Source organism: Eggerthella lenta DSM 2243, assembly GCF_000024265.1.
GTDB lineage: Bacteria > Actinomycetota > Coriobacteriia > Coriobacteriales > Eggerthellaceae > Eggerthella > Eggerthella lenta.
On the sequence record NC_013204.1, the window covers coordinates 3,275,001 to 3,505,686 of the forward strand.

General features: G+C 63.3%; 195 protein-coding genes, 3 tRNA genes and 2 pseudogenes (2 of these 200 only partly in view). 61 read left to right on the top strand and 139 right to left on the bottom strand.

Translation table 11 applies throughout. The features are described from left to right. The 5 genes from groL (ELEN_RS14145) to ELEN_RS14165 form a co-directional block, all read right to left on the bottom strand. Positions 1–1,023: the 5' portion of a chaperonin GroEL gene (gene groL, locus ELEN_RS14145; RefSeq protein ID WP_009305183.1), read on the bottom strand. It extends 615 nt beyond the left edge of the window; only the first 1,023 of its 1,638 coding nucleotides appear in the window; its start codon is at positions 1,021–1,023; the stop codon falls past the left edge of the window. 177 nt (positions 1,024–1,200) lie between these two features. Then, a complete protein-coding gene (locus ELEN_RS14150; protein WP_009305184.1) occupies positions 1,201–1,488 on the bottom strand; it encodes a co-chaperone GroES in 288 nt (95 codons plus the stop codon). 266 nt (positions 1,489–1,754) lie between these two features. Continuing rightward, positions 1,755–2,441: a response regulator transcription factor gene (locus tag ELEN_RS14155; protein WP_009609029.1), complete on the bottom strand. Its 687-nt coding sequence runs from the start codon at positions 2,439–2,441 to the stop codon at positions 1,755–1,757. Further along, positions 2,442–3,683 (bottom strand): sensor histidine kinase, encoded by a 1,242-nt coding sequence (locus ELEN_RS14160; RefSeq protein ID WP_015761425.1) that lies wholly within the window; start codon positions 3,681–3,683, stop codon positions 2,442–2,444. A gap of 87 nt (positions 3,684–3,770) precedes the next feature. Beyond that, positions 3,771–5,354 (bottom strand): helix-turn-helix domain-containing protein, encoded by a 1,584-nt coding sequence (locus ELEN_RS14165; protein ID WP_009609056.1) that lies wholly within the window; start codon positions 5,352–5,354, stop codon positions 3,771–3,773. Positions 5,355–5,544: 190 nt separating this feature from the next. Between ELEN_RS14165 and ELEN_RS14170 the strand changes: the two genes are divergently transcribed. Continuing rightward, entirely contained in the window at positions 5,545–7,029 is a 1,485-nt protein-coding gene (locus tag ELEN_RS14170; protein WP_233975688.1) for an FAD-dependent oxidoreductase, read from the top strand. Positions 7,030–7,092: 63 nt separating this feature from the next. On the opposite strand, the gene ELEN_RS14175 is transcribed toward ELEN_RS14170, so the two are convergent. The 10 genes from ELEN_RS14175 to ELEN_RS14220 form a co-directional block, all read right to left on the bottom strand. Then, positions 7,093–8,724, bottom strand: coding sequence for an FAD-dependent oxidoreductase (locus tag ELEN_RS14175; RefSeq protein WP_009609042.1), 1,632 nt, complete (start codon positions 8,722–8,724; stop codon positions 7,093–7,095). Between the two features lie 204 nt (positions 8,725–8,928). Beyond that, positions 8,929–10,464 carry an FAD-dependent oxidoreductase gene (locus ELEN_RS14180; protein WP_009305190.1) on the bottom strand — a complete coding sequence of 512 codons (1,536 nt, stop codon included), beginning with the start codon at positions 10,462–10,464 and terminating at the stop codon, positions 8,929–8,931. A 159-nt stretch (positions 10,465–10,623) separates the two neighbouring features. After that, complete coding sequence (nadE, locus tag ELEN_RS14185) at positions 10,624–11,466, bottom strand: NAD(+) synthase (RefSeq protein WP_009305191.1); 843 nt, start codon at positions 11,464–11,466, stop codon at positions 10,624–10,626. 197 nt (positions 11,467–11,663) lie between these two features. After that, positions 11,664–12,314, bottom strand: a complete 651-nt coding sequence (hypB, locus tag ELEN_RS14190; protein ID WP_009305192.1) for a hydrogenase nickel incorporation protein HypB — start codon at positions 12,312–12,314, stop codon at positions 11,664–11,666. 2 nt (positions 12,315–12,316) lie between these two features. Beyond that, the gene (gene hypA, locus ELEN_RS14195; protein ID WP_009305193.1) at positions 12,317–12,688 is read right to left on the bottom strand and encodes a hydrogenase maturation nickel metallochaperone HypA; all 372 of its coding nucleotides are present in this window, start codon (positions 12,686–12,688) and stop codon (positions 12,317–12,319) included. A gap of 156 nt (positions 12,689–12,844) precedes the next feature. Beyond that, positions 12,845–13,675, bottom strand: a complete 831-nt coding sequence (tatC, locus tag ELEN_RS14200) for a twin-arginine translocase subunit TatC (protein WP_009305194.1) — start codon at positions 13,673–13,675, stop codon at positions 12,845–12,847. A 3-nt stretch (positions 13,676–13,678) separates the two neighbouring features. After that, the gene (locus ELEN_RS14205) at positions 13,679–14,416 is read right to left on the bottom strand and encodes a Sec-independent protein translocase subunit TatA/TatB (RefSeq protein ID WP_009609086.1); all 738 of its coding nucleotides are present in this window, start codon (positions 14,414–14,416) and stop codon (positions 13,679–13,681) included. A gap of 198 nt (positions 14,417–14,614) precedes the next feature. Further along, complete coding sequence (locus ELEN_RS14210; RefSeq protein ID WP_009305196.1) at positions 14,615–14,815, bottom strand: hypothetical protein; 201 nt, start codon at positions 14,813–14,815, stop codon at positions 14,615–14,617. Between the two features lie 3 nt (positions 14,816–14,818). Beyond that, on the bottom strand, positions 14,819–16,174 hold the full coding sequence (locus ELEN_RS14215) for an amidohydrolase family protein (RefSeq protein WP_009305197.1): 1,356 nt from the start codon (positions 16,172–16,174) through the stop codon (positions 14,819–14,821). 137 nt (positions 16,175–16,311) lie between these two features. Next, the gene (locus ELEN_RS14220) at positions 16,312–18,462 is read right to left on the bottom strand and encodes a HelD family protein (protein ID WP_009609053.1); all 2,151 of its coding nucleotides are present in this window, start codon (positions 18,460–18,462) and stop codon (positions 16,312–16,314) included. Between the two features lie 154 nt (positions 18,463–18,616). On the opposite strand from ELEN_RS14220, the gene ELEN_RS14225 reads away from it, so the two are divergent. The 3 genes from ELEN_RS14225 (at position 18,617) to ELEN_RS14235 (ending at position 20,178) form a co-directional block, all read left to right on the top strand. Continuing rightward, entirely contained in the window at positions 18,617–19,363 is a 747-nt protein-coding gene (locus ELEN_RS14225) for a class I SAM-dependent methyltransferase (protein WP_009609050.1), read from the top strand. Positions 19,364–19,600: 237 nt separating this feature from the next. Then, positions 19,601–19,888 (top strand): GMP synthase, encoded by a 288-nt coding sequence (locus tag ELEN_RS14230; RefSeq protein WP_226844386.1) that lies wholly within the window; start codon positions 19,601–19,603, stop codon positions 19,886–19,888. Beyond that, positions 19,876–20,178 carry a hypothetical protein gene (locus ELEN_RS14235; protein ID WP_009305201.1) on the top strand — a complete coding sequence of 101 codons (303 nt, stop codon included), beginning with the start codon at positions 19,876–19,878 and terminating at the stop codon, positions 20,176–20,178. The genes ELEN_RS14230 and ELEN_RS14235 overlap by 13 nt, the downstream gene beginning before the upstream one ends. Positions 20,179–20,230: 52 nt before the next feature. Here ELEN_RS14235 and ELEN_RS14240 read toward each other — a convergent pair whose 3' ends face one another. Together ELEN_RS14240 and ELEN_RS14245 are read right to left on the bottom strand one after the other, a co-directional pair. Beyond that, complete coding sequence (locus tag ELEN_RS14240; RefSeq protein WP_009609049.1) at positions 20,231–20,596, bottom strand: hypothetical protein; 366 nt, start codon at positions 20,594–20,596, stop codon at positions 20,231–20,233. After that, positions 20,593–21,123, bottom strand: coding sequence for a helix-turn-helix transcriptional regulator (locus tag ELEN_RS14245; protein ID WP_009609057.1), 531 nt, complete (start codon positions 21,121–21,123; stop codon positions 20,593–20,595). The genes ELEN_RS14240 and ELEN_RS14245 overlap by 4 nt, the downstream gene beginning before the upstream one ends. Before the next feature lie 634 nt (positions 21,124–21,757). On the opposite strand from ELEN_RS14245, the gene ELEN_RS14250 reads away from it, so the two are divergent. Next, entirely contained in the window at positions 21,758–23,134 is a 1,377-nt protein-coding gene (locus tag ELEN_RS14250; protein ID WP_009305204.1) for an AlbA family DNA-binding domain-containing protein, read from the top strand. 89 nt (positions 23,135–23,223) lie between these two features. On the opposite strand, the gene ELEN_RS14255 is transcribed toward ELEN_RS14250, so the two are convergent. From ELEN_RS14255 to tsaE, 13 genes and pseudogenes are all read right to left on the bottom strand, one after another. Continuing rightward, positions 23,224–23,931, bottom strand: coding sequence for a response regulator (locus tag ELEN_RS14255; RefSeq protein ID WP_009609064.1), 708 nt, complete (start codon positions 23,929–23,931; stop codon positions 23,224–23,226). Next, positions 23,924–26,704 carry a sensor histidine kinase gene (locus tag ELEN_RS14260; RefSeq protein ID WP_009305206.1) on the bottom strand — a complete coding sequence of 927 codons (2,781 nt, stop codon included), beginning with the start codon at positions 26,702–26,704 and terminating at the stop codon, positions 23,924–23,926. Before ELEN_RS14260 ends, ELEN_RS14255 begins: the two co-directional genes overlap by 8 nt. Positions 26,705–26,735: 31 nt before the next feature. Beyond that, complete coding sequence (gene kdpC / locus ELEN_RS14265) at positions 26,736–27,350, bottom strand: K(+)-transporting ATPase subunit C (protein ID WP_009305207.1); 615 nt, start codon at positions 27,348–27,350, stop codon at positions 26,736–26,738. A gap of 17 nt (positions 27,351–27,367) precedes the next feature. Continuing rightward, a complete protein-coding gene (gene kdpB / locus ELEN_RS14270) occupies positions 27,368–29,494 on the bottom strand; it encodes a potassium-transporting ATPase subunit KdpB (protein WP_009609096.1) in 2,127 nt (708 codons plus the stop codon). A 49-nt stretch (positions 29,495–29,543) separates the two neighbouring features. Next, positions 29,544–31,319, bottom strand: coding sequence for a potassium-transporting ATPase subunit KdpA (kdpA, locus tag ELEN_RS14275; protein ID WP_009609092.1), 1,776 nt, complete (start codon positions 31,317–31,319; stop codon positions 29,544–29,546). Positions 31,320–32,084: 765 nt separating this feature from the next. Then, positions 32,085–32,597, bottom strand: a complete 513-nt coding sequence (locus tag ELEN_RS14280) for a hypothetical protein (RefSeq protein WP_015761430.1) — start codon at positions 32,595–32,597, stop codon at positions 32,085–32,087. Between the two features lie 144 nt (positions 32,598–32,741). Further along, positions 32,742–33,302 (bottom strand): hypothetical protein, encoded by a 561-nt coding sequence (locus tag ELEN_RS14285; RefSeq protein WP_015761431.1) that lies wholly within the window; start codon positions 33,300–33,302, stop codon positions 32,742–32,744. A gap of 123 nt (positions 33,303–33,425) precedes the next feature. Then, positions 33,426–34,118, bottom strand: a complete 693-nt coding sequence (locus ELEN_RS14290) for a hypothetical protein (RefSeq protein WP_015761432.1) — start codon at positions 34,116–34,118, stop codon at positions 33,426–33,428. Further along, the gene (locus ELEN_RS14295) at positions 34,115–37,471 is read right to left on the bottom strand and encodes a leucine-rich repeat domain-containing protein (RefSeq protein ID WP_015761433.1); all 3,357 of its coding nucleotides are present in this window, start codon (positions 37,469–37,471) and stop codon (positions 34,115–34,117) included. Before ELEN_RS14295 ends, ELEN_RS14290 begins: the two co-directional genes overlap by 4 nt. Beyond that, positions 37,464–38,447, bottom strand: coding sequence for an EAL domain-containing protein (locus ELEN_RS14300; RefSeq protein ID WP_306425619.1), 984 nt, complete (start codon positions 38,445–38,447; stop codon positions 37,464–37,466). Before ELEN_RS14300 ends, ELEN_RS14295 begins: the two co-directional genes overlap by 8 nt. A 51-nt stretch (positions 38,448–38,498) precedes the next feature. Continuing rightward, positions 38,499–38,765: pseudogene (locus tag ELEN_RS16620) on the bottom strand (diguanylate cyclase domain-containing protein); the annotation flags it as partial. 438 nt (positions 38,766–39,203) lie between these two features. Beyond that, positions 39,204–41,879, bottom strand: coding sequence for a tRNA (adenosine(37)-N6)-threonylcarbamoyltransferase complex transferase subunit TsaD (gene tsaD / locus ELEN_RS14310; protein ID WP_009305212.1), 2,676 nt, complete (start codon positions 41,877–41,879; stop codon positions 39,204–39,206). Then, complete coding sequence (gene tsaE, locus ELEN_RS14315) at positions 41,876–42,370, bottom strand: tRNA (adenosine(37)-N6)-threonylcarbamoyltransferase complex ATPase subunit type 1 TsaE (protein ID WP_009305213.1); 495 nt, start codon at positions 42,368–42,370, stop codon at positions 41,876–41,878. The genes tsaD and tsaE overlap by 4 nt, the downstream gene beginning before the upstream one ends. 176 nt (positions 42,371–42,546) lie before the next feature. Between tsaE and ELEN_RS14320 the strand changes: the two genes are divergently transcribed. Beyond that, entirely contained in the window at positions 42,547–43,623 is a 1,077-nt protein-coding gene (locus ELEN_RS14320) for a M24 family metallopeptidase (RefSeq protein WP_009305214.1), read from the top strand. A gap of 392 nt (positions 43,624–44,015) precedes the next feature. On the opposite strand, the gene ELEN_RS14325 is transcribed toward ELEN_RS14320, so the two are convergent. From ELEN_RS14325 to ELEN_RS14365, 9 genes are all read right to left on the bottom strand, one after another. Continuing rightward, positions 44,016–44,537: a 4Fe-4S dicluster domain-containing protein gene (locus ELEN_RS14325; RefSeq protein WP_009305215.1), complete on the bottom strand. Its 522-nt coding sequence runs from the start codon at positions 44,535–44,537 to the stop codon at positions 44,016–44,018. Next, positions 44,537–45,163 (bottom strand): 4Fe-4S dicluster domain-containing protein, encoded by a 627-nt coding sequence (locus ELEN_RS14330; protein WP_009305216.1) that lies wholly within the window; start codon positions 45,161–45,163, stop codon positions 44,537–44,539. Before ELEN_RS14330 ends, ELEN_RS14325 begins: the two co-directional genes overlap by 1 nt. Next, the gene (fdhF, locus tag ELEN_RS14335; protein WP_009305217.1) at positions 45,160–47,586 is read right to left on the bottom strand and encodes a formate dehydrogenase subunit alpha; all 2,427 of its coding nucleotides are present in this window, start codon (positions 47,584–47,586) and stop codon (positions 45,160–45,162) included. Before fdhF ends, ELEN_RS14330 begins: the two co-directional genes overlap by 4 nt. A gap of 4 nt (positions 47,587–47,590) precedes the next feature. Beyond that, the gene (locus tag ELEN_RS14340; protein ID WP_015761434.1) at positions 47,591–48,232 is read right to left on the bottom strand and encodes a 4Fe-4S dicluster domain-containing protein; all 642 of its coding nucleotides are present in this window, start codon (positions 48,230–48,232) and stop codon (positions 47,591–47,593) included. 3 nt (positions 48,233–48,235) lie between these two features. Continuing rightward, positions 48,236–49,105, bottom strand: a complete 870-nt coding sequence (locus ELEN_RS14345; protein WP_009609033.1) for a bifunctional 5,10-methylenetetrahydrofolate dehydrogenase/5,10-methenyltetrahydrofolate cyclohydrolase — start codon at positions 49,103–49,105, stop codon at positions 48,236–48,238. A gap of 37 nt (positions 49,106–49,142) precedes the next feature. After that, on the bottom strand, positions 49,143–49,754 hold the full coding sequence (locus ELEN_RS14350) for a cyclodeaminase/cyclohydrolase family protein (protein WP_009609036.1): 612 nt from the start codon (positions 49,752–49,754) through the stop codon (positions 49,143–49,145). Between the two features lie 128 nt (positions 49,755–49,882). Continuing rightward, entirely contained in the window at positions 49,883–50,542 is a 660-nt protein-coding gene (locus ELEN_RS14355) for a hypothetical protein (RefSeq protein ID WP_015761435.1), read from the bottom strand. 244 nt (positions 50,543–50,786) lie between these two features. Next, positions 50,787–52,454: a formate--tetrahydrofolate ligase gene (locus ELEN_RS14360; RefSeq protein WP_015761436.1), complete on the bottom strand. Its 1,668-nt coding sequence runs from the start codon at positions 52,452–52,454 to the stop codon at positions 50,787–50,789. Between the two features lie 287 nt (positions 52,455–52,741). Beyond that, a complete protein-coding gene (locus tag ELEN_RS14365; protein WP_009305224.1) occupies positions 52,742–53,524 on the bottom strand; it encodes a type III pantothenate kinase in 783 nt (260 codons plus the stop codon). Positions 53,525–53,648: 124 nt separating this feature from the next. On the opposite strand from ELEN_RS14365, the gene ELEN_RS14370 reads away from it, so the two are divergent. Then, the gene (locus ELEN_RS14370; protein WP_009305225.1) at positions 53,649–54,344 is read left to right on the top strand and encodes a response regulator transcription factor; all 696 of its coding nucleotides are present in this window, start codon (positions 53,649–53,651) and stop codon (positions 54,342–54,344) included. A gap of 230 nt (positions 54,345–54,574) precedes the next feature. Continuing rightward, entirely contained in the window at positions 54,575–55,372 is a 798-nt protein-coding gene (locus tag ELEN_RS14375) for a sensor histidine kinase (protein ID WP_226844391.1), read from the top strand. A 92-nt stretch (positions 55,373–55,464) separates the two neighbouring features. Here ELEN_RS14375 and ELEN_RS14380 read toward each other — a convergent pair whose 3' ends face one another. Next, positions 55,465–55,956, bottom strand: coding sequence for an HsmA family protein (locus ELEN_RS14380; RefSeq protein WP_009305227.1), 492 nt, complete (start codon positions 55,954–55,956; stop codon positions 55,465–55,467). Positions 55,957–56,147: 191 nt separating this feature from the next. On the opposite strand from ELEN_RS14380, the gene ELEN_RS14385 reads away from it, so the two are divergent. The 3 genes from ELEN_RS14385 to ELEN_RS14395 are packed head-to-tail and all read left to right on the top strand — an operon-like array spanning position 56,148 to position 57,372. Further along, entirely contained in the window at positions 56,148–56,726 is a 579-nt protein-coding gene (locus tag ELEN_RS14385; RefSeq protein WP_009305228.1) for a TetR/AcrR family transcriptional regulator, read from the top strand. A gap of 30 nt (positions 56,727–56,756) precedes the next feature. Beyond that, entirely contained in the window at positions 56,757–57,044 is a 288-nt protein-coding gene (locus tag ELEN_RS14390) for a nucleotidyltransferase family protein (RefSeq protein ID WP_009305229.1), read from the top strand. Continuing rightward, positions 57,034–57,372 carry a HepT-like ribonuclease domain-containing protein gene (locus ELEN_RS14395; protein WP_009305231.1) on the top strand — a complete coding sequence of 113 codons (339 nt, stop codon included), beginning with the start codon at positions 57,034–57,036 and terminating at the stop codon, positions 57,370–57,372. The genes ELEN_RS14390 and ELEN_RS14395 overlap by 11 nt, the downstream gene beginning before the upstream one ends. Positions 57,373–57,453: 81 nt before the next feature. Here ELEN_RS14395 and ELEN_RS14400 read toward each other — a convergent pair whose 3' ends face one another. The 4 genes from ELEN_RS14400 to rpoN all read right to left on the bottom strand — a co-directional run bounded on the left by ELEN_RS14400 (position 57,454) and on the right by rpoN (position 62,725). Beyond that, positions 57,454–58,371, bottom strand: a complete 918-nt coding sequence (locus ELEN_RS14400; RefSeq protein WP_009609074.1) for an electron transfer flavoprotein subunit alpha/FixB family protein — start codon at positions 58,369–58,371, stop codon at positions 57,454–57,456. 10 nt (positions 58,372–58,381) lie between these two features. Then, positions 58,382–59,149 carry a putative electron transfer flavoprotein FixA gene (fixA, locus tag ELEN_RS14405; RefSeq protein ID WP_009305235.1) on the bottom strand — a complete coding sequence of 256 codons (768 nt, stop codon included), beginning with the start codon at positions 59,147–59,149 and terminating at the stop codon, positions 58,382–58,384. 78 nt (positions 59,150–59,227) lie between these two features. Then, positions 59,228–61,270 (bottom strand): sigma-54 interaction domain-containing protein, encoded by a 2,043-nt coding sequence (locus ELEN_RS14410; RefSeq protein WP_015761437.1) that lies wholly within the window; start codon positions 61,268–61,270, stop codon positions 59,228–59,230. 30 nt (positions 61,271–61,300) lie between these two features. Next, positions 61,301–62,725, bottom strand: a complete 1,425-nt coding sequence (gene rpoN / locus ELEN_RS14415; protein ID WP_009609088.1) for an RNA polymerase factor sigma-54 — start codon at positions 62,723–62,725, stop codon at positions 61,301–61,303. Between the two features lie 196 nt (positions 62,726–62,921). Here rpoN and ELEN_RS14420 point away from each other — a divergent pair, with 196 nt between their 5' ends. Continuing rightward, positions 62,922–63,350, top strand: a complete 429-nt coding sequence (locus tag ELEN_RS14420) for a GNAT family N-acetyltransferase (protein ID WP_009609080.1) — start codon at positions 62,922–62,924, stop codon at positions 63,348–63,350. A 47-nt stretch (positions 63,351–63,397) separates the two neighbouring features. On the opposite strand, the gene ELEN_RS14425 is transcribed toward ELEN_RS14420, so the two are convergent. The 7 genes from ELEN_RS14425 to ELEN_RS14455 form a co-directional block, all read right to left on the bottom strand. Further along, positions 63,398–64,195, bottom strand: coding sequence for a TIGR03084 family metal-binding protein (locus tag ELEN_RS14425; protein ID WP_009609094.1), 798 nt, complete (start codon positions 64,193–64,195; stop codon positions 63,398–63,400). A 13-nt stretch (positions 64,196–64,208) separates the two neighbouring features. Beyond that, the gene (locus tag ELEN_RS14430) at positions 64,209–65,384 is read right to left on the bottom strand and encodes an acyl-CoA dehydrogenase (RefSeq protein WP_009305240.1); all 1,176 of its coding nucleotides are present in this window, start codon (positions 65,382–65,384) and stop codon (positions 64,209–64,211) included. A 27-nt stretch (positions 65,385–65,411) separates the two neighbouring features. Then, entirely contained in the window at positions 65,412–68,000 is a 2,589-nt protein-coding gene (locus tag ELEN_RS14435) for an AMP-binding protein (RefSeq protein ID WP_009609077.1), read from the bottom strand. Positions 68,001–68,021: 21 nt separating this feature from the next. Beyond that, the gene (locus ELEN_RS14440) at positions 68,022–68,864 is read right to left on the bottom strand and encodes an enoyl-CoA hydratase/isomerase family protein (RefSeq protein ID WP_009609041.1); all 843 of its coding nucleotides are present in this window, start codon (positions 68,862–68,864) and stop codon (positions 68,022–68,024) included. Positions 68,865–68,878: 14 nt separating this feature from the next. Then, on the bottom strand, positions 68,879–70,975 hold the full coding sequence (locus ELEN_RS14445) for an oxidoreductase (protein WP_009609030.1): 2,097 nt from the start codon (positions 70,973–70,975) through the stop codon (positions 68,879–68,881). Positions 70,976–71,078: 103 nt separating this feature from the next. Further along, entirely contained in the window at positions 71,079–72,344 is a 1,266-nt protein-coding gene (locus ELEN_RS14450; protein ID WP_015761438.1) for an MFS transporter, read from the bottom strand. A gap of 225 nt (positions 72,345–72,569) precedes the next feature. Next, positions 72,570–73,811 (bottom strand): CaiB/BaiF CoA transferase family protein, encoded by a 1,242-nt coding sequence (locus ELEN_RS14455; protein WP_009609032.1) that lies wholly within the window; start codon positions 73,809–73,811, stop codon positions 72,570–72,572. A 130-nt stretch (positions 73,812–73,941) separates the two neighbouring features. Here ELEN_RS14455 and ELEN_RS14460 point away from each other — a divergent pair, with 130 nt between their 5' ends. Continuing rightward, positions 73,942–74,703, top strand: coding sequence for an Hsp70 family protein (locus ELEN_RS14460; RefSeq protein ID WP_009609100.1), 762 nt, complete (start codon positions 73,942–73,944; stop codon positions 74,701–74,703). A 324-nt stretch (positions 74,704–75,027) separates the two neighbouring features. Here ELEN_RS14460 and ELEN_RS14465 read toward each other — a convergent pair whose 3' ends face one another. Next, positions 75,028–76,302 (bottom strand): MFS transporter, encoded by a 1,275-nt coding sequence (locus tag ELEN_RS14465; RefSeq protein WP_009609062.1) that lies wholly within the window; start codon positions 76,300–76,302, stop codon positions 75,028–75,030. 152 nt (positions 76,303–76,454) lie between these two features. Continuing rightward, positions 76,455–77,699 (bottom strand): CoA transferase, encoded by a 1,245-nt coding sequence (locus ELEN_RS14470; protein WP_009609038.1) that lies wholly within the window; start codon positions 77,697–77,699, stop codon positions 76,455–76,457. Positions 77,700–77,958: 259 nt separating this feature from the next. On the opposite strand from ELEN_RS14470, the gene ELEN_RS14475 reads away from it, so the two are divergent. Next, positions 77,959–78,765 (top strand): gamma-glutamyl-gamma-aminobutyrate hydrolase family protein, encoded by an 807-nt coding sequence (locus ELEN_RS14475; protein ID WP_009609099.1) that lies wholly within the window; start codon positions 77,959–77,961, stop codon positions 78,763–78,765. A 363-nt stretch (positions 78,766–79,128) separates the two neighbouring features. After that, positions 79,129–80,241, top strand: a complete 1,113-nt coding sequence (locus ELEN_RS14480; protein WP_009609095.1) for a 3-oxoacyl-ACP synthase III family protein — start codon at positions 79,129–79,131, stop codon at positions 80,239–80,241. Positions 80,242–80,354: 113 nt separating this feature from the next. Here the strand turns inward: ELEN_RS14480 and ELEN_RS14485 are convergent, their stop codons facing one another. After that, entirely contained in the window at positions 80,355–80,948 is a 594-nt protein-coding gene (locus tag ELEN_RS14485; protein ID WP_015761439.1) for a biotin transporter BioY, read from the bottom strand. 124 nt (positions 80,949–81,072) lie between these two features. After that, the gene (locus ELEN_RS14490) at positions 81,073–82,581 is read right to left on the bottom strand and encodes an MATE family efflux transporter (protein WP_009609101.1); all 1,509 of its coding nucleotides are present in this window, start codon (positions 82,579–82,581) and stop codon (positions 81,073–81,075) included. A 162-nt stretch (positions 82,582–82,743) separates the two neighbouring features. Here ELEN_RS14490 and ELEN_RS14495 point away from each other — a divergent pair, with 162 nt between their 5' ends. Continuing rightward, positions 82,744–83,541, top strand: a complete 798-nt coding sequence (locus tag ELEN_RS14495) for a MerR family transcriptional regulator (RefSeq protein ID WP_009609047.1) — start codon at positions 82,744–82,746, stop codon at positions 83,539–83,541. 71 nt (positions 83,542–83,612) lie between these two features. Here ELEN_RS14495 and ELEN_RS14500 read toward each other — a convergent pair whose 3' ends face one another. From ELEN_RS14500 to ELEN_RS14530, 7 genes are all read right to left on the bottom strand, one after another. After that, positions 83,613–83,981, bottom strand: coding sequence for a cytochrome c3 family protein (locus tag ELEN_RS14500; protein ID WP_009609084.1), 369 nt, complete (start codon positions 83,979–83,981; stop codon positions 83,613–83,615). Continuing rightward, the gene (locus ELEN_RS14505) at positions 83,978–85,708 is read right to left on the bottom strand and encodes an FAD-dependent oxidoreductase (RefSeq protein WP_015761441.1); all 1,731 of its coding nucleotides are present in this window, start codon (positions 85,706–85,708) and stop codon (positions 83,978–83,980) included. Before ELEN_RS14505 ends, ELEN_RS14500 begins: the two co-directional genes overlap by 4 nt. Positions 85,709–85,838: 130 nt before the next feature. Then, positions 85,839–86,870, bottom strand: coding sequence for a biotin--[acetyl-CoA-carboxylase] ligase (locus ELEN_RS14510; protein ID WP_015761442.1), 1,032 nt, complete (start codon positions 86,868–86,870; stop codon positions 85,839–85,841). Then, positions 86,867–88,174 carry a dihydropteroate synthase gene (gene folP, locus ELEN_RS14515; protein WP_015761443.1) on the bottom strand — a complete coding sequence of 436 codons (1,308 nt, stop codon included), beginning with the start codon at positions 88,172–88,174 and terminating at the stop codon, positions 86,867–86,869. Before folP ends, ELEN_RS14510 begins: the two co-directional genes overlap by 4 nt. Then, on the bottom strand, positions 88,171–90,423 hold the full coding sequence (ftsH, locus tag ELEN_RS14520) for an ATP-dependent zinc metalloprotease FtsH (RefSeq protein ID WP_015761444.1): 2,253 nt from the start codon (positions 90,421–90,423) through the stop codon (positions 88,171–88,173). Before ftsH ends, folP begins: the two co-directional genes overlap by 4 nt. Positions 90,424–90,572: 149 nt before the next feature. After that, on the bottom strand, positions 90,573–91,115 hold the full coding sequence (hpt, locus tag ELEN_RS14525) for a hypoxanthine phosphoribosyltransferase (protein WP_015761445.1): 543 nt from the start codon (positions 91,113–91,115) through the stop codon (positions 90,573–90,575). Positions 91,116–91,470: 355 nt separating this feature from the next. Next, complete coding sequence (locus ELEN_RS14530; protein ID WP_009609059.1) at positions 91,471–92,148, bottom strand: Maf family protein; 678 nt, start codon at positions 92,146–92,148, stop codon at positions 91,471–91,473. A 313-nt stretch (positions 92,149–92,461) separates the two neighbouring features. Here ELEN_RS14530 and ELEN_RS14535 point away from each other — a divergent pair, with 313 nt between their 5' ends. Next, on the top strand, positions 92,462–92,845 hold the full coding sequence (locus tag ELEN_RS14535) for a helix-turn-helix domain-containing protein (protein ID WP_009305261.1): 384 nt from the start codon (positions 92,462–92,464) through the stop codon (positions 92,843–92,845). Next, the gene (locus ELEN_RS14540; protein ID WP_015761446.1) at positions 92,845–93,459 is read left to right on the top strand and encodes an ATPase; all 615 of its coding nucleotides are present in this window, start codon (positions 92,845–92,847) and stop codon (positions 93,457–93,459) included. The genes ELEN_RS14535 and ELEN_RS14540 overlap by 1 nt, the downstream gene beginning before the upstream one ends. 6 nt (positions 93,460–93,465) lie before the next feature. Here ELEN_RS14540 and tilS read toward each other — a convergent pair whose 3' ends face one another. The 4 genes from tilS to ELEN_RS14560 are packed head-to-tail and all read right to left on the bottom strand — an operon-like array spanning position 93,466 to position 99,179. Next, entirely contained in the window at positions 93,466–94,581 is a 1,116-nt protein-coding gene (gene tilS / locus ELEN_RS14545) for a tRNA lysidine(34) synthetase TilS (RefSeq protein ID WP_015761447.1), read from the bottom strand. Then, positions 94,581–97,238 carry a bifunctional diguanylate cyclase/phosphodiesterase gene (locus ELEN_RS14550; RefSeq protein WP_015761448.1) on the bottom strand — a complete coding sequence of 886 codons (2,658 nt, stop codon included), beginning with the start codon at positions 97,236–97,238 and terminating at the stop codon, positions 94,581–94,583. The genes tilS and ELEN_RS14550 overlap by 1 nt, the downstream gene beginning before the upstream one ends. Further along, complete coding sequence (gene rlmD / locus ELEN_RS14555; protein ID WP_015761449.1) at positions 97,235–98,551, bottom strand: 23S rRNA (uracil(1939)-C(5))-methyltransferase RlmD; 1,317 nt, start codon at positions 98,549–98,551, stop codon at positions 97,235–97,237. The genes ELEN_RS14550 and rlmD overlap by 4 nt, the downstream gene beginning before the upstream one ends. Beyond that, positions 98,529–99,179, bottom strand: a complete 651-nt coding sequence (locus ELEN_RS14560) for a GntR family transcriptional regulator (RefSeq protein WP_009305266.1) — start codon at positions 99,177–99,179, stop codon at positions 98,529–98,531. The genes rlmD and ELEN_RS14560 overlap by 23 nt, the downstream gene beginning before the upstream one ends. 376 nt (positions 99,180–99,555) lie before the next feature. Between ELEN_RS14560 and ELEN_RS14565 the strand changes: the two genes are divergently transcribed. The 5 genes from ELEN_RS14565 (at position 99,556) to ELEN_RS14585 (ending at position 104,086) form a co-directional block, all read left to right on the top strand. Further along, a complete protein-coding gene (locus ELEN_RS14565; RefSeq protein WP_015761450.1) occupies positions 99,556–100,332 on the top strand; it encodes a dimethylarginine dimethylaminohydrolase family protein in 777 nt (258 codons plus the stop codon). Positions 100,333–100,632: 300 nt separating this feature from the next. Then, positions 100,633–102,135, top strand: a complete 1,503-nt coding sequence (locus ELEN_RS14570; RefSeq protein ID WP_015761451.1) for a basic amino acid/polyamine antiporter — start codon at positions 100,633–100,635, stop codon at positions 102,133–102,135. Positions 102,136–102,288: 153 nt separating this feature from the next. Then, on the top strand, positions 102,289–102,657 hold the full coding sequence (locus ELEN_RS14575; protein WP_009305269.1) for a phage holin family protein: 369 nt from the start codon (positions 102,289–102,291) through the stop codon (positions 102,655–102,657). Between the two features lie 221 nt (positions 102,658–102,878). Then, complete coding sequence (locus ELEN_RS14580; RefSeq protein WP_009305270.1) at positions 102,879–103,382, top strand: CidA/LrgA family protein; 504 nt, start codon at positions 102,879–102,881, stop codon at positions 103,380–103,382. Positions 103,383–103,387: 5 nt separating this feature from the next. After that, the gene (locus ELEN_RS14585) at positions 103,388–104,086 is read left to right on the top strand and encodes an LrgB family protein (protein ID WP_009305271.1); all 699 of its coding nucleotides are present in this window, start codon (positions 103,388–103,390) and stop codon (positions 104,084–104,086) included. Positions 104,087–104,656: 570 nt separating this feature from the next. Here ELEN_RS14585 and ELEN_RS14590 read toward each other — a convergent pair. The 11 genes and pseudogenes from ELEN_RS14590 to ELEN_RS14640 all read right to left on the bottom strand — a co-directional run bounded on the left by ELEN_RS14590 (position 104,657) and on the right by ELEN_RS14640 (position 116,206). Then, positions 104,657–105,829: an iron-containing alcohol dehydrogenase gene (locus ELEN_RS14590; protein ID WP_015761453.1), complete on the bottom strand. Its 1,173-nt coding sequence runs from the start codon at positions 105,827–105,829 to the stop codon at positions 104,657–104,659. A 109-nt stretch (positions 105,830–105,938) separates the two neighbouring features. Next, positions 105,939–106,733, bottom strand: coding sequence for a ZIP family metal transporter (locus ELEN_RS14595; RefSeq protein ID WP_009305273.1), 795 nt, complete (start codon positions 106,731–106,733; stop codon positions 105,939–105,941). Positions 106,734–107,023: 290 nt separating this feature from the next. Then, positions 107,024–108,082, bottom strand: coding sequence for an IS3 family transposase (locus tag ELEN_RS14600; RefSeq protein WP_227791323.1), 1,059 nt, complete (start codon positions 108,080–108,082; stop codon positions 107,024–107,026). Next, a pseudogene (locus ELEN_RS16680) lies at positions 108,031–108,393 on the bottom strand (helix-turn-helix domain-containing protein); the annotation flags it as partial. The gene ELEN_RS14600 and the pseudogene ELEN_RS16680, both read right to left, overlap by 52 nt. 484 nt (positions 108,394–108,877) lie before the next feature. Continuing rightward, complete coding sequence (locus ELEN_RS14610) at positions 108,878–109,396, bottom strand: ferritin (RefSeq protein WP_009305276.1); 519 nt, start codon at positions 109,394–109,396, stop codon at positions 108,878–108,880. Positions 109,397–109,546: 150 nt separating this feature from the next. Beyond that, a complete protein-coding gene (locus ELEN_RS14615) occupies positions 109,547–110,743 on the bottom strand; it encodes a hypothetical protein (RefSeq protein ID WP_015761454.1) in 1,197 nt (398 codons plus the stop codon). Between the two features lie 228 nt (positions 110,744–110,971). Next, positions 110,972–111,865: an NrfD/PsrC family molybdoenzyme membrane anchor subunit gene (gene nrfD / locus ELEN_RS14620; protein ID WP_015761455.1), complete on the bottom strand. Its 894-nt coding sequence runs from the start codon at positions 111,863–111,865 to the stop codon at positions 110,972–110,974. Positions 111,866–111,871: 6 nt separating this feature from the next. Next, positions 111,872–112,414, bottom strand: coding sequence for a 4Fe-4S dicluster domain-containing protein (locus tag ELEN_RS14625; protein ID WP_009305279.1), 543 nt, complete (start codon positions 112,412–112,414; stop codon positions 111,872–111,874). Then, complete coding sequence (locus ELEN_RS14630) at positions 112,414–114,615, bottom strand: molybdopterin-containing oxidoreductase family protein (RefSeq protein ID WP_015761456.1); 2,202 nt, start codon at positions 114,613–114,615, stop codon at positions 112,414–112,416. The genes ELEN_RS14625 and ELEN_RS14630 overlap by 1 nt, the downstream gene beginning before the upstream one ends. A 14-nt stretch (positions 114,616–114,629) precedes the next feature. After that, a complete protein-coding gene (locus ELEN_RS14635; RefSeq protein ID WP_009305281.1) occupies positions 114,630–115,364 on the bottom strand; it encodes a molecular chaperone TorD family protein in 735 nt (244 codons plus the stop codon). A gap of 80 nt (positions 115,365–115,444) precedes the next feature. Continuing rightward, positions 115,445–116,206, bottom strand: a complete 762-nt coding sequence (locus ELEN_RS14640; RefSeq protein WP_009305282.1) for a ferredoxin-like protein — start codon at positions 116,204–116,206, stop codon at positions 115,445–115,447. Between the two features lie 382 nt (positions 116,207–116,588). Between ELEN_RS14640 and ELEN_RS14645 the strand changes: the two genes are divergently transcribed. Then, positions 116,589–118,718 carry an aldehyde ferredoxin oxidoreductase gene (locus ELEN_RS14645; RefSeq protein ID WP_009305283.1) on the top strand — a complete coding sequence of 710 codons (2,130 nt, stop codon included), beginning with the start codon at positions 116,589–116,591 and terminating at the stop codon, positions 118,716–118,718. A gap of 126 nt (positions 118,719–118,844) precedes the next feature. On the opposite strand, the gene ELEN_RS14650 is transcribed toward ELEN_RS14645, so the two are convergent. Together ELEN_RS14650 and ELEN_RS14655 are read right to left on the bottom strand one after the other, a co-directional pair. Continuing rightward, positions 118,845–119,438: an iron-sulfur cluster assembly scaffold protein gene (locus tag ELEN_RS14650; RefSeq protein ID WP_009305284.1), complete on the bottom strand. Its 594-nt coding sequence runs from the start codon at positions 119,436–119,438 to the stop codon at positions 118,845–118,847. Positions 119,439–119,535: 97 nt separating this feature from the next. Next, on the bottom strand, positions 119,536–120,534 hold the full coding sequence (locus tag ELEN_RS14655; RefSeq protein WP_009305285.1) for a hypothetical protein: 999 nt from the start codon (positions 120,532–120,534) through the stop codon (positions 119,536–119,538). A 396-nt stretch (positions 120,535–120,930) separates the two neighbouring features. On the opposite strand from ELEN_RS14655, the gene ELEN_RS14660 reads away from it, so the two are divergent. The 3 genes from ELEN_RS14660 to ELEN_RS14670 all read left to right on the top strand — a co-directional run bounded on the left by ELEN_RS14660 (position 120,931) and on the right by ELEN_RS14670 (position 124,733). Further along, positions 120,931–122,283: a helix-turn-helix transcriptional regulator gene (locus ELEN_RS14660; protein ID WP_233992420.1), complete on the top strand. Its 1,353-nt coding sequence runs from the start codon at positions 120,931–120,933 to the stop codon at positions 122,281–122,283. Positions 122,284–122,361: 78 nt separating this feature from the next. Next, complete coding sequence (locus tag ELEN_RS14665; RefSeq protein WP_015761459.1) at positions 122,362–123,627, top strand: 4Fe-4S binding protein; 1,266 nt, start codon at positions 122,362–122,364, stop codon at positions 123,625–123,627. A gap of 68 nt (positions 123,628–123,695) precedes the next feature. Next, positions 123,696–124,733: a threonine aldolase family protein gene (locus ELEN_RS14670; RefSeq protein WP_015761460.1), complete on the top strand. Its 1,038-nt coding sequence runs from the start codon at positions 123,696–123,698 to the stop codon at positions 124,731–124,733. 138 nt (positions 124,734–124,871) lie between these two features. Here the strand turns inward: ELEN_RS14670 and ELEN_RS14675 are convergent, their stop codons facing one another. Next, positions 124,872–125,783, bottom strand: a complete 912-nt coding sequence (locus ELEN_RS14675) for an acetamidase/formamidase family protein (protein WP_015761461.1) — start codon at positions 125,781–125,783, stop codon at positions 124,872–124,874. A 145-nt stretch (positions 125,784–125,928) separates the two neighbouring features. Between ELEN_RS14675 and ELEN_RS14685 the strand changes: the two genes are divergently transcribed. Beyond that, positions 125,929–127,272 carry a helix-turn-helix transcriptional regulator gene (locus ELEN_RS14685; protein WP_158539342.1) on the top strand — a complete coding sequence of 448 codons (1,344 nt, stop codon included), beginning with the start codon at positions 125,929–125,931 and terminating at the stop codon, positions 127,270–127,272. Positions 127,273–127,485: 213 nt separating this feature from the next. Beyond that, positions 127,486–129,024: an FAD-dependent oxidoreductase gene (locus tag ELEN_RS14690; protein ID WP_015761463.1), complete on the top strand. Its 1,539-nt coding sequence runs from the start codon at positions 127,486–127,488 to the stop codon at positions 129,022–129,024. 78 nt (positions 129,025–129,102) lie between these two features. Here ELEN_RS14690 and ELEN_RS14695 read toward each other — a convergent pair whose 3' ends face one another. Beyond that, positions 129,103–130,557 carry a sodium-dependent transporter gene (locus ELEN_RS14695; RefSeq protein ID WP_015761464.1) on the bottom strand — a complete coding sequence of 485 codons (1,455 nt, stop codon included), beginning with the start codon at positions 130,555–130,557 and terminating at the stop codon, positions 129,103–129,105. Positions 130,558–130,783: 226 nt separating this feature from the next. Between ELEN_RS14695 and ELEN_RS14700 the strand changes: the two genes are divergently transcribed. Further along, positions 130,784–132,262: a LuxR C-terminal-related transcriptional regulator gene (locus tag ELEN_RS14700; protein WP_015761465.1), complete on the top strand. Its 1,479-nt coding sequence runs from the start codon at positions 130,784–130,786 to the stop codon at positions 132,260–132,262. Between the two features lie 204 nt (positions 132,263–132,466). After that, positions 132,467–134,032: a flavocytochrome c gene (locus ELEN_RS14705; protein ID WP_015761466.1), complete on the top strand. Its 1,566-nt coding sequence runs from the start codon at positions 132,467–132,469 to the stop codon at positions 134,030–134,032. A 220-nt stretch (positions 134,033–134,252) separates the two neighbouring features. On the opposite strand, the gene ELEN_RS14710 is transcribed toward ELEN_RS14705, so the two are convergent. The 6 genes from ELEN_RS14710 to ELEN_RS16240 form a co-directional block, all read right to left on the bottom strand. Next, positions 134,253–134,540, bottom strand: a complete 288-nt coding sequence (locus tag ELEN_RS14710; RefSeq protein WP_009305293.1) for a hypothetical protein — start codon at positions 134,538–134,540, stop codon at positions 134,253–134,255. A gap of 425 nt (positions 134,541–134,965) precedes the next feature. After that, positions 134,966–135,244 (bottom strand): hypothetical protein, encoded by a 279-nt coding sequence (locus ELEN_RS14715; protein ID WP_009305294.1) that lies wholly within the window; start codon positions 135,242–135,244, stop codon positions 134,966–134,968. 31 nt (positions 135,245–135,275) lie between these two features. Further along, positions 135,276–135,698 (bottom strand): ATP-binding protein, encoded by a 423-nt coding sequence (locus ELEN_RS14720; protein WP_009305295.1) that lies wholly within the window; start codon positions 135,696–135,698, stop codon positions 135,276–135,278. A 4-nt stretch (positions 135,699–135,702) separates the two neighbouring features. Continuing rightward, positions 135,703–136,008, bottom strand: a complete 306-nt coding sequence (locus ELEN_RS14725; RefSeq protein ID WP_015761467.1) for an STAS domain-containing protein — start codon at positions 136,006–136,008, stop codon at positions 135,703–135,705. Between the two features lie 2 nt (positions 136,009–136,010). Further along, positions 136,011–137,870, bottom strand: a complete 1,860-nt coding sequence (locus ELEN_RS14730; protein WP_041691772.1) for a PP2C family protein-serine/threonine phosphatase — start codon at positions 137,868–137,870, stop codon at positions 136,011–136,013. Between the two features lie 41 nt (positions 137,871–137,911). After that, a complete protein-coding gene (locus ELEN_RS16240) occupies positions 137,912–138,148 on the bottom strand; it encodes a hypothetical protein (RefSeq protein WP_057385068.1) in 237 nt (78 codons plus the stop codon). Positions 138,149–138,189: 41 nt separating this feature from the next. Here ELEN_RS16240 and ELEN_RS14735 point away from each other — a divergent pair, with 41 nt between their 5' ends. The 4 genes from ELEN_RS14735 to ELEN_RS14750 all read left to right on the top strand — a co-directional run bounded on the left by ELEN_RS14735 (position 138,190) and on the right by ELEN_RS14750 (position 143,182). Further along, positions 138,190–138,381 carry a hypothetical protein gene (locus ELEN_RS14735; protein ID WP_009608472.1) on the top strand — a complete coding sequence of 64 codons (192 nt, stop codon included), beginning with the start codon at positions 138,190–138,192 and terminating at the stop codon, positions 138,379–138,381. 109 nt (positions 138,382–138,490) lie between these two features. Next, complete coding sequence (locus tag ELEN_RS14740) at positions 138,491–139,078, top strand: hypothetical protein (RefSeq protein ID WP_009608429.1); 588 nt, start codon at positions 138,491–138,493, stop codon at positions 139,076–139,078. Between the two features lie 110 nt (positions 139,079–139,188). Continuing rightward, positions 139,189–142,836, top strand: coding sequence for a S8 family serine peptidase (locus ELEN_RS14745; protein ID WP_015761469.1), 3,648 nt, complete (start codon positions 139,189–139,191; stop codon positions 142,834–142,836). A 127-nt stretch (positions 142,837–142,963) separates the two neighbouring features. After that, positions 142,964–143,182, top strand: a complete 219-nt coding sequence (locus ELEN_RS14750; RefSeq protein ID WP_015761470.1) for a hypothetical protein — start codon at positions 142,964–142,966, stop codon at positions 143,180–143,182. Positions 143,183–143,240: 58 nt separating this feature from the next. Here ELEN_RS14750 and ELEN_RS14755 read toward each other — a convergent pair whose 3' ends face one another. The 8 genes from ELEN_RS14755 to ELEN_RS14790 form a co-directional block, all read right to left on the bottom strand. After that, a complete protein-coding gene (locus tag ELEN_RS14755) occupies positions 143,241–144,182 on the bottom strand; it encodes a hypothetical protein (RefSeq protein ID WP_015761471.1) in 942 nt (313 codons plus the stop codon). Between the two features lie 325 nt (positions 144,183–144,507). Beyond that, positions 144,508–144,768, bottom strand: coding sequence for a hypothetical protein (locus ELEN_RS14760; protein ID WP_009305303.1), 261 nt, complete (start codon positions 144,766–144,768; stop codon positions 144,508–144,510). 48 nt (positions 144,769–144,816) lie between these two features. After that, positions 144,817–146,988, bottom strand: coding sequence for an NHLP bacteriocin export ABC transporter permease/ATPase subunit (locus ELEN_RS14765; protein WP_015761472.1), 2,172 nt, complete (start codon positions 146,986–146,988; stop codon positions 144,817–144,819). A 12-nt stretch (positions 146,989–147,000) separates the two neighbouring features. Further along, positions 147,001–149,199 (bottom strand): NHLP family bacteriocin export ABC transporter peptidase/permease/ATPase subunit, encoded by a 2,199-nt coding sequence (locus ELEN_RS14770; protein WP_015761473.1) that lies wholly within the window; start codon positions 149,197–149,199, stop codon positions 147,001–147,003. After that, positions 149,199–149,708, bottom strand: coding sequence for a hypothetical protein (locus ELEN_RS14775; protein WP_009608476.1), 510 nt, complete (start codon positions 149,706–149,708; stop codon positions 149,199–149,201). The genes ELEN_RS14770 and ELEN_RS14775 overlap by 1 nt, the downstream gene beginning before the upstream one ends. Next, entirely contained in the window at positions 149,705–149,992 is a 288-nt protein-coding gene (locus tag ELEN_RS14780) for a hypothetical protein (RefSeq protein ID WP_009305307.1), read from the bottom strand. Before ELEN_RS14780 ends, ELEN_RS14775 begins: the two co-directional genes overlap by 4 nt. A gap of 370 nt (positions 149,993–150,362) precedes the next feature. Next, on the bottom strand, positions 150,363–150,728 hold the full coding sequence (locus ELEN_RS14785) for a Nif11-like leader peptide family RiPP precursor (RefSeq protein WP_015761474.1): 366 nt from the start codon (positions 150,726–150,728) through the stop codon (positions 150,363–150,365). 34 nt (positions 150,729–150,762) lie between these two features. Then, positions 150,763–151,068: a hypothetical protein gene (locus ELEN_RS14790; RefSeq protein ID WP_009305310.1), complete on the bottom strand. Its 306-nt coding sequence runs from the start codon at positions 151,066–151,068 to the stop codon at positions 150,763–150,765. Positions 151,069–151,423: 355 nt separating this feature from the next. Here ELEN_RS14790 and ELEN_RS14795 point away from each other — a divergent pair, with 355 nt between their 5' ends. Further along, the gene (locus tag ELEN_RS14795) at positions 151,424–152,275 is read left to right on the top strand and encodes a LytTR family DNA-binding domain-containing protein (RefSeq protein ID WP_015761475.1); all 852 of its coding nucleotides are present in this window, start codon (positions 151,424–151,426) and stop codon (positions 152,273–152,275) included. A 677-nt stretch (positions 152,276–152,952) separates the two neighbouring features. Here ELEN_RS14795 and ELEN_RS14800 read toward each other — a convergent pair. Genes ELEN_RS14800 through ELEN_RS14815 form a run of 4 tightly spaced genes read right to left on the bottom strand, consistent with a single transcriptional unit; the run spans position 152,953 to position 155,556 of the window. Then, positions 152,953–153,321 carry a Nif11-like leader peptide family RiPP precursor gene (locus ELEN_RS14800; RefSeq protein ID WP_015761477.1) on the bottom strand — a complete coding sequence of 123 codons (369 nt, stop codon included), beginning with the start codon at positions 153,319–153,321 and terminating at the stop codon, positions 152,953–152,955. Positions 153,322–153,333: 12 nt separating this feature from the next. Beyond that, on the bottom strand, positions 153,334–153,726 hold the full coding sequence (locus tag ELEN_RS14805; RefSeq protein WP_009305314.1) for a Nif11-like leader peptide family RiPP precursor: 393 nt from the start codon (positions 153,724–153,726) through the stop codon (positions 153,334–153,336). Then, on the bottom strand, positions 153,723–155,150 hold the full coding sequence (locus ELEN_RS14810; RefSeq protein ID WP_015761478.1) for a radical SAM/SPASM domain-containing protein: 1,428 nt from the start codon (positions 155,148–155,150) through the stop codon (positions 153,723–153,725). Before ELEN_RS14810 ends, ELEN_RS14805 begins: the two co-directional genes overlap by 4 nt. Before the next feature lie 58 nt (positions 155,151–155,208). Then, entirely contained in the window at positions 155,209–155,556 is a 348-nt protein-coding gene (locus ELEN_RS14815; RefSeq protein ID WP_009608461.1) for a hypothetical protein, read from the bottom strand. Positions 155,557–155,683: 127 nt separating this feature from the next. Between ELEN_RS14815 and ELEN_RS14820 the strand changes: the two genes are divergently transcribed. Continuing rightward, on the top strand, positions 155,684–155,998 hold the full coding sequence (locus tag ELEN_RS14820) for a site-specific integrase (RefSeq protein WP_041691682.1): 315 nt from the start codon (positions 155,684–155,686) through the stop codon (positions 155,996–155,998). A 163-nt stretch (positions 155,999–156,161) separates the two neighbouring features. Here the strand turns inward: ELEN_RS14820 and ELEN_RS16705 are convergent, their stop codons facing one another. Further along, on the bottom strand, positions 156,162–156,380 hold the full coding sequence (locus tag ELEN_RS16705) for a helix-turn-helix domain-containing protein (protein ID WP_114522555.1): 219 nt from the start codon (positions 156,378–156,380) through the stop codon (positions 156,162–156,164). Between the two features lie 159 nt (positions 156,381–156,539). On the opposite strand from ELEN_RS16705, the gene ELEN_RS14825 reads away from it, so the two are divergent. Further along, positions 156,540–157,898: a hypothetical protein gene (locus tag ELEN_RS14825; protein ID WP_143924750.1), complete on the top strand. Its 1,359-nt coding sequence runs from the start codon at positions 156,540–156,542 to the stop codon at positions 157,896–157,898. A 1,019-nt stretch (positions 157,899–158,917) separates the two neighbouring features. Further along, a complete protein-coding gene (locus ELEN_RS14830) occupies positions 158,918–160,036 on the top strand; it encodes an IS256-like element ISEle1 family transposase (protein WP_009307321.1) in 1,119 nt (372 codons plus the stop codon). A gap of 420 nt (positions 160,037–160,456) precedes the next feature. Here the strand turns inward: ELEN_RS14830 and ELEN_RS14840 are convergent. The 3 genes from ELEN_RS14840 to ELEN_RS16025 form a co-directional block, all read right to left on the bottom strand. Further along, positions 160,457–160,533 (bottom strand) — tRNA-Met (locus ELEN_RS14840). A gap of 232 nt (positions 160,534–160,765) precedes the next feature. Further along, entirely contained in the window at positions 160,766–161,515 is a 750-nt protein-coding gene (locus tag ELEN_RS14845) for an HXXEE domain-containing protein (protein ID WP_015761481.1), read from the bottom strand. Positions 161,516–161,531: 16 nt separating this feature from the next. Beyond that, the gene (locus tag ELEN_RS16025) at positions 161,532–162,260 is read right to left on the bottom strand and encodes an HXXEE domain-containing protein (RefSeq protein ID WP_015761482.1); all 729 of its coding nucleotides are present in this window, start codon (positions 162,258–162,260) and stop codon (positions 161,532–161,534) included. 190 nt (positions 162,261–162,450) lie between these two features. On the opposite strand from ELEN_RS16025, the gene ELEN_RS14860 reads away from it, so the two are divergent. Next, complete coding sequence (locus ELEN_RS14860) at positions 162,451–162,984, top strand: TetR/AcrR family transcriptional regulator (protein WP_015761483.1); 534 nt, start codon at positions 162,451–162,453, stop codon at positions 162,982–162,984. Between the two features lie 108 nt (positions 162,985–163,092). On the opposite strand, the gene groL (ELEN_RS14865) is transcribed toward ELEN_RS14860, so the two are convergent. Then, positions 163,093–164,679 (bottom strand): chaperonin GroEL, encoded by a 1,587-nt coding sequence (gene groL / locus ELEN_RS14865; protein WP_015761484.1) that lies wholly within the window; start codon positions 164,677–164,679, stop codon positions 163,093–163,095. A 402-nt stretch (positions 164,680–165,081) separates the two neighbouring features. Here groL (ELEN_RS14865) and ELEN_RS14870 point away from each other — a divergent pair, with 402 nt between their 5' ends. Further along, complete coding sequence (locus tag ELEN_RS14870; protein WP_015761485.1) at positions 165,082–165,876, top strand: amidohydrolase family protein; 795 nt, start codon at positions 165,082–165,084, stop codon at positions 165,874–165,876. Between the two features lie 47 nt (positions 165,877–165,923). Here ELEN_RS14870 and ELEN_RS14875 read toward each other — a convergent pair whose 3' ends face one another. The 3 genes from ELEN_RS14875 to ELEN_RS14885 all read right to left on the bottom strand — a co-directional run bounded on the left by ELEN_RS14875 (position 165,924) and on the right by ELEN_RS14885 (position 169,482). Beyond that, positions 165,924–167,243: a hemolysin family protein gene (locus ELEN_RS14875; protein WP_009305323.1), complete on the bottom strand. Its 1,320-nt coding sequence runs from the start codon at positions 167,241–167,243 to the stop codon at positions 165,924–165,926. 278 nt (positions 167,244–167,521) lie between these two features. After that, entirely contained in the window at positions 167,522–168,910 is a 1,389-nt protein-coding gene (locus ELEN_RS14880) for a uracil-xanthine permease family protein (protein WP_015761486.1), read from the bottom strand. After that, on the bottom strand, positions 168,907–169,482 hold the full coding sequence (locus ELEN_RS14885) for a xanthine phosphoribosyltransferase (protein ID WP_009305325.1): 576 nt from the start codon (positions 169,480–169,482) through the stop codon (positions 168,907–168,909). Before ELEN_RS14885 ends, ELEN_RS14880 begins: the two co-directional genes overlap by 4 nt. 327 nt (positions 169,483–169,809) lie before the next feature. Here ELEN_RS14885 and ELEN_RS16630 point away from each other — a divergent pair, with 327 nt between their 5' ends. After that, the gene (locus ELEN_RS16630) at positions 169,810–169,944 is read left to right on the top strand and encodes a hypothetical protein (RefSeq protein ID WP_009608410.1); all 135 of its coding nucleotides are present in this window, start codon (positions 169,810–169,812) and stop codon (positions 169,942–169,944) included. 119 nt (positions 169,945–170,063) lie between these two features. Here the strand turns inward: ELEN_RS16630 and ELEN_RS14890 are convergent, their stop codons facing one another. The 7 genes from ELEN_RS14890 to ELEN_RS14920 form a co-directional block, all read right to left on the bottom strand. After that, entirely contained in the window at positions 170,064–171,548 is a 1,485-nt protein-coding gene (locus ELEN_RS14890) for a basic amino acid/polyamine antiporter (protein ID WP_009305326.1), read from the bottom strand. A gap of 145 nt (positions 171,549–171,693) precedes the next feature. Then, positions 171,694–174,561: an o-succinylbenzoate synthase gene (gene menC / locus ELEN_RS14895; RefSeq protein WP_009608504.1), complete on the bottom strand. Its 2,868-nt coding sequence runs from the start codon at positions 174,559–174,561 to the stop codon at positions 171,694–171,696. A 48-nt stretch (positions 174,562–174,609) separates the two neighbouring features. Next, complete coding sequence (gene menB, locus ELEN_RS14900) at positions 174,610–175,449, bottom strand: 1,4-dihydroxy-2-naphthoyl-CoA synthase (protein WP_009305329.1); 840 nt, start codon at positions 175,447–175,449, stop codon at positions 174,610–174,612. 163 nt (positions 175,450–175,612) lie between these two features. Next, on the bottom strand, positions 175,613–178,396 hold the full coding sequence (locus tag ELEN_RS14905) for a phosphoenolpyruvate carboxylase (RefSeq protein ID WP_009608513.1): 2,784 nt from the start codon (positions 178,394–178,396) through the stop codon (positions 175,613–175,615). Positions 178,397–179,107: 711 nt separating this feature from the next. Then, the gene (locus ELEN_RS14910; protein WP_015761489.1) at positions 179,108–180,031 is read right to left on the bottom strand and encodes an alpha/beta fold hydrolase; all 924 of its coding nucleotides are present in this window, start codon (positions 180,029–180,031) and stop codon (positions 179,108–179,110) included. A gap of 343 nt (positions 180,032–180,374) precedes the next feature. Then, entirely contained in the window at positions 180,375–182,201 is a 1,827-nt protein-coding gene (menD, locus tag ELEN_RS14915; RefSeq protein WP_009608428.1) for a 2-succinyl-5-enolpyruvyl-6-hydroxy-3-cyclohexene-1-carboxylic-acid synthase, read from the bottom strand. Further along, positions 182,198–183,670 carry an isochorismate synthase gene (locus ELEN_RS14920; RefSeq protein WP_015761490.1) on the bottom strand — a complete coding sequence of 491 codons (1,473 nt, stop codon included), beginning with the start codon at positions 183,668–183,670 and terminating at the stop codon, positions 182,198–182,200. Before ELEN_RS14920 ends, menD begins: the two co-directional genes overlap by 4 nt. Positions 183,671–183,827: 157 nt before the next feature. Here ELEN_RS14920 and mscL point away from each other — a divergent pair, with 157 nt between their 5' ends. Beyond that, on the top strand, positions 183,828–184,289 hold the full coding sequence (gene mscL / locus ELEN_RS14925; RefSeq protein ID WP_015761491.1) for a large conductance mechanosensitive channel protein MscL: 462 nt from the start codon (positions 183,828–183,830) through the stop codon (positions 184,287–184,289). Between the two features lie 6 nt (positions 184,290–184,295). Here the strand turns inward: mscL and nhaA are convergent, their stop codons facing one another. The 13 genes from nhaA to ELEN_RS14990 form a co-directional block, all read right to left on the bottom strand. After that, entirely contained in the window at positions 184,296–185,861 is a 1,566-nt protein-coding gene (nhaA, locus tag ELEN_RS14930) for a Na+/H+ antiporter NhaA (protein WP_035584609.1), read from the bottom strand. A 75-nt stretch (positions 185,862–185,936) separates the two neighbouring features. Next, complete coding sequence (gene nrdD / locus ELEN_RS14935; protein ID WP_009305337.1) at positions 185,937–186,326, bottom strand: anaerobic ribonucleoside-triphosphate reductase; 390 nt, start codon at positions 186,324–186,326, stop codon at positions 185,937–185,939. A gap of 255 nt (positions 186,327–186,581) precedes the next feature. Next, complete coding sequence (locus tag ELEN_RS14940) at positions 186,582–187,520, bottom strand: helix-turn-helix transcriptional regulator (RefSeq protein WP_015761493.1); 939 nt, start codon at positions 187,518–187,520, stop codon at positions 186,582–186,584. Positions 187,521–188,400: 880 nt separating this feature from the next. Beyond that, a complete protein-coding gene (locus ELEN_RS14945; RefSeq protein ID WP_009305338.1) occupies positions 188,401–189,339 on the bottom strand; it encodes a beta/alpha barrel domain-containing protein in 939 nt (312 codons plus the stop codon). A 481-nt stretch (positions 189,340–189,820) separates the two neighbouring features. Next, positions 189,821–190,738 carry a TM2 domain-containing protein gene (locus ELEN_RS14950; protein WP_009608499.1) on the bottom strand — a complete coding sequence of 306 codons (918 nt, stop codon included), beginning with the start codon at positions 190,736–190,738 and terminating at the stop codon, positions 189,821–189,823. Positions 190,739–190,893: 155 nt separating this feature from the next. Continuing rightward, on the bottom strand, positions 190,894–191,658 hold the full coding sequence (locus ELEN_RS14955) for a TVP38/TMEM64 family protein (protein WP_009608475.1): 765 nt from the start codon (positions 191,656–191,658) through the stop codon (positions 190,894–190,896). Continuing rightward, positions 191,651–192,634, bottom strand: a complete 984-nt coding sequence (locus tag ELEN_RS14960) for a PRC-barrel domain-containing protein (RefSeq protein ID WP_009305341.1) — start codon at positions 192,632–192,634, stop codon at positions 191,651–191,653. Before ELEN_RS14960 ends, ELEN_RS14955 begins: the two co-directional genes overlap by 8 nt. Before the next feature lie 153 nt (positions 192,635–192,787). After that, complete coding sequence (locus ELEN_RS14965; protein WP_015761495.1) at positions 192,788–193,324, bottom strand: YtxH domain-containing protein; 537 nt, start codon at positions 193,322–193,324, stop codon at positions 192,788–192,790. Positions 193,325–193,504: 180 nt separating this feature from the next. Then, on the bottom strand, positions 193,505–194,491 hold the full coding sequence (locus ELEN_RS14970; RefSeq protein ID WP_009608495.1) for a D-alanine--D-alanine ligase family protein: 987 nt from the start codon (positions 194,489–194,491) through the stop codon (positions 193,505–193,507). Positions 194,492–194,525: 34 nt separating this feature from the next. After that, positions 194,526–194,999: a hypothetical protein gene (locus ELEN_RS14975; protein ID WP_009305344.1), complete on the bottom strand. Its 474-nt coding sequence runs from the start codon at positions 194,997–194,999 to the stop codon at positions 194,526–194,528. Further along, positions 194,996–195,829: a hypothetical protein gene (locus ELEN_RS14980; protein WP_009305345.1), complete on the bottom strand. Its 834-nt coding sequence runs from the start codon at positions 195,827–195,829 to the stop codon at positions 194,996–194,998. Before ELEN_RS14980 ends, ELEN_RS14975 begins: the two co-directional genes overlap by 4 nt. A 276-nt stretch (positions 195,830–196,105) precedes the next feature. Then, positions 196,106–197,395, bottom strand: coding sequence for a serine--tRNA ligase (gene serS / locus ELEN_RS14985; protein ID WP_009305347.1), 1,290 nt, complete (start codon positions 197,393–197,395; stop codon positions 196,106–196,108). 115 nt (positions 197,396–197,510) lie between these two features. Continuing rightward, the gene (locus tag ELEN_RS14990; protein ID WP_226844320.1) at positions 197,511–200,153 is read right to left on the bottom strand and encodes a PAS domain-containing hybrid sensor histidine kinase/response regulator; all 2,643 of its coding nucleotides are present in this window, start codon (positions 200,151–200,153) and stop codon (positions 197,511–197,513) included. Between the two features lie 240 nt (positions 200,154–200,393). On the opposite strand from ELEN_RS14990, the gene ELEN_RS14995 reads away from it, so the two are divergent. Both ELEN_RS14995 and ELEN_RS15000 read left to right on the top strand, forming a co-directional pair. Beyond that, a complete protein-coding gene (locus ELEN_RS14995; protein ID WP_009305350.1) occupies positions 200,394–200,585 on the top strand; it encodes a DUF6724 family protein in 192 nt (63 codons plus the stop codon). Between the two features lie 211 nt (positions 200,586–200,796). After that, positions 200,797–201,678: a PfkB family carbohydrate kinase gene (locus ELEN_RS15000; protein ID WP_015761496.1), complete on the top strand. Its 882-nt coding sequence runs from the start codon at positions 200,797–200,799 to the stop codon at positions 201,676–201,678. A 142-nt stretch (positions 201,679–201,820) separates the two neighbouring features. Here ELEN_RS15000 and ELEN_RS15005 read toward each other — a convergent pair whose 3' ends face one another. From ELEN_RS15005 to ELEN_RS15025, 5 genes are all read right to left on the bottom strand, one after another. Further along, positions 201,821–202,717, bottom strand: coding sequence for an acetamidase/formamidase family protein (locus ELEN_RS15005; RefSeq protein WP_009305352.1), 897 nt, complete (start codon positions 202,715–202,717; stop codon positions 201,821–201,823). Between the two features lie 141 nt (positions 202,718–202,858). Beyond that, positions 202,859–204,778 carry a serine/threonine-protein kinase gene (locus ELEN_RS15010; RefSeq protein ID WP_081434225.1) on the bottom strand — a complete coding sequence of 640 codons (1,920 nt, stop codon included), beginning with the start codon at positions 204,776–204,778 and terminating at the stop codon, positions 202,859–202,861. Positions 204,779–205,134: 356 nt separating this feature from the next. Next, on the bottom strand, positions 205,135–205,770 hold the full coding sequence (locus ELEN_RS15015; RefSeq protein WP_009305354.1) for an IMPACT family protein: 636 nt from the start codon (positions 205,768–205,770) through the stop codon (positions 205,135–205,137). A 67-nt stretch (positions 205,771–205,837) separates the two neighbouring features. Continuing rightward, positions 205,838–205,924 (bottom strand) — tRNA-Leu (locus ELEN_RS15020). 68 nt (positions 205,925–205,992) lie between these two features. After that, positions 205,993–206,823: a CPBP family intramembrane glutamic endopeptidase gene (locus ELEN_RS15025; RefSeq protein WP_009305355.1), complete on the bottom strand. Its 831-nt coding sequence runs from the start codon at positions 206,821–206,823 to the stop codon at positions 205,993–205,995. 95 nt (positions 206,824–206,918) lie between these two features. Between ELEN_RS15025 and ELEN_RS15030 the strand changes: the two genes are divergently transcribed. Beyond that, positions 206,919–207,632: a TraX family protein gene (locus tag ELEN_RS15030; RefSeq protein WP_009305356.1), complete on the top strand. Its 714-nt coding sequence runs from the start codon at positions 206,919–206,921 to the stop codon at positions 207,630–207,632. Positions 207,633–207,700: 68 nt separating this feature from the next. Here ELEN_RS15030 and ELEN_RS15035 read toward each other — a convergent pair whose 3' ends face one another. After that, complete coding sequence (locus tag ELEN_RS15035; RefSeq protein WP_035584603.1) at positions 207,701–209,050, bottom strand: LCP family protein; 1,350 nt, start codon at positions 209,048–209,050, stop codon at positions 207,701–207,703. A 275-nt stretch (positions 209,051–209,325) separates the two neighbouring features. Continuing rightward, positions 209,326–211,560 carry a MurT ligase domain-containing protein gene (locus ELEN_RS15040; RefSeq protein ID WP_009305358.1) on the bottom strand — a complete coding sequence of 745 codons (2,235 nt, stop codon included), beginning with the start codon at positions 211,558–211,560 and terminating at the stop codon, positions 209,326–209,328. A 600-nt stretch (positions 211,561–212,160) separates the two neighbouring features. Between ELEN_RS15040 and ELEN_RS15045 the strand changes: the two genes are divergently transcribed. The 12 genes from ELEN_RS15045 (at position 212,161) to uvsE (ending at position 223,646) form a co-directional block, all read left to right on the top strand. Next, positions 212,161–213,225 (top strand): polysaccharide deacetylase family protein, encoded by a 1,065-nt coding sequence (locus ELEN_RS15045; RefSeq protein ID WP_015761499.1) that lies wholly within the window; start codon positions 212,161–212,163, stop codon positions 213,223–213,225. 192 nt (positions 213,226–213,417) lie between these two features. Beyond that, on the top strand, positions 213,418–214,692 hold the full coding sequence (locus tag ELEN_RS15050; RefSeq protein ID WP_009305360.1) for an ArsB/NhaD family transporter: 1,275 nt from the start codon (positions 213,418–213,420) through the stop codon (positions 214,690–214,692). Between the two features lie 111 nt (positions 214,693–214,803). After that, positions 214,804–214,879 (top strand) — tRNA-Thr (locus ELEN_RS15055). Between the two features lie 90 nt (positions 214,880–214,969). Continuing rightward, positions 214,970–215,800 carry a LytTR family transcriptional regulator DNA-binding domain-containing protein gene (locus ELEN_RS15060; RefSeq protein ID WP_009305361.1) on the top strand — a complete coding sequence of 277 codons (831 nt, stop codon included), beginning with the start codon at positions 214,970–214,972 and terminating at the stop codon, positions 215,798–215,800. A gap of 200 nt (positions 215,801–216,000) precedes the next feature. Continuing rightward, positions 216,001–216,231: a hypothetical protein gene (locus ELEN_RS15065; protein WP_009305362.1), complete on the top strand. Its 231-nt coding sequence runs from the start codon at positions 216,001–216,003 to the stop codon at positions 216,229–216,231. A 209-nt stretch (positions 216,232–216,440) separates the two neighbouring features. Next, on the top strand, positions 216,441–217,283 hold the full coding sequence (locus ELEN_RS15070; protein ID WP_015761500.1) for a CPBP family intramembrane glutamic endopeptidase: 843 nt from the start codon (positions 216,441–216,443) through the stop codon (positions 217,281–217,283). A 237-nt stretch (positions 217,284–217,520) separates the two neighbouring features. Then, complete coding sequence (locus ELEN_RS15075) at positions 217,521–218,363, top strand: stress response protein nst1 (protein WP_009305364.1); 843 nt, start codon at positions 217,521–217,523, stop codon at positions 218,361–218,363. Positions 218,364–218,473: 110 nt separating this feature from the next. Beyond that, positions 218,474–218,959, top strand: a complete 486-nt coding sequence (locus tag ELEN_RS15080) for a universal stress protein (RefSeq protein ID WP_009305365.1) — start codon at positions 218,474–218,476, stop codon at positions 218,957–218,959. A gap of 117 nt (positions 218,960–219,076) precedes the next feature. Beyond that, entirely contained in the window at positions 219,077–219,787 is a 711-nt protein-coding gene (locus ELEN_RS15085) for a response regulator transcription factor (protein WP_009608468.1), read from the top strand. Beyond that, positions 219,775–221,370, top strand: coding sequence for a HAMP domain-containing sensor histidine kinase (locus tag ELEN_RS15090; RefSeq protein WP_009608407.1), 1,596 nt, complete (start codon positions 219,775–219,777; stop codon positions 221,368–221,370). The genes ELEN_RS15085 and ELEN_RS15090 overlap by 13 nt, the downstream gene beginning before the upstream one ends. A gap of 68 nt (positions 221,371–221,438) precedes the next feature. Beyond that, positions 221,439–222,257, top strand: coding sequence for a TVP38/TMEM64 family protein (locus tag ELEN_RS15095; RefSeq protein WP_015761502.1), 819 nt, complete (start codon positions 221,439–221,441; stop codon positions 222,255–222,257). Positions 222,258–222,383: 126 nt separating this feature from the next. Further along, a complete protein-coding gene (uvsE, locus tag ELEN_RS15100) occupies positions 222,384–223,646 on the top strand; it encodes a UV DNA damage repair endonuclease UvsE (RefSeq protein WP_009608514.1) in 1,263 nt (420 codons plus the stop codon). Between the two features lie 616 nt (positions 223,647–224,262). On the opposite strand, the gene panD is transcribed toward uvsE, so the two are convergent. From panD to ELEN_RS16040, 4 genes are read right to left on the bottom strand one after another with little or no spacing between them, the layout of a single operon-like run. Further along, on the bottom strand, positions 224,263–224,643 hold the full coding sequence (panD, locus tag ELEN_RS16030; RefSeq protein WP_004847071.1) for an aspartate 1-decarboxylase: 381 nt from the start codon (positions 224,641–224,643) through the stop codon (positions 224,263–224,265). A gap of 13 nt (positions 224,644–224,656) precedes the next feature. After that, a complete protein-coding gene (gene panC, locus ELEN_RS15105; protein ID WP_004847070.1) occupies positions 224,657–225,502 on the bottom strand; it encodes a pantoate--beta-alanine ligase in 846 nt (281 codons plus the stop codon). 11 nt (positions 225,503–225,513) lie between these two features. Next, positions 225,514–226,341 carry a 3-methyl-2-oxobutanoate hydroxymethyltransferase gene (panB, locus tag ELEN_RS16035; RefSeq protein WP_004847068.1) on the bottom strand — a complete coding sequence of 276 codons (828 nt, stop codon included), beginning with the start codon at positions 226,339–226,341 and terminating at the stop codon, positions 225,514–225,516. Beyond that, a complete protein-coding gene (locus ELEN_RS16040) occupies positions 226,316–227,254 on the bottom strand; it encodes a Rossmann-like and DUF2520 domain-containing protein (protein WP_004847063.1) in 939 nt (312 codons plus the stop codon). The genes panB and ELEN_RS16040 overlap by 26 nt, the downstream gene beginning before the upstream one ends. A gap of 173 nt (positions 227,255–227,427) precedes the next feature. Between ELEN_RS16040 and ELEN_RS15110 the strand changes: the two genes are divergently transcribed. From ELEN_RS15110 to ELEN_RS15120, 3 genes are all read left to right on the top strand, one after another. Then, complete coding sequence (locus tag ELEN_RS15110; protein WP_009305370.1) at positions 227,428–227,799, top strand: demethoxyubiquinone hydroxylase family protein; 372 nt, start codon at positions 227,428–227,430, stop codon at positions 227,797–227,799. An 89-nt stretch (positions 227,800–227,888) separates the two neighbouring features. Beyond that, positions 227,889–228,701 carry a family 1 encapsulin nanocompartment shell protein gene (locus tag ELEN_RS15115; RefSeq protein ID WP_009305371.1) on the top strand — a complete coding sequence of 271 codons (813 nt, stop codon included), beginning with the start codon at positions 227,889–227,891 and terminating at the stop codon, positions 228,699–228,701. A 172-nt stretch (positions 228,702–228,873) separates the two neighbouring features. Beyond that, positions 228,874–230,085, top strand: coding sequence for a Fic family protein (locus tag ELEN_RS15120; protein WP_015761503.1), 1,212 nt, complete (start codon positions 228,874–228,876; stop codon positions 230,083–230,085). A 20-nt stretch (positions 230,086–230,105) separates the two neighbouring features. Here the strand turns inward: ELEN_RS15120 and ELEN_RS15125 are convergent, their stop codons facing one another. Continuing rightward, positions 230,106–230,686: the 3' portion of an ABC1 kinase family protein gene (locus ELEN_RS15125; RefSeq protein ID WP_015761504.1), read on the bottom strand. 1,144 nt of this gene lie beyond the right edge of the window; the window shows 581 of its 1,725 coding nt (coding positions 1,145–1,725); the start codon falls outside the window, past its right edge — the gene reads right to left on this strand; the stop codon is at positions 230,106–230,108.

A 230,686-nucleotide genomic window follows, 5' to 3' on the forward strand; every position in this document is an offset into this window, starting at 1 on the left:
GTCGATGGCCTTCTTGTCGCCGGCGCCGTCCACGATGAGGGCGGAGTCCTTCGTGACCTTGACCGTCTTGGCATGGCCCAGCATGTCGATGCGGGCGTCGGCCATGGTCATGCCGAAGTCCTTGTCGATGACCTGCGCGCCCGTGACGGCGGCGATGTCCTCGAGGATGCGCTTGCGGCGATCGCCGAAGCCGGGAGCCTTGATGGCGACGCAGTTGAACGTGCCGCGCAGCTTGTTCAGCAGGATGGTGGCCAGCGCTTCGCCCTCGACGTCCTCGGCAACGATGAACAGCGGACGACCGGACTTCATGATCTCCTCCAGCAGGGGCACCATGTCCTGGATGTTGGTGACCTTCTGGTCGGTGAGGAGGATGTAGGGATCGCTGAGGACGGCCTCCATCTTCTCCATGTCGGTGGCCATGTACGGCGAGATGTAGCCGCGCTCGTACTGCATGCCCTCGACGATGTCCATGTCGATGCCGAACGTCTGGCTCTCCTCGACGGAGATGGCGCCGTCCTTGCCCACGGCATCCATGGCCTCGGCGATCTTCTCGCCGATCTCGGCGTCGCCGGCGGAAATGGTGCCGACGTTCGCGATCTGCTCCTTGGTGGAGACGGGGGTGGCGTCGGCCTTGATGGCCTCGACCACAGCGTCGGTGGCCTTCTGGATGCCGCGACGGATGCCCAGGGCATCGGCGCCGGCGGTCACGTTGCGCAGGCCCTCGGACACGATGACGTCAGCCAGCAGCGTGGCCGTCGTGGTGCCGTCGCCGGCGACGTCGTTCGTCTTCACGGCCACTTCGCGAACCAGCTGGGCGCCCATGTTCTCGATGGGGTCCTCGAGCTCGACTTCCTTGGCCACGGTTACGCCGTCGTTCGTGATCAGCGGAGCACCGTAGGACTTCTCCAGCGCCACGTAACGACCCTTGGGCCCGAGCGTCACCTTGACGGCGTCGGCCAGCTTGTTGACGCCGGCAGCAAGCGCGCTGCGCGCGTCGGCTTCGAACTTAATCTCTTTAGCCATATTGCTCATATCCTTTCAACCTGACGGCTTTTCGTGGCGGCCTCCTAGCCGCTCAGAACCCGGGAGCTTTCGCACACGGCCAATAAGGCCGCTTAGCTCAAGCACCCGGAACCTTCGTGGCTATGAGCCTCACCACGAAAACCCTGCTATTACCAACGTTGAATCAACCGGCGCCTTTTATGCAAACACAGCGTAGAGGTCGTCACCGCGGAGGATCAGCACGTCCTCGCCTTCGACGTTGATCTCGGTGCCGCCGAACTTGCCGTACACGACCTTGTCGCCGACCTTCACGGGAACGGGAACGAGGTTGCCGTCCTTGTCGAGCTTGCCCTCGCCCACGGCCAGAACGGTACCGCTCTGGGGCTTTTCCTTCGCCTCCGTCGCGAGGAACAGACCCGAAGCGGTGGTCTCCTCAGCCTCGTCCTGCTTGACGATAACGCGATCACCCAGAGGTTTCAAATTCATAACGTTGCCTTCCTTTCGTCCGACGTATGCACGAACCCGTTTGTCGCATGTTCGCTATTTAACCACTCAGCAGTGGTGACTGCTAGCACTCATCGGTAACGAGTGCTAAACACTGCGTTATCATAGCATCATCAACACTGAATGCAAGGGCATTCAAAGAAATCTGAGCGCTCGTGACTGAGATTTTGCGCAATCGTCAAACGATCATCACAATTTACTCGAGTCGCCATTTGGCATGCGGCATCAGTTCGCTTGCCACCGAACGGCTACCGGATGCCTGGCCTCACGAGGCCGCCTTCGTAGGCTCGGACAACGAGCTGGGCGCGGTCGTGGGCATCGAGTTTCGCCATGATACGGGCCAGGTGCGTTTTCACCGTGGCGGGCGAGATGAACAGCTCGGAACCTATTTCGTCATTCGTGAAACCTCGCGCAACCAGGGCGAGGATCTCGCGCTCGCGGTCGGTAAGAGTGCGTAGACCGGCCGCAACGGCTGCAGCACCGCCGAGCGAAGCCGGCCGTGCAGCGACGAACGTCTCTATAAGGCGGCGCGTGATAGAGGGCTCGATGAGCGCATCGCCCTGGGCGACGACGCGCACCGCGGAAGCGATCTCGTCGGGCTCGGCATCTTTGAGCAAAAAGCCGCTGGCCCCGGCGGCCAAAGCATCGTACACGTATTCGTCCAGATCGAACGTCGTGAGGATGAGCACATGCACGTTTTCAAGCGCGGCATCGTCGCGAATGGCGCGCGTGGCCTCGATGCCGTTCATACGCGGCATCCGAATGTCCATGAGCACCACGTCGGGATGCAGCCGCGACGCCAGTTCCACCGCTTCATGGCCATCGCGCGCCTCGCCTACCACGTCGATGCCGTCGTACGACATCAGTATGAGCTTGAAACCGCTGCGGACGAGATCTTGATCGTCCGCCACCAGCACCTGCACGCGCTCTTCCACTTACGCCTCCGCTCCCTTCATCGGCAAGCAGGCAACCACGCGGAAGCCGCCGCCGGCTCGATCGCCCGCCGAAAACGTGCCGCCCAACAGGTGCACGCGCTCGGCCATGCCGGCAATGCCGTGCCCCTCTCCGTCGACAGCCTGGGGCAGCGCGCCCGATGCGGCCGCGGACGCCGAGAGCCCGCACCCGACGCCATCGTCTTCCACCACCAAACGCGCCCGTCCGTCCTCGACGGCCAGGCGGATGAGCGCCTTGTGAGCACCAGCATGGCGCACGATGTTCGTAGCAGCCTCGCGGGCGATGCCGAACAACGCCATGTCCACGTGGGCCGGCACGTCCGCACGACAGTAGGCGGCCGCGTCGAGCGTGGTTTCGATTCCGGCGTTTCCGAGGTAGGCACGCAAATCGTCCAACCGCTCGGTACCGGATGTCGGCGACGTTTCGGCCGCGTCATCGCCGCAGCGCAGCACGCCGATCATGCTGCGAATGTCAGCGAGCGCGCCTTTCGCAGTGGTGCGCACGGCGGAGATAGCCTCCTTCGCCGCGGCGGGATCGCGATCGATCATGCGCTCGGCAGCCGCCGCCTGAATGCTGACCGCCGACAGCGAATGCGCCGTGATGTCGTGGACTTCGCGCGCGATGCGCACGCGCTCCTCCTCCACACGCCGAGCCGCCTCTTCCTCGCGGGTGCGCTCGGCTTCGGCAGCGCGATCCTCGGTGGCCTTGACGTAGGCGCGATGGGTTCGATACGCATAGCCAGCCAAGCCGGCGGCCACCGCGAGCACAATATTCTGGAAACGCGTGAACAGCACCATGTTGGCCGTGGCGGCATGGGCATCGGCGAACAGAAGGCCGGCCACCGCTAGAAGTACCGCCGCGACCGTCTCGGCACGACCGCGCTCGCTGGCGATGGTGTACAGGGCGACCACCGGGCCCACGATGGTGAGCGAGAACCCGTTGAACGCGTTCTGCAAACCTAGAAACGACACGAGGCAGAACAGGAACACGGGCCACGGGAACCTACGGCGCACGACGAGCGGCAACGTGGTGACCGCCAGCGCTACGAACACCTGCACGTTAGGCACCACGTTCACCATGCCGAGATACTGGCGCAGCGCCAGATCGGGAATCACGATGGACGAAGCGGCCAACATGAGCTGCACGCAGCCGAACAGGAACGCCGCTGCCGTTACCGCGACATCGAACCCCCAATCCTTGGGACCCATCGGTCGGTTGTTCATCAGAAAGGTATCCATGACCCCATACTACGCGACCCGCCCGAGGTGCGCCATACCCCAGCCGATGTATGTTCGCCCGATGGCGACCTTTCAACGCTCCAGAAGGTCAAGCAGTTCCTGGCGCGTGTGCACGTCGAGCTTGGAATAGATGTTGCGCACATGGCTGCGCACCGTGTTCTCGGTGACGAACAGCGCGTCGGCGATGTACGCCTTCGTCCTGCCACGTGCAAGGTAGACGAGGATCTCGGCCTCACGCTCGGTCAAGCCCCCTTCCCGGGCGACGCTTGCACAGCACGCGTCAAGCGTCGAGTCGATCTCGGGCACCGAAACCGAATCGGTTCCGACCGCGCTCTCGTTCGGCGCATCGGCAGAAGCCTCTTCGGCGCGTCGTCGCTTGCGATCGCGCGAGAAGAACACGAGCGCCATGCACAGAGCATACAGCACCACGACGATGATCACGAGATAGCGCATCGTATGCTCGGCCTCGTCGCCCGGACCGCCGCCGGCGACCCCGGCCGCGTACCCCGACAACAGCGCCACGGCCAGGCATACGCGCGCGACGCCCATAGCCACGCCCATCAGCACGTAGGGCGATACCTTGCGCGTCTGTGCCGCCTCGGCGATAAGATAGGTGATGAGCAGCGCGACGAAGTAGTAGCTGCCGAGCAACAGCATGGAGAACACCAGGTTGTAGCGCTCGCTGAGAAACGGCAGGAACACCAGCATGGCCGCGAGCACGGGCATGACCACACGCGATACCGTGGACACCTTGGGGATGCGATGCGCAACGAACACGATGAAGCAGAACACGACGATTGCGCCCACAATGGCCGCAGCCGACACGGCTCCCGAGCCCTCGAAATCGATGGATCCCGCCAGCATGAAGCTGTTGAGCAACCCGATGACGGCTTCCAGCACGAAAAACGCCACCAGCGAGTCGCCCAACTCCAAAAATGCATCGCGATACGCGCCCCAACGAGCCCGCAAGGAAGTTTTCGAAGAAAGCGCTTCGGCAGGTTCGGCGGATACCGTTTCGGCGATCGGCCGTTCGTTATGCGTTTCCACCTCGCAGGAAGCGGCTCGCAACCGACGGCGCACAAACCACGCGCACAGACCCGAGACGAGCAGCAAAACGCAGCTCGAACGCATCTGGACGTCTCCGGGCAACGGAGATAGCACCGAGGAAACCACCACGTTCAGCAACATGCCGAGCGCAATCTGCACCACGATGGAGCTGGGCCGGCTCGCCGAGAGCACCTCGATCCAGAACAGCGACAGCATGACGCTGCCCGCACCGTACAGCAAGCCGGGAACCAGCAGCGCTAGATCAGGCGGCAGCGACAAGATCACGCCCAGCAACGCAGCGAGGTTCCCCGCCAACAACAATGCCGTCGGCAGCACGTATGGCATGGTGTTCGCCTTGAGACGCCCCGTCCAGGCAAGGGTGACAGCGACGGCCGAGCACACGATGATGGAACATGCCACCACTACGTTGAAGAACAGATCGGGCACGAACATGAAGGGCGCCTTCACGAACGCGTATGCGGAGAGGTAGACGTTCGAATTCACGCCGCGATACAATCCGAAACCCAAAATGACCACGGCTGAGTATACAGCGGGATGAGCCCACGCGCGCGACGGCTGTTTTTGTCTGTTCCCTCCCGTTTCCCTCATAGGGGCATCATACCGGAAACGTCGGAAGCGCACGAAGCAAACATGCAGGATTCCGGCCTTCCACAGCAATTTAGTCCGAAACGGACGGTGACGATTCCCCAGATCGAACGTAGGGTGAACCAGTCGTCGCTCAACCGCGACGCAAAGGAGCCATCATGCGACAACAGGGAGGAACAGTATGGAATCAGCAATGAATCGCCGCAATTTCCTGAAGGCAGCCATCGCCTCGGGTGCGGTTATCGCCGCAGGCGGCGCACTGGCAGGATGCTCGCCGAACGGCGGCTCGACCGGCGGATCCGGCGAGGCCGAACAGGTGGTTGGCACCGCCCCCGTCTCGTTCAGCGAAGAAACCGACGTTCTCATTCTGGGCACGGGCATCGCCGGCATGTCGGCAGCCATGGATCCGGTCGAAGCCGGCCATAAAGTGATGCTCGTGGACAAGCTCGACCGCGTGGGCGGAGAGAGCTTCATCGCTTGCGGCGTCATGAACGTCGTTGGATCAAAAATGCAAAAAGACGCCGGCATCGAGGGCGACCCCGAGCAAATGTGGGAGAAGTTCCTGCCCGTGCTCGAGAAAAAGGGCGAGACCGACGACATGGACTACAAGCACAACGTCTACGTCTACCAAACCGAATGGGCGAACCGCGTGGCCGCCGACTACGGTTCGGTGTTCCAACCCATCACCGACTACATGAACACGGGCGCGCCCACGTCCATGCTGTTGCCCGGCAACGGCATCGGCGACATGCAGGCGGTGCTGACGCCGCTGCAGAAGGGCTTGGAGCAGAAAGGCGCCACGTACAAGCTGAACCTGCGCGCCACGAACTTCATCGTGGACGGAGAGGGAGCGCCCATCGGCGTGCGCTTCAACGACGAGAAGAACAACAAGACCGTCGATATCCGCGCAAAGAAGATCATCGTGGCCACGGGCGGTTTCTCCTGCAACCAGGAGATGGTTTCCACGTACTTGCCCAGCCAGGCTCGCTTGGGGCCGCTGACCGTGAACTCCATGGGCGAAGGCCACCAGCTGTGCAAGGCCATCGGCGGCGTGTACACCCACATGGACATGGAAGCGAACCGCATGAGCGACCTCGCTCAGGTGACGGTGTGGGGCTACTTCTCGCCGCAAGTCCAGGTAACCCCGCAGGGCCGCCGCTTCATCAAGGAGGATCAGAGCCACGACTCGCCCGACAAGGCCGTCGAGTTGGGCTTGGGCTTCTGGTGGACCATCTTCGACGATCAGGCCATCAACAGCAGCCAGAAATGGAACGTCGAGATGAACATGAAGAGCAACGCCGACCGCCTCGTGGGCCCGTGCAACTCGCTCGATGAGCTGGCGGCAGCGATGGATGTTCCGGCCGACACACTGAAGGCCACGTTCGAGACCTACGACGCCATGGTGGCCGCAGGCGAGGACACCGAGTTCGGCAAGAAGCTGTTCCTGCAGTCGCTTTCCGCACCGTATTACGCGATGAAGCACTTCCCGTACCGCTACAAGACGCACGGCGGCATGAAGATCACGACCGACAGCCAGTTGACGGACAAGGACGGCAATCCCATCCCCAACGTCTACTGCGCCGGTTCGACCGTGGCCGATAGCGGCAGCGACCTCTCTCCGAACGCGGGCAGCGGCCTCATCTCCGGCAAAGCCGTAGTCGAAGCGCTGAAGGCGTAAAGCATCCTGTCCCCTCCCTCAACGCCGGAAGGCTCCCGCTCCGGGAGCCTTCCGGCGCATTCTCTACCGATCCAGATATTCCAACACGGCATTCGCCGCCTCGCGGCCGCTGTTCACTTGATGGCCGAACGCGACGCCCGGCATGTTGATGGTGTACACGTTGCGGTACAGCATATTGCCGTCGTTGCCGATGGCATAGAGACCCTCGATAGGGTTGCGGCGCCCGTCCAGCACGCGATGCCGCCCGTCGGTGGTGATGCCGCCAACCGAGAAGAAGTAGTTGTACGACAGTTTTGCCAGGTAGAACGGAGGCGTCTCGATGGGCGCCATGAGGCCGGCCGCCTTGCCGAAGTCGCTGTCAGCCCCCTCTCCGCACAGTTCATTGTAGCGATCGACCGCAGCCTTGAGCGCATCGGCGTCGAGGTTGAATCTTCCGGCGAGATCGGCCAAGGAATCGCTCTGGTAGATGCTGCCTCCACCGTTAGCCTTGATCGCGTCGTAGAAGGCTTTCTTCGCATCGTCGTTTTTACCGAAAAACCGATCGAAGATGGCCTGGTCGAAAACCACGTAATTCCCCTTGTTGCCCTTACCCGGAAGGCACTGCAACGCGAGGTTGTCGTTCGCGAGGTCCTCGCGCGTGTAGCGCCGGCACGCCTCGTTCACCCACAGCACGGGACCGCCCGAGGCGATGCCGAAATAGCCGTAGAGCGGGTTTTCAGCCGCATCGTGGAAGTCGATGGGAGGAAAAGCCTCGATAGCGTACAGGATGGACTGAGCCGAATCGGCCATGAAGCTGCATGCGCCGTTGTCCATGGCTATGCGATAGCCGTCTCCTGCAGCGTTCGGCGAGCCCACGATGCGTATGCCATCGGTGTTCCAACCCTGCTCGGCGACGATCTCCTCGTTGCCGCCGAAGCCGCCGGTTGCGAGCACCACCGCCTTCGCGCTGTACCGCACCACGCCCTCGCCTCCGTCTGCGTAGGCGCCGATCACCCTGCCGTTCTTCATGACGAGGCCGTTCACTGCGGTTTTGAGATGCAGCTGCACGCTCAGCTCTTCGAGCCGCGCCTTCATCGGCTCAACGTATCCCACAGCCGCCTTTCCGTCTTTGAACCAGTGGAACGTGGGGAATAGGCCGACGCGATAGTCGTCCACCTTGCCGGAGTACATGACGCCCTGCTCTATGCACCAGGTGATGTTGTCGGCCGACTTGCTCACAAAATCGAGCCATACATCGCCGTTTTGGCGATGCTGACCGCGCGAGAGCTCGGCTTCCATTATCTCGGCTGGCTGCATGTCGATGCCTTGCTCCAGCTGCAACGTGGAATTGACGGCGAACATGCCCTCGACGAAGTTCGCATTGCCGCCCACCTGGTTGCTCTTGTCCACAAGGATGAGATTCGTTCCGTTAAGAGCCGCCTGCACGGCGCACGCCAAGCCGCTGCCGCCTGCACCCACGATAAGCAGATCGGCGTCGTAGGTCTTGTCCACCTTGCTTGGCGCCTTGCTGACGGGCACCGCGCCCCCGTTCGCACCAGAACCGGTTCCGCCGGCGCCGCCGGGGCCGGCGTCTTGCGGCGGCGCGCAGGCGTTCAGGCCGCCCACCATCGCCGCAGCTCCGGTAACGCACGCGCCCGTCAGGAACGCGCGACGGGATATGCCCGCACCACGTTCATCCTCGCTCTCCCCGAACATAGAAGTCCTTCCATCCGCGTCTACGGCCTCTCAAGCAGCACGGATGCGCGCCGCATGCGGCTTTAGTAGGTATGGGGACATTCTGTCATGAGTCTATAGAGACGCGGTATCCGCCGCTTTGCACCTTGGCAACCCGTCGGCAACGCAAAGCGACACCCTGGGACATTAGTCAAAACGAGACAGAGGGACAGGGTTAACGTCTCTTTAGTCAGAAGCTTGCTTCGCAGCATCTTCGTCGTCGAGTGCGGCGGCGACCGCTTTGCCCGCCAGCATGCCGAACGCGCCGTTCGACGCGAGGCCTCCGATGCTTGACGCAGCTGCCGCACCGCAACAGTAGACGTTGGGAATGACGGCGCCGACGACGCTGAGCACCTGACCGGACTGATTTGTTTTCACGCCGCCGTTGGATCTGTACCGCTGCGGCAGCTGTTTAAGCGCGTAGTAGGGGCCTTCCAACTCCTCCAAGAACAACGTGCGCCCGAAATCGCCGTCCTTGCCGTCTTTCACGAAGCCGTTGTAGCGGTCGAACGTGGCGTTCAGCACGTCCGGCGAAACGCCCATGCCCTCGGCAAGCTCGTCCAGGTCGTCGAACGGCCCGATAAGACGCTTTGCGTTCTTGCTGGCCACTTCCGCAACGCTGCGCGATTGGCTGCTCTCGGTCAGCTGCTTTCCGAACACCGTCCACCAGTAGCCGCGCTCCTCCGAGAAGCAGGCGCCCGCCGCAGCGTTCGCGTCGTCCTCGCGCGCGAAACGCTTCCCCAGCGCATCCACGATGACCGTGGGGCCGAACAAGCCCCAGGCGGTCGCCTGCGGCAAGCTGCCGGTAAGCGGCGCAGCCTTGTCCATGTTCACCAGCTGGCCGCCCAAAAGCGCGCACAGCTGCTGACCCTCGCCCATGGAGGCGACGGTGTAGCACCCCACGCGCTCATAATCGGGCGTATGCTCATGCACGAGCGGCTGGCTGCTGGCGAACCCGCCTGTCGCGACAACGATGCGCCGAGCCCGCACGTCGAGCACCGATGCGCCCGACCCTGCATAGAAACGCATCCCGCACGCCGCGCCGTCCTCATCCAAAATGAACGCGACCGCCCGATGGCCCGTAGAAAACGTGGCGCCTTTCGCCGTGAGGGCGTCTCGCAGCGGCATCATAATGCTCTGCATGTCACCGAGGCCGTTCTTCGGCAGCATGATAGCCGCATTCACCTTGCCGTCCACGAAGGTTTTCGGATCGGCGAACTGCGCCCCGTAATCGGATGCCAGGCGATTCGCCCATTCGGTGGCCGCGAAGAACAGGGTCTTTGCGAAATCAAGATCATCGTCGCCTGCAGCGCTCAACTCCTTTTTGCGCGCCCCCCATGCCTCGTCAACCGTCGCATTCACGCCCGCATCCTGCTGCGCAGTCGTGCCGGCGATGCGCATAACGCCGTTCGACTCGTAGCTTTCGCCGCCCAACAGATCAAGTTTCTCGACCACCATAACGGAGCGCTTCGCCTCGAGCGGATCCATGGCGGCAGACAACCCCGCTACCCCGCTGCCCACGATCAACACATCCACGTCAGCATCGAAGGCGATGGGCGGCTGCCCCATTACGCTTGATTGACCAGCGGTTTCGTTGGCTTTGTTCGTCGCCGCCAGAGGATTGTCCGGCAGCTTTCCCGCCTCACATGCGCCGAGGGTTCCGCCCACGGCCAATACCGCAGCGGACAAGCCTGCAAGTTTGAAGAACGAACGACGCTCCACGACGGACGACCTCCTTTGCGACGGAAACGGAAACGAACGGCCTCAGAGTATAGTGACGCGAAAACGTTTTGTCGTGAGGCGCCGACATGCCGTCACGCAATCTGCGCAATGGAGACTGCGAAACGAGCCCAGCGTGCCAAGGGAGGTGCCAAGGGGACGCTACTCGTAGAACGTGGCGTCGGGGCACGGGGGCTCCAAAGCTCGCTTGAATGCGGTCGCGCGCACCGTTCGCAGCACGCGCTCGACGTCGGCCGCATCGAACCCTTCGGACACCAACGCTGCGGCATCCAAGCCGCGATCCACATGCGCTTTCAACAATCGATCGAGCGTCGGGTAATCGATGCCCATGCTCTTCTCGTCTTCCTGGTCGGGTGAGAGCTCGGCGCTGGGCGGCTTTACGAACACATGCTCGGGAATAGGCGGAACCTCGCCGGCGATCTCCGCTTGTCGATTACGCCAGCGGGCGACGGCGAACACGTCGGTTTTGTACAGGCCGCCGATAGGAGCGAACGCGCCGGCCGTGTCGCCGTACAGCGTGGAATACCCCATCATGGCCTCGCTCTTGTTGCCCGTGTTCACCAGCATCCAGCCGTATGCGTTCGACAGCGCCATGAGGCACACCATGCGGCAGCGCGCTTGCGTGTTCTCGGCCGCCAGACCCGAGAGCTTGCCGCCGCACGCCTCGGCAAGCGCGGCCTCGAACGCCCGATACGGTTCCGCGATGGAGACGGTGCGCGTCCGGATTCCGAGGTTGCGAGCCAGATCGAGCGCATCGTCCACCGAGTGGTCGGTGGAGTACGGGCCCGGCATGAGCACGCCGTGCACGCGATCCGCGCCCAGCGCGTCCGCACACATCACGGCGACCAAACTCGAGTCCATGCCGCCCGACAACCCGATGACGACGTCGGAGAATCCAGCGTCGTCCATGAAGCCTTTGAGCGCGTTCACGCAGAGACGATACCGTTCGCTATTCTCCACGACTCCCTCTTCCTCCATCATCATCTCGCAGATCCACCAATATCAGCGAGAAGCGCCAAGGTGCCCGAGATCGCCCGTTTCGCCAGCTGCGCCGCGCGAAGCGCAAGTCCCTTTAGGGAAGCGTGCTTTCGCACGTGAGGGAAAGCGGAAAAGGGGCGAGATCGGGCGCATTGGCGCTTCGCAGCGTCGACTTCGTTCCGACGGCTGACAAGCCGTCGGAACTAAACGGCGCGAATGCGGTTCGCCAGCCACTCGGCCCAGGCGTCCACGCCGTCGCCTTTCGTGGCGGCGATGGGGAAGATGGGAGCCTGCGGGTTGAGCTGCGTGACCGCCGCCTCGAAGGCCTCGCGGTCGAAGTTGAACACGGGCATGGTGTCCACCTTATTGAGCACCACGGCCTCGGCGACCTGGAACACGCCGGGGTACTTGAGCGGCTTGTCGTCGCCCTCAGGCACCGACAAGATCATCACCTTGGCGTTCTCGCCCAAATCGAAGTCGGTGGGGCACACGAGGTTGCCCACGTTTTCCACGATGATGAGGTCGAGGCGCTCGAGGTCCAGCACGTCCACCGCGCGCTTGATCATGGCGCTTTCCAGGTGGCACGCTCCACCCGTGTTGATTTGCACGGCGGCGATGCCCTGCGCCTTGATCTTCTCGGCATCCACGCTGCTGGCGATGTCGCCCTCGATAACGGCGATGTTGAACTCGTCGCGCAGCGCGTCGATGGTGGCCAGGATGGTGGACGTCTTGCCCGAACCGGGGCTGGCAAGCAGGTCGAGCACGAACACGTGGTTCTCGGCGAAACGCTCGCGCAGTTCGGAGGCGATCGCATCGTTCTTCTGGAGGATAGGCTGCTTCAGATCGATTTGCATGGTTAGTCCTCGTTCTCCTCGTCATCGTCGGGAATGTCCACTTCGATGCTGTCGATTTGCAGTTCGCGACCGGCGATGAGCTCGGTGGCGAAGCTGCCGCATTCCGGGCACAGCATATGGAAACGATCGTGCTCGTATTCGGCACCGCATTCCAAGCAGCGGCTTTTCGGCTTCACCATGGTGATTTGAAGCTCGGCGTCTTCGCAAAGCGTGCCTTCCGACAGAGCCTCGAACGCGAACATGAGCGCGTCTTCGATGGCCTCGGTCATCTCTCCAACCGACAGGCTCACCTTCAGCACGCGCGTCGCACCGGCCTGTTGCGCCGATGTCGTCACTGCATCCATCACGCCCGTCATGATTCCCAATTCGTGCATGGTGCTCCTTCGTGCCCGTTCCGCCTCTATCGTTCATGCTTATAGTAGCCCAAGAGTTATTCGCGCGAAGGTATCGATGCGTCAACGGCGCGAATGACTCCTAGAAAAAGCAAAAAGGCCCGTCGATCTCGACGGGCCTTCACCATCAGAATAAGGCTACTTCGATTTCTTGGCCTTCTTGATGCCGAGCTCGGCAGCGCGTTCCTCCGCCTCTTCCGCGTCAAGCTCCTCGTTCTGCTTCTTGATGCGGTTTCGCAGGACGACGCGGGCGATGAGCAAGCTGCCTTCGTACAGCACCAGCAACGCCGCGAACATGAGCAGCATGGTGATCGGCGAAGCGTCCGGCGTGGCCATAGCCGAGACGACCATGAGCACGACGTACACCGTGCGCCAGCTGCCGCGCAGCTTCTTGTACGGGACGATGTCGAAGATGACGAGGTAGAACACGATGAGCGGTAGCTCGAACGCAAAGCCGAAGCCCAGCTCGAACTTGATGATCATGTCGATATAGGTCGACGCTCGCGGCACCACTTCACCCAGACCTGCAGCCTGATCCGTCAGCCACTGAAACGCGGGATCGAGAATAATGAGATAGCAGAAGATCGTGCCGAATATAAACAAGCTCACGGCCGCGGCAAACGTGGGAACGAACCACTTGCGCTCGCTCGGCTTGAGCGCCGGCAGAAAGAACGCAAGAATCTGCCATAGGATAACGGGAGAACAAGCAACGACCGAGGTCCAGATCGATATCTTGAAACGAGTCGCAAACGCCTCGAACGGATCGAGCACGATCGTGCCCGCCAACAAACCATCGGTACCCTCCGGCAGATACGGAGAAATCGGCTGAAGCAAGAACTGGCTGATAATAGGCGTTGCCATGTAGAACACGACTACGGCGATGGCAAGGCAAGCGATGATGCGCACCAGGCGCATGCGGAGCTCGCCCAGGTGATCGAATAGGGGCATTCGTGCCGGTCCGACGGGCATGGCTTACTCCCCCTTCTCGTTCTTGTTGGCCTTGGCGGCCGCTTCGGCGGCTGCCTTCCTGTTCGCCGCGCGCGTTGCAGCGGCCTTCTTCGCCGCGGCAGAGCGTGCGGCAGCCTTCTCGGCATCGGTCTTGGCCGTAGGCTTCGCAGCGCTCTTGGAAGCGGCGGCGGCTTTCGCAGCCGTCGGCTTGGTAGCCGGCTTCTTAGCGGCGGGTTTCGTGCCGTACAGCTCGTCGGGCGACGGCTTCGGCTTCGCGGCGGTCGACTCAGGCTTGGCGGCCGGCTTCGCAGTCTCCGCAGCCTTCGGCTCTTCCGGCTTGGCGAACGATCCGTCGGGCTTGGCCACCGGCTTGGCAGCAGCGGCGGTCGCCGTAGCGGCTGCGGCCGTCGTCGCAGTCGTTTCGGCAGCACCGGCCTTCTCGGCTTCGGCGGCCTTCTTGGCTGCGCGCTCCTTGTCGTAGCGAGCCTTGCGCTCGGAGAAGCTCTCGGTCTTCTCCTCCTTGTCGTCTTTGCCGATCTCGCCGACCTTCGACAGCGCCTCCAGCGGGTTCTTGAACGGCTCATCGGACGTAGGGTCGTAGACCTCCGTCTTGAGCACCTTGTTCATTTCTTCCTGTGCGCTTCTGAACTTGTTGATAGCCTTGCCCAGCGTCTTAGCCATAGCAGGCAGCTTGTCGGGTCCGAAGATCAAAAACCCGAACAGCAGAATGAGGAATAGCTCGAATCCACCTATACCAAACAAAGCAAACCCCTTTGTGCGGTTACTCTACTCTCGACTCCGCGCCCCGTGCGCGGCAACGATTCATAGTATCACAAACACTCCCCGTCGACCCGAACGAGATAGCTCTACAGAAAAAGCATGACGGATTCTCACACGGGAAACGCGAAGGGCGTCCGCAAGCGGGAGACGCTGCGAACGCCCTTCGTCATCGGGCGGAAGCTAGGAGCCGTTCCCCAGGAAGGCGAGGGCTACGGTGGGGATGCCCAACGCCAGCACGAGAATGACGCACACGACGATGGTGAATATCTTCTTCGTGCGCGCGGCCGCCTCGCGACGCTCCTTTTCCTTGCGCTCTCGCTCCTGAGCAGCGCGGATGCGCTCGCTTTTCTGCTGTGCCGTTAACTTCTGGTTCGTTCCCATAGATTACAACCTCAACTTACCGCGGATTTCGATGATGCGGGCGATGTTCCTGGCAACCTCGACGCCCACGTTCCACTTGTTCTTCTCGTACAGCGCGGTGCCGTTCACCATGGTCATGAGGATGTCGGCGCCGCTGCAGGTGTTGACCACGGCCGAAACCGGATCGGTGGTGGGCGTCTGATGCGAGCCGGACAGGTCGACCGCGATGATGTCGGCCAGCTTGCCTATTTCCAGGGAGCCGATCTTGTCGTCCAGCTTGAGCGCGCGGGCGCCGCCGATGGTGGCCATCTCCAGCATGGTGGCCGAATCCAGGAACTCGCCCACGTTCACCGCGCGCTGCACCAGCATGCCGATGCGCATCTCGGTGAGCATGTCGGTGGAGTCGGTTGCGGCCGGCGAATCGGTCCCCATGCCCAGGCGAAGGCCTGCGCGCATGAACTCGTTGATGGGAGCCACGCCCATGCCCAGCTGCGCGTTGCAGCGCGGGCACACGGCCACGGCCACGTCGTACTCTTTCAGCTTCTGCACGTCTTTGTCGTCCACGTGCACGCAGTGGATGGCCAGCACGTTGTCGGACTCGAACGCGCCCCAGTTCAAAGCGTAGCGCACGGGCGTCGTGCCGGTGGGCAGCCACGGCGGAATCTCCACGAAGCCGCGCTTCTGGTCCATCGTGTGCACCGAGAACGGCGACGAGCCGTACTTGATGAAGTTGTACTCTTCGCGGTTGCCGGCCACGTGCATGGCGACGGGCACGTTCTCGCGCCGAGCGAATTCGGACACCTTCGAGAACATGGACGGATGGCAGGCATACATAGCCGCGGGAGCCACGCCGATGGTGATGCGGTCGCCGTCAACCTCTTCGCGCCAGTGCATGATGTCGTTCTCGGCGATGCGCATGGCGTAATCGACGCGGCGCTTGTCCATGGCGCCCACCTCGCGGTAGATGACGCTGCGCATGCCCAACTTCTGCGTGGCGGTGCATGCGGCGCCGGTGGCAGTGATATCGGCGACGCAGGTAATGCCGCTGGACAGCGCTTCAAGACCCCCGAGGATAGCGGAGTCGTACCAGTCGCTCACGTCCATCTTTGCGCTTTTCTCCAACATGGACGTGACCCACGTGGTATAGGGCACATCGTGCACGATACCGCGCATCACGGAGTTCTCGAGGTGCGTGTGCAGGTCGACGAGGCCCGGCATGATAGCCGCCTGGCCGAAATCGACCACTTCTTCGTCGGGATAGCGCAGCTTGAGCATCTCGGCCGTGCCGATGTCGCGGATGACGTTGTCGCGGACAAGCACCGCGCCCTTCTGAAACGGCTCGGACGTGATGGGAAGAATGTATTGTGCGCACAAAAGCATATCTGTCCCGCCAATCTCTTAGAATAATCGCATGATGCGTATGATAGCATTCCCGACCCGCTCTTCGGGGAAAGCACACAGGGGAATCGGCAGGCGCATGGGCAGGGTCGCTTGCTCGCGCATTGCCGCCGCCCCCGCTACGCCCGCCCGGCCAGCAGCGGGGTAACCTCGCCTTGCGCGAGCAACGTGATGCCGCGGGTGGCACGGGAAACGGTGGTGTACAGGCGACGGCGCGACAGCGGGTCGTCGGGAAACGCGCGCTCGCTGGCGTCGGGGACGATGACGTGGTCGAACTCCAGTCCCTTCGCCAGCTTGAGTGGCACCAGCACTACGCCGCTGGCGGGCAGCGTGGCGGCCGCGTCGATGAGCGCGGGAGCCGCGTCCCCCAGCTTCTTCCGCAGCAGCTTGGCCTGATGCTTCTGCGGCACCACCACGGCAGTGAGGCCGTCGTCGCCGACCGCTTGAGCAAGAACGCGCCGCAACTCACGGTCGTAATCCTGCTCGCTTGCGCACGCGATGATCTCCGGCGCGGTGTCGGCGCGCTGGATGGACGAGATGCTCAGGCGCTCGTCATCGTCCAGCAGGCTGGCGAACAGCTGCGTGATCTCGGGGGTGGAGCGGTAGCTGGTCATGAGGCGGCACTCCTCCAGCGGGCCGCGCACCTCCCGGAACAGCGCGCGCACCTGGTCGAACGTGGCGGTGCCCGGGGCGATGGCCTGGTTCTGATCGCCCAGCAACAGGAAGTGCGCGCGCTTGAAGTAGCGCGCCAGCACGGCCAGCTGGGCCACCGTGTAGTCCTGCACCTCGTCGATCATCACGTACTTCGCATCTGCGTTGCCGAGGCCCGTCAGCGCCATCTTGAGGTACAGCCACTCGACCGGAACGAGGTTCTCCACGCCCAGAAGGCGCATGCCGATGCGGTCGATGCGCAGCCAGTCGTCGTTCTCGACGGCTCGGCGCGCGTCGGCGAACCGCAAATCGACGTACTGCTGCGCCACTTCGCGCACCTGGCTCTCGTCGTGCGGGTCGAACGTTTCGCGGAACAGCTCCACCTGCTGGTCGAGGGTAAGCATCGAGATCTCGTCGAGCACTTTGTCCGAGGCCGCCAGCTGCTTCAAGCGGCTGTCCAGACGCCGCAGCAGCTCCTCGCGCATGAGCGTGACCAGGTGGGGGCCAGCAGGGATGTTTCTGAACTTGGCCGCTACTTGGAGGATTTGTCCAACCGTGACCAGGCGCTCGCCGTTGCAGTGGATCTCCTTGAAATCATGCTGGTCGAACGAGAACGTCGCGCACGCTTCGTCGATGCGCTCGAACGCGTCCAGCGACGCAGGCGCCTGTCCGCCGGACCGTTCGGGCGGCATGAGGCCTCGCAGGAACTCATCCCACGTGAGGCATTCGGGATTGCGCTCCCCCAGGTCGGGAAGCACGCCTTCAATGTAGCGCTCGAACACCGGGTTCGGCGTGATGAGGAACACCTCGCTGGGATCGAGGCTCTCGCGCTGCTGGTAGAACAGATACGCGATGCGCTGCATGAGCACCGACGTCTTCCCGCTGCCGGCGATGCCGTTCACCAGCAAGGTGGGCGCGTCCGCGTGGCGGATGACCTGGTTCTGCTCTTTCTGGATGGTGGCGGTGATGGCCTGCATCTGCGCCGTGCGGCGCTTCGACAGCGACGCCAGCAGCATGGCGTCTTGGATGGCGACGGTCGTGTCGAAGTAGGCGTTCAGCCGATCGGCTTCGATGTCGAACTGGCGGCGCAGCTTGAGATCGACGCGGATGGTGCGGCCGTTGGCCTCGTAGGACGTGGGGCCGTTCTCCTGGTTGTAGTACACCTCGGCCACCGGCGAGCGCCAGTCCACCACAAGGCGGCGGTAGTTCTCGTCGGCGATGCCGGCGGTGCCGATGTAGAGCTCCTTCGGCTCCTGCCCAGGCTTCATCTGCAGAACCACCTTGGCGAAATAAGGTTGCTTGAGCAGCACCTGGATGCTGGTCAGCTTTTCCGCATCGACGGTTTGCGCCAGGTTGTACGCGTCGATGACGCGGTTCACCGTGGCGAAGTCGGCATAGGTTTCCATGGCGTCGGCGTAGCTGGCCAGGTTCACCGACAGCTCGTCGACCATGGCCAGCTTGTCGGCGGCCGCGTCTTTGCTGTTAGCCTCCATCTTCGCCAGCAGATCGCGACCCATGGTCTGCAGCTTGGCATAGGTTTCGGTCAGATGCTGCTGCTCTTCTTCGAATACGGGGTCGAATTCCTGATCGAGTTCGGGAGTTTCATGCTCGTGTTCCAAAGGTGCTCCTCAATCTCCTTCGTGGGCTCGGGAGATTATACGCTCGCCCTGCGGAAAAAAGGAGCCTGTTCTCGCCAGGTTCCTTTCCTGTATAATAAAGACGCGCCCGAGAGGCGCACCCTTCCAATCTTTCCTGATCAACGGAGCATCACCTGTGAGCATCGATACCGCTACCGGCAAGGAAGCGCCCGCGGACATCTCGTCCGAACGCGTGAAAGACATCTTCTCCACCATCGCGAAAAAATACGAGCGGTTCAACGCCGTCTCCAGCTTCGGCGCGTACAAGACATGGCTGGCGGGCATGATGCGCCAGGCGCCCATCGACGAGAACGCCGACGTGCTGGACATCGCAGGCGGCACCGGCGACGTGACGTTCACCGTGGCGCGCGCGAAGCATCCGCGCCATATCCAGTGCACCGATCTCGTGGATGAGATGCTGGACGTGGCCCGCATGCACTATGAGGACGGTAAGGCCGAGGGCGTACCGGTTGACTTCGAGGTGGTGGACGCACAGCATATCCCCTATGCCGACGAGTCGTACGACGCCATCACCATGGCGTACGGCATCCGCAACATGCCCGAGCGCGACCAGGCGCTTTCCGAAATGTTCCGCGTGCTCAAGCCCGGAGGAGCGCTGGTGTGCCTGGAGTTCTCAACGCCGCCGAACGCCGTATGGCGCGCGCTGTACGGCTTCTACCTCAAGCACCTCATCCCCTTCTGGGGCGGCCTGATCACGGGCGACCGCGAGGGCTTCGTGTACCTGTCGCGCTCCATCAAGGCCTTCCCTAACCAGCAAGGCCTGGCAGCCATGATGGAGAAAGCCGGGTTCGAGGATGTGACCTGGAAAAACTATACCGGCGGCATCGCCGCCGTCCACGTGGCGAAAAAGCCGAAGGCGTAGACGCGGAATCGCCGCAGGCTCCCATATCAGGATTCCACCTCGGAAACAAGACTTACAAACAAATGTTCTGCTTGATAAAATGAACTCGTACACGAGCCAGTACAAGCGCTGCGCATAAGCGCAGTCCGAAGAGGCGAAGGTGTTCCCCTTCCGCCTGACGCAACGCTTGCAAGATCCTCGCAGCCAGGGAACGAGGGGGCCGACTTAGGAACTCGCGCCCGCAAGGTAGGAGGATATATGGCACGTATCATGCATGAACGCGTACCGCTTGCCGTAATCGAAGGAGGTGAGAACATGGCGGAATTTCAACCTGATCCGTTTTTGACGTCCCTTGGGATGTCGGTCGACCAGCAACGTGCATATGATGCGTACTGCGACGCGATTGTAGACGCCTCGGAAGCCGAGATGAAGCGCACGGGGGTTACGTACACCCTCGACGAGGTCTTCGAACATGCACACGAGGAAGTCGAGCGCCTTAAGCGTGAATATCCCCGAGAAGATTGGGGGCGGCCATGTTCCCAGTAAGAACCACCGCTCGCTTCGATGTGAACATTCGGCGGATAACGCAGAACTTGTACTTTTCAGGGATCGAAGATCCCGACCAAGGCTTGAAAACAAGTCTTGTCGCCGCGCTCGTCAATGTGCGCACGTTCCCGGAAGCCTATCCTCGCACGGGCAAGGCAAGGCGACGCTTCGTCTTCGAATTCCGTTCGATTCCCCACGTGGTATTGTACGCATTCGACGGCGAGCTGGTCGTGCTGCACGATATCCACTTCGCCCGTTCGGCGCAAACGGCACACTGGCTGAGCGAGTGATCGGACGCAGTGTTCCTTCACGGCTCTGCTCGCGGAGGAACACTGCGTGACTTTAACCGACGATCTCTGCGACGGACTTGATGTCGGCTATGCGGAACAGGCGCTGCGTGGCGCCCTTCGCGCCGAACGGGGCGGGACACTCGATGAGCACCCATTCGTCGTCGGAGTCGAGGATGATACCGCGTCCTTGCGTTGACGGAGACTCGTCAGCAAAAATGCGCCCTGGCGCCCAGAGAGTGAACGCACACGCGCAACCGTGCAACTCGCGAAGCTGGGAAGCGACGAACACGGCGTTCCCCTTCTGCTCGCGTTCGAAGCGATCGAATACGCTCTCTTTCGCGGAATCGCCCTTCTTGTGCAGCCTGTTCAAAACGAAGCCGAGCTGCACGATGATGATGACCAACAACAGCTCCGTCACGAGATCGCCTCCTCGCACGTTGCCGCATGCGGACTATCATCCTCGTTCGGCCAAGCCAGTATGCTGTCGATGATATCGATGTCGATAAGGCGCACTGCGGTTTCCTTCTTCGACCAGGGCGCACCGCCGCCCAGCTCGTGTTCGACGCGCAGCCAACCATCGCTGACATCGAGCACGCGCGCTTTCTCGGGCATCGAAACCGCTTTGAAGATGTCGATTTCATCATGCGTATACCGATAGCAGATGCGGCATTGCTTGCCTTCCAGATGGCGGAGCACATGCAGGTCACGCGGCTTTCCAGCGGCCTGATCGGGATCGGCCACTACCACTTCCACCTCGTCGGCCACCAGATCGTCCAGGCTCACGCCGTACAGACGGGCGAGATCGGCCGCCTTGTCGAGCGACGGAGCACCCTGATCGCATTCCCAATTGGAAACGGTCTGCCGCGTCACGCCCAGCGCGGACGCCACCTCCTGCTGGCTCATCCCCCGCTTCTTCCGCAGCTTCATAAGCTTCTCGCCCACCATGCGCTATCCCTTTCCCAGCGATTCCATCGGGTACCATTCTCGCTGATCAGGGGCTTGCATTGAAGCAAATATTCCCGACATTTCGTCAAATTCGCTTGGCGGGACAAGCTCCTCGTCCCGTTTAATGGGCGGCATCACCATGCACATGACGAAAACCCGAGAATCCGACTCCCCGTTTAACGCATAATGCCGGATCGCGTTCTACGACCTCGCCTCCGGTGAAGGCATCGGCTGGAAAGATCCGCGCCGTCGCGTTCCCGACGCAGACGGGGGGGCGTTCCCGCACGCCGACCCTTCCCTTGGCGAAAACACGTTCTGATGACGGTTTTGGTAGGGAAACCACCGGATCGGGTTCCCTTTCACCCGATCCGCGGAACGTTTTCCCAGTTCGAGAAACCTAAGCGGATGTCCGCAGGGGATTTTCTCTACCAAAACCGTCATCAGAACGTGTTTTGGTAGGAAGCTGGCGCGGCTCCGGGGGCGAGGAGCCTCTTCCGAGGATTATGCGCCACCCGGGGAGTCGGAATCGAGAAATCGAAAAGCGCCAAATCGCGCCAAATCGCGCCAAATCGCGCCAAATCGCGCCAAATGTTGTTATACTGAGTTTCCTCTGAATCACTCGGAAAGGGCGCCCATGGACGAAGCAGAATTGCGCAGCGACCTCGCAACCGGAGAGACCCCCTCCATCGAGTTCAAACGCTGCGGAAACTCGGTTGGAAGAGACACGTTCGAGACCATCTGCTCTTTCGCGAACAGCTTCGGGGGCAGCATCTACCTGGGAGTAGAAGACGATGGAAACGCAATCGGAATCCCCGAAGAGAATATCGTGCCCGTGAAAAGGAACGTGACCAACGTGGTTCACAATCCGAACGTTTTCGACCCGCCGGCCACCCTTGAGTTCGAAGACATCGTTTTCGAGGGCTCGTCGCTTGTTCGGATATGGATTCCTCCCAGTCCGTCGATCCACCGATACAAAGGGAGGATATTCGAGCGCATCGAGGACGCCGACGTTGTCGTGAGCACCGAAAGCCAGCTTACGGCTTTGTGCGTACGCAAGCAGAACATCTACACCGAGCAGCGGGTGTTCCCGTATGTGGAAGCAAGTGATTTGCGCATGGATTTGCTTCCCGCCATCCGAACGATGGCCACGGGAAAACGAACCCGACACCCTTGGAACGGCATGACCGACGAAGACCTCTTGCATTCGGCAGGGCTTTTCGGCAAGAACTTCGTCACGGGCGAAAAAGGATTCAACCTTGCAGCCGTCTTGTTGTTGGGCGATGCCGACGTCATTCGGTCGCTGTGCCCTTCCTATAAAACGGATGCCGTTGTCAGGATAAGCGACCAGGATCGATACGACGATCGCGTCATCGTCACAAGCAATCTGATAGAAGCCTTCGACCAACTCACCGGCTTTTGCACGAAACATCTGCCGGATCGGTTCCACCTTGAAGGCTCCGTTCGCGTGAGCCCTCGCGACATCATCGTTCGCGAGGTAATCTCGAACATGCTCGTGCATCGCGAATACACGAGCCCATTTCCTGCAAAACTCATCATCGACAATGAAAGGTTGCGCACGGAAAATGCAAGTCGCGCCCCTTTCATGGGTCGAATCACGCTGAGCGATTTCAATCCTATCCCAAAGAACCCCCTGATAGGCGCATTCTTCAACAACATCGGGCTGGCGGAAGAGCTGGGTTCCGGCACACGGAACCTGTACAAATACACCAAAGTCTACTCTGGGGCGGAACCGGTTCTCAACGAGGGGGCGATTTTCACAACGACGGTCCCCCTGCACGTCGAGAACGTCGAACCCGTCGCGGAGCGTCCTCACGATATGCTTTCTCTTGCAAGACAAATCGCCTTGGATCGTGGATATGCAACGGTTTCCGATCTCGAGCGCAAGGGAGTCGCCCGCAGAACCGCTCAGCGCGAACTGGCAGCACTCGCCCAACAGGGGACGCTGCAAGCGAAAGGAAACGGTCGGGCCCGAAAATATTTCCTGCCTTAAAACCCTATTCGACGATCGACCGAAAGAAGAAGAAGAAGAAGAAGAAGAGAGAGAGAGAGAAGGGGGGGGGTCGTAAGCTCGAAGCGCTCCTATTCCACGCGCATCATGCGATACCCTACCCCTACGTGGGTTTGGATGTAGCGAGGGTTCGCAGGATCGGGCTCGATCTTCTTGCGAAGCGTGGCCATGAACACGCGAAGCGACGAGCGATCGGACGCGAGTATGGTGCCCCACACCTCTTTGAGCAGGTAGTTGTGCGTGAGTACCTTGCCGGTATTGCGCGCCAGCAGACAGAGGAGCTTGTATTCGAACGGCGTGAGGTGAATCTCCTCGTCGTCGCGCCACACGCTGCCTGCCGCATAATCGATGCGGAGGCTCCCGTTGCGGTAGACGGCTTCGTCCGCATCCCCCTTCATCGCTCGCTCCCGATCCAATCGGCGCAGCGCCACGCGCACGCGAGCCAGCAGCTCCTCGACTGAGAACGGTTTCACCAGGTAATCGTCCGCTCCGGCATCGAGCGCTTCCACTTTGTCGGCATCCTCCAAACGCGCCGATAGCACGATGACCGGCAGCGACGACCACCCGCGCAGCGTGCGAATGACCTCCACCCCGTCTCCGTCGGGCAAACCGAGATCGAGGATAGCCAGATCGGGCGGCTGCGACGACAGTTCGAGCAGCGCCTGCGACGCCGTACGGGCTTCCCGGTACGCATATCCGTGCAAATCGAGCGTGGTCGTCACAAGGCGCCGCACCGCCGCGTCGTCCTCTACCACCAGTATCCGGTACCCATCAGCCACGCGCTTCCTCCGTCGATCGCGCCACCACGTCCCCGGCCTCCACCGCTGCCAGCGTGAACGAGAACTCGCTACCGTGCGGGTTCACATTGCGCACGTCTAAAGTGCCGCCGTGCACTTCGACGATGGAACGGCATAGCGACAAGCCCAAGCCCATGCCGCGCTTGAAATCGCCGCTCTTTCCGCCCCGCCGGCCGGTGGAGCCATTGTAGAACATGTCGAAGATATGCTTGCGATCTTCCTCGGAAATGCCCGGGCCTTCGTCGGCAACCGCGATGCGCACCCGCGGACGATCGTGCTCCACGACCCGCCGCGCGCTCACGACTATGCGCCCGTCGGCCGGCGTGTACGATACCGCGTTGTTCACCAGGTTGATGATCACCTGCACGATCAAACGCGCATCCATGTCGGCCATAAGCAGCTCGTCTTCCAACTCCACGTCGACGCGGCGTCTCCCAGCGCGGCGATCGACGTGCTGGAGAGCCTCCCTCACGACATCCGCCACCAGCTCGGGCTGTTCGGCCAGCTGCAGCGTGCCGTTGTCGATACGCGTGATGGACAGCAGGTTCTCCACGAGCGTGACCAGCCAGCACGCGTCGTCGTGGATGTCGCGGTACAAGTGCTCCTTCTGCTGCGCCGACAGCGCGCCGCGATCGTGCAAAAGCATGTCCGCATCGCCCGAAATGCTGGTCAACGGTGTACGCAGGTCGTGCGAGATGGTGCGCAGCAGATTCGCCCGCAGCGTTTCCTTCTCCATGCGCATCTCCATGCGCCGCCTATCCTCGGCGAAGACGATCTGCTCGGTAGTCTGGCCGCATTCGTCCAGGATGGCCAGCAAAAGGTTCTTCTCGAAAGCCCCGAAGTCCTCCTCCCCGTCGATGTCGTCCATCGCGATGCCGGCTACTCCGAACACAGCGTCCTTCGAATGGATGGGCAGGTACAGGCATTGCGAATCGGCGAGCGTGTCGGTAGTGGCTCCGGCACGCTCGTTGTTCGCCGCAGACCATGCGGCGACCGCGGACTCTTCGGGCGATGCGAGCGCGCAGGCACCGGCATCGCCGCCCAGCGTCCCAGGGACGTCGTGCACCACGGGCTTCGCAAGACGACCGTCGATGCCCAAGCGGTACATGACCACCGGGCGGTTCAGCAGCTTGATGACCTGCTCGGCCGCAAGCCGGAAGCACTCGTCCGCATTGCGGGCACCCTGCAGCTTTCGGCTGGATTCCAGCAGCACTTCCATGCGATACGCACGGCGCGCGGTGCTCTCGGCCTGACGCTTCATGCGGATGGCCAGCGATGATGCAGCGAATGTGCCCACGAGCAGAAACGCGAAGATGATGGGATAGTTCAGCCCTACCGCATGAAGCGTGAACCGCGGGATGGTGAAAAAGAAGTTGTATGCAAACACGCTGCCCATCGACACGAACAGCGCATAGAAGAAGCCGTCGGCGCGCGTAGCGATGAGCAGAGCCACGATGAGGTAGAGCATGAGCACGACGGAACCGGCCAACCCAAGGGAATAGATGGCCAGTCCGATAGCCGTGGCGATGGCGACCGACGCGAGCGCACGCCAAACGTCAGCGCCTGTCAGGCGAAACCCTGTGGCTTCGGACAGCCGGCCATATTGCGCAGGCAAGTCCTTCGTCGGCACGACGTCGACCACGGCCCCATGCGCGAGCTTCATCAGCCGGCTCACCAGGCTCTCGCGCAGCAGGGAACGCACCGACAGGCCACCCGTGGCGTTGCCCACCACGATATGAGTCGCGCCGGCCGTCACCGCGTACTGCGCCAGCTGCTGGGCTATATCGTCACCGAACAGCGTGACTACGTGCGCACCCAGCTCTTCGGCCAGATCGATGTTGGCGCGCAGTCGTCCGCGCTGGTCGGAATCGAACTTCTTGCTCTGCGACGACTCGACCACCACCGCAGTGAGCGCCCCATGGTAGGACTCCGCCATATTCGCAGCGGCCCGGATGGCTTTCACGTTGCCCGTATTGTGCGTTACGTACACCAGCACGTCCTCGCCGGCCTCCACGCGCGCGCCCGCCTCGGTGCATTCGGCCTTGCGCGTCAGCCGATCGGCCATGCGGCGCAGCGCGATCTCGCGCAACGCCGCCAGGTTCTTCCGGGAGAAGAAGTTGCCGAGCGCCGTGCGGGCGCGATCGGGAAGGTATATCTTTCCTGCCTCCAAGCGCTCGATCAGATCGTCTGGCTCGATATCGACGAGCTCGACCGATGCAGCCTGGTCGAAGATACGGTCGGGAATGCGCTCGGCTACGCTCACGTGCGTGATGGCGGCGATCTTGTCATTGAGCCCTTCGAGGTGCTGGACGTTCACGGTGGTGAACACGTTGATGCCTGCGCGCAGCAGCTCCTCGACGTCCTGGTAGCGCTTCCGATGCCGACAACCCGGGGCGTTCGTGTGGGCCAATTCGTCCACCAGCACGATCTGGGGATGGCGCGCCAGCACGGCGTCCAGGTCGAACTCGCGCAGAGAGATGCCTCTATGCTGAACCGTCGATGGGGAGATCTGCTCCAGTCCGTCGACAAGCGCCATCGTATCGGCCCGCGTGTGGGGTTCGACGTAACCGACGACCACGTCGAACCCCTTTTCCAGCACGGCGTGGGCCTCCTCGAGCATGGCGTAGGTCTTACCCACGCCCGCCGCATAGCCGAAGAATATCTTGAGCTTGCCGCGCGTATCGCCCTCGGCAGCCTCCTCCTCGACGATTTGCCGCAGGATCGCATCGGGGTCGCGCCTTGCTTCGTAGTCCATAATCACACTCGCAGTCGTATCGGTGCCGCCATCATAGCACGCCGTCGAGCATCAGGTTCACTTTCAGCACGTTCACGCGCGCATCCCCCAGAAAACCGAACTGGGGCTGCTCGGTGCATTGCTTGATGATGTCGCGGATCTCGGACGCGCTCTTGCCGGTTGTCCTCGCCAAACGGTCCACCTGGTATTCGGCGGCAGCCGGCGAGATGTGCGGATCGAACCCGCTGCCGGAGTTCGTCACGAGGTCGCTGGGGATGGGCTTGTTCCCCATCTCGGGATGAGCCGCGCGGATCTGCTCGACGCGATCCTGCACCGCCGTCGCGAACTCGTCGCCCGCAGGGCTGAGATTGGACGGGGCGTACCACAGCACGTCGTTTCCCTCGGCATCGGTGAACGTGCCCGTGCTGGGGTTCATGGCGCGGCCCCAAAGGTGCTTCTCGTCGGTGAACCGCTGGCCCACCAGCTCGCTTCCGTACTTCGTTCCGTCGACTTCGATGATGGAGCCGTTCGCCTGGTGCGGAAAGAAAAGCTGCGCCAAACCCGTGCACGCCGCCGTGTAGATCACGCCGCACAGCACCGTGGTGACGAGGAAGAACAACGCCGCACTTCCCCAGGTCTTCGCTTGGTTTCCCAATTTGAACGTCATGATGGATCCTTTCCTTCCTACGCGACGCCCAGCGCCGTCAGGCCCATGTCCAGCAGTTTGATGGCGGCGAACGGCAAGACGATGCCGCCCAGGCCGTACACGGCCAGGTTGCGCTTGAGCAGGCTCTGGGACGTGGCCTCGCGGTACTTCACGCCTTTAAGAGCCAACGGGATGAGCGCCACGATGATGAGCGCGTTGTATATGACGGCCGCCAAGATGGCGGTGGTGGGGCTGGTCAGGCGCATGATGTTGAGCGCCTCGAGCGCGGGGTACAACGGCACGAACAACGCCGGGATGATGGCGAAGTACTTCGCCACGTCGTTGGCGATGGAGAACGTGGTCAGGCTGCCGCGCGTCATGAGCAGCTGCTTGCCGATGCGCACGATGTCGATGAGCTTCGTGGGGCTGGAATCGAGGTCCACCATGTTGCCGGCCTCTTTCGCCGCCTGGGTGCCGCTGTTCATGGCCACGGCCACGTCGGCCTGCGCGAGCGCCGGCGCGTCGTTCGTGCCGTCGCCCGTCATGGCCACCATGTGTCCCTCGGCCTGGTACTGCCGGATGGCGGCAAGCTTCGTCTCGGGCGTGGCCTCGGCGATGAAATCGTCCACGCCGGCCTCGGCGGCGATGGCGGCGGCCGTCAGCGGGTTGTCGCCCGTGATCATGACGGTTTTGATGCCCATCGTGCGCAAGTCGGCGAAATTCTCCTTGATGCCATGCTTGACGATGTCCTTCAGATAGACGACGCCCAGAATACGATGATCGCGAGCAACAAGCAGCGGAGTGCCGCCTGCGCGCGAGACATGCTCAACCGCCGCGGCGCACTGAGCGCTGTACGTGCCGCCGCACGACTCCACATAACTCTTGACGGCATCGGCCGCCCCCTTCCGAATCTCGTGGCCCTCGAAGTCCACGCCGCTCATGCGCGTCTGCGCCGTGAACGGGATGGTCGTCATGCCCGACCCTTCCAGCACGCGGGCGCGGATGTCGAACAGCTCCTTCGCCAGCACCACGATGCTGCGGCCCTCCGGCGTCTCGTCGGTGAGGCTTGCCAGTTGCGCCGCGTCGGCAACCTCGCGCTCGCTTGCGCCGTCGACCGGGATGAACTCGGCCGCCTGGCGGTTGCCCAGCGTGATGGTGCCCGTCTTGTCCAGCAGCAGCACGTCCACGTCGCCCGCCGCCTCCACGGCGCGGCCGCTCATGGCCAGCACGTTCGCCTGGTTGAGGCGGCTCATGCCGGCGATGCCGATGGCGCTGAGCAGCGCGCCGATGGTGGTAGGCGCCAAACACACGAACAGCGCGACGAGCGAGGCGATGGTGGTGGGGTTCGCGATGCCCTCCTGGCTGGCGCCGAACCTGCTGAACGCGAACAGCGACACGGACACGACCAAGAACACGATGGTCAGCGCGATGAGCAGGATCTCGAGCGCGATCTCGTTCGGCGTCTTCTTACGCGCGGCCGATTCCACCATGGCGATCATCTGGTCGAGGAAGCTGTGACCGGCATCGGCCGTCACGCGCACCACCAGCCAGTCGGACAGCACTGTGGTGCCTCCGGTGACGGCCGAGCGATCGCCGCCGGTCTCGCGGATGACCGGGGCGGACTCGCCCGTGATGGCGCTTTCGTCAACCGACGCAGCTCCCATGACTATTTCGCCGTCGGCGGGAATCTGCTCGTTCGCCGCAACGTAGAACAGGTCCTTCTTCTTGAGGACGGCCGAACTCACCTCCTCGGCGTTGAGCCGGAAGAACTCGGCCGGGTCGTCCGCATGGGTGCCTTTGGCCACGAGGCCTTCGTTCAACTTGTGGGCATCGATGTCGCGCTTCGCGGCGCGCAACGAGTCGGCTTGAGCTTTGCCGCGTCCCTCGGCGAGCGCCTCCGCGAAGTTCGCGAACAGCACCGTGAGCCACAGAACCGCCGATACGGCGAAGATGAAAGCGGGATGCGCATCGGCGATGCCGAACAGCGACAGCGCGAACAGGCCGAGCGTCAGGATAGCCGAAATATACACCATGAGCATGACCGGGTTCTTCGCCTGCTCGCGCGGCGTGAGCTTCGCGAACGAGTCGATCACGGCGCGCTTGGCCAACGCGCTCATCGACGCCTTGCGCCCGGCGAGCTTGCCACCTTGCGGGCTTGCGCCCATAGGAGTTTCGTTCATTGCAGTAGTCGTCATCTTTCTTTCGCCCGCCTTCCTAGAGCACCATCATCAGCTGTTCGGCCACGGGACCCAGCGCAAGCGCGGGGAACATCGTGAGCGCGCCGATCAGCAGCACCATGAGCACGAGCAGGAACACGAACAGCGCATTGCTGGTGGACAGCGTGCCGGCACTCGTCGCCACCTTGGGACGCACGGCCAGGCTGCCGGCCAGCACGCACACCGCCGCGATGGGGATGAAGCGGTTCGCCAGCATCTCGAATCCCAACACCAGGTTGATCAGAGGCGTGTTGCCGTTGAATCCCGCGAAGGCCGAACCGTTGTTGCCTCCTGCGGACGTGGCCGCGTACAGCACTTCCGAGAACCCGTGCACGCCGGGATTGTTCAGGCTGTTCGCCGTTGCCGGGTCGAGGCTCATGATGCCCGCGCCGACTAGGATGAGCAGCGGCGTGGTGATGCACAGGATCACGGCCATGCGCATCTCCTTCGGGCCGATTTTCTTGCCCAGGTACTCGGGCGTGCGGCCCACCATGAGCCCGGCGATGAACACCGTGAGGATGACGAAGCCCAGCATGCCGTACAAGCCGCAGCCGACGCCTCCGAACACCACCTCTCCCAGCGCCATCAACACGATGGGCACCATGCCGCCGATAGGCGTGAAGCTGTCGTGCATGGCGTTGACCGAACCGTTCGAGGCGGCCGTGGTGAACGCGGCCCACAGCGACGAGTCGGTCACGCCGAAGCGCGTCTCCTTGCCTTCCATGTTGCCGCCGGATTGCCCGCTGGCGCCCATGTACACCTGCCCGTCGGCCGCCAGCTGGGGCGTGCCCATCTGCTCGAACACCGCGATGGCCACGAGCGCGCCTACCAGCAAGATGAACATGGCCGCGAACACGGCGCGCCCCTGGCGGCGATCCATGACGAAGCGGCCGAAGCTGAACACGCACGCCACGGGGATGAGCAGCAGCGACAGGCATTGCACCAGGTTGGTGAGGGGCGTGGGGTTCTCGAGCGCGCTAGCCGAGTTCACGCCGTTGTAGCCGCCGCCGTTCGTGCCCAGCTGCTTGATGGCGACCTGGCTGGCCTGCGGGCCCATCGGCACTGTCGCCTGGTCGATGGTTTCCACGGCGGCCGGATCGTCGGCATCGACGATGCTGCCATCAGCGGTCACGCCGACCGGCTCCAGCAGCTGCACCGTCTCGTACTCGTTGAAATTCTGCGGCGAGCCCTGCTGCACGTCGATCATCGTCACCACAAGCGACAGCGGGATGAGCACGAACAGCACCGCGCGCGTCACATCGACCCAGAAGTTTCCGAGGCCCGGATTCCCTTCGCTCACGATGCCGCGGAACAGCGCGAACAAAACGCCCAAGCCCACGGCGGGCGTGACGAAGTTCTGCACCGTCAGGCCGATCGCCTGGGAGAAGTAGCTGAGCGCGCTCTCGCCGCTGTACGCCTGCCAGTTCGTGTTCGTCACGAAGCTGACGGCGGTGTTGAACGCGAGATCCCAGGACATCCCGGGAATCCCTTCGGGGTTGAGCGGCAACAGGCCTTGCAGCATGAGAATGGCGAACAGCCCGACCAGGCAGATCGCCGAAAACGCGAACGCACTCACAAGGTAGCGCTTCCACCCCATGTCCTCGGACTTGTCTACGCGGATGCAGCGGTAGACCGCGTTCTCCACCGGAACCAGCACCCGCGAGAGCACGGTCTTCTGACCGGCCATGACCTTGTTGAGGTACGCGCTCAGCGGGATGGCCAAAGCCACCAGCAGCGCCAGGTACACGCCGTATTCGAACAGCTCGTCTATCACCGTTCGTCACCGCCCCTGAGAAGCTTGTAGAACAGGTAGAGCGCAAGGAAGATGCTCAACCCTCCTACGAAGCCTGCTACGAATTCCATCTCGATCCTTTCCTATCGGTCCTTTTGCGTGGCGGCGCATACGACAGCACCGCCACGAACCCAGCATAGGAAGAACCGCATGAGCGCGGCGTAAAGATGGAGGGTGCGGGCGTTAAGATGAGGTTAAGACGGAGGTCGGCCGGGAGGGGCCGCGCGCCAGTCCGGGGGGGGGTCGGGGAGGCCGCGCCAGTCGGGGGGGGGCGCCAGCCGAGGGGGCCGGCCGCCGCGTTCGGCCCGAACGGGCTCGCGCCGGCATCGCCCGCAGAAGGCCGGGAAGCGGGGCGGCAGAGAACGCACGCTATGCACGATTATCGGGGCCTGCCGACGGAGGCGAGGAGGGAAACACCCGGTCGGAAGAAATGGCGAGGGAGAAGAATCGTGCATAGCGCGCATTCTCTTCCATGCGCAGGGAAACGATCCGTCGCAGGGCGCTCGCCGGCGCGGGTCCCATCCTGCGCCCCCCCTCCAACGCGTACGGATGTTTCACGTGAAACATCCCGGCTGACCGGGATGCGCGCCGCCCCACGAGCCGGACGGGCGGCACGACGGCAGCCAAGGACCGGGGATTGGGAACCCGCGCGCCAACCGGGGGGTTGCTCCCTGATGTTCGTCGAAACGCGACACGGGAAGGATATCAAGGCGGAACGTGGGAAGAAAACGGGCTCCCGGGAGCGCCCTACGATGCCGTGATCTCGGTTCCCATCTGGGCTCCGTTGAGGGGCTGGGTAGGATCGTCCAGGCTGAAGGTCGATATCTCCACCGCGACGGGGTAGGTTCCCGCCTCCAGCGGGCGGTTCAGGCGAATCTCGGGAACGGCCTTGCCCGGCGGCACCAGCTCGGACTCGTAGAGCACCTCGCCGGAGTCCTTGAGCTTCACGGCGAACTTCATGTAGCAGGGGTTGCCCTCGGTGTTGACGAGGGGCACCTCCACGGTGTCGGAGCCCGCCTCCATGGTCCAGGCCGAGTACGTGGGCACGCGTATGCGGCCCCGCTCGGAGCCGTCGGGGTTGTCGTAGCCCGGGATGGAGTAGTCGACCGCCGCAGGATCCACCACAGGACCCGGCGCGGGCCTCAGGAGGAGGAACGCCGCAGCGGCGGCGAGGACGAGCGCGAGGAGGACGAGGACGACGGCGAGGATACGCCGGCGGCGCCTGCGTCGCCGCGCGGTCTCAAGGGCTTCTTGCAGCAAGGTGGTTCCGCCTTTCCGGCTCGGTGGACAGGGCGCCCCCGGGGAGCCGGGGGGCGCTGGCGCGAGCCCCCGTCGGCGCGCTGGCGCTGCAGGGGACTCGAGGGCCCGCCGCGTCAGCGGCGGCGGCCCCGGGGCGCGTCGAGCCTAGGCGCCCGTCGTGTCCTCGTAGCTGAAGGTGAGGGTGTCGGTGTGCGCGCCGCCCTCCTTGGCGTCGCCCGTGCGCTTGGCTACGCCCGCCGCTGAGGGGTTGGTCTTGTCGAACGTGCCGATCGCGGCCTTGGTCTTGGTAGTCGCGTTGTCGAACTTGGACGTGGTCACCCCGCCGCCCGTGTAGGCGATCTCGTAGCCGACCGGGTCGGCGGAGCCCTTCTGGAGCATGAAGACGTTGGCCGACTCCAGCCAGAGCTTCGCGCCGCCCGCCGGCAGCGTCGTGATCTGGTCGACCGAGCCGCCGGGGGTCGTGTTGTACAAGTTCACCGACGCGTCCACGGTCACCGACTTGTCGGCGCCGAAGGGGATGGAGGTCGGGATCTCGAAGCCCCAGCCGTTGGTGCCGGGCACCTGCTGGGAGGACGAGTAGGTCACGCTCGTGGTGCCGCTCTGGTTCACGGCGAACGCCGGAACGGCGGTCCCGACGGTCAGGGCGGCGGCGCACGCCGTCGCCAGGAGCACACGTCCCATGTTGCGGTTCATCTTGACATCCATGTTCTTCCTCTCTCTCGCGCGCCCTCGGGCGCGCACTGCTTGCTTGCTTCCGGGGTCGGCCTTCGGCCGGCCCTTCCTTCTATGTCCACGCGCTCTCGCGCGAGAAGGACCTCAAGCGGGCGCTCAGCGCCCGTCGTCGTCCGCCGGGCCCGCCCCCTCGGCCCGGCCCGGCGGCCCCTCAAGGGGCGGGGTTCCAGAGCCGTCGGCCGCCTCCGGACCGGACGGGCCGGCGGCTGCCGGGACCGGGGCGTTCGCGCGTCGGGCGAGGGCGACCGCCGCCAGGGCGGACAGCGTCGCCAGGGCGAGTGCGAGCGGCGCGGCCCAGGGCAGCGCGTCGCCCGTGCGCGTCAGGCCGCCGACCCAGGCGGCCGGCCCGCCCGCGGCCGGGGGCGCCCCGCCGGCGAACGCGGCCTCCACCCCGCCCGCCGCCTCCTCGGCCGAGAGCGAGAGCGAGCCGTCCGCAGCCGGGGAGGCATCGCGGCCGCCGACGCGCAAGGACGCGAGATAGGCCCCCTCGTCGGGCACGGCCCGCAGCGAGAGCTCGCCGCCCTCGGGGGCCTCGGCGAGGACGGTCCCGCCGCGCACGGAGAGCGCGACGGAGCCGGACGCGTCGACGAGTTCCAACCGCCCGGGGCCGGCTGCCGACAAGGGGACGGCTAGGGAGCGCGGAGCGTACTCGACGAGCGCGGTGCCCGAGCGCCCCTCGGCATGGGCGCGCGGCGCACCCGGCGCCGCCGGAGCGGCGAGGGCGAGGGCGAGCACGGCGAGGGCGAGGACGGCCGCGCGGGCCGGCCGCAGCGGGCGCGGGGCGATCACGGCGCCACCTCCCTGGTCGTCGCGGACACGATGTCGACCCGGAACTCCATGGTCCCGGAGTAGCGGGCGTTGGCGAGGAACGAGCCTACCGGGTCGACGCTCCTCAGGGAGAACGACCCGCTGCCGGCGATCGGATCGTACGGGTCGATCACCATGAGCGGCGCGGGCGCGGAGCCATCCCCGGGGTTGTAGACCGCGCCCGAGGCGTCGAGCACCTCGAAGCCCCGAGCCTCTCCGCCGCCGGGGAGCGAGAGCGACAGCAGCGGCGCGCCCGCGGAGGGCCTCGTCACCGACACCCGGTAGGTCTTGCCGGCCGGCCAGGTCGCGCCCGGCAGCTCGGGGGCGGCGGCCACGACCACGCTGTGGTCGCCCGCCGGGGCGGCGGGGTCCGAGGGCTCGGACCAGACCCTGTCGCCGTAGGGCTCCAGGGACAGGGAGCTCGGAATGGAGAGGAAGCCCAGGAGGGCCGGGTCGTCCGCGCCGTAGTCGACCGCCTTCCACTGCGCGAACAGCGTCAGCGCGCCGCCGTCGGCGGGGGCCGGGTCGGGCGTGGAGATCGGAGTGCCGGCGGCGAAGTAGTTGGAGCCCTGCTTGCGGTCGTCGACGGCGAGGTCCGGCGAGGTCGTCCAGCCGTCGAACTCGTAGCCGCCCATCGTGAACGCGTTCCCGGGCAGGTCGGCGGGCGCGCCGTAGGACAGGCTCCCGACGGGGTCCATCGTCCCCGACACGTAGGCGGTGTTGCGGACGATCTTGTCCGGATCGGCCGGGTCGGGCATGCCAAGGCGCCCGTCCTTCGCCACCATGGCGTCCCAGCCGTCGTCGAAGGACACGGAGTAGGAGTTCGCGATCCAGCGGTTCGAGTACGAGGGGTTCTCTCCCGCGTTGACGACGACGTCCTTGGGGACGACGGGCGCCTTGTCCCCGCTGCTCTTCCTCCATCCGGACTTCCTTGCCGCGTCGTAGGCCTGGGGGTCGGTGTGGTAGCCGGGCCTGTCGAGGCCGTAGTTCGGCGCGCCGTGCAGGATCTCTTGGGGCGAGGAGCCGGAGGGCACCCACTGGAGGTGGGAGTCCCTGCGGTCGGAGTAGCCCTCGTCGTTGTAGAAAAGGAACTCGCAGGGGACGCCCTCCTCCACCTTGCCGAGGATCATGCTGCCGGCGGACACGGGGGTCGAGCTCCCCTGGCGGTATACGTTCATGCCGTAGGAGAACCGCGTGCCCGAGGCTCTGAGCGAATCATCCTTGAACGTCGCCCTCCCGCTGGTCTGCCAGTCGGTGTTGCTCGGATCCTCCGTGGAGCCGTCCACGAGCTTGAGGGCGACCGAGATCAGGTGAGAGACGGGGATGCCGTAGCCGGACTCGAGCACGTCGAGGAGCACGTCGCCCACCGTATCGCTGGTGCCCTCGTACACCGCCGTGCCCTTGGGGAGCGTCTGGTCGGCCAGCACGTTCGCGCCGACGCCCGTGTCAAGCGCCGCGTTGTTCGGCAGCTCCAGGTAGGGGATGTGGTTGCCCGCGAAAGCTTTCTCGCCCACGGAGCGCAGCGTGGAGGGCAGCCTCACGTCCGAGATGTTCGCGTTCTCGAAGGCGCTCGCGCCGATCGTCTGGACCCGGTACTTGTCGAGGGGCAGGTAGCCCATGGGTTGGCCGGTCTGCGGATCCGGCAACGCGCCGAGGTTCGTGCCCTTGAAGGCGCGCGCGCCGATCTTGACGTTGAGGATCACCCCGCCGGCGCTGACCGCCTCGGGCATCTTGATGATCGAGAGCGCGACGCAATTCTCGAACGCGCCAGCGCCGAGCGTGACGGTCGCCGACGGCACCCCGCTGTAGGAGCCCTCCCCCATCATGACCGATTTCAGCGACGTGCAGCCCTTGAAGGCGTTCTCCCCAATCGCGGGATCGCTCGCGGAGCCGTCCGCCAAGGGGGCCTGCCCGAAGTCGACGCCCCCGAGGGAGATGCAATCCTGGAAGGCGCCGGCCCTGACGCGCGTGAACTTGCTGTTCGCAGGGATGACGACCTCCTTCAAGCCCGCCAGGCCCTTGAACGCATCGCCGGGAATGAACCCCCAGAACTTCGAGATGGTCACCTTCGTCACGCCCGGGTTGCCCGAGATCACGCCCCTCGCGGGGGCTGGGACGTTCTCGTTTTCGAAGGAGAACTCACCCGTCAGACTGTTGTCCGCGAACGCGTAGTCGGCCATGCCGAACCTCACCCCCTGGGTGAGGGGGTTGGTCTTTATCTTGTTATTCTGGAAGCAGCTGCTGCCCAAGACGATCTTGTCGACCGTCGTGTTCAGGAAAGAAACCTTCGTGATCAGATTGTTCTGGAACGCCGAAGCTCCCACCGAGTCCAGGGTCACCGGGAACGTGAGCGCGCCGCCGATCATGTTGCCTTTGAACGCGGCGACGCCGACCGTGGCGAGCTTCGTGTTCTCGAGGCCGAGAAGGGAGGTGAGCTTCGGGGCCAGGCTGACGTCATCCCTCGTGCCGCCGGCGAACGCGCTCTCGTTCACCCCTTTGAGGGATGACGGCAGCGCGAGCTCGCCCGCGAGCTTCTTGCAGTTGTAAAACGCCTTCGAGCCCACGGTCTCGAAGGCGGGGGGAAGGACAAGGCTCGTGATCTCCCCGCAGCTGACGAAGGCATTCGAGCCGATCGTGGTGAGGCTCGTGCACTTGGACAGGTCGATGACGCCCTTCGGTCCTCGCTGCTCGTATTCGTTCTGCATCTGGAAGGCGCTCGTCGATATGGTCTGCAGGTTGGTCGCCTGGGAGAAGTCGATGTTGCACTTCAGGTTCGAGTACGTGTTCTGGATCGAGCTCCCGCGGGCGATCTCGACGACCTTCTTGCCCGCGGGGCTGGTCGCCGGCACGTGTACCGTGTCGGTCGGCTGAACGGAGCCGGAAAAGCCGGTTATCTTGCAGGTGGCAGCGTCGATGTCGGTGAACGTCCACGAAAAGTTCAACGGATCGTCGTTCGCGCGCGGGTCGGCGCCGAGGGGACCGTCGAGCTGCGGCGCGGGGGCGCCCACGAGGGGGCCGTCCGCCTCGGAGCGCTGCGCGGCATCCTCCTGGACGGCGTCGGACGCGCCGGGGCCGAGCACGTCGGGCCGGCCGGCGTCGGGGCCGGGCACGTCGGGCCGGCCGGCGTCGGGACCGGGGCCGGCTTCGGGATCGGGCGCGGCCGGGGCGGCGGACTCCGGGGCCCGCGCGGCCGGAACCGGGGAGGCGTCGGCCTCCCCGGCGGGCGCGGGGGCCGGCCACAGGGCGACGGCCACGAGCGCGGCGCACGCGACGCGGACGACGGCCCGCGCCGCGCGGCCCCTGGACATGCTTCGTTTACGCTGCGTTCTATCCATTTCCACACTCCTGCGGGTCATGTCGGTTCGGCGCGCCCCCGCTCGAGGCAGAGGGCGCGCTCAGCCCCCCCCCCCCGTCGCGAAGGAGGCCCTCGAAGGCTTCGGCGTCGAGCGGGGGCGAGCACAGGTAGCCTTGGAGCAGGTCGGCGCCCGCCTCCTCCAGGAACCGCGCCTGCGAGGTGTCTTCGACGCCCTCGGCCACCACGACCATCCCCAGCTCGTGGACGAGCCGCACCGCGGCGCCCACGACGACCGCGCCGCACCCCGGGTCCGCGCGGAGGAGCGACGCGTCGAGCTTGACGACGTCCACCGGCGCGCCCTCGAGGGCGGACAGCGACGTGGAGGCGGTGCCGAAGTCGTCGACGGCCACGGAGAACCCCGCCGCCTGCAGGCGCATGAGCGCACAGCGCAGCTGGTCGGGATCGAGCCTCCAGGCCTCCTCGGACACTTCGAGGTGCAGCAGGCAGGCCGGAAGCCTCCGCTCGCGCAGCAGCACCTCGAGGCGCCGCGCGAGGAGGGGGTCGAGAAGCGTCGAGCGCGCCAGGTTCGCCGACACGGGAACCACGGGGAGATCGGCGTCTATCCAGGCGCGCAGGCGGTCGAGGGCGAGCGAGACGATGTGGAGGTCGTGGGCGGGGGCCAGGCCGGCCTCCTCCAGGAGCGGCACGTAGGCGCCCGGGCCGGGCGCGCCGGGTTCGCCCCAGCGCGAAAGCGCCTCGGCGCCGGCGAGGCGCCCCGAGGGGCACTCGAAGACGGGCTGGAAGGCGGGGCGCAGGCCGCCCGAGGCCATGGCGGCGCCGAGGCCCTCGAGGGCGTCCTGGTAGAGCAGGGCCTCCTCCAGCATGGCCGGGCTGAAGCGGCGCACGCGCGGGCCGCGCCGCTCGGACTTGGCCGCGCGCAGGGCGAGCAGGGCGCGCTCGAGCGCGTCGGCGGGGCCGGGAGCGGAGGACCCCGGGCCGGCCTCGCAGGTGCCCATGCGCACGGCACAGCGCGCCCCGGCGGGGCCGCGCGAGAGCGCCTCGGCGAGGGCCGCCTCCTCGAGCAGGGAGCGGGGGGCGAGGACGGCGAAGCGGTCGGCGCCCACCCGGCCCGCCACCGAGCGCGGGGGCAGGGCCTGCGCGAGACTCGCGCCGAGGTAGGACAGGAGCTCGTCGCCGGCCTCGCGGCCGTGGCGGGCGTTGTAGGCCGCGAAGCGCTCGACGTCGGCGCAGACGAGGACGTAACGGGTGCGGGGGTGAGCGATCAGAAGAGCCTCGGCATGCGCGAGGAAGCCCGGGCGCGCCTCGAGGCCGGTGAGGGCGTCTCGCGCGCAGGGGGAGGCGGCCGGGGCCGCCGGGGCGGCGGACGCTAGGCGCGGGCGAGGCTCAGAGGAAGCCTCCCCCCCCCCCCCGCGAGGCGGGACGCTACGCGATCAAGGCGCTCAGTGAGCCCCCCCCCCCCCGTCAAGGGGGCGCGAGGAGCCGTACGCCCGTGCGCTGCCGCCAGTGTCTCAGCCATCGCCGCGCCTCCTTCCGCATCTCGTCAAATGATACCGTGGCGGTCAATTATGAGGGATGCGCGCATAGCCGTCAACCCCCGGATCGCGGAGCGCGGGGTTTCCCCTTGGGAGGGGGGCAGGGGTGCCGTCGGGGGCTCATCACTGGCGTCGCGCAATATCCTTCGCCTCCGCGCCTGACGGCGCCGCGCTCATAGAATGACAGGGCCGCGCCCGTTCGGAAAAAAGATTGGGGGCTCAGTACGGCTCGTCGAGGTTGGCGTGGGCTTGGGCGTCGGCTTCCAGGGTGAAGAACTTGCCCTGGTTGTGGCGGTCGAGGGCCACCAGCGCGATCATGCCGGCGTTGTCGCCGCAAGCGCTCAAGGGCGGCAGGGTGAGGCGCACGTGCAGACGCTCGCACAGCTGCTCGTACGCGTCGCGTAGCGCGGGGTTCGCAGCCACGCCGCCGCCGAGGCAGAACGTGCGCGCGCCCGTCTGCTCGAGCGCCATTTCGGCCTTCTTCACCTGCACGTCCACCACCGCCTGCTGGAAACTGGCGCAGATGTTCGGCACGTTCAGCTCGCGGCCGGCGGCGCGTTCGTTGTTGATATAGGTGACCACCGCGGTTTTCAGACCCGACAACGAGAAGCGCAGGTCGCCCGAGTGCATCATGGCACGCGGGAACGGGATGGCGTTCGGGTCGCCCTTGGCCGCCTCGCGCGAGATGACGGGACCGCCCGGATAGCCCAGGCCCAGCGCCTTCGCCACCTTGTCGAACGCCTCGCCCACCGCGTCGTCGATGGTAGCGCCCAGCGTTTCGTAGTCGCCCCAGCCCTTCATATGCACGAGCAGCGTGTTGCCGCCCGACACGAGCGACACCACCGCGGGCGGCTGGAAATCGGGCGCGCCGATCTTGTTCGCGTACAGGTGGCCTTCCAGATGGTTCACGCCGATGAACGGCTTGCCGGCCGCCCACGCGGCGCCCTTCGCGAACGCAACGCCCACCACGAGCGCACCCACGAGCCCCGGCGCGTACGTCACGGCAATGGAATCCAGATCGCGCCAGGTCAGACGTTCGATGCCCAGCGCGGAAGCAGCCACGTCGAAGCACTCGTCGCACACGCCGCAGATAGCCTCGATGTGCTTGCGGCTAGCGATCTCGGGCACCACGCCGCCGAAGCGCGCATGGAAGTCGATCTGCGAGGCCACGACGTCGGCGATAAGCGTGCCGTTGCCGTCGACGATGGCGGCCGCCGTCTCGTCGCAGGACGATTCGATGGCGAGGATGAGGGGGCGGCGTTCGGATGTTTCGCGTGAAACATCCGTTTGCACTTCGTCACGGAGGGAGCGGGCATCGTCGCTGGCAGCGCCCACCACCAGCTCCATGCCGGCCACATCGTGCCTGGCCAACGGCAGAGGGCCCTCCATGATGACGGCGTCCTCGCCGTCGGAGTAGTAACGCGGGCGCACACCCAGCGAACGGAAGCCGAGCGCGGCGTACAACTCCTGCGCACCGACATTCCCCGCCCGCACCTCGAGCGAGCAACGGGACGCGCCCAGGTCGCGCGCATCGGCCGCCACGTGCGCCAACAGCTCGCGCGCGATGCCGCGTCGCCGCATGGCCGGGTCGACGCCCACCTTGAGGATCTGCACCTGCCCGTCGACGATCCACCCGCCGGCGTAACCCGCAAGCGCTTCCCCTTCGTAAGCTGCCCACCACACGCGGTCGGCGCGGGGGAGTTCGTCGGCCACGAGCGCTTCGCTCCAAGCGTCTGATCCCATGACTAGGGACTCCAACGTCGCGACAGCGCCTGCATGGGCGGCATCGAGCGGCTTGTACGTGATGCCATGCTCGTCGGGCTGTGCGTTCAGGATGGCGGTATCGTGCATGGTCGCGCGCTGGTCGGCCCGCTTCGCCACGTCCTGCACGCCGGTCGCAAGGTTCTTCGGATCGTTCTTCGCCAGGCGGATGCGCTCGTTCTCCTCCGCATCCGATAGGCGCGTGTACACCGGCAGCGCGAACGCAGGGTCATGGCGACGCGCATCGAGCGGGTCGGCCTCGCCCGCCCGCCACGCCGCCTGCAGCGCCAGCAACAGCCCGCGACCCGTCGGCATCCACAACTCGGCAGGCAGCGCCGCCCCGCAGCCCTCAAATAACTCCCCATATTTCTTCAGCGCATCGCCGCAAAGAAGACGTGCGGAAACCTGCGGCCACGCGTCCCCCTCGGCAGGGTCGGCGTCTGCGATGGCGCCCACCAAGCGAGTCTCCCCTTCGGGGACTTGCTCCGCTTCGCTCCGCGGCGCCGCGCCCGTCGAGCCGAAACGTCCTGCGGACGTTTCGTGCGAGCCAGGACTGTCCGAGCGACTGGGCACCGTCGCAGACGCCGACCCGGACAGGTCGCCCTCAGCAGCAAGTTCCCGCGCGGCGTCTTCGGCCTTCACCACGCGGTCGGCCTCCAACCGCTCGATGCCCGTATCGTTCAGCAGATAGCGCACCGGGTACACTTCCTTGCGCATGGCGTCGGCCACCACGGACAGCGGCCCGCGCTCGCCCGCCGCCCACGCGTTCCACGCCACCGCATCAAGCGACGATACGCCAACCAGCGGCACCTCGAGTGCTGACGCGATGCCCTTCGCCGTAGCCATCGCGATGCGCACGCCCGTGAACGATCCCGGGCCGCGGCCCACCGCCACGCACGCGATGTCCTCGCGTGCCACGCCGTGTTCGGCCAACGCTGCGTCGATGCGGGGCAGCAGCTGGGTGTTCGACGCGCGTCGAGCCTCGGCTTCCACGGAAGCCGTCAACTCGATCATACGCGACGACGCATGCAGCACGCCCAACCCGATAGCGATGATTTCGTTGGCAGTATCGAAGGCGAGCACGTACCGTGCCCGCTCGGACGCCCCTTCGGGACGCAAATTCATGTCGCTCACGCAGTTCCTCCCGCGCACTTCATCAGCCGCGATTTCGAATCCTTCGCCCACACGAACAGCAACCGACGTGCACGGTCGCCGTAAGCGTGGGTCCGCACGGAGCGGTTGCCCTCGTCGTCCACCCTGATGGATATCTCCAGATAACCGTACGGAAGCGCCTCAGGGAACTTCTCACCCCACTCGACGAACGACGCGCCGTCGCCGTCGATGGTCTCGTAATAGCCGATGTCCTCGAGCTCGTCCGCCTCTTCGAGTCGGTACAGATCGAAGTGGTACAACGGCAGCGAGCCGGCAGGGTACGTCAGCAAGATGTTGAACGTGGGGCTGGTCACCTGGTCGCGCACGCCGAGCCCTGCCGCCACGCCCTGCACGAACTGCGTCTTGCCCGCACCTAGATCGCCCGACAGCACGATGACGTCGCCCGCCTGCAAGTAGGGCGCAAGCGTGGCCGCCAGCTGTTTCGTCGCCTCGGACGAGGTGGTTTTGCGCATGTATGTAAGTCCGTTTGCCATGCTTCGTATCATACGCTAAACGCGCCTGCGCGAACCAGCCCTCCCGAATATCCCCGCATTCGAGGGAAGATGCGCCGCGCGTAGCGCTCGATGAGCTATCATCGCAGCAAACAAACCCGTCCGACCTTGTCGGCGACAACGTAAGGAGCCACGCCATGTACGAACAGCGCATCAAAACCGTGAGGCGCAACCTCGCGAACCGAGGTCTCGAGCAGATGCTCGTATGCGATCCCCGTTCCATCCACTATCTCACCGGAGCGTTCATCGAGCCGGGCGAGCGCTTCCTCGGGCTGATCGTCGGATCGGACGCTCGACCCACCCTCGTGCTGAATGCGCTGTTCGCCGCGCCGGCCGACGCCGCCTGCACCGTGCGCTCGTTCACCGACACCGACGATCCGCTGGCCATCGTCGAAGGGCTGTGCGATGCCGACAAGCCGCTGGGCTGCGACAAGAACCTGCCTGCCCGCTTCCTGCTGCCGCTCATGGAGCGCGGCGCGGCGAGCGGCTTCGTGCTGGCCTCTGATGCGGTAGACGACGCGCGCGCCATCAAGGACGATACCGAGCGCGAGCTTATGCGCGCCGCCAGCGCCGCGAACGATGCCGCCATGGACCGTTTCCGCCGGCTCGTGCACGAGGGCGTCACCGAGGCCGACGTGGCCGGCCAGCTGGAGGCGATCTACCGCGAACTGGGCGCGCAGGGCCACTCGTTCACCCCCATCGTCAGCTTCGGCGCGAACGCGGCCGATCCGCACCACGAGCCCGACGACACGCCGCTGGCCAGCGGTGACGTGGTCCTGTTCGACGTGGGTTGCCGCAAGGGCGAGTACTGCTCCGACATGACGCGCACCTTCGTGTTCGGCGAGCCCAGCGAAAAACTGCGCGAGGTGCACGACACCGTGCGGCGCGCGAACGAGGCGGCGCGCAAGCTGGTAGCTCCCGGCGTGCGCTTCTGCGACATCGACGCCGCAGCTCGCTCAATCATCGAAGAGGCGGGCTACGGCTCCTACTTCACGCATCGCCTGGGACACCAGATCGGCCTCGACGTGCACGAGCCCGGCGACGTGTCGGCCGCGCACGACGCGCCGGTGCAAGCGGGCATGGTGTTCTCCATCGAGCCGGGCATCTACCTGCCCGGCGAGTTCGGCGTGCGCATCGAGGACCTCGTGCTGGTCACCGAAGACGGCTGCGAAGTGCTCAACAGCTACCCCCGCGAGCTGGTTTCGATCGGCTAGCGCAAAGAAGTCACCGGGGTGGTTTCTCCAACGCGAATGCGGGCGTTTCGCATGAAACGCCCGCGAGTTGCTTGCCGGTTGCAGGTTAATATTAGCCGAAAAGTCATGGACAAAACGGGGCACTTTTCAGTATTCTCTGCCTAGGATGAAGCCAACGAAAGCTTTCTCACCTGGCATTTCTTCGAATTGTCTTGACCAAGCACTCCGATTCGCTGCTGAAAACTACCGAAAAGCGGCATGTTTTGTCCATGATGATTTTCATCATATATATGAATGGCGAAGCTTGCAGCTCCTTTGACGCCGAGCGCCGGCTAACAGGGCTACGCTCAGATGCAGGGAATGAAGGCACCCACACCGCGTCAGAGGCTGGGTGCTTGCGTTGATTTGGGAGGTTATCCGCGCTTCATGCCGCTTCTCCTGGCGGCGGCTTTCGCATCGTGCAGGCGCTTGCAGTCGGGGCAGATGGACGTGAGCGCGCGAGCGCGAGCGGCATCGGCGTGCTCCTCCTGCTCGAGCAGCTCGTTCGCGAACGCCACCTCCTTGTTCGTTGCGTAGTAACGGCCGCACGACTCGCACTCGGCCAACGCGAACAGGCAGCGCTTGGGCGGCTCCGGGTCGTCGGCGAACTCCGCGCCCTCGATGAGGCCCATCGCGCCGGTGGGGCACACGGGCACGCAGCGACCGCACTGCGTGCAATCGTACAGGTCGAGCGTCCACACCAGCAGGCCTTCGTCCTCGTCGATGAAGATGCGGATAGCGCCCGCATCGCATGCCACCGCGCAGGCTGCGCAAGCGATGCAGCGCTCGAAGTCGTGGCGAGGCTTTCCTTTGACCGGCTCGTGGACGCGGCGCGCCGACGAAGCGGGCCGTCCCGCCGAGATGGCGTTCGGCACGCGCGGCTTGATCGTCCCCATCAGGCATCCCCTTCCCTGTCGAACAACGCATCGACCCGAACGGCCAGGTCAGCTCCCAAAGCGCCGCGCATGGCGATGTCGGTCATCTCGATGGCCTCGATGCGTCGCGTGCGACCCAAAGCCTCCAGCATGCCCTCGTCCACCAGCGCGAGCGCCTTCGTAGGGCAGGCCTCCACGCAACGCGGGCCGTTCGGCGACTTCGCGCACAGGTCGCACATCACCACCGACGTGTAGGCGCCCGTCTCCTTCTGGCGCAGCAACCCGGCCGAGCGCGCCGACGAAGCGCGGCTGTACGGCGCCGCCTTGACGTGCGCGGTCGAGGGCGCCGACGGGTACACCGCCCCGAACGGGCACACGAGCGCGCACAGCAAACACCCTGTGCAGCGGCTTTCGTCCACGTGCAGGCGATCGCGCTCCTGTACGATGGCGCCCTCGGGGCACACCGTCATGCAAGGCGCGCCTTCGCACTGATGGCACGTCACGGCGGCCGACACCGTGCGCGTCTTCACGAGCGAGATGCGCGAGGCGGGCCGCAGGGCGCGGCGGCGATGGCTTTCCGTGCAGGTGACGCGGCAGGCGCTGCAGCCGATGCACCGCGACGGGTCGGATACGACGAAGCGGTTCATACGAGCGTCTCTTCCTCGCCGTTCGCGTACAGCGCGCGGCCCGCCACCTCGGCCTCGTGCGGCGCGAACGCGCGGGGCGGCTCGGCGGCGGCAACCGATGGGACGCCTGCTGCCCCCGAAACTCCTCCTGCTAACGCCGCGCGGGATCCTTCGACTCCGGCGGCTTCGCCGCCTTCGGTCGCTCCGCCCGGAACGGCGGGAACGACATCGGCCACTTCGCTCGAAGCGGCCGAAATCTCGGTCTCGGGCTGCGGGTTTTGCCGGTCGGCCTCGGCTGCCAGCTGCGCCTTCAGCTCGGCGTAGCGCTCCACAAGGTACGTTTCGGCCCACGCCTGATCGGGAATGGCCTCCACCTGGCAGGCGCTGTACTTGTCTTCGGGCGTGCCCGATTCGCCGTCGGTGGCGTGCAGGGTCAGCTCGTTGCACTTGCCGATCCACCACTGGTAGGTCATGTACACGGCGCCGTCGTTGATGCGCTCGTCCACCGCCGCGCGCGCCAGCACCTTGCCACGGCGCGACGCGACCCACACGAGCTGCTCCTCGTCGATACCGCGCGCGTCGGCGTCGACCGGGCTGATGCTCACGTAGCCCGGCTCGTCGGCCAGCGCTGCCAGCGCTTTGCAGTTGCCGGTCATCGAACGGCACGAGTAGTGACCCACCTCGCGCACCGTGCACAGCACGAGCGGATAGCGCTCGTCGGGCTGCTCGGTGGGCGGACGCCACGCAGCCGCCTCGAGGCGACCCTTTCCGTCGGGCGTGGTGAAGATGCCGCCCGCGAACAGCTCGGCCGTGCCGTGGTTGTCGGGATCGTCCGCGGCCTCGGCGAAGATGGGCCACTGAGCGTAGCCCGTGCCGGCCATCTTCTCGTACGTCGCACCGGCGAACTGGGGGCACAGGCTGCGCACTTCGTCCCAGATTTCCTGGGTGTCGCGGTAGTGCATTGGATAGCCCATGCGCGTGGACAGGTCGGCGAAAATCTGCCAGTCGTGGCGGCACTCGCCCTTCGGCGGCAGCGCGGCGGTGGTGCGCTGGAACGAGCGGTCCGACGCGGTGTACACGGCGTCGTGCTCGGCCCACGACGTGGCGGGCAGCACCACGTCGGCCAGCGCCGTGGTCTGGGTCATGAAGATGTCCTGGCTGATCAGCAGGTCGAGGCCTTCCAGCGTGGCGCGCATCTGCGCCGTGTCGGGCTCGGTTTGCAGCGGGTCTTCACCGAAGTTGTAGAACGCGCGGATCGTGCCCTCGGCCACGCCGTGCGGCAGGTCGGTGAGTTTGAAACCCTCCTTGAGCGACAGGCGTTCCTCGTCGACACCCCAGGCCGCTGCGAACTTCGCGCGCACCGCAGGGTCGCTCACGCGCTGGTAGCCGGGATACAGGCTGGGCCACATGCCCATGTCGCAGCTGCCTTGCACGTTGTTCTGGCCGCGCACCGGCGCAAGCCCGCTCGCATGCGTGCCGATATGCCCGGTGATCATGGCCAACGCCGCGATGGCGCGCACGGTCTGCACGCCTTGCGCCTGCTGTGTCACGCCCATCCCCCAGCCGATGACAGCCGTATCGGCGTTGGCGTAGCGGCGCGCCGCCTGGCGGATGGTTTCGGACGGAAGACCCGTGACCTCTTCCACATCCTCGGGCGCGTAGTCCTGCACGACCTCCCACCAGACATCGAAGCCCGTCGTGTGCTCGTCGATGAAATCCCAGTCGGCAAGCTCCTCGTCGATGATCGCATACGCGAACGCGTTCAGCAACGCCAGGTTCGACCCGTTCTTCAGCGGCAGGTACATATCCGCGATGCGTGCCGACTCGATGACGCGCGGATCGCACACGATGAGATCGGCCCCGCGCTCCTTCGCGTTCACGATGCGGCGCGCCACTATTGGATGGCTGGCCGCCGGGTTGTAGCCGAACAGCAAGATGCAGTCCGTCTCCTCCAACGTGGGGATGCTCACGCTCATGGCACCCGATCCGACGACTTCCATGAGCCCGATGACGCTGGCCGCATGACAGGTGCGCGCGCAGTTGTCGATGTTGTTCGTGCCCAGACAGGCTCGCGTGAACTTCTGCATCACGTAGTTGGCCTCGTTACCCGCGCCGCGCGACGAACCGGTGAGCATCACGGATTCCGCACCATGCTCCTCAATTATGGCGCGGAGCCGCTCGGCCGTGAAATCGAGCGCCTCGTCCCAGGTGACGCGCTCGAGCGGCGCGCCTTTCGTGCGGCGGATCATAGGATGGTAGATGCGCGGCGTGAGGATTTTCGTGTCGTTGACGAAATCGTAGCCGTACATGCCCTTCAGGCACAGCTCGCCTTCATTCGTGATACCGGGAAGGCCTTCCGCATCGATGACCTGGCCGTTTTCCACCACGAGGTTCATCTTGCAACCGGCGCCGCAGTACGGGCACACCGCCATATGCTTTTCCATGAGCCTACTCCCCCTCGTCCAGAGCCGCGTTGAGCTTCATGCTGGCGAACGACGCGGACGCTCGCGCCGCCGCCTTGCGCTTGTTCTGCCGCGCGCGCTCCATGAACTGCGCATCGATGAGCCGCAGCGCCTTGGTGGGACACGCCGCCGCGCACGCCGGGCCGCCGGCGCGATCGAGGCACAGGTCGCACTTCACCACGGTCGATTTCGTGCGCTTGCGCTTCTTCGCGCGAGCCCGCGCGCGGGCGCCCTTGTCATCCTGAGCGGAAGCCGCCGCAGCCTCGGTGCCGGACGCGGCTTCCGGTTCGGGCGGCAGCTTTTCGGTTACGATTTCCACCGCGCCGTACGGGCAGGCCAGCACGCAGTTGCGACAGCCGATGCACTTGTCCGGATGCACGCCCACATGCTCGTCGTCGGTGAACAGGCACCCCGTGGGGCACGCGTCCACGCACGGGGCCTCGGCGCAATGGTGGCAGCCGACAGGCGCCGAGATGGTGCGCGTAGTGACCAGCGTAAGACGCGGAACGGCCACGTCGTTCGGCACATCGTGGCGATGAAAACACGCAGCCATGCACGTCTTACAGCCGATGCAGGTAGCAGGATCGGCAATGACGAACTTGCGGCCCATCGGGGAAGAGGCTCGCACCGTCTAGCGCCTCCCGGTGCGCGCGGCCAGCGCCGCTTCGGCAGCGGCCACCGTATGCGCCATCGTCACCGACGTGGTGACCGTGCCGATACCGCCCGGCACCGGCGTGATAGCCGCCACAACCGGCTCGACCTCGGCGAAGTCCACGTCGCCACACAGGTTTCCCTGCGTGTCGAAGTTGATGCCCACGTCAAGTACCGTCTGACCCGGGCCGAAGAACTGTGCGCCGAACGTCCGAGCGCGACCGGTGGCGCAGATGACCACGTCGGCCGAACGCATGATGTCGGCTAGGTTCTCGGTCTTGCTGTGACAGATGGTCACGCTAGCGTTGCGGCGCAGCAGCATCATGGACACGGGCTTGCCCACGACGAGGCTGCGTCCCACCACCACGACGTGCTTGCCCTGGAGCGGCACCTGGTAATGATCGAGCAGCTGAATGCACGCGGCCGCCGTCGCGGGCGGGTAGCCCGCGTGGCCATCGGTGAACACCGAGGCCAGCGATGCCAGCGTGATGCCGTCGATATCCTTCTTCGGATCGAGCAGCTCGCACATGTGCGACTCGTCCACGAACGACGGCAGCGGCCGGAACAACAGGCAGCCGTGCACGTTTTCGTCGCGGTTCACCTCGTGGATGGCCGCCTCGATGGCCGCTTGGGGGGCGAACTCGTCCAACTCGTACGGCCTGATGGCGATGCCGAGCGATTCGGCACGTTTACGGGCCGTGCGTTCGTAGGACAGGTCGTCGGGACGCTGGCCTACGCGCACGAGCGCGAGCGCGGGCACGACCTTCGCGCGGCCGAGCGCCTCGATGCGCGCGCGTAGATCGAGCGCCATGCTGTCGACAACGGGCTTCCCCTTCAGTAGCTCAGCCATGTCTGCCTTTCTGGTTCGCGTCGTGAAACTGGCGATGTTACCGTATCGCGTCCATGGTGTAGGCGAGAATTCCGTCGGCGCGCTCGTTCGCCTCGGCGATAAGCCGATCGGCTTCGGCGCGATAGCGATCGGCGCGCGCTTCGTCGTCCATCGAGGCCGCGTTGATGTAGACGTTCATGCTGGCCGCCACCACGGCCGCGCGTGCCAGCACCGCCGCCGCACCCGCGTCCGAAACGGCCAGCTTGCTGCCGTTACGCGCGAGGAAATCGGCATGGTCGATGACCTCGGCGCACGTGCGCATGATGATCAGCGGCACATCGCACGCGGGTCCCAGCGCCAGCTGCAGCGCCGCCTGCTTCGCCGCCGCCTCCTCGGGCGTGGCCTTCGGCATGCGGTACGACGCGGCCAAAGGCTCGAACGCCTGCGCGTCCGACTCGATGAGCGCGAGCAGCTTGTTGCGCAGGAGCGCGAGCCGTTCGAGGGTCGCGCGCACGTCGTCTTCCACCGCCGCATACGTCTTCTTGCCCACGGTCAGGTTGCCCACCATGGACGCGAGCGCGGATGCCACAGCCCCCACGTAGGATGCCGCGCCACCTCCGCCAGGCGTGGGAGCCGCGCTCGCCAATTCGTCGATAAAGGTGGTGTCCAAGAAGATCCTCCTCGTCGCCGCGCTTATTGGTACCTGCATGATACGACAAGCCGACCGAAACGCGCGGAATCCTGAGATAATCCGCACGCTTCGGTCGGCAACCACCGCTTGGACGGTCAGCCCTCTTGCTACACGCTAAACGGAACGGGATCCTGATGCTCGGGGAAATCGATTTGGGAGATCATCTCCGATGTGATTCCAACCGATTCCAGCGTTACCGTTTCAGGTGCGGGAGGAGGCTCGGGAGGTTCGCCGGGAAAGGAAGGGCCCGGGTCGAAGACTTCTACGGCTTCACTCGAATGAGGCGTCACGTACAGCGCGCCGGAAGAATCGCAAGGCTGCAAGAGCGCACAGGTGCCAGGATCGCTCAGCATGTTCTGAACAACCTCGAGCCCGACGTTCGACATGGTGGTACCACCAGTAACGGCACCGGGATCGCACTTATAGATCCCGAACAACGCCACCACCTTGCCGTTGGAGTAGACCGCGTATCCTTCGCTCTCATCGCGCACTACGTCTCCGTTTTGGCGCGCGCTATACATTGGGATTACCTGGCTGAGCGCGAGGTTGTCGAAGTCGATGTCATCTGCGAATTGCAGCGCGCCCGTATAGACCTCGCCACTTTTCACTTGGGACATGTGCATCTTCGCAATATCCAGAACTTCCTGCTGCTTGAAGAACTTCTTTACCGGATTGTCCGAAAGCGCAATGCCGACAAGGACGACCGCGAGAAAGAGGGCGAAAGCGACCGCAAAGACCGCTTTCGCACCGTTGCTAACAGGTTTCATATCCTTCGACCCCTTTCACGGATCTAGCGCGAAACAGACGCGGATCTAGCGCGAATTCTCAGGGAGGGAACCAGGGAGAAGCTGAGATAGCAAAGCCCGGGCGTGAACCCGGGCTCCCACATTAACCTGCGCCGCCCGAAGGGGATCGTGTAGCCACCTAAACTCACATCCTGGGCACAGCCGGTAGGCGTAGTATACGACAGGAGCGCCCCCGATTTCAACCGAAATCGGGGGCGCTCCAAGCTTAGAACAGGCCGGAGATCTTGCCGGTTTCGTCGACGTCGATGCGCTCGGCGGCGGGCACCTTCGGCAGGCCCGGCATGGTCATGATGTCGCCGGTCAGCGCCACCACGAAGCCGGCGCCGGCCGACACCTTCGCGTTGCGCACCGTGATGCGGAAGCCGCGCGGCGCGCCCAGCTTCTTCTGATCGTCCGAGAAGCTGTACTGCGTCTTCGCCATGCACACCGGCATGCCGCCGAAGCCCAGGTCCTCGAGCTTCTTGAGCTCGGCCATGGCCTTCGGCTCGAAGTCCACACCGTCGGCATGGTACACGCGCGTGGCGATGGCCTCGATCTTCTCGGCCAGCGACAGGTCGTCGCCGTAGGCGAACTGGAAGTCGTTCGGCTCTTCGCACAGGCGCACCACTTCGTCGGCCAGGGCCAGGCCGCCCTCGCCGCCCTTCGCCCACACCTCGGACAACGCCACGTTCACGCCCAGCTCGCGGCACTTGTCCTCCACCAGCTTGAGCTCGGCTTCCGTGTCCGTGGGGAAGCGGTTGATGGCCACGACGCACGGCAGCTGGTACACCTTCGTGATGTTCTCCACGTGCTGCAGCAGGTTCGGCAGACCCGCCTCCAACGCCTCGAGGTTCTCGTCGTTGAGATCGGCCTTCGCCACGCCGCCGTGGTTCTTCAGCGCGCGCACCGTGGCCACGACGACCACCGCGTCGGGATTGAGGCCCGCAAGGCGGCACTTGATGTCGAGGAACTTCTCCGCGCCCAGGTCGGCGCCGAAGCCGGCCTCCGTCACGCAGTAGTCGCCCAGCGCCATGGCCATGCGCGTGGCCATGATGGAGTTGCAGCCGTGCGCGATGTTGGCGAAGGGGCCGCCGTGCACGAACGCCGGCGTGCCTTCCAGCGTTTGCACGAGGTTCGGCTTGAGGGCGTCCTTCAGCAGCGCGGCCATGGCGCCCTGCGCCTTGAGGTCGCCGGCCGTGACGGGCTTGTCGTCGCGCGTGTAGCCCACGACGATGCGGGCCAGGCGCTCTTTGAGGTCGGTGATGGAGGTGGACAGGCAGAAGATGGCCATGATCTCGCTGGCAACCGTGATGTCGAAGCCGTCCTCGCGCGGCACGCCGTGGGCCTTGCCGCCCATGCCGTCCACCACGTTGCGCAGCTGGCGGTCGTTCATGTCCACCACGCGCTTCCAGGTGATCTTGCGCACGTCGATGCCCAGCTCGTTGCCCTGCTGGATGTGGTTGTCCAGCATGGCGGCCAAGAGGTTGTTGGCCGCGCCGATGGCGTGGAAGTCGCCGGTGAAGTGCAGGTTGATGTCCTCCATGGGAATGACCTGGGCGTATCCGCCGCCTGCAGCGCCGCCCTTCACGCCGAACACGGGGCCCAGGCTGGGCTCGCGCAGCGCGACGACCACGTTCTTGCCCTGGCGAGCCAGCGCGTCGGCCAAGCCCACCGTCGTGGTGGTCTTGCCCTCGCCGGCGGGCGTCGGGTTGATGGCCGTCACCAGGATGAGCTTGCCGGGCGCGTGCTCCTCGTCGGTGAGCAGGTTGTAGTCCACCTTCGCCTTGTTCGTACCGTACAGCTCGAGATACGACTCCGGCACGCCCGCCTTCTCGGCGATCGCGCTGATGTGCTGGGGTTTCGTCGCCTGGGCAATTTCAATGTCGCTCAACACGTCGGGCCCTTCCTTTCGTTCCCGCCCGCTCATTGCAGACGGCGCGGCTTTTCTGATAGAAGCATTCTACCCGCCGAACGCAACGGGAACGAGAAGCATTCCTCCAACAGCGCAAGAAAGCCAACGTTGCGGCAAATAGGCCGCGACGCATGAAGCTCCGTCGGGCCACATCGAACCCGCCGTCGCACCGAACCCTACGAGACGACCCCGCGTCAATGATGGTCTGAAGCAGCTGCGTCGGCGAAACGGCTCGGCGCGAAACAGGGTAGGGCAACGCATCGCGCGCCTTAAACGCTGGCGGCGCCTTCCTGCGCTTCGTACACGAGACGCAATCCCTCGAGGGTCAACTCGGGGTTGATGGCGGTGATGGTCTGCGACTGGGCCGCCACGCGCGAGGCCAGGCCGCCCGTCGCCACCACAGGCGTCTCGTAGCCCAGCTGGGCGAAGATGCGGCGGATGATGCCGTCCACGCGGTCGGCCTCGCCGTACACGATGCCCGCCTGGATGGCCTCTTCCGTGTTGTGCCCGATGGCGGTATGAGGGTCGACCAGGTCGATGGCCCCCAGCTTCGTGGCGTGCGAGAACAGCGCGGAGGCCGACGTTTCCACGCCTGGCGCGATAACGCCGCCGATGAAGCGCCCGTCCGCGTCGACGACTTCCATATTGGTGGCCGTGCCGAAATCCACCACGATCACGGGGGCGCCGTACAGCGCCTTCGCGGCCACGGCGTCGGCCACGCGGTCGGCCCCGATTTCATGAGGGTTGGGATAGTCGGCCTCGAACAGCGAGCCCGCCGTTTCGGCCGAGCACACGAGCGCGTCCTTCCCGATCATGCGATACGCGGCCGCGCACCATGCCATGGTGAGCGCGGGCACCACCGAGGCCAGCGCCACGCCGCGAACATCATCGAGCTTCAAGCCCTCGGACGCCAGCAACGGCACCAGTTTCACACGGAGCTCGTCGGAGGTATGGCTTTTGTTCGTGGCCACACGCCACCGATATTGCAGGCTCCCGTCCTGGTAGATCCCCACTACGGTTTGCGTATTTCCCACGTCGATGGCAAGTAACATGTTCCTGACAGTCTCCCTCGGTCGCACCCCGAATGCTTATAGTTGCTCTCGACATTATAACAACCCGCCCACGCGCATCTGTCAGGCACCGGCAACGGGAGTCCATCTGATAGAAAGGCAACACATGAACGACACCCCGCATCGCATTCTCGTTGTTGACGACGAGCCCTCTATTACCGAATTCGTCAGTTACGCCCTCAAGAAGGAGGGGTTCTTCACCGACGTGGTGGACAACGGCGAAGACGCGCTGGCGTTGGCCACGAAGAACTCGTACGATCTGTTCGTGCTCGACATCATGCTGCCCGGCATGGACGGCTACGAGCTGTGCCGCCGCCTGCGCTCGAAGACGACCGTCCCCGTGTTGTTCCTGTCGGCTCGCGACACCGAGCTGGACAAGGTGGTGGGCCTGGAAATCGGCGGCGATGACTACTTGGCGAAGCCCTTCGGCGTGCGAGAGCTCATCGCACGCGTCCGCGCCCTGCTGCGCCGCGGATCGGGCGGCGACTTCCCCGGCGCTAACCACGCCGTCACCGCCAGCGGTATCACGCTTGACGAGGACGCCCACACGGCGTCGGGCGCGAACGGCGAGATCGACCTCACACCGCGCGAGTTCGAGTTGCTTGCCAGCCTCATGAAGAACGCCGGCAAGGTGGTTTCGCGCGAAGATCTGCTGCGCGACGCCTGGGGTTGGGAATACTTGACGGAAACCAAGACCGTCGACACCCACATCAAGCGTCTGCGTGATAAGATTGAGTCCGCCGGGTACGATCCCGGCTTGGTGGAAACGGTTCGCGGCTACGGATACAGGTTCAAGCAATAAAAAGACTGCAAACATACTTCTCGCTGCTGGCAACGCTGCTTTCGCTTCTCGCCGGCGCGGTTCTGGTTCTGATTTGCTTCCTCGCCTTCGACACTCCGTCGAAGGCGTTTTTGCTGCTTGCTCCCGTCGGTCTTGTGGTGTTCACGTTCAGCCTTATTATCGGACATTTCATATCTGAACCGCTACGCCTCTTGGCAAAGAAAACCGCCGCCTATCGCACGGGAACCGATGTGCCGTTCGAACCCGACGGCCGCCTGTACGAGGCCGACCAACTGTCGGCCGATTTCAAGGCGCTCGTGCAGACCACGAAGTCGCAGCAGCACGACCTGGTGCTGAAGGAGCGCCGCCAAGCAGCATTCATCAGCGATGTGGCGCACGAGCTGCGCACCCCGCTCACTGCCATCCGCGGCAACGCCGAGATGCTGGAAGATCCGGATCTACCGCCCGAGCTGCACGAGAAGTTCTGCTCGATCATCATCGCCGAAAGCGAGCGCCTGAGCCGTCTTACCCACGACTTGCTGACGCTGCAGCGCATCGACGACAACGCCATGCCCATGGAGCTATCGCGCGTGAACCTGCGCGAGCTGGCCACCGGCGTGCTCGACGCCCTGGAGCCCATTCTGCGCGACCGCCATGCGAACACCGAGATCGTCGGCGAGGCGCCCGACGTGCTGGGCGACCCCGATCGCCTCAAGCAGGCCGTGACGAACCTCGTGGAGAACGCGAGCCGCTTCATCGAACCGGACGGCCACATCACCATCGAGCTGTTCGGCCTGAAGGGCAACTCCATCCTGGCCGTGAAGGACGACGGCACCGGGTTCGGCGACATCGACCCCCAGCTGCTGTTCGACCGCTTCTACCGCACCGATGCGTCACGAAGCCGAGGCACGGGCGGCACGGGGCTGGGGCTGGCCATCGTGAAATCGGTGGTGGAATCGCACGATGGCACGGTGGAAGCCATCAACCTGCCTGATGGAGGGGCGTGCTTCATCATCGCGCTACCGTCCATCCTGCCCGGCGAACGCTAGCATCCTCAAACACGCAAATCCGGGATCGCCCGATCGCGATCCCGGATTTGATAGCGAGCGCGCATGCCGCTCGCGACTCTGAAAGCCAACGCCTAGTGCGCGGCGGTATGCGCATGACCCTTCCCGCCGCGGAACAGCACGAACGCCAGCACGGCAACCACCACGACGCTGGTGCCGATGGCGCACACCGCCTGCAGATGGATCATCGGGATACCCACCAGCATGCCGATGATGTACGGGACGAGCCACGCAAGCCACACGAACGTGCTGAACGTGTGGAATCGATGCATCCCCCGCTCGTTATGACGCACGTACGTGACCGTGGCCCAAACGGCATGCACGAGCATCAGCACGATAGCAAGCAGACCGGTGACCGCGTGGATCCCGAATCCTCCTGCGGACGATTGCTGCGCGATGTTCGACATGATCATCGTGCCGGTGGTATCGCACACGAGGCCGCCCCAAAACAGCAGCACATGGCGCAGCGACAACGTTCCCGAACGACGCTCCCCGAACACTCCGAAGGTGTACAGAACCAGCGCGCAGGTGATGGCGACACTCGCCACGATCAATTCGATGCTCATCGTTGCGCTCCTTTCTTCTTTGCTAATATGAACTAAGTTCATTAATGAACAACGTTCATATTAGAGAGGCCTGCGCTCGGAGGCAATGACGGACGAAAATCAACCACCATTTCTTCACGAGCTACGCATGAGTCTTCCTCTACAATGAGGGAAACGACCGGATCCCGAGCTTCCGCACGCGGGAGGTGCGCATGGGCAACAAACCCGTCATCAGCAAACAGCAGATCCTCGACACCGCCTTCGCGATTGCCAGCGAATCGGGTCTTTCCGGGCTGAGCATCCGCGAGGTCGCGCGCGCATGCAATGTAGCCGTGGGCACCGTGTACAACTCCTACCCCACCAAATACGACCTGGTCAACGACGTGGTAGGACGATTCTGGAACGAAGCGCTGGCCGACAGCATGCCCGGAGCCATTGCCGGCGATGACTTCATCGGCTTCTGCGAGGGGCTTGCGCTCCAGCTGTCGGGAGCGCTGGCGAGGTTCCGCGACGACTGGCTGACGGAAGTCGCCGCGCTCGACGCGAAGGGCTTGGCATCGGCGCGCAAGCGCGAGGAGGCGTGCTTCGCGCACATCCGCCGCGGCCTCGTGGTGGCGCTCGAACGCGATCCGAACGTGGCGCACGACCGCCTGCTGGGAGCGCTGGCCCCCGAACCGCTGTGCGCGTTCGTGTGGGACAGCATGCTCTCGTCCATCAAACGAAGCGATCCCCGATGCGAAACCCTGTTCACCCTCCTGCGCCGCACGCTGTACGAGCCCCCATTCGCATGAGATAATGCAACAATACGAAAGGAGGCCAACATGCTCGATATAGCCACCATCTCCGAAAGCGTGAACAATGCCGCGCATGAATTTCCGATCAAAAGGGTCGACCTTTTCGGATCGTATGCGGAAGAACGTCAGACCGAAAAAAGCGACGTCGATCTATTAATCGAATTCACCTCGATAGCCGTTTCGCTCCTCCTGCTTGCATCGCTGCGCGATCGGCTGGAGAAGGATCTTGGCACATCGGTCGACATCGTGCATGCGCCCATTCCCGATGGCTCTATATTGGATGTGGGAAAAACGGTAACGCTCTATGAACAATAGAGATCGAACCGTCGTCGGCAAAGTGCTCGACGAAATAGCCATCGCCGAATCGCTCATGCAGAACGAGGATCTCGCTTCATTCCTCGAAGATGAGAAGCTCAAGCGTGCCGTATGCATGACGGTTATCAACATAGGGGAACTCGTTAAAAATCTTACCGAGAGCTTTCGCCTTATACACGCCCAGGTGCCCTGGAAAGCCATTGCCGGCTTTCGCGACATAGCTGCGCACAAGTATCAAACGTTGCGCATGGAAGACGTATACGCAACCGTCTCGGACGACTTTCCGTCGCTTCGCACGATGCTAGAAGCCATACTGGAAAACGAATAGCGATCACATTCAGTCCCCTGCCATCCCGGGAAAAGGACGACAGGGGACCACTTTCGCTACAATGGGAGGCTAACGGGTCGTTTAGAGAGCTGCGAGCACGGGGAGCACTTTCTCCAGGTCGGCTACGAGGCCGAGGTCGCAGTGCTTCATGAGCGGAGCGTTCTTGTCCTTGTTGACGGCCACCACGAACTGCGATTCCGCCATGCCCACGGTGTGCTGCACCTGGCCCGACACGCCGAGGCCGATGTACACGTCGGGCTTCACGACGGCACCCGAAACGCCCAGGTAGCGACTGTGCGCCATCCAACCCTCGCCCTCGGCGATGGGGCGCGTGCAAGCCGTCTCGCCGCCGATGCGCGCCGCGTACTCCTGCGCCTTGCCTAGGTTCTGCTTGTTCTGGATGCCGCGGCCCACGCACACCACGACCTTCGCGGAGCCGAGGTCGACCACCTCCTCCTGCTTCTCCTGGCGCCCGACCAGCTTGATGGGACCGGGCTCGATCGACGCCGCCGCGCGCTCCACCGTGCCGGCAGCCGGCGCTTCGTCGATCTCGAACACGCCGGAGCCCACGAGCACGATCGCCATCCCCCGCGCATGCTCGACGCGCTCGGCCGCACCGCCGTACGCCATGTGCGCCGCCTCGACGCCCTCGTCGTCAAGCTTCACGCGCGACGCGTCGGTGACCACCGGCACGCCCAGACGCACGGCAAGGCGGCCCGCCACGCACTGCGTGCGCTTCGACATGCGCGCCAGGATCAACGTCGGCTGCTCGGCTTGGACGACCTCCTGGAACGCGGGAACGCAGTCCTCGTACAGCGCACCCTCGGGAACGGCGCCGACGTGCATCACGCGCGCACCCCACGCCGCGATGCGCTGCGCGTCGGCCTCGTCGCCGGCCCACAGCGCAACCGGCCTCCCTCCCAGCGCCCGCGCCCCGCTGCACAGCTCCTCGTACGCTTCCGCCGTGTCGGCGAACACCGCAATCGTCTTATCGCTCATGGATGCCTCCTTACAGCCGCTCGCGCACGCGTGCCGCGAACGCCTGGATCGTCTCGTCGTCATCGCCTTCGAGGATCTCGCACGCGCGATCGCGCTGCTCGGGCGCAAGCGTGCTCACCACGTCGATGGCCTCGTCAAAGCCGTCGAAGCCCACATCTTCGAAGGAAAGAACGCGCGAGGGCTTCTTGCCCGCGCCCAGGATGTCCTTCATCGAGGGGATGCGCGGGGTGTTCATGTCGGCGACCACCGACAGCACGGCCGGAAGCGGCACGTCGAGGCGCTCGACCACCGCGCCCACCGTGCGCTCGACATGCGCGACGCCGTCGTCGAGCTCGATGGAGCTGACGGCGTTGACGGTAGGAAGCCCCAGCAGCTCGCCCAGCTGCACGCCTACCTGCTGCGCATAGCGGTCGGCCGACCCCTCGCCGCACAGCACCAGGCTCACGTCGTCCAGCTGCTTGACGGCCGCTGCGAGCACCCGCGCCGTCACCGCCGATCCGGCCTCGGGCAGCGACGCGTCTTTCACCGCCACGTTCTCGTGCGGCCCGCGCGCGAGGATGGCTTTCTTCAACTTCGAGTCCTCCACCGGATCGCCCCCGGCGGTCAGGCTGACAAGCGACGCGCCGGAAGCCGACGCCAGCTGCGCGCCGGCTTCCACGGCGTTGAGGTCGTAATCGCCGATTTTGAGCGCAGCGCGCTCGAACGACAGCGTGCGATCGGCCTGCACGACCGCGTCCTGCTCGTCGGGCACGATCTTGTAGCACACAACGATGTTCATGAATCACTCCTTTTGCTTCTCGGGAATGCGGTTCCGCACCTCCGAAAAGCAAAAAGCGTGCCAGCCTGCCCAAGCGCTCTAGAACGCGTCGTCCATGCTTTCGAGCACCACGCGAACGCGCAGGTGAAGGCGGTTGAGCAGCTCGGAGAGCTCTTCGTGCGTCAATCCGAGCTGCCGCCCCACCGCCGCGAGGTCGCCTTCGTGCTGCGCGAGCAGCGCCTGCACAAGATGGCGCTCCTCCGACACCGCATCGTCCTCGACGCCCTCCCGCATCGCCCCCGCATCCTGCTGCACGGCCACGGCGGCGTGGGCTACCGGGCCGTCCGGCATGGCGTTCGCCGCATTCGCGATATGGGGCGGCAGCGAATCCACGGTGACGTTGGCGCCCTGGCCCTGCATGATCAGGCAGCGCTCCACGATGTTGCGCAGTTCGCGCACGTTGCCCGGCCAGCTGTAAGCCTGCAGCGCCTCGATGGTCTCGGCGGGGAAGGGCGTGCACGGCACCTCGAGCACCGAGGAAAGCTGCCCGTTGAAATAATCCACCAGCGGCGGGATGTCGGCGGAGCGCCGCCGCAGCTGAGGCAGGCGGATCTCCACAAGGCTCAAACGGTAGTACAGGTCGCTGCGGAACTTCTTCTCGGAGATCAGACGCTCGATGTTCTGGTTCGTCGCGGCGATCACGCGCACGTCGAGCGTCTTCGCGGTGTTCGATCCCAGCTTCGTGACGCTCTGCTCCTGCAGCACGCGCAGCAGGCTCACCTGCATGTCCACCGGCATCTCGCCGATCTCGTCGAGGAACAGCGTGCCGCCGTCCGCGAACTCGAACTTCCCCACCGCGCCCGTCTCGCGCGCCCCGGTGAACGCCCCGCCCTCGTAGCCGAACAGCTCGGTGGCCAGCAAGTCGCGCGGCAGGGCGCCGCAGTTGATGGCCACGAACTCGCCGGTGCGTCCGCTGCGACGATGCAGCGCGCGGGCCACCACTTCCTTGCCGGTGCCCGTCTCGCCCAACAGCAGCACGTTCGTCTTGATGGGCGCGACCTTCTGCACCATGCGGTCGATCTTCTTCCACTCCTCGGTTTCCCCGATGTAGTCCACCTTGTCGCCGGTCGGCATGACTGCGGCGTCGCTGCGCCGGCCGGTTGCGCTGCGGGCGTTGCGCTCGGCTTCGTTGCCGTCTTCGAACACGAGCATGACGAACGGCTCCTGTCCTTCGACCTCCACCTTGCCGTGCCGCACGAGGTTGAGCTCGTGCACCGCGCGCGAGCGCCCCTTCTTGAATCGGATGGGCAGCGGTGCCTCCAGCTTGTCCGGCAGATCGAGCACGTCCTGCACGGAGAAGTCCTTTCCCAGATAGGCGCCGAGCGATTGCGAGCCGTACGAATACTGCTCCCAGCCCGGGCAATATGCGCGCATGCCCGCGTTGCCGCCCAGGATGCGGCCGTTGGGGTCGATCAGAAGCACCGGGTGCTCGTAGGCCAGCATAAGCGGTTTGAAGAAGTCGACCGTGGACAGCAAAGCGCCCGCCTTCGCACCGGCGCGATGCAAGTCGTTCGTCAACGAGACGCCGATGCGGCACAGCTCGAGCGCGCTTTGCGGCAAGACGGCGAACGGGCTGTTGATGTTCATCGCGCCGTAGTACTTTCCCGCGGCATCGAGGTAGGGAACCGACACGCCCGAATATGTTTGCACGATGGCGCGATAATGCTCGAACCCGTCGACGCGCACCGGCTTCTTCTCGTAGGCCACCAGGGTGGCGTTGCCGGTGCCCACCTCCTCTTCGCGCGTGAACGTGCCGAACGTGCGCGGATACACCGCCAAGGGCGACATCAGCTCGAACACGAAGTTCTCGCCGTCCATCAACGACACGTTGCAGCCCAGCATCTCCTTCAGAAACTTCATCACCGGAGCGGTCGATTTGAGCGATGCCGCGAAACGCTGCCGCTTCTCTTCCAGCAGCGCGACGTTCTGCTCGGTGAAATCGCTCGACCATGGGTTCACGCCGGCGGCGCGGCATCGAAGCCATGAGCGAGCTATTTCGGGGCGCACCTTGTCTTCGAGGATGGTGCCCGTGCTGACGAACGTCTTCCAGGCCTCTATCGCGTGTTCTTTTCGATATACCACGTACGCTCCCCTCCCTTTCGATCGAGTACCTTACCGTCTTCGCTGCGACTGCCGGCCGATGCCCAGCGCCTCGCGGTACTTCGCCACGGTTCGCCGTTTGATGTCCACGCCCTCGCCGTTCAGGATGGCGGTGATCGTCGCGTCGCTCAAAGGCGTGCGACGGTCCTCTTGGGCCACCAGGTCTTTGATGCGGTCTTTGATGGCAAGCGACGACAGCGCATGGCGGCGCTCCTCGGCCGTGCAGGCGACCGAACTTGAGAAGAAGTGCTTGAGCGGGAACACGCCCCACGGGGTGAGGGCGTACTTGTCCTGCACCGTGCGGCTGATGGTGGACACATGCACGCCCAGCGCATCGGCGGCCTGCTGCATGGTGAGCGGGCGCATCCGCGCCTCGCCGCCCATGAAGAAATCGTATTGGACCTCGGCCAGATACACGCCGAACCGATGGAGCGTCTGGCGCCGTTGGTCGATGTTCGCCAGCGCTGCATCCGCCTCGGCGCGCTTCTCGTGCAGCCACTCCCGCGCCTCGTCGTCCATGCCCCCGCGCTGCTCCATGCGGTCGTAGGATCCGTTGAGCACCAGCGTTTCCGACAGCTCGCCGGTAACCTGCACCGAGAAGGCCGTGCCATCGCGCCTGATGGTGATGTCGGGGATGACGTACACGGTGCCCTTGCGCTGCGAGAAAGACGAGCCCGGGCGAGGGTCGAGCGTGCAGATGACCTCGCGGATGGCGGCAAGGTCGTCGATGGTCAAATGGTAGACGCGCATGAGCTTCGTCGTGCGGTTTTCGGCGAGGTCGTCCAGCCCGGTGCGCAGCATGTCGCGAATCACGTCCGCATAGGGAAGGCCGTCGTCGATTTGCAGCGCAAGGCATTCGGCCAGATCGCGCGCGCCCACGCCGCGAGGCGACAGCTGCTGCACGAGCTCGAGCAGCCGCTGGCCGTCCTCTATCGAGCGCCCCGCTTCGGCGCAGAGCGCATGCATGCTGCCGGAGAAGTACCCGTCGTCGTCGATGTTCTCGATAAGGGCGTCGAGCAGAGCGCGGTCCTCTTCGCCGACGCGCACGCCCGTCAGCTGCATGCGCACATGGCTGTGCAGCGTTTCCGTTTGAGAGCACTCGTCGCGCAGACGGGCCAGGTCGAACCCGCGGGCATCCCAGGCGATCGCCGACGGCGGGCGCGCATCGAACCCCTCGGCAGCCGTTTCGGCATCGGCCGCAGCGTCGCCGTCCTCCTCGTCGGGCAGCTCCTCGAACGAGAGGGAACCGTGATCGTAGTCGAAATCGAGCAAGGGGTTGCGCTCCACCAGGTCGCGCACGTACGCGTCCAGGCGCGCGACCGGCAGCGACAGCACCTCGAGGCCCTGGATGGCCGTGGGAGCGAAATGCTGCTTGGTCCGCACCGAGACGTTGGAGCGCGCCTCCATGCGTACGGCTTGGCTCGGACAATCCGACATGCAACCCCCTTGCTGCGACGCGCTTCGGCCGCTTTCCCTCGACAGCCGCGCGATTTCACCGACGAGCGGTGCTCATGCTCTCATTTTAAGATGATTCCGTGAAATTTTCAACCAATTATGCGATATTATAAACTCTAGCACGATTTTTGCTAATTGTTTTACTAATCTATGGAGAAAGCTCAGGAAGGACCCCTTCATGACGTGCGATCCATCAACCCCCACCATCCGCGAAGCTACCCAGCAGGACGCCGCCGCCATCGCGCGCCTGGCCGAAGACGCCGGCATGGGCACGCTCACCCCGCGCGGAACGTCGTACGTCGCGCTGGACGGGGACCGCATCGTCGGGTTCATCCGCATCGTCGAAGCCGAAGGCGATCGGTACGTCAGCCCCATCGTGGTGGACCCGCAGGCGCGCAGGCTGGGCGTGGGACGCGCGCTCATGCAGGACGCTCGGACACGCTACGGCGCGCTGCTGTTCGTCGCACGCGGCCCGGCGGTTCCGTTCTACACGGCGCTGGGATGCGAGCAGGTAGAGCGCGAGCGCATTTCGCCCGACCTCGGCGAAGACTGCGACACCTGCCCCGATTTCGCCGCCTGCCGCCCCGTCCCCATGATCTACCGGTAACGTCCTGAAGGGGGTCGCCCCCCCCTCAGGACGGTTTTGCGAACGACCTAGCGCGGGTTCTTCGCTTGCGGCGCGGGATCGGCGGGGCCGGCGTAGGTCTGCACGATGCCCGCGTAGGTGCGCGCCTCGTCGCCGACCACTTCGAGGCCGGTGTCCATCCAGTTGCGGCGGCGGATGGCCACGAGCGCCCAATCCTTCGCCGAGCCCTTGATGTAGTTCTTATCGTTCGGCTCGCCCTTCGTCCACAGCTCGCCCGACGGAAGCGTCAGCTCCAGGTACATCGGGATCTCGGAATCGAACGCGAGCCCGTTCACGTTGTACATGTTAGGACGGCCCTGCCACGAAAGGAACAGCGTGGACGTGATGCGTTCCTTCACCACAGGGTCGATGCCGAGCGCATCGTAGAGGTCCACGCTGTGCGCCCACAGCTCCATGAGGCGCGCCGACGCGAGCGACCGCACGGACATGTGCGGGATGCCTGCCGCCCACGGCACGCGGCCCTTCGGGCCCAGCTCCAGGAAGGATGCCGTCATGAGCGTGCGCTGCTCGCGCCACCAGTTCAGGATGTCGGCGCCGCTTCGGTCGCGAAACGCCATGACGTGGTAGTGCTCGTCCTGCTCGGATGCCGCATCGGCCACGGCGTTCACGCTCTCGCCGCGCCCGGCCAGCAGCTCCACCGCGCAGTAGTCGAAGAACGCGATATGGCAGATGACGTCCTTGAACGTCCAGGTGGTGCAGTACGACGCCATGCGGTTCCAGTCGTCCTCGGTGAAGTCCGCCACGAGGGCGTCGACCAGCGCCTGCTCGGCGATAAGGTCGTCCACGGGATTGAAGATTTCAGGCATGATGAAGTCCTTTCTATTCCTGGAATTGCTTCTGGATCGCTCGGCCGGCGATGTGGATCATGATCTCGTCGGTGCCGGCTCCGATGCGGTAGACGCGCTGGTCGCGCCACAGGCGCGAGATGCGGCAGTCCTTCGTGTAGCCGATGCCGCCCATCACCTGCAGCGCGGTGTCGCACACCTCGAAGGCGGCGCGGCCGCAGTACAGCTTCGCCACGGCGGAATCGATCTGCACCGACTCGCCGTTGTCGATCTTCCAGGCCGTCTTGTACACCCAGTTGCGCATGTTCTCGATCTTCAGGTACATGTCGGTGATGTGCTCTTGGATGAGCTGGTTCTTGCCGATGGGCTTGCCGAACTGGATGCGCTGGGTGGCGTAACGCACCGCGTCCTCGAAGGCGCACTGGGCCGCGCCGAGCGATTGGGCGCATGCGATGAGGCGCTCCACCTCGAAGTTCACCATGGCCTGCATGAAGCCGTTGCCCTCGACGCCCACGAGGTCCTTCTCCTCCAGCTCCACGTCCTGCATGTGCAGCTCGCAGGTGTTGCCCATGTTCCAGCCGATCTTCTCCAACGGCTCGATGGAGATGCCCTGAGCCAGGTTGCCCTCGTCGTCGTGCAGCGGCACCCACCACATGGAGAAGCGGGAGCGGTTGGCGCGATCCTCGGGATCGTCGTCGGCATCGCGCGCCACGCATAGCATGTACTTGGAGTTCACGGCGTTCGTCATGAACGATTTGCTGCCGTTCAGGTACACCTTGCCGTCGCGGCGCTGGTACGTGCTGGCCAGCGACGAGCTGTCGGAGCCCGCGCCCGGCTCGGTGAAGCCCAGCACGAAACCGGGCTTGCCTGCCATGACCTCGGCGAAGCACTGCTCCTGCTGTTCGGGCGTGCCGTACTCCGTCATGTCCTTGAGCGCGCACAGGTTGCCGTACACGTAGATGGGCGCGCCGTTCTTGCAGATGCGCTCGGACACCAGCATGAGCGTGGTCACGTCCACCGGGGTGCCGCCGAACTTCTCGTCGACGCCCAGCATCTGGAAGCCGTTCTCCAGCAGCGCGTCGGTGAACTCCTGGGGCCACACGTGCTTCTCGTCGCACTCCTTGAAATACTGCTCGGTGCCGTAGCGCTCCATGAGCTCGTCGACGCTGTCGAGCAGCAGCTGCTGCTCATCGGTCAAGCTGAAATCCATCCCGTCGTTCCTTTCCTTCGGTTCTCCCTAGCGTTGCTCCATGAAATACCGGTAGGCATCCCCGGCGCGCTCCCTGCGCACCCTGCCTTCGCCCATCAGATGGTCGAGGTGGGCCAGCGTTTCGCACACGACGATCCACCGCTGGATGATGGGTATCTCCTCCCAAGCGGCATGCGGAATGTTCCACGTGATGGACTTAGCAAGTTCCGTGCCAGTCATGCCGGGGCGCTCCTCGAGCTGCGCGGCGATCTCGTCGAGCCGCTGCCGATGATGCCGCTGCAGCCAGGCGATGCGCTCGGGCATGGCCTCGGCCTGGCGCCGAGGGTCGACGAACCCGTGCCCCATGCAGGCGAACTCCATCGGCAACTGCGCCACCTTGTCCAAGCTGCGCAGGTAGTCGCCCAGGGAATCCGCCTCGCCGGGGAACGGCGCCATGTTGGGCGAGCTGTTCATCAGCACGTGGTCGCCGAAGAACATGATCTTCTGATCGGGCAGGTACAGGCATTGGTGGCCCGGCGTGTGCCCCGGCGTGTCGACGGCGCGCATCCGGTAGCCGCCGTAGCGCAGCTCGTCCCCGTCGGCCAGGTTCGCGAAACGCTCCGGCATGGGCCACTCCACGCGCGGGATGAGGCATGCGTCGGTGCGTTCCAGCTCGTCCAGCTCGTCCGGCGGAAACCCCTCGCACGAAAGCCGCGCCTTCACCGTGCCGCGATACGAGCTGGCGCCGCGGCCGCGGAACAGCTCTTCGTCGCGCGCGCTCAGGTATACACGCGTGTCTTCGTGCGCGATGGCCGCGATCAGACCCAGATGATCGATGTGGAAGTGCGTGGCGAACACATCGGTGCGCGCCATGTCAACGCGCAGATCCTGCAGCGCCGAGCGCAGCACCTCGTACGACGCCTCGTGGCTGACGCCGGTATCGACCAGCAGGTTGCGCTCGTCGGTGGCGATGAGGTAGGCGTTCGTGTAGCCGATGGGCGTGCCGCCCGAGTAGGGCACCTGGATGAGGTGGATGTCGGGATCGCTGCGAAGCTTCTCGTGGTGGCGCGGCGCGGCCTGCTCCTTGCGCTCGTCGAAGTACGCCACGATACCCTGTTTGCGCACCTTGCCCGCGCTGTCGCGCTTCATGTCGTCCATGAACACCACGTAGCGGGGCTTCTTATAACTGGAAATATGGTTCTTGCAGTGCGTTTGCACCTCGGCGGCCGTGAGGTTCGAGCCCTCGCGCGGCTGGATGACGGCGGCCACGGCCTCCCCCATCACCGGGTCGCTCGTGCCGAACACGAGGCAGTCGTCGATGGCGGGGTGCGTGCGCAGCACGTTCTCCACCTCGGCGACGAACACGTTCTCGCCGCCCGATTTGATCATATCCTTCTTGCGCGACCGCACGTAGTAGTACCCATCCGCATCGCGCATCATGAGGTCGCCCGTGCGCAGCCAGCCGTCGGGCGTGAACGCCTCGTCGGTCAGGTCGGGCTGGCCGTAGTAGCCCTGCATCACCGACCGCGACCGGAACAGAGCCTCCCCCACTTCGCCGTCGGGTACCTCGTTGCCGTCCTCGTCCACCACCTTCATCTCCACGTGCTTCATCGGCCGCCCCACGCTCTCCAGCAGGGGCGAATCGGCCTCCAGCATGGCGCGCGTGATCTTCAGGCTGCTGCCGGCGCCGCTTTCCGACTGTCCCCAGCCGTAATTGAGCACCGCGTTGGGGAACTTGTCGTAGATGGCTTGGATGATGGGCTTCGTGGTGGCTCCGGCCGCGCTTTGCACGAGCCGCACCGAGCTGAGGTCGCACTGGTCGATGGTGGGGCACCGCAGAAGGCGCAGGTACGTGGTAGGCGGCAGCAAGATCATGTACGTCACGCGGTAGAACTCGATGAAATGGAGGATCTGCTCGGCGTTGAACGCCTCGCAGATGACCAGCGTCGCCCCGGCCGCGAACGCGATGGTGAACCAGCTGTGGCCGCCGTGGTGCTCCAGCGGGCACTGGATGAGCACCACGTTGTCGGGATCGTCGCCGATGCCGTTGGAGTCCATGATGGCGTCGAGCTCCACGAGGTCGGCGCCATGGGTGCGTGCGGCTCCTTTCGGCAGGCCCGTGGAGCCGCCCGTGTATTGGATGCGCGACAAGGCGTCCGCGTCGCGGAACAGCGGGGGCTCGGCGGTGCCGCGCCCGGCGCACGCGCGCTCCAAATCGAGCGCGCCGGGCACGTCCCCGCCTGCGCTGGCCAGCGCCACGTCGGACGTGAACGATTGCGCCGCCTCGGCAACCGATGCGGCGAACTGGCTGGCGAACACGAGCACCTCGGCCCCGCTGGCATTCACCAGATAGGCGACCTCGCGCGGGATGAGCTTGTAGTTCAGCGGCACGACCACCGCCCCGATCTTCTGGACGGCGTAGTACAGCTCGAGGAGCTCGGGGCAGTTCGGCAGCAGGTAGGCCACGCGATCGCCCGGCCGCACGCCCAAATCGCAGGTGAGCACGCCGGCCATCTGGTTGATGCGATCGTTCATGGCGCGGTAGGTGATCTCGCGTCCGTCGAACACGACGGCCGTTTTATCGGGATGCGCCCGAACGCTCGCCAAGAACGGTTCCGCTACGTTGTACTGGGCCATATCGTCTCACCTTCGCAGGGTTCAGCGGGCAAATTTCTCCATGGTGGCGGCGTACGCCTTCGTGGTCGTGCAGAACGGCGACGCCGTCGATTCGGCTTCCAGGCACGCTTCCAGGTTGCCGTCGGCCAGCGCGTTCATGATGTTCTTCGTGAGATGGATGGACGCGTCGGGCATCCCCGCCAGCTGGCGCGCGAACCACAGCGTGTCGGCTTCGAGCGTTTCCGTCGGGAACACGCGGTTCACCACGCCCCAGTCGTACAGCTGGAGCGCGGGGATCTTGCCGCCGAAGAACAGCAGCTCTTTGGCGCGCTGCGGCCCCACCAGGTCGGGCAGCAGCTTCATCATGCCCATCTCGGGCACGATGCCGATCTGGCAGAACGCCGGCACGAACAGCGCGCGCTCGGACGCGCACACGAGGTCGGAGGCGCACACGAGCGCGAACGCCCCGCCCACGGCGTAGCCGTCCACCATCGCGACCACCGGCTTCGACATCGTGCGGATGGTGCGAACCACGGCCAAGTACCGGCGCAGCGTCTTGCGCGCGCCCTCGGGGCCCGGTTCGAGGGCGGGCCCCTGGTCGAGATCGCCGCCGCTCGAGAAATCGTCGCCAGCGCCGCGCAACACCACCACGCGCACGCCGTCGTCGACGTCCGCCGCGCGCAGCAGCGCGTCCAGCTTGGTCATCATCTCGCCGGACAGGGCGTTCTTCTTGCGCGGCTGGTTCAGGTAGACGACCTCGATGCCGCCTTCGAGACGTTCGGCGTACACGACGTCGCGCTCGGGAGCGCAGGCGAAGGACGCGTCGGCTCCGACGGCTTCGGCTGCTTCGCTTGGGATGATGGGTCGTTCGGTTATGACACTCACTCGCGTTTCCTCTCCTACAGCGCGCATGCCGCGCGATAGCCCATCTTCGTCGCGTCGGCGATGCGTCCCGGCGTCTCGCAATCGCCCACGAGGTACACCTCGTCCACAAGCGGCTTGCACGCCTCGCCCAAATCGTGGTTCTCGGCAAGCCCCAGCGTGATGGCCACGGTCTTGGCGGGGATGAACAGCTCCTTGTCGCCCTCCGGCGTGGTCTGCACGGCCCTCACGCCCTCCTCGGTGATGGCCGTGACGCGCGTGAGCGGGTACATCTCCACGTTCTCCGCCTGCTTGAAGCTGCTGATCAGCCCGAAACGGTCGGACCCGCCCACATCGAAGCCCACCTTCTTGCGCTCCTCGATGATGGCTGTGGTGCGGCCCGTCTCCATGCACAGGTGGCCGAACTCGCAGCCCGGCAGACCGCCGCCGATGATGGCGACGTTGCGGCTGATGGGCCACGGCGACTTCTCGGTCATCGTGCGCGCGAACGACGGCGTGTAGTACATACTGAGGAACAGCGACCCCGCGCCCCACATGAAGCTGTTGAACGCGCCCTTCTTCCCTGCGGGCTTATGGCCGTTGATCATCTCGAGGAAGTCGTGCGACGAGACGACGTTCTTGCCGTCGGCGCCCGGCACGTCCAACCCCAGGGGCTTGCCGCCCACGGCAACGATGGCCGCGTCGGGCTTGGCCTGCCGCACCGTTTCGGGCGTGACCTTCGTCTTGAGATGCACGGTGACCTGGGGATGCTGCTTCACCTGCGTGAGGAGGTAGTCCAGGTAGCGCTCGTGGTAGGGGCTGAAGATGCTGCTCATCTTCACGCACCCGCCGAGGCGCGGCCCTTCCTCGTAGAGGTCGACGGCGTGCCCGCGCTGCGCCGCGGTCAGCGCGGCGTTGATGCCCGCCGGGCCCGAACCCACCACCATGACCTTCTTGCGCTTCGACGCCTGCGGGAACGCTTCATGGTCGAGTTCCTCGCCCAAACGCGGGTTGACGCCGCAGTAGTTGAGCGGCTTGTCCTGGCTCACCACGTCGTCCAGGCAGCGGCAGCACACGATGCACAGGCGCATGTCGCAAGTGCGGTCCTCCATCACCTTGCGGGGCAGCGCCGGGTCAGCGATGCTGTAGCGCAGCCCGGCGACCACGTCCAGCTTGCCGTCTTGGAGGTTCTGCTCCATCACGCGCGGATCGGTGTTGCGATACCCCTGCGCCACCGGTTTCTTCGCCACGGTCTTGATCTGCTGCGAGACGAACGTCCAGTGGCCGTCCTCGATGGCCTTCGTGGTGAGCGGCTCGCTGGTCTCGTGCCAGCCCACGGAAAGGTCGTGCAGGTCGCAGCCCGCTTCCTCCAGCATGGGGGCGATGCGCAGCGCATCCTCCATGGACAGGCCCGGACCCGCGGGGCTCTTGATGAAGTCGATGGGCGACCAGCGCACGACGATGGGGAACTTAGGTCCCACGACCTCGCGCACGCCGCGGATCACCTCGAGCGTCAGCTTCACGCGGTTCTCCAGGCTGCCGCCGTACTCGTCGGTGCGGTTGTTGGTGGCCAGCGCCATGAAGCGCGACAGGATGCCGCCCACGCCCGCCATGACCTCGATGGCGTCGAAGCCGGCTTCCTTGCACACGCGCGCCGCGTTGAAGTACTGCTGCTTGAACGCCTCGATCTGCTCGAGCGTCATGGCGCGGAAGCCGCCCATGAACTTGAGAATGGCGATGTCGGACGGGCCGTAGGGGCCTTCCGGCGTTTCGGCGTCGGGCTTCCAGTCGTGCACGTAGTACGGCTGCGCGCAGATGAGGCCGCCGTGCTTGTGCACCGGCTCGATCATGTAGCGCTGCAGGTCGGGGATGCAGCTTTCGTCGTAGCAGCTGGGAAGCTCGTGGATGTGATCGGGATCGATGTCGTTGCGCTTCCACGGGCAGATGGTCTGGATGATGAGGGCCGTCTGCCCTTCGGCGCGCTCCTCCAGGTAGTTCGCCAAACGCTGCGTGGGACGGTTGTCCTTGGTCACGTATCCCGCGCCCGGCGACATGGACGTGGTGATCATGCGGTTCTTCAAGGTGATGCCGTTCACCTGCAACGGCGATCCCAGGACGGGGTACTGCGTGCTCATGCGTTCGAATCCTCTCTTCGTTCGTGTAGATGCCGATGCAGCGTGCGGGCGCCGACAGGGGTGGCGGCGCCCACGTCGCGATCGTGGGTGACAGGTGCGATGCCTACTTCCCGCTGCGCTTCCAAGCTTTCTGCGACACCGCCAGCGTGATGGGAACCAGCACGACGGCCAGCACGTACATGCCGATGACCAGGATGAAGCACAGGTCGAACGAGCCCGTGGTGTCGTAGATCATGCCGTATACCAAGAACGATATGGCCGTTGCGATGAAGATGCCCGTGGATACCCAGCTGTAGATTTGCGAGTAGTTGAGCGAGCCGAAGGCCGCGCGCGCCAGCATGGGCGCGATGACCGTGAGGCCCGCGTACCCGCCGCCGAACACCACCATGCCCGCGTAGAACAGGGCCACGTTCTCGCCCGCGATGTAGGCCAGCAGGATGCCGATGGCGCCGCACGATGCAGCGATGATGCCCGTGTACTTCACGCCGATCTTGTCGTTGAGCGCGCCCAGCACCAGCTTGAACACCACGCCGCCCACCATGATGATGGACACGGCCATGGCGCCTGCGCTCGCGCCCAGCGCACCGTGCGCGGCGAACGCGGGGATCTGCTGGAAGAAGGCGGCGCACATGACGAAGATGCAGGCCACGAGGATGAGCAGGTAGAGGCCGGGCGACTTGATGGCCTGCGCCACCGTGGCGCCCTCGTCGGGCTCGGGGGCTGCGGACTGGTTGGCCGCATCGTCTTGCTCGCCCGCGCCGAACGGAAGCAGGCCCATGACCGTGGGGCTCTTGCGCACGAACGCCACCGTCAGCACCACCGACAGCACGGTGGTCACGATGGACAGCGCCGCGCGCGCCGTCTGCCAGCCGAACTGGTTGATCAGCTCCTGGCCGATGGGGCTGGCAACGGCCGCCAAGATGGACAGCGTCGCCGCCGTGATGCTGATGGCCAGGCCTGCGCTCTTCTTGAACCAGGCGTTGATCAGCACCGGAGCCGCCAGGTACATGTAGAACGCCGACGTCACGCCGTACACCACGCCATAGAGGTTCCACTGCCACAGCTCGGTGGCGTAGGCGCTCGCCCACGACGTCAGGCCGAAGGCCGCCGAAACCGCCGCGAGGATCCAGCGCGGGTTGTACTTCTCCATCAGCTTGCCGGCTATCGGCGCACACACGGCGGCCACCAGCGGCTGGATGGTGCGGTACATGGTGGTGTCGGTTTGCGTCCAGCCGAACTGGTCCATCACCGGAGCCACGAAAATGCCCGAGGTATTGCCGATAATGCCGGTTGGGATGGAATAGAACCCGATGCACCCGATAACGACGAGCCAAGCCCACACGGCTCCTTTGGTACGTGCAGTGCCCATGTCCTCATCTCCTTGTCTCAAATCCCCTGAAACTTCCGATGAGAGACGTGGAGCAAATACCGTGCCAAGCTGACGCGATCACGGGATGAAACAAGACCGGGAAGGTGCCGTCTCGCTCGATGAGACAAAGGGACGGGGGTCGATGCCTCATTCGATCGGCCGCTCGGAACAGCGAAGGGACGGAGGATGAGACATCGTCCCCCGTCCCTTTATCCCGTTCCTCGTTTAGCCGAAGGGGCCGTTCTCCTTCTTGAGGAGCTGTTCGTCGTAGAGGCTGGCGACATCGTCGGGCGTGGCGCCCAGCTCTTCGAGGATGTCCTCGTTGTCGGCGCCGACCAGCGGCATGCCGCGCCAAATCTGCCCCGGGTTGTTCTTCATGCGCGGCACCACGTTCACGCCGCGGATCGACCCGTCGTCGTAGGAGCTCTTCCACTCGGTGAAGCTCTCGCGCGCCTGGTAGTGCGGGTCGCGCTCCGCCATCTCGTACGTGTAGATGCGGCTGCACGGCACGCCGGCTTCCAGCATGAGCCGCTCAGCCTCCTCGGCGGTGTGCGATCCGAAGAACGCCTCCATCGCTTCCTCCAGCACGTTGCCCGCCTCGCTTCCGAACGAGATGACCGGCGTGCCCTCGGGGAACAGCTCGCTGCCGTACTCGAGGCCGAACAGCGGCAGCGCCGCGCGCACCACGCCGGGACCCAGGATGAGCGTGTAGATGGGCACGCCGTCCTGGCAGATGTACGTGCCGTAGCCGGCGCTCGACGTGCTGTGCGAACCCTCGCGCACAGGCAGCGCGCCCGTGTTCAGGTAGTTCAGCGCGTAGAAGCCCTCGCAGCGCAGCATGGCCTCGTACTGGGCCACGTCCACGCTGTCGCCTTTGCCCGTGCGCTGCGCGTTGATGTAACCGGCCAACGCGCCGATGCTGGCCATGAAGCCCGCATAGTAGTCCGACACCTGGGGAAACGCGAGCACCGGCAAGCGGTCGGGATACCCGTTCATCTCCATGAAGCACCCGTAGGCCTGGCCGATCCCGTCGAACGAGGCGCGCGACACGTACGCCGGGTCGCCCGTCTGGCCGAAGCCCGAGATGTGCGCGATGGTCAGCTTCGGGTTGACCTCCCACAGCGCCTCGTCGGTCATGCCCCACTTCGCCATCTGGCCGCCGCGGAAGCCGTCCACGAGGATGTCCGCCTGTTTCAGCAGCTCGAAGAACCAGGCGCGGCCCGCGCCGTCCTTCACGTTCATGCACAGCGAGCGCGTGTTACGGCGCTCCATCTGCGTGCCCCAGCCCTGCAGCGCCTGGTTCGTGGGGCGCGAGGTGTCGCGGCCACGCGGGCTTTCCACGCCGATGACCTCGGCGCCCAGGTCGGCCAGCAGGCTGCAGGCGAACGGCCCGGCGATGGCCATGGTGAGGTTGACCACCTTCACCCCTTGCAGCGGACCGAACTTCGGGCAATCTTGAGCTTTCATACGGTTCCTCCTTCTCGACAGCGCCGCCTCCGGGCGACTGCTAGGTTCACCTGCAAATTTGATGCCAACATGGCATGATATTTGCGAGTGGTTGATCGAGACGTACCCGACCGATGCAGAAGGAGCCGTCATGGCGAACAAGGATTCCGACGTCTACAAGAACTTGGTGCGCATCGAAGAGCCGGAGGCGCGCATCCACGTCGATGCGCCCGACGGCGTCCTGCCTTTGGCGCTCAACGTGGAGCTGCCCGGCGGATACGTGTCCGAAGCGGTTCCCAGCGGCGTGCGCCTGCCCCATACCGCAACCGCGATGTTCTCCACGGCCGACTCGTTCCAGCTGGCCGCCGAGTTCCACATCCTCATGGGAAACCGTCCGCTCGCCTGCGACAACATCCCGCTGTGCCGCATCCGCGTGCGCAACATCAAGTGGAGCGGCGCAGGCGTGCCCCAAATCGAGCTTCGCTTCGATATCGACGAAGCAGGCATGCTGACCGTATCGGCCGCGAACCTCGACCGCAGCAACGCCGAGATCGTCGTGTTCACGGCCGGAGACGAAGTGGCCCATGACGACGTCCGGCGGGCGCTGGCCGACGCGGACGAGCATAAGGCCGACGACCAGGCCACGCGCGACCTCATCCAGAAGATGCTCGATTGCTACGCGCTCATCGGCGCGACGAACGACTATTACAGCGCGGCGAAAAAGAAGATGGGGCACAGCGCGAAAAGCGCGTACAAGCAGGCGCGCAAGCGCCTGGAACAGGCTTTGAGCGTGGACGTGGCCGATGCGACCGACGACACGACAGCCGAGCTGCACGCCGCCGAAGCCGCCTTCCGCGACCAGCGCCAGCAGATCCTCCCCCTCTACAAGCAGGTCATGGACTGGTACCGATAAAGCGTCCGGCGCCTCATAGATCGAGCATGCGAGAACGTCCTGGAAGGGAATCCCATTCCAGGACGTTTTTTCTATTGTGAGACTTGAGGGCTTTCCGTTGTGAGACTTGAGGGCTTTCCGTTGTGAGACTTGAGGGTTTTCCGTTGTGAGACTTGAGGGTTTCGCATCATCCTAAGCAAGCCCAGCGGAGGCATTGTCGCCCCAAAAACACGGAATTGCCGACGAAACCGTGTTTTTGGGGCGACAATGTTCGCTACACGCCCCCGCAACGCAAGCGGGCCGCCCTCGGGCGGCCCGCTGTACGATTCGCGTTTGCGATCGAGCTTACTTCTTCGCCCAGGAGCGACGGCCCATGGGAACGATCACGAGCGAGCAGATGAGCGTCACCACGTAGAAGCCGATGATGAGGTAGAAGCAGCCGGCGAACGATCCGGTGATGTCGAAGATCTGCGCGTAGATGAGCGCCGAGAAACCGGAGAACACGTTGAGGCCGGTGGCCACCATCGAGAAGATGTTGGCGTAGTCCTTCTGGCCGAACGCCTGGCGGCAGGCCATAGGCGGCACGATGTTGAGCGCGGCGAAGCCGATACCGAACAGGAACACGCCCACGTAGAACATCATGGCGTTATCGACGCTGAACAGCACGATGGCGATGCCGGCGGCGCCGAAGATGCTGGCGACCACGCCGGAGACGCGGGCGCCCGTGTGGTCGCACAGCCAACCCAGACCGAACTTGCCGAACAGCTGGCCGATCATGCACACGGTCACGCCCATGGCGCCCACGGCCGCGCCCAGCGCGCCGGTGGATGCATAGGACGAGAACTGCTGCATCATGCCGGCGGCGATGACGAAGAAGCCTGCCATGATGATGAGCAGCCACAGCGCCGGGTTCTTGCGAGCCTGCGCGGCCGTGGCGCCTTCGTCAGCGGCGACGTCGATGACGGACTTGGCCTCGGACTTCGCGGACGCAACTTCGGCGGCGCCGTAGCCCCAGGGAAGCACGCCCATCTTCTCGGGCGACTCGCGCAGCAGCGCGGCGGTCAGCACGACGGACGCGACGAGCGCGATCACGCTGATGATGATACGGGCGGTGTGCCAGCCGTAGCCGCTGATCCAGCCCTGGATGACCGGGCTCATGAACGCGCCCAGCAGCGACGCGCACACGCCGATGACGCCGATGACGGTGCCGTTGCTCTTAGCGAACCAACGGTTGATGAACGTCGGCGTGGCGATGTACATCCAGAACGCGGCGGACGCGCCGTACAGCACGCCGTACACGTTCCACTGCCACGGCTCGGTGAACCAAGCACAGGCCAGCGAAGCCAAGCCGAAGACGGCGGCCGCGGCGGTCATCACCCAGCGAGGGTTGAACCTGGAGATGAGCTTGCCGGCGAACGGCGTGCAGATAGCCGCCACCCACGGCTGGATGGACATGTACAGCGTCGCGTCGGTGCGCGACCAGCCGAACTCTTCCATGACGGGCGATGCGAACAAACCGGCCTGGTTCGCCACGACGCCCAAGGGGATGGCGTAGAAGGCTACGCAGGCGACGGCGATCGCCCATGCGTAGTTGCTGCCCTTCATTGTTTCAGTTCCCATAGTGCCTCCTTTGTTTTACCTGAGAATCCCCAACGCCATAGCGATATGCAAAATCCGTGCCATCGTTAGGGCGCCAGAGGGTTCCCCTCTCTTTTCTCGCGGCGACGCGGCCCCGGTTCGAACGCGCCGGGGCCGCGCCGTCCGCCGTCGAGCTACTCGCCCTTGCGCAGCACCCCCTTCTCGTACAGCAACTCGATCTCCTTTTCCGAATAGCCGAATTCCTCGAGCACGTCCTGCGTGTCGGCGTCGTACTTCGCCCCTCCGCGCACGATCTTGCCGGGATGCTTCTTGAAGCGCGGGATCATGTTCACCTGCTTGACCGTCTTCTGCGTGATCTCGTCGTAGCAGTCGACGAACACCTCGCGCGCCTGGTAATGCGGGTCGTTCAGCATCATCTCGTAGGTCATATGGGGGCTCACCGCCACGCCCATCTGGCCGAAGATGCGGTTGACCTCCTCAACCGTGTGCTTCTCGCACCAGCTGTCCAGCGCGGCGCGGAACTTCGCAGCGCGGTCGGGCAGCGGCTCGTCCAGGCTCTTGCAGCCGGGCTTGCGCGTGACGGAGGGGTAGGTACCCAGCGGCTGGAAGTCGGGATCGTCGGCGAACCCGAAGAACTCGACGAGCTTCTTCACCGGGCCGGCGCCGCCCACGGCCACCTGGCAGTAGCCGTCCTTGCACTTCTGCGCGCCGGCGCACGCGCCCACGAGGTCTTCGTTGCCGATGCGCATGGGCTGGATGCCGTGGTTGATGCCGTCGGACAGCGTGGCGCCCTGCAGACGCACGAGCGCCTCGAACTGGCAGCAGTCGATGGACTCGCCTTCGCCCGTCTCGCGCGCGCGGATGACAGCGGCAAGCGTGGCCCAAGCGCCCATGAGACCGGTCATGAAGTCGCCGGTGAAAGGCTTCGTCACGCTGGGCGGGCTGTCGGGAAAGCCGTTGAGGTTCGAGTAGCCCGAGAACGCCTGGCCGATGGGGTCGAACGACGCCTTGCGCACGTAGTCCGGGTCGCCCCAGTTGCCGAAACCGGAAATATGCAGGATGACCAGCGCGGGGTTCGCCTCCCACAGCACCTCGTCGGTAAGGCCCCACTTCTCCCAGGTGCCGCCCTTCGACGACTCCACCAGCACGTCGGCCCACTTCACCATCTGCAGCAGGATCTCCTTGCCCTCGGGCGAGGGGATGTTCAGCGTGATCATGCGCTGGTTGCGACGGTCGACCGACCATGCGTCGCCGTACATGCGGTACATGTCGGGCGCCACCGTGCTTTCCAGCTCGATGACGTCGGCGCCTTGCTCGGCGAACAGCTCGCAGACGAACGGCGCCGCGATGACCGCGCCGGCGTTGAGCACCTTCAAGTTCTGCAAGTTGCCGAACTTGGGGCGATCCGATGACTTCATATGCGCTCCTCCTTGTGTCTTGATCCCGCACCGTGCGTCGCCCGCGCGGAGCGGGGCGACAACCGTCTCTGGCCTTCGACTTAGCAACTAGCGTGCCAATCTTTCGCTGCCGCTCTTCTCTTCTTACGCCGCCGGCATCCCGCTATCCTCGCCCCCTACCCTTTGCTTTTACTTTTGTGGATTCCTCGCGCGTCGACTCTCGACGGGACGCTTTTTCGTATGCTGCTGGCAGGAAGACGACGACCGGAGGGCGAGCGACATGATCATCGGCATCACCACCACGTACGTTGAAGAGGAGCAGAAGGACGAGATCGTCCCCGTCGAGCGCGTGACGGTGGAATACGTGCGACGAGTGGCCGCCGCCGGCGCCGTGCCCGTGCTGCTGCCGCCCGTGGAGGGCGGCGCGGATGCGAACCGTCGAGCGGCGCGCGAACTGGTAGAACGCCTGGACGGCCTGGTGCTGGCCGGCGGCGGGGACCTCAACCCGGCGACGTACGGCGACGAAGCGCGCCTGGCCGAAACCGTGAACGTGTTCGATGGACGCGATGCCCTGGAGCTGGAGTTGGCGCGCCTTGCCCACGAGCGCGATCTGCCCATGCTGGGCATCTGCCGCGGCATGCAGGTGCTCAACGTGGCGCTGGGCGGCACGCTGTACCAGGACGTGCACGCCTGCGGGCTCACCGACGCGGCGCATCAGCAGAAGCCTCCCTACGACGTCGTGCGCCAGCGCGTCGACATCGCGCCGGGCAGCGTGCTGGACCGGGTGCTGTGCGACGGCGCGGGCGAGGGCATGGTACCAGGCTGCAAGGCGGGATGGCCCGCATCGCTCGAAACGAGCTGGGAGGGCATCGCGCCTGCGCCGCATTCGCTGCTGGTGAACACGATGCACCACCAGGCGATCGCCTGCGTGGCCGACCCGCTGCAGGTGAGCGCGGTCAGCGGCGACGGTCTGGTCGAGGGTTTGGAGGACCCATCGCGGCGCTTCTACCTCGGCGTGCAGTGGCATCCTGAGTACCTCGACGACAACGTTCCGCTGTTCGAAGCCCTGGTTGCCGCCGCGAAGTAGCACGCCCGCTCGGCCTCTTGATAGGGCGAGCGAAAAAGTGGGCGCAAAGGGACAGCCATGACAATTTCTTCGAAGCTTTCGAACGTCTTGCACTGAGGCATCGACAATACGATCGCTATATGCCCAGGTCGGAAAATCTTGGGACCATTACTGCATGAGTTTGCCATGGATAACATTGTCATGGGTACCGGTTCGCGCCCACGTCGGCGCACCGCCCATCCATGCTTGGCACGCATCGCCCGCCCTTTGTGAAGGTCGCTTGGGTTTCGCACACGGGATGGCGGGCGCTTGCTATAATCCATTTAGTTTGATTATCAAAGCATTGAAGGCGCGCCTCGAAAGCGCGGCCAAGGACGGAGCAGCATGGGCAGCACGATCATCGGATGCGGAAAGTCCCTCCCGAAGCTGGAAGTGGCCAACGACGAGCTGAAAGCGCTCGTCGACACGAACGACGAATGGATCAGCACGCGCACGGGCATCAGATCGCGCCACGTTGCCGTCGAGGAAACCGCTACCGATCTGGCCGAAGCCGCTGCCCGCCAAGCGCTGGGTCTTGCCGACGGCGGCTGGCGCGAGGACGGCGAGGCCATCGACCCCGCTTCCATCGACCTCGTCATCTACGCCACCATCACGCCCGACGTGCTGGTGCCCTCGGCCGCCGGGCTGCTGCGCCGCCGCCTGGGTCTCGAGAACGCCATTGCGTTCGACCTGAACGCCGCCTGCACGGGCTTCGTGTACGGCCTGACCGTGGCCGAGTGCATGATGGCCGGTTCGACCGCCGGAGCGCCCGGTGCCGCGGGCCGCAACCCCGTTCGCCGCGCGCTCGTGGTGGGAGCCGAGCGCCTGACGCGCGTGACGGGCTGGAGCGACCGTAACACCTGCGTGCTGTTCGGCGACGGCGCTGGCGCGGCGGTGCTGGAGTGGAACGAGAACCGACCTGGCATCATGAGCAGCTTCATCACGAACGCCGACGACGACACGAACGCGCTCACCTGCTCGTTTGCCTACGACGCCCCGTTGCCGTTCGACATCGACGGCGCGTCGCCCGAAGCCCCCGAAGACGCATCGCTCTCCCGTATCGATGCCGAGCTGGGCATTACCGAATTCGTCGACGCGGGCGAACCGCGCCAGGTATTGCGCATGGACGGCCCCAAGGTGTTCAAGTTCGCCGCCGAGGCCATGACCACGGCCGTGCACGAGGCGCTCGACCGCGCAAACCTCACGCTGGATGACGTCGCCTGCATCGTGCCCCACCAGGCGAACGAGCGCATCATCAAGTACGCCGCCAAGAAGCTGGGGCGCCCGATGGATTTCTTCCAGCTGTCCATCGACCACACTGGCAACACGTCGGCCGCCAGCCTGCCTATGGCTCTATGCGACGCGTACAACGCCGGCCGCATCAGGCGCGGCGACAAGGTAGTGCTCGTCGCATTCGGCGGCGGCTTCACCTCCGGCGCGGTGCTGCTGGAAGCGTAAATCAGCAAGCGAGCATGGCAGAGGGATGAGATATCGACCACGTCCCTCTGCCATCGATCACCAAACGAAACGGGCGCCCGAAGGCGCCCGTTTCGTTTGGTGATCGATGTTTCCTACCGCTTGGGCAGAGCTCGAAGCACAGCGCGAGCGCATAGCACAGCGGCCACCGCCTTCAGCAAGTCGGGCACGGCGAAGGGCGCGATAGTCACCATGAAAGCCGCCGCCAAATCGACGCCTACCACAGCAGCGTACTGGAAGCATCCGCACACGTACGTCACGATGATGAACGCCAAGCAGGCCACCATGTCGACCACGATCGCCATCGGACCCGAAACCCCCTTCTCGCCGATCGCACGCCTCAGACCCTCGCGAACGAGCAGCGCAACCACCGCAGCCAGCAGAAATCCCCACAGGTATCCGCCCGTCGGTCCCATCAACATGCCGATACCGCCGCGCATGCCTGAGAACATCGGCAAACCGATAGCTCCTAGCGCCAGGTAGCCGGCGATAGAAGCCATACACTGCTTCGGCGTGAGCACCATAATTGCGAACATGACCGCGAACATCTGCAGCGTCAGCATCACCGGCCCGATCGGGATGGACACCCATGCGGACACGCCCAAAAGGGCGATAGTCAACGCGACGAACGCGATCGAGCGCGTGCGCGATGCCCCCATAGAACCCTGTTTCACCTTGTTTGCTTCCATGCTCCGCTCCTCTTCCAGGACGATCCTTCGTTTTCAGCAGCCTCGCACTATAAGCAAACCCCGCAGTTTTGTGAACCGCGGGGTTTAAGCAAGGGTGACAATCTGGATGCGCGATACGAGCGGCTTAGAACTTCGCTTTCAGTTCTCCGCTCTCGAGCTTCTTCAAGCGTCCCATCTCTAAGACGATGAACACCACCGTGGTGAAGATGGCCAGGAAGTCGGCCGCGGGGGTGGCGAAGTACAGCGCGTCGAGGCTGACGAACTGCGGGAACCAGCTGGGCAGCACCATCGGCAGCACGATGAGCAGCGGCACCAGGAACAGTATCTGGCGCGTCAGCGACAAGAAGATGGACTTGAGCGGCTGCCCGGTTGCCTGGAAGTAATTCGAGCCCACGATCTGGAAGCCGATGAAGGGCAGCATGAGCAGCTGCACCTTGAGGGCGAACACCGTGAAGTCGCGCAGTGATTCGTTCGTGATGCCGAAGAACCCGACGATCTGCTCGGGGAACAGGTGCACGAGCGCCCACAGCGCCAAACCGATGCCCGTCGCCCCGAAGATGCCGTACCATAGCGTCTTCTTCACGCGTTCGAACAGGTGCGCGCCGTAGTTGAAGCCCAGCAGCGGTTGGATGGCGATGGACACGCCGATCAGCGGCAGCACCGCGAACATGGCCACGCGCTGCACCACGCCGATAGACGCGAGCGCCCCCTCGGCTCCCAGCGGGCTCATGGCGCCGTACATGTTCAGCAGATTGTTCAGCACGAAGTTCACCACGGCCATGCCCGCCTGTACGGCGAAGCTGGCCAGACCCAGCGACAGAATCAGCCGCACCGTGCGCAGATGCAGCGGCAAGTAGTGCAGATGCAGCTTCATAGGAACGTTCTTCGTAACGATGAAGTACCACAGCACCGTGGCGCACGAGATGGCCTGGCCGCACACCGTGGCCAGCGCGCTGCCCTGCACGCCCCAGCCCAGCACCATGACGAACAGGAAGTTGAACACCGTGCACGATACCGCGCCGATGATCATGGTGCCCAGCGCGCGGTTCGGTGCGCCGGCCGTACGGATGAAGTTGTTCACGCCCATGCCGATGCACTGGAACACGAAGCCCAGCGAGATGATCTGGATGAACGAGCGAGCGTACTCCCAATCCTCCGCCGTGGCGCCCGACACGCCGAGCAGCGCATTGACGCAGGCGGGAATATGCATGAGCACGGCCACGATCACCGCGAACACGAGAGACAGGCACACCGTGTTGCCCAGGCTACGCTCGGCCTCCACCCGGTTGCCCTCGCCCATGCGCAACGCTGCCAGCGCATTACCGCCGTTGCCCACGAGCATGGCGATGGCCATGAACACCGTCATGATGGGCATGGCCACCGTGGCGGTGGCAAGGCCGATCTCGCCCATGGCCTGCCCCAGGAAGACGGAGTCGATGACGTTGTACGCACCGTTGACCAGCATGCCCAGGATAGAAGGGATGGCGAATTCCACGATAAGCCGCGGAATGGACGCCGTACCCATGCGGCTGACTTTATCGTCGCGGCCGGTGCGCTTCGGATCTTTGCCGATCGGTGCTCCGGCACGTTCTTCATTGAGGTCGAGAGAGGGGTTCGTTGCTTCTGATTCCATGAGTTCGCCGCTGCCTTTCGAGCTTCTCCAATTTCGAGGAACGGCACATTGTAACCCATCTTTTCGCCGCCGCACAGCCTGGAAATCGGATACACCGTAAAGCCGCACCGCGTATGCTATATTGGAGCAACATCGCCACGTTACATGGAGAACAGGGGAAGCATGTACCGGATGAAGGAATTCTCGGCCATGACAGGCCTGCCGCAATCGAAGATCCGTTTCTACGAGAAGCACGGCTTGATTCTCTCGGATCGTCAGGAAAACGGTTACCGAGTATTCACCCCCGAAGATGCCTTCAAATCAAACGCATTTCGTGTGCTGCTGCAATACGGGTTCAGCATCGATGAAGCGGTCGCTATGCTCGACGCGAAACAAGGCACAGAAGAGTTCGAGCGGTCACTGCTGCATCAACAAGAAAAGCTCATGCACGAAGCCGACCTGATCGCGTACCGACTAAGACGGCTTGAAAGCACCCTTGGCGCGATACAGTCTGAACCTGGTTTAGAGTTCGAACTGGTGGATGCCGCCGATCAGGTGTACATCAACTCTTCATACGGACGAGACTTCCATGTCTCGCTCGAGCACGAGAAAACGATCTCGCAGTATTACAACCTTCTGAGCATCACCAGCTGTGCACGCATCATCAAGCGAGACGACCTGCTGGACAACCGCCCAACGGTCAACCCCGACTATGTCATGACCATGCCCGAACACGAGAGCTACCGCCTTGACGAAGGGGCGCGAAAGCAGGTAAAGCGCCTCTGCTTGGGAAAATGCATTCGCTTTAGAAGACAAGCGACCCGAACGGAAAGCGTGCAGAAGGAAACGTTCACGAGCCTGTTCGAACACCTCGACAGCCACGGTTATCGAGTGAGGAACGACATCATCCTCTTCCCCTCCTTCCTCAATCTCGACGGATTCGGAAGCGACATCGAAACTCTGTACGTGCCCGTCAGCTGAAGTGCATAAGGAAAGGGCTTCGGCGCAGCGAACGCGACGAAGCCCTTCAAGGGAGGGAAAGAACCGCGTTGCTAGTACAGCACCTCTTCGTCAGGCGCGTACACATGGCAGTTCTCGCAGTAGTTGAACGTGATCTCTTTGTCCTTCTCGTGGCAGTTCACGCATGCATTGTAGCCGCCGTGCAGGGAATCATGCGGATTCCAATCACCCAGGTCAGCAGTGCGCTCGGCAAGCGCTTCGTAGCTACCGCCATGGCAGCTGAGACACTGCTCGTCGGAAACGTAGGCGCCCGCCTCGCTCGACACCGTTTGGGTCTTCGTACCCTCGCTCGACCCGGAATCGGCCTGTTGCGGCGCACAACCCGCTATCGCGAACACCGCCACCAACGCAACCGCCACGAGGGCAATCATAATGTCCAGACGCAAGGTAGACCGACTCATGCCTGGCCTCCTTTCAACATATGCTCTACCGCCACGTAGCCGAACGTCGCCGCACGACCCACCGACGTGCCGGGAATATGGCGCGGGTAGTTGCCTGCGTAGAAGTTGCCCGACACGTTGCCCGTGGCATAGAGTCCTTCAATAACCTTGCCGTCCTTGTCCAGCACCTGGGTGTCGCCGTTGATGGTGAGGCCGCCCACCGTGGCAAGGATGACGCTGTTCGTGACCAAGGCATAGTACGTCTCACCCGTGAAAGGCTTGTTGTTGCCCGTGTAACGGTAGTAGTCGGGGTCGCGCTCCAAGCCGTCCTCGAAGAAGCTGTTGTAGCGCGCCACCGTTTCCTCAAGGGCGGCGGCGTCGATGCCCGCCTTAGACGCTAGCTCGCCCAAGGACGAAGCGCGGAACAGATGGCCCTTGGCCTCGTCGCGCTCAAGCTGTTTCTCGGCGCTCGGCTCCTTCTCCAACGCAGAGGCGATCATAGCCTGGTCGAAGATATGGAAACACTGATGGCCGCGGCGCTTCTGCACGTTGATGGCGTTCGACATGTACTGGCGCGCTTGGTTCTCGTTCACAAAGCGCTTGCCCTCTTCGGTGACGATGATCGAGTAGTTCATAGCGCCGGGGAAGTACACGCGCTTCTCGACGAACGTGGACGGGGTGGCGTTGCTGAAGTTCATGACCGGATGCGGCAATGAGTCCATGTCCGCGCCGATACTGAGGCCCATCATGTGGCCGTCGCCTGTGGTTCCCCAGCTGGGATTCCACCACACAGAGGACTCGTAGTCTTCAGGGCGCACCCACGCTTGCATCATCTCAGGGTTCGCGTCGTAGCCGCCCGTGGCCAGCAACACGCCCTTGGATGCGTTGATGCGCACGTATCCGTCGCCGTTCTTAGCGATGCAGCCGATCACACGACCGCCGTCTTCGCGGATGAGCTGCACGGCGGGCATCTCATAGCGAATCTCCAGGTTGTCGTAGGTTTCGGCAACCGCGCGCAGCTCCTTGCACACGTACAGGCCGAACAGCCACGTAGTGCTGATACCCTCGGGCATCTTGAAGTTGACGTAGCTGTCGATGACGGGGAAACCGTTGTAGTTCGGCGCCTGGTCGAACTTGTACAGCTGCCAACCCGAACCACCCTTGTCGAGCATATCCTGCCAGAAATCGGCTACTTCGCCCGACCGGTTCACGTACGTTTCGATGGAGCAGGGGTCGACGCGCCAATCCGCAGCACGGTAGATCTCATCGCGCAGCTGAGCAGGATCGATATCAATCCCCTGCTCCTTTTGGAACTTCGCGCCCACCGCGCCGAAACTCTCCCACGCCGAGCGTCCCTCGGTCATCTTCTCCAACGTGATGACCTTCGCGCCCTCCTCGGCCGCCTTCAAACTGCCCATCAGCCCGCCGATGCCGGCGCCGATGATGAGAACCTCGCACTCCTCGGTAGAGCTGATCTCAGATTCGGCGATATCACGATCCTCGAACGCGATCGGCCCGCGCGGACCGGGAAAATCAGCCTTGCGCAGAGGGCACAGCGACGCATCGTCACCCAGAGCCTTGGAATACTCGTTGCCTGAATCCGTCGCCTCCGTTGATTGCGCATCGGCAGCCCCGTCGTCCGCAAACGCCTTGCCTGCTCCGGGAAACGCGAGCATGCCCGCTGCCGCAGCTCCGGTTAACCCCGCTCCTCTGAGAAAGTCTCGCCGTGACAATCTGGCTTGTTCCATCTCTCCTCCTTTACGTACGTTCCCTCTTGACGCCGCTCAGGGCGCAGGGACAACGGTAGACCCTGAACCATGTCGAGGGTCAAGCAGGAGATTCAAAGAGAACGACGGGCTTTTCGACAGAACGAGCGTGCTACACGAGGTGCGCTTCGCCGGAGGAGATTGCGGTTTCGATGCCGGATTCGCTACGCAGCACGAGACGGCCTTGAGCGTCGACGCCCACAACCGCCCCTTCCGCCAGCAGATTGTCCGCACGATCGACCATGCGAACGTTTTGTCCGTTCAAGCTGGAGTAGGCGTTGAACTCGTCCACAAGCGGTGCGAAGCCGTTGCGCCGCCATACACCGTACAGCGGCGCGAAGGCGGCGAGGAGCGCTTCGAGCACTGCTTCGACAGCGACGGCCGGCGCGGCAACGGAATCCGCGAGGTCGGCCACGTACGCAGGACGATTCTTGCCTCCCACGTCGGGGCGCTTGTCGGGCGGCAGTACGTTCACGCCCACGCCCACGCACACGCCGCCGCCGTGCGCCTCGAGCGAGATGCCGCAAAGCTTCGCGAAATCAGGCGCTCGGTCGTCTCGCGCACTGCAAGCATCGCCTTCGTTGGCACAAAATAACCGCTGTGCACGATTTTTCTGCCCTAATTCCTTCCCAGATTCGGAAAACCCCAGGTCGCGAATTTCGGTTGCTTCAGGAAATCGTGCATAGCGCGCCTTTTGTGCCAGCACCACATCGTTGGGCCATTTGATGCGCACGGCCTCCTCAGCCCGCGCGCCCGCCAGCGCAACGAGTGCGCGGCGCACCGCCATGCCCACAACCAGGCTCAACGTGGGAAGTTCGCGCGGCGCCACCTGGGGGCGCAACAACAGCGAGCAATACAGTCCGCCTTCCGGGCTGGTCCACGAACGACCCTGCCGGCCGTAACCGGAAACCTGGCGAAGCGCGCGGACGACGAGGCCTTCCGGCTCTCCCGCCTCCAACGCGCGCTTGACTTCGTCGTTCGTCGATGCAACTTCCTCGTGCAGAGCGATGCGAAACGGGAAGCCGCTCGGCGAACCGCCTTCCCCCTCGTTGCCGAATCCAAATTCCGAAACACGCGCATCGCCTTTCCGGAGCGACGAAGAGCCGTCGACGCAAAACGAGGGCACAGAGCGCCCCTTGCTCACAGCCGCACGCTCTTCCCCACCGTAACCCCATCGACGCTAACCGGCACGTCATTGGCAAGCACGTGGCCAGGGAGCAGCTCCAACAGGGGCTGCACTACGAAATCGCGTTCCAGCAGGCGCGGATGCGGCAACGTGAGCACATCGGCATCCACGACGTACAGCTGGTAGTCGAGGATATCGAGGTCGCACGTGCGCGGCCCGTTCCGAACCTCGCGCACACGACCCAGGCTGTTCTCCACCGCATGCAGGTAGCCCAGAAGCTCTTTCGGCGGAATACCTGTGCGCAAAAGCACCACGGCGTTCACGAACGAATCTTGGTCGAGGTAGTAGGCCGGCTCGCTCTCGTAAAAGCTGGAGATGTCGACGATCTGCGAGTCGGGCAGCGAACACAGCTCGGTGATGGCCTGGTTGAGCATGGCGATCTTGCCCTCGCGCTCCTCGCCGGGCGAGGCCACAAGCGGGACGTTGCAGCCCATGCCGATGAGCGCGTAGGGCCGCAGCCCTTCGAGCGCGGCAACCGTGGCCGCCACGTTGTGCGCGCGCACCACGCTGGCTCCCAGCTCGCAGGCCATGAGCGCCTCGGCAGCCGAAACCTCGTCGCGCGCAGAAGGTTCGTCGATGCCGTACGCCCAGCCCAAGAAGCTCTTGCGCGACACCGCCACCATCACTGGGTAGCCCAGACGCACGAACTCTTGGAAGTTGCGCACCAGCTCCAGCGTCTGCGACGGCGTCTTGCCGAAGCCGGGACCGGGGTCAATGCAGATGCGGTCGTGCGCGACGCCCGCAGCCTCCAAAGCGGCAGCCCGGTCGCGCAGCCACTCGCGCACGTCGGCCACCACGTCGTCATACGAAGGCGCGTTCTGCATGGTCGAGGGGTCGCCCTGCATGTGCATGACCACCAGCCCGCAATCGCTGTCGCGCACCGCATCCACCATGGCGGGGTCGCGGAAGCCGGACACGTCGTTCACGATGGCCGCGCCCGCTTCCAAGCACGCGCGCGCAACTTCGGCGTGGCGCGTATCGATGCTCACGCACACATCGCGCTGCGCCAATGCGCGCACCACCGGCAGCACGCGCGCCAGCTCCTCGTCCACGGACACCGGCGCGGCGCCGGGCCGCGTGGACTCGCCGCCCACATCGATTATGCGGGCTCCCTCCTCCGCCATGCGCTCGGCATGAGCCAGCGCGGCATCGAAGCCGTCGTGCTGGCCTCCGTCGGAGAAGGAGTCGGGGGTAACGTTGAGAATGCCCATGACGATGGGCATTCTCGTATCGAACTCATAGGTTGCGCAGCGCCAGATCATCGTTCGGTGCCGTCGCCTTTCTGCTCAGGGGCTTGCGGAGCCGGAGCGTCGACAGGCGCCTCGTCCGACGTCGACGAAGCAGATGCGGGCGCATCGTCGCCGTCGCCCTCCGCAGGCTCGCGGTACGGCGGATTCGGATCCTGGTCGCCCGGCTCGACCGGCTCTTCCTTCCAGTTCGGGTCGGCCAGATGCTCGTCGCGGGCGCGCGCGGCGGCCTCCTCGGCCTCCTTGGCCGCGATGATCTCGTCCTCGTGCTTGAGGTACTCGTCCCACGTGTTGTCCAGCAGGGCAAGGCACGCCTCGCCTTCCACCGTTTCGCGCTCAAGCAGCACGTTGGCCATGAGATCCATCTGCTCGCGATGGCTTGCCAGAATCTCATAGGCGCGATCATGCGCGTCCTTCATGATGCGGGCGACCTCGTCATCGATGCGCTTCGCCGTCTCCTCCGAGTAGTCCTGCGTGTTGCCGTAGTCGCGGCCCAGGAACACTTCGTGGTTCGGCTGGCCAAACACCTGCGTGCCCAGCTCGGCGCTCATGCCGTACTGCGTGACGATGGCGCGGGCCATCTTCGTGGCGCGCTCGAGGTCGTTCGATGCGCCCGTGGTGATGTCGTCGCAGAAGATCTCCTCCGCCACGCGACCGCCCATGAACACGGCCAACTCGTCGCGCATCTCGCCGAGCGAGTTGAGCACCTTGTCCTCCTTGGGGATGGACAGCGTGTAGCCCAGCGCTCGGCCGCGCGAGATGATCGAGATCTTGTGCACGGGATCGGCGTGCGGAAGCAGGTGACCGACCAGGGCGTGACCGCTCTCGTGGTACGCGATGGTGTGCTTCGTCTGTTCGTCCAGCACGCGACCCTTGCGCTCGGGCCCGGCGATGACGCGCTCCATGGACTCGGACACTTCCTGCTGCGTGATGATCTTCTTGCCGCGACGCGCGGTGAGCAGCGCCGACTCGTTCATGAGGTTGGCCAGGTCGGCACCCGTGAAGCCCGGCGTGAGCTTGGCCACCTTCGACAGGTCGACGTCGCTGCCGATGGGCTTGTCCTTCGAGTGCACCTGCAGGATCTTCTCGCGGCCCTTCACGTCGGGCGCGTCCACCACGATCTGGCGATCGAAGCGGCCGGGGCGCAGCAGCGCCGGGTCCAGAACGTCGGCGCGGTTCGTAGCAGCGATCAGCACCACCGAGTCGTTGCTCTCGAAGCCGTCCATCTCCACCAGCAGCTGGTTCAGCGTCTGTTCGCGCTCGTCGTGGCCGCCGCCGAGGCCCGTGCCGCGCTGGCGGCCGACAGCGTCGATCTCGTCGATGAAGATAATGGCCGGGCTGGCATCCTTCGCCTGCTGGAACAAGTCGCGCACGCGAGACGCGCCCACGCCGACGAACATCTCGACGAAGTCGGAGCCGGAAATGCTGAAGAACGGCACGCCCGCCTCACCGGCGACGGCGCGCGCGAGCAGGGTTTTACCAGTGCCCGGAGGGCCCACCAAGAGGCAGCCGCGCGGGATCTTCGCGCCCATGGACTGGTACTTCGCCGGGTTCGCCAAGAAGTCCTTGATCTCCTGCATCTCCTCGACGGCCTCGTCGACGCCGGCCACGTCGGAGAACTTCACGTCGGGGCGCTCCTCGATGGACTTCTTCGTCTTGGCCTTGCCGAAGCTCATCTGCGAGTTGTTCGCCTTCTGCATCTGGTTGAAGAAGAAGAACAGGATGAGGCCGATGATGATGAAGGGCAGCAGCGTGCCGAGCAGCTCCACGAACGGGCTGGGCAGCGCCACCTCGTACGGCACGTTGGGATGCGCCGCCATGAGGTCGCCGAGCGAGCCGCCGTAATAGGTGGACGTGAAGTTGCGCTCCACGCCCAGCGTGGCCCCGTTGATGTCGGTGGTGCCCACGCCGCCGAGCGCCTTGCCCGTCTCGGGGTTCTTCAGCGTGGCCATGCGCGCGTTGAGCGCCTGGAAGGCTTCGTTGAACGCATCGGCGCCGGTGGAGCCCGCCGTGATGGCGGGATAGTACGAGCCCGACACCGTGTAGTCGCCGGCGTTGTACACCACCTTCGTCGCGCGATCCTGCTCGACGGCCTGCACGAACTCGGACGTGATCAGACGGTCGGTAGGCTTGGCGCCGGCAGACGACATGTTCAAGAACTGCTGGCCCACGAAGAAAGCCACCAGCATGAACAGGACTACCGATATGATGGTCGTCCTCGGGCTGGGTTGCTGGAACTGCGATTGTTTGTTTTGCTGTGCCATAGCGTTTAACTTTCCTTTTCTCACCGACTCGCGCTGCGATGACGGACAGACCCGCGTGCCCGCCCGTCATCGCATGCGGCCGATGCCGCATACCCTTAGCACGACGCGACTCGGCAACGCCGAACCGGTCGACCGCCAAGATAGCTTCGCTAGTAAATCTCCGGCTTCAAGATGCCGATGTAGGGCAGGTTGCGATACCGCTCCGCATAGTCCAACCCGTAGCCCACGATGAACTCATCGGGGCACTCGAAACCGATATATTTGCAATCGATCTTCGCCTGCGCAAGCGTCTTCTTCCGAAGAAGCGTGGCTACCTCGATGGAAGCCGGTTGACGCGACGACAGGTTTTTCAGCAAGTACGTCAGGGTAAGACCGGAGTCGAGGATGTCCTCGGCCACGATGACGTGACGCCCTTCGATTTGAGACGAGAGGTCTTTCAGGATACGCACCACGCCGGAGCTCTTGGCGCCGTTTCCGTACGACGAGATGGCCATGTAGTCCATTTCGAGCGGAAGCTCGATCTTGCGCGCCAGATCCGCCATGAAGATAGCGGCGCCGCGCAGAACCGAGATCAGGATGATGCCTTCGTCGGCCGCGTCGGCGTAATCGCGCGTGATGGCCGCGCCGATCTCGCCCACACGGTCAGCGAGCTGCTTTTCGGTGAACAGGATCTCCGAAATGTCGTTGTGCACGTTCCTAACCTCTATCGTCGCATTTCGCTTCCGCTATCGCCCCTGATCAATCTGCGAGATCAATGGGCGAGAGCGTCACGCTTACCTTGAATTCAGCTAGTGTACCATTGCCTCTCCGGGAAAAGGAGACGATACGGTAACGCCAGCCTGCCTGTCACGATTTTTACATTTCGCAATGGGAACTGGGACGATAGGTTGAAAATGCCATAGGCTGGCGCAGCAAGTCAGCGAGGGAGGTTGCGGCGCGCGGGATCGTGGGGAGAGCGCAGGCGAAGCGCATTTCGATGTGCGAGCCCTCGACTCGACTGAGAGATCGGGCGGCGCAGCCGCCCAGCGTCGAGTCGTTCGCCGTCCGTCAGGACGCCGAACCCGCGAAGTCCGGGAACTCCTCCAGCAAACGACCTACGGGCAGGCCGATGACGGTGTCCATCGCGCCGTCGACGCGCGCCACCAGATCGGCTCCGGCCCCCTGCACGGCATAGGCGCCGGCCTTGTCGAACGACTCGCCCTTGCGCAGATAGTCGACGATCTCTTCGTCGGTCAGCTCGCGGAACGTCACAGCCGAGCGATCGACGAACGTGCGGAAGCCCAGCGAGATGTTCTCGGGCTCGGGCGCGGCCACCATCCATACGGATACAGCCGTCAGCACTTCATGCGTGCGACCCGACAGGCAGCGCAGCATACGCTTCGCGTCGGACAGGCTGACGGGCTTGCCGAATATCTCCCCTTCGCACACCACCATGGTGTCGGCGCCGATGACGGCGGCCATGCCTGTGTAGTCTTCGGCCAGCACCTCCTGCACCACGGCGCCGGCTTTGCGCTCGGCCAGCTTCTTGCACGCCTCGGGCGGATCGGCCAGGAGGTCGGGCTCCAAGGTCTCGTCCACCTCGGACGCGTGCACGACGAAGCGCACGCCGGCGTCTTCGAGCAGCTGCTTGCGACGCGGCGACGCGCTGGCCAGCACGATGTCGAGGGCGGGCATGGGCGTTTCGGCGGGCGCGGCCGCCGGTTGGGTGTTCTGTTCGTTTTCCATGCGCGGTATTGTAGCGCAGCGGGCGCAAGCGTTGCACCAAGAGCACGCAGGTTCCACGCGAAGCGCCCAGACGCAAGCGCGGGCAACTCTGACCCCGACCGCAAACTCCTCCCCGATTCTCCCTGCTACACATCTCACCGAATTGTTTCACGTGAAACAATCGTCGCGATGCGCTGCGATAAGAGAACGCGCGTACGCGATATCGTTGAGAACGCATAAGCCGTCCCTCATCGAGTTCAATAATCATTGCGATATCGCAATGATTATTCTATACTCGGATCATATGCCGCTCGCGCAGAACCAAGGAGGTTGCATGCTGTCGGTCGTCGAAAGCGCCGAAATCCTACAGGTCACGCCAACGCGGGTGCGGGCGCTCATCGCACAAGGAGCATTGCCGGCGCAGAAAGTCGGACGCACGTGGACGCTCCGGGAGGAGGACGTGATGCAGCGTGCCGCAACCCGGCCGTCCGCAGGCCGTCCGCGCAAGGCGGACGTTCCGTCCCCTGCAGACGACAGCAAGCCGCACGCAGCAGCAAGCGAGCTCTATCGCGCATGCAAAGACCATCTGGCAGCGTGCCCGAGCGCTGCCGAGATAGCGGCGATCGACGACCCCGAGCAGGCCGCGTTCCGCATCGCCGTCGCCGACTTCTTCCTCCAACGCAAACAGTCGGAGCTCGTTCGCCAAGGGGTCTTCTGATGAGCGAGCAACCGTTCTACGTGGTGTTCGCCGGCGTGAACGGAGCAGGCAAATCCACCCTGTTCCGCAGCGATTTCTGGCACACGGGAGGGATGCCCGCCACCATGACGCGCGTGAACCCCGACGAAATCCTCCGAGAGCAAGGCGGGGACTGGTCGAACGGCCAGGATCAAGTGGCCGCAGGCAGGATCGCGCTGCGCAGCGTGGACGAGCATCTGGCGGCACGACGCTCGTTCAATCAGGAAACAACGCTGGCCGGCCATCGAGCCCTGCGCACCATGGCCGAAGCACGCGAGAAGGGATACCGCGTGTTCCTGTTCTACATCGGCCTTGCAAACGAGGGCATAGCCCTGCAACGCATCGAACGCCGCGTGCAGGCGGGAGGTCACGATATAGATGAGGCGCTCGTTCGAAAACGGTACCGGGCGTCGCTCGCGAATCTGAGCAAAGCGCTACCCTACTGCGAGGAGGCGCACGTATTGGACAACACCGTCGCGTTCAAGCGCATCGCCCTATGGCACCGCAACACGCTCGCTTGGTGGGGCGCGTCGAAGTCAGTGGGAGCATGGCTTCCCGAAGCCATCGCCGACGAATCGCTTTGGAGACGATCGTAGCGCGACCTACCCGCGCTTTCGGCGGGCGCGGTAGGCGGACATGGGCTCTATGCGGACGCCGCGCTTGTTCGCGCTGACGGCGAGGTCGCCTTGGATGTTGGCCACGTAGCCGCTGCGAGGCTTGCCGCCCGCCTCGTCGTCGAACGCGGCCAGCACGGCCTCCACCGAGGCCGTCTCCACGCGGGCGTCGCGACCCAGCATCAGCTGCAGCGCGCGCATCACGGCGCGCCGGCGCAGGGGCAACGGCTCGGCGCCGAATGCGGGCGCCAGCACGCAACCTGCGTCGTACTCGTCGCCGAGCGCTTCGACGTGGCCCGCCATCAGCCCATCCACCATATCCTCCAGCATATCGTCCTCGTCGGCGATGAGGTTCATCGTGCGGCCGAGCACCTCCAGAAGCTGCGGGTTGCGCTCCTTCGCGCGCGGGACGATCTCATGGCGCACGTAGGCCCGGAACCGGTCGGTGTGCGCGTTCGTCGCGTCCTCGCGCCATAAGCAACCCGCGTCGTCGCAGGCCACGGGCGCGCCGTCGCGTTCGCGCTCGGCGATGTAGGCGCGCAGCTCCTCGCGGCTCGCATCCAGCAGGGGGCGCACCACCGGCCCGTTGCGGTACTTCATGGCGCGGAACCCACCCGGCCCCGTGCCCACGATGGAGCGCATGTAGAAGCTCTCCACGCGATCGTCGGCCGTGTGCGCCGTCAGGATGCGTCCATCGGCAAGCGGTGTCGCCGCATGCAAGCAGAGGCTTTCGAGCGCTTCGTTGGCCGCCAGGTAACGCTCACGCCTGGCCACCGCCTCCACGTTCTCGCCCGTGCGCTGCGCCTCTCCCGCTATGTCTATCTCGCACGAGAACAGCGGAACGTCCAGCAGCTCGGCCAACTGAGCGACGAAGCGAGCGTCCTCGTCGGCATCCTCGCCCCGAAGCCGGTGGTTGACGTGCAGCATGGCAAGCTGCCCCAGCGCCCCGCGTTCCCGCAACTCGCAGGCGATATACGCGAGCGCCGTCGAATCCGACCCGCCCGACACCATCAGCATCGCCGGCGTATCGGCATCGGCCAAGCGGCGTGCCGAGAGCACCGCTGCCGCCCGATCGACCAGCGTTTCCGTTTGCACAGCAGCCATCATGCCCTCCCTTCCAAGAACCTCCGCTCGAACTCTTCTTCTGGCAGAGGACGACCGAACAGGAAGCCTTGGATATAATCGAGACCCATGCCGCCCACTACTTCGTATTCTTCGTTGGTCTCCACGCCTTCGAGGCACACGCTGATACCCACGGCGTGGCACAATTCCACCACGAACTTGATGAACGTGGCATCGAACGTGCTCGTCTGGATATCGCGGATGAACGCGCGGTCGATTTTCACGATGTCGGCAGGCGACGTCTTCAACACGCCCAACGACGAGTAGCCCGTACCGAAATCGTCCATAGCCACACGCACGCCTTGCATGCGCAGCTGATCGAACAGCTCATGAGTGACCTGGGCGTCGTCGGCGAAACGGCTTTCGGTCATCTCCACGACGAGGCTCTCAGGAGGCAGCTCCGCCTCTCGCAACGTGTCCACGATAAGAGGAACCAGACCGTCCTCGTCAAGTTGGCGATACGACAGGTTCACGCTCATGGTAAACGAGGGGATCGCCTTCCTCCATCGTTTACAGGTGTCCACAGCATGTTGCAGAACCCACGTGCCCACAGGAACGATAAGACCGCTCTCTTCGAGCAGCGGGATAAACTCGAGCGGCGACAAGTCGCCATACTCGTCGCAACGCCAACGCGCAAGCGCCTCGGCTCCCACGACGCAACCCGTTGCAGCTTCCACCTGAGGCTGGTAGCACAGGCTGAATCCCTTGAAGCCGTTCTCCACGCTGTCCCGCAGCAGCTCCATCAGCTCGAGCTCGCGCACGCGCTCGGCCAGAATAGGCTGCGAGAAGTTTACGCAGCGCTTCTTCCCATGCCCTTTCGCGTGTTCCAACGCGTAATTGGCGTACTTCACGAGGCTCTCGTACGTTTCGGCATCGCCGGGATATTGCGCGATGCCGCCGGACAGCGTGCAATAGAACTTGCGGCCCTCATGATCGTGCTGTCGCTGAAACATACCGCCTAGCTGCGCGTATGCGCTGCGCAGCACGTCGACATCGTCATCGACGATCACGGCGAACTCGTCGCCGTCCAGACGGTACACGCGCGCGTCCTCGGGCAGCGAGCTTTGGATGCGCTGCGCCACGAACCGAATGACCTCATCGCCGAATGCACGGTCGTAGCGGTCGTTGATGTGCCGCAAGTCGTCGATACCCAGCACCATGAGGCTGATCCGCGCGCTCTGCATCGTCTCCATACGACGACGCACGTCGTCCTCGAACTCGAACTTGTTGAAAAGACCGGTCAGCGGGTCGACCTTGCTCTTCTTTCCCAGGTTCGTGATGAACCCGGCGAACAGCAGCGGCTTTCCCTTCGCGTCGAGGATGAGCCGGCCGCGGCATCGCAGACGCACCCATTCGCCTTTGCGGTTGATGGCGCGATACTCCACCCAATGGCGCGTCGTGCGCGCATCGGCGACTTCCTGGTTCGATTCGAGGAACGCCTGCTTGTCGTCAGGATGCACCTTCGAACCCCACACGGCCGCCGCGTTTTCCACCACCTCGGAGGGAAGGTCGAACTCTTCCACCATAGCGCGCGGGTAGCGGAACACGCCGGTTCTCATGTTGCATACGTACAGATAATCGTCGGTGCTCTCGACCAGCGCGTCGTACAGCTTGCTTTCATCGTACGAGAACGAGCACGGATCGACCGACACCCCCCTGCCCGATCGTTCAGCGCTGATCAGGGCGTTGATGTTGCGATCTATATGAAAACGTCGCTTCTCCTCGTACATACGCCGGTCCGCCAAGGCCAGCACCTCGTACAACTCCAGCGGCGCTTCGGGGTCCGCCTCTGCGATGCCGAAGCAGAAACCCATCTCGTAGGGAGGCTCGGTACGGCGCGGAGTCGCGGAGAGCGCAGCGCGTGCGCGCTCGATCTTGACGCGCGTGGAAGCCGCGTCGCCTAGGAATACGCACACGAACTCGTCGCCGCTCAAGCGGAACCCGTAATCGTTGGGACCGAATTCGCATCGTACGGCGTTCGCAGCCGAACGGATCAGGTAATCTCCCTCGGCATGGCCATGAAGATCGTTCACATCCTTCAGCCGGTTGATGTCGTATAGAACGACGGACACCTGCTCGCCCTCGACCGCAGCCCGCGCAAGCGAGATGCCCAGCCGCTCCTTACCGGCTCGGCGCGACAGCATCCCGGTCAGTTCGTCGGTGTTCGCAGAAACGAGCGCCGTGATGTCCACCGACTGCTGCAAATGCACACGCGACCCGTCGACCCAGGTCACCAGGCTGTCGTAGTTGCGGTACGTGCGCCCCGTCATGGAGCTTTCCTCGTCCCACTCCACCAATGGAACTTCGTCGCCGCAGCTTAGAAGCTCGTCAACCGGGCAGAAGGCGCATCGCTCGGTCAAGCCGCGCTGCAGCACCTGCCAGCACACCTTGCCCTCCGGATCCTCCACGCCGTAATCGTGCTTCATGAACCCGTTCATATAAAGAATGCGATCCGTCTTCGGATCAGTCACGTAGATGCTCGTGCGCATGCCTTCGAGAACCGTATCGAACACGAAGCTGCGCAGATCGGTGGAGCCGCCATGGCTCCCGTCGACCGCGAGCGGCGCGTCGTGCCGCATCCTCGGAACCGCTTCGTCAGGCTCATCGTTCGACGACTGACGAATATCGCAATCGCTCATCGGTCGCTCCTTTCAAAGAAGCCCTCGACGCGCTCCACCAGCGCGATCGTCTCGATGTGATCCGTATGAGGGAACATGTCGACCGGCTGCACCGTGCGAACGGCATAGCCGCGCTGGCGCAAAAAGGCCAGGTCGCGCACCTGCGTAGTCGGGTTGCACGAGATGTAGACGATGCGCCGGGGCGCCAGCGTCACTGCGGCCGCGAGGAACTCCTCGCTCGACCCGGCGCGCGGCGGATCCATCAGCAGCACGTCCACAGCATCGCCTGCGGCGGCGCGCTCGCGCATGAACGCCCCTGCATCGCCCACCGCGAACCGAGCGTTCTCCACGCCGTTGTGCTTCGCGTTCTCGCGCGCGTCGCGCACGGCCGACGCCACCGTGTCCACGCCGATCACCTGGCGCGCGCCGCGCTTGGCGGCCACCAGACCAATGGTGCCGGTGCCGCAGTAGGCGTCGATGGCCGTTTCAGAGCCGGTGAAGCCGGCCAGGTCGATGGCGCGCTCGTACAGCACCTCGGTCTGCACGGCGTTCACCTGGTAGAACGACTGCGACGAGATGCGAAAGCTCAGCCCGCACAGCTTGTCCAGGATGAAGCCCGGACCGTACAGCGTCTGCTCGCGCTCGCCGAGAATTACGTTGGTCTGGCGCTCGTTCACGTTCTGCACGACCGACGTGATGCGAGGGCAGCGGCGCACCAGCTCTCGGCAAAACGCGCGCGATGCGGGGAAAGCGCGGCCGTTCGTGACCAGCGTGACCAGGATCTCGCCGCTGGTATGTCCCACGCGCACCACGGCGTGGCGCAGGAAGCCCGTGCCGGAATCCTCGCGGTACGGCTCGATACCGAAGCGCGGCATGAGGTCGCGGACCGTGCGGATGATGCGCTTGGCCTCTTCGTTCTCGATGAGACAGCCGTCGGTGGGGACGATGCGGTGCGATCCGGCCGCGTACATGCCGCAGAGGATCTCGCGGCGCGGCTTCTGAGCGCGCTTGCCGTCGCGGCCGCCGCGCGCGTCGCGCCCCTTCCCCGCCCGAGCGTTCGCGGAGCCTTGCAGCTTGCGACCGGGCGCGTAGGGGGACACCACCTTGTTGCGATAGCAGTACGGCTCATCCATGCCCAGGATGGGCCGCAACGCGGACGCGTCGGCCACGTCGGCGAACAGCTCGGCCACACGCGTGTCCTTGCTTGCGAGCTGCTGCGCGTACGGAACGCCCACGTGCTGGCAGGCGCCGCACTCGCGCTCGACGGGACAGACGGGCGCTTTCTGCGTGGAACGCTGCGCGGGTTGGGCGCTACCAGACGAGGAACTTGGCATTGTCGATGCTCCAATGTACGTCGCGAATAAACCGTTGCAGCTCTTCGCCGTCGCGCAGCTCGAAGAGCCTGACGATTTCCGCATGCTCTTCGTTGGCCTTGCGCAGCAGGCCGTCCAGCTCGTCGGCGCCCACGTTGGCGTACTCCCGTTTCATGAAGTAGCGGTTCATCTGGTGAATCAGCCCTATCAGACGGGTGTTGCCGCACTTGCGCACATAGCAGTCGTGGAAGTCGTGCTGCAGGTCGTCGTATTTCTTGTAGAGGCCCTTCTCGATGGCCAGCTGCATGGAACCGTGCAAAAACTGCAGCTGCGCGATGTCGTCGTCGGTCATGTCGCCCACGGCCAACAGCGCGGCGCGGCCGTCCAGCGGGCCGATGATCTCCACGATTTCGCGGGCGCTGTCCTCCGTCACACGCTTGACGTAGAAGCCCTTGCGCGGCACGTTCTCCAAGTAACCGTCGGCGGCCAGCTGGATGAGCGCCTCGCGCACGGGCGTGCGGCTGACGCCGAGCGCATCGCATATCTGCTGCTCGCTGATCTTGTGATCGTCGGCCAAAGTCCCGCCGTCGATCAGGTCGACGATGTGGTTGTATACATGGTCTTTGAGGGAACGGTATTCGTTCGTCATTTCATCCGCCTGTCGTACGGCTTTCGTGTATGCCAATATACCACAAGCACTACGGCGCATTCGCGCGCTTGCCCCGCATGCATGGAGGTTCTGCCGCATTCGCGCTCGCATTCCGACACGCATCATCGCCCGAAAAACACGCCTCATCGGCTGGAGCGTGTTTTTCGGGCGATGATGCGCTCTGCCCACGCACCCCGATCGCGCCCGAGGGAATTCGAGGGCCGGCGTGCCCCTCGCCGTCGCCAAATGAGACCCACCATCCCCTTTTCAACAACTCCGAAAAACTTCCCGTTTCCTCTTGATTGTATACAATATACAGAATACAATATGCGCCATAGGAAGCAAACGGAAATGATCTCTCACGAAAGGATCCGTCATGACCAAGTTCTCCAACGTCATCGTCCGCCGCCCCGCCAAGTCCATGGTCGAGGGCATCACCTCCGCGCCCGAACTCGGCAAGCCTGATTACGAGAAAGCCCTCAAGCAGCATGACGACTACATCGCGGCCCTCAAGGAGTGCGGCGTCGAAGTGACCGTCCTGCCCGCCCTCGAGCAGTTCCCCGACTCCTGCTTCGTCGAGGATCCCGCGGTCATCACGCGCTGCGGCGCCATCATCACGAACCCGGGCGCCGACAGCCGCAACGGCGAGAAGGACGAGATCGAGCCGGCCGTGCGCCAGTTCTTCGACGACGAGCATGTGAAGCGCATCGTGAGCCCCGGCACGCTGGACGGCGGCGACGTCATGATGGTGGGCGACCACTTCTACGTGGGCCAGTCCGCCCGCACGAACGAAGAGGGCATCCGCCAGTTCTGCGAGATCCTGGAAGGCTGGGGCCTCGAGGGTTCCGAAGTGAAGCTGGAGAAGGTCCTGCACCTGAAGACCGGCGTGAACTACCTGGAGGACGGCAACATGCTGGTGTCCGGCGAGTTCGTGACGAAGCCCGACTTCGAGCAGTACAACCGCATCGAGATCCCCGAGGACGAGGCGTACGCCGCGAACTGCATCTGGGTGAACGGCACCGTCATCGTGCCCGAGGGCTATCCCACCGTGCTGAAGGCCGTGCAAGACGCCGGCTACGAGACGATCACCGTCGATACGTCCGAGTACCGCAAGCTGGACGGCGGCCTGAGCTGCCTGTCGCTGCGCTTCTAACCTGGGGGCTGTTTGTGGCGGCCGCCTAGCCGTTCAGAACCTGGGGGCTTTCGCACCCGGCCCCCGACCGCTCGGCCGGGAAAAGCACTAGCGAACAATTCACTGGATTGTTCGCTAGCTCAAACCCCCAGAACCTTCACGGCTATCCGACTCGTCACAAACAGCTCGTCTCCTCCGTTTTTACATCGCCGCATACGGCGCGCTGCGGCACTTGCCCGGCGCGCCGTTGCATTTCCGACGCTCGCACCTTGCCGTGCCCTGCGTCAGCATTCCCTTCGACCCCCAGATAAAGGAGGGGCTATGTCGAACGCTGCCTCTGAAACCCTCGACGGGAGCCTCGCCGCCAGCGCAGGAGCCTCCCGCGACAAAGGTCAGATCATCGACCCGAACGGCCTCGATCTGTTCCGCCTCACCATGATGGTGATCACGGCCAGCATCTGCGGAGGCATCTTCGCGCTGGCCGGCGACATGGCCGCCGGAGGCGCCAGCACCGGCGCCGTGCTCATCAGCTGGGCCATCTGCTTCGTGGGCGTGTTCTCGCTCATGATGTGCTTCAACGGGCTGTCGCAGGCCCGCCCCGATCTCACCGGCGGCATCTACGCCTACGCGGCAGCCGGATTCGGCGACTTCGTCGGGTTCAACTCCGCATGGGGCTACTGGGTGTCGGCGTGCCTGTCGAGCGTGTCGTTCGCCATCCTGCTGTTCTCGGCGCTGGGGTACTTCTTCCATCCGTTTGAAAGCGGCAACAACCTGCTGTCGTGCGTGTGCGCGTCGGCGTTTCTGTGGCTGCTCGTGTGGCTCGTGTCGCGCGGCGTGAAGGAAGCGGCCGGCATCAACGTCATCGTCACCATCGCGAAGCTCGTGCCGCTTGCGCTGTTCGTGCTGTCCATCGCGCTGCTGGGCAAGTTCGACCCCGCCATCTTCATGGAGAACTTCTGGGGCGAAGCGGGCGGGCCCGACCTTGGCACGCAAATCGTGTCCACCATGATCGCGCTCGTGTGGGTGTTCACCGGCATCGAAGGCGCCGTGGTCATCTCGGGTCGCGCGAAATACGCCCGCGACGTGGGCCGCGCCACAGTCATCGGCTTCATCTCGGTGTTCGTGCTGTACCTCATCATCTCGCTGGAGAGCATGGGCGTCATGCCGCGCGCGCAGATGGCCGAGCTGGCCACCCCGTCGATGGCGGGCATCCTCGAACATGCCATCGGGCCTGTCGGCGCGAGCATCGTGAACCTCGGCGTGGTGCTGTCGCTTCTGGGCGCGATGCTGGGCTACGTGATCATCGCCGCCGAGACGCCGTTCGAAGCCGCGCGCCAGGGCGTGTTCCCGAAGTCGTTCGCGCGCACGAACAAGAACGGAGCGCCCATCGTCACCGTGCTCATCTCGACCGGCATCACGCAGCTGTTCCTGATCGTGTCGGTGTTCTCGTCGTCCACGTACCAATTCTTCTACGCGTGCGCCGTGTCCACCATCCTCATCCCCTACGTGTGCTCGGCGGCCTACTACATGAAGATCGCCTGGAAGCGCGAGCACCTGACGCCCGAGCAGGTGAAGAAAGCCCGCGTGTTCGGCACCGTCGGCTTCGTGTACACGGTGTTCCTCGTGTGGGCGGCCGGGCTGGTGGGAATCATGATCACCACTATCCTGTTCGCTCCCGGCATCATCGTATATGCCATGGGCCAGCGCGAACGCGGCGAGAAGATACTGCCAAACATGGCGGACAAGGCGATAGCCGCCGTCATCGTGGTGCTCATGGCGGTATCGATCGCCCTCATGGCCACCGGGACGATACAGGTGCTGTAGCTCCCACTGCGCCGCCTGCTCGCTCGCGCAGGCGGCGCATACGCGCGGGTCGGCGCCGTTCGTTGGGTTACGGCTCCATGACCGATGTTTTCCGTCTCGCTTTCAGCGTGCTACAGTGATACGGATATATCGTCGCACGTCAAGGAGCGTCCCATGAACTTCATCATCCGCTGGCTCGTCACCGCTATCGCCGTGGGCGTTGCGGTGTGGATCGTTCCGGGCATGGATCTGCTCGGCGGCACCGACGCGTGGGTGGGCATCGCCATCTTCGGCTTGATCCTGTCGCTGATCAACATCAGCATCAAGCCCATCATGCAGGTGCTCAGCCTTCCCATCAGCGTGATCACGCTGGGCATCTTCTACCTGGTGGTGAACACGCTCATGCTGTACATCGCGGCATGGCTGGCCAACGGGATCTTCCAAGTGGGACTGGTCATCGACTCGTTCGGCAGCGCGTTCGTGGCCTCCATCGTCATCAGCATCGTATCGGCGCTGGTGAACGCATTGGTAGGCAAGGACTAGCATCCGGATCGCAACCACCTGCAAGCGGCACCGTCGGTTTCGGCGGTGCCGCTTTCTTTGGTTCGAGAGCGCTCCGAAACGATCGGAAGGGTCGTTTGCGTGAATTCTGAGCGCAGATCGCACGCAAACACGACAACCGCCGTACAATGGGCGCGGCAAAAATTGGGCAGGCGCACAAGCAAAGCGGCGCGTGCGCCCGCATACACGTGAGGATTGGAATCGTGAAACAGCAGACCGACGCCGTCTCAGGCGTCTCCGGGTGCGCGTCCGCACCTGCTCATGGCGATGTCTCTTGGCGCGCGAAAGCAGGACGGGCGGGCAAGCGAGGAGCGCGCTTCGCCGCGCAGCTCGCCCTGGTGGTTGCCGTGTACGGTGCGGGATGCGCGATCGCAAGCGTGCTTCCTGTCCGACTTCCGGGCAACATCGTGGGCATGGTGCTGCTGTTGGTACTGCTGGGCACGGGTCTGCTGAAAGCGCGGCATGTGGGCGACGCCTGCGACTGCCTGCTGGACAACATGTCGCTGTTCTTCATTCCCGCCGGCGTGGCCATCATGGGCTGCGTCTCCCTTTTGGAGGGCAACGCGCTGAAGTTCGCGCTCGTATGCGTAATCACCACGGTGATCGTGTTCTTGGCCACGTCGTACACGGTGATGCTCGTGTCTCGGCTGACGGCGAAGCGCGTCGATGCGACAGGCGTCGCCCGCGTCGCCGACGAGGAGGCGTAGGCGCGATGGACGGCATAGCGCAACTCGCACTGACACTCGCAGTGGGAACCGTCGCCTCGTTCGCAGTGTTCAAGCTTTCCGTGCTGCTGTACGAGCGCGTGAAGTCGCCGCTGCTCAATCCCCTGCTGGTTACCGTCGCGTTCATCATCGCGGCGCTCGTGGCGCTGCGCATCCCCCTGGATTCCTACGAGCAGAGCGTGCAGCTCATCTCGTTTCTGTTAGGACCGGCCACCGTGGCGCTGGCATACTCGGTGTACCGGCAGCGCCAGACGCTCAAGGAGCACTTCGTTCCCATCTTCGCGGGCTGCCTTGTAGGCTCGGTGGTGTCCATGGCTAGCGCCTACGCGCTGTGCAAGCTGCTGGGGCTCGACGATGCGCTTGCGCTGTCGTTCATCCCGAAGTCGGTGACCACACCCATCGCCATCGCGGTATCGCAGCAGCTGGGCGGCATCACGTCCATCACGGTGGCCGCCGTCATCGTCACCGGCATCCTGGGCGCCATCACCGCGCCGCTCATGGCGCGTCTGTTCCGCGTGCGCGACGGCATCGCCAAGGGCGTGGCCATCGGAACGTGCAGCCACGCGGTGGGAACGACGAAGGCCCTTGAGATGGGCGAGCTCGAAGGCGCCATGAGCGGCGTCTCCATCGCCGTGTCAGGTCTGCTGACCACCGCCATCGTCATCGTCGCAAGCTGTTTTCTATAGGAAGACGCCACCTCTCCGCGGCAAGCGGCACGAATGCTTCGCGTGAGACGCCCTTTCGTTTTCGCAGATGAACGCCTCGCTTGCGAACTTTGCGCGCAACCGCTTCGTATATGAGCTAGCCTCGCATCGCATTCGCGTGGAAACCGCGTCGGAAACGCCGGCGAGAAACGTGGAATCCGCGTGGCAAGCGCGTCGGACGCGCGCGAGATCGAGGAAGATCCGCGCTGGATGCGCGCCATCTGCGCATGATACGCGGTCGCTATACTAAGAGGTACGAAGCGCAGAGGCGGCGCGGCACCACACCCCTTTCCACCAGATGCTCCCGAGCGAGGGACCGCACGGAGGGAGGTGGACGCCATGACCGTTTTGGCCTTGATAGCGGCGATCCTTGAGTTCGCTTCCAGCTTGCTGGGGTTCTTGACAGCAATAGCGGAACGGCTCCCGATCCGCAAGGACAAGGAGCCGTAACCAAGTAGCCAAACCGCCGAAGCGATTCGAGAGCCGTGGGGAGTTAGAGCTCCCTGCGGCTCGCCTCTATTATACGAACGGGCGGCGCAAAAGCAAGCGCCGTTACAACGCGATCCTATAGATCTCGCGGGCATCGTCCATGGTGAGCTTCTTGAAGCTGCCGAAGGGCTCGCCCTTGTTCTCTTTGAGCGTGGGGATGAGCTTCTCGATGTCGTCTTCCTCCACGTCGAGCTCCGCGAGCGTGATAGGCATGCCGAGCGAGGCGAAGAACGAGCGCGTCTCGTCGATGGCCGACAGCGCGTCGGCGTTCACGTCGCCCGTAGGCGCCAGTCCGAACACCTCGCGACCGTAGTAGGCGAAGCGCGCCGGGTTCGCATCGTAGACGAACTCCATCCAGGCCGGGAACATGACGGCCAAGCCTGCGCCGTGCGTGATCTCGGGATAGAGGGCCGACAATTCGTGCTCCAGGCCGTGCGTCGCCCAGTCCTCGTGACGGCCGACGCCGGCGAGGCCCTGGTGGCACAACATGCCGGCCCACATCACGTTCGCGCGCGCATCGTAGTTCTCGGGATCCACCATGACGCGCGGCGCCTCGGCGCGCACCGTCTTCATAAGCGACAGGCACAGGTTGTCCGTCACCGGCACCGCGCCCACGTCGTCGAAGAAGCGCTCCAGCAGATGGCAGAACATGTCGGTAAGGCCCGCAGCAGTCTGGAACGGAGGCAACGTGAACGTGAGCTCGGGATTCATGAACGCCAGCTTCGGGCGCTGGGCGTTGTTCGCGTAGCCCGACTTCATCTGCAAGGCGTCGTTCGACACCACCGTGTTCTTCGACGCCTCGCTGCCGGCAGCCGGGATGGTGAGCACCACGGCGATGGGCAGCACGTCGTCCGTCGGCCGCTTCGTCTCGAAGAAATCCCACACGTCCCCGTCGTAGTGCGCGCCCACGGCGATGGCCTTCGCCGAGTCGATGACCGAGCCTCCGCCCACGGCCAGCACCCAGTCGACATCGTGCTCCTTGCACAGCGCGATGCCTTCGCGAGCAAGCGTGATCTCGGGGTTCGGACGCACGCCGCCCAGCTCCACGTGCTTGATGCCCTGTGCATCCAACGATGCCTTCACGCGGTCGATCAGGCCGCTTTTCACGGCGCTCTGGCCGCCGAAGTGCAGCAGCACCGTACGCGCACCGCACTCGGCCAGCTTGCTTCCCACCTGCTCTTCAGCGCCCTTTCCGAACACGAAGTGGGTCGGCGACACGAATTCGAAGTTCTCCATAGACGTTCCTTTCCGCCATGCGTTCACGTCATGTTGATTGTTCGTGGTGCAACGTATCACATAGTACTACCAGCAGCGTCTCCAAGAAAGAGCATCCTGCACCGCGCCTCTAGCCCAGCGCCACGTCCAGGATCATCATGACCAGGAAGCCGGCCATCACGCCCAGCGTGCCGGCGTTGGAGTGCTCGCCCAGATGCGCCTCGGGGATAAGCTCCTCCACCACAACGTACATCATGGCACCGGCTGAGAACGCCAGCATCCACGGCATGTACGGCGAGATGAGCCCGGCGAACAGCACCACGAGGATGCCGAACACCGGCTCAGCCAAACCCGACAGCGCTCCCAATGCGAACGCCTTCGGTGCGCTCATGCCCTCCTGCAGCATGGGCAGCGCCACTGCTGCGCCCTCGGGCACGTTCTGGATACCGATGCCGATAGCCAGCGCCACGGCCATGCCGAACATGGCGGGGTCGCCGCCGTTCTGGGCAGCCATGGCGAACAGTAGGCCAACGCTCATGCCTTCGGGGATATTATGCAACGTGACGGCCGTGAACAGGAGCGTGGGACGATCCCATTTGCTGGGCAGGCCCTCGGGCTTGCTCTCGCCCGGATGCAGGTGCGGCAACAGCTGGTGCAGCACCATGAGGAACGCCACGCCGATGGCGAATCCACCCGCAGCGGGAATCCACCCGACCTGCCCCGCTTCCTCCGCGCGCTCGATGGCGGGAATCAGCAACGACCACACAGACGCCGCTATCATTACGCCAGCCGCGAATCCTAGGAATATCCGCTGAAACACCATGCTGTTGCGCTTGCGAAACAGAAAAACCGACGCAGCGCCCAACGTGGTCATCAAGAAGGTGAAGCCGGTCCCGCCGGCAGCCCACAGCAAAGCAGTTTGCATGCTTGCTCCTATCGTATTCACTCGTTCGTGTCCATCGGCGCGTCGCACGGAATCGGGGAAACCGACGGCATCGCGCAGAGCCGTGTCCTTGTATCAATCCACAGTGTACGACAATAATCGATCGCGCACGCGATGCTTTCCCTCAGCGTCAACTTGAAGCTGCCAGCGCACGGGACCCCATCATCGCCCGAAAAACACGCCTCAGCGCGTGGAGCGTGTTTTTCGGGCGATGATGGGGGGGGCTTGCAGTGAACTGCGCCCCGGTTCTTGGACAAGGAAAATAAAGGTGGCTATGCTGCTAAGGACTGGTTCCGGAATTCCTCCGGGGTCAGTCCTTTCAGTTTAACCTGCCTTCGCCTCGTGTTCCAGTGGACGATGTACGCCTCGAGCCTCTCCTTGAACTCCTCGAAGCTCTCGAAGCTCTGCCCGCGGAAGAACTCGTCCTTGATATGGCCGAAGACCTGCTCGGTCGCGCCGTTGTCGATGCAGTTGCCCTTTCTCGACATGCTCTGGACGATGCCCGCCTCCTCGAGCGTCTTGCAATAACCGTCGTGCTGGTACTGCCATCCCATGTCGGAGTGCATGACCGGGCTCGCGGCCTCCGGCATCTTCGCCAGCAGGCCTTCCAGCATCTCCTTTTGCTGCGCCATGTTCGCAGACCGCGATATGCTCCAGGACACGATCTCCTTGCTGCCGAAGTCGTACGCTGGGGCAAAGTAGGCCCTGCCCCACGGGGCCTTGAACTCGGTGACGTCCGTGCCGAGCTTCTGCCAGGGTTCGTCGGCTGAGAAGTCCCTGTCCAGGACGTTGTCGAACGCCCTGCCGACAACGCCTTTGAACGAGTTGTACCTGTGGTAGTCGCTCTCGCGCCGGATGCCGCAGCTGATGCCCATCTCGTGCATGATCTTCAGTGCGGTCTTGTCGGCTATCGCCACGTCCTCCTCGGCGCGCAGGGCCATGGCGACCTGCCTGTGTCCGCAGCCGTTGGCCGTGCGGGAGAACACCTCCGCCACCTTCTCCCATAGCTCCGGCCTCGTCGGCCTCGGCGGGTGCGAGCGGGCGCGGTAGTAAGTCGATCTCGGGAGCCCGGCGGCTGCCAACAGGTCGGAAAGAGCGTGGCCTTGCCCTGAAAGCATCTCGATCACTTGGGACTTCTCCCAGCTCGAGACTTCTCCGCCTCCAGGGCGCGGACTTTTTTTAAGTAGGCGTTCTCGGCTTCGAGCCTGCGCACGCGCGCCTCGAGCTCTTGCTCGCGCGTCTTGGGCGCGCTTTGAGCCGCAGATCCCTTCGGCCTGCCCTTGGGCTTGGGCCTGAGAGCGTCGGCCCCGCCTTCGCGGTAGAGCCGGCACCAGGAGTCGAGCGGGGTCCTCGACGCGATGCCGAAGGCGGCCATGGCCTCGGGCTTGCCCATCCCCTCGTCCACGACGGCCCGAGCTGCGGCGACCTTCGTCTCCCAAGCGTATCTCGTTTTCCGGCTACCCATGCAGAGCAGCACCTCGCTTCCGACCGACCTGTACGTCAGAAGCCATTTTTCCACGATGCTGGCCGACATGCAAAGCCTCGCGGCGACGATGTCCCTGCCGTACCCCTCGTCGAACAGCTCGACCGCTAGTTCGCGCATCTTCCTGTCATGCTTCGGCGGCATAAAGAAGCCTCCCATCTCTCGAACTTTACTTTCTTGTCCAAGAAATGGGAGGCAGTTCACGTCGGAGCCCCCCCCCCCGACGCAACGAGGCCGGGGATGCTCCCCGGCCTCATCGAAAGGAATACCGACAGTACCGCTTGGCTGAAAGCCTACTAGCCCACCGCTCACACGATGTTCGTAGCAATACCTCACGAGACTGTTTACTTGGCGAAGATAGTCTTTATTCGTTCGTATTGCGATTTTTTTTATCAACTGTCGGACAACGCCGATTGTACGCTCTTTTGTTCGGTTTGCGAACCCTCAGAAGCGTTTTTGTGCAGGTGAACAACCAAATCGTTGCCAATCGTCACCGCGTTGTCACGCCTCCGTTTCGGGTCGGCTACGCAAACTTCCCGGCCGCAAGGTCACGCCCGAGCAGTGAGGCAGTACCTGGGTTCGCTGTAAACGAAAAAACGCCCCCGCATGGGCGGGGGCGCGATAGCTCGGAGATGCTTGCGACCTATTCCGCAGCAGCCAGCGGGGACGGCACGGAGTACACGCGGGCGGCGTTCTCCTGATCGAGGTCGTACAAGGCCTTCGCATCGGAGCCGAACAGCTTCATGCGGGTGATCATCTTGTCGGCGTTGTCCTCTTCCTCCTGCTGCTCCTCGATGAACCAGTCGAGGAACTTCATGGTGCGGTAGTCCTTCACCTCGGCAGCGGCGGCGTAGATGTCGTTGATGAGGCTGGTCACGTACTTCTCGTGCTCGAGCGCGGCCTCCAACGGCTCCAGGAACGTGGTGAATTCCTTGTCGGGCTGATCGATGGCCAGCAGCTTCACCTTGCAACCGTTCTCGTGCAGGTAGTTGCGGAAGATAAGAGCATGGTCGCGTTCTTCCTTGGCCTGGATCTCGTACCAGTTGGCAAAGCCCTCGAGACCCTCCTCCTCGTAGTAGTCGGCGAAGGACAGATACAGATACGAAGAGTACAGCTCCTTGTTGATCTGATCGTTCAGCAATTCGTACACGCGTGCGTCCATGAGCATCTCCTTCTTGGGTCGTACGGGGGTGTAAACAGGTTGGGCACCCCGTTTCATCTGCGTATATGATAAACCTCATAAGGCTTTCCGACGAGGTTCGCGCGCACGCTCGCGCCAAATCAACACAGCGGCCAACCGGATGCCAGATGCTTATTCGACCTCTTCGGCCAAGTCGAGCAGCTCGCCCTCTTCGCTCGCCCTCCGCGCGGGTTCGCCCGCCGCATGGAGCCGCCCTATGGCCGCCACCACCTCGCTCAGCACTACAGCCACGATGTAGATCGATAGGACGCTCGACCACAGCAACTGGGCGTGAGCGCCGAACAGCTGAAATACGGTCATGCCGACCACCACGCTGGCCGCACAGCTTGCGCAAAACGCAGCGAACACTTTGGAGAATCCCACGTCGGAGCTCTTCGCCATCCACAACAGAACCACGAGACCCAGCACGTTCATCAACGCCACGCCCAAATAGGAGATGGTGGAGAACAGCATCAGCCCCGATAAGGCGCCGGTAACGTTGGCGATCGGGCACACAAGCATGAGAGCCGCCGCAACGGGAAGCGCTATACGGTAGAACGCTTGAAGAATGCCGCCTCGCGCGCGGTACGCGTGCGCAACTACCCACCATACCACTATGGCTAGCAGCAGATACGCCATCGGCTTGTACGCGACGTCCCCGGACTCGACACCGATCCGATCGGACCATAGCGTCAAACCGATCGTGAAGAAGTTGAACATGAGACCGGCAACCGCCGCCCATCCCTTCTGCATGACTTCGCGCATGGTTTCGAGCGGCTTTACCGCGACGACGCTGCGCAAGCCGGCCTTGATTTCGTCGGCCTGCACGATCTGGCTCGCCAGCAAGGGCAGCGCCCCGCACGATACCAAGACGAGCATTCCAAGGCAGAACAGAAACGGCGTGCCGGCATGCGACACCACGAACCACCAGCACGAGGCCGCCAAGAATGCCAGCATCGTGTTGAGCAGTGCCCCTTGGTAGGAAAACAGACGATAGTAGCGACCCCATTGACGCAGCAGGCAGGTCAGGCCGAAGCCCAGGAACAAACCAGCGCCCGCAGCGCTCACCGGAGTAGGCAAAACCTGGTAGAGCAACGCGCACAGTACGCCCGCGATCGATGCGAGCAGCCCTACGCCGATGGACCAGCGTCGCTTCTCGCCGTCGTGCGCTGAAACGAACACGACGACGCACAACGCCACAACGCCCACAAGGAAAGAATGGATGAACAGATCCGCCGCGCCTTCGAGCGCATAGGCGCCCAGCAGCAGATTATCGGCATGCAGGCATAGCGCGAATCCGGCAAGAACGCAGGACAGCGCCAAGCCCATGGGCGACCACTCGCGAGCATATTTCGTGATACCGTTGATCAGATTACCTTTCCATGAAGCGATCTATTATAGTGCAAAAGCACGTAAACGCAGGTAACAGATACCAGATCGGCCGCGTGAGAAGTCCTTGATCCCAGCGTTGCGCAGCAGAAACGCTCGGCAGCCCGCAAACGCACGCGCGCCGCCCCGGAGGAGCGGCGCGCGGAACATCAGGCTGGGCGATGCCCGTTACAACATGGGCACCACCATGGTCAGCGGCAGAGCCGCGACCACCACCAGGTAGCGCAGCAGGAAGCCGCCCACCAGCACGCCCGCGTCGGACGCGGCGCTGATCCAGTGAGCTTTGCGGCTCTCCTCGAACTCCTTCGGGCTGAAGAACAGAAGCCACGTCTCCAGCGCCGTGGGCAGCACGAGGCCGATGAGCACGAGCCCGATCCAGAACAGCGGCGCGTATCCGCCGACCAGCAGCGACATCACCGAGTTCCAGCCGGCCGTGGAATTCGTGCACGTGATGAACATGAGCGCAGCGATCAGCACAAGCTCGATGACGGGCAGGCAGAAGTGGAACTTCTTGAGCACGCCCACGCGGTTGAACTCGTCAGCATGCCTGAAGATGCCGATGAGCAGCACCGACGCCGCGCCGGTAGACATGGCCGACACGAGGAACAAGATAGGCAGCAGCGCGTTGTTCCACAGCGGGAACGTCTTGCACACGCCCAGCAGGGCGCCCGTGTACATGGCCACGGCCACGCCGAACACCACGCCGGCGATGTCGAGCCACACCGGCACGCGCTTCTTCACGAAGTCGAGGACCACCACGACCAGCGATATCACCGTGAAGCCGCCGAGGAACACGACGCCCCAGGTCATGACCGATCCGAAGTTTGTCAGCAGCAGGGCGAAGCGCAGCGGGTTCATGAGGCCCGCCTTCGCATCGAACATCAGCAAGCACAGGCCGATGATCACCACGATAGGCGCCACCAGATGCCCGATCTTGCGCATCGACACGGCCTCGGGATGTCGCCACCCCAGAAAAGCCGAGGTCACGAACGCGCCGCCGCCGAGACCGGCGAGGAACAGATACCATGCGATGATGGCACCCCAAATAGGTTCAAACGTCATCGTTCATCACCTCACGTAAAATACTTTGGACTTGGTCAGGTCGCCTGCGATAGGCTGCGCGTTCGTCGCGACGATCTCCTTCGAGATGTCGCTGTCCGGGTCGTCCAGATCGCCGAACATACGCGCCCCCGTCAGGCAAGCCTCCACGCACGAGCACATCTTCGTGCCCGTCGTCTCGGCCGACACCGTGCAGAAGCGGCACTTGTCCACCGCGCCCGTCTCCTCGTTGCGCACGCGCACCTGGTAGGGGCACGCCGCCATGCAGTACAAACAGCCGATGCAGCGGCCGTGGTCCACGCCCACGATGCCGTCCGCGCCGATATAGGCGGCGCCGGTGGGGCACACCGCCACGCAGGGGGCGTCCTCGCAGTGCATGCACTGCAAAGGCACCGTCTCCACGCGCACGTTGGGATACGTTCCCACCTCGTGCTCCTCGTAACGGATGAAGTCCTCGGTGGGCAACAGGTTGTTCTGGCGCTGGCAGGCCACGCGGCAGGCGTAGCAGCCGATGCACTTCTTCGTGTTGATGAGCATTCCGTAGCGAGCCATTACGCACCTGCCTTCTTAACGTTGACGACCGTCTCCTGCGTGCAGGCCGACCCGTAGCCCGGCTCCATGCGGAAGGGAACGTAGTCCATCTGGCGCAGGCCCACCTCGTAGGCGGTGTGCTGGTCGGGCGACGAGCAACCGTAGTGGCTGGGCATGTACAACGCCGTCGGGTTGATGCGCTGCGTGACCTTCACGCGCACGCGACCCGTGTGCTGGCCGTTGGACACCTCCACCTCGTCGCCGTCGGCGATGCCGCGGCGGGCAGCCGTGTCGGCGTTCATCCACACGCGCGTGAGGTCGTAGTCCTTCGTGATCTGCATGAGGTCCTCGATGTTGGCCGTCTGGGTGTGGCTGTGGATGGCCTGCTTGCCGCCGATCAAGCGCAGCTCGTCGCCCATGGGCATGACAGCCGGTTCGACCCACACCGGATAGGGCGACAGCCCCGCCTTCTCGCACGCCTCGCTGGCGAACTGCACCTTCTCGGTGGGCGTCTTCCACTTCGGCGTGGAGCCGTAGGAGAACTCCTTTTCGGGGAAGTGCGCCGTGCCCGTCTTCTTCAGCGCTTCCAGCGACAGCCCCACGGTTTGGAGCTGAGCGTCGGCCAGCTCGTCCACGCTGAACTGGAAGTACTCGCCCACGCCGCACGCCTCGGCCAGCTCGGAGAAGATCTGGTCCACCGGACGCGTGTTGGGATGCACCTTCTCCAGCACCTGGTCGCGCAGCGCGACAGCCGGCACCTTGCCACCGATGAACTCCGGCAGCTCGAGGCGCTCGAGGTAGCTGGTATCGGGCAGCACGTAGTCGGCCAGCAGGGCCGTTTCGGACATCTGCACGTCCACGACCACTATGAGGTCCAGCTGCGACAGCGCGTCAGCCAAGTACGCCGTGTTCGAATAACCGGCGGCCATGTTCGAGTTGTAGAAGAACATGCCCTTGATGTCGCCGTTCTTGGCCTGCTCGGCGGCGAAGAGGTTCGTGCCCATGCTGGTCAGCGCCAGCGGGTACTCCTCGGTGCCGGCGATCTTGTTCTCGGGCTTCGGCACGCTGGGGAACTTCTCCTTGTCCACATCGCCCGCAGACACGCTGGGCGTGAAGATGGCGCCGCCCTCCTGGTTCCAGCAGCCCAGCAGCGTGTTGAACAGGCATACTGCGCGCGCCGTCTCGCCGGAGTTCGCGTACGAGCAGCCGAACGCGCCGCGCCAGCTGGGCTCGATGGACGCCGCGGGGGCCGCTTCGGCGAACTCCACAGCCAAACGCGCGATAGTGGTTGCGGGGATGCCGGTGATCTTCTCGGCCCATTCGGGCGTGCAGTCGGCCAGCGACGCGGCCCAATCCTCGAAACCCACCGCGTTATCGGCCACATACTGCTTGTCGTACAGGCCGCGCGTCACCAGCACGTTCGACATGGCCAGCAGGAAGGCCAAGTCGGTACCGGGGTTGATGGGCACCCATTCGTCGGCGAACGCGATGGAGTTGTTGCAGCGCGGATCCACCAGCACGATATGCGCGCCGTTTTCGTGGGCGCGCTGCAGCTCTGCCACCGAACTGGGGCGAATGGCGTCGGCGTAGCTGCGGCCGATGAACATCGTCATCTTGGAGTTCTCCATGTCGGACGCATAGCTGGCCGCGCCGATGGCCTGGGTGAAGCCGCTTTCCTTCGACAGATTGCAGGCAGCGCCGTGCGTGTACACGTTCGCCGAGCCCAGCGCGTTCATGAAGCGCTTCGTGTAGTACTTGCCCGACGGACGCGGATCCTGCACCATGGCAAGCGCCTGCGGCCCCTTGTCGGCGATGATGGCCTTCACCTTCTCGGCGATCTCGCTGTAGGCCTGATCCCACGAGATGGCCTCGAATGCGCCCTTGTCGTTCTTCTTGAGCGGATCGGTGAGGCGGTCCTTCGAATAGGCGATCTGGGAATAGCCGTAGCCACGGGCGCAGAGCTTGCCCTGGGCGTACGGATGGTCCTCGTCGCCGATAAGCTTCGTCAGGCGCCCGTCGACGACGTACGCCGTGAAACCGCATTTGCTCGAGCAGGCGTTGCACAGCGAATGGACGGTCTTGGTTTCTCCCCCTTGGGCCCCGTCATCAGCGTGCGCCTGCTCCCAAGCGTCGAAGCTCACATAGCCGGCCGCCGCCGTGAGCGCGACCGCTCCGGCGCTGCCAGCCAGGAAGCTCCGCCTGGTTATAGCGTGTTCTGACATAGCTGCTTCCTCTCTTATATGCATGCATGTAAACGATTGCGTTCGGCACGCGCATCCGCGTCGATCCCTTGCTCGCCAGCACCCGACGTCAACGCCAGATGCTCCCGCATGCCCACGAGCACGTCGACCAGCCCGATGTAGAACCGGGCGTCGTCGGCAAGCTCCAGCAGGCGCATGCGATACGCGGTGAGCCACGAGAACCGCTCCAAAACGAATTGGCGGGCGGCATCTCGCATCCCCGACCGCAGCAGCACGGCTGCAAGGTCGAGCTCGAGCGCAAGATGATCCGGGCACGCCGAAAATTCCGGCGGCACCCGCATGCCCATGCGCTCCACGAGATCGCGCATATAGCGCGCCGAATCTCCCTGGTACATGCCCTCGGCTTTCGAGAACGGAGACGGCAGCGACCCGTTCGACCACGTCGTGTACAACGACTCTGCCGGCACTGCCGATTCCGGCAGCCCTCCCGTGAAGTGGCGTGCGGCGAACAGCCGCTTCTCGTCGTACGTCGGCGGCGTGAACAGCGCCTTCACCTCGCCGGCGGAAAGGAACTCCTGAAGCGGGCAGCGGCTGCGGACGCGGGCTATCGGGCTGGTCGGCTCGCCGAGCGCGTCGTCGTCCTGCAAGCCGCGCCGAGCGGCGTCAAGAAAATCCGACCAGAGCGGGCCGTCTATCAGCTGCTTCCACTCGTCTTGCCCGACGGGCGCGAAACACATCGACAGCACCGTGAACATCTCGTCGTATTCCATGGCTTTTGCCTCCTTTCCGCATCTCTTCGGATCGGCCGCGCTTTCAGCGGGCCGAAACCGGACATGTCCAGCGATCACGCCTACGCTTGCACGAGGGTCGTCGTCCTCACGACGCCCTGGTCGATGACCTTCTGCGCGATATCCTCCCAATCGATGAACTTGATGGCGCCGTTCGGGCACTGCTCGGCGCAGCGTCCGCACGAAATGCACTTCGTGGATACGCCGGTCTCGCTGTCGACGCGCGGCATGTTCCACGGGCACGCCTGGCTGCACATGCCGCAGCCGATGCACTTCTTCGTGTCCACCGTGCGCGCACCGGACTCTTCGTCGGCGTAGATCGCGTGGACCGGGCAGTAGTTCATGCATGCCGGGTCGGCGCACTGCTTGCAGTGCTCGACAGTGAACTCGCAGTTATCGTAGATGCCGTCCTTGGTATCGACGCTGGCACCGAAGTTGTAGTTCGGCCACACGCGCACGCGGGCTATGTGCTGGCACACGCGACCGTCGTTCTTCAGCGTGCACATCATCTCGCATCGCTGGCAGCCCGAGCAGCGGGCACGGTCGGTCACGATCATCTTCGTGGGCGTGGTGCGTATCTCGATGCGCCCCGAAGCGATCGAGGCCGACGTGACGCCCCACGACGCCAGCACGCCGCCGACCACGAGGCCGGCAACGCCGCAGCCGGCCATTGCCAGCACCGTGCGGCGCGTAAAGGTTTTCTGCTTGGGCTCCTCTTCGGGCCCGGCGCTCTGAGGCGCGGGCGCGGATGCGTTCGTCTCCGGCGCAGCGGCCGGGAAGCTCGTATCCTCGGAGGTGTTCTGGTTCAGATTGGAATCTGACATAGCCTAGTGCTCCCTCCCTCACATAGGTACGGTGAGTGTCGTTTTCCTCGTCCCGTCGTCGCGCGAGTGTTCGATGCCCCTTTTAGGGGAACCGCCCCGAATGGAACGTTCGCGGCGACGGCTTGCGCTCGATATCGCTCCGCGCGCAGCCCCACACAACGCACGAAAGTATAGGATGGCCCCGTGCACGGCCCCTCCCCTCTTTGAGGTACTTTTTACCGCTGATCGGCTAGTTCCTCAAAATACCCTCAAAGAGGGGATGCCTCGTCCGCCTCTGTCGGCATACTGGCGAACGACGATTGTTGTCAGCACTCGCATCGCCCACGCAGGTTCCCACACAACACCGAACCTCAGTAATCTATCCAAGATTTGGAGATGCAACATGGCTGACGAAACATCGTATGGATGGGCCGGTAAGATCCTCCGCGTCAATCTGAGCACGGGCTCGATCACGACGCAGCCGACCGACCCCTACAAGGAGTACATCGGCGGCATGGGCTTGGCCAACAAGATCATGTACGACGAAGTGCCCGCCGGCACCGACCCCTTCTCCCCCGAGAACAAGCTCATCTTCGCCGTAGGACCGCTGACGGCTTCCGGCGTGCCCCTGGCCGGCCGCACCACCATCTGCTCGCTGTCCACGTTCACGAAGGACCACCTCGTGGTGGACGCCCACTGCGGCGGCATGATCGGCGCGAAGATCAAGCTGGCCGGCTGGGACGCCGTGGTTCTGGAGGGTGCATCCGACCACCCCGTATACCTGAACATCGTCGACGACAAGGTGGAGATCAAGGACGCCGGCTTCGTGTGGGGCATGGGCACCCGTGAGACCACCGAGATGCTGTGCCGCAAGGAAGGCGTCGAGGCGTGCGTGGCCGCCATCGGCCCCGCCGGCGAGAACCTGCTTCCGTACGCGTGCATCATCAACGCGCGCAACCACTCCGCCGGCGCCGGCACGGGCTCGGTGATGGGATCGAAGAACGTCAAGGCGCTGGTGGTGCAGGGCAACGGCAGCGTGAACGTGAAGGACCCGCAAGCCGTAGCCGACCTGTCCGACTACATGCTGCGCGAGGTCATCGGCTCCAACAACAACCACGTGGTTCCGCAGACGCAGCAGGAATGGGCCGAATTCTACGACAAGGGATCCCGCTGGTCCGCCCGTAGCGGTCTGACCTGGGGTATGGCCGAAGACGGACCCATCGACACGGGCGAGCCGAAGCCGGGCGAGCTGAACACGGTGGGCTATCGCTGCATGAAGTCGGTGTACGACCTGGGCGAGGTGGCCGAGAAGTACACCATCAAGATGGACGGCTGCCACGGCTGCCCCATCCACTGCTACTCCGACCTGCGCACCGAGCGCACCGGAGAACTGGGCGGCAAGACCACGTCGGGAAACACCTGCGCGGCCAACTTCCCGTTCAAGTACATGGAGGGCATCCTCAAGACGGGCATCGCCGAGGACAGCGAGTCGGGCATTGTATGGAACACGCTGATCGGCACCACCATTGACGAGCTGGGACTGTGGTGCAACTACGCGCAGCTGTGGCGCGACCTGGCGCACTGCATCAAGGCTGGCGTGTTCGACCGCGTACTTCCCGAAGAGGAGAAGGCGAAGTACGACTGGCAGCGCATCTACAACGACGACCCCACCATCATGGTGGAGCTGCTGAACGACATCGCCCAGAACGACTCCGAGATCGCCCACATCGCCTACGGCCCGTACCACTGGACCGAGCGCTGGGATGACAAGGGCTGGTTCGATCAGCAGCCCAGCCAGCTGATCAACTACCGCGGCTGGCCCGTGCACCACGCCATCGAGTGCTTCGGCCAGGTAGGCGGCGTGTACAACATGATGTTCAACCGCGACGATATGATCCACTCCGCCGTGAATTTCCAGGGCTGCGGCCTGCCTTTCGAGCTGAAGCAGGAAATCGCCGAAGAGGTGTGGGGCGGCAAGGACGCCATCGACCAGAACAAGAACTACACGCCCATGAACGAACGCAAGGCGAACTTCGCCTGGTGGAGCGTGGTCACCGACGTGCTGCACGACTCGCTGACGCTGTGCAACTGGACGTGGCCCATGACCATGAGCCCCACGAAGGCGCGCAACTACCGCGGCGACCTGGACCTAGAGGCCAAGTTCTTCAAGGCCGTCACCGGCGAGGACGTGACCACCGACGACCTGTACCAGGCCGGCGCCAGAATCATGACGCTGCAGCGCGCCAACACCGTGCGCGGCATGACGAAGGAAGACGGCACCAGGGGCGAGAACGACATGCGCAACGTCCATGATGTGATGTGCGCCTGGACGTTCGATATCGACCCGGACAAGAAGCCCTTCACCGAGGGCACCATCAAGATGGACCGCGACGACTTCCAAACCGCCCTGGGCATGGTGTACGACACGTTCGGCTGGGATCACGAGAAGGGCTGCCCGACGGCCGCCTGCCTCGACCAGTACGGCATGGCCGACGTTAAGGAAGAGCTGGACAGCCTGGGTCTGCTGCCGTAGAGCAATCCTCCGCAGGGCCGCAACCCCTCCGCGGCTTTCGCCCCCCTACCAGAACGCCCCCGGATGCAGCATCCGGGGGCGTTCTCGATTGAGCGGGAAAGGCGGCCGAAGAATACGACGACAGCCCTACGCTTCGGCCATCTTCAACTCCACTCTCGTGGATCTCAAAGAACAGTGCTCGCAGATCATGCAGGGGACGCTCAGGGAGTTGCAGGGGACGACCGCGTCAAGCTCTTCGAGGGAGGCCCCTTGGCGAACGAGATAATCGCCGATGAGGGCACGGACGGCCTCGATGGCGAAATGGATAGTGTACACCTTGTCCACGGGAACCCCGTCGAGCGCCGTCTTCACGTCGTCGGTCGTGATGGCCAGCGCCTCGTCGAACGTACATCCTTCGAGCATGGAGCACACCACGCTGGCGCACCCCGTGACGGCCAGGCAGCCGCGCGTCTTGAAGCCGGCGCGCACGAACGTCCGCGTGTCGTGGTCGATCACGGCGAACAGGCGCAGCGCCACCTCTCCGCGCTTCGACTTGCCCACCATGCTCTGGGCGTTGAACCCTTCGGGGGCGCCGCCGTTGCGGAAGTTCGCAACCACGGACAGCAGCGTGTCGGAGTAGCCCGTCACGCCGTCCTCGATCTCGGTTTGGTACACGTCGGCCGTGCGCAGCACATGGCGGTCCTGCACCTCGCGGTACACGTTGCGCGCTTCGTCTTCCATGGAGAACCTCTCTTTCTAGCAAGATCCTGCAACTCCGCGCCTGCAGCGCTTCGCTCAGGACGACTAATGCAAGTACGCCGAACGGGCGCGATAGCGTTTACAGAAACATGTCGCGCTCGACGGAGTTCCACTCTGCGAGCGACTTGGCGTAGGCGGGCGTCAGGTACTCGGTGGAGAAGTAGTACACGTCGCCGTTCGACGCAGCGACGGTATCGAGGTCCGGATAGGCGCCGCTGTCGCGCACGGTGCGCCACAACTCGTCGATTTCATCGGCCGACAGGTTGAACGGCTCGTTGGACAGCGACGACGCCTCCATGGGGCGCGGGTACTTCCGCGATTCGTCGCGCACGCACTCCACAAACGTGAGCACGCGATCGTCCTCGCTGGCGAGGAACGACCACCGCGCGTACGCATCGGTCATGCGCTCGGTGGAGTACAGATAGTAGCTGTGCTTGCCGACGAGCGCAACGATATCGTCGCAGGGAACGCACGGGGGATCGGCCAGGGTTTCGGCATCCTGTGCGCTATCGCGCCGCTCGGGATCCTTCGACTCCGCGCCTTCGGCGCTGCGCTCAGGATGACGGAGCTCCTCTGAGGCTTCGGAGCTGCGCTCGGGCTGGCGTGGCTCTTCTGCGCCCTTCGCCGTCGCAGCGCCTTCCGACTCGGGCTCCTCCTCCGTGCGCAGAATGCGGGGAACGCCCACCGCACGGGTCGCCGTGCGAACGGGGGTCGCGGAAGCCGCAACGACGCGCGCGTCGCGCTCAGCCCTGCGATCCTCAAGGTACTCGTACACGAACATCTCCCAGTCTTCGGCCGAGAAATGCGCCGGCACGAGGCCCGCCTTCAACCACTGCGCCGGCTGAACAAGCTTGGCATCCGCAGACTGCGCGCGCACGTCATCGAATACCGCCGTCAGAAACAGACGCTCGACCTCTTCGTCGCTCAATTGCGCCTCGGCAACTTCCCCCTCGCGACTATCGGCAGCCGTTTCGGCAACACGCTCCCATGCGGGCATCGCTATTGGCGCGCTGACGCTTTCCGCTTCGTCGGGAACCTTCAAACCGAGCGATTCGATATCTTCTCCTTGTTCAGCCATTGCCCGGATCACTTCGTCTCGAATTCGCTGAGCTTCTAAGTCAACCACCGCATCGCTCCTTTCCCCTGCGTTGTTTTTCGTATGGTATGATGACCCACGGCGCGCATCCGCCATCCCCTCTTTGAGGATAAATCGAGGTGAATGGAGGACGCGTCCGCGTCGACTACGTACCAAGCACGGGGAGGGAGTGTACGGTTGGGCGCACGCACGACAACAGCACCGACTCCAACAGGCGCCGAGCAAAACCAGGCCCGCAACGGACTCGAGGGAGCGGCACATCGCTTCGCGCCGCTCTGGCCGCTTATCCTTGGTCTGGCTTTCGGGCGGGCCGGACTGATCGTCGCCAGCTATGGAAGCTACACCAGCACCGACGAAGGTATTTTCACCGACGGCGCCATGCTGGTGGCATTAGTCGTCTTGGCTTTGTTCCTGGTCTTCATCGTCCTCAGCAAACGAACGATCAGCAAGCACGTCACCAACGTGATCATGCGCACATGCGTCGCACTGGAAGCGTTTGTGCTGATGGCTCTCGCCGTATTCGACCTTTTCGGCATCGGCGACGAAATCGAGCGCTTCGCGCTGAGCTCGCTGTGCACCCTCGTGTCGTCAGGCGCCATCTATTATTGGCTGCGCCGCGCCCGCGGAACGAGCACGACCACGGCTGCCGTCTTCGTGTTCGCCGCGCTCATCATCAGCGAAGTGGAGATTTATCTGTGCACGCTGCTGCCCGTATTCGCGGGAAACTTCGTTGCCGCCGCGCTCGTGCTGCTGCAATACCCCTGCATAATATGGGCGCGCAGGCAACGCCAACCGCATGACATCGTCTCGCCAACGCAGGCCAACGATTACTTCGGATTCTCAAAAACCATGTTGCAAAGCAAGCAGTTCCTCACTGCCACTGCACTGGGCATCGGATGCCTGTCTATCGTAATCGGCTTGCTGCGCGGCTACCCCGACGGCACCTCCATCGCGTTCACGCCCGCTACGCGCATCGCGTACGCTGCGCTGACCATCGGCGTGAGCGTCGCGTTGATCGTATTGGTGCTGAAGCGGCGAGAACGCGTCATGACCGTAGGGATTTTCGTGATCATGGAACTGCTGGCCTGCTTCGCGCTGATCGCCTATGCCGGATTTCCCGACATGTTGGACATCGGAGCGGTATTCACCACCACGTTCAACGCGCTCATGGTGGGATTCACCTGGTACGTCATCATCGCGTTCATGAGCTACGGATGGCGCGACCCGTACTATTACGCCATCGCAGGATGGCTGGTGTGGCTAGGCTGCCGCGCCGTAGCGCGTATCGCGTTGCTGGCGGCTCACGAGCTGTTCTCCAACGACATGCTCATGAGCGCCGCGATGGGCACCATGGTGGTCCTCTCCACGCAAGTGGTGTTCGTGCAATTCCTCAATATCACGCGTCGCAACGCCGAGGAACAAGAGGAGCAGAGCGCACGACGACAGAGCATGCTCAAGATCATGGGACTCGACGAACACGAAAGCCTTGCGGACATGCGACAGGCCTCCATGAAGCACAACGCCGAAGAGATGGGCAAGCAGTTCCTGTTGTCCGATCGGGAGATCGAGGTGATGGCGCTGTATGCGCTCGGCTACACGCAGAAGCGCGTGGCCGAAGAGCTGTTCATCACGCAGGGCACGGTGCATGCCCACATCAAGCGAATCTACGCTAAAACCGGCTTGCACTCCCGTCAGGAGATCCTCGACTATCTTGAACAGTACGCGTCGTAGAATAGGATGCCGGCGCTCGCCGCGCATACGGCATGCGTCGGCAGACGAAGAGACGAAAGAAGACCCTGGGGGAACGGGATGCCGAATCTCATCGACATAGCGCAACGCCTGGCCGAGCGACCGATGGTGGCGCTGCTGCATGAAGAGCGCTGTCTGCCGGAGCGCGATCTGGGCTCCACCTGCACGCGTTGTGCCGAAGCGTGCCCGGTCGACGCGATCGCCGTCGGGTTGGAGCGCGATACGGAGGCGTCGCCCGCCGCCGCATACGGGTCCGTGGCGAAAAACGGCCCGGCCGGACCGCGCATCGACGATGACGCGTGCGTGCGTTGCGGCCGATGCGTCACGGCGTGCCCCACCGCCGCGCTTTTGGCGATAGCACCGCTCGACGACGACGCGCTGTTGGAAGCGAGCGTGCGGGCGGGAGCCGCGGCGGCGAAGCGGGCGGCGGGTTTTGCAGCGGAAGAGGCCGAGGGTCAGGGAGATTCGATCGGGACGCGCGATGCGGAAGCCCAGGTCGAGGCCCCGCAAGCCGCAGTCGCTCCCGCTTGCGCTGGATTCGCGTGCGAGCGCGCTGTGCGCGCAGGCCACATCGATGCCGAGCGCACGGTCGCCCTTCCCTGCCTGGCGTGGGTGGACGAAGCGCTCATCGTGCACATGGCGCGCGCGGGCGCGCGGCGCATCCTGCTGCTGACGGCTCCGTGCGCCTCGTGCGAGCACGCCAAAGCCGTCGTCGACTTGCCGAAAACGGTGCGCTCGGCTCAGCGCATCCTCGACACGTGGCAGCTCGACGCCGCTGCGAGCATCGTCGAAACCGTCGACGATGTAGCCGCGTCCGAGGACGAGGACGCCGCTGGCGAAGTGTCGCGGCGCGGCCTGTTCTCGCAAGCGCGCTCGGCGCTGGTGGAAGCGGCCACCGATGCAGCGTCGGCGCAGATGGACGCGCTGACGGGCCGAAGCGCGACCGACGCCCCCGCGCCCGAGCCCGACCGCCGCCGCTGGCAGCTGCTGGACGACCTGCACGCCGCGGGCCTCCCGGCTGGCGATGCCGTCGTGCCGCGCGCGCTTGCGCCGCGCGTGGACATCGATCCCGAGCGCTGCTCGGGCTGCGCGCTATGCGCGGGCTTCTGCCTCACGAAGGCGCTGCGCAAGGCCGGCAAAGCGCCAGGCGGGCGCACCCTGCTGGAATTCGATGCCGCGCTCTGCCGCGATTGCGGCACCTGCACCGACACCTGCCGCTACGGCGCCATCTCCCGCGAGGAGACGCTCACCGTATCCGAGCTGTTCGCGCTCGAACCGCGCGCTATCGTCATACCCAAGCGCCGCGTGCTGCCCAGCCGCCGCTGACCGCGGACGATTCGCAACACCGCCCGCCTGCTACCATACCCCCTCATCAGAAAGGAACCGACACCACGATGCTCCACTTCGACAGCGACTACATGGAGGGTGCCCATCCCGCTATCCTCGAACGCCTGGCCGCCACCAACTTCGACCAGACTTCCGGCTACGGCACCGACGAGGTGTGCGCCGCCGCCCGCGAGCGCATCCGCGAAGCGTGCGCGTGCCCTCACGCGAGCGTGTACTTTCTGGTGGGAGGCACACAGGCCAACGCCGCCGCGGCCGACCAGATCCTGCGGCCCTGGGAGGGCATCGTGTCGGCGACCACCGGCCACATCACCGCGCACGAAGCCGGCGCGGTGGAGGCGTGCGGCCGCAAGACGCTGCCGCTGCCCCAGCACGACGGCAAGCTGGACGCCGACGAGGTAAGAGCGCTGTGCGAGGCGTACTGGGGCGACGAGAACCGCGAGCACATCGTGGCACCGGGCGCCGTGTACATCTCGCACCCCACCGAGTACGGCACCGTGTACTCGCTGGCCGAGCTGGAGGCGTTGGCGCAGGTGTGCCGCGACTTCGACATGAGGCTGTTCATGGACGGGGCGCGCCTGGGCTACGGCCTGGCCGCCGTGGGCGCCGACGTCACGCTGGCCGACATCGCACGCTTGTGCGACGCGTTCTACATCGGCGGCACGAAGGTGGGCGCGTTCTGCGGCGAGGCCGTGGTGTTCACGAAGCCGGGGCTGGACGACCACTTCTTCACGCTCATGAAGAAGCGCGGGGCGCTGCTGGCGAAGGGCCGCTTTCTGGGTTTGCAGTTCGACGTGCTGTTCGACCAGGAGGACGGCGAGCTGCGCTACCAGCGCATCGGGCGTCACGCCGTCGAGCTGGCGCAGCGCATCGCCGAGGGCTTCCGCGCGAAGGGCTACGAGCTGGCCATCGACTCGCCGACGAACCAGCAGTTCGTGGTGCTGGATGACGAAACGAAGGCGCGCCTGGCCGAACATGCGTCGTTCGGTTTCTGGGAGCGCACGCCCGACGGCCGCACCGTCGTGCGCTTCGCCACCAGCTGGGCGACGCGCCCCGAAAGCGTGGACGAGCTGCTGGCGCTGCTGTAGAGCCGCTTGTCATCCTGAGCGGAGCGCCGCCAGGCGCAGAGTCGAAGGATCCGCAGCGGCGTTAGCAGGAAAGCTTCCAGCTGGCACCGCACGGGATCCTTCGACTCGCTTCGCTCGCTCAGGATGACAATCTAGGCGCTACGGCTGCGGCACGAGCGGCGGGAACTGAGGCAGCTTCGGGGTTCCCATGCGCAGGCTCAGCTGCACCTCGCAGGGCTTGCAGGCCTGGCTCAGCTCCACGTCGCTTTGCACCGACATGTACATATACGTATCGATAGCATCCCAACCCGTGATGTGCATGAGCAGGCGCTGCATCTCCTTCGAGACGTTCATCAGAGCCTCGTCGAACTCCTGCGCGCTGGCGTTCACGTACCACTTGCCGTGCGGGCCGAACGTTTCCAGCACGGGCCAGTTCAGCTCGAAGCCCTTCACCAGCGACACTTTCACCGTGATCTCGGCCGCGATCTCGATGCCCGTGCCGCACAGCTCGGCATCGCCCATGGTGGCGTGCACGTCGCCCATTTGCAGCAGCGCGCCCGGCACGCGCACGGGGAAGTACATACGCGTTCCCTTCGTGATCAGCTTGTTGTCCAGGTTGCCGCCGTGCGCGCCCACGAAGCCGTCGATGACGTCCTCGCCGTCAGGCGCGGTGCCGATGACGCCGATCATCGGATCGATGGGGAACTTCACGCCGTTGAAGTCGGCCATGCCGTCCTCGATGGGGATGATCTTGCTGCGGTAATCCGTCGTTTGGTACAGCGGTCCGCAGTGGTCGTCGGTGGCGATTACGCCGTGGTCGGCCACCTGCACGTCGTAGATGTCCACCACCAGCACGTCGCCCGGCTCGGCGCCCTCGATGTACACGGGGCCGGCCGCCGGGTTCGTGAACCCGTACGAGAAGTTGAGATCCTTCATGGTGACGTCTTCTGTGGGGATGCGCCCGGCGAAGCAGTCCTGCGTCTTGAACAGCAGCACCTCGCCCGGCTGCGCGGTCGCGCACGGCGCGTTGTCCTTGGAAAACGCCAGAACCTGATCGGTGATAACCTGCATGAAGCCCTCCTCGTCGAAATCGATGATACGATCAGTATATTCCTTTGTCGTCGTCTCGTGCCATCCCTAACCAAGAGAGCTATCCAGTATACTTGCGTGCATGAATGGAGCATTGGACATACTCAAAGTGCGGATATGGTGCGCAGTGGGGTTCACCAGCTATTGGGCCTGGCTGTTCCTCTTGCTTATCGCCCAGGTGTTCGGAGCACCACAGCAAACACCCATAGGAAACGTATGGCTTTGGTGCACCGTCGCCCATATCGCATCCTTGATCCTTCTGGGCTTGTTGGCTCCACGGCTCTCGCCGTATTGCAACAACGCAGTCGTCACCGCAAGCTCCCCGGCAATCATGGCCGGAGGAACGGGGCTGCTGCTCGCAGGCATCACCGCGAATTCCACGATCTCGATCCTGCTCGCGCTCATCTTCGTAGGCATAGGGACCGCCGGCATGGTACTGTGCTGGGGCGAGGTGCTTGCGGCACTGAGCTTTAAAGGAGAGCAGCGTGCGCTGATACTCTCCTGCATGATGGCGAGCATTCTCGTCTATCTGGCATTCTCCTTTCTGCCCACCGAGGCTCTCTATGGCTTCCTGTTCCTCATGCCGGCCATCGCCGCTGTTCCTCTACAAATGTGCATACGCACGCTCGACCTTCATCGGAGCATAGAAGAAGACCGTTCAGAACAACCCGAGAAGCTGACCTCGAGATTTGTGTTGTTCTGCCTGATATATTCAGTGCCGCTCGGATTCTTTCAAGTGAGGTACACCGTGGATGGCGGCCTGGGCGCTTGGGTTCCCGTGCTGGTTCCTTCGCTTTTGGTTCTTGCCGCCATTGGCATAGTCGACCATATCTTTGAACGACAGCGAGGCTCCAACTTCCTGCCAGCCATCGTCATACCCGGCGCCATTGCGGGCCTATTTATGCTGGCAGCTTTCAACGACAACGATGCCCGACCTGCCGGTGTTCTCATTTTCTCAGCTCAGCAACTGCTCACGGTAATGCTGTACGCGCGGTTCGCTTTCATGGCCAGTCGCAAGAAGAACAACCCGGCGACCGTCTTCGCACTGGGCGTTGGCGCAACGGACGCGGGCTTTGTTCTAGGCATGCTCGCCGGAGAATCACCAACCGTAAGCGCATGGCCGCTGGATCTGACCTTAGGTATAGCTTATATTGTCGTGCTCGGAGGCTTTTTGGCAACCGGCGTTTTCCAGCGCAAAGACATCGGCTCCGAAGATAATGCACAATTCGCTACGGCTATCGATTCGCGCAACGACCTCAAACGCGAACTGGAAGCAATATCCGCAAAGTACGGTTTGACCGCCCGGGAAGAGGAAGTGCTCGGACAGCTGCTTCACGGAAAGAGCGCTTCCGCGGTTGCCGCAGATCTGTTTCTGTCTAAGAACACCGTGCGCTCCCACATCGCACATCTTTACCAGAAGATGGACGTCCACACGCGCGACGAGCTGATCGAACTTATCGACGCACAATAACGTTCCTCTTTTCCCAATCTTTGTTTTCATCCCTCACCTCCACTATGAGACGTATTCCCAGGTCAATCGTCTCATACACCCCACATGGCATGGAAATCATCCACCCTGCATGAATACAGCATGCCTGCATGAGCTTCATCCTCGGATCTGCAGGTGAAGGGGCGGTGGATTCAACGAGTTTCGCGATCCACCGTACTAGCAAAGGAGGACATCATGACGTACGCACTGGATCGCAGGAAATTCATCGGAGGCGCAAGCGTGCTGGCAGCCGCTGGAATGCTGGGCATAATGGCGGGCTGCTCGCCAAACGGTCAGGCGAGCGCAGCTAAGGAAGAGGCCAAGCAGCAGTCCGCCCCCGACGAAACGCGCGAGTACGACATCGCCATCGTAGGCGCGGGTGCCGCCGGATTGGCAGCCTGCGTGGATGCGGCGCAGCAGGGCGCAAAGGTCGTCTGCATCGAGCAAAACCCGCAAGCCGGTGGCAACTGCACCGGCGTCGAAGGCTGCTTTGGAATTAATTCAAGCATGCAGAAGGAGCTGGGAGTCGATGCCGACCCCGGATCGACCATCCGCATGGAGCTGCAGGCATCCCAGCTGAAAGCAAGCGGCCCGGGATACGTTGACATGGTGCATGCTTCGGGAGAGAACATCGACTGGCTCGTCGAGAATGGAGTCAAGTTCGGAGGCGTGGACGCCGACAAGGGCGATCTTATGGTATTCCATCGCTTCGAGACCGGCTCGGGGCAGGACAGCTACGTGGTGCCTATGGCAGCGAAAGCGGAGGAGCTGGGAGTCGAGTTCATGTACGGATCCAAGGCTCGAAGCCTCGTTTACGAAGAGGGCGGGCCGGTTACCGGCGTCATCGTCGAAGCAGATAAGTCGGTTATCCAAATCAACGCAAAAGCGGTCATGCTGGCAACGGGCGGCTTTGCCGACAACGAGGAGTTCATGGCCGAAGCAGGACTTGACGAGACCAAGCGCAAGCAGGGCGGCGTTCCCGGGCACGACGGATCAGGCCACATCATGGCGGTCGAGGCCGGCGCGAAAAGCTGCCGCGACCATGCCGCTTTCCTGGTAGCCGACTTCGTGCAAGGGCTTCCAGGTTACTACGAAGATGGCAAATGGTGCTTCATGATCGGTGTCGCAGCACCCTACGCTCTATGGATCAACGAGAACGGCGAGCGCTTCATCAATGAGGATTGCCCGGCCACGAACATCATGCTCATGTTCGTGCCGTGCCTCCGAAACAAGAGCACGCACGTGGTGATGGATTCAGCCATGCTGGAGCAGTACATGGCAGGTGACGATGAAACGCAAAAGCAGCTCGACCAGGGAATTAAGAGCGGCGAGATCGTGAAAGCCGATACCCTTGAGGAGCTGGCGAAGGCGGCGGGCTTCGATGCGAAAACGTTCGCTTCGACGGTTGAAGAGTACAACGGCTTCTCCGAAGCAGGATCCGATCACAACTATGGCAAAGACCCCTCGATGCTGATGCCCCTTGCACAGGCCCCGTTCTACGCAATCCGCATCGTTGGCGAAGTCAACACATCTATTGGCTCCATCAGCACCGACCGCACGTTCCACGCCGTCGACTCAAACGACGAGCCTATTGAAGGCCTGTACGTTATCGGCGTCGAAGGCGCCATGCTATGGAGCGACGTATACACCATCAACGTCTCCGGCGGATGCAACGCCAACAACGTCAACTCGGCACGTACTGCAGTTCGAAACGCAGTGGAGACGTTGCTCTAAGCCAGCTTGCAGAACAAGCTCGGACCGATCGCGCAAAGCCCTTGCCGCTTCCCTCCCCGGCAAGGGCTTTCGCGAACCCTACGCCATCCCCAGCCACGTGGCGAACTTCGGCACGTAGCCCATGACGAATATGATGATGATAAGCGCTGGGATGCCGAACTTCAGCCACACGCGCGACCACGCCGGGAACCGCATGCCCTTGCCCGTGTCGGCCTCGGCCAGGAAGTTGTCCCAGCCCCAGCCGCCCTTCGTCACGCAGAACAGCACGTAGAACAAGCTGCCCAGCGGCAGCAGGTTGTTCGACACGATGAAGTCCTCGATGGACTGGATGTCGCCGATGGCCGGAACCTGCACGCCCGCCAGCACGTTGAACCCAAGGGCGCACGGCAGGCTGAGCACCGTCACGATGATGGCCGTGCGGGCGACCGCCGTCTTGCGCGTCCAATTCCATTTGTCCATCGACCAGCTGATGAGGTTCTCGAACACCGCGATGATGGTGGACAGCGCGGCGAAGCTCATGAACACGAAGAACAGCGCGCCCCACAGCTGCCCGAGCGGCATCTGGTTGAACACGCTGGGCAGCGTGACGAACACGAGTCCCGGACCGCTGCCCGGTTCCACTGCGAACGCGAAGCACGCCGGGAAGATGATGAGACCCGCCACAAGCGCCACCGCGGTGTCCAAACCGCAGATGCGCAGCGCCTCGCCGGTGAGCGAGCGCTCCTTGCCGATGTAGCTGCCGAAGATTTCCATGGCCGAAATGCCCAGCGACAGGGTGAAGAACGCTTGGCCCATGGCCACGTACACCGCGTCGCCGAACGTGGCCCATTGCTCAACCGTCGTCGCGCCCGCGAACAGCTTGCCGAAGTCGGGAACGAGGTAGAACTTGAGGCCTTCCAGGCCGCCCGGCAGCGTGACCGCGCGCACCACGAGCACGGCCATGATGGCCAGCAGGCAGATCATCATCACCTTCGTGATGCGCTCGACGCCCTTCTGCAACCCCAGGCTGCACACGAGGAAACCCAGCACGATGACCACGAGCATCCAACCCACCAGCTCGGTGGGGTTCGCCAGCATGTCGTTGAACACGGCGCCGACGCCCGCGCTGTCCAGGCCGTTGAACGCACCCGTGCCCATCTTCACCACGAACGACAGCATCCAGCCGCCCACCGTGGTGTAGAACATCATGAGCACCATGCAGCCGATGTAGCCCCACCACGAAAACCAGTGCCACTTGCGCGACGGCTGCAGCGTGTCGAACGCCACCGCCGAGCTCTTCTGGCTGGCACGGCCCACGGCGAACTCCATCACCATGACGGGCAGGCCCAGGATGACGAGGAACACGAGGTACATCAGCACAAACGCCGCGCCGCCGTACTCGCCCGTGATGTAGGGGAAGCGCCACACGTTGCCCAAACCGATGGCGCACCCCGCGGAAATCAAGATGAAGCCCAAACGCGAGCCGAACCGTTCGCGCTTGGCGACGCCCGCTCCGGCCTCGTTCGCCGCGCCGACCCCCTTGCCGTTGCTCATACCATACCTCTCCCGATGACTCTTGTACGAAATTGCCCGTAAAAAAAGCGTTACGATTGTAGCGTAAGAATCGTAGGGATGAGGCTTTGACCGCTATTTCGCAGCGTTTCGAACGATGCTGCTGTCCCGATACGCTCTGCACGCGCTTACGATGATGCCGCGCGAAACCCGTCGCGGGCGCATTATAATGATGCGACGCAGCCTCGGGGGTCACGACGGAGGAGATATGGGGAACACCGACAAGCAGCATGGCGCAGGGCAGCTCGGTTCCGACCGACGCTACCTTGTCGCCGTCATAGGCTTCACGTGCCTGTACGCCGTGTGCGTGTCGTTCTTCTATTCCAGCTGGCTGGTCGGACGGCCGGGCTTTGCGCCCACGGCGTTCGACAACGTGCTGAACCCCTCCATCCTTGCCGCTTCGCTGCTGTTCTCGCTGCTCGTGCGTTCGAAACTGCCCCTCGGCCGCACGGCATACCTTGCGGCGGGCTACGCCGGGTTCGCGCTGGCGTTGGGCGGCACGTTCTTCGCCGCGACGACTTCGCTCGACCCTGCCGTCGTCACCGCTTCGGCGATAGCGGCCGGCATCGGCATGGGACTGGTCATGCCCTTCTACTTCGAGACGTTCGCACGCTACTCGTCGCGCCGCATCGCCATCGCGTTCGGCATCATGTCGCTGGGCGGCATGGCGGCGAACATGTTGCTGGGGTTCGCGCCCGACGCCGCTTCGCTGGCAACGTACACGGTGCTGCTCGGCGCCTCGGCGCTGTGCCTGGGCTTCGCGCACCGTGCGGAAGCCGATGGAAGCGAACGCCGCGATCCCCCGTCGCATGCCCGCGGCGCGCTCTCGAAGCACGATTTCCTCAACGTGTTCCTCGTATCGGGCGTGTGCACGTTCGCGCTGTCCATCGTGTACGGCATCCTCGATACCGCGGCAACGGGCACCAGCGCCTCGCCCGCCGCGTCGATCCTCATCTCCCAGTTCGGAGGCATCGCGGCGGCCGCAGTGTTCCTCGCGTACTTCGGAACCCGTTCGAAGCCGAACCCGTCCATGCTGTTCAACGTGGTGTTCGGCATCCTAGCTACCGGCATCCTGTTCCTGCCGTTTTTGTCGAACGACTACGCCGTGTCGCTGAACATCCTGGCAGCCGCCGGATGGAAGCTCGTCATGCTGGCGCTGTTCTACCTCGTGGTCACCACCTACGCGCACTGCCGCACGAAGCTGCTCGTGGGCATCTCGCTGGCGTACGCGCTGCCGCGCTTCGGCCTGTTCGTGGGGCAGAACGTGGCGCAGCTGCTGGGCGTGGGCAGCACGGCCGATTTCGTGCGCACCACGGCGGTGGCGTTCTTCTTGCTGTACCTCATCCTCATGGTCATCTGGATGGTGAACTCGCACGAGCGCAAGCGCGCCGAATCGCAGGCGCGCGCGGCGGACGAGCTGCTTGGGCGTTTCGCGCAGGAGCAGGAGAGCGTGCGCAAGCTGCGCTGCGACGCGCTGGCCGACGACCACGGGTTGACGAACCGCGAGAAGGACATCCTGTACCTGCTTGCCCAAGGGCGCGACCTCGCGTTCATCTGCGAGACGCTGTTTTTGTCGAAGAACACGGTGAAGAGCTACCAGAAGACCATCTACGCAAAGCTCGACGTGCACAGCAAGCAGGAGATCATCGACCTCGTGCATGGGAAGCCCGACGGACCTCGCCGTTAAAGCAAGCTCATCCTGAAGCTCGCCTTAACGATTCCTCTCCCATAACCCCTGGTCGCGCACCCCACCTCAAGGGGGGTTTCGCAGTTTCCCGCTTCGGGTGGGGTGCGCGCGCCCTTTTGCGTCCGTATGGTTGATTCCGGCAGATGCGCTTCGGCGCGTCGGGCATGGGAATCGCGAAGGATCGCAAAACAGAGGAGGCTGAGCATGGGGAACATCGCATCGAACGCAGCAGGAGTATCGCGTCGCTCGTTCATCACGGGAGCGGCGGCGGCCGGCGTGCTGGCAACGTTGGGCTTGGCGGGATGCGCGCCGCAGGATAAGCAGACTGCATCGGCGGCCACAAGCGGCGCCGACACGAAATGGGATGAGGAGTGCGACGTCCTGGTCGTGGGCAGCGGGTACACGGGTCTGGCCGCGGCGCTTGAGGCGAAGAACGCCGGCGCGGACGTCAAGGTGATCGAGAAGACGGCGCGCGTCGGCGGCAACTCGGCGCTTGCGGCCGGCGACTTCGCCGTGTGCAACTCCAGCGTGCAGAAGCGCGAGGGCGTGCAGGATTCCGTCGAGCAGTACGTGGACGACATGATGGTGGCGGGCCTGTACCTCAACGACAAGGAAAAGTGCCGCGTGATCGCCGAGAAGTCCAACGAGACGTGGGAGTGGACCATCGAGATGGGCGCCACCTGGGCGAAAAACGACAACGACGAGTACTTCCTCTACCCGTACGGAGGCCACACCGTCATGCGCTCCATCGCGCAGGGCGACGGCGGCGGCGCGAACGTCACGGGCCCCTTCGCCGAGAAGCTGAAGGAATTGGGCGTCGAAGTCGAGACGAAGCGCATGCTCACCGAGCTGGTGAAGGACGCGAACGGCCGCGTGATCGGCGCTATCGTGCACGACAAGCCCAGCGGCAACGACGTGGAAAGCGGCACGCCCGTCGCCATCAAGGCGAACAAGGCCGTCGTGCTGACCACCGGCGGGTTCGGCCGCGACCTGGCGTTCCGCCAGGCACAGGATCCGCGTCTCGACGACTCCGTGGATTGCACGAACCAGGAAGGCGCCACCGCCGAAAGCCTGCGCGCTTCGGTGGCCGCCGGCGCGATGGCGGTGCACACCGACTGGATCCAGCTGCTGCCTTTCATGAGCCCGGACGAGCAGGGCTACGGCGTCGCCGCCTTCTACACCGACGGCCAAGCCAGCTATGCTCCCACGCTGGACGTGGCCACCGGCAAGCGCATCGTCAACGAACTGACCGACCGCAAGCGCTACGCCGATGCCATCCTCGAAACCGGTCAGCCGTGCGTGCAAATCACGTGCAAGAAGGCGCTGTACGACGGCGGTAGCGGATTGGAAGGCGCGCTGAAGGCCGGCATCACCACCGAGTTCTCGTCCATTGAAGAAGCGGCCGAGCACTACGGCATGCCCGTCGACGCCGTGAAGGAGGAGATCGCCCGCTACAACACGTTCGTGGAGAACAAGCTGGACGAGGACTTCAAGAAGCCCATCCCCGACGACGCCCAAACCATCGACGAGCCGCCGTTCTACGGCGTGCGCCTGTGGCCGAAGGTGCACCACTGCATGGGAGGCGTGAAAACCGACCTCGAGTGCCGCGTCGTCGACATGGACCTGCAGGTCATCCCCGGCCTGTATGCAGCGGGCGAAGCAGTGGGCGGCATCCACGGCGCGTGTCGTCTGGGCTCCTGCGCCACGGCCGACTGCCTGGTGAACGGCCGCATCGCCGGCCAAAACGCCGCCAAGGAGCAGAGCGCCTAGCATCTGCGCGATGCGGCGTGCCGACCCCCGCTCGCACGCCGCATCGTTTGTCGCCCGAAAGCCGCGGTTTTGCCGCCAAGAGCGAGGCTTTCATGCGACAACGCGCCCCCTACCAACCAACTCGCGCCGCCCCGCCTCCCGGAAGGGCGACAAGCGAACCCCCGACCAAGCAGCGGCTCGAATAGAAGAACGAAAACAAGCGGAACCGCCGCGACCCTTGCTACTCCTCGTCGTCCACCTTCGTCTCGAACGTGAAGCGTGCAGCCTGCATCTCTTTGAGGTACGCCGAGCATATCCTCAGTTCGCGGCCGTCTTCGAGCGTGATGGCGAGCGAGCCCATCTTTCCATCCGTATCGAGTCGGATAAGCTTCATTGACGAGACCGACAGCGTCTTGATGGTCTGCCCGTCTTCCCCGCGCTCCTTGAATACGATCGGCTTCGTCTTCGTGAACCCGAATGCGTCGCGAATCTCCATCTCGCTCATGTCGGCCGTCTCAAACATCGTCATCACCGTTCCTTACCTCCGAGTATAGGGCGCCGCGCGTCATCCTCTCGATGCCCTGGAACGAAGGGTCGCCCACGCAACCCTCCGCAGCAAAAAAAAACAACGATCCCTACCGTAGTATATAATCTTTTTAATCATTGATGACGAAGAGCTGTTCTAAAGAGCGCGCCCGCAATCGCCCAGATGCGAGCAAGGCCGAAGACGGGGCGAACGAGCTTCCCGCGAAACGCAGCAAACACCGCCGCACCCAGCGGCGGTTCCCCATCGTTCGCCTCGCGCCAACGATCATGCGCTGTCGAATGCTATTGTTCGAGAAAAATCGACACCACGCACTGACAGAAAAGACCCCCCCCCCGGGTCTTTTACCAAGCGAACGCCGGCGTTTGCGAGAGCCTCGCAGCTGCAAACACCGGCAGCACAAGGCAGCGCTACTTGTACGTGATCAGCACCAGACAGCACAGCAGGCTGTCTCCCATGCCGCTGGGCGACAACTGCACGTCCAGGATCTCGTAGCCCTGCTTCTGCATGAACTCCAGCACGCCGTTCAAGATGCGCGACGTGTTCTTGCGGCTGTAGCCGCCCGCCATTTCAAACGCGCCCGCGTGGACCATCCCGTCTTTCGGGCGCAGATCCATGTTCTCCAGATACGTTGCCAGCTTCTCCAGCGCTTTATCCTCGGCGCTCTTACCCGTACCCATGAATCCCATGCTTCAGACCCCTTCCCTTCTGCGACGCGCCCTACCAGCGCTTCGCGATCGTCACTTCGTTGCACCCGTCGACGTAGCGGTACGAATGCGCGTCCATCAGACGCTTGACCATCATGATGCCCAAACCCCCGATGGGAGTCTCCTCCACCGAGCGGGGAGCCTCGGGGTCGGCGTGCCCGAACGGGTCGAACGGCACGCCGCCGTCGCGCAGCACCACCCTCGCCCCGCACCCGTCGGACGCGAGAGACACCGACACCTCCACATCGCCCGACCCGGGGTCGTACGCATAGCGAGCCACGTTCACGAACAGCTCCTCCACCGCCAAGCGCAGCTCCTTGCGCGCCTTGGGCGGGCACTCCGTCGTTTCCAAAGCCTCCGTCAGGAACCGCTGCACGGCAGGCTCGTTGCCCAACGCCGCCTCGATGCGCATGGTGCACGTCTCCGCCGCCTCCACCTTCCTACTCCACGTCGAAGACGTCGATAAGACCCGTGATGTCGAACACCTCGCGAATGTCGTCGCTGGCGTTCACGATACGCAGAGCTCCTTCCGCGGCTGTGACCCGCTTTTGCGTGGCCACCAACACGCGAAGACCCGCCGACGACAGGTACTCCAGGTCGGCGAAGTCGAGCACCACCTTGTTCGTGCGCTCGAACACCGGCTCAAGAGCCTCCTCCAAATCGGCAGCCGTATTGGTGTTCAGATGCCCTCCCAACTTGAGAACCGCCTCGCCTCCGAAATAGTCTACTGCGATGTTCACATCCATGGTTACCCTCGATTCCCGGCCGCCGACGCCGCGGGGCCGTTTTCCTGTCCATCGTAGCGCAGCACCAGCAGCGTGATGTCGTCGGCCTGATCGGCCCCTTCCGCAAAGGCGCGCACGTCCTCCTCGATAACGCCCGACACGGATGCCGGGTATCCGTCGCACTCCCGCTCCACCAGCTGGAACAAGCGTTCGTCGCCGTAACAATGATCCGACGCATCCATGGCCTCGGTCACTCCGTCGGTGTACAGGATCAGGGAGTCGCCCCGGATCATGGTGCGCTCGAACACGCAATAGGGCACACCCTCGAAGCTGCCCAACAGCAGACCCGACCGGTCGCGCATCCACTCGACCGAACCGTCAGCGTGTCGGTACAGCGGCGGGTTGTGCCCGCCGTTGGCGTAAACCAATTTGCCGGATCTCAAATCCAACACCCCAAGCCACACCGTAACGAACATGCCGGCTTCGTTGTCCTCGCACAGGCCGTCGTTCGCTCGAGCAAGCACCTGGTCGGGCGAGAGGTCCTCGCGCAGGAGCTGGTTCAGCAGAGCCTTGACGCGCATCATGAACAGCGCCGCCGGTACGCCCTTGCCGGATACGTCGGCTATTACCACGCCGCAGTGATCCTGATCTATCAGGAAGAAGTCGTAGAAGTCGCCGCCCACTTCCTTTGCCGGGTGCATGGATGCCGATAGCCCGAAGTCATCGCATCCTGAGAACGGCGGGCGCACGGTGGGCAGAGCCGAAAGCTGAATGCGGCTGGCCACAGCGAGCTCGGATCGCGCCCGCTCGCGCTCGGCGCCCATGCGCGCGATGTCGTCCATGTGAGCCTGCAGCTCGTCGATCATGTCGGCCGTGCTGGCAGCCAGATCGCCCACTTCGTCTTTCGGGTAGCACTGCGAGCGGATGACGTCGGCCACGGCCGCGGACTTGCTGGCAGCGTAGTCCCGCACCTGGGAGCTGAGCGCTACGAGAGGTTTCACCAAGGTGCGGCGGAGCAGCAGAAGCATAGCCGTCAGGCAAACCGCGAACACGGCGAACGACACCACCACCGTGCTGGCAACCTGCGATCGCACTGCAGCTTCCAGCTCGTCGGTGCCCATCGACACCTCGTAAACCCAGGTCTGGCCGTCCACGGCAAAAGGCACGTACATAGCGTACGTTTCGCCGTCCGGCGCAAGGGCGGGATCCGTGCTGGGCTCGCCGGTTTCGACCGCTTCCCACAAGGCGGGGTAGTCAGCTTTGAGGCGCTGCTCCTCGTCGCCGAAGAAGTGAGCATCCACCCCGCGCTTCTGATCGCCGGAAATCCCCTCCGCAACGTAGAGGACGGTCTCGTTCTGCTCGTCCGGAACAACTACCGCAAGCCTCGACACGCTGAACGAAGCGCGCAGCCGGTCGAGCATCGCGTCCAGGGAATAGAGCGAGAGGGGTATGCTTTTTCGCTCGTACTCCGCCAGCATGCCGTCGAGACGATCCTGATCCTCCTCGGTCGCCTCCTCCTCCGACCCCTTGAGCCTGTCGACTTCGGCATTGTAAGCGCTTATCAGCCCCTGCGTTTCCGCGAGGCTCTGATCGTACGTCGTCGCGGGGTCCAACTCGTCAGCGTTGTCTTTCCACGCTTGCAATGCATCCGAAGGAAGCGCCTGCGGAGTGGCGTTCGCGGCGTAACCGCCCACCTGCCCCAAGCGGTAGGCTTCGGACTGCAGGAAGGTATCGCGCGTGCTGACGTACGCGAGTGCGCAGTTGAGCACCACGGCCACTACGGCGAACGCCAGGAACACGAGCGCCAGCTTGCGAATGAGCCTTCCCGCATGCCCATCGTTTCGGCCGGACGACCGCTCCACCCGCCTTTCGTCGTTTTTCACGCAGCACCCCCGCATCGCGTCTTCATCGCATATTCGTTCGATCATAGGCCGGTCAGGCGATCGCTGGCAAGGCGCGCCGAACGAACGACCATTTCCAGCGAACGAAGGACGAGTTCAGCGAGCGAAGGCAAACAGAGCGAGCGGCTCTCGCCGCACAGCGAGCGGCTGACCTTGGCATCGTGCATGATCGTTCGTTCGCCGGGATCGGTCTTTCGTTCCGCGCTGCTTGCCTTCGCGAAGGCCGTTTCTATACTGAAGGAATTCGAAACGTCCGGCACGAAGCCGAGCGCCCCCTGGACACGAGAAAGGCGGATAGGCTATGGATGACTCCAACAAAGACGATCACGCGAAGACCCTTCCAAAGGAGCACGACCGCGACGCGGCAATCGACGACGCGCGGAAGGCCCCGGAAGAGCTTGAAGATGAAGGCTTAGATGCCGTATCGGCCGGGTCGGGCGAATGGTCTCGTTTTGGGCCAGGCATCCCCCCGAAACCCGTACCCCTTCAGTAACAACTGCCCTTTGCAACCTGGCACCGCTCGTCATCAGGCACTTTCAGACGTCTGGTAGAAGCCGCACCCATACTTCGCCTCATCAATCCTCTACGATAAAGGACACGCTATGAGCAATCCAGCGCGTACCGGAACCCAAAAAGCCCTGCACGTCGTGTCCATCATCATGATCGTGCTCGGCGTGCTGGTAATCCTATCGGGCGCCTCCCTCATCGCGCTCGGAGTGTCGGCCGCCACGATGGGAATGGACCAGCCGATGACTTTGGGCGATACCGAGACCACGGCAGACACCACCTCCGTCGCTCTGGGAATCATCGTCCTCGCCATGGGCTTGGTTCAGCTCGTCGTCGCCGCATTCGGCCTGCGCGGCTCCAAGGACGCAAGCAAGATCGGGCCGTTTAGAATCCTCATCTGGGGCATCTCCCTGGTCATCCTGGCGACCATCCTGTACGGATGGTTTTTCAACGGCAACTGGTACATCCAGAACAGCCCTCTTCTGCTCATCGGCAACGTGATCTACCTGCTGGTGTGCTCCACCCTCGCCGACGCGGTGAAGAGGGAGCACGACCTGGGCATCGTGGGCGAGGCCAAGGCCGAAGTCGAGCGCTCGGGCAGCCAGAAGGCGCTGCTGGTCATCGGCGCCTGCACGTGGCTGGCCTACGACATCATGCGCCAGAGCCGCGGCATCGAGGCGTAAGCGCGAGCGGCCCAGGTGCCCCTGCACAGGTTTCCGAGCCTGTTGCCGTAGTTGCCAAAAGAGCAATTGCAACAAGAAGTATATGCGGTCACGAGAGAAGGGACGCGGCGATGGACGAAACGATAAAGCAGGGGAAGGGCGCGCTTCGCTTGCTGCTGGCGACTATGTTGGCGGCAATGCTGATCCCCTGGGCTCCCCGAGCGGCTTGGGCCGATGAAAACGAAGCAGCTGCCCAGACGCAGACGAGCGAGATCGCCGATCTGCTGGCTGCCGGAGACTACGTCGAGGGCGAGGCTCTCGTCGTCGTTGACAACGCGGCATCTCGAAACAGCCTCCGTTCGCGCAGCGTCGACCCGCTCTCCTCGGCCGAACCGCTCATGGACGCGTCGGCCGAAACGTACGCCACCGCTACGGGCGTCGACGTGCCGTTGGAACAATCTGTTTCCAACGGCCCGGTTCTCCTGCGCAGCGCAAGATCCCTACCTGAAGACGACGCGGTGAGCATGGTGCTGGTGCGGCAGGAGGGTACCTCAACCGAGGATCTCCTGCGCCAGCTGCAGGACGACCCGCGCATCCTGTCCGCCGAGCCGAACTACGTGCAGCGGCTGGACGACCCCGATCAGACGGCGCTCGATGAGAGCACGCCGCAAGTCGCTGCGGCATTGGGGCTGGATTCGTCGGACGCGGCGCCGTCGGCTCCGGCGAGCGCGGATGCAAGCGGCACGGCCGCTGCCGACCTGTCCGGCTACCAGTGGGGCTGCCGCAACACCGGAGAAGTCATGGTGCAAGAAGAGGCGCCGCCCCTTGCCGGTTTCGACATCGCGCCGCCGAATTGGAACCAGGTCGGCACAACGAACGCCGCCGACGTCGTTGCCGTGGTTGACACTGGCGTGGACTACAACCATCCCGACCTCAACGGCATCATGTGCGACATGACGCAGTACACGGACAGGGGCGGACGCTACGGGATCAACGTCGTGCCCGGCATGGATCCCACCGATCCGATGGACGATCATTACCACGGAACGCACTGCGCGGGCATCATCGCGTCGCAATGGGATGGCGTGGGGACGAGCGGCGTCGCGTCCGGCGTGCAGCTGGTGGCCGTTAGGGTCGCAGGTAGGCAGAACACGATCGAGAGTGCGGATACCATCAGGGCATACGAGTATCTTGCCGAAGCCGTTGATGCCGGCTTGCCACTGCGCGCCATCAACAACTCGTGGGCCGGAAGGACGATGAGCAAAGCATTCAGCTTGGCGGCGACGAAGCTGGGCGAGAAAGGCGCCGTGACCGTCATCGGGTCGGGCAACGATGCCGCCGACGTTGACAAGATACCGATGACCGCATCCGTGCTCGCGCATAACCCGTATGCGGTCGCTGTCGATGCGTCGGATTCTTCAGGGCAGCTCGCCTCGTTCAGCAACTACGGCGTGGAAACGACCGACGTGGTGGCTCCGGGCATGAACATCATGTCCACCGTGCCCCTCGGCAGGGCGGCCTACGCTCCCGAAGCCGACGGCTCCCCTTTGAGCTACGAGACGTTCGAAAGCGACGCCCCGTCGGTTACGGCGCGCGCGACGCCGACGTCGTCCGAGGATATAGATGCCGTCGTGCAGGGGGCGACCCATTTCGATGCGAGGGGCGGAGCTCTGAAGATCCCCTTTTCCGAAATGCTCACGGAAGAGACGGCGCTGGGCATCAGTTTTCGAAGCGTCGTGGTGTCGATGGAAGTCGATCCGTCGAACCAAGAGGGCGTCCGGTACGTAGGAATGAACGCGACGGCCACGAACCAGAACAACGACAACCTGCTTTACCAGGTTGCGATAATGAAAGACGGCGCGCTTGATTGGACGCCGATGGGACAGACGGCTGTCGCGGCCCTTGGGAAGGACCGAGGTTGGACGACCATCGCCTTCGACGCCCAGACGCTTGCCCAGAATGCCGGCGGCACCTTGGCGTTCGAAGGCGGCAAGCTGCAGGTGCGGCTGACGTTCGCACGCGCCGGCACGCCGATCGCCCCGACCGATGCCCTGTACCTCGACACGGTTGGAACGGGCAGGGCCGGCTCCGCGATTCCCTATCAATCTTTGAGCGGGACGTCCATGGCAACTCCCATGGTCACCGGCGCGGCCATGGTGCTCGCGCAGGATGTCGACGGCTCCACCCCGGCCGAGCGCGCTGCGAAGCTGGCGGCGCTCGTGAAGGCCTCCGTGCGTCCGGTGGACGCGTTCTCCGGCAAGTGCTCGTCGGGCGGACACCTTGATTTGAGGGTTGCGTCGGGCGACTTCGTCCCGGTGGTGTCGGGCGCTCGGATGGAATCCGACGGCGACGCCGCACTCGTCATGGTGGAGGGCAGCTACTTCGGCGCAGCTCAGGGTGCGGGAAGCGTGCACATCGGCGGCAAGGAGGCTGCTGTGCGCTCCTGGTCGGACGGCTCCATCGTAACGGAGTGCCCACAGGGTCTCAAAAGCGGCGTGCTGGTGGTAGAGGTAACGGCCGGCAACGGCAAGAGCGGATCGAAGGGCTTCCTGCTGCAGGTTCCCGAGCGACCGGACGACCAATCCACGCCCCTGTTCGAGAAGACCATAGCGCTTCCCACGTCGGATGAGGGCCTGCCGGTTGGCGTGTCGTACGGTCTTCTGACCGGGCTGGGCGGTTCGCTATACCTGCTGCCAAACGACTTCAGCATATCGCATGCGGGTACTTATGCGCTATGGCGCTACGACCCCGATCAGGACAGCTGGACGCAGTGCGCCGACCTACCCGAGGCTCTCAGCAGCGCATCGATGACCGTGTTCGACGGCAAGCTGTACGTATACGGCGAAGCGGGCGAGACGGATGGGGCGTTGGCTCCTCGTCTTGTCAGCTACGACCCGGCGACGAACGCCTGGACTTCCCATGACGCTTCCCGCCTGCCGTTTCATGCGACGATAGTGAACTGCGATGGAGCGATGCTGCTGGTGGGCGGCGCCGCGTACGACGGTGTCAAATGGGTCGAGCTGACCGAAGGCAACATCGCCGTGTACGATACGCAGACGGGGGCGGTAACGGCTGCGGGATCCCTCGCGACAGGCCGCTCGACTCCCTTTGTCGTAGCGCGAGGGGCCGAGCTGTTCGTCGCCTTGGGCGATGTGCACGACGTGACGGGCTCTTCGACGACGAGCCCCGTATTCGAGCGCATCGTGAGATCCGGCGACTCGTACGTTGGCAACGACCTGTCCGCCGCCCTGCCTGCGCTTGCGCCCGGCTACGACGATTCGTTCGGCTTGGCAGCGGTCAAAGCCGGAGTGGTGCTGTCGGGCCGTATCAGCGTCGAAGAAGCCGACGGCGGACGCGAGCTCGATCAGGACACCTATCTGTTGGACTTGGCGAACGGAGACAAAAGTTTCCAAGGCATCGACAAGCGCGCCTCCCGGGTGCCGCTGTACTTCCCGAGCTCGACAGCGTACGACGGATGGCTGTACACCATGGGCTTCTCGGTCTACGAGAACGGTGGCCGGGTGATACGGGCCACGCCGATGGAGACGCTGCCCCAACCCGGCGACCTACCTGAACCTGGACCCGGCCCTACGCCCGGACCTGGCCCTGCAGCTGCGCCGGAACCGGTTGTCGGCAAGGGGGATGCAACGTCTCTGGCGAGAACCGGCGACCCATTAGGCGCTTTCGTGCCGGCTATCACGCTGGCCGCCGGTGTCATGCTCGCAAGCATAGGCGTTGCCACGGCTGCACGACGAAAAGCGAAAAAGAACAGGCTATGAAGACGGCAGCGGATGCCACCGGATCTTCTCGATGCGCGCACCAGAGCCTATCGGGGTCAAAGGAAGTAAAAGAAGGATGTCTTTGCAAAAAACGACCGGTTATTCGATCTGAAACAGGAGATAGGTTATGAGCGAATCCAAGAAGCACGACTCTTTGAGCGCCGAAGAGCTGGACGGGGTGGCTGGCGGCGTATTTTTTCGGAGGGATCCCTCCGAATCGTTCTGCCCGTTCTGCAGTATGAGCACGAAGGATCCCAAGTTTAAAGACACTCACCTATATCTTGGCGAAGGAGAGCGTTTCTGCGAGGTGGAATGCAAAACCTATCCTGGCGACGAAATCTGGTGAGATATGGTGAAGGCCGTCGAGGGATCGACGGCCTTCACGGAAGAATGGAAGCTCGCGCTTACGCCTCGATGCCGCGGCTCTGGCGCATGATGTCGTAGGCCAGCCACGTGCAGGCGCCGATGACCAGCAGCTCCACCGCGCCGCTCGCGCCGATGGACGAGAGCATGCCCTGCGCCGCGAGCCAGACGTCGCCGGCGACCTCGATGGCCAGGCCGATGACGCACAGCACGAAGAACGGCTTGACCTTCCGCGGATCGCGAGCGCCGCGCAGGCCCAGGGCGCCCACGACCAGGTCGACGACGCCGCTGCCGACCAGCACGACGCCCAGCACCAGGCCCACGGCGATGCCGGCCACCAGATCCGGGTCGTTCGGGTCCATCGCGTTCACGGCGTCGGTGCCCAGGCCGGCGGCGATCAGCACCAGGAACGCGAGGCCCAGCACGATGGAGATGACGGCGAACACCACCAGCACGATGGAGATGACGCGCAGCGCCTTCTGGCTGCCCGAGCGCTCGACTTCGGCCTTGGCCTCACCAACGATGCCTCGGTCATGCTCCTTCTTCACCACGTCGGCGAGGGTGGTGCACACCAGCAGGTAGACGACGTCGCCGATAAGCAGGAAGGGGTCGTCCAGGAATGTGCCGCCCAAGAACCAGTTGTACACGATCATCGCCAGGATGACGATGGAGATGCCCCAGCTGAGCGCGCGATAGGGGCCGACCTTGCTCGCATCGTTGGAAGCGCGCAGGCCAAGGAAGGCAACGATCAGCTGCAGGGCGCCCATGATCAGGACCAAAATGCCCACGGCCATGGTAAGGATGCCCGCCGTCGTCTCGGTGCCCTGGAAGTTCACTGCGTCGTTCAGGCCGAGCGAGTCGGCCGCCGCGCCGGAGGCTATGATGATCGCGCCCGAAAGCGCAACCAAAACTCCGAAGATGATCATGATGATAGAGGTGATGCGCAGAGCTTTCTGCGTACCGGTGCGAGGGGGATGCGCCATAGTACGTCCTTTCTCGAAAACGGATCTTTTAAGTCGAAGTATAGGAGCGCTGCGTCCGATAGGCGCGCGAAAGAGCCCGACAACGGAAAGGACGGCACGAGCGCGGCATATCCCGAAACGAACGCCGACGAGCCCGCGCAGATCCCTAGTCCCCGCCGACGGCGGACAAAGGCATGGCGACCCCGCTCGCAAGCACTGGCGACCCGCCGGGAACCGTCGCAGCAGCAACAGCCCTTTTCGCTGCCGCCGCGCTCGCAACTGCGGCGGCCATCGCGCGACGGACGCGTACGGGACGCGACGATCAGCGTCTGAAGCGAAAGTCCGCTTACTCGCGAAACAGCGTGTAATCCAGATCCGACTTGTTGCACTGCCACACAGTGGCGTTGCTGAAGCCGAAGCGCTCATGGTCGTTCGTAAACGCGGTGCCGTAGAGACTAACGGCAATTTTCATCCCGCAGTAAGGGCAGATGCCGCCGGGCACCGCTTTCGGAAGAGCGGCCACGGCCCTGTCGGACAGAGCCTCGCCGCCGGACACCTCTTCAAGATCGTCCAAGCCAAGCTGCTGGAATTTATCGGAATCGTTCATGTTCGATCCGCCTTTCTGTCAGCCCTTTAAGCGAACAGACCCCCACCCCTACATGGTCTGGCGCTCCACCAGTTCGGCGAATACGCCGCCCAACGCGCACAGCTCCTCGTAGGTGCCGTCCTCCACCACGCGGCCGCCGTCCAGCACGATGATGCGGTCGCATGCGCGAATGGTGGACAGCCGGTGCGCCACGATGATGCGCGTGCACTTCATCCGATCGAGCGCCTCGCTCACCTGTCGTTGCGTCACGTTGTCCAGCGCGCTGGTGGCCTCGTCGAAGAACAGTACCTTGGGTTTGGGGGCAACGGCGCGCGCGATGAGGATGCGCTGGCGCTGGCCGCCCGAGATTCCGCCCGCGCCCTCGGACACCATCGTATTCATGCCCATGGGCATGGCGCGAATGTCGTCGGCGATCCCCGCCAGCTCGGCCGCCTCCCACGCATCCTCCATCGTGAGCCACGGCGCAGCCACCACGATGTTGGAGAAGATGTCGCCGGTGAACAGCTTTCCGTCTTGCAGCACCGTGCCGATGTTGCGGCGCAAACTGGCCACGTCCAGCGTCTCGATGTCGCGCCCGTCGTACAGCACGGCGCCTTTCTGCGGCTTTTCGAATCCCAGCAGAAGCCTCATGAGCGTCGATTTCCCGCAGCCGGTCTTGCCCACCACGCCCACGGACTGGCCGGGGCGGATCTTCAGCGACAGATCATCCAGCACGGCAGGCGCGCCTTCGGCGTAGCGGAAAGTGACGTTGTCCATCTCGATGCGACCGGAACAATGCTCGAGCACCTGCTTGCCCCCGGCGGACTCCGGCACCGATTTCATGATGGGTGCGGCCATATCGAGGTGCGGCTTGATGGACGCGAAGTTGCCGGCGACGCCGGCCAGCGACATGAACGCGCCCGTGGCCATGCCGTATGCCAGATTGAACGCCATGTACTCCGATGTCGACACACCGGTCTGCACGGCGGTGAAGTAGATGACGATGGTGCCCACCACCGAGACCGCCGTCTGCACGACGTTCGAGTAGCGCATGAGGCGCGGGCCGTTGTACGTCAGCTTGACCTCGTCTTTGTACGAATCGACCCAGGTGGCGTACGCGCGACGCTCCGCACCGGCCAGCCTGATCTTCTGGATGCCGGTGAACAAGGCGTATTCCCATCCCTTGCGGCGCGCGGAGTGCTCCAGCTTGCGCTTGGTCACGCTCACCTGCACCAGCACGGACGCCACCGACACTGCCGCGCTGGCCAGGATCACGCCCAGCGCGGGCAAGGCCAAACCGGGTGCGTACGCAGCTATCTGCGCCACGTACGCCAGAGAGAACACCGAGGTCAAACCCGTGGTCAGGACGATGTTCTGCAGCATGCTCGCCAGCGTCTCGATACTCGAGAGGCGTGTGGACAGATCGCCCGATGCGTACGCGCGGTAGAACGGCGCCGGCAGGGAAAGCGTACGCATCATGGCAGCGGCTTGCACCGACAGGCTCAGCTTCGTGCCAACGCGCGACATGACCAGTTCTTTCGCGCCGCCGATGAGCACCCGGGCGCACGTGACCGACGCCAGCAGCACGGCGATGGGCACCACCACGCCCACGTTGCCGCTATCCACCACCGGTCCGAAAATCAGACTGTTCACCGCAGGCAGAAGCATGCCCAGCAACGTCACGGCCAACGTCGCCGCCACGATCATCACGTAATCCGAAAGGTCCAGGCTGCGCACCATGTGCAGCAGCACGTCCCTCACGCCCAGCTCTCGCTGCGGCAGGGGCTGGTAGAAGCAGTACGCTTCCTGTGCGAGCCGCGCCGCATTCGCGCGATCGACGCGTACCTTCTCGCCGGTGGCGACGTCGCTGTACGCGAAGCCCCCCGCTGGCTGAGGGATCAGCGCTACCGGCGCGCCGTCGACGAACCCCAGCATAGCCCCCGCCGCGTCGCGCTGCCAGCCTTTCGACAACACGACGCGCCGGCACATCACGCCTGTTCCCCGCAGCTGGGCGTCTATGAGGTCGCGCACGCTCTTCGGGTCGCGCGGGGCATCGGCCGGCTTCACGCGGTAGTACGCCAGCACCTCGCCCACGGCATCGGCCGCGGCTTTGCCCGCATCCACTTCCGCGCCGCCCGCCGCCCGCCCGGTGATGGCCACGGAAAGGTCCCAGGCCGCCTGAGAGACCAGGTCCTCGTCATGCTCCAGCCGTTCCTTGATCTGACTGTCGAACCAACCCATGCGCACCTCCTCCTATTCCTGGGTCACCAGCTGCAGGTACATGCCCCCGCGCTCGCACAGCTCTTCGTGAGTGCCGCGCTCCACCACGCGGCCCTTGTCCAATACCACGATCTCGTCGCAGTCTCGCACGGTGGACAGGCGATGCGCCACCACGATGCAGGTGATGCCGCGCTTGCGCACCGCGCTCATGACCTCCTGCTCGGTCTTGGCATCGAGCGCGCTGGTCGCCTCGTCCATGATGAGCACGGTGGGATCCTGCGCCAGCACGCGAGCGATTTCCAAGCGCTGCCTCTGTCCGCCGGACAGGTCGCGCCCGCCTTCGGACAACACGGCGTTATAGCCGCCGTCGCGCTGCATGATGACCTCGTGGATGCCGGCATCGCGCGCGGCAAGGATCACCTCGTAGTCCTCGATGGAGGTGTCCCACAGGCGGATGTTGTTGGCGATGGTATCGTTGAACAACACGATGTCCTGGTCGACCACAGCCACCGACCCGGTCAGCACCTCGCGCGGCACCTCGTCCATGGGCGAGCCATCGAAGCTCACCGTACCCGACCAAGGGCGAAACAAGCCGCTGACCAGCTTGGCAAGCGTGGACTTGCCGCACCCCGAAGGGCCTACGAAGGCCACGCTACGTCCGGATTCCACATCAAGGTCGAAATCCTTGATCAGGGGTTCTTCCAACCTCGAGTATCCGAAGGTCACGCCCTCCATATGCACGGCGCCCTTGAGCTTCTCGCACGATGCGGCGCGGTCGAGCGGAGCCTGGGAGAACGCCGGATCATCCGGATAGCGCATGACGTCCTCGATGCGCTCCATGTCGGTGCGCATCTCCTGCAGCGTCTGCATGACGGACGTCAACGTGGAAGCGGGAGCCATGAACTGCGACAGGTAGCCTTGGAACGCCAGGATCATGCCCACGGTGAACTGGCCTTGCAGCACCAAGTACACGCCCGTCATGAGCACGGCGGTGTTGGTCACCTGCATGACCAGCTGGGGCACCAGCCCCAGTCGCTGCCCCAAGCGCGCGAAGCGGACCTGTTGCGTGTTGAAACCTGCCTGGAAGCCGGCCCAACGCTCGAAATAGCCGCCCTCCGCGCCGGCGGCCTTGATGGTCTCCACCATTTCGATGCCGGAAACCGTGGCGGCGGCCAGCTTGCCCGCATCGCGCATCTGCACTCGCGTCACATTCACGCGCTTCGCCGAGATCAAGCGCGCCATGCCCAGGTTTATCACCACCGACGCTATGCCGATGGCGGCCAACAGCGGGCTGTAGGCAACCATCACCACGGCGTACAGCACCAGCAGCACGAAGTTCAGCAGCAGCGGCGCCAACTGCTTCACCAGCGATGCGGCGATGGTGGTGTTGGTGGCCGCACGAGCCGATAGGTCGCCGGCCATGCGCTGCGAGAAGAACTCCATGGGCAGGTGCAGAACCTTCCACATGAACGACGAGTTGGACACTACCGCCATCTTGCCCTCGAGACGTAGCAGGTACATGGCGTTCAGCACCTCGACCACGATGCGCACCGCTCCCACGGCTATCAGCAAGGCAATGAAGGGGTACAGCCATTCCGGGTTCTTCCCACCCAGCAGCCGATCCATGAACACTTGGGAGAGCGCCGGATTGATGATGCCGACGACGGCCGTCACCGCCGCCGTGATGGCCACGAACGCGAGCGCGGCGCGCGAGCCCTGTAGGCGCGGGCCAACGAACTCCCATACCGACCGGGGCTTGCCGCTGGGCTGGAAGTCGGGACCCGGCACGAAGCGCAGCATGACGCCCGTGAAGGCGGCATCGAACTCCTCCTCCGTCACGGTCACCTCGCCGCGTGCCGGATCGTTCAGATGCACCTTGCCTCCCTTGAAACCGCGGCACACCACGAAGTGGCTGAAGTTCCAGTGGACGATGCAAGGGAACACGCCCTGCGAGCGCAGCGCCTCGGGCTGCATACGGAAACCCGAGGCCTCGAATCCGTAGGCGCGAGCCGCGCGCACCACGTTGGAAGCCTTGGATCCGTCGCGTGATACGCCGCAGTCCGCGCGCACCTGCTCGAGCGGCACCCATTTACCGTAATAAGCCGCTATCATGGCCAGGCAGGCCGCCCCGCATTCGAGCGCTTCCATCTGCATGATAACGGGAACCTTGCCCGCCATCTGGCCAGGCTTGCCTGCAGTGCGAGCGCGGCGCGCTCCCTTACCCGGCAGCATCACGATGCGCCCCCCAGAATCAGGCTGATGGGAGCGAACTCGCTTGTGGCCACATGGGCATCGTACACGCCGTCGGGCAGGTCTATGGTCACGTCGACGGGAAACATCCAGCTCGTTGCGTTCACCTTGTGCGCTGCGTACTCGTCCAGCTGCGCGGCCAGTGCGTCGGGAGAGAGGGGCGTGGTTCCCACGGACGCTACGGCGCCTTTGGCGCTGTCGGCGCTCACCGTGTCGCCGACGGCCACCTGACCTACCTCGTCCTCGGCGACGTAGCAGGTCGCGTGGCCGCCTTGCACCACCAACGCAGTAGGCATCGTGTCGACCAAGCGCCCGCAGCACGCCCATATGAAGCCGGCCAGCAACAACAGAAGCACGGCGCCCAGCACCATCCACACCCCGGGATTCGACACGCGGATGTAGTCGTCGAGCTGCTCGGGCGACTTTGCCCGATCCAGGCTTTCCTGGCGAAAGGGCGAAGCCGCCTTGTCTTTTCCGTCGCGTGCGCTCATCGTGAACCTCCCGTTTCGGTCAAACCGTCGAAGCCGGGCAGAACGATGGGAAGCTCGACTCCTTCGCAGCCGGCCGCAACTTCATCCAGTTCGTCAAGCGCAAGCTCGCCTTCGCCCAGCGCCCCCCAGGCGCTCTGCGCCGCTGCGTCGTTCACCCACAGGCCTTCCTGCTCTATAAGGCTCTTGAAGTCGTCAAACGACATGCCCCCCGCCGCATGGCGGGCGGCATCCATCGCAGCCTCGTCACGGTCGGAACGAGGGCTCTTCGCATCGGGTTCGACCATCGTCGCTCCTTGCTCGCGCGGTCAAAAGAAACGGTTCCCCTTTTTCGGGCATCGCTGCGCATCGTGAACGGATGAAGCGCGGGCGACGCTCTTTTTCGTCAACCGACAACGATGGGGTACGAACACGCGACTGACAACGCCCCACGAACGAACGACCACTTTCAACGAACGAACGACCAAGGACGGTTGCTCGTTCGAGAGAAGCGCTTAAAACCGCGCATTTTCATCGGATCAATACCGACCATCTCCTCAACGCCCAGATCACGCGCCCGTGCCGCCCATCGCCGCTTACGGGTTTCGCAAGCGGCGACGGGCGGCGGTTCTTCAAGAACCCCCGCCCAAGCTAATGCAGCCGCAGTCGCGTCCGCGCCTAGCCGACCTCCCCCATAAAGCGGCAGATGGAAGTGATCTCGCAGACCTCGCCGGTATCCCTCCGAATTCCCGTTCCCGTGGTCGGGCATTCGCACACCGCCCCGCGGTCGTTAACCAAGCCCAAACCGGTGTACTGGCAGCAGCAGGCTTCGCCTCCGGCGACGGCGCCCAGCTCGTCTTCATCGAGTTCCGCCGATGAGGGGGCGAAGTCCTCGGCCGACAAGTCGAAGCCGGCTTTCCGTGCGATTGCAGCCGCCTGTTCTGCATTCTCTTCGGCAGACAGGCCTTCAAGCGCTTTCAGCTCGTCTTTGATCGACTCGTCCTCGCTCGCCTTCTTCAGAAAGTCTTTCAATTGCTCGTTCATGCGCAATCCTCTCCGTTTCTTCGGTTTGCTGGTTTTACAGCGTTACCACGCAATAGTAATTCGGCCAATCGAACTGACCGTACTTGCAGGTGGCGCAACACTTCGTCTCCGATGCCTGGAAGTCGCACACGTCAGACGGGGACACGACATGATAGGCCCCGCCGACGGTCGCATCCAGCTGTTGCTCGGTGAGCTCGCCTTCCGCGGTTCTCACCGCCATGAAAGCTGCCTCTTTTTCGGGACTCAACTCAAGGCCGAGCTCGGCGCTGACCTCGCGAAGCTCCTCAATCGTCTGGATGCGCGCGGCGCGCTCCATCATCTCTTGCTCGGTAGCCGCCATAGCAGCTCCCCCTTCCTGTTCCGTCCGTCCTTCTTGGACGATGCCTGCCGATAAGTGTAGGAATCGCCGGCCTTCGCACGCAAGGCGTCGCGAACGAACGACCTATTCAACCGCACGAAAAGCCTGTTGCGCAGTGCGCAGCGGTAGGCAAAGGGAACGCTCGTTTCGTTTGAAGGGGCGTTCGTTTCGACCTCGTTTGGCATCGACGAGCCGTCTGCGGCTTTCTTCTATACTGCGGGGAAGGCGCTCGTCGCCTTCATCCTTTTCTGCATTTCTGAAAGGTTGCCAGTGAAGAAGGCCGTGTTGCATACTTCGTTCTCGCGCCGTTCGGCGCATGTCTCCAGGAGAACATACCGTGATTAGCGAGAGCAGCAGGCATGTTCGGGGCGAGGCTCCCGTGGACGGTCCTGCTTCTCATCCCCTGATGGACGAGACGATTTCGCTGACGCGCGAGTTCGTCCATCGGTACTGGAACGGCGGGACAAGCTGGTGCGCCGCCCGCCTTTCCGATGATTTCGCATGGATGGGGGCACAGGACGACCAGCCCGACTCATCAAGCGATTCGTTTCGCCGGCAGATGGAGCAGATCGCAATCGAACGACCCCGCGTGGTTCTTATGTGCGAGCAGTACCTGCCCGTTGCCGCCCAGGAGACCCTGTGCATCGTGGCAGGGAGCTACCTGGTTTTCGGCGACCCGGCATCCGGCCGACTTGCCGCACAGGAACAGCGCTTCACGTTCGTGTGGAAGCGCGACGAAAACGACGACTCCCTGAAAATCTGCTATTGCCATGTATCGCATCCGCTGCCTCCTGCACCAGATAGCGAGCCGCTTTCCGTGAGCGTGAGCAAGCAGGCATACCTGTACCTCAAAGCCGTCCTGATGCGCCAACGCCAAGACGAGGCCGTTACCGTGCGCGACGTAGACGGCACTTCATGGCGCATCAAGCCCGATGAGATCGTGTGCGTGGAGGCGCGAAAGCAGCGCACCGTGCTTCATTGCGAGAAGACGGACGTAACGGTGCACGGCTGCATGGGAAACGTGCTGGAGCAACTTGGATTGGACATGATGTACGTGCATCGTAGCTTCGCTATCAGTCCGCGCCATGTCGCGAGCCTGGAGAAACGCGATCTGGTGATGGACAACGGGCTTGTCATCGAGATTCCCACCAAACGCCTATCCCAGGTGAAGAAAGAGCTATTCGGCTAGCAACAAGGGTTTTCGTTGCGCGCGAGCGGTCTTTCGTTCGCAAGGAGTTGCGGACGGACGCCGTCGCTTCGTATGCTAGGCGTCGCAAGCTGCTTTCAAGCAGGCGGTTCAGAAAGAGAAAGAAGGCCCGCCATGGCAACTGGCAAAGAAACCAGCACAACGGCAGAAGAAGCTGCGGAAAAGCTCGCCGATCAGGAATTAGATGCAACCGGAGGAGGGCCAGGGATCCCTCTTGACCGCATAATAAACCCCAATCGCTACCATTTCGGATGCGGATTATGGGTTCCCAACCCCGGACACGAGTATGACGAAAGGCACTATTGCATTCATTGCCGCTTCTTCTTGGACACCGGCCCGCACTCTTTCGATTGCGTAAGAACATCGTCCCCTTGGGATTGGGACGGCTAGGGGAGGGGATCTTCCGTTCGCGGAATTCAGCATCTAAGCTTGGAAAAGACGACTGAAAATCGTTCAGAACCCTCCATCTCCGCCAAGCACTGCGATGTGGCGGCAGGGCTCACATGCAACGCGCTGCTGAATACGGCGGGGAAATGCGAAGGGCTGAGCCGACAGAGAAAACCGCTCGCTTCGACCCTGCCCTTCGCCAAGAACGCTTTCACCTGCTTGTTCGCGCGCCTTCCTTTCGCCATCTTCCAGCAAGACCACACGGGGAAGGCCTAGCCAACGTCGCCCATCGAGTGGCAGACTCTATCAACGTTGACGAACCCGCTTCCGTCGGTCCAGGCTCCTGTCCCCTCTCTTGGGCAATCGCACAGCACAGGGCGATCATCCATCAGGCCCGTACCGGTTTGCCTACAGCAACAGGCGTAACTTCCTCCTGCCACGACGTTGAGCTCGTCGTCGTCAAGCTCCGTTTCGACAGGAGCGAAGTCCTCGACCGACACATCGAAGCCGGCTTCCCGGGCGATGGCTGCCGCGCGCTCGGCACGCTCCTCTTCGGGCAGGCCGGCGAGGGCGCCGAGTTCCTCTTTGAGCGGCCCGTCCTCGCTCGCCTTCTTCAAAAAGCCTTTCAATTGCTCGTTCATGCGCGCTCCTCTCTATTGAAGGTTTCCGTTGGACTGCAAAGGCATGACTTCGGCAGGCTTCGGCCCGCCTTCGTTTTTATCTAAAAAGCAGTAGAGATTTGGGTACGAAAAACGGCTATACGCGCAGGAGGCGCAGCAAAGCGTGTTATCTTGTTGGTAATTGCACTTGAAGAGTGGGGACACGATTACGGAGCCGCCGGACACGGCAGCAAGCTCGCTCTCGTCGAGCTCCGTTTCGGCGGGGTCGAGATCCTCGACCGCCACCTCGAAACCGGCCTCGCACGCGATGGCGGCCATTCTCGCCGCGACTTCGTCTTCCGGCAGACCAGCGAGGGCCTCCAGCTTGACCCGCAGGCCCTCGTCCTCGCTGACCTTCGCCATGAATTCCTTCATGTCCTGCTTCATTCGTTCTCCTTTCTCTCGGCGATCCTCGCCTGGGCTTTTTCTACCGCCTCGCGGATGCGGGGCGCGTAGCCGCCTTTCAGGATGAGGCACTGGGCGCGATCGGGCGACAGTATGTCGTCAGGGGCGGTGAACAGCGCGCTCGCGCGGCACCCGCCAGCGCATGCGCCGCGGTGCTCGCACTGGGCGCACTCGGGGTTGTGCTCCCACAGCGCGCTCACGCGCGTATCGATGAGCGAGAGGTACTCCGAGTCGGACAGACCCTGCCTCAAGCCGATCTCGGTGGCCAGCGGGTACCTTTCCTGCATCGGCATGGACGACAGCGCCATGCACGGCAGCATCCGCGCCTCCGGGGACAGGTAGAGCGTCTGGCGCGCGTGGCCGCACGTCACCTGCGACGCGCACGCGGCGGGGTCGCGCTCCTCCGGATGCTTCCCTATGTTGGGGATGGTCCAATCCCCGCTGCCCGGACGCCCCATGAAGAAGCCGCCCAGATGCAGGCCCAGAGGCGCGCCGTCCTCGTAGAAGCAGGGGATGTAGTCCAGGTAGACCTCGAAGGTCTCCTCCAAGGTGAGCGACCTGTCCTCGCCCAGGCGCTCCCACGTGTCGGTGTCCGCCACGGGATTGACCTTCAAGCTCTCGCAATGGTGCGCCGCCAGCGTGCTGACGCTCTCCCGCAGCAGGTGCTTGTTGCCCTGGTGCAGGCACATCTCGGCTCCGGTGGGAAAACCCCGCTCGTGGCAGAGGTCGAACGCCGCCAGCACCGCGTCGCCCGCGCCGGGGACGCCGCGCATCCAGTCGTGCCAGCCCTGCGTGCCGTCGTAGCTCATGTTGAACTCGGGGCGAATCCCGCGCTCCTCCAGCTGGTCGAGCAGCTTCTCGTCCACCAGCTTGCCGTTCGTGTAGATCTGCGCGATCCGTATGCGGTAGGACAAAAGCGCGTCCACCAGCTCCATGAAATCGCGGCGCACCAGCGGCTCGCCGCCGGTCAGCGACACCTCCAGGATGCCGCAGTCGGCGATCTGCCGCGCCAGGTCCATCATGGTGTCGTGATCGATCTCGCCCAGCTTCGCGTCGGGCGCGGACATGTAGCAGTGGCGGCACCGGTAGTTGCACTTGCCGGTGATCGACCAGTGCGCGGTTCGGACGAAGCGGTTCTGATGGCAGCGGTACTCCTGGTCGGGCGTGAGGCGCTCTCCCGGCTCGCACGGGCGCACGGCACCCTGCTCCTCCAACTTCTCCACGATGGCGCGCACCTCGTCGCTGATGATGGGCAGCGACAGGTCTATCTGCCCATCGCACAGCGAAAGCGCCTCGAACGTGCGCGCGTCGACGAAGGTCACGCCGTTGTGCGGCCGCTCGACCACGGCATAGGGCAGTTTCTCCCAGCCCCGCAGAACCAGATCTTCTCTCAAAAGTCGCTTCATGTCGCTCTTTTCTTCCTTTACATGCGCACGCCGCCTCGGCGACCCTCTCCCTCCCCGCTTACGATGAGGCGTTTTTCGGCTTGAACTGGCAGGCAAAAAACGGATAGAGCATCTGCTTGTTGTGGCACGTGGCGCATATGCGATTATCGAAATCCCGGCCATCCCATTGGTCGCAGGTGTCGAACAGGTTTATATACGGCGATCCGGGGCCGAAAAAACTCGATCCGCCGACCGAGGCGTCCAGTTCCCCCTCCGACAATTCCCGCAACTCTGCCTTTGCAGCCATGAAAGCTTGCTCGTCTTCGGGAGACATCTCCACGCCGAACTCAGCGCATGCCTCGCGCAACTCCTCAATCGTCTGGATACGCGCGGTGCGCTCCATCATCTCCTGCTCGGTTGCCGCCATGATGATTACCCCTTTCTCGTCCGACCGCGCGTCGCGACCGGTGTCTGCGAATCAGTATGGGAACCGCTTCTGCCGTCCGCAAGCCGCCGCGAACGAACGACCGATTACAGCGAACGAACGCTCGTGCATGGAGCCGAACGAAGCAGGGCAGATGGGCATTACCCGACCGAAGCAAAATCGGGCTAAGAAGAAGGAGCGTCGAATCACAACCCAAGAAGCGCTGCTATTCTCACAGGAGCTAAGGGACGAGGAGAAAACCGGCAAAATTGTTGCCGTCTGGCTCGCGCTCACCACCGGCATCAGACGCAGCGAAGCGCTGGCGCTCGTGTGGGACGATATCGACTTGGAGGGCAAGCGCCTTCATGCACGACGCCAGTTCGGCAAGGAGAAAACACTGGATCTTCTATCACGGATTCGAACTTCGTACCATAGCTGGAAATGAGCTTTTGTGACCTTCCATAGAGCTATTTAAGAAAGACGGGATATCCGAAAAAGATGGAGAGATCATCCTGAAGTTGCTTAGCGGTGCTAAGCAACTTGCAAAATAATTGTACATGGCCAAAACCAACGATGCGACTTCTCATACAACGGCCCTGCACATCTATTTACAGCTCATTTGTAAGCTCACTCACCCTGATCCCTAGCCCATCAGCAATCCTGCAAAGATTCTCGATGCCTATATTGCGGCGACCGTTTTCGACGTCCACAAGATAGGTGTGCCCAACGCCGATCATAAGAGCAAAACGACGCAGAGAGATACCTTGAGCCTCGCGCTCCTTGCGTATTCTTTGTCCTAGCTTGATTTTACGCTCATTCATATCCATGCAGTCAAGGTATGTGCTACTATACGGCTGGTGGTATCAAATTTATGACCAGTTATTAGGAGGAAAAGGATGTTGCATGTAAGAACAAGGCGCTCGAACAGCACCTCATTCGCGGTGCTCTGTTCGTTTGCGCTCGTTGCGAGCATGGCGCTTCCAATAATGGAAGCAACCCCGTCATACGCGAATGAGAACGAGAACGATCAACTTGAAGCCACGGAAGATACGTCTCGCGAAGCTTTCAACGGCGAAACGGATGAGGAAACGAGCGCCCTCGCAACAAATGAAGAGGCGATTGAGAAAGGCGTCGATGCTGCGGTTTCTGCCGAGGCCGAGATCCCGGCAGAAACACTGGCAAACGCTTCGGTGCCAAGCAACTCGATTCTGGGAGGCTTGGGCGATCTCAGCAACATAGCCGGGATCGCCATCACCAGTGATCCCACCGTCACTCAAAACATCCCCGTCCTTGTGCTTAATAGCAGAGACAATGTCTTCCAATGGGATCCCAGCATCGTAGCTAGCGGCCAGCTCAACGGAGCGAGCGTGCCCGCCGGTTCCAAAGTCGCCATCCTCGCTCTGCCTAATATGAGCGGACAGGACACCTCGTATCATCAAAGTTATTCGCTCTACGTTGACGGTAATGAAGTAACCAATGGCTTTGGTACTATCGAGCTGACGCTACCCCTTTCCAATAAGAGCGGCGGCATGTTTTTTCCTTGCGACGCAGAAGTGACAACCGGCGATGGTAAGACCTTCGAAGTCACTTCGTCTTCGAGCGGCCATATCACATTTCAGGCCACTGACATTTCTTCCGTAGATGTGCAGGTTAAGACCGTTTACGCGCTTCCCGACGAGCTGGCCGTCATCAGCGACCCGAGCGCCACCCAGTCCATTCACGTTGTCAGGACTCAATATAATCCCAACAGCAACCAGCAAAGCTACACCGCCGCCCCCGACTCTTTCAGTGCGACGGGGAAGCTTGACGGCGTAAACGTTCCCGCTGGTTCCAAGGTCGCCCTCGAGGTGGTTTACGCAGATGGAACCGGCCCTGCAAACGATCTTCAGTACGCCGTATGGAGCACGAAGCTTCTCGTCAACGGTCAGGGCGTGACAAGCGATTTCGGGACGGTCACGCTCACTATGCCTGTATGGATTAACGAGGGCTGGAACAAAGACTTTCCTCGCAAGGTGAAAATTGAGATGGCCGACGGTTCCACGCAGGAGCTTGTTTCTGACGAGAACGGCTTTGTCACCTTTACCGTCAGCAGCTTAGGCGAGATCACGCTTCACACAGGCGACCCTGTATCGGATTCCGGAGCAGCAGGGACTGACGGCGAGAACAACACCCAGACAAGTGTCGACGGCCAATCGCCGGACGACACCAAGTCCGAGAATAGCGAAATAACCCCGCTTGCCCAAACGGGCGACACCCCGCTTGCGCTGGCAGTGACCGGTTTGGCCGCAGCCGCTTTCGCGGCAGTCGCGTTCGCGGGAAACCGAGTTAAAAAGGCCAAGCAATAAGATCGGCAACCTATTAGGTTTTATGAGAAAGGGAGGCTCGCGCCTCCCTTTCTCTTTCTCCACCTCTATCCTTGAATACTTGCTTCAAGCCCATTGGGTCGGCATGGAGCTAACCGTGAAAGACGGTGATTACTATTATGTTTTCGATTCCCCTTGACCTACCTTTGGTTCGAATTCTCTCTGGTTGCCGTCAGCTCAAGAGGTCTCGGAATTTGGTCGTTTTGCGGAAAGCCATTCTTCCGGAACAACGGCGGTAAAAGGCGCAAATACTGCGACAGTCTCAGTCGCAACAATGCAAAAACAAACGTGACGCCAGAAGGCGCGAGCCCGAAAACGGATAAACGCTTTGCGTTCCTCAAAATAGTCATGCTCGTAATTGAGGTGGCGGCCTCGCCAAGCTGCTGTTTAACTGAAAAGCGCCGCCCTCTGTGGACGGCGCTCTGCTGGAAACACACGGCTATTTCAGCCTAAAGGTAGACACTTTATAGGCGGCATCGTCGATCTGATGCTGAGACGGTGATCCGATTGCGTATCCATCCGGAGATTCCCGGTTGAACGTCCTGAAGAACACCTCAGCGGCAAACCGTGCTCCCAGCGATCCTGACCCAATGGCGGAAGGCGCGGGGATCATGGGCGCAAAGCGGCACCCATGACAATTCTGGAAGGCGTTTTACGCGCGGGTTCGCCTCGTCAGCGAAGGAAACCCCAGGTGGCGAGAAATCCCCGTGTTCCTCGCCTGCCGATACCATCCCTGAAATTGTCATGGGTGCCGCTTTGCGCCCACGTCGGGGCTGGCCGGCGGGAGGCATCCGTCAAGATGGTTTCGTATCCCTCGGGTTATAGGCAAGAAAGTGTGTCCGTTTTAGGGGTGTAAGGGCAGGTCAAACCCTCGATAAACCATCGTTTAAATTTCGGAGGCAGGTTTAAGTGCCTGGCAAGAATGTGTGTCCGCTTTCGACTTGACACCGCAGGTCAGAGGCCGTAAACCGCCCTCTTAAATTCCGTGGTTCAATCACGGGATGAAGAAGATACTGTGCCCTGCGTGCGGGGGCGACACGAAACGCAACGGGAAGACCTCGTCGGGGGCGACTCGTTGGCGCTGCAAGGCATGCGGCGCATCCACCACGCAACGTTACGACAACGAGCCTAAACTGCTAGAGCTGTTCCTGAGGTGGCTGCTCTCGAAAAAGACCCAAGGCGAGTTCGGCATGCCCGGACGCACCTTCCGGCATCTCACGAATAAGTTCTGGGACCTGTGGCCCGTGGCTCCTGTCTGTGACGAGGTCCACCACGTGGTGGAGGTGGATGGCCTTTGGCTGGGGCGCGACGTCGTGATTATGATCGCCTGCACCGAGAAGCACGTGATCGGCTGGCATCTAGCGAGAAGCGAGAACGCGCAGGCGTGGGCGGCGCTCATGGCGCGCATAGCCCCTCCCGACGTCGTGATTACCGATGGCGGAAAGGGGTTCGAGAAGGCGAGACGCGCCGTGTGGCCGAACACACGCGTGCAGCGCTGCGTCTTCCATGCGTTCTGTCAGGTGAAGCGCCAGACCACGACCAGGCCGCGGCTCCAGGCGGGCGTTGAGCTCTATGGCATCGCCAAGAAGCTCATGCGCATAGGTAGCCTCAACGAAGCTGCGGAGTGGCTTGCGGGCTTCTCTAATTGGTGCACGGCATGGGAAGGATTCCTAAAGGAAAAAGAGGTGGTTGACGGGCGGATCCGCTACAAGCACGAGAGGCTGCGCACTGCGCGCGGCGGGCTTCTGAAGCTTTGTAGGGCCGGTACCCTATTCACCTATCTCGACGAAGGCTTGCTCGAGGGAGGACCTGTTCCGGCGACTACGAACAGGATCGAAGGCGGCGTGAACGCCCAGATCCGCCACATGCTGCGAGAGCATCGGGGATTGAGGCTGACGAGGCGCGTCAAGGCGGCGTTCTGGTGGTGCTATATGGACCTTGAAGCCCGTGCAAGCCCGAAAGAGATCCTGAAGGAAATGCCGACGGACGTCCTGATTGCTGAGTTTTATCGAGCAGCTGCCGAAGCTAGCGAAAAAGATGAAGCGGTGGGGCGCTGGGGCACTGCTGTGCAATGGAATGACCTGCATGCAAGCGGCCCTTATCGCATGGATTACGATTAGGCTCTGGACACACTTTCTTGCCTATAACCCTATCCCTCCCTTTCCTTTGAAAAACACAATCGACACAATATAGAATAAAAGCAGGCGCTGACGGTTTTGGGAGCAGCATGATCCTCACGTGCAGGGAAGCGCTCGGCAAGCTGGGAAGCAGGCGCTACGCGAGAAAGGCTGTGTCAACCGGACAGCTCCACCCCATAGGCCCAGCGAAGTCGTCGCACCGCTACTGGATCAGCAAGAGCGCGGACGAGGTCGCGCGCTGGCTGCCCAAGTTTCTTCACAGCGTTCGTCAATGACTCTTTTGGTCGCCAAGAAGGACAGCGCGCTTTTTGCGTGACAAGAAAAAGTTTTGACGGTAGAATGGCGGCTGCTTGGCGGTCGAACCGACAAAAAAGATCAGGCCTAAGCCTGATCTGAGATTACTGGTCGCGGGGGCAGGATTTGAACCTACGGCCTCCGGGTTATGAGCCCGGCGAGCTACCAGACTGCTCCACCCCGCATCGTTATGTTGCGCCTACCTCTCCTGCCCGAAGTGCCTTCAAACAGGAAAAGCGGCAAGAAAGAATATTACCCGTCTGCCTTAACGAACGCAAATCATTTCTCAGTGATTCACAAGGTCTACACGTTTTTAACTCGATCGAAAGCGAACTCCTGACCCTTGACGGCGCGGCGAGCCTCGCAGCGTACATGAATACAAGCCACGCCCTATCGCACCCCATACTCGGCGTCCTCTTAATCAACGCGAGCCTCGGACTGCTCGACATCCTCCTTGCAATAGCCGCCGTAACGCATGTAGTACTTGGCATCTTCGAACGCGAACATGCCCGGCTCCTGCTTGCGAACCCACTTCTTGAGAGGCGTCTCCGTAAGCGGCACGCACACGCAGCACATGACAGCGAACAACACCAGACACCACAGCCAATCGGTTGCCGTGACGCCTGCGATATGCGCGATCAGGTACGCTGCGGCCGGCAAGAACATCATGAGCGACGTGGCGAGCCCCGTATGGTAGATGGTCTTCTTGCCCTTGTCACGATACCAGAGGTAGGTGGCGACGCCGCCCGCCGTATGGGCGAACAGCTCCATGACGCACAGCAGGATGACGCACAGCGCAACCGCGTTCGACAGAGGTACGAAGAAGCAGAGCGCTGCGTAAATGAGCGGGATCCACTGCAGCCCCACGTTGGTGACCATATCCGTGAGCCGGCTCATGGGATAACGCGTCGGATCGTAGAGGCTCTCGTCTTTCGGACGAAACACGCTCGTGTTGTAAAACCAATGAAGACCGCCGGGGAACTTCCACTCCTCGAGCACGTGGAAGGCCATGATGAAAGCCACGAAAACGCCCGCTTTGCTGCCCAGAGGCATGACATCCCAGAAGACGGCGGCAAGCACCGCCACCACCGTCGCCGTGACGCACAGGAACACGATCCACTGGTTATCGCACCATCTATCTAGTTTCTTTGCGAAATTGCTTGCCATTTGTCTACTCGCTTTCCTACTTCGCTTTCTTCGCTTTGCCGAAGAGACCCTTCGGAACGCTGCCGGGATCTGCCGCTGCGGCAGCCTTGCGCTCTTCCCAAACCTTCGCAACGTACTCGCGCTTGTAACCCCAAAGCTCTCGCTCTTCGAACGGATCCTTAGAATCGCGGTCATGCATGAAGAGGATCGGCAAGCCGAACGAGATGCCCAGCAGCACGAGCGAACCGGGGATGCCCCACCAAAGCTGATTAGCGGCTTCCGGCATGAACGTCAGCACGTACCATATGAACACGATGGCGACGGGCAGCTGCAAGAACACCGCCGCGAAAAGACCGGGGTTGTACTTGGACTTCAAGCGCATGTTGAGCACGATGCCATGCGCCGGAATCTGCCAGAGACCCTGGAATATCTGAGCCGCGGCAAGCCAAATGAGCTGCGGGAAGAAGATCGGAACGATATAGCATAGATAGCACAGGACGACGTTGCTGACGAAGCACTGGCGCTGGTTCAAGATATAGCGATCCGGACGCTCGATCTCGTTGAAGACGATCATGTTCGAGATGAGCGGAAAACCGCCCGGCCAGGCATACTCTTCGAACTGATGCACCAACATGCCCATCCAGCTGAAGATGAGCAAAACCTGCACGTAGTCAAGGGCGGCGCTGCCCCAAAGCCCCATAGCGAACGCGAGGATAACGAAAGCGACCCCTCCGATGTAGTACCAATACCTCTGCCAGAACTTCATGCGAACCGCCTCCTTCAACTGCTGAGAACTGAGTTTTGGCGTATTGACATCTCGCTATGGTTTGTACAATAGTAAACACAACGGTTTGTAGTCAACAGACTGTTGATAGACAAATGTCGCATGCTCAACGCACTATGCAGTATTTGATTTGAAATGAACATTCGAAGCATTTTTGTCGAGGGAGCGCTTGATGGAGAACCAGAGGATACGCCTGAGCAAGACGCTGTTGAAAAACGCACTCGTGCACCTGCTCCAAAAGAAGCCCTTGAACAAGATTTCAGTACTCGAGATATGCGAGACCGCCCAGATAAACCGCACTACTTTTTACAAGTACTACGGAAGCCAAACCGACCTGCTCAACGAGATCGAGAGCGATTTTCTTGCGCAGCTCGACGAAAGCCTTGCACTCATCCCCGAACAAGAAGGCGCCGTAGCGTCTGTGCTCGCCAACCTCTACGAGCAGCGCACGACCTTCTGCACGCTCGTGCGGGCCATCCCGAGCCACGAATTCGCAACGCACCTCTTCTCCCTGCCGGGCATCAACGGGCTCTTCAAAAACCTCGCCATCGCCAGCAGCTGCACGAAATCGCAGACGCAGTATACGCGCGAGTTCATCTTTCAGGGCACCTTCGCCGTCCTCTGTAGCTGGCTGAGCAGCGAAAACCCCGAACCCGTTTCTGAAATCGCCGAGATGCTGGAGCTTCTCAAGGACAAGCTCTTATAACCGGCGCGGCATACCGGTTAAACGGAAACGAGCGCACTCCATGTCGGACGACAGCGGGCCCGCGCGATTGCGCGGGCCCGCATGGCAGAACGGGTTTCGACGAGGACGTTAGTCTTCCTCGGGCACCGTCTCGCTGACGGAGGCGTTCGTGATCAGGATCAGCGACGCCACAGAAGCGGCGGCCTGAAGCGCCGTGACCGTAACCTTCGCCGGGTCGGCGATGCCACGGCCGATCATGTCGCCGTACTCGCCGGTCATACAATCCAGACCCTGGCCCAGCGGCAGCTCCTTGACCTTCTCAACGGCCACGTCGCCGCGATAGCCCGCGTTCTCCGCCAGGGCGCGCAGCGGCACCTCCAGCGCCTTGCGCAGAATGTCGATACCCAGCTGCTCCTCGGCGTTCTCGCATACGAGGCCGTCCAGCGCGGACGCGGCCTGCAGCAGCGCCACGCCGCCACCGGCCACCAGACCCTGCTCTGCGGCCGAGCGGGTAGCCAGCAAAGCATCCTGGATACGGCTGCGGATCTCGTTCATCTCGGACTCCGTGGCGGCGCCCACTTCCATGACCGCGATACCGCTGGACAGCTTGGCCAGACGCTCGCGCAGAACGTCGCGGTCGTAGTCGATCTTCTCCGTTTCGATCTGCGCGCGCAGCTGATCGCAACGCTGCTCGATAGCCTCGGGCTTGCCCTTGCCGCCCAAGATGGTGGTACGGTCCTTGGTGATCTGCACGCTGGCGGCGCGGCCGAGCATGCTCTTGCGCGCATCGGCCAGCGTCAGGCCGCGATCGGGCGTGATAACCTCGCCGCCGGTGAGGATGGCCAGATCCTCGAGCTCAGCCTTGCGTCGATCGCCCAGAGCCGGCGCCTTCACCGCAACGCTGGTCAGCGTGCCGCGACGGCGGTTCACCAGCAACGTGTTCAGCGCCTCGCCGCGCACGTCTTCAGCGGCGATCAGCAACGGATGACCGGACTGCATGACCTCTTCCAGCACGGGCACGATGTCTGCGAAGTTGTCGCCCAGACGCTGGTCGGTCAACAGGATGTAGGGCTCGGTGAGCTCGCCTTCCAGGCGCGCCGGGTCGTCGGCCATGTACGGGGAGATGAAACCGTTGTCGAACATCATGCCCTTGAGGATTTTCACCTCGATGCCGAAGTTCTGAGACTTCTCGACCGAGATGACGCCGTCACGGCCGATGGCATCCATAGCCTCCGCGATCTTCTCGCCGATCTGGCGGTCGCCCGCGGAAACCGTCGCGATCTCGGCGATCTGCTCACGCGTGGTAACCTCGACGGCGTTCTTGAGAACCTCGTCGGCCACCACGTCGGCAGCGCGCTGGATGCCGCGGCGCAGCGCCAGCGGATCGGAACCGGAGATGACGCAGCGTACTCCCTCGCTCACGATAGCGTCGGAAAGGATGGTCGCCGTCGTGGTGCCGTCGCCCGCGTCGTTGTTCGCGGCGATGGCGGCCTCGCGCACGATCTTCATGCCCATGTTCTCGATGGGATCTTCAAGATCGACATTGGCGGCCACCGTGGCGCCGTCGTTGGAAACGTTGGGCTTCTCGTGCTCCTTCTGCATGGCGACGTAGCGCCCCTTCGGGCCGATCGTCACCCTCACGGCGTCGGCCAGCTTGTTGACGCCGGCAGCCATCTTCGTACGGGTTTCGTTGTCGAACGCAATGTCTTTGGACATAGTCTGGTTCCCTTCTCATCGGTGTGCGGCGCTTCGCCATCACCGCGCGCACGATAGGCGCCTCTGCCGCTCGGCTGAAAAACCACTGACCCGAGCATGCGGAAGCTCATAAAAATCACTGTCGAAAAAGTTAGCACTCTTTTGCTTCGAGTGCTAGTCATAACAAGCTTTTTCCTCGTGACGAATGGAAAGCAGCGCTTTTTTGAAGGGCTTCGAACCTCTTGCCAATCGGAAGGCTCAGCACCGAAGCCTCGAAAGCGGCACCCAGAAACATGCTTCTGCCTAATGCGCCGCGAACGCCGATGCTCTACAATCAGGAGTTGCGCGATGCTGGCCGAGCGTTCAACTCGAAGCCGTTTCGCACCGCGCCGCCGAAACAGCACGACGCGAAGGAGCGCCTCCATGGCAGTGATCGATGCCCATGCTCACATATATCCCAACAAGATCGCCTCGCGAGCGGTCGACGCCGTGGGCGACTTCTACCTCATCGACATGTTCGGCGAAGGCACGGTGGAGCACCTGCTGTCCGCGCAGCAGCATGCGCCCATCACGCACTTCATCGTGCATTCGGTGGCCACGACGCCGGGCAGAGTGGAGTCCATCAACAACTTCATCGCCGAGCAGTGCCGGCAGCATCCCGAGTTCATCGGGTTCATGGCTATGCACCAGGACTATCCCGAGCCCGAGAAGGAAATCGAACGCGCCATCGGCCTGGGACTCAAGGGCATGAAGCTGCATCCCGACACGCAGCACGTGAACATGGACGACCCGCGACTCATGAACGTGTACGAGATGATAGAGGGGCGCCTGCCCATCGTCATCCACACGGGCGACTACCGTTACGACTACTCGCATCCGCGCCGCCTGATGAACGTGCTGAAAACGTTCCCCGACCTCGTGGTGGACGCGGCGCACTTCGGTTGCTGGTCGCGCTATGAAGTGGGCTACGACATCCTGCATAACGCCGACAACCTGTTCGTGGACGCGTCGAGCTCCCAGTTCTTCCTGGGGCAGCGCCGCACGGTGGAGCTGGCGCGCATGTGGGGCACCGACCGCATCATGTTCGGCTCGGACTACCCCATGTGGAGCCCTGCGGCGGAATACGACCAGTTCGTCACCGCCGGCTTCTCGGAGGACGAGCTGGAGAACATGCTGTGGCACAACGCCGAGCGTTTCGCCGGCGTGAAGGTGGGATAGCGCACGCAACAAGAAGCCCCGCCATTGCTGACGGGGCCTGAAGTCGTTTAGCTTTCGTCGCTTTCCGGAGCGTGCTCGAGCACCACCCGAATCTTGTCGATGCGGTGGCGGTCCATGTCGACTACGGTGAACGTGGCCCTGTCGTCGCCGTCCTCGATGGTCACGGAATCGCCCTCGTCGGGGATACGGTCGAACACGGTGAGCAGCAGGCCGCCCGCCGTCTCGCATTCCTCGGACTCGAGAGGCTCGAAACCGATGAGCTCGCCCACCTCGTCGATGGGAAGCGAGCCGTCGATGAGGTAGCTGCCATCGTCCAACTGCACGATCTCGTCCGAGCCGCCATGCGCGTACTCGTCGTCGATGCGGCCGACGATCTGCTCCATGATGTCGCTCATCGTAACGATGCCGGCCGTGCCGCCATGCTCGTCGATGACCACGGCGATTTTCGTGCGCTTCTCCTGCAGCGTTTGCAGCAACTTCGCGATGGGCACGCCTTCGGGTACGGCCTGGATCATGCGAACGCGCAGGTCGTCGACCGTCGCGTCCTTGGGCATCGTGTAGAGGTCCTTCACGTGCACGAAGCCGACGATGCGGTCCTTGCTGCCGCGGCACACCGGGTAGCGCGTGTACTTGTACTGCAACACGGTCTGGAGACTCTCCTCCAGCGGATCGTCGAGGTCGATGCACACCACATCGGTGCGCGGCGTCATGATGGCCTCGGCGTCTTTGTCGCCCAGGTCGAAGATGTTGTCCACGTATTCGTTCTGCTCGGGGTCGATGAGTCCGCTTTCGGTGCTCTCGTCGATGAGCAGCTTGATCTCCTCGTCGGTGTACACCTCGTGTTCGTTGGCCACGTCGTGGCCCAGCATCTTCATGACGCCGTTCGTAATGCTGTTGAACAGCCACATGACGGGGTACGTGATGCGGTAGAACCACACGAGCGGCGTGGCCGTGAACAGGGCGTAGCGCTCGGTGGAGAAGATGGCCAGCGACTTCGGGATGAGCTCGCCCACCACGATGTGCAACGCGGTGATGATGACGAAACCGATGACGATGGAGATGCCGTGCGTGGCCGCCTCGGGCACGTTGAGTGCCTTGAACAGCGGTTCGAACAGGGCTGACACCGCAGGCTCGCCCAACCAGCCGAGGGCGAGCGAGGCAAGGGTGATGCCCAGCTGGCAGGCTGACAGGTAGGCGTTGACGTTGTCGGCGACGAGCTTGGTGTACTTGGCGCCCTTGCGACCCTCGTCCACGAGGATTTCGACTTGCGACTTGCGTACGCGCACGAGCGAGAACTCGGCGGCGACGAAGAACGCATTCATGAGCAGGAAAAACAGAACGAGCAGCAAACTGAGTGCTATGGGCATAATTGCGGATGGTCCTCCTTTATATGACTATTCGCCATGTAATCGTACGGCATCCGTCCATCTGGTCATACACCCGTTACCGGAAACCCGCAGGTTTCCACAAGTGGGGTTGAAGCCATCCGCCTATGGAGGAGCGACCCAGGAATCCAGAAGCCTCGCAAAGACGCATCATCGCCCCAAAAACACGCTCCAGCGACTGAGGCGTGTTTTTGGGGCGATGATGCGATCGGAAACTCAGGAACATCCGCGGCCGCACGCGCCCAGGCAACCGCGGGGCGTCACGCCGTCGCCAGGTCGCCGTCCTCGTCGACGCTCGGCGCCGCCTCGGCGGTCGAACGTTCGGACATCGCCGTCGCGCCCTCGATTCCGGCGTCCTTCGGCAGCACGAGGTTCGCCACCACGGCCACCAGGAACACCACGGCCACGCAGTTCTGCGCGAACACGCTTTGGATCAGCTCGGGGAAGCTCGCGAACAGGGCCGACACCTGCGTGAAGCCTATGCCCACGGCCAGCGACAGCGCCGCGATGAGGATGTTGCGCTGCGAGAAGCCCGCCCGCGCGATCATCTGGAAGCCGCTGACGATGATGTTGCCGAACATCATGATGGTGCAGCCGCCCAGCACCGCCTCAGGCAGCGACGCGAAGATCACGCTGATCACCGGCAGGAACGCCGCCAGGATCATGATGACCGCGCCCGTGGCGATGGCTTTGCGGTTCACCACCTTCGTCATGGCCACGAGGCCCACGTTCTGCGAGAACGACGTGATAGGCAGGCAGCCGAAGCACGCCGACAGCGAGCTGACGAAACCGTCGCAGGCGATGGAGCCCGAAAGCTCCTTCTCCTTCACCTCGCGGTTGAGGCCCACCATGGTCAGCGCGGAGGTGTCGCCGATAGTCTCGGTGGCCGACACGAGGAAGATCAGCGTCACCGACACGATGGCGCCCAGGTTGAACTCGGGCGTGAACGGCATGAGCTGCGGCAGTGCGAACAGCTCCATGCTCTGGAAGCCGCTGAAGTCGACCGCCCCCGCAACCACGGCGCATGCATACCCGATGACCAGGCCGAACAGCACCGAAAGCTGCTTGGTCTTGCCTTTCGCCAGCACCTGGAACACCAGGCACGAAACCAGCGAGATGGTGCCCAGCAGCAGGTTCTGCGGCGATCCGAAGTCGGCAGCGCCGGAGCCGCCGCCGAACGAAGAGGCACCCACGCCCAAAAGCGAGAAGCCGATGGACGTGACCACGACGGCCGCCACGATGGGCGATATGATGCGCCGCCAATACTTCGCGAACAGACCCAGCACGCCTTCGATGATGCCGCCCACGATGATGGCGCCGATGGCGACGTTGTACCCGTACGTGGCCGCGATGCCCACGAGCACGGTGACGAACGTGAAGCTGATGCCCATAACGATGGGCAGGCCCGACCCCACGCGCCACAGCGGGAACAGCTGGATGAGCGTGCCGATGCCCGCGATGAGCATGGCGCTTTGCACCAGCATGCCCAGCTGATCGTCCGCGAGGCCGGCCGCCGCGCCCACGATGAGGATGGGCGCGAGGTTCGCCACGAACATCGCGAGGATGTGCTGGATGCCGTAGGGAATGGCGCGGACGACGGGGATGTCGCCGTCGAGCTTGAACAGGTTCTCGTGTACGAATGCTTTCATCGGAACGCGATCTCCCCCGTCTCGGGGTCCATGCGCTCCACGATGGCGAGCGATTCCAGGCGGTAGCCGCGTTCGCGCAGGTCGTCGCCGCCAGGCTGGAAGCCCTTCTCGATGGCGATGCCGATGCCCTCCACCGTGGCGCCCGCCTCGCCGACGAGCTCGATGAGGCCGTTCAGCGCGCATCCGTTCGCCAGGAAGTCGTCGATGATCAGCACATGGTCGTCGGCGTTCAGGAACTTCTTCGACACGATGACGTCGTACACGCGACCGTGCGTGAACGACTCGATGCGTGTCGTGAACATCTCGCCGTCCAGGTTGATGCTCTGAGCCTTCTTTGCGAACACCACCGGCACGCCGAAATGGCGCGCCACCACGCAGGCGATGCCGATGCCGGACGCCTCGATCGTGAGGATCTTCGTGATGGGAGCGTCGGCGAACAGCCGCTTGAACTCCTCGCCCATCGCGTCGAACAGATCGATGTCCAGCTGGTGGTTGAGGAAGCTGTCCACCTTGAGGACGCCCTCCGACTTCACCACCCCGTCGCGCCTGATGCGTTCCTCCAAAAGCTCCACGTGCCGCCTCCGTCGTCGTTCCGTCTTCATGCGTCGCGTCATCTCGCAGACGCAACGAACCTTTGCAGGACAGTGTAAAGGACGCATGCCGCCAGGGGAACGGGGAATTCGCTAGATCGACGGGTTGCCCGCATGGAAACCACGTGGGAAATGATGACAAGGAATGTGGAATCCGCGTGGGAACGGCGCTGGAAACGCGCAAGATCGAGCAGACTTTCCATGGTGTTGCACGCCATGGAAACGTAGAACGGGCCCGCTATACTTGTAGGTACGGATTCGATCCGGCGGCTTGGTGCCTCTCCCTCTCATTACTCTAGAAGGATGGAGGTGAAGACCATGACCGCTTTGGATTTGCTTGCGTTGGCCGAATTGCTGTTGAAGCTGATGTCTCGTATCATCGAGTTTGCCCTGGTGATAGAAGACGCGCTCCAGTCCCACAAGGGAAAGGAGCGCTCCAAGTAAACCCAAACCGCCGAAGCGATCCGAGAGCCGTGGGGAGCACCAACTCCCTGCGGCTCGCCTCATATTATACGCATCGAACGGCAGCTCGCAAGGGTTTCCAAGCGATGCAGCTCGCGTCCCTACAGCACCACTTGGCCGGTGAACAGCAGCACGAGCGACGTGACGGCGGCGATGAGGATGATGGCCACCACCACCTTGTCCACCGTGCTCTTGAGGTACGGCTCGTTGCGCTCCTTCTTGCCCTTGATGTACATGAGGATGCCCGGCGCGTACAGAAGCGACATGAGGGTGAGCCCCGTCGCGCCCGACGCCCACGCCAGGAAGAAGCTGTACACCACGCCGAACACGCCGAAAATGCGCCACAGCACCAGGCTGCCGCCCACCTTGCCCTTGAACGCGTCGGGCTCGGTGAACGTGAGCTTCGCGAAGTACGCCGCCGACAGCAGGTACGGCAGCAGGATCATGCCGGCCGACAGCGCGTAGAAGAACTGGTACGTGCTGTCCGAGAACAGCATGACCACGAGGAACGCCTCGATGATGACGTTCGTCACCACGAGCGTGACGATGGGGGCGCCCTTCTTGTTCGTCTTGGCGAAGGCCTTGATGAACACGCCCTGCTCAGCCGCCTCGTAAGGCGACTCGCTGGACAGCACGGTGTAGCCCAACATGGCGCCCACCAGCGACAGCACCACGCCGCCGTTGATGAGGATGGCGCCCCACTGCCCCACCGCGTGCTCCATGACGCCCGCAAGCGCCGGGTTCTCCAGCTGGGCCAGCTCGGACAGCGGCATGACGCCCATGCTGAGCACGCTGACCATGAGGTAGATGCTGAGCACGCAGATGAACGCGATGATGGTGGCCTTGCCCACGTCGCGTTCCTTCTTGGCGCGACCGGAGATCGCGACCGCGCCCTCGATGCCCACGAACACCCAGATGGTGATCATCATGGTGTTGCTCACCTGGTCGAAGAACGGCAGGCCCGGATCGGCGCCCTGCGACATGTTCGCCAGAAAGATGCCGAGGTCGAATTTCTGCAGAAAGATGATGGCCGTGATGGCTACGAAGATAGGCACGAACTTCGAGATGGTGATAACGGCGTTCACGCCGGTAGCCTCTTTGATGCCGCGCGATACGAGGAACACGTAGAACCAGATGAGCAGGCTGGCGCCGATGACCGACGGCAGGTTCGTGCCGCCGCCGAAGATGGGGAAGAAGTACGAAAGCGCGCCGAACAGAAGCGCCGAGAAGCTGACCGTGCACAGAAGCGCGCTGATCCAGTAGCCCCAAGCGCTGTTGAAGCCCAAAAAGTCGCCGAACCCCGCATTCGCATAGCTGTAGATGCCGCCCTTCAACTGCGGCTTGATGCGCGAGAGCGCGAAGAACGTCATGACGAGGCACAGCACCCCGATTCCCGAGATGCTCCATGCAGTGAGGATAGCCGCGCCGCTGGCGCCGCCTGCAGCCTGGTCGCCCGCCAACGTGAACACGCCGCCGCCGACGATGAGCGTGATGACCGTGGTGACGAGGCGAAAGATGCCCAGTCCTCCGTGGGGTTGGGGAATGCCCGAAGTGGCGGACGCGTGGTGCGATGCGGATTCGCTCATGTAATCACCGTTTCCTTGATGGACAACTGGTAGCATGATACTCCACAACATTGCATTCCGTCACACCGTTATGCAACATTTTGCATGCAGAGCGGTTGTCGTCCCGAGCGGAGCGCATGGCACGGAGATGGCAAGGGGCGGGACGTCACGCAATGACGAGGCGCTCCACGAGGACGTTTTCCAACGCCGAGCGGTTGAGGTCGCAACCCAGGCCGCTGGCATGGCCTTCGCGGTTGAGCGTCACCATGCCGCGCTCGGCCGTGTAGGGCGGATCGGTGATGTCGCAGGAGAAGTAACGAGCCGTGGCTCCGATGTCGCCGGGCGCACCCACCGCGCTCAGCGTCTCGAACGCGGCATGCAGGCGCCTGGACACGCCCGTGTCGTACATGCCGCCCATCCACACCTCGATGCCCCGCTTGCGCGCCATTTGCACGAAATCGAGCGCAGGCTGCACGCCGCCGCATTTTCCCAGCTTGAGGGCGTAGCACCGCAGCTCGGGCTGCGCCAACGCACGGGACAGGTCCTCGGGGCGCACGATGGACTCGTCGAGGCAGATGGGGGTGCGCAGCGTGCGCTGCAGACGCGCGAGGCGGCTGAACAGGTCGGTCGGCCCCACGGGGGGCAGGCGCCGCGGATCCAGCGGCTCCTCGATCCAGGCGACGTTCAGGCCGTCCAAGCCGCGCAGCTCCTCGGCTTCACGCTCCGAGAAGCTCTGGTTGGCGTCGAGCGTGATCATCATGTCGGGCAACGCGGCGCGCACGGCCTGCGCGCATGCGAGCGCGGTTCCCGGTTTCACCTTCAGCTTCACGCGCTTGTAGCCTGCCTCGGCGCAGCGGCGCGCGGCCGCGGCCGTCTCGACCGCGGAGCCCAGCCCGATCGCCGCGCCGGCCGGCACGGATGCCGAAGCGCCCGCGGTCGCGGCGTTCGCAGCCCCGCCGATCAGCTGCCATAGCGGCTTGCCGACGATCTTGCCGTACAGGTCCCACAGCGCAGGCTCGAGCGCGCCGCATGCCAACGGAAACGCCTTCGCCTCGGGAACGGCGGCGAAGGCGGCGCTCGCCTCGCTGGGATGCAGGAACGCCTCGCGCAGCACGATCGGAGCCAGAACGTCGTGGAGGATGCGCGCGTCCTGGTCGAGCGTTTCCGGCAGATACCAATCCGTCGGAAACGCCACGCACTCGCCCAGCCCCGTGCGACCGGCATGATCCGTCACTTCGACGATGATCGACTCGCGATGCGTCAGAGTGGCCTTGGCTGTTTTGAACGGCGTTTTGAACGGCAGCCGGATGCGGTGCAGCGTGACGCGCGCCACCTCGATGCGCTGGTCGTAGCGCCGCTCGAGCGCGACGCGGTCGATTTTCCCGATGCCCGTGCGCGGGAACTCGTCGAGCACGCACACGTGCTTCGGCAGGTACAGCTTCGACAGGCGCGGCGCCAAGCTGGTGCGAACGTACGACGCCAGCTGACGGTTCGTCAGGGATGCGAGCTGATCCGCCTGCGTCTGCGCTTGCGTCCGCTGCGCGTAGCGGCTCGCCCTCGGACGCGGCGCGGGCGCTTTCTCGCGCTCGACGAACGCAACAGGCCGTCTTCCCCAGCGGGCGTCGGGCGCGCCGAACACGTGGGCGTCGGATACCCCGGCCACGCGCAGCAGCTTCTCCTTGATCTCGGCCGGGTACACGTTCTCGCCGCCCGACACGAACATGTCCTCGGTGCGCTCCTTCACGAACAGCTTGCCGCCGTACAGCGCCGCCGTGTCCCCCGTCAGGAAGAAGCCGTCCACCGTGTACGCGGCGCGCGCGTTCAGGTAGCCGCCGAACAGGCCCGGGCCCTTCACGGCCAGGCGGCCGAACCCGTCGTCGCCGGGATCCACGATATGCGCCTCGTAGCCGGGCAGCAGGCGCAAGCCGCCGGTGAACGAAGCCGTCACCTGGGCGTGGGCGATTTGGCTGGACGTCTCGGTCATGCCGTAGCTTGCGTACACGCGCGCGCCCGCACGGCACGCGCGATCGAGCGTCTGCGGGTTGAGCGCGCCGCCGCCCAGCAGGATGCAGGAGTAGCGCGCGAGCGTTTCCGGCTTGTCCGCGGCCACCATGTCCTGCAGCATCTTATCGACCACCGACACGTGCGTCGCGCCCTTCTTCGCCGCGTCGGACAGCAGACGGACGGCGTCGAAGCGGCGGTACAGCACGAACGGGCTGCCGTTCAGCACGCTGCGCACGACGACCTGGAAACCGCCGATATGGTAGAGCGGCAGCACCGCCTGCCACATGCCCTCGCCGCGACGATTGAGCGTCCGGTTGGACGCTTCGGATGCGAAACAGATGTTTCCCCACGTCAGCGATACGGCCTTCGCACGCCCCGTGGTGCCCGACGTGAACATGACCACGGCGCGGGCGTCGAAGTCGAACACGTGCGCGGCGTGTTCGGCGAAGTGGATGACACTCTCGGCAGCATCCTGCTGCGCCACTTCGCTGCGACGGCGCAGCGACGCGCGGCCCGAGCTGGCGCGGCCGAGCGCCTTCGTAGTGCGGGGCTCGGCGGACGCCGCGTTCACGCGGGCGGCGAAGCTAGGGCGCACGCCGCGCCCCGTCGCACGGACGGCGGACGGTGCGGCCATCTCGCCCGTCAACATGGCCTTCGCGCCTTCCAACAGGCGCGACACGTTGGTCGCATCGACGCGCAACGAAGCCAGCGACACACCGGGCTTGCGGTCGATGTCCAGCAACCGACTGTACTTCTCGGCATCGGTCAGGCGGTTGTTGAGCGCGACCAACGCGAAGCCGCCATACGCGGCAGCCAGCATGACCAGCACGTACGCCGGATCGTTCGGCAGATCCACGGCGACGCAATCGCCCGGACGCACGCCGCGGTCCAGCAAGAGCCGCGCGAGCGCAGCGGACAGCATGCGCGTCTCGCGATACGAGTACGCCGTCTCGTTGCCCGCTTCGTCAACGTACGTGAAGCACGTGCGCTGCGGGAACTGTCGCACCGTGCTCTCGAACGCACCGATCATCGCTGCCGGATTCCTGCCTTTCGGTTGCCGCCTGCCAGACGTGCGATCTTACGGAAACTTGGGGAACTGGGTGAAGTCGGGAGCGCGCTTCTCCTTGAACGCGTCGCGACCCTCCTTCGCCTCGTCGGTGGTGTAGTACAGAAGCGTGGCGTCGCCGGCGAGCTGCTGGATACCCGCAAGCCCGTCCGTCGCCGCGTTGAACGACGCCTTCATGAAGCGCAGCGCCGTGGGGCTGAACTCCAGCATCTCCTGCGCCCAGCTCACGCACTCCGCTTCCAGATCCTCGAAGGGAACCACTTTGTTGACCAGGCCCATCTCAAGCGCCTCGGCAGCCGTGTACTGGCGGCAGAGATACCAGATCTCGCGCGCCTTCTTCTGGCCCACGATGTTCGCCAGATAGCCCGCGCCGTACCCGGCGTCGAAGCTGCCCACCTTCGGGCCCGTCTGGCCGAACTTGGCAGTCTCGGCGGCGATGGAGAGGTCGCACAAGATGTGCAGCACGTGCCCGCCGCCGATGGCATAGCCGTTCACCATGGCAATGACGGGCTTGGGCACCACGCGGATAAGGCGCTGCAAGTCCAGCACGTTGAGGCGCGGGATGTTGTCCTCGCCCACGTAGCCGCCGTTGCCGCGGATCTTCTGGTCTCCGCCGGAGCAGAACGCCTCGTCCTCATGGCGGCCGCCGTGGTTGACGCCGGTCAGGATGATGACGCCGACGGACGCGTCGTCGCGCGCCTCGCTGAACGCGTCGTACAGCTCGGTGACGGTGAGCGGGGTGAACGCGTTGCGTCGCTCGGGCCGATTGATGCTGATCTTGGCGATACCGCCTGCTGTTTCGTAGATGATCTCGCGGTACGCCTTGCCCGCCTGCCACGCAATGTCGCCCATGGCCGTCCTTTCGTCGCGCGCCGTGAGAAGCGGCTGCGCCGTGTGTAGAAGGGGATCTCCGACTAGATGTTCCCTATAGTAGCGCGTATCGCGCGTTTTCGCACCTCAAAGCAAAATTTCTCCGGAAAGATCAGGTACACTTCGCCAATGGTTGAAGCGAGCGCTACCCCGTGTTCTGCAGGCCGGCGGAAACCCCGGTCACGGTGGCCAGGATGAGCCCCAGATACTCGGTCTTGACCTCGTCCGAAAGCTCTTCCTGTCGGTTTCGGATCACGCGCAACGCGCGCACTTGGGCAAGCGAGAGCGCGTCCACGTAAGGGTTGCGCACGCGGATGGCGCAACCAAGCACGCGGCGGTGCTGCAGCGGCCACTCGTCTCCCACGATGGCCAGCGCCCACGAACGCGTCAGCTGCATCTCGTCGAACACCGCCTGAGCCAGGTCGTCGCGGTCGCCCAGCGCCAAGTACATCTTCGCAATACGCGCGTCGGTTTTGGCGATGGACATCTCCACGTTGTCGACGAACGTGGCGAACAGAGGCCATTCGCGATACGCGCGCTGCAGAAGCTCCAGGTCACCCACCCGTTCGCACGCCGCGCCCAGGCCGTACCACGCAGCCAGGTTGATGCGCGCCTGCGACCACGAGAACACCCACGGGATGGTGCGCAGGTCGTCAAGCGATTGGGCTCCCAAGCCGCGCTTGGCAGGACGGCTGCCGATGGGCAGCAGGCCCACTTCGGCCAAAGGCGTGACGGTGGAGAACCACGGCGCGAAGCCGTCGGTATGCAGCAGATCCAGATAGCGCTCGTAGGCGGCTTCGTTCAAACGCGCGGCCACATCGGAGAAGCGTACGGATGCCTCGGTGTTGACGCGCTCGACCGACGGCGCCGAGTTCATGAGCGTGGCCGCCGCGACGCTTTCGATATGGCGCAGCGCAAGCGAGCGGTTGCCGTAACGTGCGAAGATGACCTCGCCCTGCTCGGTCACCTTGAATCGGCAGTTCACCGACCCCTTCGGCTGCGCGAGCACCGCGCGGTTCGCCGGCCCGCCCCCGCGGCCCACCGCGCCGCCGCGACCGTGCATGAGCACGACGTCGATGCCGCGCTCCTCGGCCCAGCGGGCGATGCGCTCCTGCGCGGAATGCAGGGCGAGCGTGGCGGTGACGGGGCCGGCGTCCTTCGAAGAGTCCGAGTAGCCCAGCATGACCTCCATGCGTCGACCCGTCTGCGCCAGGCGGCGCTGCACGGCCGGCAGCTGCAGCATCCCGTCCAGCACGGTGACGCAGTTCTCCAAGTCCTCCAGCTGCTCGAACAAGGGAATCACGTCCAGCTCGGGCACGTCCTGCGCGTGCGAGAATGCGAGCTCTGCCAGCTCGTAGACGTCGGCCATGTGCCGAGCGCTCTTGGTGAACGACACGATGTAGCGTCGGGCCATCTTCTGCCCGTAGCGCTTCTGGATGGCGCCGATGGCGCGGAACGTGTCCAGCACCTCGCGCGTCATGGGGTCGAGCTTGCCCAGCACGCCATGGGAGCGGATATCGGCTAGCGCGCGTTCGTGCACGAGCGAGTGCTGGCGGAACTCCATTTCCACCATATGGAACCCGAACGTCGCAACCTGCCATATCAGCGTTTGCACGGGCCCGTACGCGGCGCGTGCGGCACCGGCGCGCGCGAGCGAGTCCTGCACCGTGCGCAGGTCGGCCAGCAGCTCTTCGGGCGACAGGTACATGATGTCGGCGTTGCGCGCCACGGTGCCCTCGAGGCGTGCGGCCATCACCAGCATGACGGCGCGGTGCGGCTCGAAGCCCAGGTCGTCGGCCACCCGTCCCGTCAGCGTCTCACTCATCTCCACGAGATGGCTCCACAGGTTCATAAGCTCTTCCGAGGGCGCGGTGTACCGCGACTCCAGCGTGAGGTTGCGCCCGATGTTGCGGCATTCTTGGGCCAGCTTGGCCACCATATGCGCGAAGTACTTCGCCGCCACGCGGCGCGACACCTTCGCTGTGACGTTCGGGTTCCCGTCGCGGTCCGACCCGATCCAGCTGCCCGGACGGAAGAACGCCGGGCACACGGGCGGCACGCTGCCGGCGTCCTCGCCCAGCACCCAGTCGTCGAAACGCCGGTACACCTGCGGCACTGTATCGAACAGCGTGTTGTCGAAGATGTCGATGACGGTGTCGGCCTCTTCCAGGGGCGTGGGCTTCTTGAGCTCGGTGGGCGAGGTGCGCACGAGCGCGTCGATCTCCTGCAGCATGTGGCGCTCGTTCTCCAGGAGAGCCGATCCGCCCAGGTAGGGATGCTCGTCCAGCAACGCGGCGATACGGCGGATCTTGCCCTCTACCGCTTTGCGGCGCGCCTCAGTGGGGTGCGCGGTGAACACGGGGTGGAATTCCAAGCGACCCAGCAGCTCGGCCGTGCGTTCGGGGCCCACCTCGTCCAGCAGGTGGCCGTACGCCACCACCAGCTCGTTCGATGTGTCCACGGCCGACTCCATCGACACGTTGCGCTCCAACTCGCGCAGCGTTTCCACACGGTAGTTCTCCTCGGACAGGTTCGCCAGATGGAAGAACGACGTGAACGCGCGCACCACCACTTGCGCTTGGTCGACCGGCAACGCGTCGATGAGCTCGACGGCCTCGCGGAACGCCCGCGCGCCCTCGGTGTCGGCCGTGGGGATGCCCTGGGCATCGGTGGGCTCGTCTGCGGCGACGGTGCCCGGGTTGCCCTCGTTCGCCCTGATCATGCTGTTGAACAGACGGTCGAAGAGAGCGCAGACGGCCGGATCGTACTCCTTGAGCACCTTTCGCTCCATGCGGAGGAACAGCACGAGGTTGTCGCGCAGGCTCTCGGGGATCTCGATCTCCGTGTAGGACTTGATAGCCTCGGCGGTGTCCGACGCGCCTAGATGACGGTCGAGGGAAAGGGTTGTTCCGCCTTCGAGATCGGCCATGATGCCTCCTGCTCCTGGAAAATGAGACAAAGGGACGGCGTCAATGTCTCATTTCGCCTCGTTCGTTTCTTGCCGCGTCATTATACTCGTTCGGGAACGACCAGAGACAGACTGTAACGCAACCTCGACAAGAGGCGAGGAGCGAAACCGTTTCGCAGCCAGCGCAACTCGCGAATCGGCCCGAAACTCTTCTTGCGAATAGTGGATCGTTTTGTATAATAAGGGCGAGCCGCAGGGAGCGTGTACTCCCCACGGCTCTCGGATCGCTTCGGCGGTTTGGGTTTACTTGTGGCGCTCCTTTCCCCTACGGGTTAGGAGCGCGCTCCTTATCACCAGAAACAGCTCGATGACGCGGGTAGCGAACTCCAAGAGCAAAATCACCAACGAAGCAATCCCCAAAACGGTCATGGTCATCACCTCCAATCATCTAGAATATTGAGAGGGAGAGGCACCAAGCCGCCGGACCGAATCCGTACCTACAAGTATAGCGGGCCCGTTCTACGTTTCCATGGCGTGCAACACCATGGAAAGTCTGCTCGATCTTGCGCGTTTCCAACGCCGTTCCCGCGCGCATTCCACGTTTCTTGCCTCCTTTTCCAATACGGATTCCGCGCGCTTTGCCATCGTTTCTCACGCGAATCGGAAGCGGGCGCTCGGCGCTCCGGCTTGCATCGGCGGCAGCCCAACGCGCCGTCCATCCGGCTCCTCGCGTCATTTCCTCAGAAACGACGCTACTTCCTTGGCAAAGGTGGCGGGGGCTTCCAGGTGGGCGTTATGGCCCGCGCCGGGAATGATGCAGACCGTCGCACCCGCTTCGGCAGCTTGAGCTGCGAGGGCGCGGTACTTCTCGTCGCGCTCGCCCGCCAGGTAGAGCAACGGCGTGCCGCCGGCGCGCAGGACGGCGAGCGTTTCGAGCGTTTCCGCACGCGAGGGCATGACGTGCTGGCCGGCTTGCTCGAACGTGCGCGCAAGAGCCTCGGCGTCGTTCGCCATGCGCCCCGCGCGCAGGCGCTCGCGCACGTCCGGCGGCAGGTCGCGCTGGCTGGCGAACAGGGGCAGCTGCTCCCAGAAATCCATGAAGGCTTCCAGGCCGTCGGCGCGCAGACGGGTCGCGCAGGCGGCATCGCGCTTGGCGACCGCTTCGCGCTCGGCCTGCGTGGCGGGGCCGAACCCGGCGGCTTCCAGGATGACCGCGGAGAACGCGCGCGGGTCGCGACGCAACGCTGCAAGCGTCACGCGGCCGCCCATGGAGTAGCCGAGAACCGCGGGACGGACGCCCTCGACATCGGCGATCAAGCGCGCGAAGGCCAGCAGCGCCTCGCCCTGCGCGTCCAGCGCGTAAGCGCGCGGATTGGCCGGGCGCTCGCTTCCACCGTGTCCCACCAGGTCGAGGGCGTACACCGGCCGGCCGGTTGCGGCCAGCTCGCTCGCCGTCGCGTTCCATGACGCCGAGCTCTGCGCGAACCCGTGCAGCAAGATAAGGGGCACAGCGGACTCGCGGCACGCGGCAGCAATCGCGCAGCCCTCGTCGGGCGCAAGGTCGGCCGCAGAAGCCTCAGCCGCCGGCGCTTTCCACACCTGAAACGAGAAGGATGCTCCACCGCACGAGAAGCGGCGCGTCTCGACGGCGCTCATCATCGGATCCCAAGAGCGCGTGCCGCAGCGCCATGCTCCACGCAACCGAGAAACGGCGAGCGCGTGCCGCGGAATTCGGCCGGAACCTCAAAATGTGGCACGGATCTACGGATTGGGCACGCTTTCGCCTCGGAAATCACCTGAAGAGCCGATGTGTCTCGACATAATCCCAGGTCGCGGTTTTTCTCGGTCGAAACCTTCTGCCCTAACCGTACATTCGTGCCACATTTTGAGAACCGAACCGCGAAACCCCCGCTCGAACCACCGTCGTCGAACGGGCGCTTACCGCATTCGCCAGACGTCCACGCCATCCGCCTCACCTCCCGACTTCGCCGCTCGCGGCTTACGACCAGTACGGGGCGTAGCGTTCGGGGAGGCCTTCGAGGGGCACGCGCACCTCGACGAGCGAGATGCCCGGCACGCCAAGCGCTTCGTCGTAGGCCGCGTCGAACTCGGCCACGGTTTCCACCAGGCGGTGCGGTACGCCGAACGCCTGGGCGGCGGCGCCGAACTCCACGTCCTGGGGCGTGAGGAACAGCCGCTCGAAGTACGCGTCTTCCGAGCGTTGGGGCAGCATGTCGAAGATGCCGCCGCCGTTGTTGTTCAGCAGCACGATGACGATGCTGCGATCCAGGCCGCCCGACGCGCGCTGCACGCGCAGCTCGCGCTGCAACGCCAGCGCGTTCAGGTCGTGCAGCAGCGTCAAGTCGCCCGTGAGCAGGGTCGTTTGCTCGAAATGCTGCGCGGCGCCCAGCGCCGTGGACACGGTTCCGTCGATGCCGTTCAGCCCGCGGTTGCACAGCACCGTCAGCCGCCTGCCGCCCTTCGCATAGAACGTGTCGAGGGCGCGCACGCTCATGGAGTTCGCCGCGAACAGGCACGACCCCTCCGGGGCGCGCTCGGCCACGCGGCGCACGAACGCGCCTTCGAACCCGGCTTCCACCGCATCCACCGCATCGACGCGCGCGCCGGCTGCGGCGTTCGCCTCCAACCACGCCGCCGCGAAAGCACTCTGCCGGTCGTCAGCGGCATCTTCGCCGCCGAGGCTCTGCTTTGCCGCCAGCATCGTTTGCGAGAAATCGAGCGGCGTACAGCGCAGGTGCACGTCGGTGGCGCAGTTGAAATCGCGCGTCTCGAGCGGATCCACCACGATGTTGATCGCGCCCGCGTTCGCCAAAAACGCGGTGGCGCGCTTCGACACCGGATAACGGCCGAAGCGGATGACCGCCTCGGGAACCAGCGCATCGGCTGGAGCGCCTAGCACGGTGTCGTACCGGTCGATGACCAGCGGGTCGGCGGCGGTGCGCAAGCCCGAAAGCGGATCGGCCAGCAGCGGGTACTCGAACGACTCGGCCCAGGCCAACAGCGCACCCATCTCGTCCGTCGTCGCGCACGACCCCTCGCCCGCCGCCACCAGCACCCGACGACCGCGCAGCAGTTCGAGCACGCGAGCGGAATCCATCGGATCGAGGTAAGTCGACGGATGGATGAGGCGCAGATCGGACGGCGCATTCAACGCGCTTCGGCCGGTTTCGAACAGCCCTTCGACCCGCAGGTCGGGCTTGAGCGGTTCGTCGAACGGGAAGTTGAAGTGCACGGGCCCGCCCAGGCACGCGCCTGCGATGCGCGGCGCGCCCTCGCCGTCCGTCGCGCGCCCGGCCGCCTCCCCGCCTGCGGCGATGCGCGCCTCGCGCGCAGCTTGGCGCGCGAACGCGATGGCGGCCGCATCGGCAGCGGGCTCGGGCATGTTGCGGAACGCGCGCACGTGCGAGCCGTACGCGTTCAACTGGTCGCACGTTTGCGGCGCGCCCAAGCCTTGCAGTCGCGCCGGACGGTCGCCCGTCAGCACGATGAGCGGCACGCGTGACGACTCGGCCTCCAACACGGCCGGGTAGTAGTTCGCCACCGCGGTGCCGGATGTGCAGATGACGGCCGCCGGTTGCCCACTCGCCTTCGCCAGCCCCAATGCGAAGAACGCGGCGCCGCGCTCGTCCACGTCCACGAACAACCGAAGACGATCGGGGAAGCGGCGCGACAGCTCGTAGGCCGTCATGGCCAGCGGCGTCGAGCGCGACCCGGGGCTGACCACCACGTCGTGCACGCCCCATCGTTCCAGCTCGTCGAAGAACGCGCCCAGGAACAGGGCGCTGGCTGTAGGATCGGCCCTCATCGCGCACCCCCATCACTCGTATGTCGCCGGTCGTTCGTAACGTCAGCGAGGGTTTCCGCAGTGCCCAAGCTGGGGTCGATGGCGGGGGCGTGGCGCGCCTCGCAGGAAGTCCCCGCAGGGGATACTTTGGTACGCGAGTCTTCGTCAGCGGCCACAGATCGGGTGCTGCGGGAAGCCGCAGCGTCGACTCGTTCCGTCGGCTGACAAGCCGACGGAACCTCCCCGCCGTCGAACGCCGACAGGACCGTCTTCAGCTTCATGCCGATTTCGTCGTACTCGTCGTCGGCCACGCTGCCCTCGACGATGCCGCAGCCGGCGTACACCCAGCCCACCTCGCCGTCGAACACGCCGGTGCGCAGCGCCACGGAAAACTCGCCGTTGCCCGCGCCGTCCACGTAGCCGCAGGCGCCCGCGAAGAACCCGCGGTTGTACGCTTCGATGCTCCTGATCAGCATCTGCGCCTCGCCCACCGGCGTGCCCGCCACGGCGGGCGTGGGATGCAGATCGTCCTTCATCGTTCCCAGGTCGACGCCTTCCAGCATGCGCGCGCGGGCGGGCGTGCACAGGTGCTGTACGTGGGTGAGCGGCAGGATGCCCGGCTGGGCGGGCACGTCGACGTCGTAGCATGTGCGGTTGAACACCTCTCGAATGAACCGCACCACGTGGTCGTGCTCGGCGCGGTTCTTCGCGTCGGCCATCAGCTCGTCGGCCAACCGCGCGCGCTCTTCCTCGGTGGCGCCGGCGGGACACGTGCCTGCCAGGCACATGCTCTCCACCTCGTTGCCGCGCTTGCGTACCAGCAGCTCGGGCGTGCAGCCGCAGAAGAACACGTCGGCGTAGCGGTACAGCAGCACGGTGCCGCGCGCCGAGCCGTCGATGAGGTTCACCAACAGGTCCTTCGACGAGAACGGCTCCAGCGCCTCGAGGCGCTGGCGGCGCGACAGCACCACCTTGCTGATGCGCCCCCGCCCGATGGCGTCGAGCGCCGCTTCCACGTTCGCGCGCCACGCGTCACGCGAGTCGGGCTCCAGCTTGAACGGGATGGTGCGGCGGTTGCGGCGCGGCGCAGCGGCGGCTTGGCGGGCGAACCGCGCGATGCGGCCAGGATAGACCGGGCTCAACGAGTTCACCTGCAAATACGCGCCGCGATCGTCCTCGACGAGGATCACTTCGGGCAGCATGAACTTCAAGCGGGGAAATGCCTCGAACAGCTCGTCGGTCGGCGACGGGTTCTCGGCGTCGAAACGGTTGAACGAGAAGAAGACGGGCTGCTGGCCGACGGGGCCTTCGAGCTCGCATTCGATGCCGTCGAGCGCAGGCAGCGCAATGCAGCGCCCCATGCCCATGAAGCGGACGGGGCGGTCTTTGCGATAGTAGACGAACTGGTCGGTGAAACCCTTCTGCAGCGCGCAATACGCATCGACGATGTCGGCCTCGATCGGTTGCGTGTATGAAAAGATTCTCGTCATCGTGGCCTCTCCCGCCTTCGTCGCCTTGCTCCCGGCGCGCCGAATCGTCAACGATTTCCGCGCCCGCATCGCATTCTAGCACGACGTCTTCTACACTATTCCTGTCCGACGGCGGACGCACGCATCCTCGCCCGCAAGCACGCAAGAAAGGCACACTATGAAAAAGTTCTTCGAGGAGTTCAAGGAGTTCATCAATCAGGGCAACGTCATGGACCTGGCCGTAGCGGTGGTCATCGGCACGGCATTCACGGCCATCGTGAACTCGGTGGTGAGCGACCTCATCATGCCGTTGATCTCGCTGGTCACGGGCGGTATCGATTTCTCGGACATGAAGATACCCCTGGGCACGGGGCCCGATGCAGCCGCGTTCACCTACGGCAATTTCATCAACGCGGTCATCCAGTTCCTCATCATCGCGCTGGTGGTGTTCCTCATCGTGAAGGCCCTCAGCCGGGCGCGCATGCTGACGCGCCGGGGCAAGCATATCGAAGAGCAGGATGCCCCGAAATGCCCCTTCTGCCTCGAGGAAGTGAACGAGGGCGCCACCCGCTGCCCGCACTGCACCGCCGAGCTGCCCGCCCCCGCCACGACGACCCCGAAAGCGGGAGGCAAAGCGTAGGGCGTCTCAACGGACAGGCTCCTCATCTTCCTCGTCGGTCACGGCGCGCAGGATGAAGAATCCCGCGATACCGGCGATCAGCGATGCCGCCAGGATAGCCGCTTTCGCCATGGCGATCATGTTCGGGTCGACGAACGCGAGGTTCGTCACGAAGATGGCCATGGTGAAGCCCACGCCGCCCAGAACCGACACGCCTCCGATATGGCCCCAGTTCACGCCCTGCGGCAGGTCGGACAGCTTCAGCTTCACCGTGAGCCACGTGGCTAAAAAGATGCCCAGCGGCTTGCCGAACAGCAGGCCGCAGAACACGCCGATGGTCACCGGGTTCGTGACGATGGACAGCAGGTCCATGCCCGTCAGCACCACGCTGGCGTTCGAGAATGCGAACAGCGGCAGGATGAAGAAGTACACGGGAATGTGCAGGCGATGGTCGAGGCGCGTGATGGGCGGGATGGACAGGCGCGACACGCGGCCGATCTCGGCCACCTCGGACAGGTACTCCTTCTGCACGATGTCGGGCTCGCCGGGGTCGTAGCGATCGTCGGCGCGGCGCGCGCGGGCGGCAAACCAGCCGGGAGCACGATCGAGCTTCACCTGCGAGCGCGCGGGGATGGCAAGCGCCAGCAGCACGCCGGCGATGGTGGCGTGCACGCCCGACATGAGGAAGCACACCCACATCCCCAGGCCCACGACGATGTACGGCAGCAGGTCGTAGATGTGCAGCCGGTTGAACACGATGAGCACGGCGAACAGGCCCAAGCCCCCGGCCAGCCACGTCACGTCGAGGTTCGCGGTGTAGAATACGGCGATCACCATGATGGCGATGATGTCGTCGGCGATGGTGAGCGTCGAGAGGAACGAGCGCAGTCCCGCCGGGATGCGGCTTCCCAACAGCGCGAGAATGCCCAGGCAGAACGCGATATCGTTCGCCATGGGAACGCCCCAGCCCTGCTCGAACCCGCTGCCGACGTTCACCGCCGTGTACACGAGCGCAGGCACGATGGCGCCGCCCGCCGCGCCCAAGATGGGCAGCAGCGCCTTGCGCGGGTTCTTCAGCTCGCCCGCCGTCATCTCGAACTTGATCTCAAGGCCTACCAGCAGGAAGAAGATAGCCATGAGGAAGTCGTTGATGAAGTGCTCCAGCGAGAGGCGCGGTGCAAAATCGCCCAGCGAGATGCCGATGTCGAACGTGTGCCAGAACTCAGCGAAATACGGCAGCACCGGCGTGTTCTCGATGACGAGCGCCGCCACGGCCGCGGCCAGCATGAGCATGGTCGCGCGCGTGGACGAGTGGGTGAATTCGAGCAGCTTGCGCTTGCGCCGATGATGGCGACGCACTTCCGGCTCGAGGATGCGCTCGGTGGGCGCGCAGGTGGGATCGCCGCTCAGACAGGCGGGTGGCGCCTCGTCGTGCGGGGTACGGTCGGGGCGGGCAGGCAGCCGGCAGCCTTCACGCTGCGACGCCCGGTCAAGCTGCGCAGGCGCTTGACGGCGTTCGCGAACCTCGGTAACCTCGCGTCCTTCACGCGATGAGCGACTTTCTGATTCGGATGTGATTTTCTCAGATGGCATGAATACAGTATACGAAACGGGCTGCGGCCTCGCGGTCACAGCCCGGTAACGCGCGGAAGATTTTACAATGCAGCGTTAACAGCCGTTCGCGCACGCGAATGCGCGGTCGTCACGACAAACGCCGTGCTTGACGCGGTCGGATTCCTCGGAGGTTTTCGCATCGTTCCAGCGATCCATCGTTCCCACGAGATACCCCGTGATGCGACGGATGCGATCGAACGGCACCGGCGCCAGCTCGTAGCGGATGTCCACGTCCTCGCCGTCCACCAGCAGCGCGAGGCCGGTAACGGCGCTGTTCGGATGCTTCAGCGCGCCGCGCTCGAGGTAGGCGCGGATCTCCGTTTCGGTGACGTGCTGGTCGCCTTCGTTGGCATAGCCCACCAGCACGTCCACGCCGTCGACGGTCAGCCGCTCGTTGACCACCATGTCGCCCATCGCGTTCGCCACGCCCATAACCGCTTCCATGCCCCGCTCCTTACCGCGTTTGTTGCTCGGTCTTATATGTTATTGCAATAGTATCATTTATGGAAGGCGCGCGCCAGAGGAGGGAGGGAGCGATCTTGCAACATGGTCGGCCGGTCGGGGAGCGGCTGCGCATGGCGTTCGCTTCGGCGGGTGCATTATCGGCCCAAAGACACGGTTTTCGCGGGAATTCCGTGTCTTTGGGCCGATAATGCGTTCCGCCGTCCGCAAGATGGGCAGATGCGCGATTGGACTGCTCTATGCTTCCCCGTCGGACTGCGAGGGCTTGCGCTCGTGCGTTTCGTTGGAATGCGAAACGGACGGGGTGTCCGCGTCCGCGCCTGCCCCGGTTTCAGCCGCGCCCGCCGACTGCGCCAAGCGGGCTTGCATCGCCGCGACGAGGTGGGATGCGGCTTCGGCCTTACGCTCGGAGTCGCGATTGTAGCGAGCTACGTTAATGAGACAGACGACCATGGCGGCATGCACGAGCAGGGCGACGCTCGCCGCGAGTAATGCGAAAAGCAAGAGGGGGAGCGTCCCGTAGACGTTCCAGACGTTCGCCATCAGCCCCCATAGGTTCAGGGTATCGGCCAAAGCAATAGCTCCGGGACTGGCGAAGAAGAGGGATGCGCACAGCAGGACGAGCCCGCCGACGGCGCTGCGCTTCCCTTCCTTCCGTGCGGCGACCCTTTGGTCGTCCGTGTAGAAGTCCTCGATGTACGGGTGCCGCCGCCGGAACGACCCATGCACGGCGAACGCGCGGATCAGCAAGGCGAAGCCCACCGTGGCGCACGCGAAGTACGCGATGTACGGGCGCGCGCCGGGATTGGCTCCGTTCATGTTCGAGAAGGCGATGGCCACGCCGAATCCCGCGACGAACATCGCGAGGCCCGCCGGCACCGTCCACGCTCGGCGGCGCATGTGCTCGTCGTAGCCGCAGGCGTCGACGGGCGGCGCGTCCTCGGGCAGCGATCGCGTCGGGTCGGGCGCGCGGCCGGTTAGGTCGCCCCGCACCAGATCGTCCAGCGTGCATTCGAACAGATCGCACAGCTTGAGCAGCTTATCCATTTCGGGATAGCTTTTCTCGGCCTCCCACTTCGCCACCGACTGCCGGCTGACGCCGACGAGCATCGCAAGCTCGGACTGGGTCATGTTGCGCGTGTCGCGCAGGTGCTGAAGATTGTCCCTGAAGCTCATGGTCGATCTCCTCTCGCAGGGTGCGTCCGGCTGTTCCTTCGACTTGCATCATGCACCGAAACGGCGGTTACCTCAACCTCGGGATGCTTTTTCGCGGCATCCGCTGCCAACCGGCGGTTGTCACCGCAGGTCAACGTCTGAAGAGCAGATCGTCTGATGACAAAAACGTACGGATGTTTCACGTGAAACACAGGAAGCCCCTCGAATGCACTCTGCGACATGGAAAGGACCCGATCCGGGTTGGCGCATGAAAACTGGGCGCTTTCGCACAAAAAGGCACGGTATGCGACGTCTTGCTGGAAACGACTTTTCGAACGGTTTCGTTTGTTTTGGAAAACGCCTGATCGAGATTGTAGTGCTTGGAGGAACGAGGGAAGCTTCTTCGACAGCATGGTCTGAAAAGCGCTTTTTGATCCTTCGAACGTCGCACGTCGCGGATTTTAGTGCATTGGAGAGGACATCGCATGCAAGGAGCATGCTAGAAAGGGAAACACGAGTTCCGTACAAATGTTTCACGTGAAACATTTCGGCTGGGGGCCGGAGCGAAATTGGTCGTGAGGCGATGGACGCGGGGGGCGTTGCGGCTTCGGCGGGTGCATTATCGGCCCAAAGACACGGTTTTCGCGGGAATTCCGTGCCTTTGGGCCGATAATGTGCTCCTCCGTCCGCAAGACGAGCAGATGCGCGATGTTGCGACGCGGGGCAACCGGCGCGGGACGCCACACGGGGCGGCGTTGCCGATTGCGCACAAGGCGGCTTCGTGCGAAGCAGGATCGACGTGGCTGGTTGAGCGCAAGGCGCCTTCATGCAAAGCGGGGCCGCCCTTTCGGACGGCCCCGCCGAGGTGCGCGATTGCGCGGCTACGCGGATCGCGTCAACCTTACAGCTTGAAGTCCTCGTCGCCGTTGAAGACGTCGAGGGCGTCCTCCACGGAGTAGTCGGCCAGCGTGATGGCGCTGATGGCCTTCGTCAGGCGGACGGCCTCGTCCAGCGAGCGCTGGTGGATGTTGCGGCCGGTGGCGTTGCCCACGGCGCCGCCCGTGTGGATCTGGTCGTACAGCTGCGTGAGGAACGTCTCGGCGTCCACCGTCGAGCCGCCGGCGCACACGAGGCCCGTGCGGCCGGACGCCATCGTGGCGACCTTGAGCGCCTCGGCCGGCGAAGAGCCGTCCTCGGGCTTCGGCGGGTTCACCTTCACGAAGTCGGCGCCGAGGCACAGGGCCACGCCCGCCGCGCCCGCGATGAGCGCCGGATCCTTCTCGGCCTTGACGGCCTTGCCGCGGGGGTAGATCCACAGCACGACCAGCAGGCCGTTGGCGTGGGCCTGGGCGATGAGCTCGCCGGCCTCGGCCATCATGGTGGACTCGTACTCGCTGCCCAGGTAGATGGTGTAGCCGATGCCCACGATGTTCACGCCCGCCTCGCGCATGGCCAGCACGGCGTCCAGATCGTAGAGCTGCGGCGAATAGGGGTCGTCCTGGCTGCCGCCCACGATGTTGGTCTTGGAGTTCATCTTCACGAGGTAGTTGATCTCGGGATAGTCGGCGGCGTATTGCGCGATGAGCCCGCGCTGGCCGGCCAACACGCCGCACACGCCCTGGCGCCCGATCTCGAAGAGGTGCTGCGGCTCGGCATCGGCGATGTCGATGCCCTCGCCGTAGAAGTCCTTGTTGAGGTGCTCGATCTTCTGATCGCACGCGAACAGCATGAGACGGCCCGTTCCGCGCGTCGCCTTCATGAAGTTCTCGATGTACTCGTCACGGGATTCCGGCATGACGTCGGCCGGCACCCTCACCTGGTCACGAGTGATTTTGGGCATGGTTTCCTCCTTATAGGATCCAACTCAACGGATGAGGCTCAGAGCCTTATCGATACGGTCATTCTAGCGAAAAAGCGAGGCGGGACGCGCCGTTTCACCGAAAAACCCCGCGAACGAGCCACCGATTCGCGCGAAGCGCGGGCAGGCGGTAGGCGGAGGAGGCGCAACGGCGAACAAGCGGCACCCGACGGACAGTGCGCGAAGCGAGAACCCGGATGTTTCACGTGAAACATCCGGTCGCGCGAAGCGCGAACAGGGCGGGAGCGAAGCGACCCGCCCATGCGCCCGAAGGGCGCATAAGAAGCTCGCAGGTGGCCGCGCAGGAGCGAAGCGACCTGCGCCTCGCGCGGAGCGCGAGCACGCGCTCGCAGGTTGGCGCAGTGAGCCAGCGAGGGCGGCCGTGGCGGCCGCCCTCTACGGGGACTTGCTTCGCGACACAGCGTCGGCAAGTTCCGGCGGCCGGGAGGCCGCCGGAACCAAACTAGAACCACTCGCGCTTGTTCAGCACGTAGATCTGCTCGAATTCAGTCTGGGACTTCGTGAGGTACAGGATGCCCTCGATGATGGCGATGACCCAGATCACCCATGATGCCAGCGAGAACGTCAGCACGCCGCCGATGATGGTGACAGCCAGCATGATGAAACCGGCGGTGTTGTAGCCCAGGTAGAACTTGTGGATGCCGAACGCGCCCAGGAAGATGGCCAGCAAACCGGCGGCCACGTGATCCTTCGTCGTGACCATAGGCTGGCTGTACGGCTGCTGGTAGTACGGTTGCTGATAGCCGTAGTACGGCTGCTGCGGAGGCACGGCTCCGGGGCCGGCATGCGGCGGTGTCTGCGGCGCGCCGTATCCGGGAGGAGCGTAATAGCCTGACGCAGGCTGGCCGGGAGCAGGAGGCGCACCCGCAGGCTGCGTGTAAGAAGCGGTGGAAGCAGAGGCGGCAGCCGGAGCCTGGGGCTGGGGCTGAGCCGGGGTAGCCTGCGGTGCAGCCGTAGGCGGAATCGCCTGAGCCGTCGAGTACGGAACCCACTCGGGCTCGGGTTCGGCAGCCTTGGCGGGCTCGGCAGGAGCCGCAGAAGGAGCCGCCGCAGAAGCCTCGGAAGCATCCTCCGTCGACGCATCCGTCGATGCGTCGCTCGGCGCCTCTTCCTTATCCTCGGACCCGGCATCGCACGAGACGACCGCCACATCCTCGACCACGACGGCTTCCACTTCGCCCGTCGCTTCGTCGACGACCACGGCTGCAACCGTCTCCTTTTCAACGTCGCATGCATCGTCGGACGTCGTCGCGGCAAGCTTCGCCTTCGCGGCTTCCAGTTTCTCCTGAGCGGCTTTGAGCTCCGCTTCAGCAGCGGCAACCTCGTCCGCTGCGCTATTCAAAGGTTCGTTGGTGGCCATGATGGACCCACCTCTCATTCTACAAATTGCGTCGATGTCCTGTACCGCCATAGTAGTGCGCGCCGTCGCATCCAAGGAGGTTTCGTCACAATACCGTCAACGACGTTCAGTATTTCTTAAGATTTGCGCATGGGCCGAAGAAAAGCCTGATCGCGTTAGCTGTCTTTATGCGAATGCTTCTCGAGCATTTTCATGATGCGCTCGCGAAAAACGATGCCCAACACGGCGATGACGGCCGCCACCGCGAAGATGATCGCGCTTTCCATAAGGCGTCCGTCAGCCAGCCCGTCGGCGGCGTAGGTGGACACCACGATGCCCGGAATGCGCCCCACGTTGGAGAGCAGCAAAAATGTGCGCATTCGCATGTCCGTGAGCGGCACGAGGTACGTGAACACGTCTTTCGGCAGACCCGGGATCAAAAACAGGATGAACACGATGATGTTCAGCTTGCCGGTTTTCTCGAACTTGCGGAACTTTTCGAGGTACTGCACGGGCACCATGCTCTGCACGAACGGCGCCCCCAGCTTGCGCACCAGCGCGAAGATGAACGCGCTGGAAATGACGCACCCTGCCAGAATGACCAGCGCGCCGATCCAGGGGCCGTACAGCAGGCCCGCCGCGATCTGCACCACCTCGCCGGGAATGAACGCCACGACGATCTGCAGAAACTGAAGTCCCAGCAGTATGAGGAACCCCACGGGACCCGCGCCGCGCACGTCGTTGATGATGCGGTCGAGGCCGCCCGGCTCGAACAACTCGTGGAAGTACGGCCATAGCATCACCACGATCAGCACCATGATGGCGAAGAACGCGATGAGCCCGACGAACTTGAAAATGTCGGCCTTCTCCATCTTATGGCCGCGCACCTCTACCTCTTGCTCGGCTTTTTCGTGCAGCTTGTCCTTCAGCTTGTCAGTCATCGTGGCGAGCCTTGTCGTACTCCTCTTTGAAGGCCGCGAACATGTTCTTCTTGGGCGCGGGCTTCTTGGCGGTCGTCTTCTTCTTGGGCGCGGTCGACGCGGGCTTCGCAGGCGCGGAAACGCCCTCGTCTTCCGCCTCGTCCGTCACGGCCAGAGCCTGGTCGTCGGAACCGGGCTTGACACCGCGCGCCTTGTCGTACTCCTCCTTGAACCCGGAGAACATCCCCTTCGTGGCGGCGATCTGCTTGCCCGTGGCGTACGCGCCCTTGTTCACCACTTCGCCGGTTTTCTTGGCGGCCTCGCTGACCACCGGCTTCGCCCTGTCCACCGTGGTGTGCACCTTGTCGACGGCGACGGCCGTGACCGCGCCGGCCTTCTCGGCCACGCCGCCCTCGGCAACCAGGTCCTTCGCGGCGTCGTCAACCAGCATCGCACCCAGCACCACTTCGTCGGTTTCGCGCCCCTCGGAGCCCACCTGCGCCAGCGCGGCACCCATTCCGCGGCGGAACCCCTTGACGAGGTCGGCCGGAATAGTGCGCTTGCCCAACAGTGCGTTGGCGGTGGCGCCCGAATCGGTGTCGAACGTGTCCACCATACCGGTGATGCGGTTGAAGGTGACGTTGCCCACCATGCCCAGCGAAGTACCGTCTTCGGTCATGACCGGCAGCCCCACCCACAGCACGCAATCGTCCCAGTTGACGCCCAGCGCCTTGCATGCGGCGCGGTCCGTGGCCTCGGGCACGTTGCGGATGGCGATGCGGCCGTCCACGATGTCGTAACCCTCGATGGATACGAACTTGTCCTTGCGGCGGAACATCCACAGCAGATCGGGGCGCTTCACGATGAAGCCGACGCAGCGCTTCTCTTTCGGGTGGAACACGAAACGGCGCACCTTGCCGATGCGCTTCGTACCGTTCTTGCCGCCCACGACGCGGACGCCCGTGAGCTCATGCGTAGTGATGAGTTTGCTTGCCATGGCCTTCTTCTCCACTCGACAACCTGCGCATTTGCCGCGGATGGAACCGCAACCCCCCAGCGCCGTTGCCCTGTCGGACAGTCAGGAAGCGGCGAGAGGGGCGGGGCTTGCGCCCACGTCGACCAACTCGCCGCTTCATGATAGATGCGTATGCTACTTGTCGTCGCCGGAGATCTTGTCGGCAGCGTCCTCGGCCTTGTCCTTCACGGCATCGGCCGCGCTCTGCGCCTTGTCCTCGGCCTTGTCGACGGCCTCGTGCGCCGTGTCGGCCGCGACAGGAATGGTGTCGCTCACCGCGTCGTGCGCCTGCTCGGCGTTCTTGGCCACCTGCGAGGCGATGCGCTGGCGCGCCGCTTCGATCTTGTCGCGAAGCTCGTCGTTCTTCTGCGAGAACGCCGGCTTGATGTTGTCGGCGGCTTCCTGCACGCGCTGCGTGGCCTGGCCGTACAGCTCTTGACCCTTGGCGGCCACGTCCTGCACGACTTCCTGACCCTTGGACGCGGCATCCTGATACGCGTGCTGCATGTTGGCGCCGGCCTGAGAGCCCAGCTCCTGCGCCTCGCCCCATGCCGCGCTCATCTTATCGGTGACCATAGCGCGCGTTTCCTGACCAGACCGGGGGGCGTACAGCAGCGCGACAACCGCACCGGCCAACCCACCAGCCAAAAAAGCTCCAAATTTGTTGCCCATGACGGCCTCCTTCGGGATGTTTGCCTGTTCGTTCATTATAGGGGCATCCGCGCAGCCCCATGCGCGAAAACATGAGCGCTCTATGATTCAGTTGCTGTTTCGTTGCCGACCGAACAGACGCGAAGACGGGCCGCCGGCCTACGACCCGTGAATCGCATACTGCGCTCTCGCCGCAAGCGGTTACCGCGCATATTGGCTGACCAGTTCGTTGAGGACGCCGGACAGCGACAAACCGGAGGCTTCGCAGGCGAGGGAGAACGGCGAAGATTCGGCCAGGGAGGGCGACACGTCCACCTCCAGGACGCGCGCCTGGGCTCCGTCCCAGACAAGATCAACGCGGGCGAGGTCGCGCACCTGATAGGCACGGCACACTTCCAAGGCGGCGCGCTCGATTTCGGCACGGATGGCCTGGGCATCGGCCTCGTCGTTCGACAACGAGGCGGGGCGCACAGGTGCGAACAGCTCGACCGCGCCCGGCGTGCGACAGGCGACCGTATCGCAGAAGCCCTCCTTCGCCACGATCTCCACCGGCGGCAGCGCGTAGGCATCCCAGCCGGAGCCCAGCACCGGCACGGTTACCTCAACGCCGTCGATCCACTGCTCGATGATGACGGCGTCGTCGAACGACAGCGCATCGGACACGGCTTCGCCCAGCTGGTCGACGGAATCAACGCGGCGCACGCCCGAAGCCGAAACGCCGTGCGCAGGCTTCACCGCCACGGGATACCCGCCGATCACGCGGTCTTCCACCAGGTCAAACGCCGTCGCAGCGCCCATGCTCTCGAACGCCTCGCGCGCGATGCAGACGCCCTGCGGCCAGGAAGCCGTCGGCTCATCGCCGGTGATGGCGCGGTAGGCCGCCATCTCGGAGCCGAGGGAGGATTTGTCCCAAGCGCGCCGGCACACGCTGGACGGCGATCCGACGAAGGGCACGCCCACGAATTCGAGCAGGCTCTGGACGGTTCCGTCCTCGCCGAGCTTGCCGTGCAGGGCGTTGAAGCACACGTCGGGACGCTCGACGCGCAGGGCGGAAACGAGGTCGGACGAAGCATCCAACAGCACCGTCCTATGGCCCGCCTCTTCAAGAGCTGCGCACACGTTCTTGGCGCTGGCCAGGGATAACTCGCGCTCGGTCGAGCTGCCGCCCGTCAACACTGCTACCTTCATGATGATGCTCCTTCTGCCGTCCACACAAGAGCGGCTAGCGTACCATCGCATCGCCGAGGAAGGCAATCGCATCGCGAAAAGCGCGCAAAGCGACCAGATCGTCGAGGAAGCTCACCTCGATGCGCGCGCGGCCCGCCGCCTCGTCCGTCCACTCGGTGGTGCCCACGAACACGGCATCGAGAGCGGCGCCGGCATCGGCGTAAGCGGCGGCCGAACCGGCTTCCGCGCCGTCGCCCCTGCGCACGGCCGCCCGCGTTTGAAAATCGATGACCAGGTGCTCCAACAGATGCGGCAGCGACGTGTGGTCCATGACGGCGGCGAAAGTGTCGCCCTCGTCGTTCACGCAGGCATGGCGCGGCACGTGCGGATGGGCCGCGCGAACGCGCGCCGCAAGCTCTGGCGTCGTGCGGCGCGGGACGCCGGGCGCCAGAACCACGTCGCACACCACGCGGTCGGCGCGCACCGTGAGCCGCTCGATGACAAGCGGGGCTGTGCCCTGCGCGCTCACGCGGGCAGGTCGCTCACATCGAACACGCCGCGCGTGCCGGATGCGGCAGCATCGTCGTTCTTGTCGACGGCGTCGGAGGCGCTGCCGCCTTCGTCTGCGGCTTCACTTGCAGAGGCGTCTTCCGGCCCAGAAGCGGAATCGGATTCCGGCTTCTGCCGATCGCCCGGGTCGGGCTCGGGCGCAGCCTCCGGCTCGGGTTCCGCCGCAGGCTCGGGCTCAGGCTCAGGCGCCACCGGCTCGCCCCTCTGCGGCGTAGCCTCCGCATCGTGCGACAGGCGGTCGAGCACCGTGTATCCAGCTCCCGACGGAGGTTCCTCCTGCGGCTGGCCCTGAATCGCGCGCACGAGCTGGTCGAACTGCCAGGCGATGTCGTCCGCCAGCGTAGAGAGCCATGTGTACCCGCTTCCATCGGAAATCACCAGCTGAGAGCGGTCGAGCGAGAAACGATAGCGGCCGGAGCCCTCCATGTTCCCGAACGTGTACGAGATGGTCTTCGCGTCCGTGTCCAGCTTGTACGACCAGCTCACATCTTCGGTCAGCTTGATAGTTTCGCCGTCGATGACCACGACGGCCGTGGTGCCGTGAGTTTGCCATTCGCCCTGGAACTCGGCTGCATCGTCGTAGCGCAGCCAACGGTCCCACGAGAACCCGCCCACGATCAGCAGGACGACCAGCAGCACCGAGCCGGCCACAACAAGCGGCCAGCGCTTTTTGCGCGGCTTCGCTTCCGCACGCTCGCGCCGACGCTTCCCGCGCTCGGCCTCGGTCGACGCTTCGGCCCCATCGTCTTTCGCAGCGTCATCGACGATTGCCGCCGCGTCCTCCTTCAACCTGGCGGCCGCCTTCGCCCTGACCTTTGCAGCGCGCGACGTCTGCTCGAGGGGCGTCTGCCCCTCATTCTCCTCAACGTGAGGCGTCCCGGCCGCTCGCGGCTTCGGTTTCGCAGGCGGCACGTCGGTGCGCTTCCGCGGCGCGACGCGGCCGGACGCCCCTGGCTTCGAGGCGTCCGTCGCGGGTGCGGCAGCGGTATTCGGTTTGCTGGTTCGTTTACGCTTCGTTGCCACGCTTGAAGGTTCCCTGGTTCTTTTCGATAGCTTCGCCTGCCGTTATTCCGGCGCGATGACCTCGACGCCGCCCATGTAGGGCACCAGCACGTCGGGCACGCGCACGGTGCCGTCGGGCTGCTGGTAGTTCTCGATGACGGCGGCCATGGTGCGACCCACCGCCAGGCCGGAGCCGTTCAGCGTGTGGACGTAGCGCGAGCCCTTGAAGTTCTCGGGGTCGCGGTACTTGATGTTCGCACGACGCGCCTGGAAGTCCGTGCAGTTCGAGCACGAGGAGATCTCCTTGTAGCCGTTGTACGACGGCAGCCACACCTCGAGGTCATACGTCTTGGCGGCGGAGAACCCGATGTCGCCCGTGCACAGGCTGATCACGCGGTACGGCAGGCCCAGCAGCTGCAGGATGTTCTCGGCGTCGGCCACCATGGCCTCCAGGTCGTCGAAGCTCTCCTCGGGCTTGGCGTACTTCACCATCTCCACCTTGTCGAACTGGTGCACGCGGATGAGCCCGCGCGTGTCGCGGCCGGCGCTGCCCGCCTCCTCGCGGAAGCACGGCGTGAACGCGCAGTACTTCAGCGGCAGCTGGCCGGCGTCCAGAACCTCGCCGGCGTGGATGTTCGTCAGCTGCACCTCGGCCGTGGGGATGAGGTACAGGCCCTCGGTGGTGTGGAACAGGTCTTCCTCGAACTTCGGCAGCTGGCCGGTGCCGGTGAGCGTCTCGGCGTTGGCCATGGCCGGGCACCACCATTCCTTGTAGCCGCGCGACGCGTGCGTGTCGGCCATGAAGTTGATGAGGGCGCGCTCCAGACGGGCGCCCAGGCCGCCCAGCAGGATGAAGCGGCTGGCGGCTAGCTTCACCGCCCGCTCGAAGTCGATGATGCCCAGCTCGGGGCCCAGATCCCAGTGCGGCTTCATCTCGAAGCCCTCGGCGGCGAAGTCGCGCGGCGCGCCCCAGCGGCGCACTTCGGGGTTGTCGTCCTCGTCGTCGCCCACCGGCGTGGAATCGGCCGGCATGTTCGGCGTGCGCAGCAGCACCTCGCGCAGGGCCTCGTCGGCCGCTTCGCGATCTTTGCCGATGACGGCCAGCTCGTCGTTGATGGCGCGCACGCGCTGCTTGGCGGCTTCGGCCTCGTCCTTCTGGCCGGCGGCCATCATCTGGCCGATCGACTTCGACGTGGCGTTGCGCTCGGCCTGCAGCGCCTCCTCCTTCGCGATGGCGGCGCGGCGAGTCTCGTCGAGCTCGGAGAAGCGCGCCGCGTCCCACGAAGCATGGCGGTTCTTCATCGCCTCGGCGACGGCTTCTTGGTTGTCGCGGACGAACTTGATGTCGAGCATAGTCGCGCTCCTTCACGATGGGAAACAATAGTGCCTTTAGTATACCTCACGGGCGGCGCACCTCGTCGTTCCTTCACGCACCCGGCATGTTCCGTCGGGCGGCCAGCCGACGCCCTTATCCTTCATAGCGCTTTCGCACGTACTTGATGAGGGTGGCCAGCACGCGGCGCATGTCGATGGGCTTCGACAGATGCGCGTTCATGCCGCTGGCCAACGAGGCGCTCACGTCTTCGGCGAAGGCGTTGGCCGACATCGCGATGATGGGCACGGCATCCGCATCTTCGCGATCGAGCTCGCGGATGCACCGCGTGGCCTCGTAGCCGTTCATGTTGGGCATCTGCACATCCATGAGAACCGCGTCGAAGTAGCCTATCTTCGACGCCTCGAACATGACGCACGCCTCGGCTCCGTCCCCCGCTCGCTCCACTACCAGCCCCGCTTCCGCCAGCAGTTCGCAGGCTATCTCGGCGTTGAGGTCGTTGTCTTCGGCCAGCAGAACGCGCAGCCCCTCGAACTCGGTGCGGTCGAGCGCACGCGGCGCGCCCGGCATAGGGGCTTCGTAAGCCGAAACGGGACGGCTCGCCAGCCGATCGCGCGCGCCGAGGGATCGCAGCGCCGCCGCGCTCGCAGCATCGAGTTCGAGGGGCTGCGCATCGTCCGCCTCGGCGCCCTCGCCCTCCTCGAACACGATGCGCTCCGCCTCTAATGCGATACGCAGGTTGAACGTCACCGTGAACGTAGTGCCCTGCCCTTTCGTCGACTCGACGGCGATATCGCCCGCCATCATGGTGACGATGTTCTTCACGATGGGCATGCCGAGGCCCGTGCCCTGCTCGCGCGAGCGTCCCTCCATGCTGAACGGCTCGAAAATATGCTCCTTGAACTCCTCTGACATGCCTATGCCGTTGTCGGATACCGTGAACTTCACCTGGCGATACCCCATGGCGGCACCCTTCGCCACCGTGGTCTCGAACCGAACGCAGCCGCCGCAGGGCGTGTACTTCACGGCATTCGTCAACAAGTTCAGCAACAGTTGCTTGATGCGCCGCGCATCGCCCACGAACACGGCATCGGCGCATGGCGGAGTTGTCACGACGAATTCCTGGGCGCGCTGTTCGCACTGCACGCGAACGGCGGATGCCACGTGCGACAGCACGGCGCTGAGACGGAAAGGCTCGCTGGCCAGGGTCATCTTGCCGTTCTCGATTTTCGAGATGTCCAGCACGTCGTTGATCAGCCCGAGCAGATGGTCAGATGCGTCTCCTATCTTTTTCAGCGTCTCGGCAACTTTCTCGCGATCGTCCGGATTGCTCCGCGCAAGCTGCAGCGTTCCCAGAATCACGTTCATAGGCGTGCGGATCTCGTGGCTCATGCGCGAGAGGAACTCGGACTTTGCAGCATTCGCCGCCTCGGCAACGTCCATCGCATCCTTCATGGACAATTGGATCTCCTTGTCGGCCGTCACGTCGCGCATGACCACGAGCAGCTGCGGCTTATCTTCGAACGTCAGCCGCTTGACCGAGTAAGAAGCCCAGCATTCTTTGCCGGTCTGCTTGCTGCGGAACGAGAACTCCCCTTGCTCGAAGCCCTTCGTCTCGTCCTTCCTAATGCGATCGAACAGAGCCACGCCCTCGGGAGAAAGCCCTATGGTGGCCGCCAACCGCTCGTTTTGCAGAAAGGCGTCAAGGCGATAGCCGATGATGCGTTCGGCCTTCGCCACAATGGGAGTGACCTTGCCGTCGGTGGGCGAATAGAGGTTCACCGCCATATCGATGCTGTCGGACAGCGCCTCGTACAACTGGCCGAGCATGGCGACGTTCTGTTCGCGCAGGCGGCGGCGGTACGCGCCGAACACCAACAGCGCCACCACCACAAGGCAGGCGAAGATGATGGCGAACACCGCTTCGAACGTGGTGGTGACCACGGCAGCTTCGGCACGCACGTTCTCGACGGGCACCACGTTGCACACGTACCAATACCCGTTGTCGACCGGCGCGACGCACACATAACTGGATTTGCCGTCTACCGTGGCCGTGAGCAGCCCCGTCTGCTTGTTCGCCACAACGTCGCGCAGCGTGGAAAGGTCGCTCCGCGAGCGCGACTGCATGAACTGCAAGGCAGCTTCGGTTGAGACCGCGGCATCGGTGTTCGAGGCCGGCTCGCTGTACTGAGACGCCCGGTCAAGGAAGTCGTACAGCGACGTGCCGATGAACACCGGCGTCTTGGTTTCGCCCGTGGGAGGCACCAGCACCTCGCCGGTGGAACCCTCGAACAACATGAAGTAGCCGCGGCCGTCGAACATATCCAGCTGACGGGACATAGAGAACAAGCTTAACGGCACCTGCACGTACAGGGCTCCGACTTGCTGCCCATCGATATAAAGCGGCGTTTGGGCGAGACGCACGCGGGCGCCCGCCTCGTTGGCGAACGTGGCAGAGTACGAACTGCGACCCTCGGACAAAGCCGTTTCGGGCTGAGCCAGCTCGTCGACGGAAAATGCGGAGCCATCCGCGCGAACGCCTCGACCGTCCATCCCGGCAAACGTCGCATTCGCAAAGCCGTGGTGCTCCTGGAAGCTGCTGAGAGCCGGCGCAACCAACGCAGGATCGGTAGTCTGCACGGTAAACGCGCCGATGGCGTTCTGCGACATGTACATGCGGTCGGTTACGTTGCTGGCGGATTGCTCGGTGAACGTGACCACCTGCTGCTCGGCGCTCTGATTGAGCTTCTTGTCGATAAAAGACGTTAATCCGAGCACAGCAGAAACAATCGCCGCCACAATGGCGACGATTGCGATTGATGCCGTTATGCGTCGTTTGCGTTTGCGCTTGTCTTTGCCCATGGCGTGTTGGTGCTTGCCCTTCTTCAGCGCGCGTAAAGAATAAAGGAATATCCAAGCCTACCCGTACCGGATCGGCTCGACATAGTATACTCTAACGCTGAACTGCAAACACTCTGTGGCAATGGTGATGTCACGAGTTAGAGTAACGAGGTAACCATGGATTTCGGTGCGTTGTACGATTTTCTCTTCAACACCTACGCCGGCATCGGATGCCTGGTGGGAATCGGTTTGGTCGTAAGTTTGATCGCGTGCGTCATCATGGAGCGCCGCACGCGCAAAACGTTCGTCAATCACGAGCCTGACGAGGACGATTGGTCCTTTTTCGATGACGACGAAGACGACAAGTAACGTCTTCGCGTTCGTGCCGAACGGCGACCAGACGATGAGGATCGCCTTTTGAAAAGCTCCTTGCACGTACGCGCGATCACTGCTTTCGAGTCTCGCCGCGCGCAGCTTTTCAGCTGCGCGCTCCTGTTTTCAAGCCGTCAATTCTCCCGCACACTCAAACCATATAATTGAACCTCATCGCCTCTTGACAACCCGGAAAGGAAGTACTTCCATGAACGAAGCCGAAACGCATCTCTACCAGCGCGAAGGAGCGTACATCCCCCGCGTCGCCGCCGTGCATGATCTGTGCGGCTACGGCAAGTGCTCGCTGGGAGTTGCCATTCCCGTGCTGTCCGCCGCCGGCTGCGACGTATGCCCCGTGCCGACGGGCTTGTTCTCGTCGCACACCGCCTTCCCCGGCTGGTACATGCACGACACCACCGAGATCCTAGCCGACTACCTGAACGCATGGAAGGGCATCGGCGTGGAGATAGATGCCGTGTACTCCGGTTTCTTGGGCGCACCCGAGCAGGTGGATCGCATTCGCGATCTGTACGCTATGTATCCGAACGCTTTGCGCGTGGTAGATCCCGTGATGGCCGACCACGGCAAGGTCTACCCCACGTATACGCCCGAGCTGTGCTCCGCCATGGCCGAGCTGGCTTGCGGCGCCGACATCCTCACACCGAACCTCACCGAAGCCGCCATCATCCTGGGCGAGCCCATCGGCGAAGATTGGGGCGGCACCGACATCTCCGACGAAGAAGCGCACCGCCTGGTAGATGCCCTCGTGGCGAAGGGAGCGAAGCACGTGGTGCTCAAGGGCATCCAGCGCGAGGGCGAGTCCTGCATCCGCAACTTCGTGGGCGGCAAGGACTGCGAGGCGTTCGAAGCGCATAACGAATACCTGCCCTACATGTTGCACGGCACGGGCGACTTGTACGCGTCATGCCTGATGGCCGCCGTGATGGCCGGTCGCTCGCTGCAGGAGGCCGTCGCGTTCGCAGGCGACTTCGTGCACGACGCCATGCTGGTGAGCGCCGAACAGCCCGACTTCAAAGACCGCGGCGTCAGCTTCGAGCCGCTGCTGGGCAAGGTGTGCGAGCTGCTGTAGGAGACGCACGCAACCTGTCAACGCGTTGCCGAAACGGCCGGCCTTTGCGGCGAAACCGCACGTTTCGGGCACGACGCATCCTCCAAGATGTCCTCCGATGGGGTCGGGCGAGAAGGCGACCGCCCGACCACCTTCTCTTCTTCTACAGCTTGAACCCCAGCGATTCCAGCACGTACTTGGGAACCATGAAGCGGACGGTCTTCTGGGGGTCCACCATCTGGCACACTTGCACGTCGGCCACCAGCGACAGCAGCATGACCAGCTCGGCCTCGTCGACGCCGGTGCGGTCGTGCAGCAGATCCACCATCTCGTGCACGGCGCGATCGGCCGCTGCGTCGAGAGACTCGGCGGACGCGATGATGCCGAGGTGCGTGCCGTTCTCGATAAGCGGATCAACCAGGTGCAGGTCGGGCAGCGCAGTGAGCGTGACCGTAGCGTAGCCGGCCACCTCGGCGCCCGACACGCTAATCTCGCCATCGCCCATCGCCGCGTGCATGTCGCCGCAGCCGAACAGCGCGCCCTCCACCGCCACGGGGAAGTACAGCGTCGCGCCCGTGGTGATGGCGGTGTTGTCCATGTTGCCGCCGTGGCTGCCGGGCGTTCCGCAGTTCACCGGATCGCCCGCCGGGGCCACGCCGATGACGCCGATCATGGGGTTAAGCGGGATGGACAGCTGGTCGTTCCACACTAGCTTGTCGCCGTCGATAGCGCACAGGTGCGTGCTCCACGCGTCGAAGCGGTCGCCGCACACGCCCTCGTCCTTGCCCGTGCACGACGCGGTTTGCGGGTCGAGCTCGATGTTCTCGATGGTCACCTTCAGCGCGCCGCCGGGCACCGCGCCCTCCACGAACACGGGGCCGGTTGCCGGGTTGATGCGATCCCAGTCGATCTCGTCCAGCTCGTCCTCGGGCGTCTGCACCTGGTTGCCGAAGCAGTCCTGCGTGCGGATGCGCACCGTCTCGCCCGATGCCACCGTCAGCGCCGGCTCCAAATCGCGCGCGAACGCGAACAGCACGCGCTCGTCGTTAAGTTCCTGCATGAGGCCACCCTTTCTACAAGATTGTGCTGAGGTTAATAGTACTACGGAGGGGGCCGGCTCGGCAGCATCTCTTGTGTCGGATTCTTGCTCGAAAAATACGACGAGCAATCAAGCGGGGGGGGGGGGACCGCTTTCGCGAGTTTACGCTTCGCCCTCGTAATCTTCCTCGTAGTAATCCGGCTCGGGGACGAGGACGCACATGAGCAGCATCGCCACGATGGGAACGAGCGTGAACACGAGGTTGTTGAAGGACGGCATCCAGGTTGCTTGCCCCGACGCGACCCAAGCGGCCAGGACGATGCCCGCCAGCAGCAGAGCGCTCGCCACGAGCGTGCCCAGCACGGCGAACGCACGCGTCGGGCGCAGGCGGAAGGCCGACAGCGCACCCGTAGCCGCAATCCAGCTGATCACGATGCACCACAGCGCCGGCTGCATCAACAGACTGCCGATGCTGGCCTGCACGTCGAGCCCCGCAGAGAACTGCCAGTTCGTCAGCGCGTCCCAACCAAGCAGGCTGTGCGACCCGCATGCGGCCAACATCACGCTGACCACCAGCGAGAACGCCAGCGCTCCGAACGCGCGCGCAGGCGGCAGGCAGAACCCGGCCACGAGCGGCGTCAGCTGGTTGCAGCCGAACGCCCCGGCAAGCGGCGGCACGAGCGTCGCGTTCGCATCGGCGTCGCCCAAACGCCCGGTGAAGTACCACCAGGCCGCCGTCGCCGCCAGCAGAACGCATCCTGCGGCGGGAGCGTTTCCGGCGATGAGCGCCGCCGATAACGCGAAGTATGCCAACAGCGCGCCGAGATGCGGCTTCAACGCTCCCGCCAACGTCACGAGCGCGAACAGCCCCCAGAACAGCGGGTTGGCGAATCCGCTGGTCTGCGGCAGATTCGCGAACGCCACGAACGCGACCGCCCCGCTGCCCAGCGCGCCCGCCGCATGCGCCGCCACCGTGCGCTGCAGCGGCGTGATGCGCTCGCGGAGCGGCACATACGGAACAGGTGGCGCGGTCTCGGTTTCCTCTTCCTCCTCATCGTCGGCGTGACCGACGATGACGGAGAGCTCGCGCACGCCGCGCTTCGGATCGCCCAGGAACGGCTCCAGCTCCTCCGCGAAATCGGCGACCGTCGCGTAGCGCTCTTCCCGGTCGGGGTCGAGCGCGAAGAAGATCACGTCGTCGACGGCGGGGTCCAGCTCGTCCCAGCACAGCGACGGCAGCACCAGCTCCGCATCTTCGATAACAGCTTCAGCGCGCTCGAGATCGGGTGCCAGAAACGGGTTCTCGCCCGCCAGCATCTCGTACGTCAGCGACGCCAACGCCCATTCGTCGCAGCGCACGTCGAGGTTCTCCTGGCGCATCTGCTCCAGGGGCATGTACCCGATGGTTCCTCCGCCGGCCGCGCCGTAGCCGGACGCGTCGGCCAGCGTGGCCAGGCCGAAATCGGTGACTTTCACCTGGCCTTGATGGTTGATCAGCACGTTGTCGGGCTTGATGTCGAGGTGCAGCACCTGGTTGGCGTGCGCCACCTCCAACGCGTGAGACACCGACGCGAACACGGCAGCCACCACATCCAATGTGAGACGGTCGGCGTGACGATGCAGCAGCTCGGTGAGCGTGACGCCTTCGACGTACTCCATGATGAGGTAGGCGGTGGACTCCTGCACCTCGAAATCGTACACCGCGACGATGCTCGCATCCGACAGCATTGCCGCGGTGCGCGCCTCGTCCAAGCCGGGAACGTGCGCGAGAGAATGTACCAGCGGCCCGTCGCCTACCAGGTCAAACACCGAAGTCGCATCCCCTTCGGCTTCGTCGGCATCGTTGAAAACGGGATCGTCTTCCCAGGGAAGCGGCTCGTGCTGCGGCGCGCGCTGCGCGACGGCGTTCGCCCCTGGAAGCGCCGCGCGCGCGGCGTCCACCTCATCCAGCTCGATGCATTTGATGGCCACCTTGCGTTGGATGCGCGTGTCCCACGCCACCCGCACGGTGCCGAAGCCGCCGGCTTTCGCTTCGCCGATGGGTCGATACCGGTTCAATATGAGCTGTCGATCGCGTGCCATGCGCCTATTATAGGGCAGGCGGCCGCAGATGCCCACGCGAGCTGCCGCAACGCATGCCTTGCGCAAAAACCTTAACCCCTATGTGCAGCAAAATCGAGTTTTTGGCAGTGATCGCTCGCATTCGCCGGCTCCAAAAGCACGCGGAAGAGCCCTGGCAAGCCGTCAGCGAAAGAAACCGCAGGTCGCGTTTTGCCCATGTCGCTTGAGAATCAAGCAAGACTGCCAAAAGCTCGATTTTGCTGCACATAGCGCTGAAGAATTATGCGACAGCGAGGGCGACAAGCAGCGAGCAGCGAGCAGCGAGCACATCATAGCGCAAGCAACTGCGCCTCGCTCCGCCCCAACAGCCGCGAGACTCAGAACGCAGCCTCGAGAGGCTCGCTCACGCGCACGCGCTCCTGGCCGCGTTCAAGCTCGGTGATCTTGAGCAGCAGGGGCTCCTGCGTGCCGTCGAGCATGCGCAGGCGCAGGGTGACCGCATCGTCGTACACGGTATCGAGCACTTTCGCACCGCAGTCCGACGCAATGCGCACGAGCTGGTCGTACTTGCCGTACGCCGCTCGCACTTCGATGTCCACGCACCGCGACACCACCACCAGCTCCGCCGCCTCGATGCCCGCCTGCGTGGCCTGCGTGTACGCGCGCACGAGGCCGCCCGTGCCCAGCAGCACCCCACCGAAATAGCGCGTGACCACCGTGATCACGTCGGTCAGCCCCGCGTGCTGGATCACCTCGAGCGTGGGAAGCCCCGCCGTCTTCTGAGGCTCGCCGTCGTCGGAATAGCGCACGCGCCCTTGCACGCCCGCGCCGCCCTCGCGCAGCACGTAGGCGTACACGTTGTGGCGCGCCATGCGGTTGGCCGCGCGGATCTCCTCGAGGAACGCCAGCGCTTCATCCTCGGTTTCGACATGCGCCAAACTAGCGATGAAGCGGCTCTTCTTCTCCTCGATCTCGGCGGTCGCCCGCCCCGCTATGGTGGTGTAGGAAGTCATGGGGAAAGTGTAGCAGACGCATAGCAGGGCAGCAAAAAACCCGCCGAAGCGGGTTTCTCAATTCAGATGGTGCGGGCGAGAGGACTTGAACCTCCATGGGGTTGCCCCCATACGGACCTGAACCGTACGCGTCTGCCAATTCCGCCACGCCCGCACAACAAAGGCTTCTTATCGAAGCGATTGAACATGATACCTGAGTTCATGGATCGTGACAAGGAGAAATTACACGTTCTTTGAATTTTTCTGAAAGCGTCGCAGCGCCGACCAAGCCGCGGGAACCAGAAGCGCCGTCGAGACAGCAAGCAGAACGAAGTCGATCGGGTCGCCGGTAACGTAGGTTTGCTGCAGGTTTCCCGCCAGCAGCTGCGGGCCCGCGTACAGGAAGTTGAACGCGGCGTGCACGGCGACGAGCGTCCACAAGTTGCGCGTTCCGAAGTACATCGCTGCCATGAACAGGCCGAACAAAGCGGCTTGCACGGGTTTGCACGCCGTTTGCGCAACCGCGACGAAATCGGCGGCCTGAACGGCCGAGGCAGCCTCGCCCAGCGACACGTGCAGCGCGCCGAACAGCACGGCCGACACGAGGGCCGCTCGCAGCATGCCGCGTCGGCCTCCTCCCAACGCCGGAGCGAACGCATCGAGCGCCAGCACCCGGAAGACGCCCTCCTCGAACACAGCGGTCAGGAGGCAAAGCGCGACCACTTGCATCACGTGCAACGGGGAGGCGTCCAAAGCGGCCCCTTGCGGTTGCACGACCAGCGACGCGAGGCCCACAGCCAAACCCACGGCCAGCACGTACAAGGCCCACGCGAGCAAACCGCGCCCGTCGCAAAGGCGCGGCGCGCGCAAAGCCCGCGGCCGCGATGCCGCCACAGCCGCAAGCGCGACCGCAGCTAGCGCCGCGCCCTGCGCGAGCGACCCGGCGAGGGTGTCGCCGGGGACCAGCGAGAAGCAGCACGCCGTTGCCACCAACGCCGCCACGAACACGGCGGCGCGATGGTTGCGCGCGCAACCGCCGTCCTCAAGCCCCATCGTGGAATTCGCGCGCGTCACGCAGCCTCATCGCCCTTTGCCATCGAATACATCGTATGCAGGCAGTATACTGGAACGCCATGAGCGTCACATCGAGCATATCAGCAGCTTCCCCGATGCGGGGCGTTTCCTCGTTCACGCTCAAAGTCGTGGCCATCGTCGGCATGACGTTCAACCACGCCTGCTACATTTTCTATCCCTACCTGCCCGCCGAGGCGTTGCTCCTGCTGTTCGGATTCGGCGGGCTCACCTTCCCCATCATGGCGTTTCTGCTGGTGGAAGGCTACCATCATACCTCGAACATCAAGCGGTACGCCGGTCGGTTGCTGGCGTTCGCGCTCGTCTCGCAGGTGCCGTACGGCCTGTTTCTGGCGCACAACCTCAACGTGCTGTTCACCCTGCTCATCGGCCTGGGAATTCTGTACTTGTACGACACTATGGAAAGCCGCGGCGGATTCTGGCTTGCTGCCGCAGCGCTGGTGACGGCCAGCGCGCTGTGCGACTGGGGGATCATCGGGCCGCTCATGATCCTCATGATGCGCGCGATCCCCGACCGGCGCCAACGCATCGTGTTGCCCCTGCTCGTGCCCATCCTGGGCAACGGCCTGCCGGCGCTCTCCGACTACATGGCAGCGTTCGATCCAGCGCTGCTGCCGTTCGCGCTGTATCCGCTGCTGGGTTGCACGGCCACCATCCCGCTGCTGCTCGCCTACAACGGCTCGCGCGGCCGCCCGATGAAGTGGCTGTTCTACGCATACTACCCCGCGCATATTCTGGTGCTGGGGTTGGCGAAGGGGTTGCTGCTGGGCGATTGGGGGCTGGGGCTGTAGAGGCTGACGCCGCACGGGATCCTTCGACTCCGGCGCTGCGCGTCTCCGCTCAGGATGACAGAGGACGGCTACTTCCAGTCGCTTCCCAACACCACGAGGAAATCGCTCTCGAACAGATACGATCCGTCGTTTTTCATGGCTTTTCCAACGCCAAGAGCATCCGCGATCTCCTGCGCGCGCGATGCCTTCGCCTCATCGTCGTAAATCACCAGCGTCTTAGGGTAGTCGAAGCTGTCGGCATTGCCCGACTCCACCGAATAGCCCAGTTCCTCGATGCGCTCGGACGCCTCGGTGCCTGCGCCGGTGATGCCGTTGCCGTTGCGCACCGCCACGCTGCCCGTGCGCTTCGCTTTTTTCTGCGTGCCGTCCTCGTTCGTGCTGGAATGCGTCTGGCCGCTGCCGGTGGTTGCCAGCACGGTGTTCGACATCTCGTCGACGATGTCCTCGTCGGTGGGCGGAAGGCCCTGGTTAACGCGAGTCATCATTTTCTTCCATTCGTCGACGTTGTTGATTTCGTACCAGACGTCGTTGATGTACTTGGACGTAGTCGGCTCCATGGCCGAATAGATGTCGGTGGCCGGGTCGAGGCCCTGCATCGTCTGCGCGAGGCCGATGATGTCGGAAATCTCGAGATCCGTAGTCACGTATTGGGAAAGCGCCTGGACGGTGGATGCCATCGTGGCCACGTCGGCCGACAGGATTTTCTTCGCGATGGCGGACAGGACGAGACGCTGGTTCGCTGCACGGTAGGAGTCGCCGTCGCCGTACTCGTCGTAGGCATGGCGCGAACGACACAGGATGAGCGCCTGATCGCCGCTCAGCGTCTGCAGCCCGGCATCCAGATGGCCGCCGGCATCCTCGTCGTCGATCTCCATCGGAACATCCACTTCGACGCCGCCCAGCGCATCGACAATGTCTTTGAAGCCGTCGAAGTTGATCTCGGCATAATGGGAAATGGGCACACCCGCCAACTTCGATACGGTTTTCACCGTGAGAGCGGCTCCGCCGATGGCATGTGCAGCGTTCAGCTTGTTCTGCCCGTATTCCCCCATGTCTACCAGGGTATCGCGGTGGATGGAGACGAGCGTCGCCTTCTTGTCCACCGGGTCGATGCGCGCGAGGATGATGCTGTCGCTGCGGAACTGATCGCCGGCGAATTCCGCCGACGCTTCGCGGTCGTTCGACCCGTCGGTTCCCATGAGCAGGATATAGAACGGCTCGTTCGCCAAATCGGTTTCCACGAGCGCATTGCGCAGCTCGGCGCTGACGCCGTCGTGAAGGTTTCCCGAGAGTACGTTGTAGTACGCGAACGCAGCCCCCGCCCCGCCCAGCACCAGCACGCCCACAACGGCAAGCGCGATAACCAGCGTGCGGCGACGAGAGCGTGCGCGCGTGCGCTCGTAATCGGCTCGCGACACGCGGCGCGGCGTGGGAGCGGATTCGCCTTGAACGCTGGGGCGACGACCCGGTTCAGTCTGACGGGAGCGGCCGTACGAGGAGCGGGAAAAACGCTCGGTGCTCGCAGGGCGCCGTTGAGGGCTGCGTTTGTTGTCCATTGCGCCATTTTCGCGGCAGCGCTCTACCCGCGCAACCGCCTCCATCGGTTTACTAGGAAAAGCCCACAGGGCAGCGCAGCGGAAGCGGTGTCATCCCGAGCGAGCACCAGGTTGACGCCGCACCGGCGAGCTTCCCGCTACCTGTGCACTCCCAGCTTCTTGACCATGGCGTCGTTCGCATCTTGCTCGACGGCGTCGTCGAGCGGCGCCAACTCGATGGCCGGCTGGCCCGTTCGCGATGCGAAACGTTGGAGAGCGCGTGCGAGCAAATCGTCCGCAACCTCGGGGTTCTTCGCCAGCAGCGGGCCATGCAGATACGTGCCCACCACGTTCTTGTAGCGCACGCCGTCCTGCTTGTCGGCATCGTTGTTGCCGTGCCCCGTGGAAGACGCCACGGCGCCGAAGGGCTCGACGCCCGCGCCGAGGTGCGTGCGTCCCGCATGGTTCTCGTAACCCACGACAGGGCGCTTCGCCAGCGGCGAGGTCAGCACGATGTTGTCGATGAGCCGGTCGCCGGAGCCGCCCGCCGCACGCTCGGTGGTCATGTCGACGATGCCCAGGCCCTGCACCACCTCGTCGCCCAGCAGCCACTCGTGGCCGAGAATCTGGTAGCCGCCGCAGATGGCCAGCAAGACGCCGCCGTCCTCCACGTAGGCATGCAGCTGCTCGCGCATGTTCATGAGCTCGGCCGACGCCAGGCGCTGCTCGCGGTCGGGGCCGCCTCCCAGCATGACGAGGTCGACGCCGGAGAGGTCGATGGCCTGGCCGTGGTTGACGCGCTTGACCTCCACGGGGATGCCGCGCCAGCGCAGGCGCTGTTCGAGGATGCGCACGTTGCCACCGTCCCCGTACAGGTTGAGCAGGTCGGGGAAGAGGTGCGCGATGGTGAGGGAGGCGGCGGGCGCAGGAGTCTCCCCCTCTCCTGGCGCGGAGACGGAACGGTCGCCCCCACAGCCATCGCCCGCGCCATGGGGGCGGGGGAAGCCCTCATCCGTGCCATGCGGGTTGGCGGAATCCTCGGCCGCGGCGCCCGCCGCGCCGTGGCTGGTCAGCACCGCATGCACCGGGGGCAATGCGGTGTAGTTCGCGATCAGGTACGCGTTTTCTTCGGCCGACAGGCTGGCTATGCGCGCCAGCAGGTCCTCGGCATCCGCAACCACCTGCGATTCGATGCCGGCATACTTCAAGCGCACCTGCATGTCGTTCGCGCGCAAGCCGCCCGCGAACACGGTGAGCTTGGCCGGATCGTCCGCCAGCTCCTCGAAGTCGATATCCCACAGCCACGACACGTCGCGGCCATCGCCCTCCTTGTCGTTCACGAAGAAGGCTACCACCTTGTCACCCGCGTCCTGCGCCACGATCTTGAGGTTCTGATTGAAGCCGGTGGGGTTCTTCGCGAGGTTCAGCAGCACGCGCCGACCGGCGATGTCAAACGTTTGCAGGCGCCCGTTCTGCGGGTCGAAGGCGTCGATGGCCTTCTGCAACGCGGGAAGCGGGCAACCGGCGAGGCCGGCCGCGGCAGCGGTTGCCAGCAAGTTGTACACCATGTACGCGCCGGTGTACGGCGCGGCGATCGAACCCGCGGCTGCCCCCTCGCCGTCCCGACGCACGTCGAACGACAACCCGTTCAGGCCCAGCTTCACGCCCGTTGCCGCGAAGTCCAGGGCGGAACGCGCGAACCCGCAGGTGGGACACGAGAACGATCCCAGTTGCCCGTACTGGCGATAGTCGTATTCCAACATGGACGAGCAGCGCTGGCACATCTGCGCGTCGGCCACCGAATTCTGCGGCAGCCCCAGGTCCTCGTCCACGCCGAACGCGATGGAGGGGTTCGCCGCGCGCTCGGCGATGCGGACGCACAGCGGGTCGTCGGCGTTGTACACCAGCACCGTGTCCGGCGACTTCTCCAGCGCGCCCACGATGCTGTCCTGGATGCGGTCGATCTCGCCCACGCGGTCCAGCTGGTCGCGGAACAGGTTGAGCAGCACCACGTAGGTGGCCTGCAGCTGCGGCAGGATCTTCGCCAGCCACAGCTCGTCGCACTCGAACACGCCCCAATCCGACGGGCCGGCGTGCAGCAGCGACGTCGCCACGCCCGAGTCCAGGTTCGCGCCGGTCCGGTTGCACACCACGCGCTGGCCCGCCAGCTCAAGCGCGTCGGCCAGCAGGTTCGTCACCGTGGTCTTTCCGTTCGTTCCAACCACGCACACCGAGCCCTGCTCCAGCTTCGGCGCGAGGTCGGCAATGAGACGCGGATCCACGTACAGCGCGATTTTGCCCGGGAAGTTCGCGGCGGGACGGCGGAACACGTTTTTGAGACCCCACGTTGAAACGGCGCTGACGGCGCGCGCGCCGGCGAACTGCAAACCCATAGGTCATTCCTTTCGATCACGTTGCGTTCAGTATAGTGGTTCCACCGCACCCCGCACGCCGCCCCCGCCCGCACTGACACCCGCCCTCCATACAAATTTCAGGACGAGCAGCGCCAGCGCAAAGCTCACTCGTCACCCCTCGTCAACCTAACAGCCGCTTCAACCAAAAGAAGAACCGCGCCCCGATTTATCCTCAACTAAGCTTGATGCCGCTATACTGATGAGATAAGGTGATTGTGCAGCCGTCGGCCGAAGCACGCGGCCGCATGCACCCGGCGACCCAGGAAGGTTATGCCCGAACGCAATTACGACGACGCTTTTTTCCAGCATTCGAATGACGAGCGAGCTTCCCGTCGTTCCGATGAGTCGACTTCTCCAGGTTCACGACCACACCAGTACAACACCAGGCAAACCGCACGTTCCACTGCCGCCCGCTCCCGCCTGAACGCAACACAGCAGCAACCGCGCAATGCGGCATCCTACCAGAAACCAGGACGTTACCATCGACCGCCGGGCCCCGAACAACCGAGGCGGCGCGCTGTTGGAATCATTGCCAGCCTGCTCGTAGTGGCCGCTTTCGCCGTTGGAGGGTACTTCGTCGTGCAGAGCCTGCCTGCCTCCATAACCCTCAATGGAGCCAACCTGGAAGTAGGCGGTCACAAGACGTTGGAAGACGCGCTGCGCGCCAGCGGCATCAAGCCGAAACCCGGCGATTTCGTTGCCGTGGACGGCTCGGTGATCGAAGCAGGAAAGGGCGAGCCGTTTCACGCCACCGTCAACGGCGAAGTCGCTACCGACATGGATACGAAGCTGAACAACGGCGACGTGGTCGAACTGGGCGACGGCAGCGCCATCGAAGAGCCGAGCGAAACCGCCGAGGAAAGCATCCCCTACTCGATCGAAGAGGAAGGGCGCGGACCTATCCACGTGCTCGAGGGGCAAGGCGCCGACGGATTGAAGCGCACGAAAACCGGCTCGGTCTCCGGCCTGACGACGGAAGAAGTCGTGCAGGAGCCTTCCAACGTGGTGCGCCGAAACGTTTCGCCGCAGGTAGGCGAGGACAAAGTGGTGGCACTCACGTTCGACGACGGCCCCTGGCCCGAATCCACCGCCGCAGTGCTCGACGTGCTGGCCGACCAAGGGGCGAAGGCCACATTCTTCACCGTGGGCAATCGCATCGACGGAGAAGGCGTCGACCTCGTAAAGCGCGCAGCAGCCGAAGGCCATCAGATATGCTCGCACTCGTTCGACCACGCGGCGGGCGACGGTCAAAGCGTGAACCTCGGCTACATGACGCCTGAGGATCAGGTCGCCGAAGTGCAGAAGGGCTACGAAGCCATCGAAGCCGCCACCGGCGCCGAAGCCAGCCATGTATTCCGCACGCCGGGAGGCAACTACGGCGAAGGCGTCATGCGCAATGTCGGGCCGCTGATCAGCGCGGAAATCGGCTGGAACATCGACTCGCAAGACTGGCGCAAGCCCGGAGCCGCCGCCATCGCCAACCAGGTGAAAAACGCCTGGCCGGGCGCCATCGTGCTCATGCACGACGGAGGCGGCGACCGATCGCAAACGGTCGAGGCGCTCAAAGACGCGCTCCCCTATCTCAAGTCGCAGGGCTACCGCTTCGTCACCATGGACGAGCTGCTCGGCTATCCGCTCTCCTAAACCTCGCTTCTGCCGCTCGCCGGACGAAGGCCTCCTTTGATCTTCTTCGGGATCGTTCGCCGCGAGACGTCGTGCCTTTGGCGACAAACATCATCGAAACCACCTGTTTCCTCAACATAGACATTGCTATAGTAAAGTACGTGGGCCGCGCATGGGTGCGACCGTTTCAGAAAGAGGGGTCGGCGGTGCTTCATGGACGTTAGCCAAATCGTTGCCGTTGCTGTGTTCGTCGTGGTCATGATCACCATCATGACCGAGAAGCTGCACCGGTCGCTCGCGGCCATCACGGGCGCGATGATCGTGTTGGCCCTGCATGTCATGCCGTTCGACGCGGCCATGGAGCACATCGACTTCAATACCCTGGGCGTGCTGCTGGGCATGATGCTGTTCGTGTCGGTAGTGAAGCTGTCGGGTGTGTTCGAGTTCCTTGCCATCAAGTGCGCACGACTTGCAAAAGGCGACCCTTGGAAGATCATGCTACTGTTCGTGCTGCTCACGGCCGTACTTTCAGCATTCCTGGACAACGTGACCACCGTGCTGCTCATCGGGCCCATGACGCTGACCGTATGCAAACTGCTCGACGTCAACCCCATCCCGTTCTTCATGACCGAGATACTCGCGTCGAACATCGGAGGCACCGCAACGCTCATCGGCGATCCGCCCAACATCATGATCGGCTCGGCAGCCGGATACTCGTTCTTCGACTTCATCCTGTACGATGCGCCCGCCGTGGCGATTATCCTCGTCGCGATCCTCGGCGTGTTCTACGCGCTATACGGCCGCAAGATGAACGTGGACGACGAGCACAAGGCCCGCATCATGGAGCTGGACGAGCACGCGCAGATCAAGAACCGGCGGCTGCTGAAGCAAAGCGTGGTGATGACCGCCCTGGTGGTGGTCGGGTTCATGGCGCATGGCGCGTTGGGGCTGGAATCGTGCATTATCGCGCTAGGCGCCGCGGGCATCATCATGCTGATCTCGGGCGAAAGCATCGAGGAAGCGCTGTCGAACGTGGAGTGGACCACGCTGTCGTTCTTCGCCGGCCTGTTCGTCATCGTGGGCGCGCTGGCCGAGACCGGCGTCATCGGCATGCTGGCGAACGGGTTGATCGACGCAACCGGCGGCAACGTGTTCATCACCATGCTGGTGCTGCTCATCGGCTCGGCCGTGATCTCCAGCTTCCTGGACAACATCCCGTTCGTGGCCACGATGATCCCCATCCTGCTGGCCATGGAATCCACCGGCATGGACGTCACGCCGCTGTGGTGGGCCGTGTCGCTGGGCGCCTGCCTGGGCGGCAACGGCACGCTCATCGGCGCCAGCGCCAACGTGGTGCTGTCCGACATCAGCAAGAAGCACGGGTACGAGATCACGTTCGCGAAGTTCTTCAAGACCGGCTTCCCCATCATGCTGCTCACCATTTTGATAGCCGGCGTATACCTGGTGGTGCGCTTCCCTCCAGCGTAAGCGCACGGGCGCGAGGCGCAACCGACACGAGCGAAAAACTCGCCTCAACCCCTTGCAGGAGCGCGGGGGTTCGGATATACTGCTTACTCGCGCTTCGCTTAGAAGCCGTATGCCAACGTGGCTCAGCTGGTAGAGCAACGCACTCGTAATGCGTAGGTCAGCGGTTCGAATCCGCTCGTTGGCTCCAGAAAAAGAATGCAGGTCAGGCGATGAGAGTTGCCTGACCTGCTTTTGTTTCCGGAGTTTTTCTTTCAGCGCCCTGGAAGGAGATGAGCTCATGTCCAAAGCGAACGGCAGCGAGGCGCTCGTCGCTGAACAGCTCTCCAAAGATCGCGCCGTCATCGAGCTATGCAGACGATCGCTCGTCAACCATTTCGTAGTGCGGGACATGGATGCCGCCTTAGCTTATATGGCCGACGATGTTGAATGGCTGGGTCCGTTCAGCTGTCAAACCGCCTCGGACAAGAAGACCATGGAAGACATCCTACGACCCGAGTACAGCATACGGCTCGCATTGGCAGACGAGCGTTGGCGCGCCCGTAAACGCGCCAACACCTGGATCGTCTCGGCACGCTATACGCTGCTCGTCGTGTCGGCCGGCGGAGAGCGCAGCATGCCGTTCAAGCAACATGCTACCTACGTATGGGCCCCTACGCCGGACGGACCTCGCATCGTGCATCTGCACGTGTCGAACGCCACCGATGCGAACCCGCTCTTGCCTTCGCTCGATCCTGGCCAGAACGCCATCGAATTCCTGTACGAGCACTTCGATGCCCAGGGATCCGGCGCCGGCAAGCTCAGCTTCCGAGACACGGACGGAGACGTTCACGTTCTGCATCCCAACGAACTGTACGCTATAGAATCCGACGGTCCACGCTGCGTCATCAGGCATGCGCACGGAAAGTTCGCGGTGCGAGGCGCCTTGGCAAGCCTGGAAAAGGAACTGCCTGCAAAGGACTTCCTTCGCTTGCACCGCAGTTGTCTGGTGCATCGCGGGCGCATCGCCAGCATCGAGGATCATCAGGCGCTGCTCGACGACGGCTCCTCCTACCCCATCGCGGAGCGACGCAGCCGGGAGATCAAGCAATCGTTCGAACTGACCTTGTAGCACACCTCGTCGCGCGACGCCGACCTCTCCCGCGCAACATGCCAGAGCAATCTGCCGACCGCTGCGTTCGTTGCGTTTGAACGGGCATTCGTTCTCAGGGGATCGCTCTTTGCCGGCGGTTCGATCTATAATCCAGTGGTATATGGGGATTTCGGAATAGGAATGTTCCGCAATGCGATCGGAAGGGCGGCGATTCGATCATGATAGACGACGAAAAGCTCGCCGCCTGTTTTTCCGACAAAGGTATGGAGCTTGACGATGACGACCTCGACCAGGCATCGGGCGGTATTAGCTGCCCCGACCAGATCGTCTTCTTCTGCACCAGATGCCATGAAGCGAAAACGGTCACGAAAACCAGCAGCGCGCTGATATGCCCCGATTGCGGTACGCCGTTCGGAGCCTCAACTTCTCCGAATCCCGATCCAACGTAGGGAGAACCAAGGGACGGTACCGGCAATGGCAAGAGCGACGGGCGTTGAGAAGCCGTATGACAAGCTCTTCCACCGATGGGACTCTTCGAAAGAGGTCGTTCGTTTCGTTTGAAGGGGCGTTCGTTCCGCGCATCTGAAAATCGTCCTGCTACCCGGTTACAATCTCGCATGCTTCATTATTTCGACCCTGCCAATGAAAGAGGAACCGCATGTCGACGATACGCACGTTTGCACGATCCCATCCGCTGCTCGTAACCGCCGTCGGGCTCGCCATCGGACTGGCCGTGATCTGGTTCGTGCCATCCGACGGGTCTTTGGCGAACATGATGTTCATTCGCCTGGGATTGACCATCGTCATGTTCGCCATCATGGCCGTCGCGGCAGGATGCAACATCATCGTGCCCAACGCCAAAAGCATCGGCCTCTCGTTCAAGAAGTCTATCTACCCGTTGGTCGTAGCGCTGGTCATGGGCGTGTTCGTTCTGCTCGGCACCGCAATGAAAAACGAGGGGATGGTGTCCGACTGGCCCTTGCAGCTGGCGCTGGTCATCATGCTCTGCCTGCTTGTGGGCACGTTCGAAGAGGGCTTGTTCCGCGGCATCGTTTTCAGCGGGCTGCTGGCTCGTTTCGGCGAGACGCGTCGAGGTCTGATCGGAGCCGTGATAGTCTCATCGCTGATCTTCGGCTTCGTCCATGTGACGCCGTCCATCATGAACGGCCAAGTGGTCACCGGTTTGGACATGGCCCAAGCGGCGCTCAAAACCCTGCAAGCCGGCATCCTGGGCGCGTTTCTGGCCGCCCTGTTCCTGAAAACGCGTAACATCTGGGGCATCGCGCTGGTTCATGGCCTCAACGACCTTTTCGTGATGCTGGGCGACGCGCTTTTTTTCCGGCACCACGTCCACCACGTACGTCAACAACGACGCGATGATGGCCAGCGCATCAGTCGTCATGTACGGGGTGTTCTTCCTGCTGTACATCCCCATCATCGTCTCGACGGTGCGCATGCTCAAGCAAGTCGAAGTCCCCTGCAAAGGCCCCTTTGCCGATAGGTGGTCTTGAGCGACTTTGAATCCGCGCGAAGCCCCAACGGCTTCGCGCGCTATCTTTACTCGCGAAAACGACCGCCTTTCCACCTAAGGTTCACGCTCTTTCTCGCGTTGCTGCGCTAACTCGGATCACCGTCCTTCTTCGTCCTCCTTACGCTTCCGCTAACGGAATAAGCGCCGAGCGTTACCGGTGGTACTATCGCCGGACGACCCGACCGAAGGCAACCGGAGGAGCGCGCCATGAAACCTTACTACGAAGGCTGGTACATGAAACAGCAGCAAGGCGAAGACGTGCTGGCCGTGATACCGGGGCGCGCGCAGGACTCCGCATTCATCCAGGTGGTCTCCAACCGCGGCTCGCGCTTCTTGCCGTACCCCCTGGAGGCGTTCGACCGCACCGACGGCAGCATGCGAATCGGCGACAGCTTGTTCACGCCGTACGGAATGCAGCTGCGCATCGACGAACCGGATTTCGAGTTGGTAGGAAGCGTTCGCTACGATCATCTGCTGCCGCTGCGCTCGGACATCATGGGGCCGTTCGCCTACGTGCCCATGGAAACGAAGCATACCGTGTTCAGCATGCGGCACCAGGTGACCGGATCGATCCGCCTCAACGGTGACGCGCTAGATATTCGCAACGGCATCGGCTATATGGAAGGCGACCGCGGCCACACGTTTCCCCGCAGCTATTTCTGGATGCAGTGCCTCGACGTTCGACAAGACGCCTCCGTCATGCTGGCCATCGCCGAAATACCGCTGGGTCCGATCCGCTTCACCGGCTGTATCGGCATAGTCGCGCTCGGCGAGACGGAATACCGCTTCGCCACGTACCGGGGCGTGCGCATCGTGGAGCATACGCCCACGATGGCGGAAGTGCGGCAGGGCGATATGAGCCTGCGGGTGGAGGTGCTTGACGATCGCGGGCACAAGCTGCAAGCACCCGCCCAGGGTCTGATGGATCGCACGATTCACGAAAGCCCTTCCGTACCCGCGCGTATCCGCTTCGTCAAGGGCGGCGAACCTCTTTTGGACGAGATGGAGTCCCAAACAAGCTACGAATTCGTTTCCCCCGCTTCGGCGTAGGGACCGGACGCCCCCTTTGCGTGCCTCGCGGAGCCGATCCCCGCCGCGTTCGCCCGCACGACGCTGGTATACTGGGCGTATCGAGCAACCTTCGCGAGAGAGGATGCACCATGCTGTACGACAATATTATGATCCCCTACGACGGATCGGCTTCGTCCAAAGCAGCCCTTGCGGAAGCGGTGCGGTTCGCGAAGGACGACCCCGGACTGACCCTTCGCATCGTCCAGATCATTGACACCGATCAGCTTGCCATCGACAAGCTGGAAGCCGAAGGGCGCGACGAACAGACCGTCGCCTCGTCGGCGATGCTCCAGAAAACCTACGAGGAGGTCACCGAGGAAGCCAGCAAGGCGCTGCATCGCGAAATAGACCCGCTGCTGAGCGGCCTCATGAACAAAGTGTACATCGAGCTTTTGCAGGAAACGCAGCCGGGCGGGCAAATCGTGACGTACGCCATCGACAACTTGTGCGACCTCATCGTCATGGGCTCGCGGGGTCTGGGCGCGTTGCGCGGCATTTTGGGCAGCGTCAGCAGCTACGTGCTGCGCAACGCCGACGTTCCGGTGCTCATCGTCAAGGAAGGCACGAACGAGTAGGACGAGCTGTCATCCCGAGCGAGCGGCGCCCAGGGGCTGTTGATGGTTTCTTGACATTCTCGTGCTATGCTCCTCCGTATATGCGCGGCAAGACGAATGCGGAGGAGCGAGAAGAACGTGAGCGAACAGAAAGCGGCCATCGAGCGGAACGGCGAGGCCACGCTGCTGGTGGTCGACGACGAGCCGGAAATCGTCGCGCTTTTGGACGAGTACTTCACGGGTTTAGGCTACCGCGTGCTCACCGCCGAAGACGGGGCAACCGCGCTCAAACGCGCCGAACAGAGCCCCGACCTCATCGTGCTGGACGTGGGCATGCCGCTTATGGACGGCTACGCCGTGTGCCGCCGCCTACGCGAGCATCTCACCTGCCCTATCCTGTTTCTCACCGCACGCGTCGAGGACGTCGACGCGCTGGAGGGCTTTGAAGCCGGTGCCGACGACTACGTGCTGAAACCGTTCTCGTTAGCCGTGCTGGGAGCGCGCGTGAAGGCGCATCTTGCCCGCGACAACCGCCAGCACGTGCGCGCCGAAGTACGCTTCGACGGCGACATCGCCATCGACTACCGCTCGCGCACCGTGACAGCGGCCGGACGGCCGGTGGAGCTGACGCGGCGCGAGTTCGACATCGTCGCATTCCTGTCGAAGCATCCCGGCCAAGTGTTCGATCGCGACCGCATCCACGAGCGCGTAGGCGGTTGGGAAAACGAGAGCGATTCGCAGGTGGTGACCGAGCACATCCGGCGCATCCGCAAGAAGCTGGCCGCAGCGGGCGCCGAACCCGACCCGGTGGAAACGGTATGGGGCATGGGGTACCGATGGCGCGCGTAAGGGGCGCCGAACGCCTCGACGCCTTGCGGGCGCGTTGGCACCACGCGTCGCTCAAAACGTCGTTCATGGTGTACATGCTGGGGTTCTTGCTGCTGGCGCTGGTGATGTCCACGGTGACGGCCGGGATGTTCAGCGGGTTGCAGCACCGGGTGATCGCAGACGCGTACGAAATCTCGGGGCTCTACCTCTACGATGCGCACAACCGGACGCTCGTTCCCGCGCGCGCCGTGGATATCGACGAGAACGGCAGCAGCGTGTTCGTTCAAACCGTGCGCGGCGAGATGACCGAGATGCCGCTGACAGACTTGTCGTCGCTCGTGGAGATCACTGACGCGAGCGATTACCAGTACTCGCCGGGGACGGCGTATCTGTATGGTTCCGCCAACGACGACGCACTCAGCGTCGAAACGCCCGAAGCGCCCGACCAAACCGAGCTCACGCCCGCCGAGCTGCCCGCCTATGACGCGAAAGCGCGCGATCGGTTCGATGCCTGGCTGGCTGCCAACCCTGATAGCCCCTACACGTCGTTCTTCGACGGAGACAGCCAGGACGGCAACACCGTCGGACTGCTCACTTCCGCAGTGGGTTACTACGTGAACACGCCCCCATCGGAGGAGGCGCAGGCGCTGTCCTCGGCACTCGAGCTGCTAACGTTCCTCATGTTCCCACTGTGGTTCGGCCTATGCATCTTCGCAGCGGCGCGGCGCTTCTTCGGCAAGCGCCTCCAACCTGGATTCGATGTGCTCGACCGAGCAGCGTCCAACATCGCCGAGCAGAACCTCGAGTTCTCCGTGTCGTACGATCGAGATGACGAGCTGGGCCATCTAGCTTCGTCGTTCGAAGCCATGCGCGCCTCGTTGGCCGAATCGCAGCGCGCGCTGTGGCGCACGGCCGAGGAGCGCAAGCGCCTGAACGCCGCGTTCGCGCACGACCTGCGCACGCCGCTCACCATCCTCAAGGGCAAGATCGAGCTGCTGGACGCGCACGTGCAGTCCGGCAACGTGCCCGCCGATCGCCTGACGGCCTCCGTCGCCTCGCTGGCCGCGCAGGTGGAACGCCTTGAGCGCTACGTCGCCGCTATGAGCGGGCTGCAAAAGCTGGAAGACCGCGCCGTCGTTGCGCGCCCGACCAGGTTCGACAGCGTGGCGGGCATGGTGGAGGACGCCGGAACGGGGCTTGCTGCGCACGCCGACCGGACCTTCGCGCTGTCGGTGAGCGCACGTTGCGACCGCGAGCGGCCAGAGCTATGCGTGGATCAGGCCATCGTGGGCGAGGTGGCCGAGAACCTGCTGAACAACGCCATGCGCTATGCGTCGTCCCAAGTGGACGCTCGCCTCGACGTGCGTGACGGCGCGCTGGTTCTCATGGTGGAAGACGACGGGCCGGGCTTTTCGAACGCCGCGCTCGAACGCGGTTGCGCGCCCTTCTTCAGCGAGGTGCCCTCGGCAGAGCATTTCGGCCTGGGGCTGAACATCGCGTCGCTCATGTGCGAGAAGCACGGCGGCGGCGTAACGCTGGAGAACCGCGAGGGGGGAGGCGCGCGCGTGGTCGCGCGATTCTCCCTGGATTTCTGCGCCGAGTAGACAGTCGGTAGATATTTGCTCCGTACCATCGGAAGCGTACCGAACGCACCCGAGAAACGGAGCATCCCATGGAAGACACCGCCCCGCTGCGAACTTCGACCGTCACCCTGCCCCCGCTTCCTCGTACGCATGGCAACGCTCCCGATAACGCGACGATCGCGACGGACCGGCGTTCCCTGCTGAAGAAGCGCGCTGCCGTGATCGTCGGGCTGCTGGCCCTGACGGCGGGGCTCGCAGGGTTCTGCGTCCTCTACGGGCCGGAGCTGCTTGCCTTCGTTGCCGACGCTCCGCGCTTCCGCGCCTGGGTGGACGAAACCGGCTGGATCAGCCGCATCGTGTTCGTGCTGGCCAACATGGCGCAGGTCGTGTTCGCGTTCCTGCCCGGCGAACCGCTTGAGCTGGGAGCGGGCTACGCGTTCGGCTTCTGGGAAGGCACGCTGTGGTGCCTCGTGGCCAGCGCCTTGGGAACCGCGGCGGTCATGGCGCTCGTCCGCGCATTCGGAATCCGCATCGTCGGCTTGTTCTTCTCGCCCGACAAGATCACGTCGATGCGCTGGCTGCGCGACTCCCGACGTTTCGAAATGCTGCTGTTCCTGTGCTTTCTCATTCCCGGGACGCCGAAAGACCTGCTCACCTATGTGGCCGGACTGGGATCTAGCTCCATCGGACGCATCGTGGCCATCACCACGGTAGGTCGCATCCCCTCCATCGTCTCGTCCACGCTGGCGGCGGGCGCGTTCGGCGACGGCAATTACCTGGGGGCGGCGCTCGTGATCGCACTGACGGCGGTGCTGGCCACGGCGGGCGTGATAGCGTACCGGCAGCTGGCGAAGCACAGCGACGCGGCCGAGGATGCGGCCTCTAGCGCTGACGCAATGGGAGCCTAGGCGCGCGCCGAGCGCCACTCCGTCACGGGATCGTGCTCCGGCGGTGACCTGGGCGCATCCCGCTTCCCTCCGCACGCGCGTAAGATGAGCCATCGTAGCGCGGAAACCGGATCGAAGGGAGGCGTCGTGAGCATCGGGTACGCATCGAAGACGCTGGCAGCGCCCGGCGCGCGCATGCAATCGGTGGTGCAGCGGCTGGCGACGCCCGACCGCCTGGCGCAGGCGATCGACGGCAACCTGCGCGCGCTGGACGCCGCCCTCGACTACCAGGCGAAAAACGGCATCCACCTGTTCCGCATCAGCTCGGACGTGATCCCCTTCGGGTCGAGCCCCGTGAACGCGCTCGATTGGATGCGCGACTTCGAGCCGCATCTGGCCGCGCTCGGGCGCAAGGCGCGGCGCCATGGCATCCGGCTGAGCATGCACCCCGGCCAGTACACCGTGTTGAACTCGCCCGATGCCGACGTGGTGGAGCGGGCGAAGCTCGACCTGGCATACCACGCGGCGTTCCTCGACGCGCTCGGGATGGATGCGAGCGGAAAGATCGTGCTGCACGTGGGCGGCGCGTACGGCGACAAGCCTCGCGCGCTCGAGCGGTTCGCCAACGCGTACGCGACGCTGCCCCTCGCGGTGCGCCGACGGCTCGTCATCGAGAACGACGACCGGCTGTTCACCGCCCAGGACGTGTTGGCGCTCAGCCGTGCAACCGGAGCGCCCATGGTGTTCGACACGCTGCATCACGAGCTGAACCGCGAGCCCGACGCGCCGGACTGGCGAGCGCTGTTGGACGAGGCGGCCGCCACCTGGAAGCCCGAGGACGGCGCGCAGAAGATGCACTACGCGCAGCAAGCCCCTGGTCGCAGGCCGGGCAGCCACACCGACACCATCGAGCTTGCGCCCTTTCTCGCGTTCTACCGATCGCTCGCAGAGCATCGGACCGACAGCTCCTTCGGCATGCCCGACATCATGCTGGAAGTGAAGGACAAGAACCTCTCCGCCATCAAATGCATCCTCTGCACCAGCGAGCACGGCCGCTTCAGCCGGCTCGAACGCGAATGGGCGCGCTACAAGTACGCCGTGCTCGAACACGACCAGGCAGCCTACCTCGCCCTGCGGGCGCTGCTCAAGGACAAGCGCACGTGGCCGACCGTTCCGTTCTACGAGATAGTCGAACGCGCGCTGGCCGCACCTGTGGAACCGGGATCGTTCCGCAACGCCGCGCAGCACGTATGGGGCTACGTGGCGCCGCACGCCACCGCGCGCGAGCACGCGGCGTTCGAGCGCCTTCTGGAGCACGACGATCGCCCCGCCGCGAAGCGCAAGCTGCACGCCCTCGCCGAGAAGTACGACCAGCCTTACCTGTTGGAGTCCTACTACTTCGTGCTGTAGCCTTCTTTCGACTTGCGCTTGCGAGGATGTTTTACGCGAAGCATCGGACGACGCCCCTTCGTCGTGCCCTGACGGCGATGCGAGGCCCCGCCCTTTCCTCAGCCGCAGCGAACAAGGGCGCTTGAGCGCTTCGCTCGCTTGGGCAAACACCGCCGAGTAGGTTCGTTTATAACGTGTAGTTAAAATAAATTTTATATCTAATTTTTGATTATCCGTATAAACACTATACTTTCAAATATTTTGAAGTATAGAAAAGCACTCATTTTACCACGAATTTACCATAATTAAACGAGCCTTGATATGACTATAAATAACACTAAAAAGACCTCACACCTAAACGGTGTCTTTTTTAAAAGCAGTCAATCATAAGACCAACTGCTTTGTAAATATAGATATTAAATTGTTAAGCTGAGATTTTACTTAGATTTATCTTTCACTGGTTTGCTATTTTCATCATTTTCTCCTTCAAGCCATGCCATTATGCCAAAGTTACAAAATGGATAAATTATTACTTCTTTATAAACTTCTTGCTCACAACGAGGGCAGATGACATATTCTTCACCTTTTACATTTTTTAATTACCGAAATGCCCTTTTTTATTTGCAAATTACATGTCTTATAGCTTACCATGTTTTTCGTATCTTGCGACTCTTGATATTTTGTTATCCTCATCTACAAATACTACTTTAGGTGGATTTTTCTTTACCTCTTCTGGAGTCATCTGTGCATAGCACATTATGATTATCTTATCACCTGTCTGAACACATCTTGCAGCAGCTCCATTGAGACATATCATTCCGCTGCCTCTTTCTCCTGCAATTGTGTATGTCTCAAATCTGTTCCCATTATTTATATCTACGATACTTACCTTTTCATACTCCAAAATTCCGGCACTGTCAAGTAAGTCTTCGTCTACAGTGATGCTTCCTACATAATCAAGTTCTGCTTGAACTACTGTAGCTCTGTGTATCTTCCCCTTTAACATTTCAAATGTCATATTTAACCCCCGTTTAACCTTCGTAAATAAAGTTGTCAATCAATCTGGTTTTGCCGATATAAACTGCCATGGCAACTAGTACTGGTGCTGTCATCTCCTTGACCGGTTTAACTGAAACAGCGTCTACAGCCTGAACATAATCTATTTTCGCCATAGGCTCAGTTTCAATAAGCTTAATCATTTCTGATACAATTTTATCTGTATCTTTTTCTCCTGCTTTTGCCATATCTTCTCCGAGCTTAACTGCTTTGCTTAAAATTAGTGCCGCCTTTCTCTCATCTTTGCTTAGATATGTATTTCTTGAACTCTTTGCAAGACCATCCTCTTCTCTAACTATAGGGCAGCCCACAATTTCGATATCAAAGTTCAAATCTCTAACCATTCTTTTTATAATCGCAAGCTGCTGTGCATCCTTTTGACCAAAGTAAGCTCTGTCGGGATTTACAATATTAAAAAGTTTAGATACTACTGTGCCTACACCCCTGAAATGTATTGGTCGTGATTTTCCACAAAGTTCCTCTGAAAGACTTTCTATGTTTACATATGTTGAAAAATCGTCAAAATACATATTTTCCGGCTCAGGATTAAATATTAAATTAGCACCTGCCTCCTCACATAGCATAGTATCCCTTTCCAAATCCCTCGGATAGCTTTCCAAATCTTCCCCTACTCCAAATTGAGTCGGATTTACAAAATCACTGACAACAACTCTATCGTTTTCTGAAACAGCCCTTGTAATTAAACTCTTATGTCCTTCGTGCAAAAATCCCATAGTAGGAACAAGACCTACTGTAAGACCTTCTTTCTTCCATTCTTTGACTATAACTCTCACTTCATCTACGGTTTTTACTATTTTCATCGTTCTATCTCCTAATATAACTTGTTAATTACATCTTCTGAAATTTTAAATGTGTGTTCAGGTGCTGGAAAGCTTCCCTGTTTAGTTTCTTCTATATATGCAGCAAAGGCTTCTTTCATTACATCTCCTACCTTTGCGAATTGTTTTACGAATTTAGGTGTAAAGTCAGAGACCATTCCAAGCATGTCCTGATAAACGAGAATCTGTCCATCGCAGCCAGATCCTGCACCTATTCCTATTGTAGGAATATTAATGCTTTCAGAAATAATTTCCGCTAATTTTGCAGGTACGCATTCCAAAACAATCGCAAATGCTCCTGCTTCTTCAACAGCTTTTGCCTCTTCAATGAGTTTCTTTGCTCCCTCTTCACTTTTTCCCTGAACTTTAAAGCCTCCAAAAACGTTCACTGACTGAGGTGTAAGTCCAATATGTGCCATAACAGGAATTGAAGCAGCTGTAATAGCTTTAATCTGTGGACAAACAGAGGCTCCACCTTCTAGCTTTACTGCTTGACATCTTCCTTCTTTCATAAGTCTTCCTGCGTTATACATGGCCTCTTCAACTGAAACTTGATATGACATAAACGGCATATCTCCAACTACTAAGGCATCTTTGGCACCTCTTGTAACTGCTCTTGTATGGTGAATCATATCTTCCATTGTTACCGGCAAAGTATTTTCGTATCCGAGCATAACCATGCCAAGAGAATCTCCAACGAGAATACCGTTAATACCTGACTGATCCATCAATTTAGCTGTCGAATAGTCATAGGCTGTCAGCATTGTAATCTTATCGCCCTTAACCTTCTGTTCTTTAAAAGTGGATACTGTGTTTTTCATTTTTAATTACCTCCGTCATCTTCAAATAGTCACTGTCTAAATGTTTTTCCTGTGCAATACTGAGAAGCTTTTCTGAAAGCAAAAGATATATCATCTCATATCCCACCTTTTCCTCAGACTCGTTTATCCATGCTGCCTTAATAGCTTCAATGTGTTTTGTGATAGTCGACAAATCATTTCGCTCAACAGGACCTGTGAGGGCAGCCGCAACCCCTTTTTCTGCCAATGTGTCGGCATTTCCAGTAAACAAAGGCACTAAGGCTTTCTTTGCATCTTTTTTATCAAAGCCGCATTTTACAAGCATTTCAGCCCCCACTTGAAAAAGTCCGTTTACGAGATTGCTTACAACTACTGCACCGCAGTGGTAAAGAGATTTATTTTCCGCTCCCATTGCGATTACCTTATTTCCTGCTCGCTCAAAGATACTCTTAATCTCATCTAGATTCTCTGCCGAACCCTCCACAGTAAAATAAGCCTTATTCAAGTGTTTCCATGATTCGCACTTATCACTTATTGCATATAGGGGATGTACCGAATAGATATTTGCACCGAGGTTTTCACCATCAAAAAAAACGGTTGATGAAATCGAACCGCTGCAATGACAAATATTTTTATTTTTAATATCCAGATTCTTCATATAATCCCATACTTTGCTTATCTGTCCATCAGGCACAGTAATAAACAGGGTATCACTGTCACTTAAGATATTCTCTATACTCTTATATAGTTTTGTGTTAGTAAAATCTGCTGCTGATTTAGCTGATTCCGGTGATTTGCTGAAGTAACCCGTAATCTCTACGCCGTTTTCCTTCAGGTATTTTCCAAGGGAAAATCCTACTTTCCCCGCTCCGATAAATCCTGCTCTCATATCGATCACTCCTTTCTGGGAAGTGACAATCATGAAAATCTGCATGGATGAGGTCTCGTTCAAACTGATATAATCCTCATGGTTTATTTTAATAATTATCAATAATAATGGTATCGTTACATTTCAATCCTGATTATCGGAGTATCATATCGGGCAGAGAGAAGACCTGAACCACCGCCGATCACGGCGGCGCGACGAACATGAAAGAGAGGGATCGTATGCCCAGTTTCCCCAATCCGTTTGCAGGCAACGTCGACCGCAAGATGACGAACACCGAGCTCATGCAGGCGCTCCGTATCGACATCGCGGGCGAGCTTGAAGCCATCTTCCTGTACGACGCCCACTATCAGGCAACCGACGACCCGGCCGCCAAGGCCGTGCTGGCCGACATCCGCGACGAGGAGAAGGCCCACATGGGCGAGCTCATCACGCTGATGCGCCACCTCGACCCCACGGAGACGGAGTTCTTCCTGGAAGGCGAAGGCGAAGTGCAGGAGAAGCTGGCCGAGCTGGGCATCAAGACCGACGGCGAAATCGCCCCGGCGCCCGCGGAGCCCGCTCCCGCCCCCACCGTCGGCGACCTTTCCTAACGCAACCGACTTCCGGCGCGCAGCCGCCGACGAATGTTTCACGTGCAACATTCGTACGTGCTGCCGCCTTCTCAAGAAAGGAGTCCCTCATGGACTATCTCGCTCGCGAATCGGCCGACCTTTCGGACGGCCTGTGGAACCGCATCGACGAAACCGTTATCGGCACCGCCCGCGCCCAGCTGACCTGCCGTCGATTCCTCAAGGTGTTCGGCCCGCTGGGCGCCGGCGTGACCACCGTAGCCGTCGACGGCGTGAACAAGGAAGAGGTGCTTGAGGACGGCATCGGCCGCATCGTCGGCCGCACGCAGCTCGAGCTGCCGCTGTTCTACGAGGACTTCACCCTGCTCAGCCGCGACATGGAGTATGCCGCGCAGACCGGCTACCCGCTGGATCTGTCCGTGGCCATCGCCGCCGCCAAGAAGGCGTCGCGCCGCGAGGACGACCTCATCCTCAACGGCAGCAAGGCGCTGGGCACCGACGGCTTGCTCACGGTGAAAGGGTCGTCGAAAATCAAGAAGAGCGACTGGTCGCAGGGCGAAAACAGCTTCGCCGATATCACCGCCGGCGTCGCCCAGCTAGCCAAGACCGGCTACTTGGGCCGCTACGCGCTCGTGGTGTCGCCCGACCTGTTCCTCGACTTGCAGCGCCTGCAGCCGAACACCGGTCTGCTGGAGATCGACCGCATCAAGAAGCTCATCGGCGACAACGTGTACATGACCAGCGTCATGGGTCCCGGCAAGGCCGTGCTCGTGTGCGCCGAGCCCGAGTACCTGGATCTTGCCATCGGCCTGGATCTGTCGGTTGGCTACCTGGAGCTCGCGGACTTCAACCACACGTTCCGTATCATGGAAACAGCCGCCCTCCGCGTGAAGGACCCCGCCGCCATCGTGGTATTCGCGTAACGCCGAGCGCGTCCATAAAGCATTTGAGAGCGGCCTGCATTTGATGCGGGTCGCTCGTTTTTGTTGTCACGTTAACTCATTCCGCTGTTTTACCTATAATAGAGTTAAATTTGTAGTATAATTTTAACTCTATTAGAGTAAATCGATCGAATCGAGTTAAAGAAGGCTACACATGGCGTATCGTGATCTAAGAAAAATCTTCCACGGTTATCCCAAGACGTACGCTACCGAATACGAGTCCAGGTTCAATTCCGACCAGTCGCATAAAGTCGGTTTCGACGTATCCGGGAGCCCTGCGTTTTTCGTCATGACTCCAGAGATCTACCAGGCGGCAATCGATGCTGCAAAAATCGACAAAGAGATCTACCAGCTCATTCTCTCTTTGCCTGGGAAAGCGATACAAAGCTATCGGGAGTCGAACCTTATCGATGAAATCGTTATCACCAACGAAATCGAAGGCGTACGATCTACAAGGCGCGAAATCGGAGACGTCCTCGAACGACTGGAAGAAAACGACAAACGTGGACGCTTCCACGGTCTTGTTCAAAAATACCAAATGCTGAGCCGCGAGGAAGACATCGCAATCTGCACCTGCGCAGATGTCAGAAGCATATACGACGACTTGGTCTTGGACGAGGTTGCACGCGACAATCCGGATCACGTTCCCGACGGAACCCTCTTCAGAAAAGGCCCTGTATCAGTATGCGACGCCACCGGTATCCCCATTCACAAGGGAATGGAGCCAGAATCGAAGATCACTCTTTGCCTTGAGAAAGCGCTCGATATTCTGAATGATACGGATATCGAACCTATCGCTCGCGTATCGCTGTTCCACTTTCTTTTCGGCTACATCCACCCCTTTTACGACGGAAACGGCAGAACAAACAGATTTATCAGCAGTTATGTTTTGTCGAAAGAGTACGAGCCATTGATTGGATTCCGGCTTTCTTATGCCGTAAAGCAGGACATTGAGAAATACTATAGAGGGTACACCGTCTGCGAACACCCCTTGAACAAGGGCGATCTGACCCCGTTCGTGATAGCATTTTCGGAAGTAATCGTTTCCGCCATGGAAAGCATGCGCAATTCCCTGAGGGAGCTCCGAAACATGCTCGAAGAGGGCGAGAGGATGGCGGAGATCGTGTTCGCAAAAGACGAGAAGGCCATCGAAATCGCCAGCGTTCTTGTGACAGCTGCGCTGTTCGCCTTCAACGGGATCACCATGGCGGAACTCACCTACACGTTCGACGCATCAAGGCAGACTATGTACAAGAAGCTCGCTCCCTTCAAAGAACGCGGTGTGCTCGTCGCGCAAAAAGAAGGACGTAAAACGTACTATCGGATGGACTTGGATGCCCTCAGGCGCCTCGCCGATCAGCAGTAGCAGAGTAGAGTTGCAGCTCGCTACAGCTTCTCCTCGTTCTTTTGCCTGTGGCGGATGACGAGGTTGCGCCACACCACGTAGGCACCGAGGACGAACGCGCCCACGTAGCCCAACACGCCCAGCAGGGGCACGCCCAGAAACTGCGGGTGCATGTTCGTGGTAGCAAGCAGGCTCGATCCGATGAACAGCCCGGCGGAGATGAGCGCCATAGCCACCGTCCCGCTGACGGAGTAGAGCGCGGCGATGGCGTCGATCGGGATGCCGAGGTCGGCGCCGACGCGAACCTGGCCGCGATCGATCATGTCGAGCGTGTGCGATGCCTGGGTGGGCAAGCGCACCGCGGCCTGCGCGGACGTCGCCGCGGTCGAGACGAACTCGCGCGCCTTGGTTTCGAACGCCTCCCAGGTGCGCTCGCGGCGCTTCACGTGGGCGGCGATGATGTCGATGACGCTGGTGTCGGGCGCGATGTCCACCAGCACGCCCTCGATGGTGACCATGCCGCGCGCCAGCAGGGTGAACGAAGGCGGCAGCGCCAGGTTCTGCGTCTGCAGCACGCCGAACACGTCCATCAGCGCCGAGCCCACGTTGATGTCGGCCAGGT

What these genes read in the sequence shown, in the direction of transcription:
- ELEN_RS14150 (WP_009305184.1), bottom strand. Translation starts at nt 1,488, where the DNA reads ATGAATTTGAAACCTCTGGGTGATCGCGTTATCGTCAAGCAGGACGAG.
- ELEN_RS14160 (WP_015761425.1), bottom strand. Translation starts at nt 3,683, where the DNA reads ATGAACAACCGACCGATGGGTCCCAAGGATTGGGGGTTCGATGTCGCG.
- ELEN_RS14165 (WP_009609056.1), bottom strand. Translation starts at nt 5,354, where the DNA reads ATGAGGGAAACGGGAGGGAACAGACAAAAACAGCCGTCGCGCGCGTGG.
- ELEN_RS14170 (WP_233975688.1), top strand. Translation starts at nt 5,545, where the DNA reads ATGAATCGCCGCAATTTCCTGAAGGCAGCCATCGCCTCGGGTGCGGTT.
- ELEN_RS14175 (WP_009609042.1), bottom strand. Translation starts at nt 8,724, where the DNA reads ATGTTCGGGGAGAGCGAGGATGAACGTGGTGCGGGCATATCCCGTCGC.
- nadE (WP_009305191.1), bottom strand. Translation starts at nt 11,466, where the DNA reads ATGATGATGGAGGAAGAGGGAGTCGTGGAGAATAGCGAACGGTATCGT.
- hypB (WP_009305192.1), bottom strand. Translation starts at nt 12,314, where the DNA reads ATGCAAATCGATCTGAAGCAGCCTATCCTCCAGAAGAACGATGCGATC.
- hypA (WP_009305193.1), bottom strand. Translation starts at nt 12,688, where the DNA reads ATGCACGAATTGGGAATCATGACGGGCGTGATGGATGCAGTGACGACA.
- tatC (WP_009305194.1), bottom strand. Translation starts at nt 13,675, where the DNA reads ATGCCCGTCGGACCGGCACGAATGCCCCTATTCGATCACCTGGGCGAG.
- ELEN_RS14210 (WP_009305196.1), bottom strand. Translation starts at nt 14,815, where the DNA reads ATGGGAACGAACCAGAAGTTAACGGCACAGCAGAAAAGCGAGCGCATC.
- ELEN_RS14215 (WP_009305197.1), bottom strand. Translation starts at nt 16,174, where the DNA reads ATGCTTTTGTGCGCACAATACATTCTTCCCATCACGTCCGAGCCGTTT.
- ELEN_RS14230 (WP_226844386.1), top strand. Translation starts at nt 19,601, where the DNA reads ATGGCACGTATCATGCATGAACGCGTACCGCTTGCCGTAATCGAAGGA.
- ELEN_RS14235 (WP_009305201.1), top strand. Translation starts at nt 19,876, where the DNA reads ATGTTCCCAGTAAGAACCACCGCTCGCTTCGATGTGAACATTCGGCGG.
- ELEN_RS14245 (WP_009609057.1), bottom strand. Translation starts at nt 21,123, where the DNA reads ATGGTGGGCGAGAAGCTTATGAAGCTGCGGAAGAAGCGGGGGATGAGC.
- ELEN_RS14250 (WP_009305204.1), top strand. Translation starts at nt 21,758, where the DNA reads ATGGACGAAGCAGAATTGCGCAGCGACCTCGCAACCGGAGAGACCCCC.
- ELEN_RS14260 (WP_009305206.1), bottom strand. Translation starts at nt 26,704, where the DNA reads ATGGACTACGAAGCAAGGCGCGACCCCGATGCGATCCTGCGGCAAATC.
- kdpC (WP_009305207.1), bottom strand. Translation starts at nt 27,350, where the DNA reads ATGACGTTCAAATTGGGAAACCAAGCGAAGACCTGGGGAAGTGCGGCG.
- kdpB (WP_009609096.1), bottom strand. Translation starts at nt 29,494, where the DNA reads ATGGGCGCAAGCCCGCAAGGTGGCAAGCTCGCCGGGCGCAAGGCGTCG.
- ELEN_RS14285 (WP_015761431.1), bottom strand. Translation starts at nt 33,302, where the DNA reads ATGGATGTCAAGATGAACCGCAACATGGGACGTGTGCTCCTGGCGACG.
- ELEN_RS14295 (WP_015761433.1), bottom strand. Translation starts at nt 37,471, where the DNA reads ATGGATAGAACGCAGCGTAAACGAAGCATGTCCAGGGGCCGCGCGGCG.
- ELEN_RS14300 (WP_306425619.1), bottom strand. Translation starts at nt 38,447, where the DNA reads ATGGGCACCTGCGAGGCCGGCCCGGGGTCCTCCGCTCCCGGCCCCGCC.
- tsaE (WP_009305213.1), bottom strand. Translation starts at nt 42,370, where the DNA reads ATGCGCAAAACCACCTCGTCCGAGGCGACGAAACAGCTGGCGGCCACG.
- ELEN_RS14320 (WP_009305214.1), top strand. Translation starts at nt 42,547, where the DNA reads ATGTACGAACAGCGCATCAAAACCGTGAGGCGCAACCTCGCGAACCGA.
- ELEN_RS14325 (WP_009305215.1), bottom strand. Translation starts at nt 44,537, where the DNA reads ATGGGGACGATCAAGCCGCGCGTGCCGAACGCCATCTCGGCGGGACGG.
- ELEN_RS14330 (WP_009305216.1), bottom strand. Translation starts at nt 45,163, where the DNA reads ATGAACCGCTTCGTCGTATCCGACCCGTCGCGGTGCATCGGCTGCAGC.
- fdhF (WP_009305217.1), bottom strand. Translation starts at nt 47,586, where the DNA reads ATGGAAAAGCATATGGCGGTGTGCCCGTACTGCGGCGCCGGTTGCAAG.
- ELEN_RS14345 (WP_009609033.1), bottom strand. Translation starts at nt 49,105, where the DNA reads ATGGCTGAGCTACTGAAGGGGAAGCCCGTTGTCGACAGCATGGCGCTC.
- ELEN_RS14355 (WP_015761435.1), bottom strand. Translation starts at nt 50,542, where the DNA reads ATGAAACCTGTTAGCAACGGTGCGAAAGCGGTCTTTGCGGTCGCTTTC.
- ELEN_RS14365 (WP_009305224.1), bottom strand. Translation starts at nt 53,524, where the DNA reads ATGTTACTTGCCATCGACGTGGGAAATACGCAAACCGTAGTGGGGATC.
- ELEN_RS14370 (WP_009305225.1), top strand. Translation starts at nt 53,649, where the DNA reads ATGAACGACACCCCGCATCGCATTCTCGTTGTTGACGACGAGCCCTCT.
- ELEN_RS14380 (WP_009305227.1), bottom strand. Translation starts at nt 55,956, where the DNA reads ATGAGCATCGAATTGATCGTGGCGAGTGTCGCCATCACCTGCGCGCTG.
- ELEN_RS14385 (WP_009305228.1), top strand. Translation starts at nt 56,148, where the DNA reads ATGGGCAACAAACCCGTCATCAGCAAACAGCAGATCCTCGACACCGCC.
- ELEN_RS14390 (WP_009305229.1), top strand. Translation starts at nt 56,757, where the DNA reads ATGCTCGATATAGCCACCATCTCCGAAAGCGTGAACAATGCCGCGCAT.
- ELEN_RS14395 (WP_009305231.1), top strand. Translation starts at nt 57,034, where the DNA reads ATGAACAATAGAGATCGAACCGTCGTCGGCAAAGTGCTCGACGAAATA.
- ELEN_RS14400 (WP_009609074.1), bottom strand. Translation starts at nt 58,371, where the DNA reads ATGAGCGATAAGACGATTGCGGTGTTCGCCGACACGGCGGAAGCGTAC.
- fixA (WP_009305235.1), bottom strand. Translation starts at nt 59,149, where the DNA reads ATGAACATCGTTGTGTGCTACAAGATCGTGCCCGACGAGCAGGACGCG.
- rpoN (WP_009609088.1), bottom strand. Translation starts at nt 62,725, where the DNA reads ATGTCGGATTGTCCGAGCCAAGCCGTACGCATGGAGGCGCGCTCCAAC.
- ELEN_RS14420 (WP_009609080.1), top strand. Translation starts at nt 62,922, where the DNA reads ATGACGTGCGATCCATCAACCCCCACCATCCGCGAAGCTACCCAGCAG.
- ELEN_RS14425 (WP_009609094.1), bottom strand. Translation starts at nt 64,195, where the DNA reads ATGCCTGAAATCTTCAATCCCGTGGACGACCTTATCGCCGAGCAGGCG.
- ELEN_RS14430 (WP_009305240.1), bottom strand. Translation starts at nt 65,384, where the DNA reads ATGGATTTCAGCTTGACCGATGAGCAGCAGCTGCTGCTCGACAGCGTC.
- ELEN_RS14435 (WP_009609077.1), bottom strand. Translation starts at nt 68,000, where the DNA reads ATGGCCCAGTACAACGTAGCGGAACCGTTCTTGGCGAGCGTTCGGGCG.
- ELEN_RS14445 (WP_009609030.1), bottom strand. Translation starts at nt 70,975, where the DNA reads ATGAGCACGCAGTACCCCGTCCTGGGATCGCCGTTGCAGGTGAACGGC.
- ELEN_RS14450 (WP_015761438.1), bottom strand. Translation starts at nt 72,344, where the DNA reads ATGGGCACTGCACGTACCAAAGGAGCCGTGTGGGCTTGGCTCGTCGTT.
- ELEN_RS14455 (WP_009609032.1), bottom strand. Translation starts at nt 73,811, where the DNA reads ATGAAAGCTCAAGATTGCCCGAAGTTCGGTCCGCTGCAAGGGGTGAAG.
- ELEN_RS14460 (WP_009609100.1), top strand. Translation starts at nt 73,942, where the DNA reads ATGGCGAACAAGGATTCCGACGTCTACAAGAACTTGGTGCGCATCGAA.
- ELEN_RS14465 (WP_009609062.1), bottom strand. Translation starts at nt 76,302, where the DNA reads ATGGGAACTGAAACAATGAAGGGCAGCAACTACGCATGGGCGATCGCC.
- ELEN_RS14470 (WP_009609038.1), bottom strand. Translation starts at nt 77,699, where the DNA reads ATGAAGTCATCGGATCGCCCCAAGTTCGGCAACTTGCAGAACTTGAAG.
- ELEN_RS14475 (WP_009609099.1), top strand. Translation starts at nt 77,959, where the DNA reads ATGATCATCGGCATCACCACCACGTACGTTGAAGAGGAGCAGAAGGAC.
- ELEN_RS14480 (WP_009609095.1), top strand. Translation starts at nt 79,129, where the DNA reads ATGGGCAGCACGATCATCGGATGCGGAAAGTCCCTCCCGAAGCTGGAA.
- ELEN_RS14485 (WP_015761439.1), bottom strand. Translation starts at nt 80,948, where the DNA reads ATGGAAGCAAACAAGGTGAAACAGGGTTCTATGGGGGCATCGCGCACG.
- ELEN_RS14490 (WP_009609101.1), bottom strand. Translation starts at nt 82,581, where the DNA reads ATGGAATCAGAAGCAACGAACCCCTCTCTCGACCTCAATGAAGAACGT.
- ELEN_RS14495 (WP_009609047.1), top strand. Translation starts at nt 82,744, where the DNA reads ATGTACCGGATGAAGGAATTCTCGGCCATGACAGGCCTGCCGCAATCG.
- ELEN_RS14500 (WP_009609084.1), bottom strand. Translation starts at nt 83,981, where the DNA reads ATGAGTCGGTCTACCTTGCGTCTGGACATTATGATTGCCCTCGTGGCG.
- ELEN_RS14505 (WP_015761441.1), bottom strand. Translation starts at nt 85,708, where the DNA reads ATGGAACAAGCCAGATTGTCACGGCGAGACTTTCTCAGAGGAGCGGGG.
- folP (WP_015761443.1), bottom strand. Translation starts at nt 88,174, where the DNA reads ATGATCTGGCGCTGCGCAACCTATGAGTTCGATACGAGAATGCCCATC.
- ftsH (WP_015761444.1), bottom strand. Translation starts at nt 90,423, where the DNA reads ATGGCACAGCAAAACAAACAATCGCAGTTCCAGCAACCCAGCCCGAGG.
- ELEN_RS14530 (WP_009609059.1), bottom strand. Translation starts at nt 92,148, where the DNA reads ATGGAAAACGAACAGAACACCCAACCGGCGGCCGCGCCCGCCGAAACG.
- ELEN_RS14535 (WP_009305261.1), top strand. Translation starts at nt 92,462, where the DNA reads ATGCTGTCGGTCGTCGAAAGCGCCGAAATCCTACAGGTCACGCCAACG.
- ELEN_RS14540 (WP_015761446.1), top strand. Translation starts at nt 92,845, where the DNA reads ATGAGCGAGCAACCGTTCTACGTGGTGTTCGCCGGCGTGAACGGAGCA.
- tilS (WP_015761447.1), bottom strand. Translation starts at nt 94,581, where the DNA reads ATGGCTGCTGTGCAAACGGAAACGCTGGTCGATCGGGCGGCAGCGGTG.
- ELEN_RS14550 (WP_015761448.1), bottom strand. Translation starts at nt 97,238, where the DNA reads ATGAGCGATTGCGATATTCGTCAGTCGTCGAACGATGAGCCTGACGAA.
- rlmD (WP_015761449.1), bottom strand. Translation starts at nt 98,551, where the DNA reads ATGCCAAGTTCCTCGTCTGGTAGCGCCCAACCCGCGCAGCGTTCCACG.
- ELEN_RS14560 (WP_009305266.1), bottom strand. Translation starts at nt 99,179, where the DNA reads ATGACGAACGAATACCGTTCCCTCAAAGACCATGTATACAACCACATC.
- ELEN_RS14565 (WP_015761450.1), top strand. Translation starts at nt 99,556, where the DNA reads ATGACCAAGTTCTCCAACGTCATCGTCCGCCGCCCCGCCAAGTCCATG.
- ELEN_RS14570 (WP_015761451.1), top strand. Translation starts at nt 100,633, where the DNA reads ATGTCGAACGCTGCCTCTGAAACCCTCGACGGGAGCCTCGCCGCCAGC.
- ELEN_RS14575 (WP_009305269.1), top strand. Translation starts at nt 102,289, where the DNA reads ATGAACTTCATCATCCGCTGGCTCGTCACCGCTATCGCCGTGGGCGTT.
- ELEN_RS14585 (WP_009305271.1), top strand. Translation starts at nt 103,388, where the DNA reads ATGGACGGCATAGCGCAACTCGCACTGACACTCGCAGTGGGAACCGTC.
- ELEN_RS14590 (WP_015761453.1), bottom strand. Translation starts at nt 105,829, where the DNA reads ATGGAGAACTTCGAATTCGTGTCGCCGACCCACTTCGTGTTCGGAAAG.
- ELEN_RS14595 (WP_009305273.1), bottom strand. Translation starts at nt 106,733, where the DNA reads ATGCAAACTGCTTTGCTGTGGGCTGCCGGCGGGACCGGCTTCACCTTC.
- ELEN_RS14610 (WP_009305276.1), bottom strand. Translation starts at nt 109,396, where the DNA reads ATGGACGCACGCGTGTACGAATTGCTGAACGATCAGATCAACAAGGAG.
- ELEN_RS14615 (WP_015761454.1), bottom strand. Translation starts at nt 110,743, where the DNA reads ATGGGCTTGGCGCTGTCCTGCGTTCTTGCCGGATTCGCGCTATGCCTG.
- nrfD (WP_015761455.1), bottom strand. Translation starts at nt 111,865, where the DNA reads ATGACGTTTGAACCTATTTGGGGTGCCATCATCGCATGGTATCTGTTC.
- ELEN_RS14625 (WP_009305279.1), bottom strand. Translation starts at nt 112,414, where the DNA reads ATGGCTCGCTACGGAATGCTCATCAACACGAAGAAGTGCATCGGCTGC.
- ELEN_RS14630 (WP_015761456.1), bottom strand. Translation starts at nt 114,615, where the DNA reads ATGTCAGAACACGCTATAACCAGGCGGAGCTTCCTGGCTGGCAGCGCC.
- ELEN_RS14635 (WP_009305281.1), bottom strand. Translation starts at nt 115,364, where the DNA reads ATGGAATACGACGAGATGTTCACGGTGCTGTCGATGTGTTTCGCGCCC.
- ELEN_RS14640 (WP_009305282.1), bottom strand. Translation starts at nt 116,206, where the DNA reads ATGTCAGATTCCAATCTGAACCAGAACACCTCCGAGGATACGAGCTTC.
- ELEN_RS14645 (WP_009305283.1), top strand. Translation starts at nt 116,589, where the DNA reads ATGGCTGACGAAACATCGTATGGATGGGCCGGTAAGATCCTCCGCGTC.
- ELEN_RS14650 (WP_009305284.1), bottom strand. Translation starts at nt 119,438, where the DNA reads ATGGAAGACGAAGCGCGCAACGTGTACCGCGAGGTGCAGGACCGCCAT.
- ELEN_RS14655 (WP_009305285.1), bottom strand. Translation starts at nt 120,534, where the DNA reads ATGGCTGAACAAGGAGAAGATATCGAATCGCTCGGTTTGAAGGTTCCC.
- ELEN_RS14660 (WP_233992420.1), top strand. Translation starts at nt 120,931, where the DNA reads ATGCTGGTGGCATTAGTCGTCTTGGCTTTGTTCCTGGTCTTCATCGTC.
- ELEN_RS14665 (WP_015761459.1), top strand. Translation starts at nt 122,362, where the DNA reads ATGCCGAATCTCATCGACATAGCGCAACGCCTGGCCGAGCGACCGATG.
- ELEN_RS14670 (WP_015761460.1), top strand. Translation starts at nt 123,696, where the DNA reads ATGCTCCACTTCGACAGCGACTACATGGAGGGTGCCCATCCCGCTATC.
- ELEN_RS14675 (WP_015761461.1), bottom strand. Translation starts at nt 125,783, where the DNA reads ATGCAGGTTATCACCGATCAGGTTCTGGCGTTTTCCAAGGACAACGCG.
- ELEN_RS14690 (WP_015761463.1), top strand. Translation starts at nt 127,486, where the DNA reads ATGACGTACGCACTGGATCGCAGGAAATTCATCGGAGGCGCAAGCGTG.
- ELEN_RS14695 (WP_015761464.1), bottom strand. Translation starts at nt 130,557, where the DNA reads ATGAGCAACGGCAAGGGGGTCGGCGCGGCGAACGAGGCCGGAGCGGGC.
- ELEN_RS14700 (WP_015761465.1), top strand. Translation starts at nt 130,784, where the DNA reads ATGGGGAACACCGACAAGCAGCATGGCGCAGGGCAGCTCGGTTCCGAC.
- ELEN_RS14705 (WP_015761466.1), top strand. Translation starts at nt 132,467, where the DNA reads ATGGGGAACATCGCATCGAACGCAGCAGGAGTATCGCGTCGCTCGTTC.
- ELEN_RS14710 (WP_009305293.1), bottom strand. Translation starts at nt 134,540, where the DNA reads ATGACGATGTTTGAGACGGCCGACATGAGCGAGATGGAGATTCGCGAC.
- ELEN_RS14715 (WP_009305294.1), bottom strand. Translation starts at nt 135,244, where the DNA reads ATGGGATTCATGGGTACGGGTAAGAGCGCCGAGGATAAAGCGCTGGAG.
- ELEN_RS14725 (WP_015761467.1), bottom strand. Translation starts at nt 136,008, where the DNA reads ATGGATGTGAACATCGCAGTAGACTATTTCGGAGGCGAGGCGGTTCTC.
- ELEN_RS14735 (WP_009608472.1), top strand. Translation starts at nt 138,190, where the DNA reads ATGGATGACTCCAACAAAGACGATCACGCGAAGACCCTTCCAAAGGAG.
- ELEN_RS14740 (WP_009608429.1), top strand. Translation starts at nt 138,491, where the DNA reads ATGAGCAATCCAGCGCGTACCGGAACCCAAAAAGCCCTGCACGTCGTG.
- ELEN_RS14745 (WP_015761469.1), top strand. Translation starts at nt 139,189, where the DNA reads ATGGACGAAACGATAAAGCAGGGGAAGGGCGCGCTTCGCTTGCTGCTG.
- ELEN_RS14750 (WP_015761470.1), top strand. Translation starts at nt 142,964, where the DNA reads ATGAGCGAATCCAAGAAGCACGACTCTTTGAGCGCCGAAGAGCTGGAC.
- ELEN_RS14755 (WP_015761471.1), bottom strand. Translation starts at nt 144,182, where the DNA reads ATGGCGCATCCCCCTCGCACCGGTACGCAGAAAGCTCTGCGCATCACC.
- ELEN_RS14760 (WP_009305303.1), bottom strand. Translation starts at nt 144,768, where the DNA reads ATGAACGATTCCGATAAATTCCAGCAGCTTGGCTTGGACGATCTTGAA.
- ELEN_RS14765 (WP_015761472.1), bottom strand. Translation starts at nt 146,988, where the DNA reads ATGGGTTGGTTCGACAGTCAGATCAAGGAACGGCTGGAGCATGACGAG.
- ELEN_RS14770 (WP_015761473.1), bottom strand. Translation starts at nt 149,199, where the DNA reads ATGCTGCCGGGTAAGGGAGCGCGCCGCGCTCGCACTGCAGGCAAGCCT.
- ELEN_RS14775 (WP_009608476.1), bottom strand. Translation starts at nt 149,708, where the DNA reads ATGAGCGCACGCGACGGAAAAGACAAGGCGGCTTCGCCCTTTCGCCAG.
- ELEN_RS14780 (WP_009305307.1), bottom strand. Translation starts at nt 149,992, where the DNA reads ATGGTCGAACCCGATGCGAAGAGCCCTCGTTCCGACCGTGACGAGGCT.
- ELEN_RS14785 (WP_015761474.1), bottom strand. Translation starts at nt 150,728, where the DNA reads ATGAACGAGCAATTGAAAGACTTTCTGAAGAAGGCGAGCGAGGACGAG.
- ELEN_RS14790 (WP_009305310.1), bottom strand. Translation starts at nt 151,068, where the DNA reads ATGGCGGCTACCGAGCAAGAGATGATGGAGCGCGCCGCGCGCATCCAG.
- ELEN_RS14800 (WP_015761477.1), bottom strand. Translation starts at nt 153,321, where the DNA reads ATGAACGAGCAATTGAAAGGCTTTTTGAAGAAGGCGAGCGAGGACGGG.
- ELEN_RS14805 (WP_009305314.1), bottom strand. Translation starts at nt 153,726, where the DNA reads ATGAAGCAGGACATGAAGGAATTCATGGCGAAGGTCAGCGAGGACGAG.
- ELEN_RS14810 (WP_015761478.1), bottom strand. Translation starts at nt 155,150, where the DNA reads ATGAAGCGACTTTTGAGAGAAGATCTGGTTCTGCGGGGCTGGGAGAAA.
- ELEN_RS14815 (WP_009608461.1), bottom strand. Translation starts at nt 155,556, where the DNA reads ATGGCGGCAACCGAGCAGGAGATGATGGAGCGCACCGCGCGTATCCAG.
- ELEN_RS14820 (WP_041691682.1), top strand. Translation starts at nt 155,684, where the DNA reads ATGGAGCCGAACGAAGCAGGGCAGATGGGCATTACCCGACCGAAGCAA.
- ELEN_RS16705 (WP_114522555.1), bottom strand. Translation starts at nt 156,380, where the DNA reads ATGGATATGAATGAGCGTAAAATCAAGCTAGGACAAAGAATACGCAAG.
- ELEN_RS14825 (WP_143924750.1), top strand. Translation starts at nt 156,540, where the DNA reads ATGGAAGCAACCCCGTCATACGCGAATGAGAACGAGAACGATCAACTT.
- ELEN_RS14830 (WP_009307321.1), top strand. Translation starts at nt 158,918, where the DNA reads ATGAAGAAGATACTGTGCCCTGCGTGCGGGGGCGACACGAAACGCAAC.
- ELEN_RS14845 (WP_015761481.1), bottom strand. Translation starts at nt 161,515, where the DNA reads ATGGCAAGCAATTTCGCAAAGAAACTAGATAGATGGTGCGATAACCAG.
- ELEN_RS16025 (WP_015761482.1), bottom strand. Translation starts at nt 162,260, where the DNA reads ATGAAGTTCTGGCAGAGGTATTGGTACTACATCGGAGGGGTCGCTTTC.
- ELEN_RS14860 (WP_015761483.1), top strand. Translation starts at nt 162,451, where the DNA reads ATGGAGAACCAGAGGATACGCCTGAGCAAGACGCTGTTGAAAAACGCA.
- groL (WP_015761484.1), bottom strand. Translation starts at nt 164,679, where the DNA reads ATGTCCAAAGACATTGCGTTCGACAACGAAACCCGTACGAAGATGGCT.
- ELEN_RS14870 (WP_015761485.1), top strand. Translation starts at nt 165,082, where the DNA reads ATGGCAGTGATCGATGCCCATGCTCACATATATCCCAACAAGATCGCC.
- ELEN_RS14875 (WP_009305323.1), bottom strand. Translation starts at nt 167,243, where the DNA reads ATGCCCATAGCACTCAGTTTGCTGCTCGTTCTGTTTTTCCTGCTCATG.
- ELEN_RS14880 (WP_015761486.1), bottom strand. Translation starts at nt 168,910, where the DNA reads ATGAAAGCATTCGTACACGAGAACCTGTTCAAGCTCGACGGCGACATC.
- ELEN_RS14890 (WP_009305326.1), bottom strand. Translation starts at nt 171,548, where the DNA reads ATGAGCGAATCCGCATCGCACCACGCGTCCGCCACTTCGGGCATTCCC.
- menC (WP_009608504.1), bottom strand. Translation starts at nt 174,561, where the DNA reads ATGATCGGTGCGTTCGAGAGCACGGTGCGACAGTTCCCGCAGCGCACG.
- menB (WP_009305329.1), bottom strand. Translation starts at nt 175,449, where the DNA reads ATGGGCGACATTGCGTGGCAGGCGGGCAAGGCGTACCGCGAGATCATC.
- ELEN_RS14905 (WP_009608513.1), bottom strand. Translation starts at nt 178,396, where the DNA reads ATGGCCGATCTCGAAGGCGGAACAACCCTTTCCCTCGACCGTCATCTA.
- ELEN_RS14910 (WP_015761489.1), bottom strand. Translation starts at nt 180,031, where the DNA reads ATGAGCGCCGTCGAGACGCGCCGCTTCTCGTGCGGTGGAGCATCCTTC.
- menD (WP_009608428.1), bottom strand. Translation starts at nt 182,201, where the DNA reads ATGAGGGCCGATCCTACAGCCAGCGCCCTGTTCCTGGGCGCGTTCTTC.
- ELEN_RS14920 (WP_015761490.1), bottom strand. Translation starts at nt 183,670, where the DNA reads ATGACGAGAATCTTTTCATACACGCAACCGATCGAGGCCGACATCGTC.
- mscL (WP_015761491.1), top strand. Translation starts at nt 183,828, where the DNA reads ATGAAAAAGTTCTTCGAGGAGTTCAAGGAGTTCATCAATCAGGGCAAC.
- nhaA (WP_035584609.1), bottom strand. Translation starts at nt 185,861, where the DNA reads ATGCCATCTGAGAAAATCACATCCGAATCAGAAAGTCGCTCATCGCGT.
- nrdD (WP_009305337.1), bottom strand. Translation starts at nt 186,326, where the DNA reads ATGGAAGCGGTTATGGGCGTGGCGAACGCGATGGGCGACATGGTGGTC.
- ELEN_RS14940 (WP_015761493.1), bottom strand. Translation starts at nt 187,520, where the DNA reads ATGAGCTTCAGGGACAATCTTCAGCACCTGCGCGACACGCGCAACATG.
- ELEN_RS14945 (WP_009305338.1), bottom strand. Translation starts at nt 189,339, where the DNA reads ATGCCCAAAATCACTCGTGACCAGGTGAGGGTGCCGGCCGACGTCATG.
- ELEN_RS14950 (WP_009608499.1), bottom strand. Translation starts at nt 190,738, where the DNA reads ATGGCCACCAACGAACCTTTGAATAGCGCAGCGGACGAGGTTGCCGCT.
- ELEN_RS14955 (WP_009608475.1), bottom strand. Translation starts at nt 191,658, where the DNA reads ATGACTGACAAGCTGAAGGACAAGCTGCACGAAAAAGCCGAGCAAGAG.
- ELEN_RS14960 (WP_009305341.1), bottom strand. Translation starts at nt 192,634, where the DNA reads ATGGCAAGCAAACTCATCACTACGCATGAGCTCACGGGCGTCCGCGTC.
- ELEN_RS14965 (WP_015761495.1), bottom strand. Translation starts at nt 193,324, where the DNA reads ATGGGCAACAAATTTGGAGCTTTTTTGGCTGGTGGGTTGGCCGGTGCG.
- ELEN_RS14970 (WP_009608495.1), bottom strand. Translation starts at nt 194,491, where the DNA reads ATGAAGGTAGCAGTGTTGACGGGCGGCAGCTCGACCGAGCGCGAGTTA.
- serS (WP_009305347.1), bottom strand. Translation starts at nt 197,395, where the DNA reads ATGCTCGACATCAAGTTCGTCCGCGACAACCAAGAAGCCGTCGCCGAG.
- ELEN_RS14995 (WP_009305350.1), top strand. Translation starts at nt 200,394, where the DNA reads ATGGATTTCGGTGCGTTGTACGATTTTCTCTTCAACACCTACGCCGGC.
- ELEN_RS15000 (WP_015761496.1), top strand. Translation starts at nt 200,797, where the DNA reads ATGAACGAAGCCGAAACGCATCTCTACCAGCGCGAAGGAGCGTACATC.
- ELEN_RS15005 (WP_009305352.1), bottom strand. Translation starts at nt 202,717, where the DNA reads ATGCAGGAACTTAACGACGAGCGCGTGCTGTTCGCGTTCGCGCGCGAT.
- ELEN_RS15010 (WP_081434225.1), bottom strand. Translation starts at nt 204,778, where the DNA reads ATGGCACGCGATCGACAGCTCATATTGAACCGGTATCGACCCATCGGC.
- ELEN_RS15015 (WP_009305354.1), bottom strand. Translation starts at nt 205,770, where the DNA reads ATGACTTCCTACACCACCATAGCGGGGCGGGCGACCGCCGAGATCGAG.
- ELEN_RS15030 (WP_009305356.1), top strand. Translation starts at nt 206,919, where the DNA reads ATGCGGGGCGTTTCCTCGTTCACGCTCAAAGTCGTGGCCATCGTCGGC.
- ELEN_RS15040 (WP_009305358.1), bottom strand. Translation starts at nt 211,560, where the DNA reads ATGGGTTTGCAGTTCGCCGGCGCGCGCGCCGTCAGCGCCGTTTCAACG.
- ELEN_RS15050 (WP_009305360.1), top strand. Translation starts at nt 213,418, where the DNA reads ATGGACGTTAGCCAAATCGTTGCCGTTGCTGTGTTCGTCGTGGTCATG.
- ELEN_RS15060 (WP_009305361.1), top strand. Translation starts at nt 214,970, where the DNA reads ATGTCCAAAGCGAACGGCAGCGAGGCGCTCGTCGCTGAACAGCTCTCC.
- ELEN_RS15065 (WP_009305362.1), top strand. Translation starts at nt 216,001, where the DNA reads ATGATAGACGACGAAAAGCTCGCCGCCTGTTTTTCCGACAAAGGTATG.
- ELEN_RS15070 (WP_015761500.1), top strand. Translation starts at nt 216,441, where the DNA reads ATGTCGACGATACGCACGTTTGCACGATCCCATCCGCTGCTCGTAACC.
- ELEN_RS15075 (WP_009305364.1), top strand. Translation starts at nt 217,521, where the DNA reads ATGAAACCTTACTACGAAGGCTGGTACATGAAACAGCAGCAAGGCGAA.
- ELEN_RS15080 (WP_009305365.1), top strand. Translation starts at nt 218,474, where the DNA reads ATGCTGTACGACAATATTATGATCCCCTACGACGGATCGGCTTCGTCC.
- ELEN_RS15090 (WP_009608407.1), top strand. Translation starts at nt 219,775, where the DNA reads ATGGCGCGCGTAAGGGGCGCCGAACGCCTCGACGCCTTGCGGGCGCGT.
- ELEN_RS15095 (WP_015761502.1), top strand. Translation starts at nt 221,439, where the DNA reads ATGGAAGACACCGCCCCGCTGCGAACTTCGACCGTCACCCTGCCCCCG.
- panD (WP_004847071.1), bottom strand. Translation starts at nt 224,643, where the DNA reads ATGACATTTGAAATGTTAAAGGGGAAGATACACAGAGCTACAGTAGTT.
- panC (WP_004847070.1), bottom strand. Translation starts at nt 225,502, where the DNA reads ATGAAAATAGTAAAAACCGTAGATGAAGTGAGAGTTATAGTCAAAGAA.
- panB (WP_004847068.1), bottom strand. Translation starts at nt 226,341, where the DNA reads ATGAAAAACACAGTATCCACTTTTAAAGAACAGAAGGTTAAGGGCGAT.
- ELEN_RS16040 (WP_004847063.1), bottom strand. Translation starts at nt 227,254, where the DNA reads ATGCAGATTTTCATGATTGTCACTTCCCAGAAAGGAGTGATCGATATG.
- ELEN_RS15110 (WP_009305370.1), top strand. Translation starts at nt 227,428, where the DNA reads ATGCCCAGTTTCCCCAATCCGTTTGCAGGCAACGTCGACCGCAAGATG.
- ELEN_RS15115 (WP_009305371.1), top strand. Translation starts at nt 227,889, where the DNA reads ATGGACTATCTCGCTCGCGAATCGGCCGACCTTTCGGACGGCCTGTGG.
- ELEN_RS15120 (WP_015761503.1), top strand. Translation starts at nt 228,874, where the DNA reads ATGGCGTATCGTGATCTAAGAAAAATCTTCCACGGTTATCCCAAGACG.